198 protein-coding genes, 2 tRNA genes, 1 other RNA gene, 2 pseudogenes and 1 riboswitch (1 of these 204 only partly in view) are annotated in these 227220 nt (G+C 66.4%); of the genes and pseudogenes, 85 read left to right on the top strand and 118 right to left on the bottom strand.

Annotated elements, in window-relative coordinates:
• From AC5P9I_RS04190 to sucC, 3 genes are all read right to left on the bottom strand, one after another.
• Positions 1–301: the 5' end (the start) of an NAD+ synthase gene (locus tag AC5P9I_RS04190; protein WP_049471428.1), read on the bottom strand. It extends 1334 nt beyond the left edge of the window; only the first 301 of its 1635 coding nucleotides appear in the window; it begins with the start codon at positions 299–301; its stop codon lies off the left edge, out of view.
• 180 nt (positions 302–481) lie between these two features.
• On the bottom strand, positions 482–1357 hold the full coding sequence (gene sucD, locus AC5P9I_RS04185; protein ID WP_005418610.1) for a succinate--CoA ligase subunit alpha: 876 nt from the start codon (positions 1355–1357) through the stop codon (positions 482–484).
• 24 nt (positions 1358–1381) lie between these two features.
• Positions 1382–2551, bottom strand: a complete 1170-nt coding sequence (gene sucC, locus AC5P9I_RS04180; protein WP_005418614.1) for an ADP-forming succinate--CoA ligase subunit beta — start codon at positions 2549–2551, stop codon at positions 1382–1384.
• Between the two features lie 405 nt (positions 2552–2956).
• On the opposite strand from sucC, the gene AC5P9I_RS04175 reads away from it, so the two are divergent.
• The gene (locus AC5P9I_RS04175; RefSeq protein WP_130767798.1) at positions 2957–4570 is read left to right on the top strand and encodes a sensor histidine kinase; all 1614 of its coding nucleotides are present in this window, start codon (positions 2957–2959) and stop codon (positions 4568–4570) included.
• Positions 4571–4624: 54 nt separating this feature from the next.
• A complete protein-coding gene (locus AC5P9I_RS04170) occupies positions 4625–5998 on the top strand; it encodes a sigma-54-dependent transcriptional regulator (RefSeq protein WP_049471425.1) in 1374 nt (457 codons plus the stop codon).
• 94 nt (positions 5999–6092) lie between these two features.
• On the opposite strand, the gene pilB is transcribed toward AC5P9I_RS04170, so the two are convergent.
• The 4 genes from pilB to AC5P9I_RS04150 form a co-directional block, all read right to left on the bottom strand.
• A complete protein-coding gene (gene pilB, locus AC5P9I_RS04165) occupies positions 6093–7823 on the bottom strand; it encodes a type IV-A pilus assembly ATPase PilB (protein ID WP_495217225.1) in 1731 nt (576 codons plus the stop codon).
• A gap of 49 nt (positions 7824–7872) precedes the next feature.
• On the bottom strand, positions 7873–10905 hold the full coding sequence (locus AC5P9I_RS04160; protein WP_130767796.1) for a fused MFS/spermidine synthase: 3033 nt from the start codon (positions 10903–10905) through the stop codon (positions 7873–7875).
• A 115-nt stretch (positions 10906–11020) separates the two neighbouring features.
• Entirely contained in the window at positions 11021–11446 is a 426-nt protein-coding gene (locus tag AC5P9I_RS04155; RefSeq protein WP_130767795.1) for a pilin, read from the bottom strand.
• Positions 11447–11571: 125 nt separating this feature from the next.
• Positions 11572–12000, bottom strand: coding sequence for a pilin (locus AC5P9I_RS04150; RefSeq protein ID WP_130767794.1), 429 nt, complete (start codon positions 11998–12000; stop codon positions 11572–11574).
• A gap of 351 nt (positions 12001–12351) precedes the next feature.
• On the opposite strand from AC5P9I_RS04150, the gene AC5P9I_RS04145 reads away from it, so the two are divergent.
• From AC5P9I_RS04145 to coaE, 3 genes are read left to right on the top strand one after another with little or no spacing between them, the layout of a single operon-like run.
• Complete coding sequence (locus AC5P9I_RS04145) at positions 12352–13611, top strand: type II secretion system F family protein (RefSeq protein ID WP_130767793.1); 1260 nt, start codon at positions 12352–12354, stop codon at positions 13609–13611.
• An 8-nt stretch (positions 13612–13619) separates the two neighbouring features.
• Positions 13620–14483 (top strand): prepilin peptidase, encoded by an 864-nt coding sequence (locus AC5P9I_RS04140; protein WP_049416956.1) that lies wholly within the window; start codon positions 13620–13622, stop codon positions 14481–14483.
• A gap of 11 nt (positions 14484–14494) precedes the next feature.
• The gene (gene coaE / locus AC5P9I_RS04135; RefSeq protein ID WP_130767792.1) at positions 14495–15106 is read left to right on the top strand and encodes a dephospho-CoA kinase; all 612 of its coding nucleotides are present in this window, start codon (positions 14495–14497) and stop codon (positions 15104–15106) included.
• A 58-nt stretch (positions 15107–15164) separates the two neighbouring features.
• Here the strand turns inward: coaE and AC5P9I_RS04130 are convergent, their stop codons facing one another.
• From AC5P9I_RS04130 to AC5P9I_RS04095, 8 genes are all read right to left on the bottom strand, one after another.
• A complete protein-coding gene (locus tag AC5P9I_RS04130) occupies positions 15165–15551 on the bottom strand; it encodes a hypothetical protein (RefSeq protein ID WP_049442671.1) in 387 nt (128 codons plus the stop codon).
• 492 nt (positions 15552–16043) lie between these two features.
• Complete coding sequence (locus tag AC5P9I_RS04125; RefSeq protein WP_049466038.1) at positions 16044–17414, bottom strand: sensor histidine kinase; 1371 nt, start codon at positions 17412–17414, stop codon at positions 16044–16046.
• A complete protein-coding gene (locus tag AC5P9I_RS04120) occupies positions 17377–18054 on the bottom strand; it encodes a response regulator transcription factor (protein WP_005410804.1) in 678 nt (225 codons plus the stop codon). Before AC5P9I_RS04120 ends, AC5P9I_RS04125 begins: the two co-directional genes overlap by 38 nt.
• Before the next feature lie 162 nt (positions 18055–18216).
• Positions 18217–18678 carry a hypothetical protein gene (locus AC5P9I_RS04115; protein WP_049466036.1) on the bottom strand — a complete coding sequence of 154 codons (462 nt, stop codon included), beginning with the start codon at positions 18676–18678 and terminating at the stop codon, positions 18217–18219.
• 115 nt (positions 18679–18793) lie between these two features.
• The gene (locus AC5P9I_RS04110) at positions 18794–19264 is read right to left on the bottom strand and encodes a hypothetical protein (protein WP_049466034.1); all 471 of its coding nucleotides are present in this window, start codon (positions 19262–19264) and stop codon (positions 18794–18796) included.
• 97 nt (positions 19265–19361) lie between these two features.
• Complete coding sequence (locus tag AC5P9I_RS04105; RefSeq protein ID WP_049466032.1) at positions 19362–19841, bottom strand: hypothetical protein; 480 nt, start codon at positions 19839–19841, stop codon at positions 19362–19364.
• Between the two features lie 258 nt (positions 19842–20099).
• Positions 20100–20978, bottom strand: coding sequence for a 30S ribosomal protein S6--L-glutamate ligase (rimK, locus tag AC5P9I_RS04100; protein WP_005418651.1), 879 nt, complete (start codon positions 20976–20978; stop codon positions 20100–20102).
• Positions 20979–21075: 97 nt separating this feature from the next.
• The gene (locus AC5P9I_RS04095) at positions 21076–21318 is read right to left on the bottom strand and encodes a hypothetical protein (protein WP_049466030.1); all 243 of its coding nucleotides are present in this window, start codon (positions 21316–21318) and stop codon (positions 21076–21078) included.
• A 146-nt stretch (positions 21319–21464) separates the two neighbouring features.
• On the opposite strand from AC5P9I_RS04095, the gene AC5P9I_RS04090 reads away from it, so the two are divergent.
• The gene (locus AC5P9I_RS04090) at positions 21465–21968 is read left to right on the top strand and encodes a hypothetical protein (protein ID WP_130767791.1); all 504 of its coding nucleotides are present in this window, start codon (positions 21465–21467) and stop codon (positions 21966–21968) included.
• 235 nt (positions 21969–22203) lie between these two features.
• Here AC5P9I_RS04090 and AC5P9I_RS04085 read toward each other — a convergent pair whose 3' ends face one another.
• The 11 genes and pseudogenes from AC5P9I_RS04085 to hsp20-GI form a co-directional block, all read right to left on the bottom strand.
• Positions 22204–23112: a LysR family transcriptional regulator gene (locus AC5P9I_RS04085; RefSeq protein ID WP_003141085.1), complete on the bottom strand. Its 909-nt coding sequence runs from the start codon at positions 23110–23112 to the stop codon at positions 22204–22206.
• A 232-nt stretch (positions 23113–23344) separates the two neighbouring features.
• Positions 23345–24496 carry a S1C family serine protease gene (locus AC5P9I_RS04080; protein WP_012761372.1) on the bottom strand — a complete coding sequence of 384 codons (1152 nt, stop codon included), beginning with the start codon at positions 24494–24496 and terminating at the stop codon, positions 23345–23347.
• 24 nt (positions 24497–24520) lie between these two features.
• Positions 24521–25486 (bottom strand): zinc metalloprotease HtpX, encoded by a 966-nt coding sequence (locus AC5P9I_RS04075; RefSeq protein WP_012761373.1) that lies wholly within the window; start codon positions 25484–25486, stop codon positions 24521–24523.
• Positions 25464–25961, bottom strand: a complete 498-nt coding sequence (gene psiE-GI / locus AC5P9I_RS04070) for a heat resistance protein PsiE-GI (RefSeq protein ID WP_012761374.1) — start codon at positions 25959–25961, stop codon at positions 25464–25466. The genes AC5P9I_RS04075 and psiE-GI overlap by 23 nt, the downstream gene beginning before the upstream one ends.
• Positions 25958–27673, bottom strand: a complete 1716-nt coding sequence (gene kefB-GI, locus AC5P9I_RS04065) for a heat resistance system K+/H+ antiporter KefB-GI (protein ID WP_329953856.1) — start codon at positions 27671–27673, stop codon at positions 25958–25960. The genes psiE-GI and kefB-GI overlap by 4 nt, the downstream gene beginning before the upstream one ends.
• 3 nt (positions 27674–27676) lie before the next feature.
• On the bottom strand, positions 27677–28117 hold the full coding sequence (trx-GI, locus tag AC5P9I_RS04060) for a heat resistance system thioredoxin Trx-GI (protein ID WP_012761376.1): 441 nt from the start codon (positions 28115–28117) through the stop codon (positions 27677–27679).
• Complete coding sequence (locus tag AC5P9I_RS04055; RefSeq protein ID WP_329953855.1) at positions 28107–29252, bottom strand: hypothetical protein; 1146 nt, start codon at positions 29250–29252, stop codon at positions 28107–28109. Before AC5P9I_RS04055 ends, trx-GI begins: the two co-directional genes overlap by 11 nt.
• A 79-nt stretch (positions 29253–29331) precedes the next feature.
• A complete protein-coding gene (gene hdeD-GI, locus AC5P9I_RS04050) occupies positions 29332–29943 on the bottom strand; it encodes a heat resistance membrane protein HdeD-GI (RefSeq protein WP_495217224.1) in 612 nt (203 codons plus the stop codon).
• Positions 29944–30039: 96 nt separating this feature from the next.
• A complete protein-coding gene (gene yfdX2 / locus AC5P9I_RS04045; protein WP_023657743.1) occupies positions 30040–30927 on the bottom strand; it encodes a heat resistance protein YfdX2 in 888 nt (295 codons plus the stop codon).
• A 102-nt stretch (positions 30928–31029) separates the two neighbouring features.
• Complete coding sequence (gene yfdX1 / locus AC5P9I_RS04040; protein ID WP_329953853.1) at positions 31030–31944, bottom strand: heat resistance protein YfdX1; 915 nt, start codon at positions 31942–31944, stop codon at positions 31030–31032.
• Between the two features lie 22 nt (positions 31945–31966).
• Positions 31967–32170 (bottom strand): annotated as a pseudogene (gene hsp20-GI, locus AC5P9I_RS04035) (small heat shock protein sHSP20-GI); the annotation flags it as partial.
• On the opposite strand from hsp20-GI, the gene AC5P9I_RS04030 reads away from it, so the two are divergent.
• Genes AC5P9I_RS04030 through AC5P9I_RS04010 form a run of 5 tightly spaced genes read left to right on the top strand, consistent with a single transcriptional unit; the run spans position 32129 to position 36807 of the window.
• Positions 32129–32761, top strand: coding sequence for a TIGR03759 family integrating conjugative element protein (locus AC5P9I_RS04030; RefSeq protein ID WP_495229812.1), 633 nt, complete (start codon positions 32129–32131; stop codon positions 32759–32761). The pseudogene hsp20-GI and the gene AC5P9I_RS04030 overlap by 42 nt on opposite strands.
• Positions 32746–33366: a lysozyme family protein gene (locus AC5P9I_RS04025; protein WP_029578143.1), complete on the top strand. Its 621-nt coding sequence runs from the start codon at positions 32746–32748 to the stop codon at positions 33364–33366. The genes AC5P9I_RS04030 and AC5P9I_RS04025 overlap by 16 nt, the downstream gene beginning before the upstream one ends.
• Positions 33363–33896 (top strand): integrating conjugative element protein, encoded by a 534-nt coding sequence (locus AC5P9I_RS04020; RefSeq protein WP_329953847.1) that lies wholly within the window; start codon positions 33363–33365, stop codon positions 33894–33896. The genes AC5P9I_RS04025 and AC5P9I_RS04020 overlap by 4 nt, the downstream gene beginning before the upstream one ends.
• Positions 33897–33904: 8 nt before the next feature.
• Entirely contained in the window at positions 33905–36061 is a 2157-nt protein-coding gene (gene traD / locus AC5P9I_RS04015; RefSeq protein ID WP_016851988.1) for a type IV conjugative transfer system coupling protein TraD, read from the top strand.
• Positions 36058–36807, top strand: a complete 750-nt coding sequence (locus AC5P9I_RS04010) for a TIGR03747 family integrating conjugative element membrane protein (protein ID WP_033959596.1) — start codon at positions 36058–36060, stop codon at positions 36805–36807. The genes traD and AC5P9I_RS04010 overlap by 4 nt, the downstream gene beginning before the upstream one ends.
• 54 nt (positions 36808–36861) lie before the next feature.
• On the opposite strand, the gene AC5P9I_RS04005 is transcribed toward AC5P9I_RS04010, so the two are convergent.
• The 7 genes from AC5P9I_RS04005 to mads1 are packed head-to-tail and all read right to left on the bottom strand — an operon-like array spanning position 36862 to position 50046.
• Entirely contained in the window at positions 36862–38625 is a 1764-nt protein-coding gene (locus AC5P9I_RS04005; protein WP_033959598.1) for an ATP-binding protein, read from the bottom strand.
• A gap of 35 nt (positions 38626–38660) precedes the next feature.
• Entirely contained in the window at positions 38661–41396 is a 2736-nt protein-coding gene (locus tag AC5P9I_RS04000; RefSeq protein WP_329953846.1) for a DEAD/DEAH box helicase, read from the bottom strand.
• Positions 41396–43135, bottom strand: coding sequence for a site-specific DNA-methyltransferase (locus tag AC5P9I_RS03995; protein WP_345786178.1), 1740 nt, complete (start codon positions 43133–43135; stop codon positions 41396–41398). The genes AC5P9I_RS04000 and AC5P9I_RS03995 overlap by 1 nt, the downstream gene beginning before the upstream one ends.
• 6 nt (positions 43136–43141) lie before the next feature.
• On the bottom strand, positions 43142–45142 hold the full coding sequence (locus AC5P9I_RS03990; RefSeq protein ID WP_329953845.1) for an ATP-binding protein: 2001 nt from the start codon (positions 45140–45142) through the stop codon (positions 43142–43144).
• A complete protein-coding gene (locus AC5P9I_RS03985; protein ID WP_329953844.1) occupies positions 45142–46908 on the bottom strand; it encodes an AIPR family protein in 1767 nt (588 codons plus the stop codon). The genes AC5P9I_RS03990 and AC5P9I_RS03985 overlap by 1 nt, the downstream gene beginning before the upstream one ends.
• A complete protein-coding gene (locus AC5P9I_RS03980) occupies positions 46908–49787 on the bottom strand; it encodes an SNF2-related protein (RefSeq protein WP_329953843.1) in 2880 nt (959 codons plus the stop codon). Before AC5P9I_RS03980 ends, AC5P9I_RS03985 begins: the two co-directional genes overlap by 1 nt.
• A gap of 58 nt (positions 49788–49845) precedes the next feature.
• Complete coding sequence (gene mads1 / locus AC5P9I_RS03975; protein WP_003141001.1) at positions 49846–50046, bottom strand: methylation-associated defense system helix-turn-helix domain-containing protein MAD1; 201 nt, start codon at positions 50044–50046, stop codon at positions 49846–49848.
• Positions 50047–50269: 223 nt separating this feature from the next.
• On the opposite strand from mads1, the gene AC5P9I_RS03970 reads away from it, so the two are divergent.
• The 16 genes from AC5P9I_RS03970 to AC5P9I_RS03895 all read left to right on the top strand — a co-directional run bounded on the left by AC5P9I_RS03970 (position 50270) and on the right by AC5P9I_RS03895 (position 64316).
• Entirely contained in the window at positions 50270–50635 is a 366-nt protein-coding gene (locus AC5P9I_RS03970) for an integrative conjugative element protein, RAQPRD family (protein WP_023121134.1), read from the top strand.
• The gene (locus AC5P9I_RS03965; RefSeq protein WP_023121133.1) at positions 50632–50871 is read left to right on the top strand and encodes a TIGR03758 family integrating conjugative element protein; all 240 of its coding nucleotides are present in this window, start codon (positions 50632–50634) and stop codon (positions 50869–50871) included. Before AC5P9I_RS03970 ends, AC5P9I_RS03965 begins: the two co-directional genes overlap by 4 nt.
• 22 nt (positions 50872–50893) lie before the next feature.
• A complete protein-coding gene (locus tag AC5P9I_RS03960) occupies positions 50894–51262 on the top strand; it encodes a TIGR03745 family integrating conjugative element membrane protein (RefSeq protein ID WP_021248605.1) in 369 nt (122 codons plus the stop codon).
• A gap of 12 nt (positions 51263–51274) precedes the next feature.
• Complete coding sequence (locus AC5P9I_RS03955; protein ID WP_023121132.1) at positions 51275–51685, top strand: TIGR03750 family conjugal transfer protein; 411 nt, start codon at positions 51275–51277, stop codon at positions 51683–51685.
• Positions 51682–52374, top strand: coding sequence for a PFL_4703 family integrating conjugative element protein (locus AC5P9I_RS03950; protein WP_023121131.1), 693 nt, complete (start codon positions 51682–51684; stop codon positions 52372–52374). Before AC5P9I_RS03955 ends, AC5P9I_RS03950 begins: the two co-directional genes overlap by 4 nt.
• A complete protein-coding gene (locus tag AC5P9I_RS03945; RefSeq protein WP_033959607.1) occupies positions 52371–53285 on the top strand; it encodes a TIGR03749 family integrating conjugative element protein in 915 nt (304 codons plus the stop codon). The genes AC5P9I_RS03950 and AC5P9I_RS03945 overlap by 4 nt, the downstream gene beginning before the upstream one ends.
• Positions 53275–54702: a TIGR03752 family integrating conjugative element protein gene (locus AC5P9I_RS03940; RefSeq protein WP_033959609.1), complete on the top strand. Its 1428-nt coding sequence runs from the start codon at positions 53275–53277 to the stop codon at positions 54700–54702. The genes AC5P9I_RS03945 and AC5P9I_RS03940 overlap by 11 nt, the downstream gene beginning before the upstream one ends.
• Complete coding sequence (locus AC5P9I_RS03935; RefSeq protein WP_329953842.1) at positions 54683–55117, top strand: TIGR03751 family conjugal transfer lipoprotein; 435 nt, start codon at positions 54683–54685, stop codon at positions 55115–55117. Before AC5P9I_RS03940 ends, AC5P9I_RS03935 begins: the two co-directional genes overlap by 20 nt.
• Positions 55117–58005 carry a conjugative transfer ATPase gene (locus AC5P9I_RS03930; protein ID WP_033959614.1) on the top strand — a complete coding sequence of 963 codons (2889 nt, stop codon included), beginning with the start codon at positions 55117–55119 and terminating at the stop codon, positions 58003–58005. Before AC5P9I_RS03935 ends, AC5P9I_RS03930 begins: the two co-directional genes overlap by 1 nt.
• A gap of 13 nt (positions 58006–58018) precedes the next feature.
• A complete protein-coding gene (locus tag AC5P9I_RS03925) occupies positions 58019–58762 on the top strand; it encodes a DsbA family protein (protein ID WP_023121127.1) in 744 nt (247 codons plus the stop codon).
• A 195-nt stretch (positions 58763–58957) separates the two neighbouring features.
• The gene (gene radC / locus AC5P9I_RS03920) at positions 58958–59452 is read left to right on the top strand and encodes a RadC family protein (RefSeq protein ID WP_003292123.1); all 495 of its coding nucleotides are present in this window, start codon (positions 58958–58960) and stop codon (positions 59450–59452) included.
• Positions 59453–59619: 167 nt separating this feature from the next.
• Entirely contained in the window at positions 59620–60069 is a 450-nt protein-coding gene (locus AC5P9I_RS03915) for a TIGR03757 family integrating conjugative element protein (RefSeq protein WP_023121126.1), read from the top strand.
• Entirely contained in the window at positions 60066–61010 is a 945-nt protein-coding gene (locus tag AC5P9I_RS03910; protein ID WP_033959618.1) for a TIGR03756 family integrating conjugative element protein, read from the top strand. The genes AC5P9I_RS03915 and AC5P9I_RS03910 overlap by 4 nt, the downstream gene beginning before the upstream one ends.
• Positions 61011–61020: 10 nt before the next feature.
• Positions 61021–62427 carry an integrating conjugative element protein gene (locus AC5P9I_RS03905; protein ID WP_013721901.1) on the top strand — a complete coding sequence of 469 codons (1407 nt, stop codon included), beginning with the start codon at positions 61021–61023 and terminating at the stop codon, positions 62425–62427.
• Positions 62424–62777 carry a hypothetical protein gene (locus AC5P9I_RS03900; protein ID WP_003292115.1) on the top strand — a complete coding sequence of 118 codons (354 nt, stop codon included), beginning with the start codon at positions 62424–62426 and terminating at the stop codon, positions 62775–62777. Before AC5P9I_RS03905 ends, AC5P9I_RS03900 begins: the two co-directional genes overlap by 4 nt.
• A 15-nt stretch (positions 62778–62792) precedes the next feature.
• Positions 62793–64316 carry a conjugal transfer protein TraG N-terminal domain-containing protein gene (locus AC5P9I_RS03895; protein WP_011805401.1) on the top strand — a complete coding sequence of 508 codons (1524 nt, stop codon included), beginning with the start codon at positions 62793–62795 and terminating at the stop codon, positions 64314–64316.
• A gap of 16 nt (positions 64317–64332) precedes the next feature.
• Here AC5P9I_RS03895 and AC5P9I_RS03890 read toward each other — a convergent pair whose 3' ends face one another.
• Positions 64333–64707: a DUF3742 family protein gene (locus AC5P9I_RS03890; RefSeq protein ID WP_031754974.1), complete on the bottom strand. Its 375-nt coding sequence runs from the start codon at positions 64705–64707 to the stop codon at positions 64333–64335.
• Between the two features lie 210 nt (positions 64708–64917).
• Here AC5P9I_RS03890 and AC5P9I_RS03885 point away from each other — a divergent pair, with 210 nt between their 5' ends.
• The 3 genes from AC5P9I_RS03885 (at position 64918) to mobH (ending at position 68642) form a co-directional block, all read left to right on the top strand.
• A complete protein-coding gene (locus tag AC5P9I_RS03885) occupies positions 64918–65676 on the top strand; it encodes a type IV toxin-antitoxin system AbiEi family antitoxin domain-containing protein (RefSeq protein WP_031754973.1) in 759 nt (252 codons plus the stop codon).
• Entirely contained in the window at positions 65669–66589 is a 921-nt protein-coding gene (locus AC5P9I_RS03880; protein WP_329953841.1) for a nucleotidyl transferase AbiEii/AbiGii toxin family protein, read from the top strand. The genes AC5P9I_RS03885 and AC5P9I_RS03880 overlap by 8 nt, the downstream gene beginning before the upstream one ends.
• Positions 66590–66791: 202 nt before the next feature.
• Positions 66792–68642 (top strand): MobH family relaxase, encoded by a 1851-nt coding sequence (gene mobH / locus AC5P9I_RS03875; protein WP_329953840.1) that lies wholly within the window; start codon positions 66792–66794, stop codon positions 68640–68642.
• A gap of 26 nt (positions 68643–68668) precedes the next feature.
• Here the strand turns inward: mobH and AC5P9I_RS03870 are convergent, their stop codons facing one another.
• On the bottom strand, positions 68669–68968 hold the full coding sequence (locus AC5P9I_RS03870; protein WP_003282197.1) for a helix-turn-helix domain-containing protein: 300 nt from the start codon (positions 68966–68968) through the stop codon (positions 68669–68671).
• Positions 68969–69073: 105 nt separating this feature from the next.
• On the opposite strand from AC5P9I_RS03870, the gene AC5P9I_RS03865 reads away from it, so the two are divergent.
• A complete protein-coding gene (locus tag AC5P9I_RS03865) occupies positions 69074–69700 on the top strand; it encodes a substrate-binding domain-containing protein (protein ID WP_023109285.1) in 627 nt (208 codons plus the stop codon).
• 47 nt (positions 69701–69747) lie between these two features.
• Here the strand turns inward: AC5P9I_RS03865 and AC5P9I_RS03860 are convergent, their stop codons facing one another.
• From AC5P9I_RS03860 to AC5P9I_RS03850, 3 genes are all read right to left on the bottom strand, one after another.
• On the bottom strand, positions 69748–71601 hold the full coding sequence (locus AC5P9I_RS03860; RefSeq protein WP_023109284.1) for a tyrosine-type recombinase/integrase: 1854 nt from the start codon (positions 71599–71601) through the stop codon (positions 69748–69750).
• Positions 71602–71839: 238 nt separating this feature from the next.
• Positions 71840–71913: transfer RNA gene (locus AC5P9I_RS03855), tRNA-Gly, on the bottom strand.
• Between the two features lie 160 nt (positions 71914–72073).
• Complete coding sequence (locus AC5P9I_RS03850) at positions 72074–73909, bottom strand: autotransporter domain-containing esterase (protein WP_074725060.1); 1836 nt, start codon at positions 73907–73909, stop codon at positions 72074–72076.
• A gap of 207 nt (positions 73910–74116) precedes the next feature.
• On the opposite strand from AC5P9I_RS03850, the gene thiS reads away from it, so the two are divergent.
• The 4 genes from thiS to AC5P9I_RS03830 all read left to right on the top strand — a co-directional run bounded on the left by thiS (position 74117) and on the right by AC5P9I_RS03830 (position 77873).
• On the top strand, positions 74117–74317 hold the full coding sequence (gene thiS / locus AC5P9I_RS03845) for a sulfur carrier protein ThiS (RefSeq protein WP_005418796.1): 201 nt from the start codon (positions 74117–74119) through the stop codon (positions 74315–74317).
• A gap of 152 nt (positions 74318–74469) precedes the next feature.
• The gene (locus AC5P9I_RS03840) at positions 74470–75264 is read left to right on the top strand and encodes a thiazole synthase (protein WP_049466024.1); all 795 of its coding nucleotides are present in this window, start codon (positions 74470–74472) and stop codon (positions 75262–75264) included.
• Positions 75264–75998: a tRNA (guanosine(46)-N7)-methyltransferase TrmB gene (trmB, locus tag AC5P9I_RS03835; protein WP_053461245.1), complete on the top strand. Its 735-nt coding sequence runs from the start codon at positions 75264–75266 to the stop codon at positions 75996–75998. Before AC5P9I_RS03840 ends, trmB begins: the two co-directional genes overlap by 1 nt.
• Positions 75999–76025: 27 nt before the next feature.
• Positions 76026–77873: an SLC13 family permease gene (locus tag AC5P9I_RS03830; RefSeq protein WP_049466020.1), complete on the top strand. Its 1848-nt coding sequence runs from the start codon at positions 76026–76028 to the stop codon at positions 77871–77873.
• A 194-nt stretch (positions 77874–78067) separates the two neighbouring features.
• On the opposite strand, the gene AC5P9I_RS03825 is transcribed toward AC5P9I_RS03830, so the two are convergent.
• Positions 78068–78403, bottom strand: a complete 336-nt coding sequence (locus AC5P9I_RS03825) for a Rieske (2Fe-2S) protein (protein WP_049466019.1) — start codon at positions 78401–78403, stop codon at positions 78068–78070.
• 178 nt (positions 78404–78581) lie between these two features.
• Here AC5P9I_RS03825 and AC5P9I_RS03820 point away from each other — a divergent pair, with 178 nt between their 5' ends.
• The 4 genes from AC5P9I_RS03820 to AC5P9I_RS03805 all read left to right on the top strand — a co-directional run bounded on the left by AC5P9I_RS03820 (position 78582) and on the right by AC5P9I_RS03805 (position 81709).
• The gene (locus AC5P9I_RS03820) at positions 78582–78863 is read left to right on the top strand and encodes a hypothetical protein (RefSeq protein WP_049466016.1); all 282 of its coding nucleotides are present in this window, start codon (positions 78582–78584) and stop codon (positions 78861–78863) included.
• A 75-nt stretch (positions 78864–78938) separates the two neighbouring features.
• Complete coding sequence (locus AC5P9I_RS03815; RefSeq protein ID WP_019660190.1) at positions 78939–79655, top strand: fumarylacetoacetate hydrolase family protein; 717 nt, start codon at positions 78939–78941, stop codon at positions 79653–79655.
• Between the two features lie 54 nt (positions 79656–79709).
• Entirely contained in the window at positions 79710–80114 is a 405-nt protein-coding gene (mscL, locus tag AC5P9I_RS03810; protein ID WP_049412700.1) for a large-conductance mechanosensitive channel protein MscL, read from the top strand.
• 173 nt (positions 80115–80287) lie between these two features.
• Positions 80288–81709, top strand: a complete 1422-nt coding sequence (locus tag AC5P9I_RS03805) for a M28 family peptidase (RefSeq protein WP_032957185.1) — start codon at positions 80288–80290, stop codon at positions 81707–81709.
• 126 nt (positions 81710–81835) lie between these two features.
• Here AC5P9I_RS03805 and AC5P9I_RS03800 read toward each other — a convergent pair whose 3' ends face one another.
• From AC5P9I_RS03800 to AC5P9I_RS03755, 10 genes are all read right to left on the bottom strand, one after another.
• Positions 81836–83287 carry an alanine/glycine:cation symporter family protein gene (locus tag AC5P9I_RS03800; protein ID WP_180867418.1) on the bottom strand — a complete coding sequence of 484 codons (1452 nt, stop codon included), beginning with the start codon at positions 83285–83287 and terminating at the stop codon, positions 81836–81838.
• Between the two features lie 10 nt (positions 83288–83297).
• Positions 83298–84284, bottom strand: a complete 987-nt coding sequence (locus AC5P9I_RS03795; protein WP_057494691.1) for a hypothetical protein — start codon at positions 84282–84284, stop codon at positions 83298–83300.
• Positions 84285–84450: 166 nt separating this feature from the next.
• Positions 84451–85284, bottom strand: a complete 834-nt coding sequence (locus AC5P9I_RS03790; RefSeq protein ID WP_164081927.1) for a TrmH family RNA methyltransferase — start codon at positions 85282–85284, stop codon at positions 84451–84453.
• Positions 85285–86796 carry an alanine/glycine:cation symporter family protein gene (locus AC5P9I_RS03785; protein ID WP_057494690.1) on the bottom strand — a complete coding sequence of 504 codons (1512 nt, stop codon included), beginning with the start codon at positions 86794–86796 and terminating at the stop codon, positions 85285–85287.
• 211 nt (positions 86797–87007) lie between these two features.
• Complete coding sequence (locus AC5P9I_RS03780; protein WP_064239087.1) at positions 87008–87604, bottom strand: GNAT family N-acetyltransferase; 597 nt, start codon at positions 87602–87604, stop codon at positions 87008–87010.
• Positions 87597–90722 (bottom strand): efflux RND transporter permease subunit, encoded by a 3126-nt coding sequence (locus AC5P9I_RS03775; protein ID WP_187756801.1) that lies wholly within the window; start codon positions 90720–90722, stop codon positions 87597–87599. The genes AC5P9I_RS03780 and AC5P9I_RS03775 overlap by 8 nt, the downstream gene beginning before the upstream one ends.
• Positions 90719–91825 (bottom strand): efflux RND transporter periplasmic adaptor subunit, encoded by a 1107-nt coding sequence (locus AC5P9I_RS03770; protein WP_064239089.1) that lies wholly within the window; start codon positions 91823–91825, stop codon positions 90719–90721. The genes AC5P9I_RS03775 and AC5P9I_RS03770 overlap by 4 nt, the downstream gene beginning before the upstream one ends.
• Before the next feature lie 301 nt (positions 91826–92126).
• Positions 92127–94190 carry a TonB-dependent copper receptor gene (locus AC5P9I_RS03765; RefSeq protein ID WP_187756802.1) on the bottom strand — a complete coding sequence of 688 codons (2064 nt, stop codon included), beginning with the start codon at positions 94188–94190 and terminating at the stop codon, positions 92127–92129.
• A 70-nt stretch (positions 94191–94260) separates the two neighbouring features.
• Positions 94261–94680: a DUF2946 domain-containing protein gene (locus AC5P9I_RS03760; RefSeq protein ID WP_049465995.1), complete on the bottom strand. Its 420-nt coding sequence runs from the start codon at positions 94678–94680 to the stop codon at positions 94261–94263.
• 695 nt (positions 94681–95375) lie between these two features.
• Positions 95376–96359, bottom strand: coding sequence for a LysR family transcriptional regulator (locus AC5P9I_RS03755; protein WP_049465578.1), 984 nt, complete (start codon positions 96357–96359; stop codon positions 95376–95378).
• A 207-nt stretch (positions 96360–96566) separates the two neighbouring features.
• Here AC5P9I_RS03755 and cysK point away from each other — a divergent pair, with 207 nt between their 5' ends.
• Positions 96567–97526 (top strand): cysteine synthase A, encoded by a 960-nt coding sequence (cysK, locus tag AC5P9I_RS03750; RefSeq protein ID WP_049465581.1) that lies wholly within the window; start codon positions 96567–96569, stop codon positions 97524–97526.
• A gap of 211 nt (positions 97527–97737) precedes the next feature.
• On the top strand, positions 97738–98337 hold the full coding sequence (locus AC5P9I_RS03745; protein WP_049465584.1) for an O-acetyl-ADP-ribose deacetylase: 600 nt from the start codon (positions 97738–97740) through the stop codon (positions 98335–98337).
• Between the two features lie 93 nt (positions 98338–98430).
• Here AC5P9I_RS03745 and AC5P9I_RS03740 read toward each other — a convergent pair whose 3' ends face one another.
• The 8 genes from AC5P9I_RS03740 to gap all read right to left on the bottom strand — a co-directional run bounded on the left by AC5P9I_RS03740 (position 98431) and on the right by gap (position 109863).
• Positions 98431–99570, bottom strand: a complete 1140-nt coding sequence (locus AC5P9I_RS03740) for an ABC transporter substrate-binding protein (RefSeq protein WP_187756803.1) — start codon at positions 99568–99570, stop codon at positions 98431–98433.
• 129 nt (positions 99571–99699) lie between these two features.
• The gene (locus tag AC5P9I_RS03735; RefSeq protein ID WP_049465590.1) at positions 99700–100704 is read right to left on the bottom strand and encodes a class I fructose-bisphosphate aldolase; all 1005 of its coding nucleotides are present in this window, start codon (positions 100702–100704) and stop codon (positions 99700–99702) included.
• 223 nt (positions 100705–100927) lie between these two features.
• Entirely contained in the window at positions 100928–102394 is a 1467-nt protein-coding gene (gene pyk, locus AC5P9I_RS03730; RefSeq protein WP_049465592.1) for a pyruvate kinase, read from the bottom strand.
• 210 nt (positions 102395–102604) lie between these two features.
• Entirely contained in the window at positions 102605–103258 is a 654-nt protein-coding gene (locus AC5P9I_RS03725) for an HAD-IA family hydrolase (protein ID WP_049465596.1), read from the bottom strand.
• The gene (locus tag AC5P9I_RS03720; RefSeq protein WP_049465599.1) at positions 103255–104430 is read right to left on the bottom strand and encodes a phosphoglycerate kinase; all 1176 of its coding nucleotides are present in this window, start codon (positions 104428–104430) and stop codon (positions 103255–103257) included. Before AC5P9I_RS03720 ends, AC5P9I_RS03725 begins: the two co-directional genes overlap by 4 nt.
• Positions 104431–104699: 269 nt before the next feature.
• A complete protein-coding gene (locus AC5P9I_RS03715; protein WP_088476316.1) occupies positions 104700–106076 on the bottom strand; it encodes a DUF3999 domain-containing protein in 1377 nt (458 codons plus the stop codon).
• Positions 106073–108733 carry a DUF2339 domain-containing protein gene (locus tag AC5P9I_RS03710; protein WP_088476315.1) on the bottom strand — a complete coding sequence of 887 codons (2661 nt, stop codon included), beginning with the start codon at positions 108731–108733 and terminating at the stop codon, positions 106073–106075. The genes AC5P9I_RS03715 and AC5P9I_RS03710 overlap by 4 nt, the downstream gene beginning before the upstream one ends.
• A gap of 125 nt (positions 108734–108858) precedes the next feature.
• A complete protein-coding gene (gap, locus tag AC5P9I_RS03705; RefSeq protein ID WP_049465610.1) occupies positions 108859–109863 on the bottom strand; it encodes a type I glyceraldehyde-3-phosphate dehydrogenase in 1005 nt (334 codons plus the stop codon).
• Positions 109864–110055: 192 nt separating this feature from the next.
• Here gap and AC5P9I_RS03700 point away from each other — a divergent pair, with 192 nt between their 5' ends.
• From AC5P9I_RS03700 to AC5P9I_RS03690, 3 genes are all read left to right on the top strand, one after another.
• Positions 110056–110685 carry an OmpW/AlkL family protein gene (locus AC5P9I_RS03700; RefSeq protein WP_049465611.1) on the top strand — a complete coding sequence of 210 codons (630 nt, stop codon included), beginning with the start codon at positions 110056–110058 and terminating at the stop codon, positions 110683–110685.
• Between the two features lie 218 nt (positions 110686–110903).
• Positions 110904–111722: a S1/P1 nuclease gene (locus tag AC5P9I_RS03695; RefSeq protein WP_049465615.1), complete on the top strand. Its 819-nt coding sequence runs from the start codon at positions 110904–110906 to the stop codon at positions 111720–111722.
• Positions 111723–111733: 11 nt separating this feature from the next.
• Positions 111734–112534 (top strand): MBL fold metallo-hydrolase, encoded by an 801-nt coding sequence (locus AC5P9I_RS03690; protein ID WP_049465616.1) that lies wholly within the window; start codon positions 111734–111736, stop codon positions 112532–112534.
• 54 nt (positions 112535–112588) lie between these two features.
• On the opposite strand, the gene AC5P9I_RS03685 is transcribed toward AC5P9I_RS03690, so the two are convergent.
• The 3 genes and pseudogenes from AC5P9I_RS03685 to AC5P9I_RS03675 all read right to left on the bottom strand — a co-directional run bounded on the left by AC5P9I_RS03685 (position 112589) and on the right by AC5P9I_RS03675 (position 114748).
• Entirely contained in the window at positions 112589–113152 is a 564-nt protein-coding gene (locus AC5P9I_RS03685) for a hypothetical protein (RefSeq protein ID WP_049465619.1), read from the bottom strand.
• Positions 113149–114390, bottom strand: a pseudogene (locus AC5P9I_RS03680) (M56 family metallopeptidase). Before AC5P9I_RS03680 ends, AC5P9I_RS03685 begins: the two are co-directional and overlap by 4 nt.
• On the bottom strand, positions 114383–114748 hold the full coding sequence (locus AC5P9I_RS03675; RefSeq protein ID WP_012481135.1) for a BlaI/MecI/CopY family transcriptional regulator: 366 nt from the start codon (positions 114746–114748) through the stop codon (positions 114383–114385). Before AC5P9I_RS03675 ends, AC5P9I_RS03680 begins: the two are co-directional and overlap by 8 nt.
• 118 nt (positions 114749–114866) lie before the next feature.
• Here AC5P9I_RS03675 and AC5P9I_RS03670 point away from each other — a divergent pair, with 118 nt between their 5' ends.
• Complete coding sequence (locus AC5P9I_RS03670; RefSeq protein WP_049465621.1) at positions 114867–115424, top strand: flavin reductase family protein; 558 nt, start codon at positions 114867–114869, stop codon at positions 115422–115424.
• 34 nt (positions 115425–115458) lie between these two features.
• Entirely contained in the window at positions 115459–117411 is a 1953-nt protein-coding gene (locus tag AC5P9I_RS03665; RefSeq protein WP_049465623.1) for an acetyl-CoA hydrolase/transferase C-terminal domain-containing protein, read from the top strand.
• A gap of 87 nt (positions 117412–117498) precedes the next feature.
• On the opposite strand, the gene AC5P9I_RS03660 is transcribed toward AC5P9I_RS03665, so the two are convergent.
• The 15 genes from AC5P9I_RS03660 to AC5P9I_RS03590 all read right to left on the bottom strand — a co-directional run bounded on the left by AC5P9I_RS03660 (position 117499) and on the right by AC5P9I_RS03590 (position 134486).
• Complete coding sequence (locus tag AC5P9I_RS03660; RefSeq protein WP_049465625.1) at positions 117499–117804, bottom strand: HigA family addiction module antitoxin; 306 nt, start codon at positions 117802–117804, stop codon at positions 117499–117501.
• 11 nt (positions 117805–117815) lie between these two features.
• Positions 117816–118094 (bottom strand): type II toxin-antitoxin system RelE/ParE family toxin, encoded by a 279-nt coding sequence (locus tag AC5P9I_RS03655; RefSeq protein WP_032962148.1) that lies wholly within the window; start codon positions 118092–118094, stop codon positions 117816–117818.
• 314 nt (positions 118095–118408) lie between these two features.
• Positions 118409–120406: a transketolase gene (tkt, locus tag AC5P9I_RS03650; RefSeq protein ID WP_049469278.1), complete on the bottom strand. Its 1998-nt coding sequence runs from the start codon at positions 120404–120406 to the stop codon at positions 118409–118411.
• A 475-nt stretch (positions 120407–120881) separates the two neighbouring features.
• A complete protein-coding gene (locus AC5P9I_RS03645; protein ID WP_064239101.1) occupies positions 120882–122201 on the bottom strand; it encodes a dicarboxylate/amino acid:cation symporter in 1320 nt (439 codons plus the stop codon).
• 57 nt (positions 122202–122258) lie between these two features.
• Positions 122259–123974, bottom strand: coding sequence for a BatD family protein (locus tag AC5P9I_RS03640; RefSeq protein ID WP_049465686.1), 1716 nt, complete (start codon positions 123972–123974; stop codon positions 122259–122261).
• On the bottom strand, positions 123971–125800 hold the full coding sequence (locus tag AC5P9I_RS03635; protein ID WP_049465688.1) for a VWA domain-containing protein: 1830 nt from the start codon (positions 125798–125800) through the stop codon (positions 123971–123973). The genes AC5P9I_RS03640 and AC5P9I_RS03635 overlap by 4 nt, the downstream gene beginning before the upstream one ends.
• A complete protein-coding gene (locus AC5P9I_RS03630) occupies positions 125797–126801 on the bottom strand; it encodes a vWA domain-containing protein (protein ID WP_049465690.1) in 1005 nt (334 codons plus the stop codon). Before AC5P9I_RS03630 ends, AC5P9I_RS03635 begins: the two co-directional genes overlap by 4 nt.
• Entirely contained in the window at positions 126798–127247 is a 450-nt protein-coding gene (locus tag AC5P9I_RS03625; RefSeq protein ID WP_495229811.1) for a DUF4381 family protein, read from the bottom strand. The genes AC5P9I_RS03630 and AC5P9I_RS03625 overlap by 4 nt, the downstream gene beginning before the upstream one ends.
• Positions 127244–128173 (bottom strand): DUF58 domain-containing protein, encoded by a 930-nt coding sequence (locus tag AC5P9I_RS03620; RefSeq protein WP_049465694.1) that lies wholly within the window; start codon positions 128171–128173, stop codon positions 127244–127246. Before AC5P9I_RS03620 ends, AC5P9I_RS03625 begins: the two co-directional genes overlap by 4 nt.
• Positions 128174–128181: 8 nt before the next feature.
• Entirely contained in the window at positions 128182–129207 is a 1026-nt protein-coding gene (locus AC5P9I_RS03615; RefSeq protein ID WP_049465696.1) for an AAA family ATPase, read from the bottom strand.
• A gap of 173 nt (positions 129208–129380) precedes the next feature.
• A complete protein-coding gene (locus tag AC5P9I_RS03610) occupies positions 129381–131351 on the bottom strand; it encodes a type IV pilus secretin PilQ (RefSeq protein WP_049465698.1) in 1971 nt (656 codons plus the stop codon).
• 21 nt (positions 131352–131372) lie between these two features.
• Positions 131373–131906: a pilus assembly protein PilP gene (locus AC5P9I_RS03605; protein ID WP_005418914.1), complete on the bottom strand. Its 534-nt coding sequence runs from the start codon at positions 131904–131906 to the stop codon at positions 131373–131375.
• Positions 131906–132562, bottom strand: coding sequence for a type IV pilus inner membrane component PilO (locus AC5P9I_RS03600; protein WP_005418916.1), 657 nt, complete (start codon positions 132560–132562; stop codon positions 131906–131908). The genes AC5P9I_RS03605 and AC5P9I_RS03600 overlap by 1 nt, the downstream gene beginning before the upstream one ends.
• On the bottom strand, positions 132559–133428 hold the full coding sequence (locus AC5P9I_RS03595; protein ID WP_049465700.1) for a PilN domain-containing protein: 870 nt from the start codon (positions 133426–133428) through the stop codon (positions 132559–132561). The genes AC5P9I_RS03600 and AC5P9I_RS03595 overlap by 4 nt, the downstream gene beginning before the upstream one ends.
• Entirely contained in the window at positions 133428–134486 is a 1059-nt protein-coding gene (locus tag AC5P9I_RS03590; RefSeq protein ID WP_014038321.1) for a pilus assembly protein PilM, read from the bottom strand. The genes AC5P9I_RS03595 and AC5P9I_RS03590 overlap by 1 nt, the downstream gene beginning before the upstream one ends.
• Positions 134487–134705: 219 nt before the next feature.
• Between AC5P9I_RS03590 and AC5P9I_RS03585 the strand changes: the two genes are divergently transcribed.
• Complete coding sequence (locus AC5P9I_RS03585) at positions 134706–137129, top strand: penicillin-binding protein 1A (RefSeq protein WP_049465701.1); 2424 nt, start codon at positions 134706–134708, stop codon at positions 137127–137129.
• 182 nt (positions 137130–137311) lie between these two features.
• On the top strand, positions 137312–137956 hold the full coding sequence (locus tag AC5P9I_RS03580) for a hypothetical protein (RefSeq protein ID WP_130767786.1): 645 nt from the start codon (positions 137312–137314) through the stop codon (positions 137954–137956).
• Positions 137957–138071: 115 nt separating this feature from the next.
• Here the strand turns inward: AC5P9I_RS03580 and AC5P9I_RS03575 are convergent, their stop codons facing one another.
• The 15 genes from AC5P9I_RS03575 to gmk all read right to left on the bottom strand — a co-directional run bounded on the left by AC5P9I_RS03575 (position 138072) and on the right by gmk (position 159457).
• The gene (locus AC5P9I_RS03575; protein WP_057493350.1) at positions 138072–138815 is read right to left on the bottom strand and encodes a hypothetical protein; all 744 of its coding nucleotides are present in this window, start codon (positions 138813–138815) and stop codon (positions 138072–138074) included.
• Positions 138816–138884: 69 nt separating this feature from the next.
• Positions 138885–143321 (bottom strand): ESPR-type extended signal peptide-containing protein, encoded by a 4437-nt coding sequence (locus AC5P9I_RS03570; RefSeq protein WP_187756806.1) that lies wholly within the window; start codon positions 143319–143321, stop codon positions 138885–138887.
• Positions 143322–143383: 62 nt separating this feature from the next.
• Positions 143384–144094 carry a pilus assembly protein gene (locus AC5P9I_RS03565; protein ID WP_130767784.1) on the bottom strand — a complete coding sequence of 237 codons (711 nt, stop codon included), beginning with the start codon at positions 144092–144094 and terminating at the stop codon, positions 143384–143386.
• A gap of 18 nt (positions 144095–144112) precedes the next feature.
• Positions 144113–145246, bottom strand: a complete 1134-nt coding sequence (locus AC5P9I_RS03560) for a CblD like pilus biogenesis initiator family protein (RefSeq protein WP_130767783.1) — start codon at positions 145244–145246, stop codon at positions 144113–144115.
• A complete protein-coding gene (locus AC5P9I_RS03555; RefSeq protein ID WP_130767782.1) occupies positions 145243–147969 on the bottom strand; it encodes a TcfC E-set like domain-containing protein in 2727 nt (908 codons plus the stop codon). Before AC5P9I_RS03555 ends, AC5P9I_RS03560 begins: the two co-directional genes overlap by 4 nt.
• Positions 147970–148021: 52 nt before the next feature.
• A complete protein-coding gene (locus tag AC5P9I_RS03550; RefSeq protein ID WP_130767781.1) occupies positions 148022–148531 on the bottom strand; it encodes a CS1 type fimbrial major subunit in 510 nt (169 codons plus the stop codon).
• 460 nt (positions 148532–148991) lie between these two features.
• A complete protein-coding gene (locus AC5P9I_RS03545; protein WP_130767780.1) occupies positions 148992–150053 on the bottom strand; it encodes a hypothetical protein in 1062 nt (353 codons plus the stop codon).
• A 205-nt stretch (positions 150054–150258) separates the two neighbouring features.
• Complete coding sequence (locus tag AC5P9I_RS03540; RefSeq protein ID WP_053461289.1) at positions 150259–151536, bottom strand: citrate synthase; 1278 nt, start codon at positions 151534–151536, stop codon at positions 150259–150261.
• A 296-nt stretch (positions 151537–151832) separates the two neighbouring features.
• The gene (locus AC5P9I_RS03535; protein WP_005410871.1) at positions 151833–152075 is read right to left on the bottom strand and encodes a type B 50S ribosomal protein L31; all 243 of its coding nucleotides are present in this window, start codon (positions 152073–152075) and stop codon (positions 151833–151835) included.
• Between the two features lie 88 nt (positions 152076–152163).
• Entirely contained in the window at positions 152164–153102 is a 939-nt protein-coding gene (locus AC5P9I_RS03530; RefSeq protein ID WP_130767779.1) for a nucleoside hydrolase, read from the bottom strand.
• Positions 153103–153425: 323 nt separating this feature from the next.
• Positions 153426–155537: an ATP-dependent DNA helicase RecG gene (gene recG, locus AC5P9I_RS03525; protein WP_064239113.1), complete on the bottom strand. Its 2112-nt coding sequence runs from the start codon at positions 155535–155537 to the stop codon at positions 153426–153428.
• Positions 155538–155544: 7 nt separating this feature from the next.
• A complete protein-coding gene (locus AC5P9I_RS03520; RefSeq protein ID WP_005410875.1) occupies positions 155545–155931 on the bottom strand; it encodes a RidA family protein in 387 nt (128 codons plus the stop codon).
• 181 nt (positions 155932–156112) lie between these two features.
• Positions 156113–158275: a RelA/SpoT family protein gene (locus AC5P9I_RS03515; protein ID WP_005418955.1), complete on the bottom strand. Its 2163-nt coding sequence runs from the start codon at positions 158273–158275 to the stop codon at positions 156113–156115.
• Positions 158276–158381: 106 nt separating this feature from the next.
• Positions 158382–158681 carry a DNA-directed RNA polymerase subunit omega gene (rpoZ, locus tag AC5P9I_RS03510; RefSeq protein WP_005410877.1) on the bottom strand — a complete coding sequence of 100 codons (300 nt, stop codon included), beginning with the start codon at positions 158679–158681 and terminating at the stop codon, positions 158382–158384.
• A 110-nt stretch (positions 158682–158791) separates the two neighbouring features.
• A complete protein-coding gene (gmk, locus tag AC5P9I_RS03505; RefSeq protein WP_049465727.1) occupies positions 158792–159457 on the bottom strand; it encodes a guanylate kinase in 666 nt (221 codons plus the stop codon).
• A gap of 290 nt (positions 159458–159747) precedes the next feature.
• On the opposite strand from gmk, the gene fdnG reads away from it, so the two are divergent.
• The 9 genes from fdnG (at position 159748) to selD (ending at position 170313) form a co-directional block, all read left to right on the top strand.
• Positions 159748–162816: a formate dehydrogenase-N subunit alpha gene (gene fdnG / locus AC5P9I_RS03500; RefSeq protein WP_235645068.1), complete on the top strand. Its 3069-nt coding sequence runs from the start codon at positions 159748–159750 to the stop codon at positions 162814–162816.
• Between the two features lie 10 nt (positions 162817–162826).
• Complete coding sequence (fdxH, locus tag AC5P9I_RS03495; RefSeq protein WP_049465732.1) at positions 162827–163744, top strand: formate dehydrogenase subunit beta; 918 nt, start codon at positions 162827–162829, stop codon at positions 163742–163744.
• Positions 163741–164388 carry a formate dehydrogenase subunit gamma gene (locus AC5P9I_RS03490; protein ID WP_049465734.1) on the top strand — a complete coding sequence of 216 codons (648 nt, stop codon included), beginning with the start codon at positions 163741–163743 and terminating at the stop codon, positions 164386–164388. Before fdxH ends, AC5P9I_RS03490 begins: the two co-directional genes overlap by 4 nt.
• 197 nt (positions 164389–164585) lie before the next feature.
• Positions 164586–164771, top strand: coding sequence for a hypothetical protein (locus tag AC5P9I_RS03485; protein WP_130767776.1), 186 nt, complete (start codon positions 164586–164588; stop codon positions 164769–164771).
• Positions 164752–165735 (top strand): formate dehydrogenase accessory protein FdhE, encoded by a 984-nt coding sequence (gene fdhE, locus AC5P9I_RS03480; protein ID WP_049464271.1) that lies wholly within the window; start codon positions 164752–164754, stop codon positions 165733–165735. The genes AC5P9I_RS03485 and fdhE overlap by 20 nt, the downstream gene beginning before the upstream one ends.
• A gap of 3 nt (positions 165736–165738) precedes the next feature.
• Positions 165739–167163, top strand: coding sequence for an L-seryl-tRNA(Sec) selenium transferase (gene selA / locus AC5P9I_RS03475; protein ID WP_049464268.1), 1425 nt, complete (start codon positions 165739–165741; stop codon positions 167161–167163).
• Positions 167160–169088 carry a selenocysteine-specific translation elongation factor gene (gene selB / locus AC5P9I_RS03470; protein ID WP_088476038.1) on the top strand — a complete coding sequence of 643 codons (1929 nt, stop codon included), beginning with the start codon at positions 167160–167162 and terminating at the stop codon, positions 169086–169088. Before selA ends, selB begins: the two co-directional genes overlap by 4 nt.
• Positions 169089–169111: 23 nt before the next feature.
• A tRNA-Sec gene (locus AC5P9I_RS03465) sits at positions 169112–169207 on the top strand.
• Between the two features lie 26 nt (positions 169208–169233).
• Positions 169234–170313 carry a selenide, water dikinase SelD gene (gene selD / locus AC5P9I_RS03460; protein WP_049464266.1) on the top strand — a complete coding sequence of 360 codons (1080 nt, stop codon included), beginning with the start codon at positions 169234–169236 and terminating at the stop codon, positions 170311–170313.
• A 57-nt stretch (positions 170314–170370) separates the two neighbouring features.
• On the opposite strand, the gene AC5P9I_RS03455 is transcribed toward selD, so the two are convergent.
• Entirely contained in the window at positions 170371–171231 is an 861-nt protein-coding gene (locus tag AC5P9I_RS03455; protein WP_049464265.1) for a YicC/YloC family endoribonuclease, read from the bottom strand.
• A gap of 124 nt (positions 171232–171355) precedes the next feature.
• Between AC5P9I_RS03455 and rph the strand changes: the two genes are divergently transcribed.
• The 7 genes from rph to pepQ all read left to right on the top strand — a co-directional run bounded on the left by rph (position 171356) and on the right by pepQ (position 178603).
• Positions 171356–172081: a ribonuclease PH gene (gene rph, locus AC5P9I_RS03450; protein ID WP_049464263.1), complete on the top strand. Its 726-nt coding sequence runs from the start codon at positions 171356–171358 to the stop codon at positions 172079–172081.
• Positions 172078–172467, top strand: a complete 390-nt coding sequence (locus AC5P9I_RS03445; RefSeq protein ID WP_049464260.1) for a VOC family protein — start codon at positions 172078–172080, stop codon at positions 172465–172467. Before rph ends, AC5P9I_RS03445 begins: the two co-directional genes overlap by 4 nt.
• Positions 172464–173060 (top strand): RdgB/HAM1 family non-canonical purine NTP pyrophosphatase, encoded by a 597-nt coding sequence (rdgB, locus tag AC5P9I_RS03440; RefSeq protein ID WP_049464258.1) that lies wholly within the window; start codon positions 172464–172466, stop codon positions 173058–173060. Before AC5P9I_RS03445 ends, rdgB begins: the two co-directional genes overlap by 4 nt.
• Before the next feature lie 58 nt (positions 173061–173118).
• Entirely contained in the window at positions 173119–174345 is a 1227-nt protein-coding gene (gene hemW / locus AC5P9I_RS03435) for a radical SAM family heme chaperone HemW (RefSeq protein WP_049464272.1), read from the top strand.
• Positions 174346–174545: 200 nt separating this feature from the next.
• Entirely contained in the window at positions 174546–176825 is a 2280-nt protein-coding gene (locus AC5P9I_RS03430) for a DUF1631 family protein (protein ID WP_187756808.1), read from the top strand.
• Positions 176822–177196, top strand: coding sequence for a PilZ domain-containing protein (locus AC5P9I_RS03425; RefSeq protein ID WP_049464255.1), 375 nt, complete (start codon positions 176822–176824; stop codon positions 177194–177196). The genes AC5P9I_RS03430 and AC5P9I_RS03425 overlap by 4 nt, the downstream gene beginning before the upstream one ends.
• A 75-nt stretch (positions 177197–177271) precedes the next feature.
• Positions 177272–178603, top strand: a complete 1332-nt coding sequence (gene pepQ, locus AC5P9I_RS03420) for a Xaa-Pro dipeptidase (RefSeq protein ID WP_049464253.1) — start codon at positions 177272–177274, stop codon at positions 178601–178603.
• A gap of 521 nt (positions 178604–179124) precedes the next feature.
• On the opposite strand, the gene AC5P9I_RS03415 is transcribed toward pepQ, so the two are convergent.
• Entirely contained in the window at positions 179125–180447 is a 1323-nt protein-coding gene (locus tag AC5P9I_RS03415; protein ID WP_088475972.1) for an aminopeptidase P N-terminal domain-containing protein, read from the bottom strand.
• Positions 180448–180452: 5 nt separating this feature from the next.
• Positions 180453–181001: a UPF0149 family protein gene (locus tag AC5P9I_RS03410; protein WP_049466916.1), complete on the bottom strand. Its 549-nt coding sequence runs from the start codon at positions 180999–181001 to the stop codon at positions 180453–180455.
• Positions 181002–181154: 153 nt separating this feature from the next.
• Between AC5P9I_RS03410 and AC5P9I_RS03405 the strand changes: the two genes are divergently transcribed.
• The 8 genes from AC5P9I_RS03405 (at position 181155) to AC5P9I_RS03370 (ending at position 185306) form a co-directional block, all read left to right on the top strand.
• Complete coding sequence (locus tag AC5P9I_RS03405) at positions 181155–181376, top strand: TIGR02449 family protein (protein WP_005410898.1); 222 nt, start codon at positions 181155–181157, stop codon at positions 181374–181376.
• Complete coding sequence (locus tag AC5P9I_RS03400) at positions 181373–181669, top strand: cell division protein ZapA (RefSeq protein WP_005410899.1); 297 nt, start codon at positions 181373–181375, stop codon at positions 181667–181669. The genes AC5P9I_RS03405 and AC5P9I_RS03400 overlap by 4 nt, the downstream gene beginning before the upstream one ends.
• Positions 181670–181822: 153 nt before the next feature.
• Positions 181823–182008: non-coding RNA, 6S RNA (gene ssrS, locus AC5P9I_RS03395), on the top strand.
• Positions 182009–182091: 83 nt separating this feature from the next.
• Complete coding sequence (locus tag AC5P9I_RS03390) at positions 182092–182685, top strand: 5-formyltetrahydrofolate cyclo-ligase (RefSeq protein ID WP_049466919.1); 594 nt, start codon at positions 182092–182094, stop codon at positions 182683–182685.
• On the top strand, positions 182682–183161 hold the full coding sequence (locus AC5P9I_RS03385) for an EVE domain-containing protein (RefSeq protein WP_049466921.1): 480 nt from the start codon (positions 182682–182684) through the stop codon (positions 183159–183161). The genes AC5P9I_RS03390 and AC5P9I_RS03385 overlap by 4 nt, the downstream gene beginning before the upstream one ends.
• A gap of 22 nt (positions 183162–183183) precedes the next feature.
• Entirely contained in the window at positions 183184–183831 is a 648-nt protein-coding gene (rpiA, locus tag AC5P9I_RS03380) for a ribose-5-phosphate isomerase RpiA (protein WP_130767775.1), read from the top strand.
• A 21-nt stretch (positions 183832–183852) separates the two neighbouring features.
• Positions 183853–184299 (top strand): DUF192 domain-containing protein, encoded by a 447-nt coding sequence (locus tag AC5P9I_RS03375; RefSeq protein ID WP_049466935.1) that lies wholly within the window; start codon positions 183853–183855, stop codon positions 184297–184299.
• Positions 184300–184460: 161 nt separating this feature from the next.
• Positions 184461–185306, top strand: coding sequence for a SirB1 family protein (locus AC5P9I_RS03370; protein WP_049466926.1), 846 nt, complete (start codon positions 184461–184463; stop codon positions 185304–185306).
• A gap of 42 nt (positions 185307–185348) precedes the next feature.
• Here AC5P9I_RS03370 and AC5P9I_RS03365 read toward each other — a convergent pair whose 3' ends face one another.
• A complete protein-coding gene (locus AC5P9I_RS03365) occupies positions 185349–185573 on the bottom strand; it encodes a rubredoxin (RefSeq protein ID WP_014038358.1) in 225 nt (74 codons plus the stop codon).
• Positions 185574–185607: 34 nt separating this feature from the next.
• Between AC5P9I_RS03365 and thiE the strand changes: the two genes are divergently transcribed.
• Both thiE and hemL read left to right on the top strand, forming a co-directional pair.
• The gene (thiE, locus tag AC5P9I_RS03360; RefSeq protein ID WP_049466931.1) at positions 185608–186234 is read left to right on the top strand and encodes a thiamine phosphate synthase; all 627 of its coding nucleotides are present in this window, start codon (positions 185608–185610) and stop codon (positions 186232–186234) included.
• Between the two features lie 18 nt (positions 186235–186252).
• The gene (hemL, locus tag AC5P9I_RS03355; RefSeq protein ID WP_049466933.1) at positions 186253–187542 is read left to right on the top strand and encodes a glutamate-1-semialdehyde 2,1-aminomutase; all 1290 of its coding nucleotides are present in this window, start codon (positions 186253–186255) and stop codon (positions 187540–187542) included.
• 71 nt (positions 187543–187613) lie between these two features.
• Here the strand turns inward: hemL and azu are convergent, their stop codons facing one another.
• Positions 187614–188063, bottom strand: coding sequence for an azurin (gene azu, locus AC5P9I_RS03350; RefSeq protein ID WP_049466671.1), 450 nt, complete (start codon positions 188061–188063; stop codon positions 187614–187616).
• Positions 188064–188185: 122 nt separating this feature from the next.
• Between azu and AC5P9I_RS03345 the strand changes: the two genes are divergently transcribed.
• Positions 188186–188788, top strand: coding sequence for an HAD-IA family hydrolase (locus tag AC5P9I_RS03345; RefSeq protein WP_049466669.1), 603 nt, complete (start codon positions 188186–188188; stop codon positions 188786–188788).
• Positions 188789–188841: 53 nt separating this feature from the next.
• Here the strand turns inward: AC5P9I_RS03345 and AC5P9I_RS03340 are convergent, their stop codons facing one another.
• Positions 188842–190068: an acetylornithine transaminase gene (locus AC5P9I_RS03340; RefSeq protein ID WP_049413720.1), complete on the bottom strand. Its 1227-nt coding sequence runs from the start codon at positions 190066–190068 to the stop codon at positions 188842–188844.
• A 63-nt stretch (positions 190069–190131) separates the two neighbouring features.
• On the opposite strand from AC5P9I_RS03340, the gene AC5P9I_RS03335 reads away from it, so the two are divergent.
• Entirely contained in the window at positions 190132–191004 is an 873-nt protein-coding gene (locus tag AC5P9I_RS03335; protein ID WP_049413719.1) for an ion transporter, read from the top strand.
• Positions 191005–191106: 102 nt separating this feature from the next.
• Here the strand turns inward: AC5P9I_RS03335 and AC5P9I_RS03330 are convergent, their stop codons facing one another.
• The 3 genes from AC5P9I_RS03330 to AC5P9I_RS03320 form a co-directional block, all read right to left on the bottom strand.
• Entirely contained in the window at positions 191107–192048 is a 942-nt protein-coding gene (locus tag AC5P9I_RS03330) for a YiiG family protein (RefSeq protein WP_049466667.1), read from the bottom strand.
• Between the two features lie 160 nt (positions 192049–192208).
• On the bottom strand, positions 192209–193201 hold the full coding sequence (locus tag AC5P9I_RS03325; protein WP_049466665.1) for a YiiG family protein: 993 nt from the start codon (positions 193199–193201) through the stop codon (positions 192209–192211).
• Positions 193202–193294: 93 nt separating this feature from the next.
• Positions 193295–194113, bottom strand: a complete 819-nt coding sequence (locus AC5P9I_RS03320; RefSeq protein ID WP_049466663.1) for an SDR family oxidoreductase — start codon at positions 194111–194113, stop codon at positions 193295–193297.
• A 108-nt stretch (positions 194114–194221) separates the two neighbouring features.
• Here AC5P9I_RS03320 and AC5P9I_RS03315 point away from each other — a divergent pair, with 108 nt between their 5' ends.
• Entirely contained in the window at positions 194222–194905 is a 684-nt protein-coding gene (locus AC5P9I_RS03315) for a hypothetical protein (protein WP_049466660.1), read from the top strand.
• Between the two features lie 110 nt (positions 194906–195015).
• Here the strand turns inward: AC5P9I_RS03315 and AC5P9I_RS03310 are convergent, their stop codons facing one another.
• Positions 195016–195522, bottom strand: coding sequence for a DUF2867 domain-containing protein (locus tag AC5P9I_RS03310; protein WP_049466658.1), 507 nt, complete (start codon positions 195520–195522; stop codon positions 195016–195018).
• A complete protein-coding gene (locus tag AC5P9I_RS03305) occupies positions 195519–196181 on the bottom strand; it encodes a serine/threonine-protein kinase (RefSeq protein ID WP_049466656.1) in 663 nt (220 codons plus the stop codon). Before AC5P9I_RS03305 ends, AC5P9I_RS03310 begins: the two co-directional genes overlap by 4 nt.
• Positions 196182–196266: 85 nt before the next feature.
• Here AC5P9I_RS03305 and AC5P9I_RS03300 point away from each other — a divergent pair, with 85 nt between their 5' ends.
• Positions 196267–198264, top strand: a complete 1998-nt coding sequence (locus tag AC5P9I_RS03300) for a bifunctional DedA family/phosphatase PAP2 family protein (RefSeq protein ID WP_049466654.1) — start codon at positions 196267–196269, stop codon at positions 198262–198264.
• A gap of 122 nt (positions 198265–198386) precedes the next feature.
• On the opposite strand, the gene AC5P9I_RS03295 is transcribed toward AC5P9I_RS03300, so the two are convergent.
• The 3 genes from AC5P9I_RS03295 to AC5P9I_RS03285 form a co-directional block, all read right to left on the bottom strand.
• Positions 198387–198965 carry an LON peptidase substrate-binding domain-containing protein gene (locus tag AC5P9I_RS03295; RefSeq protein ID WP_049466652.1) on the bottom strand — a complete coding sequence of 193 codons (579 nt, stop codon included), beginning with the start codon at positions 198963–198965 and terminating at the stop codon, positions 198387–198389.
• Positions 198962–200326 carry a UDP-N-acetylmuramate:L-alanyl-gamma-D-glutamyl-meso-diaminopimelate ligase gene (gene mpl, locus AC5P9I_RS03290; RefSeq protein WP_049466650.1) on the bottom strand — a complete coding sequence of 455 codons (1365 nt, stop codon included), beginning with the start codon at positions 200324–200326 and terminating at the stop codon, positions 198962–198964. The genes AC5P9I_RS03295 and mpl overlap by 4 nt, the downstream gene beginning before the upstream one ends.
• 327 nt (positions 200327–200653) lie before the next feature.
• Positions 200654–201217 carry an adenylate kinase gene (locus AC5P9I_RS03285; protein ID WP_005419045.1) on the bottom strand — a complete coding sequence of 188 codons (564 nt, stop codon included), beginning with the start codon at positions 201215–201217 and terminating at the stop codon, positions 200654–200656.
• A 136-nt stretch (positions 201218–201353) separates the two neighbouring features.
• Between AC5P9I_RS03285 and AC5P9I_RS03280 the strand changes: the two genes are divergently transcribed.
• Together AC5P9I_RS03280 and AC5P9I_RS03275 are read left to right on the top strand one after the other, a co-directional pair.
• Positions 201354–202610, top strand: coding sequence for a 6-phosphofructokinase (locus AC5P9I_RS03280; protein ID WP_049466647.1), 1257 nt, complete (start codon positions 201354–201356; stop codon positions 202608–202610).
• Positions 202611–202724: 114 nt separating this feature from the next.
• Complete coding sequence (locus AC5P9I_RS03275; RefSeq protein ID WP_049466646.1) at positions 202725–203114, top strand: DUF488 domain-containing protein; 390 nt, start codon at positions 202725–202727, stop codon at positions 203112–203114.
• A gap of 91 nt (positions 203115–203205) precedes the next feature.
• Here the strand turns inward: AC5P9I_RS03275 and AC5P9I_RS03270 are convergent, their stop codons facing one another.
• Positions 203206–203709, bottom strand: coding sequence for a hypothetical protein (locus tag AC5P9I_RS03270; RefSeq protein WP_049438804.1), 504 nt, complete (start codon positions 203707–203709; stop codon positions 203206–203208).
• Positions 203710–204020: 311 nt separating this feature from the next.
• On the opposite strand from AC5P9I_RS03270, the gene AC5P9I_RS03265 reads away from it, so the two are divergent.
• Positions 204021–206048: a sodium-translocating pyrophosphatase gene (locus AC5P9I_RS03265; RefSeq protein WP_235645071.1), complete on the top strand. Its 2028-nt coding sequence runs from the start codon at positions 204021–204023 to the stop codon at positions 206046–206048.
• Here the strand turns inward: AC5P9I_RS03265 and AC5P9I_RS03260 are convergent.
• From AC5P9I_RS03260 to AC5P9I_RS03250, 3 genes are read right to left on the bottom strand one after another with little or no spacing between them, the layout of a single operon-like run.
• A complete protein-coding gene (locus tag AC5P9I_RS03260; RefSeq protein ID WP_231353126.1) occupies positions 206011–206376 on the bottom strand; it encodes a hypothetical protein in 366 nt (121 codons plus the stop codon). The genes AC5P9I_RS03265 and AC5P9I_RS03260 overlap by 38 nt on opposite strands.
• Positions 206363–206830, bottom strand: coding sequence for a YbaN family protein (locus AC5P9I_RS03255; RefSeq protein ID WP_049466642.1), 468 nt, complete (start codon positions 206828–206830; stop codon positions 206363–206365). The genes AC5P9I_RS03260 and AC5P9I_RS03255 overlap by 14 nt, the downstream gene beginning before the upstream one ends.
• Before the next feature lie 31 nt (positions 206831–206861).
• A complete protein-coding gene (locus AC5P9I_RS03250; RefSeq protein WP_049466640.1) occupies positions 206862–207449 on the bottom strand; it encodes a biliverdin-producing heme oxygenase in 588 nt (195 codons plus the stop codon).
• 106 nt (positions 207450–207555) lie between these two features.
• On the opposite strand from AC5P9I_RS03250, the gene AC5P9I_RS03245 reads away from it, so the two are divergent.
• Positions 207556–207813 (top strand): DUF2789 domain-containing protein, encoded by a 258-nt coding sequence (locus AC5P9I_RS03245; protein ID WP_049466637.1) that lies wholly within the window; start codon positions 207556–207558, stop codon positions 207811–207813.
• 77 nt (positions 207814–207890) lie between these two features.
• On the opposite strand, the gene AC5P9I_RS03240 is transcribed toward AC5P9I_RS03245, so the two are convergent.
• The 4 genes from AC5P9I_RS03240 to AC5P9I_RS03225 all read right to left on the bottom strand — a co-directional run bounded on the left by AC5P9I_RS03240 (position 207891) and on the right by AC5P9I_RS03225 (position 213119).
• Positions 207891–210809: a TonB-dependent receptor gene (locus AC5P9I_RS03240; RefSeq protein ID WP_088475969.1), complete on the bottom strand. Its 2919-nt coding sequence runs from the start codon at positions 210807–210809 to the stop codon at positions 207891–207893.
• Between the two features lie 232 nt (positions 210810–211041).
• The gene (locus AC5P9I_RS03235; RefSeq protein ID WP_088475970.1) at positions 211042–211974 is read right to left on the bottom strand and encodes a FecR family protein; all 933 of its coding nucleotides are present in this window, start codon (positions 211972–211974) and stop codon (positions 211042–211044) included.
• Positions 211975–212073: 99 nt separating this feature from the next.
• Complete coding sequence (locus AC5P9I_RS03230; RefSeq protein WP_049466633.1) at positions 212074–212574, bottom strand: RNA polymerase sigma factor; 501 nt, start codon at positions 212572–212574, stop codon at positions 212074–212076.
• 71 nt (positions 212575–212645) lie between these two features.
• On the bottom strand, positions 212646–213119 hold the full coding sequence (locus tag AC5P9I_RS03225) for a hypothetical protein (protein ID WP_049466631.1): 474 nt from the start codon (positions 213117–213119) through the stop codon (positions 212646–212648).
• A 185-nt stretch (positions 213120–213304) separates the two neighbouring features.
• Between AC5P9I_RS03225 and ppa the strand changes: the two genes are divergently transcribed.
• Positions 213305–213841 carry an inorganic diphosphatase gene (gene ppa, locus AC5P9I_RS03220; RefSeq protein ID WP_005410935.1) on the top strand — a complete coding sequence of 179 codons (537 nt, stop codon included), beginning with the start codon at positions 213305–213307 and terminating at the stop codon, positions 213839–213841.
• 152 nt (positions 213842–213993) lie between these two features.
• A complete protein-coding gene (locus AC5P9I_RS03215; protein ID WP_049466629.1) occupies positions 213994–215115 on the top strand; it encodes an HDOD domain-containing protein in 1122 nt (373 codons plus the stop codon).
• A 58-nt stretch (positions 215116–215173) separates the two neighbouring features.
• Here the strand turns inward: AC5P9I_RS03215 and AC5P9I_RS03210 are convergent, their stop codons facing one another.
• From AC5P9I_RS03210 to thiC, 6 genes are all read right to left on the bottom strand, one after another.
• Positions 215174–215383, bottom strand: coding sequence for a hypothetical protein (locus tag AC5P9I_RS03210; protein ID WP_049466627.1), 210 nt, complete (start codon positions 215381–215383; stop codon positions 215174–215176).
• A gap of 170 nt (positions 215384–215553) precedes the next feature.
• A complete protein-coding gene (locus AC5P9I_RS03205) occupies positions 215554–218400 on the bottom strand; it encodes a TonB-dependent receptor (protein ID WP_049466624.1) in 2847 nt (948 codons plus the stop codon).
• A 49-nt stretch (positions 218401–218449) separates the two neighbouring features.
• The gene (locus AC5P9I_RS03200; RefSeq protein WP_049466623.1) at positions 218450–219349 is read right to left on the bottom strand and encodes a helix-turn-helix transcriptional regulator; all 900 of its coding nucleotides are present in this window, start codon (positions 219347–219349) and stop codon (positions 218450–218452) included.
• A gap of 115 nt (positions 219350–219464) precedes the next feature.
• Positions 219465–221783, bottom strand: a complete 2319-nt coding sequence (locus tag AC5P9I_RS03195) for a winged helix-turn-helix domain-containing protein (protein WP_187756844.1) — start codon at positions 221781–221783, stop codon at positions 219465–219467.
• A 258-nt stretch (positions 221784–222041) separates the two neighbouring features.
• The gene (locus AC5P9I_RS03190; RefSeq protein ID WP_495217214.1) at positions 222042–222713 is read right to left on the bottom strand and encodes an ion channel; all 672 of its coding nucleotides are present in this window, start codon (positions 222711–222713) and stop codon (positions 222042–222044) included.
• A gap of 92 nt (positions 222714–222805) precedes the next feature.
• The gene (gene thiC / locus AC5P9I_RS03185) at positions 222806–224650 is read right to left on the bottom strand and encodes a phosphomethylpyrimidine synthase ThiC (protein WP_130767772.1); all 1845 of its coding nucleotides are present in this window, start codon (positions 224648–224650) and stop codon (positions 222806–222808) included.
• Between the two features lie 82 nt (positions 224651–224732).
• Positions 224733–224836, bottom strand: a riboswitch (TPP riboswitch).
• 266 nt (positions 224837–225102) lie between these two features.
• Here thiC and AC5P9I_RS03180 point away from each other — a divergent pair.
• Positions 225103–226680, top strand: a complete 1578-nt coding sequence (locus AC5P9I_RS03180; RefSeq protein ID WP_057495191.1) for a BCCT family transporter — start codon at positions 225103–225105, stop codon at positions 226678–226680.
• The last annotated feature ends 540 nt before the right edge of the window (positions 226681–227220 follow it).

Genomic DNA, 227220 nt, shown 5'->3' with positions numbered 1-227220 from the left:
GCACGCTGGCGGCGTTGTAGACCACCGCGCCAGCCGCCTGTGGCCAGCCAACCACGGCGGTGATGCCACGGCAGGCGGCGGCGATGCGGGTCATTGCCTGCTCGCACTCGTACAGGAAGCCCGGGCGCAGCAGCAGGTCTTCCGGCGGATAACCGCTCACCGCCAGCTCGGGGAACATCACCAGCTCGGCGCCGTACTCGTCGCGCGCCTGGCCGATCATCTCGATGATGCGCTCGGTGTTGCCGGCGACATCGCCAACCGGGAAGTCGAACTGCGCCATCGCGATACGGATCGAAGCCATGGGATTCCAGCCTGTGGTTGCAATGCCGCCATTGTAACGCCGGGGTCAGATCCCTTTTGCACAGCAAAAGGGATCTGACCCCACGCCAGACGCAGAAAGGCCGCCCGGAGGCGGCCTTTCTGTTTCAAGCGGCCGGCCAGCGGCCGGCACTACAGCGTCGTCTGCCGGAGGCAGTCGATCTTATTTCACCAGCTTGGCGATGGCAGCGCCCAGGTCGCCCGGCGAACGGACGGTGACGACGCCTGCGGCTTCCATCGCGGCGAACTTGCCTTCCGCAGTGCCCTTGCCGCCCGAGGCGATCGCACCGGCGTGGCCCATGCGCTTGCCGGCCGGAGCCGACGCACCGGCGATGAAACCGACGACCGGCTTCTTCACGTGGTTCTTGATGTACTCGGCGCCGGCTTCTTCGGCGTCACCGCCGATTTCGCCGACCATGATGATGCCTTCGGTCTGCGGATCTTCGTTGAACAGCTTCAGGCAGTCGACGAAGTTCAAGCCGTTGATCGGGTCACCGCCGATACCGATGCAGGTGGACTGGCCCAGGCCGACTTCGGTGGTCTGCTTGACCGCTTCATAGGTCAGGGTGCCCGAGCGCGACACGATGCCGATCTTGCCCGGCTTGTGGATGTGGCCCGGCATGATGCCGATCTTGCACTCGCCCGGAGTGATGACGCCCGGGCAGTTCGGCCCGATCAGTACGGTGTCCGGGTAGGAGCGGGTCAGCACGTTCTTGACGCGCAGCATGTCCAGCACCGGGATGCCTTCGGTGATGCAGACGATGACCTTGATGCCGGCAGCCGCGGCTTCCAGGATCGCGTCGGCCGCGAACGGCGGCGGCACGTAGATGACCGACGCGTTGGCGCCGGTGCTCTGCACGGCGTCGGCAACGGTGTTGAAGACCGGCAGGTCGATGTGGGTGGTGCCACCCTTGCCCGGGGTCACGCCGCCAACAACCTGGGTGCCGTACTCGATCATCTGAGTGGCGTGGAAGGTGCCCTGCTGGCCGGTGAAGCCCTGCACGATCACCTTGGTGTTCTTGTTAATCAAAACAGACATGGGAATTTCCTTCGGTGTCGTGGATCAGGCGGCGTTCTTGACCGCTTCAACGACCTTCTTGGCGCCGTCGTTGATGTTGTCAGCCGGGATGATGGCCATGCCGCTGTCACGCAGCAGCTGCTTGCCTTCTTCCACGTTGGTGCCTTCCAGGCGCACCACGACCGGAACCTTGACGCCCACTTCCTTCACGGCGGCGATGATGCCTTCGGCGATCATGTCGCAGCGGACGATGCCGCCGAAGATGTTGACGAAGATGCCTTCGACCTTGTCGGAGGACAGGATCAGCTTGAACGCTTCGATGACGCGCTGCTTGTTGGCACCGCCGCCCACGTCCAGGAAGTTCGCCGGCTCGCCGCCGTTGAGCTTGATGACGTCCATGGTGGCCATGGCCAGGCCGGCGCCGTTCACCATGCAGCCGATGTTGCCGTCCATGGTGACGTAGTTGATGTCCAGCTCCGAAGCCGTCACTTCGGTTTCATCTTCCTGGGACTTGTCGCGCATTGCGACCAGTTCCTTGTGGCGGAAGTTGGCGTTGTCGTCGCTGTTGAACTTGCCGTCCAGCGCGTACAGGTTGCCATCGTCCAGGATCGCCAGCGGGTTGATCTCAACCAGCGCCAGGTCCTTTTCGTTGAAGATGCGGTACAGGTTCACCATGATGTTGGCGAACTGGCCGGCCTGCTTGGCGGTCAGGCCCATCTTGAAGCCGATGTCACGGCCGTGGTAACCCTGCACGCCCTCGACGAAGTCCACGTTCAGGGTGTGGATCTTGTCCGGGGTCTCGGCAGCGACCTGCTCGATTTCCATGCCGCCTTCGGAAGAGGCGATGTAGCTGATGGTGCGGGTGCCGCGATCCACCAGGACCGACAGGTACAGCTCCTTGACGATCTCACCGGCGGTGGTCACCAGCACCAGGTTGATCGGCAGCTCGACGCCGGCGGTCTGGTAGGTGGCCATCTTGGTGCCGAGCATCTTGGCGGCTGCGGCCTTCACGTCGTCGACGGTCTTGCAGAACTTGACGCCGCCAGCCTTGCCGCGGCCGCCAGCGTGGATCTGCGCCTTGACCATCCAGGGGCCCTGGCCCAGCGACTGGGCGACTTCAACCGCCTCGTCCGGGGTCGCCGCGACCTTGCCGGCCGGGACCGGGATGCCGTATTCGGCAAGCAGTTGTTTTGCCTGGTATTCGTGGAAATTCATGCGTCACCGTGGGAATAGGAACGACCGCACGCAATTCCTCAGGGCCCCTGGAAGAGGCACCGGCACGGACCGCGGCGGGCCCACTATTGTGGCCGAGCCGGCGCCGGGGCGCAAAGAAGTCTGTACAAAACGCCACACCCGGCCAGATTTCCGCCGTCATTCAGGCAGTTGCGCCCGGGCGCACGCTGGCTACCGGTATCCATCCCGAGCCAAATGCGCGATCCGAACCGCGCCGGCGGCGTCCTGCCGGGGGCCCTATACTGGTCAGCCAGGGTGTGTCGCGTCGGGGTTGCTCGACCGCGCCCCCCAGGCCACATCGAAGCGACGTGCCCGCCCGGCCTCAGGGGACGCCGGGCAGGCCCGCCGCAGATTCCAGACCCAGGCAGCCAGAAGGGGAGTTCCGGCGTGTCACCCAGTGCTTCATTGATCGACCGCATCGAATCGATTCCGCGGCGTGAGCTGTATTTCTTCGCGCTGTACCGGGTGCTGATCGCCTCGGTCATCGCCGCCCTGCTCTACAGCCCGCTGTCGGCCATGGTCGGCGAAGCGCACCACCCGCGGCTGGCCGACACCGTCGCGGCGATCTACCTGGGATTGTCGCTGCTGGCGCTGGTGATCGGCCGCAACGAACGCTGGCTGCGCCCGATCGTGGTCAGCGGCGTGCTGGTGGACATCGTCGCCGCCACCCTGCTGTCACATGCCCTGCCCGGTGCCAGCGCCGGCATCTCGATGTCGCTGCTGTTCAACATCGCCGCCGCCGCCACCCTGCTCCCGCTCAGCCTGGGGCTGGGCCTGGCGCTGGCCGCCAGCCTCGCCACCGGCGTCGAATACACCTGGAAGCTGCTGGAAGGTGGCGACCCCACCCGTACCCTGGCCGAACTGGCGATGTTCGCCACCAGCTACCTGGCCCTGGCCTTCATCAGCTACCAGGTCGGCAGCCGCGCGCGCCGCAACCAGCAACTGGCCAACCAGCGCGGCGACGAAGTGGCCAACCTGTTCCAGATCAACGAGCTGATCATCCGCCGCATGCGCACCGGCGTGCTGGTGGTCGACGCCGACAACCGCGTCACCCTGGCCAACGAGGCCGCCTCGATGCTGCTCGGTGACAGCGACGGCAGCGGCGAAAGCGGCCGCCTGGACCTGGCCAGCGCCGCCCCGGAACTCGCCCGCCGGCTGCAGCGCTGGCGCAACGGCTGGGCGCAGGACGAACTGCCGCTGCAACTCAACCCCGACCAGCCCGAAGTGCAGCCGCGCTTTGCCCGCCTGCTGGCCGGCAGCGACCTGGCCCTGGTGTTCCTGGACGACTCCAGCGTGGTCTCGCGCCGCGCCGAATCGCTCACCCTGTCGGCGATGGGTCGCTTCTCGGCCAGCCTCGCCCACGAGATCCGCAACCCACTGGCCGCGATCAACTACGCGGTGCAACTGCTGGAGGAAGGCACCGGCTTCAACGAAAGCGACCGCCGCCTGCTGCAGATCATCCGCCAGCAGTGCCAGCGCACCAACGGCATCGTCGAAAGCGTGCTGGGCCTGGCCCGGCGCGAGCGCGCCACGCCCGAGAACGTCGACCTGGCCGCATTCGTGCGCCGCTTCGTGCTGGAGTACAAGCAGGGTCAGACGCTGGAGACCGACAGCATCGAGCCGATCATCAGTGACACCTCGGTGCTGGCCCAGGTCGACACCAAGCACCTCTACCAGGTGCTGACCGTGCTGGTGCACAACGCGCTCAAATATGGCCGCGTCGGCCAGCAGCCGGCACGGGTGCGCCTGCGCGTGGCGCAGCACGAGCGCAGTGCGGTCATCGACGTGATGGACCGTGGCCCCGGCATTCCCGAGAGTGTGGCCGCACAGTTGTTCCGGCCCTTCTTCACCACCTCCGAGCACGGCACCGGGCTGGGCCTGTACATCGCCCGCGAGCTGTGCCGGGCCAACCAGGCGCGGCTTGACTACATCCCGGTTCCGGCCGGTGGCTCCTGCTTCCGCCTGGTGCTGCCCGGCCCGCATACCCTGCTGCCGAGCTGATTCCGTGCGTCAAACATTTGTCGCTTCCAGCCCCCTCGTTTATCTTCTCCGCCCATGAACGAAACCCGCAGCGCCCTCGTCGTCGACGACGAACGCGACATCCGCGAACTGCTGGTACTGACGCTCGGCCGCATGGGGCTGCGCATCAGTACGGCAGCCAACCTTGCCGAAGCGCGCGAACTGCTGGCCAGCAATCCGTACGACCTGTGCATCACCGACATGCGCCTGCCGGACGGCAACGGCATCGAGCTGGTCAGCGAGATCGCCCACCACTACCCGCGCACGCCGGTGGCGATGATCACCGCCTTCGGCAGCATGGACCTGGCCGTGGAAGCGCTGAAAGCCGGCGCCTTCGACTTCGTCAGCAAGCCGGTGGACATCGCCGTGCTGCGCGGCCTGGTCAAGCACGCGCTGGAACTGAACAACACCGAGCGCCCCGCGCCCGGCCCCGCCGCCGAACAGGGCGCACGCCTGCTGGGCGATTCGCCGGCCATGGACGTGCTGCGTACCACCATCGGCAAGGTCGCGCGCAGCCAGGCGCCGGTCTACATCCTCGGCGAATCCGGCGTGGGCAAGGAGCTGGTCGCACGCACCATCCACGCCCAGGGCGCCCGCGCGGCCGGCCCGTTCGTGCCGGTCAACTGCGGCGCCATTCCCGGCGAGCTGATGGAGAGTGAGTTCTTCGGCCACCGCAAGGGTAGCTTCAGCGGCGCCCACGCCGACAAGCCCGGGCTGTTCCAGGCCGCGCACGGCGGCACCCTGTTCCTCGACGAAGTGGCCGAGCTGCCCCTGCAGATGCAGGTGAAGCTGCTGCGCGCGATCCAGGAGAAGTCGGTGCGCGCGGTGGGCGCTGCCACCGAAGAACCGGTGGACGTGCGCATCCTCTCGGCCACCCACAAGGACCTGGCCGAACTGGTCGAGGACGGGCGCTTCCGCCACGACCTCTACTACCGCATCAACGTGATCGAACTGAGGGTGCCGCCGCTGCGCGAGCGTCGCCAGGACCTGCCGGAACTGGCCGCATCGGTGCTGGCTCGGCTGGCCCGCAGCCATGGCCGCCCGACGCCGCTGCTGGCGCCGTCGGCGTTGGACGCGCTGGCCCAGTACGCCTTCCCCGGCAACGTGCGCGAACTGGAGAACATCCTGGAACGCGCGCTGGCACTGGCCGAGGAAGACTGCATCGGCGCCGACGACCTGCGCCTGCCGCAGCATGCCCCGCGCACGCCCGGCAGCGCAGCGCCCGCCGAAGCCGTGGTGGACCTGCAACCCGGCAGCGCCGCCCTGCCCTCGTACATCGAACAGCTCGAGCGCAGCGCCATCCAGCGCGCGCTGGAAGAAAACCGCTGGAACAAGACCCGCACCGCCGCGCAGCTGGGCATCACCTTCCGCGCGCTGCGCTACAAGCTGAAGAAGCTGGGGATGGAGTAAGGACAGGGCCCGACGCGGGCCCACCAACGGGTAGTGCCGGCCGCTGGCCGGCAACCTCATGCATCGCGTCATCCACGCATGGCGTGGATCGACCTCAATCCTTGGTAACGCGGTTGATCTCGGCCAGGCTGGTGATCCCGGCCGCCGCCTTCTTCAACGCCGACTGGCGCAGGTCGTTCACCCCGATCTGCTGCGCGGCCTCGGCAATCTGCAACGCATTGCCACCGGCCAGCACGATCGTGGCGATCTCGTCGGTCATCGGCATCACCTGGTAGATACCGTTACGGCCCTTGTAGCCCTCGGTGCATTCGTCACAGCCGACCGCCTCGTACAGCTCGATACCCGCATCCAGCTGCGCCTGGGTGAAGCCTTCAGCCAGCAGCGCATGCTCGGGCAGGTTGGACGGGCGCTTGCAGTTGTTGCACAGCCGGCGCGCCAGGCGCTGGGCGATCACCAGGGTCACCGAGCTGGTGATGTTGTACGGCGCAATGCCCATGTTCATCAGGCGCGCGATGGTCTGCGGCGCATCGTTGGTATGCAGCGTGGACAGCACCATGTGGCCGGTCTGGGCGGCCTTGATCGCGATCTCGGCCGTCTCCAGGTCGCGGATTTCGCCGACCATGATGATGTCCGGATCCTGTCGCAGGAACGAGCGCAGTGCCGCGGCGAAGGTCATGCCGCGCTTGTTGTTCTGCTGCACCTGGTTGACGCCGGGCAAGCGGATTTCCACCGGGTCTTCGGCGGTGGAGATGTTGCGCGTCTCGTCGTTGAGGATGCCCAGCGCGGTATACAGCGACACAGTCTTGCCCGAACCGGTCGGGCCGGTCACCAGCACCATGCCATAGGGCTTGTGGATGGCGTCCAGAAACAGCTTCTGCTGGTCCGGCTCGTACCCCAGCTTGTCGATGCCCAGCTTGGCCGCGCTGCCGTCCAGGATACGCAGCACCACCTTCTCGCCGAACAGGGTCGGAAGGGTGCTCACGCGGAAGTCGATCTGCTTGGTCTTGGACAGGTTGAGCTTGATGCGTCCGTCCTGCGGCACTCGCTTCTCGGCGATGTCCAGCTGCGCCATCACCTTCAGGCGTGCGGCGATGCGCTGGTTCAGCTTCACCGGCGCGCGCGCGACCATCTTCAGCAGGCCATCGATGCGCAGGCGCACGCGGTAGTCGTCTTCATAGGGCTCGAAGTGGATGTCCGAGGCGCCCTTGCGGATCGCGTCCACCAGCACCTTGTTGACGAACTTCACCACCGGGGTGTCGTCGCCCTTGGCGTCGATGCCGGAGTCGCCGCCCCCGGAAATGTCCTCGTCACCGCCGGACACATCCAGGTTGCCAATGCCATCGTCGTCACCGCCCAGCGCGTCGCCCAGCGTGTCATGGCTGGCATGCCACTGCTCGAGCGTGCGGCGGATCTGGTCTTCATCCACCAGGATCGGCTCCACCACCAGGTTGGTGTGGAACTTGATCTCGTCCAGCGAATGGGTCGGATTGCTGGTGCCCACGAACAGCTTGCCGCCGCGTTTGAACAGCGGCAGCACGTTGTGCTTGCGCAGCAGTTCCTCGCTGACCAGGCTCATTGCGTTCTGGCTGGCGTCGAACGTGGACACGTCGAACAGCGGCATGCCGAACTCGACCGCGTTGGCCGCCGCCAACTGGGCCGCCCCGACCACCTTGTTCTGCGCGAACCAGGTCGGCAGCGGCTGGCGGGCCGCAGCGGCCTTGGCCATGGCGTCGCGGGCAGAAGCCTCGTCCAGGGCGCCATCCTGGACCAGGCGACGGGCCAGGCCGGTGATGCCGACGAGATTGGCGGTGGTTACGGCGTTCATGCTCTGATCCTTACATCAGCAAAGGGACACGCCCCTGTCGGGCCGCAGGTTACCCCTGCTCCCGTGTCCCTACAACCGACAATTGCGGTTTGCGATCCGCACCCAGGGACGCAAGACGCGCCAGCAACTGCAACGTGGGATGTCGAGCAATTACTGCGGGCAAGCGCCTGGTGTAGGTGGCGTGAAGAGACTGCGCGAGCTCTGCCTGCTGGGTTGCCATGGCTGAGAAATACATACTCCCTAACACGTAGTAACTGGCAATTCCGCTGCTCAGCACCTCAGCTGCCCCCTCGCCTTCCAGGATCTGCTGACCGATATTCAGGACAGCCTGGTGATCGTCCTTGGAAGTTGCCGCGACGAGAGCAAGCGCATCTCTCACCTCCCTCGCTGAAGTGCCGCAGCCTATCCAACTGGGCGACTGCCAAAGGTCGACCTGCTCGCCCGAGGACATGAATGGCACGGTCTCCATCGCAAGCGAGTAAATCATGTCCGCCGTTCCAACGGGATTTTCGTCCAGCGTGCAGGACTTCGCACGTGATCGCAGTGTCTCGGCAATCAGAGCATCTTGGTAAGCTACGGAAGAATCCAGGCCGATCTTTCCATCCACCAATGCCAAGCGCAGCTCCCGCGCCGCTAGATTCTTGGCAGTCACACGCAGAGGCAACCCACCTCCACTAGCCTGTTCGTCACGAGCATCCCGACGCCCATGCCCGGACAAGAATTGCGTGATCGGCCAAGGGGCAGTGCTAACGGCATCGAACTCGATAACCTCCGCATTCTTAAATCTGGCCTCGGGGGCGCGCAACTGCAACAGTGGGAAGTAATCCGAGTTGGCGCGAGCAGGATACTGCTGCGTGAACGCGACCAGACCGCGTCGATCCATGACGAAGCTCTCCTGCAAATCCCGGAGTGTTCTCACACCGACTCGAGCCAGATCGTCTCTCACTGACGCGCTACGAAACGCGCTGGACGATAGCTTGGGAACATCGCCCTTCGGCGACGCAACGAGAATCAGATCGCTGTCGTTGGCAAGATACGCGTGCACATCAGCAAAGTTCACCAGCATTCCTGTAATGACGGAACTAACCAATGCTGGGTCTATTTCATACAACTGAAGCCACTGAACGAACAGTCCATCTTTGTTCAGTTGCCCCGGCACGAACGCATAGAATTCCGTACTGAACAGTGAGGCGGTCCCTCCCATCCACGGATTCGATGGCTCAGATACGATGAGATCGTACTTCGCAGGCGAAGCAGAAAAGTAGGCCTTCGCATCGTCGATAACAATGTTCGAGCGGGGATCATCGTAAGCACGTGCAACCTTGACGCCGAAATGACGGGCTGCCTCGACCATCGCCGGTTCGATTTCAACCGTATCCACTCGGCCAATGGCAGAGCTGCCCAAAAGCGTATGGGTGGTCATGCCGGAACCAAACCCAATGACCCCGACATGCGAATACTCTGCACGCAACGACAGGGGCAACGCCGCCAACAGCACCATCGTTGACTCGTCCGTCGAGGGCGGATCAGATGGTCGAACCGTCAACCCCGCATCGACCTTGCCGTTAGTGGAAATAGAGCGCGATATTGCACCATCACCATGACGAGGAGCTTCATAGACAGCCACCGTAGCGGTCTTGCCATCCTTGGAATAAATGACTTTGGAGCCCGCAGCCAGCGAGGGGCGGCCGTGCCGATAAACGGAGGAATTGAGCATCAGCGGATCAAAGTGCACAAACATCAGGGCGCAGCCAATCCCCGCAGTAGACAGCCCCGCCGCCCATGCAAGATCCCTGACCTGACCGACCGTAGAACTCGCGTAGCGCCTCAGCAGAAGCAGGCCCAGCAGCAGATCAATAGCCGCAGCCACTGCCAAGGCTAGCTTCAGACCCAGCCCTGGCAGGAGTACATGAACGGCGAAAAGAATGCCTACGATGGCACCCAGCGTATTGAAGGCGTAAACCTGTCCAATGGCACGCTCGCCATGCCCTTGCCTCAATAGCGCGAGAGTCAGCAGGGGAAGCGTCATGCCCGCAAAGAAGGCTGCCGGGAACATCACCAGCAGCGAAATGATTCCACTGGCAACGTTGTAGAGCCCATAGCCTTCGCTGCCGCGCACAATTACCCGCATCAGCCAACCGACCCACTCGAACGATTGGGCGTAGACAAACATGGATGCCAGTGCCGCCAAGCCCATCCACACCTGGACCCAACCTGCAGTGCGCAGGGGTGATTCAAGGCGGTCGGCGCGTGACCGGAGCCAGAGGCCGCCCATGGCGATACCCGCAATGAACGCCGCAAGCATCAACTCGAACGCATGGATCGTGGTGCCTAATGCCAACGATAGCATTCGGACCCAGGTGATCTCGTACACAAATGAAGAAGCACCAGTCAGCGCCGCCACAATCAACACAAATATCGGCAGATGCCGAGAGCTACTCGCCTTCGAGCCCTCCCCGACCGCAACCGCCGCCCCCGCCGATTCCGACTTAGTGAGCGGGTAAATGAAAATGGCGATCGCGATGTTGAGCAGCCCCGCGGTCATAATTGCACCGGGCAGACCAATACGCGGCAGAAGCAGATATGTAGCCACCAGCGCACCGGCGGCAGCACCAATGCTGTTGGAGAAGTACAGGCCGGAAAGAACTTCCCCCTCGGCGTTCTCTTTGATACGAATGAATCCTGCACTCATCAAAGGGAATGTCGCGCCCAGCAGCACGCACTGCGGCAAGACCAAGGCCGTGGCCAAGCCCCACCGCACGAGGCTGACGCCATCCCCACCCAATCCTGGGAATACACTGGTGTACGCCCATCGCGTCAGCGCGCCATAAGCCGGGTCGAACGCAAGACCGAGTACGCCGATTATCAGCTCAACTGCCGCATAAGCCAGCAGAGGTTGGGCAAGCAGCTCGCTGCGTTGGCTGACCAGCCATGCTCCGCAGGCCATGCCCCCCATGAAGAGAAGCAGGACCAGTGACTGCGCGTAGGACGAATGCCCGAGGAATAGCCCGAGATAATGCGTCCAGATCGATTGGTAGATCAGCCCCGAGAAACCAGACAACACAAAAAGCCACAACAACAACGCACCACTAGGCAATGACGAAGATCTCAAGCCGTTCTCCCCACGAAATCATTAGACACAGATCGCCCGCATCCCCACCGGCGTCCGGCCACAGCTTAGCAGTTAGCCATTGCAATCAGCGGCAAGCTTTCGGCAGGTATTGCTTGGGAACCGTTGTTCCGGCGCCATTGCAACTCCAGCGAGTGGCACCCTGCGCAGTCCAGTCAGGTACCCATTGCAACACCGAAGACTTGATCGCACTGTTTGCAGCAGGACCAGCATAGACCACTGTGATTACGCCCCCGGAACCCACAGTCATCGACGACACATAGCGACCACCTCCAGCAGCTGTTCGACTCATGTCCGCGTCAGATGAGGGAGGTGACCCCGTCGCCCACTGATACTCGGCGACGGCCACTTTCAGATCACCAGCGAGGGCCATTCCCTCCGCCACCTGGGCGCGGACAAGGTAGATCTGATAAGCAGGAACGGCGATGGCCGCCAAGATTGCGATAATTGCTACTACGATCATCAACTCGATCAACGTAAAGCCTCGTTGCATGACGTATCCCCCTATCACGACTGAACGGTCAACGTAGATCCGCAGATTACATGCGACCCTAAAATAACAAGGCCCGGCATTGCCGGGCCTTGTTTGCCACTTGGCCGTATCCGGCAAGCGCTAAATCAGCGGCAAGCCTTCGGCAGGTACTTTGCAGCAACCTTGGTGCCATCGCCGGCGCAAGCCCACGAGATGGAGCCATTGTTGTCGGTGCCGGTCAGGGTCAGCGAACCGCCCGCAATCTTGGAGTTAGCGTCGTTACCGAAGGTAGCGGTGATGACGTTGTTCTTGACTTCAACGCCGGTCACATACTTGCCCTTGATGTTGGCCTTGGCCTCCAGACCAGCAGCGGCATTGTCCGCCGGGAATGCGCCGGTGTTGGAGTAGGTCTCGGCTACTGCAGACTTGGCACCGGAGGTCAGGGTCAGACCTTCGGACACCTGCGAACGGATCAGGTAGTCCTGGTAAGCCGGCAGGGCGATGGCGGCCAGGATGGCGATGATCGCAACGACGATCATCAGTTCGATAAGGGTGAAGCCCTTCTGGTTCTTCATTTGGTACATCCCCAAGATAGTGGTGGTTGATTTCAGAGCACAGGATCGGTCTGGCCGACGGCCAGCTGAGCGGGTCCTGCCCCCTGCGGGTGGATCAACGCAGGTTGCGTGCCAACCCCGGCACGCCTCCCCCTGGATTTCCCCGCGCCCATGATGGCAGCTATTTCACGGATGGGAACCCCCCCGATGCGAATCTGCGATGGACGCAGCAATGTGACGCAGTGTGTCACCTTTGGTCAGTGGCCGACACGAATTCACACGCTCCAGCGGGCAACCGCTGCCCAGACGCCCCCGAACCGGATACCATCGCCTCAGAATGCCCGTCTGGGGATGACGGGCCGGGGAGACAACATGTCAGTCAGTCGTAGTGCTATGAAGAAGGACCCGGTGGCTCGCTCCACCATGGAACTGCAGCCGTTTGTCTGGGAGGGGACCGACAAGCGGGGGATCAAGATGAAGGGCGAACAGTTGGCGAAGAATGCCAACCTGCTGCGCGCCGAACTCCGCCGCCAAGGAATCACCCCTGGCCAAGTCAAGGCCAAGCCCAAACCGCTGTTTGGGGCAGCAGGCAAGGCGGTAGGAGCCAAGGACGTGGCGTTCTTCAGTCGCCAGATGGCCACAATGATGAAGTCCGGCGTGCCGATTGTCGCGGCGCTGGAGATCATTGGGAGCGGGCATAAGAACCCGCGCATGAAGAAGATGGTCGACAACATCCGCACCGACATCGAAGGCGGATCTTCTCTTTACGAGGCCATCAGCAAGCATCCTGTGCAGTTCGACGAACTCTATCGAAATTTGGTGCGCGCGGGCGAAGGTGCTGGTGTGCTTGAGACTGTGCTTGACACCATCGCCAACTATAAAGAGAACATTGAAGCCCTGAAGGGCAAAATCAAGAAGGCACTGTTCTATCCCGCCATGGTGGTAGTGGTCGCCTTGCTGGTCAGCACCATCATGCTGATCTTTGTCGTTCCGCAGTTTGAAGAAGTCTTCAAGGGCTTCGGCGCTGAGCTGCCAGCATTCACTCAGATGATCGTGACCGCCTCGCGTTTCATGGTTTCGTGGTGGTGGCTGATGGCGATCGTGCTGATTGGGTCAGGCGTTGCGCTGTTCATGAGCTATAACCGCTCTCCAAAGATGCAGCACACATTCGACAGGCTGATTCTGAAAGTGCCTGTGATCGGCGAGATCATGAATAACAGCGCCATCGCCCGATTTGCTCGTACAACTGCGGTCACCTTTAGGGCCGGTGTGCCGTTGGTGGAAGCGCTGGGTATCGTTGCAGGCGCGACCGGCAACAAGGTCTATGAGGAAGCCGTCCTGCGCATGCGCGATGATGTATCGGTCGGCTATCCGGTCAACATGGCCATGAAGCAGCAGAACCTGTTCCCCCATATGGTCATCCAGATGACCGGCATCGGTGAAGAAGCTGGCGCCTTGGATGCCATGCTGTTCAAGGTTGCCGAGTACTATGAACAGGAGGTCAACAATGCCGTGGATGCGCTAAGCAGCCTGCTCGAACCGATGATCATGATCTTCATCGGTATCGTCGTTGGCGGTATGGTCATCGGCATGTACCTGCCCATCTTCAAACTCGGCGCCGTCGTCGGCTAAAGGTATCAATGGCATTTCTCGACCAGCATCCCGGCCTCGGCTACCCCGCCGCGGCCGCCCTGGGACTGCTGCTGGGCAGTTTCCTCAACGTCGTCATCCTGCGCCTGCCCAAGCGGCTGGAGTGGCAGTGGAAGCGCGATGCGCGCGAGGTCCTGGAAGAACCGGACTTCTACGAGCCCCCGCCACCGGGGATCGTGGTCGAGCCCTCGCACTGCCCGCACTGCAAGCACAAGCTGAGCTGGTACGAGAACATCCCGCTGTTCAGCTGGATCATCCAGGGCGGCAAGTGCCGCCATTGCAAGGCGCCGATCTCGCTGCAGTACCCGCTGGTCGAGGCCCTGACCTCGGTGCTGGTGCTGGCCTGCGTCTGGCAGTTCGGCTTCGGCTGGCAGGGCTTCGGCGCCATCGTGCTGACCTGCTTCCTGATCGCCTTGTCCGGCATCGACCTGCGCACCCAGCTGCTGCCCGACCAGTTGACCCTGCCACTGATGTGGCTGGGCCTGATAGGCAACATCGACAACCTGTACATGCCGGCCAAGCCTGCCTTGGTCGGCGCGGCGGTGGGCTATCTGTCGCTGTGGATGGTCTGGTGGCTGTTCAAGCAGTTGACCGGCAAGGAAGGCATGGGCCACGGCGATTTCAAGCTGCTGGCCGCCCTCGGCGCGTGGTGCGGGCTGAAGGGCATCCTGCCGATCATCCTGCTGTCGTCGGTGCTGGGCGCCATCATCGGTTCGATCTGGCTGTACACCCGGGGCCGTGACCGCGCCACGCCGATCCCGTTCGGCCCCTACCTGGCCATCGCGGGCTGGCTGTACTTCATGTGGGGCGCGCCCGTGGTGGAGCAGTACCTGGTGATGAGCGGACTGCGCTGAGGGGAATCCCCATGAGCCGGTATGTGGTTGGCCTGACCGGCGGCATTGCCGCCGGCAAGAGCGAGGTGACCCGGCGCTTCGAGGCGCTGGGCATCGTGGTGGCCGACGCCGACCTGGCCGCCCGCGCGGTGGTCGCTGCCGGCAGCCCCGCCCTGGGCCGTATCGCCGAGCGCTTCGGCGCCGGCATGCTGCAGGCGGATGGTAGCCTGGACCGGGCGCGCCTGCGTGCCCATGTATTCGCCGACCCGACCGAACGGGCCGAGCTGGAAGCGATCACCCACCCGGCCATTCGCCTGCTGATGCAACAGCAGTGCGTGCAGGCCACCAGTCCCTATGCGATTGCCGCCATCCCGCTGCTGACCGAGGTCGGTGGGCGGCAGGCCTACCCGTGGCTGGACCGGGTATTGCTGGTGGATGCGCCCGAAGCGGTGCAGCACGCCCGGCTGATGCAGCGCGACGGCATCGACGCCGCGCTGGCCAACAAGATGATCGCCGCCCAGGCCAGCCGCGCGCAGCGGTTGGCGCTGGCCGATGATGTGGTGGTCAACGATGGCCACCCGGAAGACCTGCAGGCGCAGGTGGAAGCGCTGCATGAGCGCTATCTGGGGTTGGCTGGGGGTTGAGGCCTGGTTGCCGGCCAGCGGCCGGCACTACCGAAGCGCATCCACGCATGGCGTGGATCTACTCCAGCTGCAGGCGGGCGTAGCGGGCCAGTTCGCGGGCGCCGAGCAGCAGGCCGTCGACGACATCCGGACTGAGCTGCTGGTGGGCGCCGCCCTGTTCGCGGGCGGCTTCGGCGGCGTGCAGCACCTGCATGAGTGCATTCAAGCCGGCCAGGGTGCGGCTGAGGCCGGCCATGGTGGCCGCCTGGGCAGGGCTGAGGCCCTGTGCTTCCAATCGCCGCCCGTCGGCTGCGTCGCGGCCATCCATGCGGGCCAGCAGCGCGGGCAGCAGGTCCTTCGGATCGTCGAGCAGGGTTTCGATGCGCTCGGCGACGTCGGCCGGCAGCAGGTCAGCGGCTTCGCCGATCAGGGCATGCAGTTGGGGGAACAAGGGGCGTGCGGACATGGTGAATCTCCTCGCAGACGACGAGCCACCTGCGGATGCGAGGTGGCGGACGGTGCGGGTTGGCGTACCGGAGACCCAACAACTCAAGCGCGAGGAAAAAGACTCCAGCGGATTCTGATGAATCCCCACGCACCATCCGCCGAAACAAGGCAGGCGGTGCATTGTCCATGATGAGCCGCAGCCCACCCGGAGCGCTTGAGTTGAAGGTTTTTTTCAGGACGCCAATCCCGGCCAGGGCACCTGCCCCGGCCGACCCATCTGGCCATCACGTAGCGCTGTGATCTGTAAGGAAATTCTCAAGCCGCAGTTGGGGGTACGAATGCGTGCATGCGGACACGCGCGCTACGTGGCAACGGTCACGGTGATGTCGTGTTGGGCTTCTGGTCCATCACGCCTGCGAAGTTAATTCGATGGCACTAGCGACACAGGGCGCGTTGTGAGGTCGGCAGGATTCGTGCCGACCAAGGTCGGCACCCACCCAAGCAGGCGCCCTTACAACGGCTTCGGCGAGAACGTCAGCGTGGCGATCACGCCGCGCTCGCCACCGGGGCGCACGCTGACCTGCCAGCCATACAGATCGCACAGGCGGCTGACGATCGACAGGCCGATGCCACCGCCCTGTGAATGACCGGCGTGCGTACCGCGATAGCCGCGCTGGAACAGCTTGGCGGCGTCCTCTTCGCTCAGGCCCGGGCCGCTGTCGGTCACCGACACCGAATTGCTGCCGACAAAGACGCGCACCTCGCCATCCTGCGAGTATTTCACCGCGTTGCCGATCAGGTTGCCCAGCGCAACCGACAAGGCCGCCTCCGGCGCATCGATCACCAGGTTGCGCTCGCCTTCCAGTACCAGCTCCAGCGGCTTGCCGCCCAGCTGTGCGCGGTGCGCATCCAGCAGCTGTTCGGCCACGCGGGCGACGTTGCTGGTGCCCTGCCCGCGTTCGTTGCGCGACAGCAGCAGCAGCGCGCCGATCAGGTCGCTGCACTGCTGTTCGGCACGCTGGATGCGCTGCAGACGCTGCAGCACCTTCTCATCCAGGCCGGGTCGGGTCAGCAGCAGCTCGGTGGCGCCACGGATCACCGCCAGCGGCGTGCGCAGCTCGTGGCTGACGTCGGCATTGAACTCACGGTCACGCTGCACCACTTCGGTCAGCCGCGACGAATAGTCATCCAGCGCCTGCGCCAGCTGCCCCACTTCGTCATCGGGGAAACGCGGCGCCAGCGGCTCGGGCTCGCTGGTGCCGCCGCGATAGGCGCGCAACCGCGCGGCCAGGTCCGAGACCGGCTTCATCACCTTCGATGCCGACCACCAGCCCAGCACCAGCGACAGCAGGCTGAACACCAGCACCGACAGCACCAGCGCGCGGTTGAGCTGCTGCCCACCGCGCACGCTGTCGGTCATGTCGTAGGCCAGGAACGCCCAGGCGTCGGGTGTTTTGCGCACGGCCAGCTTGTACGCATAAGGTTGCCCGCGCTCGTCCACGCCAGAGATGTTGTGATTGCCATCGGGCAGCGCGGCCCAATCCGGCTCTTCTTCGCGCAACGCCTCGAACTTGTCAGGCTTGACCAGGCGCGCACGCATCTGCTGCACGGGCAGGTCGGGGTTGCGGTCGGGGCTCTCGTAGAACCGCCGCACGTACTCGTTGATGTTGCGGTTCATCACATCTTCGACCAGCTGGTTTTCCACGCGCATGCGGGCCCAGTTGGTGGCGAACGCGAACAGTGTCGTCAGGCAGAAGCCCAACAACACGAACGAGACGATGATGCGGCTGCGCAGGCGCCGCCGATACGGCGAACGCCGGCGCTCCCCCTTGGTTGCCACGGAATCAGGCTTCCGGGGTGGCGATGCGGTATCCGATGCCATGGCGGGTCTGGATCAGCGGCACTTCAAACGGCTTGTCGACCACTGCACGCAGGCCGTGGATGTGGACGCGCAGCGAATCCGAGTCGGGCAGCTCTTCGCCCCAGACGCGGGTCTCCAGCTCCTGGCGGGTGACCACGGCCGGCGCGGCTTCCATCAGGGCCTGCAGGATCTTCAGCGCGGTCGGGTTGAGCTGCAGCAGCTTGCCCTGGCGACGCACCTCCAGCGTGTCCAGGTTGTATTCCAGGTCGCCGGTTTCCAGCACGCGGGTCTGCACGCCCTTGCCGCGGCGCGACAGCGCGTTCAAGCGCACTTCCACTTCCTGCAGCGCGAACGGCTTGATCAGGTAGTCATCGGCACCGGAATCGAAACCGGCCAGCTTGTTGTCCAGCGAGTCGCGGGCGGTCAACATCAGTACCGGGGTCTGCTTGCGCGCTTCGTTGCGCAGCTTGCGGCACACTTCGATGCCATCCATGCCCGGCAGGTTCAGGTCCAGCACGATGGCGTCGAACTCGTGGACCACGGCCAGATGCAGGCCGGTCACGCCGTCGGCGGCGAAGTCCACGGTGTGGCCACGATCCTCAAGGTAGTCGCCAAGGTTGGCGGCGATGTCGCTGTTGTCTTCGATTACGAGAATGCGCACTGGGACCTCTGGTTCTTGAAGGGTCGTCGGGGGGCCAGGCCCACCCGCTCAGGATGCCCCTGTGCGGGTGGACGCGACGTCTACCTGCTGAACGATACAGGTTCCATTCTTAACATTTCGTACCGACGGGGCGACACCGGGCGAGGCCCCTGCGGCGGCGGGTCAGCGGCTGATGCGCTGCTGGTCGGTCAACGCCTGGCGGCTGTCTTCCTGGGCCTTGCGACGCTGGGCCACGGTCAGGCAGACACTGGTCGGCATGTTGCTGCCGGTGAGGCGCTCGCGACGGCAGATCATGCGGCTGTCGGCCTGGGCACGGGTCATGATGGTATTGACGATCTCCTGCTCGTTGAACAGGTCGTTGCGCTCCTGCGCCGCCAGCTCATCCACCTTCTCGCGGCCATTCATCTTGATCCGGATCCGGTTCAGCGCCTGCTGCACGCGACTCTTGTCCTCCAGCCCGATTTCACTGTAGTCCTCGCTGCCCATGGCCGTTTCGACGCGGCGGATCTGCTCGGACACCGGGGTGAAGGAATCCATCTGCACGGTGTCCTTCTGCGCCTTGGCCTGCACGGTGGCCACCAGGCCGAGCGACAGCATCAGGGCGAGCGTAGTGTTGCGGTACATGACGAGCTCCATGTTCGTCCATGAATAGGGTCTCGACTTTACGGTTCCGCCGATGCGTCCACAAGGGACGCACGGCAGGGTGACCGATGGCCGCGCGCGGCCCGCGCGACAGTGCTCAGGGCTTGTAGTTGTTGAAGCGCTGGCCGTCGTTGAGCGCCTTGCGGCTGTCTTCCTCCGCCTTGCGGCGCTGGGCCACGGTCAGGCAGACGCTCTGCGGCATGTTGCTGCCGGTGGTGCGCTCGCGACGGCAGACCATGCGGCTGTCGGCGTGGGCGCGGGTCATGATCGTGTTGATCACTTCCTGGTCGTTGAAGATCTGGGTGCGGTCCTGCGGGCTGACCTGTTCGATGCGTTCGTGGTCGCCCATCTTGATCTTGATGCGGCCCAGCGCCTGCTGCACGCGGCTCTTGTCTTCCAGCCCGATCTCGCTGTAGTCCTCGCTGTTGATGGCCGCCTCAACGCTGCGGATCTGTTCGGCCACCGGTGCATTGGCGTCGAACTTCACCTGTGCCTTCTCGGGCTTGGCGTGGGCGGTGGTGGCCAGTGCCAGCCCCAGCATCAGGGCGACGGGAATCATGCGCTGCATCGTTACCTCCAGGTTCTTCCATGAGTGGAAATCGATCCTGCGCTATCGCCGATGCGCCGTCACGGCACGGTCGGCGAGACCACAGGCCCGTGCGCGCTCAACGCCCGGCGGGCGGTGGGCTGAGCATGTTGTAGCTGCGCTGGTCGTTGATCAGCGCCTTGCCCTTCTCCTCGATCCGGCGCCGTTCGGCCACGGTCAGACAGCGGCTCCTGGGCATGTTGCTGCCGGTGGTGCGTTCGTACTTGCAGATCTGCCGGCTGTCTTCGTGGCCGCGCGCCAACAGGGTGTTGATGCGTTCCTGCTCGTTGAAGACCTCGGCCTGCAGCTGCGGCGGCAGTTCCTGCACGGTCTGGCGCTCGCCCAGGTGCTGGCGGATGCGCGACAGCGACTGCTGCACCTGGCCGCGATCCTCGGCAGACAGTTCGGCATAGTCGGGGGCAGCCAGGGCGGTTTCCACCTGCCGCATCTGTTCGGCGACCGAGCCCTGCCGGTCCATCTGTACAGCAGCTTTCTCCGGCTTGGCGGCAACAGCGCCAGACAGGCCCAGCAGCAACGCGATCGTCATGATGCGGTACATCGCCAACCTCCCGATCCATCCCGGAACGAAGGGCCAACTCTACGACCGTCACGCGGCCTCCACAAGAGACCTTGGGCACGGGGCCGACCGACATAAAAAAGGCCCAGGCGGTGCACCCGCCTGGGCCTGAAGTCGTATCCCGATACCGATCCTGCTGAGAGGCAGAGCTGCGGTTTGCTGAAGCATACGCCGGGGTCGATTAAAGCCTCGTTAAAGCCGCGGATCATTTACCCATGAGAATCACAACCCCATGAATAATCAGGGCTTTTTGATCTTCTCTACGTGCTCGATGATCCGCGTGGCCACGTCGACCCCGCAGGCCGCTTCGATGCCCTCCAGCCCGGGCGTGGAGTTGACCTCCAGCACCAGCGGGCCGCGCGCGGAGCGGATCAGGTCCACGCCGCAGACCGACAGGCCCAGTGCCTTGGCCGAGCGCACCGCCACCTGCTGCTCGGCACGGCTGGCCTTGGCCGCCACGGCGGTGCCGCCGGCGTGCAGATTGGAGCGGAAGTCGCCCTCCGGTGCCTGCCGCTGCATCGACGCCACCACCTGGTCGCCGACCACGAAGCAGCGCAGGTCGGCCCCCTTGGCCTCGCCGATGAATTCCTGCATCAGGAAGTTGGCGTACAGACCGCGCAGGGCCTCGACGATGCCGCGCGAGGCACTGGCCTTTTCGGTCAGGATCACGCCGCGCCCCTGGGTGCCTTCATTGAGCTTCACCACATGGGGTGGCGGACCGAGCATGGACAGCAGGTCGACGGTGTCATCAGGGTTGTCGCCGAACACGGTGACCGGCATGTCGATGCCCTTGGCCGCCAGCAGCTGGTGCGCGCGCAGCTTGTCGCGCGAACGCAGGATGGCGTCGGACGGGTTGGGCGTGCGCGCGCCCATCAGTTCGAACTGGCGCAGCACGGCGGTGCCGTAGCGGGTGATGGAGGCACCGATGCGCGGGATGACCATGTCCACGCCGGTCATCGGCCGGCCCTTGTAGTGCATGGAAAAGCCATCGGCGGCGATGCGCATGTAGCAGCGCAACGGGTCCAGGATGCGCACGGTGTGGCCCCGCGCGCGTGCCGCCTCGACCAGCCGACGGGTGGAATACAGAGAGCTGTTGCGGGACAGGATGGCGAGCTTCATCGCAGTGGGATCGGTCGGCAGGCGCGCAGCATAGCGCGGGCGTGTGGCGGGCGGATGATGCCCGTCGCCGACGATCACCAACGTTGTGGATGAAGCGTCAGCTGTCCCGTCCAGCGCTGGCCTGGAAGCCGTGGGCCGCTTCGCCCAATGCCGCCACGCAGGCCATCTGCAGGGCGGAATTACTGAACGCCTGCTGGTAGATCTGCTCGATCAGTTGCGCGGCCTTGGGGCCGCCTGCACGCCCGAGCGCGCGCACCGCCTCAAGCTGCTTGTTCGAGCCGACGCCGGCGGAAAGAAAGATTCTGTGGATGCGCTCGACGACGTCGTCCCGGCAGTTCATGGAAGGCAGCTCCTGATCAATATCCGCGCACGCTAGTCGGTCAGTGCCGGCCTGCCCATGGGAAAAGTTTGAAGCGTTACGCGCCACCGCCGCAGCACTTCTAGGAGTTCTACGAAAATGTCGCTTTCGGCTGGAAGCGAGCAAGCGTGCCGATCACCATGGAAGCCCGCCCCAGAACGGAAATTCCGATGTCGAAAATGGAGCAACTCGCACAGAAGCTGCAGCAGTCCGCACATGCGGAACAGGCCCGGGCCATCGCGGTCGAAAAACAGTACCAGGACTGGATCCAGTCGCTGCATGTGCTGTTCGACACCATCGAGCTGTGGCTGCAACCGTTGGTGCAGGCACAGGTGGCCACGCTGCGCCGGGACACGGTCACCATCACCGAGAATCCGTCATCCGGGGAACTGAAAACCTACGCGGCCCCCGCACTGACCCTGAGCGTCAATGGCAAGGCCGCCGCGATCAAGCCTCTGGCCCGCTTCTGCTTTGGCTGCCAGGGACGGGTGGATATTCTGGCCCGGGACAACCAGTGGCACCTGACACGGCACTTGGAGCCGGACGAGGTCTGGTACCTGCACACGCATGATCGCGCCCAGGGACGCGTGCTGGACGCGGACGCGTTGGCCGCGGTGTTCGCGGCGTACTGAGGCAGTCTGGAGGAACCCGCGCGGCGGAATGCGGCGCGGTCATGAAGGATGGAGCGGGCGATGGGAACATCATCGTGTTCCCAACTCGTTGATTGATAACGAGTTTTCCGCACTCGGCGAACCGAGATGGACATAATTATGGACTGAAAACCACGCTTGGTCAACGCGCGCTCCGAGCAAGTCCAGTGCGAGCCATGGACAGCCAGCAGTAGCCAATGTACCCGAGCGCTCAACGTCACGAGGCCGGTTCATCTCCCTTTGGCAGGAACTCCTCGCGGGCGCGCTGCAGAAACCGCTTCATGGGCTCAGAGGGTTCGGCGCTGCGGCGCAGCAGGTAGGTAGACAGCATGGGCGGCGTGCCGGCCAAGGGGCGAACGGTTATGTCGGGGCGGTTCAGGGTCTGCACCTGCGAGGCAATGGCGAAACCTAGGCCATAACCGGCACCGACCAGAGTCAGCATCACGCCTAGGCTCGTCACCTGATCTACCAGCTTGAGCGGCTTGGACGCACCTTGAAGCACCGCCTGGATCTGGTGGTGGCAGCCCGATCCCGCGTCCGGATGGCACAGTACCAACGGAAACTTCAAGGCTTCATCCAATGGCACTTCCGCGTGCGCCAACAAGGGGTGGCGCACGGGCACGATCACCGACAGAGGATCGGTCCACACGGGCTCGGCGACAAGGCCTTCGCTCACCGCGTCCGACAGCGCAAAGCCGATGTCCAGCAGATCGTTGTGCAGGCCCTTGAGCTGCTGCGCGAAAGGCAGCTCGAAGACGCGAATCTCCAGTTCGGGCTCTTCCTCGCGGCTGCGCGCCAGCAAGGTGGCAATGTGGGGCTGCGCCAAGCTGTCGCAGATGGCGATGCGCAGATAACCCTGATAGCCCTGCGCCGCCGCCTTTGCGGCACTCACCGCCTGCTCCACGGTGGCCAGCACACGCCGGCACTCACCGAGGAACACTTGACCGGCCCAGGTCAGTCGCGTCTGGTGCGCGCTGCGGTCGAACAACTGCACGCCGAGCGTGGCTTCGAGATTGCGCATTGCGCGCGACACAGGCGATTGTTCTACGCCAAGGCGCTCGGCCGCTCGCGCGAAATGCAGTTCTTCCGCGACCGCAACGAAATAGCGCAGTAGTCTGAGTTCCAATGCGGCCTCCTGTTTGCCTCGTTCCTGGCCTGCGTCCACCTCATGCGGATTGCGCCTCGCTTTCTCCTTCGATGATTGGCAAGAGGTTCCGGCGTTGCATGCTTGCCTATTCGGATAGGCAGATCGCATCCGAAAATTACGGAGGTTGAGGCGGAACGCTACCTGGCCGAAGACCTGAGAACCTCAATCACCGCGACGCTGCACTACCGCCTGATCCACAGGTTCAGTTCAATCAATTCCCGGGTTGCAGCTCCACACGCACCTCGCGCGATTTGCCGGCCCGTTCCACTGACAAGACCACCACATCGCCGACCTTCCTGTCGTCTAGCCGCGCGAGCAGCTTGGCCACATCGTCCGTCGCCTTGCCATCAACATCGATGATGCGGTCGCCCGGCACGATGCCTTGCGGCGTGACTTCGACACCCGCGAGGCCGGCCTTGTGCGCTGCCGAACCAGGGGTAACACGCAACACGAACACGCCCTTGCTTCCGGTCAGTGCAAGCAGACGCTGATTGAGCTGTTCGTCCACCTCAATGCCCAGCGCCGGACGGATGTACTTACCGGTCTTGATGAGTTGCGGGACTACGCGCATGACGGTGTCCACCGGCACGGCGAAACCAATCCCGGCCGAGGCGCCGGAGGGGCTATAGATCGCCGTGTTGATGCCGATGAGCCTTCCTGCCGAATCGAGCAGCGGCCCACCGGAGTTGCCAGGGTTGATGGCGGCGTCGGTCTGGATCAGGTGATCGATGGCCGGGCCGCCCGCTTCTCCGGGTAACGAGCGGTCGAGCGCGGAGACGATGCCGGTGGTGAGCGTCCAGTCCAGGCCGAAGGGGTTGCCGATAGCGAACACCTTCTGACCCACCTTGAGGTCGGCACTGGTGCCGACCGGCACGGCCGGCGGGCGCTTGAAACCGACGCCAATCTTGAGCACGGCGATGTCGTGCGCTGGGCTCGTCCCCACCAGCGCGGCCTGGTAGTCGCGGCCATCGGCGAGTTTGACCGTGGCTTCAGAAGCACCCTGGATGACGTGGAAGTTGGTGACGACGTGGCCGGCATCGTCCCAGATAAAGCCCGAACCGGTGCCGCGCGGCATGGAAAAGACATTGCGAGTCCAGACGTCGCGCACCAGCTGCGCGGTGGTGATGTAGACCACCGAAGCGCGCGATTCTTCGAACAGTTCGATGGTGGCTTTCTCGTCCGCCGCCAGATCGCCACGCGCCGTCACGGTGCGATCTGCCGCCTCGCGCGGACTGAACCAGGCCTCGATGGCGGGCAGGAACTGCCACAGCAGCATGAGCGTGGCAATACAGGCGGTGATGAAGAGCCAGCGCCGGATGAAGGGGTCCGGTGCGGGGCGTGGGTACGGGTCGGGGTAGGCCATGAGAAGTCTCCTGTTGATAGGCAATCAGCGCCACAGCCCGCTCGGGTGCCAGCGCGGCGGGCGCGGCGTCACAGCGGATTCCGGCAAGAAATGGGGCGCGTGGAATGGCAACGCTGATGCTGGCCCAGGCGCCAACGTCAGCAGGCGTGCGATACGCTCTTGCGTTGCCGGATGCGTGCGCAAGCAGGAGGGCTCGGGATTGCCCCATCCCGGCCACAGCCAGGCACGCCAGGAGCGGCTGACCCGCTCGATTTTCGCCAGCGCGGACGCCAGCCCCTGCGGGTCGCCCGTCAGTTCCGCCGCGAGGCGGTCAGCGTCGAACTCACGCACGCGAGACAAGCCGAGCTGTGCGAGCAGGGCCAGCTGGGGCGATGCGGCCAATAACAATAGACCAGGCCAATAGACCTCCGCCGCGCCAACCAGCAGCGCGGGCAGGTTGAGCAGGATCGCGATTTGTCCCATGAGGGCCAGCAGGCTCGTGAGGCGACTGACGGAATCCGCCAGCCTCATGACGCGCAGATCCTCATTGGTGATGTGCGCGATCTCGTGCGCGAGCACACCCGCCAGCTCGCGTGGGCTCAGGCTGCGCAGCAGGCCATCGGTGAGGGCGATCGATGCCTCCTGCTTCGATCCGGTGGCGAAGGCGTTGACGACGGCACTGGGCACATAGTGCGGCACCGGCGTGGCGGGCAAACCGGCACGGGCGGGCAGCTCGCGCAACAGGGCCCACATCTCGTGGGCTTCTTGCGGGTGCAAGGCCCGTACGCGGTACAGGCGCAAGCTCAGCGCCGACGCGGCTACCGGTTCCAGCAGCAACGCACCTGCAACGGCAAACAGCGCGAGCCACAGGCCGCCTTCCCCAAACGGCAGTCTCCCTGCTGCGGCTGCGATCCCGACCAGGGTCAGGACCAACAGCCCGGTCTGCAGGCGGTTGAGCCAGCGGTGTTGCAACAGCGCCGTGCGCGGATCACTGGGATGATGACGGGTCATGCTCAGAGGTCTCGGCGGCGCGGTCGCCGCGCTTGCGCAGCAGCCAGTAGGTCGCACCCAGAGCCAGCGTGGCGCCTGCCAGCGCGGCTATCTTTGCGGGGCTCGCCTCGGGGTCAAGGATCACGAACTTGCGCGCCAGCGCGATCAGACCGATGAGGATCACGGTCTTGACCTGGATGATGCTGTCCCGACGCAGCGCCACGCGCACAATGGAATGCTTGAACTCCATCGCGATCAAGAGCGTCATGATCATGCCGAACACACTCTGGAATACCTTGTGATCCAGGGGATTGAAGGCATCGAGGACCAGCAGCGTGAAGACGATGGCGATGAGCTGGAACAGCGACACCACGATGATGACGGCAATTACCGCCGACAGAACGAGGGCGACGACCTGCTCGAAGCGCTCGTATAAACTCATGATGGCCCATTGGTCACGGAAGACCTGAAATGGATTGCGGCCTGTTGACTTCATGCAGATGGACTCCCTGCGACATTGCCGCTGTCGAGACGGCGGCGCATCGCACTGATGTGTCCTTCAATCAGCTCGGTCGACATGCCAAGCGTCGACATCACCTGTTCCGCCAGCCCAATAGCTGCGGCAAAGGATTGCTGATACACGCGCACGTTGGGCATGGCGCGAAATGCATCGGCCGCGGTCGTACTTCTGCATGACACCCACAAGGTCAGCGCCGGACGGCGCTCGGCAATCGCCTGGGCGATGCGCAACGCTTGCTGGGCATGGGCGAACGTCAGCACCACCATGTGCGCATGCGTCAAGCCGGCAGCCAGCAAGGTATCGGGCCGACTGGCATCGCCATGGAACACCGGCGCGCCGGCGGCACGCGCGGCCTCGACCTTCTGCGCGTCCGCCTCCAGCAGCAGATGCGCCACGCCGGCGTGGCGAAGAATCTCGCTGACTGTCAGGCCAAGCTCGCCCGCGCCGCAAACGATGACATGGTCTCGATATCGCGCCGTCTGCGCGGCGATCTCGACTTCTTCAGCCTGGGGTGGCTGAATGACGCCGCCGGTGCGGCTCAAGAACCGGGCAAGTACATCGTGATGGCGGATCAGTAGCGGTGCCAGGGCCATGCTGAGCACCAGCGCAACTAGCATGGGTTGTACGACGGTCGCGGGGATCAGATGCTGCTGCAAGACCATGCCCAACAACAGCAGGGCGAACTCGCCGCCATGCCCCAACGCTATGCCCGTGCGCCAGGCATCGAGGGCGGACAGGCGCGTCGCCCGCAAGGCCAGGGTGTTGAGCCCGATCTTGACCGGTACCAGCACTGCCAGCCACGCGAACACCGCCAGTGGTGCCGAAAGAATCTGCGCTCCGTCCAACTGCAGGCCGATGGTCACGAAGAACACCCCCGACAACACATCGCGAAACGGTTTGAGGTGGCTTTCCATGTGGTGCCGGACGTCGCTCTCGCCCAGCACCATCCCGGCCAGAAACGCGCCCAGGGCGGCGGATACGCCGACGGCGTGCGCAGCGGCGGCGGCAGCCACCACCACGCACAAGGAAACCAGCACGAAGGATTCTTCGTGGCCCTGCCGCGCCACCCAGCCCAGCAGGCCATGCAACAGACGACGGGAGGCGAGGGCCGCTGCCGCGAACAACATCAGCACGCCCAACACTTCGAACAGCACGCTCTCGATCTTCGGCGACTCGCCGCGCGCCCAGATCGCCAGCAAGGCCAACAGGGGCACGCTGGCCAGATCCTGAAAGACCAGCACGGCGATGGCGCTGCGGCCATGGCGTGTGGTGAGTTCACCCTGGTCGGCCAACTGCCGGCTGACCAGCGCCGTGGAAGACATGGCCGCCGCAGCGCCGAGCAGCGCAGCGCTCTGAGCTGGCTGCCCCAACCCCATCAGCATCAGGGTCAGAGGTGCGGCCACAACGACCATCTGCAAACTGCCAGCCACCAGTACGGTCTTGCGAGTGAGCCAAAAGTGCCCGAGGGAGAATTCCAGTCCGACCATGAACAGCAGCAGCGCCACTCCCAGCTCGGACAGAAAATCAAGCGCTTCTCCCGGCGCGATCACGCCGGTGACTGAGGGGCCCAGTAAGGCGCCGGCGGCGAGGTAACCCAGCAAGGCGGGCACTCTGAACGCCGCCGTCGCCACCGCCGCGAGGCTGCATGCCGCCAGCAGGATCAGGGTGGCGCCGAGCAAGTCCTGCATCGGTCAGCGCCCCACCTGTGCAGATGCCCAGCGCACGATGTCCTGCGCGCCCAAGGCGCCGGCCTGACGCCCGATCTCCCGCCCACCCTGGAACAGGGCGAGCGTCGGAATGCTGCGGATGCCGAACTGCGCGGCCAGGTGGGGTTCTGCCTCGGTATTGACCTTGGCCAGCCTGACCCTGGGTTCGAGCTGGCGCGCCGCTTGCTGGAACTGCGGGGCCATCATCTTGCACGGCCCGCACCAAGGTGCCCAGAAATCGACCAACAGTGGCAGGTCGCTGCGCTCCACGTGGCGCGAGAACGTCGCCGTGGTCAACTCGATGGGTTCGCCCGTGAACAAGGGCTGCTGGCAGCGGCCGCAGTTGGGATGTTCCGATAGCTTCGCAGTCGGTACGCGGTTGATGGACTGGCAATGCGGACAGACGAGGTGAAGATCATTCTTCATGGTTCGCCTCCTTGGACCACAGTGAGGCTGCCGCGCTTCGGGTCACAGACAATGCCGACCAATCAACGCCTTGGAGCCAATCGTTCCCGTCTTTGCTTACTCCGGCCTCTTCCAAATGAGCAGCGATGAACGCTTCGGCCTGCATGAGCCACCTTTGGACAGTATCTTCCTGACCAGGAATCAGCAGGATTTCAGAGACGCTGCTGGCATCCAGCCCGTCCACACGGATAAGCAGAAAAATGCGCCGCCACAAACGCGGCATGTCCTTCAGCAGGTCGAATGCAAAAGCGAACTCGCTCGACCGATCAACTAGCTCCTCCTGTTCCGCGATCGTTGCGGCATCGGGATGCTGACTGTCAGCGATGATATCGGCCAGCCTGAGTGTGTCATCGGGCTGATAAAATTCGAAGACTTCCTCTTCCACCATGGCCTCGGCGACGTCCTGGGCATCCGCTTCGACCGGCGCGTCCAGAGAAACGAATTCGCCAAATTGCCGGCTGTTTGCCACTTCGTGATCCAGGACGGCGAACAGATGCTTCAGAAGACCGATGTAAGCCGCTTTTTCTTCCGGCACGGATTGCCATTCCACCTCAGCTCGGACAATCGCTTCATCCACCACGTCGCGCAGCGTCGGATAATCGCGCGGTAAATCGCCGACGGCACGCAGATAAGCCAGCTCACGCCTTGCGACAGCCTCAAGTTTCGACAGTAGAGGCATTCGGGTCGCCTCGGCCTCATGGGCGGCTGACGCGGGTTTTGCGGCAATCCGCACCTTGAGCTCGCGCAAGCGCTCGCGTCGTGCTTTGCGCTTGATTTGATCCTGAGCATGCAGCCGGTCAAAATGCTTCTTGGCCTGACGGAACAACGACTGTGCGAGCATCTGCGCGAGGGGCGTCAGCTCGTCATGTGATGCAGTAACGCTGACAGTCTTTTTGCCGGGCAGGTGCATATAGCCACTGGCCAGAAATTGCCGCTTGGTCTTGTCGCGATCAAGGACGATTTGAAGTCGCACTGAATCTTTAGTGTGTTTGTCGAGCAATGGCTTGAGGGCGTGCTCGATCACATTTCCCAAAGCTCTCTGCCATGGTTCATGAAACTCTTTGTCGACAGCTCGAAAGCTATATTGCATCTGCATGCATGACTCCTTTGATGTCATTCCTATGGAGGCACGAACCGAAAATGCTCATATCCATAGAATTTAGTTTGACCCGCTCTTATCCCTGGCGCGTTTTGCGAAGACGCCAACTCAAGAACAAAAGCGTGACACCATAGACTGCCACATAGAAGCCCAACAGCCAGCCTGCGGCCAGGAATGACTCGACCGGACGGGTAAAAAATATCCACAAGACGATAGCGCCAAGGACAATCGAGAGCAGTCCACTGAAGGCAAGCCAGATTTCACCCTTGATTTCTTGACGCAGCCGAACGGCGGCGGATATCTCCAGCACACCGGTGAAAATCGCCCAGAACCCCACGCTAGCCCATAAAAAAGAAGCCATGACCATCGTGGCGACCCAAGGAGCAACCAGGACGACGACGCCGGTAAGTATGCCGACAATGCCGCTGAACAGCAGCCAGCCCCAGCGCTCTTTTTTCTGGATATGGCGCACCGCTGCAACCAAGTTGAAAGCGCCATTGACCAAGGAAAATGCGCCGAACACTAAGGTCATGGCCAACAGAGCCGATTGTGGCATCCAGAACGCAAGGGCTGCGAAAATCAATGCCAAGACACCGCGCAGCGCAAAAAGCCACCAATTCTGGCTCAGCGAACACAGTGCTTTGGTGGGGTCATCCGCATTGGAATTGGCGATGGTGTCTGTGTTCATGCTATATCTCCTAAAGATCTAATGGGGTGAAAAAGCAAACACTCCTGAGCCAAGAGAGGGGCGCGACGCGCCCCTCTTACGCCCTATCCAGCGGTTTCAGAACAACTTGGACAGCTTTGCCTTGATTTCATCGAGCCAGCCTTTTCCGCCGCCTCCCCCAGCCGTCTTTTGCTTGACTTTCTTGAGTTCAGCATACAGGGGCTCAAAGTCCTTCTTCTTTCCATAACCCAGCAGTTCTGCCATTTCCAACTGCTGCCGCGCTTCGTTCAATAATGTCTCCAGGCGCTCATTGGACGCTTCGCTCCGCTGACCATCTTCTACCAGGGTCTCGGCGCGCTTCAGGAGCAGCCTGGCGCGCAGGGCGGGCAGCGGAAGCACGCTGCGCTCCTCGACCAGCGTGCTGAGCGCTGACTGCAGCGCGGCTTTGGCTTCTTCGATCTTGCCCTGATCGATCAGCGGCACGACTGCCTTCACGGCTGCGGGATAGGACGCCAGAGGGATGTTGGTGACCGTGATCACGATTTCACTGGCCAGCAAAGCCAGCACGTGGCGAGCCTGTTGCACCTCGCCATGTTTGAGGGCGTCCAGCGCCTCGTCGGTCATCGCCTCAATGGTTTCCGTGTTGGCGAACAAGTCGTGCACGATGGTGCGCACATCAACGGGGGCCAGGGCGAGCGTGGGTTCGCGCGCAACGATCAGCTCCAGCTTTCCCGTCACTTCGGCCAGCGTTGCCAATGCGCGTGCAGCGTCCTTGCCGTCAAGTGCGGCCAGCGCAGATTTGGTCAGCGCCAAGGCCGAGACGGCCTCATCGAGGACTTGTTTACGTTTGTCTGCCGCCTGCGAGTCCGTTTCCTTCTGAACCTCAGGCTGTACCTCCGTGACGACTTCAGGCTTGGCCTCTGGACTGACAGGAAGGCTGCTTACCGCGGCCTGTTCGTTTATTTCTTTGGCCGTCGCATTGGGATTCGATGTTTGCTCGTTCATGGTGATATGCCTCGTATGAGTTAGTGAAAATAGGCGAATCTATTGGGGCTGACTGCGAACATCGCGAGACTGACCGACCGAACAGTCAGCCCCTTCATCACCTCAAACCAGCTTTTGGAGGCGCGTCTTCAACTCGTCGAACCATCCCTTGCCGCTTTTGCCACCAGCCGACTTTTGCTCAATGGACTTCACCTGATCGAAGATGGGTTTGAAGTCCGCCTTCTTGCCATAACCCAGGATCTGCGCCAGCTCGATTTCCGTGCGCACGTAGGCCAGCAAGGTTCTGAGCTTCTCGTTCTGCTTGGCATCGCGCCTGTCGGTCTCGGCCAGCTTTTCAGCTATTGCCATCGCGGCTTCAGCCCGTAGCACGGGCAGAGGAATGACGACCGAGGTCACCACCAACGTGTTCAGTGCTCGGGCGAGTGTCGCCTTGGCGTCTTCGATCTTGCCGCTGTCGATGAGCCGTGCGGCCGACTTGATCGCAGCCGGGTACGTTGCCATCGGCAGGTTGTCGGTTTCGATCACGATTTCGCTGGCCAGATTGGCGACGATGGGCCGGGCCTTTTGCACCTCGCCATCCTCCAACAACTCCCGAGACAACTCGACCGCTTTCTTGACCGATTCCACGTTGGCGTGGATGTCATGGGTGATGACGCTTACATCGACGGGCGCCAAAGCAAGTTTTGGCTTACGCGCCAATACCAGTTCCAGCTTTCCGCTGGCCAGTTCCAGCGCAGCGAGCGCCTCCTTGGTCTTCCTTGCATCAAGGAGGATCAATGCCTCATGGGTCTTGGCCAGCGCAGTGATTGCATCTTGGGCGAGTTCGGCGCGCTTTTTCGCGGCTTCCCGGGCGGCCTTGTAATCTACCTGTGGCTGCGCCGCCTTGGATGCGGCAGAGGGTGCTGCAGCACCTGGGCTAGAACGTGCCGCCGATTGGGCCTGAGCCGGTCCGCTCAGTCCGACGACGACCGCCAGGGCAAGTGCGGTGAAGGTTGATTGGGGCTGTTTGATATTCATGATTTTGGGCTCCTGATTAAAGTTAGTTGACCGAGATTTCAATCTGTTTCGGTTTGGCTTGCTCGGCCTTGACAAGCCGCACTTCCAGCGCGCCGTCTTTCATCGAAGCCGTCACCTTGGTCGGATCAACGTTGTCAGGCAAGACAAAGCTGCGCACAAAGCGGCCATACGCACGTTCGATGCGGTGGAACTTCTTGCCCTGCTCCTCTTTTTCCAGTTTGCGCTCGACGAGAGGCAGTCGCGGGAGTGGGGGCTTCACCCCGAGGAGTGGACCCGTTACCGGCGTTTGATGCAGGGGCCGCTCGGGGTCTATTCGCCCCAGCTCGATCCGCTCACGGCGCTCGGCATCGAGGCCCGCAGCGAGGAGGAGCGCAGGCGCTACGCGGAGTTGCAGGTGCAGGCCGAGGCCCGGCGCGTCGGCAAGACGCTGGCCTACCAGCGGGCCTACGACGCGGCGTGGCGGCGCCTGTTTCCCGGCCAGCCGCGCGTGAGCCTTCCCGGCGCCAAGGCGCAGGGTGCCGGCAACACCGGCTCCGGGCGCCTGGCCGTCTTCGTCAAGGCCGACTGCGCACCGTGCGCGCAGCGCGTGCAGCAGTTGCAGGCGGCCGGCACGGCCTTCGACCTCTACATGGTCGGCAGCCGTCAGGACGACGCGCGCATCCGGCAGTGGGCCACCCAGGCGGGCATCGACCCGGCCAGGGTGCGCGCCCGCACCATCACGCTCAACCACGATGCGGGGCGCTGGCTGTCGCTCGGCCTGCCCGGCGATCTGCCGGCCGTGGTGCGCGAGGTGAACGGCCAATGGCAGCGGCAATAGGTACTCCGGGCCGGGAGCGTCGGCCATCCCGCGTCACCATCCGCTGCGCCAGCGCCGCGCTGCTGCTCGCCACCGGCGGCTGGACGTTGGCCGCCCTCGCGCGGGAAGTGCCGCCGCCGGCCTATCAACTGGCGGCGCATCGTGCAGACGTGCCGGCGGCGGTGCTGTACGCGGTGGCCTTGCAGGAGAGCGGCGCCATGCTGCGCGGGCGCCTGATCCCCTGGCCGTGGACGCTCAACGTCGCCGGCTCGCCACAGCGCTATGCCACCCGCGCGGAGGCCTGCGCGGGGCTACGCCGGGCACTCGCCAGCACGCCGGCCAATCGCATCGACGCCGGCCTCGGCCAGGTCAATCTCGGCTACCACACGCATCGCTACACGCAGCCTTGCGAGCTGCTGGACCCGTACCGCAACCTCGCCATCGCTGCGGAAATCCTGCGCGAACAGCACACGCCGGGCGAGGACTGGCTGCTTGCCATCGGCCGCTACCACCGGCCCGCCGGCGGGGCACCCGCGGCGCGCTACCGGCGCAGTGTGCATCGGCACCTGACCCGTGTGCTCGACCCCGACGTTCCCGTTCCAACCCTCCAGGCCACCACGCCATGAACCACATCGTCCTCATCGCCGCCATCGGGCTGCTGTCCACGACCACCGTCTTCGCCCAGACCGCCTCCGCGCCGCTGATCGTCGTCGAAGACCACGGCGGCGCCTCCGCGCTGCCGTACTACCGGTCGCTGAATCCTCAGCCGGATCAGGCCACACCGCCGACCCCGATGCCGGCCCCTCGCGTGGGCAACGCGGCCGACGCCGAAGCCGCCATGCTGCCGGTGCGCTCGACGCAACTGTCGCCGGGCGAGGTGCAGCGCCGCGTCATCCGGGCGCCGGGCCTGACGGCGCTGTTCCTGATCGGCGACGACGAGCGTTCGCGCGCCTGGCTGCGGCAGCGGCAGGTGGCGCTGCGCGAGCTGCAGGCCGTGGGCCTGGTGGTCAACGTGGAGTCGATGGCCGCGCTGATGGCGCTGCGCAGGCTGGCTCCCGGCCTGACCCTCTCGCCGGCCTCCGGCGACGACCTGGCCCAGCGCCTGGGCCTGCGCCACTACCCGGTGCTCATCACGTCCACCGGCATCGAGCAGTAGGTGCGCAAATGGCCCAACCGCATGCGGTCGAGGTTCTGCTGCGGCCAGCGGTGGAGCTTTACACCGTGGCGGTTTGCACCGGCGCCGCGATTCTGTGCCTGGTGGCACCGTGGTCGCTCGCGCTGAACCCGCTGCTCGGCCTGGGCTCGGCGCTGGCTTTCCTGACCTTCGGCGCGATTCGCCTGCGCGATGCCTGGGCGATCCTGCGCTATCGCCGCAACATCCGCCGCCTGCCGCGCTACGTGATGACCAGCCGCGACGTGCCGGTGAGTCAGCAACGGCTGTTCGTCGGCCAGGGCTTTCGCTGGGAACAGCGGCACACGCACCGGCTGATGCAGACCTATCGGCCGGAGTTCCGCCGCTACGTCGAGCCGACGGCGATCTACCGGGCCGCCCGGCGGCTGGAGGAGCGGCTTGAGTTCGCGCCGTTTCCCGTCTCGACGCTGGCGCGCGCGTTGGCCTGGGACAGCCCGCTCAACCCGGCGCGACCACTGCCGTCGGTCGGCGGACTGCCACGCCTGCATGGCATCGAGCCGCACGAGGTCGACGTCACCCTGCCGCTGGGCGAGCGCGTCGGCCACACCCTGGTGCTGGGCACCACGCGCGTGGGCAAGACGCGGCTGGCCGAGCTGTTCATCACCCAGGACATCCGCCGCAAGGTCCGCGGCGAGCACGAGGTGGTGATCGTCTTCGACCCCAAGGGCGATGCGGACCTGTTGAAGCGCATGTACGTCGAGGCCAAGCGCGCCGGGCGCGAAGGCGAGTTCTACGTCTTCCATCTGGGCTGGCCGGACATCTCGGCGCGCTACAACGCCGTGGGCCGGTTCGGGCGGATCTCCGAGGTGGCCACGCGGATCGCCGGGCAGCTCTCCGGCGAAGGCAACAGCGCCGCGTTCCGCGAATTCGCCTGGCGCTTCGTCAACATCATCGCGCGCGCCCTGGTCGAGCTGGGGCAGCGGCCGGACTACCTGCTGATCCAGCGCCACGTCATCAACATCGACGCGCTGTTCATCGAGTACGCCCAGCACTACTTCGCCAAGAACGAGCCGAAGGCCTGGGAGGTCATCGTCCAGCTCGAAGCGAAGCTGAACGAGAAGAACATCCCGCGCAACATGATCGGGCGCGAGAAGCGCGTGGTGGCCCTCGAACAGTACCTGTCCCAAGTGCGCATCTATGACCCGGTGCTCGACGGCCTGCGCAGCGCCGTGCGCTACGACCGGACCTACTTCGACAAGATCGTCGCTTCGCTGCTGCCGCTGCTGGAGAAGCTCACCACCGGCAAGATCGCGCAACTGCTCGCACCGAACTATTCCGACCTGTCCGACCCGCGGCCGATCTTCGACTGGATGCAGGTCATCCGCAAACGCGCGGTGGTCTACGTGGGGCTGGATGCGCTGTCCGACGCCGAAGTCGCGGCGGCGGTGGGCAACTCGATGTTCAGCGATCTGGTCTCGGTCGCCGGCCACATCTACAAGTTCGGCGTCGACGACGGGCTGCCCGGCGCCGCGGCGGGCGCCAAGATTCCGATCAACGTCCACGCCGACGAATTCAACGAACTCATGGGCGACGAGTTCATTCCGATGGTCAACAAGGGCGGCGGTGCCGGCGTGCAGGTGACGGCCTACACGCAGACCTTGAGCGACATCGAGGCCCGCATCGGCAATCGTGCCAAGGCCGGCCAGGTGGTCGGCAACTTCAACAACCTGTTCATGCTGCGCGTGCGCGAGACCGCCACCGCCGAGCTGCTGACGCGACAACTGCCCAAGGTCGAGGTGTACGCCACGGCGCTGATGAGCGGCGCCACCGACAGCTCCGATCCGCACGGCAATACCGCGTTCACGTCCAACACCCAGGACCGCATCAGCAGCAACAGCGTGCCGTTGATCGAGCCGGCGCATGTGGTGGCGCTGCCCAAGGGGCAGTGCTTCGCGCTGACCGAGGGCGGCAACCTCTGGAAAGTCCGCATGCCGCTGCCTGCGCCCGACCCCGACGAAGCCATGCCGAAGGATCTGCAGGAGCTGGCCGGCTACATGCGACAGCACTACGTCGAGGCAGGAGACTGGTGGGAGAACCAAGGCATCCCCGGCCTGCAGGACAAGGCGCTGCCCGACGACCTGCTGGACGACTTCAAGCAGATGGCCGCGGCTGAAGAGGCCGAAGCATGAGCGATCCGGCCGTCGCGGCCCAACGCCAGCAGCAACGACAGCAAGGCCTGATCGCCGGCCTGGTCACGCTGCCGTTCCGCTTCTTCGGCGTGCTGTGCGGCGCGCTGCTGCTGTGCATCCTGATCGAATGCGTTGGCATGCACTTCTTCTGGCCCGAGCAGGGCTGGCGCCACGCGCAGGGCATGCTGCACTACGAGCTGGATCAGCTTTCCACGCATTTCACCCGCAGCGCGCTGGTGCAGGAGCCGGGGCGCACCGCGCACCGGCTGGTCGAGCAGGGCTACGACTGGCTGTTCGTGAAAAGCGGTCTGCTGGACTGGATACGCGACGCCTCGGCGCAGGCCAGCGCCGGCAGCCATCGCCCGACCAAGGACTTCCGCTACTACCTGGGTCTGGTCTCCGTGAACGTGAAGAGCTACCTGATCGCGGCGGCCTACACGACACTGGTCTTCCTCGTGCGGCTGCTGGTGCTGTGCCTGACCTTGCCGCTGTTCCTGATGGCCGCCTTCGTCGGGCTGGTGGATGGCCTGGTGCGCCGGGACATCCGCCGCTTCGGCGCGGGACGCGAGTCGGGGTTCATCTATCACCGCGCCAGGGCCAGCCTGATCCCGCTGGCCGTGCTGCCGTGGGTGACTTACCTGGCACTGCCGGTCAGCGTGAACCCGCTGCTGATCCTGCTGCCCAGCGCCGCACTGCTCGGCGTGGCGGTGTGCATTGCTGCGGCGACGTTTAAGAAGTACCTGTGACCTGGGTGCCGCTGCGATGGAGTATGCGCCGTCAAGTTCGTAGCGACATGTGGATCAGTTTGAACATGTCTCCGCTGTACGTAGCAGCCACTCAATCTGCCGCCGCGCGGTGGAGATGACCTGACCAAAAATCCGAGCCTCGACATGCGGTTCACGATTGTCCGTAGGAAAGTCGGAAGACCGACTGCCGCCGACGAGCAGAACCTGAATCGGAGAACCGAGATACTTTGCCAGTTCGTGCCTGTAACCAATCGCTTGCACGTAATCATCGTGATTCAGCGCGTGGCTCGGCCGCTTGAACTCGATCAACAGGTACTGTCCGCCGAGGTTCTCGTTGAGGAGCAGGTCGGGGCGCCTGTTGGCCTTGTCACCTGTGTAGGTCTCTCCGAGGACATCTTCCACTTGCCGCCGCAATGTACTGTTCGAGCTGAATAGCGAGTATTCGGGACCGAATACCCACAGGTTTCGCTCCAGGGCTTTGTGCACGACGGCTTCCGTCGTAGCGGCGTCACGAGCGAGCGCGTCCAGTTGATCAAGGAAGACCTGGCGAGCCGTCGCTTGCTGTACAAGGAAGGCCATCTCTGCCAAGCCAAATTCATCAAGGCGCTCGGCTACCCCAGCGACATCGCCCGGTGTTGCTTCTGCGATGTGCTCCAGGAGGATGCGGTAGTCGGAACGCTCCATCGCTTCCAACAGCACATTTACCACCGGCTCGACTTTGCTCTCCGGCTCGCCGTAATACTTGTCGAGAATCTTCTTGATCGCGCGGTCGGCAAATACACGCTTGTGCTCTGGCAGAGCCGACAAGCGCGCGAGGATCGCTCTCTGCAAGCGGGCCTGCGCCAACTGAATTTCGCGCCGGTACTGCTGCTCATAGGCTTCTCGCAAGATGGGCTGGACGTAGCCCTCAACCTCTCTCAGAAGCTCGCTGTTCTCGACCGCCGCATCCCAGCCCGCCGTGATGTGGTCGCGCAGTCCATCTGCTTCGATCTCGCCGTAGAGCTTTCGCAGCAGCTTGGATGGAAAGTCATCTCGTTGATCAAGGCCGAAGAACCCAGGCCGCCCAACGGCCTTGCCGTCCACACGCAGAGTGATGCCTGGCTGACGCAACCCGGACTTGCCGTCGCTGATGGAGAAACGCAGCTTTACCTTACCGGCACTTGGAAGCTCCTCTTCCTGCTCCGAGTAGCTACCGGATACATCATCGACGTCGAGCCGCTTGCCGTCGATCGTGATTGCAAAGTCATCCTGTCGCCCGTAGTCCTGCAAAAGGATCTGGCGCAGCCGATTGGCATCCGGATAAGCCAGGCCCTGATGCAGATCGCTCAGCGTGATTGTCGTGCCATGCAGTTCCGGCCCACAAGGATCGCTTTGCAGGCCGATATTCAACTGTTCAATGTCTTCGACTTGGGACAGATCGTCCAGCCGCAAGGTGATACAGCACAATCGACCGCGCGCACGGGTTTCAAGCGTCATCACCGCTGCGGCCATGAGCCCGGCGAACTTGCCGATACCCTTGCGCCCCTTGACCAAGCGATTTTTCCCGGCCGTGCGCTCGCCGCGCCGCGAACGCCGATCAGATGCGATCGACAAATAGTGCCGGCGCAGTTCTTCCTCGGTCATGCCAGTGCCGTCATCCTGGATGACGAGAGGGTCACCACTCAGAGGTTTCGGGAGGAGGATCGTTATCTGCTCCGCGTCGGCGTCCCATGCGTTGTCCACGAGTTCCTTCAGCGCTCGCTCGGACGAGGAGTATTCCTGACTCAACAATGTGGCGAGGCGGGAATCCACCTGGAAGCGCAGATGAGCACGGCTCATATCGGAATCTCCGTGGGCGAACAGCGGTAACTCAATTACGCCTTGACCTCAAAGCGCAGGTAATCCGCGAGCCGTTTCGACTCGCTGACTTCGTCATGGGGCACCAGCAGGTACTTCCAGGGCTTGGTGCCTACGTTCGCCGCGTGATCGGAAGCGTGCTTGCACCACCGCATGGCGGCAGCGGCCTTGGCCTGAACCTCCTGGGTGTTGATGTCGGCACGTGCCTTGGTCTCCACCATGAAGATGGTCGCGTCCGTCTCGGCCACGAAGTCGGGGATGTATTCCGGCTGCTCGGTGCCGAGCTTGTAGTAGATCTGGAACTGCCCCTTCGCGGGCTTGAGCCACTTCGTCGCGTCGCGCTCCAGGATGATGGCGAAGCGCCGCTCGGTATCCGAGTCGAACTTCTGCAGCGGATACAGACAACGCGCGAAGCCACCGAAGAGCATCTGCTTGATGCGACTGGTCTCGGTCACGGTCTCCCGGAAGTGGTGGGCCGTCTGGCCTGCCGTGGCGGTGTAGTTGCACGGCTTGAGTTCGGTGAAGCCGCGACTGACCTGCACCTCGTACTCGGTCGCCTCCTCCCAGAAGTGGGCCATCATCTGCGCGTGGATTTCCCGTGCGATCAAGCGGCGGTCACGATCCAGCACGCTGATGGCTTCGTCCTCGGACAGATAGCCGCGCAGGTGCTGCACCATCTGGCCCGCGAGGTCGTAGAGCAGATCGGCGTGGGTGAAGTAGTCGATGTCATCGAAGTCCACGAGGGCGTGGACGATGTAGTCCTCCGGGCGCTGCTCCTTGAGCCCGACCTCGGCGGCCAGAGTGAACTGCTCGTTGGTCCGCAGCATCTGCCCGACGATCTCGCGCTGGCCCGGCTGGAGATGGAGCTGGCTCACATCCAGCTTGAAGGCGTGGAAGCCGGTCGTGACCTCGCCGGTCGGCACCACCGCGATGCGCGGGATGTCGATGGTCTGCTGCACCACGATCTCGGTGGTCTTCGCCACCACGGCGGACAAGTCAAGTGCGGGGACTGATTCATCCACGCCCGCCAGCAATTCGCCTTGCAGCGGCTTCAACCGCTCTGCCACCTCCGCGAGGATTTCCTTCTGCACTTCGGGTTTCAGCAGCGCGCTGCTGGTTGGCACCAGATCGCGCTTGACCTCGTACTTGCCGATAACCTCCATAACCATTCGTGCGGCTTGCCTCTCCGCCTCCGTGGTGAACACCGGTTTGGGCACAGGGACTTCCGCGCCACTGTCAGTGGCTGAAGCCCCTGTGACCACGACCGGTGCTTCCGTCAAACCGAGACGCGCCGATGCACCTGATTCGACCTGCATGCTGACCTTCTTGTCGTCGGCGCTCGGCGCATCGAGGATGACGTGCTTCAGGCGAATCGGCGAGTCGCCGCGGTTGGCCTCGTCGATGATCTCCTGGAACTTGTCGTGCGCGACGATGTTCAAGCGATCCACCGACGCGACGCCCGTGCGCTTGCCGTAAGGCAGGCGCAGGCCGCGCCCGATGGACTGCTCGATCAGCGTGCGGGCATTAGCCGCGCGCAGCGGCACGATGGTGTAGAGGTTGGTCACGTCCCAGCCTTCCTTCAGCATGTTGACGTGAATCACGATCTCGGTCGGCTCGTCCACGCTCTCCACGGCCAGTAGGCGCGTGATCATCTCCTCTTCTTCCGCGCCGGTACGGCTGGAATCGACCTGAATCACCTTGCCCTGGTAGCGCCCCTCGTAGAAGGCTTCCGATTCCAGAAGCGCCAAGAGTTGCCCCGCGTGCGTGGTATCGCGAGCGATGACGAGCATGAAGGGCTTGACCGGCTTGACGCCGTTCTCGCGCGCATAAGTGAGCAGTTCGACCTTGGTCGTCTCGTGCAGGCGCACGCCGTCTTCCAGTTTGGTCTTCTCGATCTCCTCGGGCGTGTGCGCCTTGGCGTCGAAGTTGCGCTGGGTGACCACGGCCGGCTCCTTGACGAAGCCATCCTCCATCGCCCGCGCCAGCGGGTAGTCCATCACCACGTTCTTGAACGGCACCGGCCCGCGGCTGGACTCGACGAACGGCGTCGCCGTCACTTCCAGACCGAATAGCGGCTGGAGTTCGTTGATAGAGCGCACCCCGGCGCTGGCCCGGTAGCGGTGCGACTCGTCCATCAGCAGCACCAGGTCAGACAGGTTGGCCAGATGGTTGAAGTAGCTGTCGCCCAGCACTTCCTTCATCCGCTTGATGCGCGGCTCTTTGCCGCCGCGCACCTCGGAGTTGATCTTGGAGATGTTGAAGATGTTGATGCGCACGTCGTGAGCGAAGCCCATCGACTGCTCATCCACCGCCGCGCCGGTCTGGTCGTAGTTGTCGCCGGTGATGATCAGCGGCGGTTGCTGCGCGAATTCGGCGATCCCCTTGAACACGTACTTCGGCGTGTTGCGCGTGAAGTCCGTGATGAGCTTGTTGTAGATCGTCAGGTTGGGCGCGAGCACGAAGAAGTTGTTGATGCCGTGCGCCAGGTGCAGGTAGGCGATGAAGGCTCCCATCAGCCGCGTCTTGCCCACGCCCGTGGCCAGCGCGAAGCACAACGACGGAAACTCCCGCTCGAAGTCCTCCAATGTTGGGAACTCTGCCTTCAGCGTGGAGAGAATGGCCGAGACATCACGCTCGTGACCCAATAGCTCGGGCGCAGCATCGAGCGCGCGAGCGAGCTTGATGAGGGACTCGGCCTGGGGCGGGCGGAGAGACAGACGGCCGGTAACGGCGTGCAGGACGCGGGTGCTCATTATTCGTTCTCCCCAAACAGGCCGCCCTGTCCCGCGTTGGCGAGGGCCGCTTTTCTGCTCTTAGTGTTCTTGACGCTATTGCCAGGGGCCGCAGGCTCGGCCTTCTCAATCTCCGCCATTGGCAGGTTGGTCACATTCAGGCTGTAGTCGTCACGGCCCCAATGGCAGCGGGCCAGCACCATCTTCGGGATCTTCTTCAACGTCAGGTTCGGCCAGCGCTCCGCCGCTTTGGTCGCCGTGACGCCGTGGAAAGCGGCACAGCACACCAGCAGGCTCCGCTCCGGGCCGACTTCATCGGCCAGGGCTTGCAGTTGCTCAGCGGACAGGTTCTGCGTGGTGACATAGATGAAATCGCGCTCGCTGGAGTGGCCGTGCTGCCACCAGTGCGCTTCTGACGGCGCGTAGTTGAAGCCTTCCAGCTTGGCCAGCGCCTCGGCCAGTTGCGCAGCGTTGTATTCGGGGTTGATCACCGGGTTGCCCCAGCGGTCGTTGACGATCAGGCTGGGGGCAAGACGGTAATAGCGGAAGCCGCCGCCGCCGTGCCAACTTAGAGCCTCTGTGACGCCGCCCTTATCTTCGCCGTCAATTACCTTCCTGAGACGCGGAATGATGTGTGTATGGCAAGTTTCCTCAAGCTCCACCATTATCCAGCGCCGTCCCATTTTATGAGCGGCTGCTCCAGTGGTACCAGATCCCGCAAATGAGTCAAGAACCCAGTCTCCTGGATTCGTTGAAATACTAAGAATACGGGAAACCAAGTCTTCTGGCTTCGGGGTTTCAAATGCTTGAACGCCCTCCAAAACAGATCTTTGATGAGCCTTAGTTTGTCGAGTCGTGTGCAAGTCTGACCAGATTGTTGGCCAAGGGCGCGTAGGAGCGTCGGGAGCATATTCTCTTGTGTAAGGAACCCACCGCAGTACTCCGCCGCTCTCCCTTTGCTTCCAAACAAGCTCTCCCTTCGCTATCAGCTCATCAACACCCTTTTTCCCCATTGCCCATCGGGCTTCTTGGCCGTCATCGTGAATGGGGTAAACATCCACGCCGTCTGGCCCCTTGATCGGGAAATACATCGACGGGCGGTCGATCCGAAGACTATTCTTCCCGTTTTTCTTTAGGAGACGGTCACGGTACGGCCTGTCCGATTCCGCGTCCGGCTGCCGGTATGCATTTAAGATTGACTCATCCTGCTTCGGTCGAAAATTAATCGAGTCAGGATTCTTTACATAGCAAAGAATGTATTCATGATCTGGGGAAAGGGCGCCCTTGTTGTCATTTGGGCTGTCGACCTTCTTCCAGATAAATGACGTAACGAAACACTTGCGACCAAAAATCTCGTCGCACAAGACCTTAAGATAGTGAGCCTCGTTGTCATCAATAGAAATCCATAGCGAGCCATCGTCCGAAAGCAGACGCCTGATGATTTCTAGCCGATCCCGTACTAAGCCAAGCCAAATCGAGTGCTCAAGACCATCATCATATTGTGCAAATGCGCTACCGGTGTTGTACGGTGGGTCAATGAACACGCACTTCACTTTGCCGGAGAACTCTTGCTCCAATGCTTTCAGCGCAAGCAGGTTGTCACCGAAGATCAGTCGGTTGTCGAAGATGTCGTTGTCCGACACGCGATGCTTGGCGTGATATGACTTCTCTGGATCTTCGAGCAAGATGCGCGGCTCCAGCTTGGGTCGCTTCTCCTTCCCGATCCAGGTAAGTTCTAGTTTTTGTTTGCTCATGGTCATGCCACCTTAATTCTTGTGCAGTCCAAGCTTGTCAAACAGGATGCGGTTGCGGCGTTCTGCATCCTTGATGAGCTTGTCGTAGGAGAGAATTTCGATATACCCGTTGCCAGTCGCCAAAGGGGAGAAATACCCCTCGTTGTCGGCGGTGCGGTGGTAACGTCCGAATACTTGTCGATGCAAAGACGGCGTTAAATCAGCGATGAGATAGCCGGTGTACCGCAGGCTGGCGGGATTGATCTGCCTCCCATCAACGTCCGTGACGCCCCCTTCGGAGATTTCTCGGAATCGTTGGATGATCTGATCAGCTGGGTCTTTGTCGTAATTGTCCCTTCCAGGCCGCTTGAACTCGATGATGACAACACCACCGCCAGGCAGGCTGTCTGCCTCAGCGACACCGATGGGCGTGTCATAAAAGAACGCAAAGATGTCCGGCTCCCGGCCAGAAGTGTCGTCCAGCCCAGCGACGCTTTTTAGTTTTTTGTCTGATGTGAGCAGGGTGTGATAGCACAGCCGCTCGTCAATCACCCAGAGGTTCTGCTGCTCGAAGAAGATGTCTTTCGAGGTCATCCCCATCGGGAAGATCATTTTGTGCAAGACCCTTTCGAGCGGGTATTTGTCATCCGTGCGCTTTTTCTTGAGGCTGTTGTTCACCAAGTCAAGAATCGTTCGGCGGTGCGCAATATAGGCAGCAAGCTGGGCCTTGCCGATTTCGTTGGCCTTTTCCGCGATTTCCTTGAATTTCTCTTGGCACTGTTCGAAGGTTTCGGTTTCGAAGAGCGCTGCGACATGCTTGGCCTCTTTACGGATGTCGTCCTCGATGGCGCGCTTCACATGCAGAAGAGCCTCGTCCAGCTTGTCTTCTGACAGGCCTGGCTGAATCTTTTGCTCGATCATCTCTTTGTAGCGAGGGTGCGTGAGCGCCCTGTACTCGGGGGCTTGCTCAACAAACTTCTCGATCTGGGCACGCTTTTCTTCGTTCGTTGACTTCAAGTCGTCCAGGAGCAGCGGCCGCAACGCCCCTGCGACACCCTGGTTCAGGGCGCGTCGGGAGACGAGGGTCTGCTCAAGTTCGGGCTCCTCATCGCTTTGGAAGGCGATGCGCGTGCGCTCTTGGTTGGCATGGTCGTCCAGATATTCCCCGGTGACCAGCACGATCAAGGTGTACGGCGCTTGGTCTTCGTCAATCAGCTTCTCGGGAAGCTCTGGAAGCAGGTCCCGCAGCTTGCTCGTGGTGACTTCGCGCCCGTTCGCGCACAAGTTGAGTTCGTGGCGCGAGCGTCCGTCTCGGTGACCATATGCCTGCAAGGCAAATGTATGCCCGGAAACCTCGAAGAACAGCTCTTGGATATGCGCCAGCACTGTTGACTGAAACAGGGCGTGCAAGTCAATCGGAGCGTGTCCCGGAGACTCCAGAGTCATAGGAGGGCAGGAGCGGGCCGCAAACCGGATCAGAAAGTGCGCAATGATGCGTTCAGCGATGGTCTCGGGCTGGGTAGGCCACCCAGCCCGAAACTTGTCATCCATGCCCCGCAAGGAGGTATGCGTGCCACATGGCTCTTTGACTTCAGACGTGGTGTCCGCACCTTTCAGTTCATCTTGGATGCTGAAGTCGAACTCTCGCAGCAAAGCCTTGCCGTCGCGTTTGAAGACACTGCGGATGTGTACGGATGAAAAGACTTTCAGGAAAGTGAAGCGCCCGACACCTCGGCCGCCGACCTTGACCTTTGAAAGCGTGTGCGCCTCTTGAAACGAAGCCAGGTTCTTGTCGTTGAAGCCAACGCCATCATCAATGACATCGAAGCCGTCCACGACCAGAGTCCCGTCCCCAGCTTGATGGGCGAGGTCGTTGGAGGCCACCAGCCGGATGCGAATCGAATGATTGCTGAAGCCGTCCTGATGCTCCTCGATTGCATCGACGGCCTTCGAGATAGCCTCGTAAAGAGGCATCATAGCCTTGCCCTGGGAAAGCTCCAGCCGATCCACCAGACCTTTGATGTTCGCTTGCACTATTGATTTCCTCCCTGACCCTGCTGCGCCAATGCCGCCATCAAACGGCCTTTCACGGTTCGACAGTCCGTTTTGTTCTCAAAGACGCTGCGCGCCTGCTTGTTCCACTGCACGCCCTGGACAGAACTCACAAGACGCTCGCAAACAAGATCGACCTCGCGTGAAATCGCTGTCAGTTCATCCTGGGTCAATGCCAACGCCGGCCCGTTCTGCAACTGAAGGCGGATGAAGATGACGTGTAGAACCAGCCAGGCGCCGTGAGTGAGAATCTCCCGAGCGGGGAGTGTCCCCGCTGGCAAGCCGGCGGGATCACCCTCGGCGGTGGCACGGGCGCGGACCTTCTCTACGACCACTCGGCCGATTTGGACTATCCGCCACATTTGTCTTGCCGTGAGCGAGTCGGCGAAGAGCCGTTCGTAGGATTGGCGTAAGGGGTCGGTGGCTGATACCAGCCCCTCCCGCCCAAACAGCTTCTTCTTGTCGGCCTTGGCCGCGGTCACGTAGTCCTGCCAGTCGTTCGTGGTTACGGTGCAAGCCAGGAACGGCGCGAGTTCACGTGCGCTGAAGCAGGTTGGTGATAGCGGCGGATCGTCCTCCCCCTGCTTGACCAGATAGGTGACGCCGGCCATCTGCAAGGTCTGCTGCCACATGGTCTGGCGTTCATCGAGCGCGGCAAAATCTTCCAGCTCAACGGCATTCTGGCGGTTGCGCGATTGGGTGACTCGATCGCCAAAACCATCAGGCGCGTTCTCAAGACAAACGAAAGTCGCCATGACTACAGTGGGATGAGCATCGTAGTGGGCCAGTGGCTCGCGGGCGATCGCCCCAACCATTTGCGCGCCGTTGATGATGGACAACCCGCGAATGCGAAACGTCCCAGTCTGACGATGCGGGTCGCGGGGGTGCTGTTCCGTTATGGAATCGCAGAGGAAGGTGACGCCGTTATTGAAGTAGAAGAAGTGCTGTGCTTCTTGTCGGAGTGTCTCGGTCAGCCCTGCATTGACGGTGGTCGTGCCCTTGAACCGGCGAATGTTCCGATCAACCAGATGTTCTTCGTGTGCCGCCCAAAGCTCGGCGAGCCGTTTGCCGTCCATGCGCCCGTAGAACGCCCGGTAGGGTTCCTGCGTGTGGCCGAAGTCCTTCAATTCGACTTCGGCTTCTATGGGCTGGGCCGAAACTCCGTCTAGATGTAGGTCGTGCAGGGTCGTGAGCCCATAAGCATGGCACCGAAGAAAGCCCGGATTCGCGCCATTGAACGCGCGCTCCAAGTCGGCAAAGATGTCGCGCCGATCATCGGACACCGCCGTGCCGGAATAGGCCAGCACGACTTTGATCCTGCAGACACCACTGTTCAAGGCATTGGTGATTGCCGCTTGGCGGTTTTGCAGGACGTTATTGAAGCGATTCCAGCGTCCTTGCAGAAGGTCGGTTACGCCATCCCGAAATTTGGATACATCACCGAGTTCGGGCTCGCCGGTACCCGACTCCTTGTACTTGGACTGGACCAGCCAGATCGTTTGATCCGTTGAAACGAACACCGAATCGATACCATGATCCTGGCCACCATCGATGCTGGCGGCCACGGCCTCATCCAGATTGGCGCCAGCGTCTTCGTGCAGGACGAATGCCGCGATTGCCTTGGACAGGTAGTTGCTACGCCGAGACTCTGGAGTGTTTCCCGTCCCGGTGATTCGGTTCGCGTAGTCCGCATCAAGTTTTTGGCACAGCAGATCGAGTTCGAGGGGGCGCGCGATAACTGTTGCCATCAGACCAGCTCCCACTCGACAGTGAACAGCGTGCGCTCCTCGACCTGCTGTTGGAGTTGCACTTCAAGCTGGCTGATCAAGTCATTGCGTTGCGCTTCAACTTCGTCCTGCCGGGCAAACAGCTCGCGGCGCAGCTTGCTGCGCTTGCCTTCCAGTTCGCGCTGCTTCTTCTGCCATGACAGTTTTTCTTCCAGCCTCGGCGAGGTCGCGGCGGTTCGGCGCACCTCCTTGATCTCGCGGTCGATCTCCTTGATCTCCTGCTCCAGACCGAGCTTCAGGTCGTCCGCCCAGGCATCCAGCTTCTGGACTTCCTGCTCGAAGTAGCCGAGGTTGCGCTCGTTGACGTCGCGCAGGAGCGCGGTCTTGCGGGCTTCCACGTCGGCCAGCAGGGTGGCGTCAGGGGCGTTGAACAGACTGGCCGCCTGCGTGGTCGCGGGCAGGCGCAGCAGTTTTTCCGGGTCTTCTTCCGCGAGCACGACGCCATCGGTCGTGCCCGCGGCAACCAGCAGATGTTGCTCCTGGTTGCCGAGTGTCTCGACCGAGATCAGCTTCACGGTGAGCCATCCGGCTTTGCCGCGCCAGGCTTCAAGCGTGCTGATCTTTGAACCGTAGGCGTTGTAGTCGAAGACGAGACGAGCCCCGTTGAGTGCGCGAGCCTTGGCCTGCTCGATGCCCCATCGCGCCAGCGGATGATTGATGCGGTATAGGTGCGCGTCGCCGGAGCGGCGGGGCAATTCGTAGCGCCCCAGCTCGATGCCCGTGAGGCCGCTGTGCTCGACTCCAGTCGGTATGTGGCGGAGATCGAAGCCGTCGTCATCGAACGCGGCGCAATGAACCAGTTCGGCGCGGGTCAAGTCCATCAGCATCCGCTCGAAGCGGTTGCGCGCGTTGCGGCTGTCGTCGGCCCGCATGCGCAGCTTCTCCTGCACCTCCTCATCAAAGTTCTCAAGCAATACCTGGCGCGTCTTGACCATCGCCTCGTTGATCTCGCCGGAGAGGTCGAGCTGGAGTTGCTCGAAGCTGGACTTGATTTCCTCGGGCTCTCGGCAGTTCTGGTAGATCTCGGCGATACGCCGCTCGAAATCGACGCCCGAACCGATGGCGCCCAACACTTCGTCGCTAGCCCCAAACACGCCCTCGAAGAGCTGGAACTTCTGCGACAGCAGCTCATACACCCGTGCATCGGCCTCATTGCTGCGGTCGACGAAGTTGACCACCACCACGTCGTGCTTCTGACCGTAGCGGTGGCAGCGCCCGATGCGCTGCTCGATGCGCTGCGGGTTCCACGGCAGGTCGTAGTTGATGACGAGCGAGCAGAACTGGAGGTTGATGCCTTCGGCTCCAGCCTCGGTGGCAATCATGACCTTGCCACGCTCCTTGAAGTGCTCGACCAGTGCCGCACGGGTGTCGGCGGTCTTGGAGCCGGTGATGCGGTCGGTGCCTTCGTGGCGCTTCAGCCAGTCCCTGTAGATCGCCTGCGCACGCTGGTCGCTATTGGTGCCGTTGAAGAGCACGATGCCGTCGCCGTATGGCGTGTCGGCCAGCAAGTTGAGGAGGTATTCCTGCGTGCGCTTGGACTCGGTGAAGATGATGGCCTTCCGGGCCGCGCCCAACCGATCCAGTTCGGCGAAGGCGCGATCCAGCGCGGTGAGCAGCGCCTTGCCCTTGGCGTTGTCGCGGATGTTGGTTGCCAGCGTTCTGAAGTGGCGCAGCTCCTCGATCTCCTGCGCGATGGCATCACGCTCGGCGCGGCTCGCTGCCTTTGTTCCCTGCTCCTGGTCTTCCCATTCTTCGGCGGTCTCGTCGAGCGACTCGTAGTCCTCGTCCAGTTCTTCGGCGAGATCGGCAACCACGGGAGTTTCATTCAGCACACCCTGGAGACGCTTGGCCATCGTCTCCAACGCACCCGCAATCGCGTGCGTGCTGGAGGCGAGCAGCTTCCACAGCACGAGCGAAATCAGTTGTCGCTGCCCCTCGGGCAGGGCCTTGAGGTTGGGGCGGCGCAGGTAATCGGCGACGAGCCTGGAAAGTTCCTGCTCTTCGCTCGACGGCGTGAACTCCTCGACGATGGCCTTGCGCGCTGTGTACGACACGTAGGGCTGAACCTGTTTGCGCAGGGTGCGCTTGCAGATGGGGGCCAGCCGGTCACGCAGGCTGCTGAAGGATTGCTCTCTGCCAGTGAATTGCGAGCGGAAGCTATCAAGGTCTCCGAACACCCGGTCATCGATGAAGCTGACCAGCCCATAGAGTTCGAGCAGCGAGTTCTGCAACGGCGTCGCGGTCAGGAGCGCCCTGGAGTGAACGCGCGACAGCGCCTCCTTGAGGGTCTTGGCGATGACGTTGCTGGTTTTGTAGACGTTGCGCAGGCGATGCGCTTCGTCGAGGACGACCAAGTCCCAGTCGATGCCCTTGACATCGTCAGCCTTGGCCTTCGCGAACTGGTAGGAACAGATGATCGGACCGGAGGCGAACAGGAACGGGTTCCGCTGCTCCTGCTTGCGGATCGCGTTGTAGCTTTTGGCTTCGAGGATCAGCCCTTGCAGGCCGAACTTGTCCTGCAGCTCCTGATGCCATTGCTTGCGCAGGTTCGCCGGAACGATGATGAGCACCTTCCGCCGCCGTTCCGCCCAGCGTTGGGAGATGACCAAGCCGGCTTCGATGGTCTTGCCCAGACCAACCTCGTCGGCGAGGATCACGCCGCGTGAGAGGGGGTTGCGGCAAGCGAAGAGCGCGGCCTCGACCTGATGGGGATTCAGATCGACCTGCGAATCGACCAAGGTCGAAGCCAGCGACTCCACCGAGTCGCCTGCTGCACGCCTGGTCAGCAGCCAAGCAAAGTACTGGCTCTGGTGCGGCGTCAGAAGCTGCTGTGTCGTCAACGGCGATCCTCCCCTTGTTCTTCCCCAAGCGTGATTCGGCGGCTGGCATGGTCCGCGCTCACTCGGCCTCCGGCTTCTTCTTGTTGATGCTTTCGGCGATCCACCGATCCAGCTCCGAGCGGCGAAAGCGCCAGGTTCCCCCAAGCTTGAACGCCGGAATCTCTCCTTTCTGGGCAAGGCGATAGACCGTCCGTTTGCCGGCTTTGAGGTAGGCCGCAACTTCCTCCAGCGTGAGGATCTCGCTCTCGACTTCACTCATCTGAAAACCATATGGTTTGGTCTTTCGTGACTTTGGATTGCCAAGTTTGCTCAATTCTACCAAAGGGTGGTAGGCGCTAGCCAACAAGAAATCCACCAGGCATTGCGCGAATGTCGGCCAACGCGACCAACAAATCCGGTCATGCCGTAGTTCCCATTCCCTGCGGCGCAAAGCGAGAGCGCGCCACAGCATCTGGCCATCCGCTTCAACGGGGAATGGCACGATGGGACAGACCAACCGCCGCACATCCGCATGGCCTGCGCTGGCCGTGGTGTTGGCTGTGTCGTTCTCGGCGCTGCCGCCTGCCGCCGCTGCCGACAGCCTCGCCTCGGAGCGTGAGCAGCTCGCCGCGCTCGCCCGCCAGCTCGACCTGATCGACCGCCTCGCCGAGCACGCTGCCCATACCGCTCCGCAGGAACGCGCCCGCTACCACTTCGACTACGCCCGACTGCGTGCCGACCTGAAGCGCGTTCGCGCCGGCCTGCAGGACTACCTCGTGCCCCAGCGCGCCCAGCCGCGCGATCCCGTCCCGCTGGCCGGCGACTACGTCCGCCGCGATCGCGCCGACGACGAGGAGCCGTCGCCATGACGCCCTCTGCCGATCAGGTCGCCGCCTTCCAGGCCAACGGCGGCTTTGCGCCTTCGGCCGTCGCTGCCGTGGTGCTCGCTTTCGTGTTCGCCGTGTTGCTGCTGTGGGGCGTGTGGGCCATGCGCACCGCCTACGTCGGCTGGGCCGAGCACCGCATCAGTGAACGTCAGTTCCTCGCCGTCGTCGTGCGCTTCGTGGCGATGTACCTGGTGCTGACCTTCTTCCTCCTCTCCTGACCGTCACGAAGGGCCATACGCCATGAACATGCCTCCGACACCCCATCGCATTCCGTCCCGCATCGCCGCTCCGCTGCTGCCGCTGGCGCTCGCGGGCCTGCCGCTGTCGGCCTTCGCGCAGGGCCTGCCGACCATGGAAGACCCATCGCGCGGCCAAGGCAGCGGCATCCTGCAGACTTTGCAGAACTACGGCTACGACATCGTGCTGCTGATCGCGCTGCTCGTGGTCGCCTCGATGTTCGTCGGTGTCTGCTATCACGCCTACACCCGCTACTCGGAGATCCATACCGGCCGCGCCACCTGGGGCCAGTTCGGCCTGACGGTCGCCGTGGGCGCGATCCTGCTGGTGGTCGGCATCTGGCTGCTCACCAAGGCCACCGGCGTGCTGTAAGGGCGGCAAGCGATGGCCGTCCCTTCGGAGACCCCGCGCGACACGCTGGTGACCTTCCTACCGCACCGGCTGAACCGCCAGCCGGTGGTCGTGCGCGGGCTGACCGCCGACGAGTTGTGGTTCTGCGCCGGCCTGTCGGCCGTAGCCGGGTTCGCGCTCGGCCTGCCGCTGGCCTGGCTCACGCACAGCATCGCCATGGTGCCGACGCTGATCGTCGCCGGTATCGCGCTGGGCGTCTTCGTCGGCGGTGGTTTTCTGCGCGCACAGAAGCGCGGCCGGCCCGACACCTGGCTCTACCGACAGCTCCAGTGGCGGCTGGCCCTGCGGCACCCGGCGCTGGCAGCGCTCCTGGGCGGGCAGCGCCTCATCACCCGCTCGGGCTACTGGACGACCCGGCGCAACGCCGATCGAGGTTCGCCATGAGCCGTTTCAAGAACGAGGTTGCGCACCTGCAGGCACACGTGAAGACGTTGCGTCTGGGGGCCGGCGCGTTGTTCGTGGTGGCGCTGCTGCTCGGCTTCGGTTGGTGGAGTGCGCCGAAGAGTCTGACCATCCATGTGCCGCCGGACCTGCGCACGGGCAGCACGCGCAAGTGGTGGGACGTGCCGCCCGAGAGCGTGTATGCCTTCTCGTTCTACATCTGGCAGCAGGTGCAGCGCTGGCCCACGAACGGCGAAGAAGACTACCCGCGCAACCTACGCGCGCTGTCGGCCTACCTGACGCCGAGCTGCCGGGCCTTCCTGCAGCAGGACTACGAGTACCGGCGCGCCAGTGGCGAGCTGCGTCAGCGCGTGCGCGGCATCTACGAGATTCCCGGCCGCGGCTACGGCGATGATCCGGCCACGCGCGTCAAGGTGGTTTCCGACCGCGATTGGATCGTCACGCTCGACGTGAGCGCGGACGAATACTATGGCTCCGAGCAGGTCAAGCGCGCCCTGGTGCGCTACCCCATCAAGGTCGTCCGGCTGGACATCGACCCCGAGCGCAACCCCTTCGGCCTGGCGCTGGACTGCTACGCCAGCGCACCCCAGCGCATCGAAACGCCGCCGACGCCGGCCCAGGCCGGCGCGCCCGCCAACGCCCCCGGCCATCTGCAGGGAGACTCCCCATGAAGTCCGTTGCCTTGTCGGCCCTGGCCGGCGTCCTGCTGATCCTCGGTTTCGTGCCGGCCAGCCACGCCGTGGAAATCCTGCGCTGGGAGCGGCTGCCGCTGTCGGTGCCGCTGGTGGTCGGCCAGGAGCGCGTGGTCTTCATCGACCGCAATGTGCGCGTCGGCGTGCCGGCCAGCGTCGGCGACCACCTGCGCGTGCAGAGTGCGGGCGGCGCGATCTACCTGCGGGCGAGCGGGCCGATTCCGCCCACGCGGCTGCAACTGCAGGACGTGGAATCCGGCGCGCTGATCCTGCTCGACATCGCCGCCGAGCCGGCGAAGGACGGCCAGGCGGCGCTGGAGCCGGTGCGCATCGTGGAAGCGGAAGCCCCCGCGAAGCGCTACGGCGGCGGTGCAGCAAGCGGCGCGGACGAACAGGCCGATGTGCCCGCAGACAAACCCGTTCCCCGGCGCGAAACGCCGGTACCGGTCGTGCTGACGCGCCATGCCGCACAGAACCTGTACGCGCCGCTGCGCACCGTCGAGCCGGTCGCCGGCATCGGGCGCGTAAACCTGCGCCGCGACCTCGCGCTGGACACCTTGCTGCCGACGTTGCCGGTGCATGCGCGGGCGCTGGGCGCGTGGCGCCTGGAAGACCAGTGGGTGACGGCCGTGCGTCTCACCAATACCTCGGCGCGCTGGCTCGACCTCGACCCGCGCGCCCTGCAGGGGAACTTTGTGGCGGCGACCTTCCAGCATCCGAACCTGGGGCCGGCCGGCAACCCGTCCGACACCACGGTGCTCTACCTGGTCACGCGCGGCCACGGCCTGGCCGAGTCGCTGCTGCCGGCGCTGAGCCCGATCGACGCCACCGTGAACCTGCCGCCGGCCGCCGCGGCCGGCTCGACCGGAGGAGCGCGCGATGAAAAGTAATCCGCTGCTCAAGTGGCTGCTGATCCCGATGGCGCTGCTGCTGGTGTTCGTCGGCATCAAACTGTTCTCTGGCGCCCCCAGCGGCCAGCCCGCCCCCAAGGGCGCGACGCTCACGCCCGAGGAGATGAAAGCCCTGGGCATCGCCGGCGACACGCCGCGCGATACCGTCGCCACGCTGGTGGCCCAGGTGAAGCAGTTGCGCACCGAGCTACAGAGCGCGCTCGGCGACAACAAGCAGCACAAGGCCGAGAACGAGCGCCTGCGTGCGCGGGAAAGCGCGATCGACCAGCGCATCCAGAGCGCGCTGGAAGGCGAACGCAACCGCCTGGAGCAGGAGCGCAATCAGGTGGCCAGCGACAGGCAGCAGACCCAGGGGCTGCTGCAGGATCTGCAGCGGCAACTGGACGGCCTTTCCGGCAAGGGTGGCGCGTCCGACCTGCCCGTCGGGCTGGGGCTGGAAGAGGGTGACGGCCAGCGCTTCGACCGCGGCGTCGGTGGCACGCAGTGGGTCGAGCCCGACGATGCCAAGGTCGACGCCAAGAACGGCAGCAAGGAGCCGAGCTTTCCCCTGAGCTTCGGGCCAGCCCAGAAAAGCCTGTCGGCCGCAGTGGAATCCGTCGCCGACGTCGGCAGCCGCGCGGTGGGCGCATCCACGAAGGCGGTCTACACTGTGCCGTCGAACTCGACACTCATGGGCTCGATTGCCATGACGGCGCTGATCGGGCGCGTGCCGATCGATGGAACCGTCAACGACCCGTACCCGTTCAAGGTGCTGATCGGCCCGGACAACCTCACCGCCAACGGCATCGACATTCCCGATGTGGCCGGCGCCGTGGTCAGCGGCACGGCCTCGGGCGACTGGACGCTCTCGTGCGTGCGCGGGCAAATCCGCTCGGTCACGTTCGTGTTCCAGGACGGCACCATCCGCACGGTGCCGGAGGACAGCAGCAAGGGCGGTAGCAGCGGCGGCAACTCGGGTCACAACGGCGCCAGCATCCAAGGCGGCCTGGGCTGGATCAGCGACCCCTACGGCATTCCCTGCGTCAGCGGCGAGCGGCGCAGCAACGCCCAGCAGTACCTGGGCAGCCAGGCGCTCATCACCGCGGCTGGCGCCGGCGCGGCCTCGCTCATCAAGTCCGACAACGGCAGCGTTGCCGTGGTCGCCAACAGCAACGGCTCGCTGGGCACCGTCGGCATCAGCGGCAACGAAGCGATGGGCCGCATCCTCGCGGGCGGCGTGCGCGACATGGCCGATTGGGTCAACAAGCTCTACGGCCAGGCCTTCGCGGCGGTCTACGTGCAGCCCGGCGCCAGGGTGGCCGTGCATCTGGAGCAGCCGCTCGACATCGACTACGACGCCAAGGGGCGTCGGGTCCACCACCGCACTGGAGAAACTCATGCCTCGGATCTGGATTGACGCGGCCGCCGTGCTGCTGGCGGCCAGCCTGCTCGGAGGCTGCGCCACCAGCAAGGAGAAGCTGCTGCCGCACGGCGACAGCACCATGCTCGACATCTGGCATCAGGAGACCGGCGGCGGCGCGGGCGGCGGCCAGGCCGCGCGGCAACTGCTCGATGCGCGCCAGGGCCTGCGCCGGCCGCTGGCCGAGGCCGATGTGCAGGCGGCGCCCGGCGTGCAGGCGCGCTACACCCGTACCGCGCAGAACGAGATTTACCGGCAGTTCCACCGTGTGCCGAACCCCGACCTGGTGATGTACGTGTTCCCGCACCTGGCGGGCACCGACCCGGTGCCGGTGCCCGGCTACAGCACGGTGTTCCCGCTCTACCAGCGCGTGCAGTACGCGATGCCGGGCGAGCGCGTGGAGGACTACTGATGGCCTGGTCGCTGCCGTGGTCACGCAAGCCCGGCGCATCGCCTGCTGCCGCCGTGGATGCGGCCGATGATGCCTGGGCACGGCACGTGACGGCCCTGGCGGCACAGGGTGTCGCCGAGCCGGGCAGCGCGCTCCGCCGGGGCCGGCGCAGGCCGGCCACTCAGGCCGACCACGATGCGCTCTATGGCGTCGCGCCGTCGTTCGCTGACTTGCTGCCCTGGGTCGAGTACCTGCCCGACACCAAGTGCATGTTGCTGGAAGACGGCCAGTCGGTGGCGGCCTTCTTCGAGCTGGCGCCGGTCGGCACCGAGGGCCGCGAGATGGCCTGGCTATGGCAGGCGCGCGATGCGCTGGAGAACGCCCTGCAGGACTCCTTCGACGAGTTGGACGACAACCCCTGGGTGGTGCAGCTCTACGCCCAGGACGAGGCCGACTGGGACAACTACCTGCGCTCCCTGGCGAACTATCTGCAGCCGCGTGCGCAGGGCAGCGCGTTCAGCGACTTCTACCTGCGCTTCTTCGCCCATCACCTGCGGGCCATCGCCAAGCCGGGTGGCCTGTTCGAGGACACCACGGTGACGCGCCTGCCGTGGCGCGGCCAAGTCCGGCGCGTGCGCATGGTGGTCTACCGCCGCACGTCCGCGGCGCCGACCCCACGGCGCGGCCAGGCGCCCGAGCAGGCGCTGACCACGATCTGCGACCGCCTCGTCGGCGGGCTGGCCAATGCCGGTGTGAGAGCCCGACGTCTCGGCGCGGCGGACATCCACGCCTGGCTGCTGCGCTGGTTCAACCCGAATCCGACCCTGCTCGGCGCCACTGCCGAAGATCGGGAACGCTTCTACGCGCTGACCCGCTACCCGGAAGAACGGGAGGAAGGTGAGATCGAACTCGCCAGCGGCACCGACTTCGCGCAGCGCCTGTTCTTCGGCCCGCCCCGTTCGGACGTGCCCAACGGCCTGTGGTTCTTCGACGGCATGCCGCATCGGGTGATCGTGATGGATCGCCTGCGCACGCCACCCGTGACGGGCCATCTGACGGGCGAGACGCGCAAAGGCGGCGATGCCATGAACGCGCTGTTCGACCAGATGCCCGAGGATACGGTGATGTGCCTGACGCTGGTCGCCACGCCCCAGGACGTGCTGGAGGCGCACCTCAACCACCTCGCCAGGAAGGCCGTCGGCGAAACCCTGGCCTCGGAGCAGACCCGCCAGGACGTGCAGCAGGCGCGCGGCCTGATCGGCAGCGCGCACAAGCTCTACCGCGGCGCGCTGGCGTTCTATCTGCGCGGCCGCGACCAGGTCCAGCTCGATGCGCGCGGCCTGCAGCTCGTCAACGTGATGCTCAACGCCGGTCTGCAACCGGTACGCGAAGAGGACGAGGTGGCGCCGCTGAACAGCTATCTGCGCTGGCTGCCGTGCGTGTTCGATCCGGCTGCCGACAAGCGCCAGTGGTACACCCAGCTCATGTTCGCGCAACATGCGGCGAACCTGGCGCCGGTCTGGGGCCGCAGCCAGGGCACGGGGCATCCGGGCATCACGTTCTTCAACCGCGGCGGCGGTCCGATCACCTTCGATCCGTTGAACCGCCTCGACCGGCAGATGAACGCGCATCTGTTCCTGTTCGGCCCCACGGGTTCGGGCAAGAGCGCGACGCTCAACAACATCCTGAATCAGGTGACGGCGATCTACCGGCCGCGTCTGTTCATCGTCGAGGCGGGCAACAGCTTCGGGCTGTTCGGCGACTTCGCGGCACGGCTGGGCCTCACCGTGCATCGGGTGAAGCTCGCGCCGGGCGCGGGCGTCAGTCTGGCGCCGTTCGCCGACGCCTGGCGCCTGGTCGATACGCCGAGCCAGGTACAGACGCTGGACGCCGATGCGCTCGACGAAGACCAGACCGATGCCGGCATGGCCGTGGAAGGCGATGAGCAGCGCGATGTGCTCGGCGAGCTGGAGATCACTGCACGACTGATGATCACCGGCGGCGAGGACAAGGAAGAAGCGCGCATGACGCGCGCCGACCGCAGCCTGATCCGCCAGTGCATTCTTGATGCGGCCCAGCATTGCGTGGCGGATAGACGCACGGTGCTCACGCGCGATGTGCGCGACGCGCTGCGCGAGCGCGCCCGCGACGCCACGCTGCCGGAGATGCGGCGCGCACGGCTGCTGGAGATGGCCGACGCCATGGATATGTTCTGCCAGGGCGTGGACGGCGAGATGTTCGACCGGTCCGGCACGCCGTGGCCCGAGGCGGACATCACCATCGTGGATCTCGCCACCTTCGCGCGCGAGGGCTACAACGCCCAACTCTCGATTGCCTACATCTCGCTCATCAACACCGTCAACAACATCGCCGAGCGCGACCAGTTCCTGGGCCGCCCGATCATCAACGTGACGGACGAAGGCCACATCATCACGAAGAACCCGCTGCTCGCGCCCTACGTGGTCAAGATCACCAAGATGTGGCGCAAGCTCGGCGCCTGGTTCTGGCTCGCCACGCAGAACCTGGACGACTTGCCGAAAGCGGCCGAGCCCATGCTCAACATGATCGAGTGGTGGATCTGCCTGTCGATGCCACCCGATGAAGTCGAGAAGATCGCGCGCTTCCGCGAACTCAACGCTTCGCAGAAGGCGCTGATGCTCTCGGCCCGCAAGGAGGCCGGCAAGTTCAGCGAGGGCGTCATTCTGTCCAAGTCGATGGAAGTGCTGTTCCGCGCCGTGCCGCCCAGCCTCTACCTGGCGATGGCGATGACCGAGCCCGAGGAGAAGGCCGAACGCTTCCAGTTGATGCAGCAGCACGGCATCAGCGAGCTGGATGCCGCCTTCCGCGTGGCCGAGAAGATCGACCGTGCGAGGGGCATCGAACCCCTGGCGCTGGACACGCTGGCCTGACGGGAGCGACACGATGCGCCTGCCTTCATTCGCCCGCCGTCATCCCTGGATCGGTCTACTGATCGTGGCGACGATTGCGATGGCCTCGTGGATGCTGCTGCGCGCGCCGCATCCGGCAACCGAGTCGATGCCCCTGGCCGCCGCCGGGTCCGAAGCGCCGAAACCGGCCGGCCCGCCCTGGCTGTATGGCCGTGCCGATGCGCGCTTCACGGTGGTCGGGTACGCCGACCTGGAGTGTCCGTACTGCCGGGCCTACTTCCCCGCGCTCAAGCGCTGGATCGACGCCCATCCCGAGGTGAACTGGCAGTGGCACCACCTGCCGCTGTCCATGCACGAGCCGGCCGCGACTGCCGAGGCACGCCTGGCCGAGTGCGCGGGAGAGACGGGCGGACATGCCACGTTCTGGCAGGCCGTGGCGTGGCTCTACGCGTACACCCGCGGCGACGGCCAGGGCCTGCCGGAGGGCCTGCGCTATCCCGACCTCACGCCAGCCATGCAGGCTTGTCTCGACAGCGAGCGCCCCGATGCGGTCATCCGTGCCCAGGCGGTGGAAGCCGCACAGCAGGGCATCGCGGCCACGCCGGCCCTGCAACTGCGCGACCGCGAGTCCGGCAAGACCCTCCTGCTGCACGGTCCCGTCGAAGGCGATGCCTTGCTGTCGGCCATCGACCTGCTCGCCGCCGGCAACACGACCGCAGCCGAACCTGCCCATTCCCCAGACATGCCCGCCGGCGTTGCCGGTGACATGCCCAGGTAGCCATCGATCTTCAAGGCTGCGGCGCGGCTCGTCCGCGTTGATCGAAACCCGTTCGCATCGCATCCCTTGACGCGAACAGCCACCGCATCCGCGGTGGTGGATGCCCGCTCGTCACCTGTTCCATCCCCATCGTCCCCAGGAGGGTTTGCCCTCCAGGGGCAGGCGCCCTCCGATCTCATCCATTGGAGGTTCGCCATGTCTCTCGTCATCGCCGACTCCCGCCCGGAGTCGCTCACCCTGATCGCCGCCCAGCACGAAGACTGGATCATCCGGCAGGCCATCACCCTGCTGGAGAACCGCGTGTTCAAGGCCGGTCCGGCGCTGGGCAGTCCCGCCGCCGTGCGCGACTACCTGCGCCTGAAACTGGTCGCGGAGCCGAACGAAATCTTCGCCGTCGTGTTTCTCGACAACCAGCACCAGGTGCTCGCCTTCGAGCCGCTGTTCAAGGGCACGGTCGACCAGACTTCGGTGTATCCGAGGGTGGTGGTCCAGCGTGCGCTGGCGCTCAACGCTTCGGCGCTGATCCTGGCGCATCAGCACCCCTCGGGGAACACCGAGCCCTCGGCCGCTGATCGTGCGATCACCGAGCGGCTGAAGAGCGCCCTGGCCACCGTCGATGTCCGGGTGCTGGACCACTTCATCGTCGGCAAGGGCAGCCCGTACTCGTTCGCCGAAGCCGGCTTGTTGTAGCAGCACCAGCCGACGCGCATTCATGTCATCACCACGGGAGCCCTTGGCTCCCGTTTCCTTTCGCCGGCCCGCAGAGAATCGGGACTGACCGGTTTCGGTTTCTTTGTCGTCCCCTGATCTGCGTTGCGCTCGACTACGAGTCTGCATCGACTCCGCGGAGGCGCGACATGCCGGCTCATTCCCTCAACCTTCCTGCCGCCTCGCGGCGCCCCCTGGCCGCCCGGCTGGCCGCTGGACTGTGCGCCGCGCTGCTCGGTCCCATCGCAGCGGCCGCCGATGTGCTCGTCGTCACCGACAGCCGTCATCCGGTGCTGGCCCCGGCCGGCGTGCGGATCATCGAGCTGGACCAGGCCACGCGCATCGAGGTCGAACTCGCCGCGCGCCTGCCGGCCGACCCGCAACAGGCCGCAGCCGTGGTGCGGCAGCGGTTGCATGACGGCGGCGAGGCGCTGCAGCGCCGCATCGGCCACGCCTATCAAGGTGTCGCGGATGCCTGGGGACTGGGCATCGCCAAGATTCCCGCCGTGGTGGTCGATCGACGCTACGTGGTCTACGGCGAGCCCGACGTGGCCCGCGCCGTCGCGCGCATCAACGCCTACCGGAGCACGCAGCCATGAGCCTCCTGCTGGCACGCCGGCGCCTGCGCGCCACCGCCGCCTCGCTGCTGCTGAGCGCGGCCACGTCGACGTTCGCCCTGGACACCGCCACCATCGTCTCGTCGGCGCTGTCCCCCGACTGCCTCGAATACCGCGTGGTCGGAATCTGCTACTGGCTGTACTGCACGCCCTTCGGCTGCTCGGTTCGCACCTCCGTCAAGGTGCGCCACTACGTCCCCGATGCGGTGGTGTCGAGCTACTCGAACACCGGAGAAAACCCGTGGCAGGAAGTCAGGGCGATGAGCATGCCCAACCCGACCGCCAAGGCTGGCGGTGACGGCACGACCAATCACGACAACGAGAACAACCTCGCCAAGTTCAAGAACGCCGATGTCATCGGCCATCCGGCCGGGCTGGTGTTCAGCCAGTTCGCCAGCGCCTCCGGCTACACCTGCGAAGGCGCTGGCACGGCCTTCATGCCGTATCTGCTGAGCACGCTCGACACGATCGCCTGGCGCTACAACATCCCGGAAGCGTTCTACCCCGAAGCGCTCATCCCCGGCCGGCGCGAAATCGGTACGCGCACCGGCCTGAACCTCTGGGGCAACGTGTATCCCCGCGGTGGCTTCCTGCACCAGACCGACGACCACAAGAGCGGCGCCGTGGTCGCGCAGCGCGCGGGCGACATCGTGACGCGCCGCAACCAGATTCACGTGTATCAGCCCCTGCTGGCCAACGCCCGCGACGGCTACTGGCCGGCCGGCGCGCTGATGGAGACCGACGCCTCGACGGGCAAGTGGCAGGAGCTGACGCCCACGCTCTCGAACAGTTGCGTGGTCTTCCCGCACAGCCGCACCCGCGTGCAGGCCCAGCAGGGCGACTACGCCTGGGCCTTGTGGCGGCCGTACTCCTGCTGCCGGCGCCGTGGCCAGGTCTTCCTCGGCAGCGTCGATTTCATGTGAGGAACCCACGATGAACGCCTCCCTCCCTGACTTCCTGCACCGCGCGAAGTCGCCCCTGCGGGCCACGCTGCTCGTGGCGGCCATCACGCTGGTCGTCGGCGTCGCCTGGGCGCAGACCCGCATCGACCCCAATGGCGTGAACGTCAGCGGCAGCGTGATCGGCGACGACGTGCTCTACAGCATCGGCGGCGGCCGGGCCGTGTCGATGGGTGGTGCCGGCAACATGCAGAGCATCGGCGTCGGCGTCGGCTGGAACAGCAACCTGATCTGCGGCGACATGAGCATCACCACGACGCTGCAGAACCAGCTCAACGGCATCACCAACGGCTTCCAGACGATCATGAGCAACGTGATCCAGAACGCCACTGCCGCGGTGGCGTCACTCCCGGCGCTCATCATCCAGCGCGCCGACCCGGGCCTGTACAACCTGCTCACCAACGGCATCCTCCAGGCGCGCCTGGATTTCGACCGCTCGAAGATGACCTGCCGGGCCATCGCCAATCGCATGGCGGACATGGCCGGCGGCCAGGCCGGCTGGGACCAACTCGCCGAAGGGATGGCGCTGCGGGATGCGGTCAGCAGCACCGATGCCGTCTCCGCCATCGAGCAGGCCGAGTCCAACAAGGGGAACAACGGCGTGCCCTGGGTCGGCGGCGGCAACGCGGGCGGCTCCGGCCAGAGTTCGATCAAGGTGGTCGGCGACGTGACGCGAGCGGGCTACAACCTGCTCAACGGGCGCAGCGCCACCGATACCTCGTCGATCGCGCGCAGCGCCTGCGGCAACCGCCTGACCTGCCAGACCTGGTCGTCGCCTGGCGCGGCCGCGGCCTTTGCGAACCGCGTGCTGGGCGAACGCGAGCAACGCACCTGCGAAAACTGCACGAAGACCCAGACCACGCCTGGCGTCGGGCTCACGCCAGTGATCCAGGAAGAGTACGAGACCAAGCTGCAGGTGTTGCAGGAACTGGTGACGGGCGCCCGGCCGACGACACTGGCCAATCTCGACGCGGCCGGCAGCAGCTCGCTGCCGATCACCCGCGGCGTGATCGAGGCCCTGCGTGACGAGCCCGACCAGGACGTGCTGGGCCGGCGCCTCGCGTCCGAGGCTGCGCTGTCCAGCGTGCTGGAGAAGGCCCTGCTGCTGCAACGCACGTTGCTGACCGGCAAGAAGGAGCCGAACGTCGCCGCCAACGAGCTCGCCGTGCAGGCGGTGGACCAGGAGAACAGCGCGCTGGAGCAGGAGATCAACAACCTCAAGACCGAGCTGGAGCTGCGCCGCACGCTGGCCGGCAACTCGGCGATGGCGATCATCCAGCGCCACAGTACCCGCGCTGCCGGCTCGCGCGGCGTCTTCGAGGGCGACACCACGCGCGACCGTCTGCGGGAAGTCCAGAAGCCGCGGAGCGGTACGCCATGAGCCGGCTCGCCTGGCTGCGGCTGCCATGGCTGTTCAACCGCCGCGTCGGCGTGGCGCTGCTGTGGACCTTGCTGGTGGTCGCCGCCGCGGTGGCGGTGAACATCGCCGGCATCCACGTGGTCGGCGGCGTCGAGGGCTGGCAGCACTGGCTGCAGGCGCACGCCGGCCACTTCTTCGTGTGGCGTCTGTGCCTCTACGGAGCGACGGCTTACGGCTGGTGGTGGATGCGTCGGCGCCTGTTGCGGCGGGAGCCGTCCCGCGAGACGCATCAGCGCCTGCTGCGCACGGAGATCGCGGCCGTCATCGCCGTGGTCGCGCTGGAAGCCAGCCAGCTGCTGCGGCACGGCTGAGACCGGGAGGCAGGCATGACGCTCTACACCACGGACTACTTGGAGTATTACCTGACCCTGGTGGCTTGGGTGGTCAACAACGGCATCTGGAGCATCCTCGTGGCCAGCGGCGTGTTCGCGCTGCCGTTCGTGGCCATCGTGATCCAGGAATGGCTCAAGGCCCGCAGCGAAGGTGCGGACGAGGGCAACAAGGGCGTGCTGTCGTCGATGCGCATCGAGAACCGGGTGTGGGTGGCGATCGTGGTCATCATGTTCGCCGGCATCCCGTTCATCCCGGTGGATCTCGCCACGATCAGGTTCGACACCACGCGCTCCGCGCAATGCCAGGTCAGTGTCCCGCTGCCCAACGACACGGGCTGGTCCAACGTCTACACGGCGCTCAACGACCAGAGCGCGCTGGTGCCGGTGTGGTGGTTCTTCATGCACGCGCTGTCGAAAGCCGTGACGGGCTCCGCGGTGGCGGCGATTCCCTGCGGCACGGACCTGCGTCAGATTCGCATGGATGTGGATGCCACGCGCATCGACGATCCGGTGCTGGCACAGGAGGTCGCCGACTTCACGCACGACTGCTACGGGCCGTCGCGCGCCAAGCTGTTCATGAACCGGCCGACGCTCTCCGACGAGCAAATGAACGACGTCACCTGGATCGGGTCGAGTTACTTCCTCGACACGCCCGGCTTCTATGACACCTATCGCGCCAAGACCCCACGCACGGCCTGGCCCTACGACGCGACCCGCGATGCAGGGTTGGCACAGGTGGACAGCGGCGGCGGCTATCCGTCCTGCCGGCAGTGGTGGGCCGATGGCGGCCAGGGACTGCGCAGCCGGCTGCTGGCACAGGTCGACCCGGACCTACTGACCCGCATCGGGCGCTGGGCGGGCTTCCTGTCGCAGAGCGAGGTCAATGACTCGGTGATCCGCGCCGTGGTCTCACCGCGACAGCAGAAGATGAACCAGGGCGCCGTCTACACCGACTACGGTGGCCAGATCGACAAGACGCTGCCGAACGTTGTCACGCGCGGCGCAAGCGACCTGGGGTTGACCGTCGGCTCGCTGGCCTTCTTTCCCGCGATGGACGTGGTGCGCCAGGCGCTGCCGATGGTGCTGACGATGCTCAAGATGGCGCTCGTCATCTGCATCCCGCTGGTGCTGCTGATCGGCACCTACGACCTGAAGACGGTGGTGACGGTGAGCTGCGTCCAGTTCGCGCTGTTCTTCGTGGACTTCTGGTTCCAGCTCGCGCGCTGGATCGACAGCACGATCCTGGACGCGCTCTACGGCTGGGGGTTTGGCGCGGACAGGCCGCACACGAACTTCGATCCGTTGATCGGTTTGAACAACGCCTTTGGCGACATGCTCCTTAACTTCGTCATGGCGATGATGTTCATCGTGCTACCGGGTTTCTGGGTAGCTGCGCTCGCGTGGGTTGGTGTCCGCGTAGGCAACATTTCGCAGATGCTCTCAGCAGCCACCGATGGCGCCAAATCTGCGGGAGGCAAAGGCGCTGACCTTGCAATCAAAGCAGCGAAGGCGAAGTAGCGCCGAGAGTGGCGAGCTACTCGTCGTCCGCGCTGCCGCCGTCAATGCGTACCTCGCCCCGGTAGAGACCGTATCCGTCCAGGCCGTTTCGCCATTGAGGCTCGTCATCATCACTGCTTTCGTCGGCATCGACGTTGCGTACCATCCAGGCAGCGATCCCTGCAAAGGCCAGCAGCAGCGCCAGCCAGAACGCGGAGTAGAGCAGCACACCAAGCACGGCCAGCTTCACGATCCAGAGCACCGCCGTCGCCGCGCTCGCGGGCACCCCGCGCGTCACCAGCCAACCGGCGACACGCTGCTCGCGGCGCAGGTATCCACGCCAGGCACGGCCAGCCCCCCGGCCCAGCCGGTGGCTCCAGCGCCCGTTGTGCGTGTTGGTGGTCATGCTCATGTGCCTCGGTTTCAGTGGTGCCTCACCTCAAGAGCGGCCGGTTGGGGCTTGCCCTCCAGCATAGACCGCGATCAGGAGGCCGGGTTGCGGCTGGCAGAGCGGTCGCAGGTCGATTAGATTCTGCACTATAAATCAAACGTTATGCTACTTTCCCTGCACGTTCTTGCGATAGCTCTAGAGGCTGATTTGATTCCGTGCTATTTTTACAGCATGGATGGAAATTCTAGGCACCAGGTAATCAAGCGGCTGCAGGCGGGACTCCCCCGCGGGGCGCCGTTCGACCTTGCCACCCTGAGCCAGTTCGGGGTGTCGCCCCAGCTCGCCGCCCACTATGCCGACGGCGGGTGGCTCGTGCGCCTGGCCCATGGCGTCTATGCCTTCCCGAACGATGAGTTCGGGGTCTACGGTGCGCTGAAGTTCCTGCAACAGCGCGTGCCCGGCCTGCACGTCGGCGGCAAGAGCGCCCTGGCCCTGCAGGGCGTGCGGCACAACCTGGGCAGCCGGGAGACGCTGGTGCTGTGGGGCGACGGTCGTTTCGCGTTGCCAGCCTGGTTCACCTCGCGCTTTCCGGCCCGCTACGTCCACGCCCGCCTGTTCGACTGGCCGGACACGGCGCTGGCCAGCAAGACCCTGACCACGCCGCCTGGCCTGCCCGAGGATCTGCGGGTGGCTGCCTCCGAGCGTGCCGTTCTGGAACTGCTGTACGAAGCCGGCGTCAAGCAGAGCCTCGAAGAGGCCCGCAACCTCTTTGATGGACTGCGTTCCCCCCGCAAGGACTTGCTCGGACAACTGCTGTCCTGCTGCACCAGCGTGAAGGCCGTGCGCCTGTTCCTCACCTGGGCGCGCGAGACCAGCCTCGTGGATGTCGATGCCCTGCTGGAGCAGTACCCGGTTCGCACCGGCAGCAACACGCGCTGGATGAGCCGGCTCGATGACGGCACCTTGCTGAGCCTGAGACCTCATGGATAAGACCTACGCGGACACCGTTCGCCTGCTGCTGGCCGTCGCGCCCGACGTGTTCGCCAACGACATCTTCGCCATGAAGGGCGGCACGGCCATCAACCTCTTCGCGCGGGACATGCCGCGCCTGTCGGTGGACATCGACGTGGTGTACCTCCCGTGGCAGACGCCGCGCGACGAAGCGCTGCAAGCCATCAACCAGGAGCTGGCCGCCATCGCCACGCGCGTTGCACCACTGGGCGTGCAGACACGCCTGGTTCGCGCCAAGGATCTGGGGGACACCAAGCTGATCGTCGAGAACGACGCCAACCAGGTGAAGATCGAGGTCAACGTCGTGTTCCGAGGCAGCGTGCTGCCCGTGGAGCGGCGGCCGCTGAGTGCCAAGACCAGCGATCTGTTCGGCGTCGAGTTCGAGCTGCCGGTTCTGGCACCGGACGAGCTGTACGCCAGCAAGCTGGTGGCTGCGCTGGATCGGCAGCACCCCCGCGACCTATTCGACGTGTGGCAGCTCTACGAATCGGGCGACATCAGCGACGGCATGGTCGAGTGCTTCGTGATCTATCTGGCGGGCCACAACCGGCCGCCCCACGAAGTGCTGTTCGGCAACGACAAGGACATCGCCGGCGAGTACGAGAGGGCCTTTGTCGGCATGACCGAAGTGGACTGCTCCCTGGAGACACTGCTCGACGCTCGCGCCAGGATGCGGCGCGAGCTGCCACAGCGACTGAGCACCGCGCACAGGCAGTTTCTGAGCGGGCTGGCGCGCGCAGAACCGGACTGGTCGCTGGTGCAGTGCCGGCACGCCGCGCAACTGCCGGCACTGCGCTGGAAGCTCGCCAATCTCGAAACCTTCCGCAAGCGCCGTCCCGACGACTTCGCAGCGCAATCCGCCGCCCTCGACACCGGCTTGGGCCAGAGCTGACGAACGTCCCGCAGCGCCCCACTTGCCGGGGTTGCCCCATGCCGCATTCATCGTGGCAGCCGCGAAGCAGCGGCCCTATACCCAAAGGCTTCCGACAAAGGCCAAAGGGCTGGGAAGGGGCAAAGGAAGGGCGCCAAGGGGAAAGGCCCTATCCTGAAAAGGCCAAAAGGCGCCCCGAGCAGCCCGTCATCCGGGGTTCGCCATGCTCTCGCTGTTCCAGCGCAAACGGGTGCCACCCACCGCCGGCACACCGCCCACCTCCGCCATCGAAACTCCGAAAGGGTTGACGCGGCCGGAGTCGGCCGCATCGCTGCTGGCCACGCCGCGCCGGCAGAAACTGCTGGAACACATCTGGCAGCGCACCTCGCTCTCGCGCCGGCAGTTCGCCACGCTCTACCTCGCCCCACTGGAGCGCTACGCCGAGCTGGTCCAGCAGTTCCCGGCCTCCGAGAACCACCACCACGCCTATCCGGGCGGCATGCTGGACCACGGCCTGGAGATCGTCGCCTATGCGCTGAAGCTGCGGCAGTCATACCTGCTGCCTGCGGGCGTCACGCCGGAGGCACAGGCGGCCCAGGCCGAAGCCTGGACCGCAGGCACGGCCTACGCGGCCCTGCTGCACGACATCGGCAAGATTGCGGTCGATCTGCACGTCGAACATGCCGACGGCAGCGTCTGGCATCCCTGGCACGGCCCGCTGCGAAAGCCCTACCGCTTCCGTTACCGAAAGGAGCGCGAGTACCGCCTGCACAGCGCCGCCACCGGGCTGCTCTACGCGCGCCTTCTCGATCGGGACATCTTCGACTGGCTCAGCGGCTATCCCGACCTCTGGGCCGCGCTGCTGTACGTGCTGGCCGGCCAGTACGAGCATGCCGGCACGCTCGGCGAGCTGGTCGTGCAGGCCGACCAGGCATCGGTCGCCCAGGAACTCGGCGGCGATCCCAGCAAGGCGCTGGCGGCGCCCAAGCATGCGCTGCAACGCAAATTGCTCGACGGCTTGCGCTACCTGCTCAAGGGAGCGTTCAAGTTGAACCAGGCCGGCCCGGCGGACGGCTGGCTGACACAAGACGCCTTGTGGCTGGTGAGCAAGACCGTCTCCGACAAGCTGCGCGCCCATCTGCTGTCGCAGGGCATCGACGGCATCCCGGCGAGCAACACGGCGGTGTTCAACGTGCTGCAGGATCACGGCATCGTGCAACCGACGCCGGATGGCAAGGCGATCTGGAAGGCTACCGTCACCAGCGACGCCGGCTGGTCGCACGCCTTCACCTTCCTGAAACTCTCGCCGGCGATGATCTGGGATGCCGCCGACCGGCCGGCGCCGTTCGCAGGCCGTGTGCAGGTCGAAGAGGAACAGGCGGAGCCGACGCCGCAGGCGACAACGGTGGCCGATGGGCCGCGCGCCGAAGGCATCGAAGCTGCATCCGCGAGCACGGCGCCGATCGCATCCACAGCCACGGATACCGGCGTGGCCGCGCTACTCGACCTGCTGGGCGACACCGCTCCACCCGCGACACCGGAGATCCCGAGTTCCCCTGTTGCCGAGCCCGAGCCGGCCCCTTCGACCATGCTCCCGCCGCAGATGAGCCTCGCGTCTTCCCAGGATCGCGCGGAGCCCTCCGGGGCGCACTTCATGGCCTGGCTGCGTCAGAGCATCCAGACGCGCAAGCTCATCATCAACGACGCCAAGGCCCTGGTGCATACCGTCGCCGGTACGACCTACCTCGTCAGCCCCGGCGTGTTCCAGCGCTACGCGCAGGAGTACCTTCAAGTCGCCGCGCTGGCCAAGCAGGAGAAGCTGGAGGGGTGGCAGTGGGTGCAGAAGCGCTTCGAGAAGTTGGGACAGCACCGCAAGCAGCCGAGCGGGCTGAACATCTGGACCTGCGAAGTCACGGGGCCGCGCAAGTCGCGCCGGCTGCACGGCTACCTGCTCGTCAGCCCGGATACGCTGTTGCAGGAGACGCCGCCAGACAACCCATACCTGCGGCTCCTCAACGAGGCCGCAAAGCGCGAAGATTCAGCCCTTGGGGGCAAGGACGACGATCAGGCGTAGGCATGCGACCGCTGTGCGGGCCGGCTTCAATCTGCGGATGGGGCCGACTCCGCCAGCTTGGCTTCGGTCAGAGTCATCAAGTGGGCGGAACTGCATTTCAGCGCACGGGCAATCTTGAGGATGAGAGGGAGCGTGGGGACATGCTCGCCGCGCTCGATCTTGCCCATGTGCGACCGTTCGATGCCGGCCATGTGGGCCAGCGTTTCCTGAGCGATGCCCTGGTTGGTTCTTTCTTCCCGCACGGCAGCCCCAAACGCGATGGCTGGTTCCGCTTCGTAGGTAGTGGTGCCGGTGGGGCGGCCCCTTTGGATCGAACGCTTTGGCATTGCCAAGAGCGTCGAACACGGTCACGATTTAAACCACGTTAAACTTAACTCATCCAACGGCTTCGAGATCAGTTGCCACGAGTTCACCGCCTGGGGGAGCTGGACGTGGAATCGAGTGACATCACCGCCGAAATTCGCATGGCCGTCCTCGGCGAATGGGTGCCTCCCCAGCTCGCCGACGTGCTCGCCCTGCAGCGTGCCGAAGAGCCGGAGACCCATGCCGTCCTGGCCGGGTGGACAGATCCCGGTCGAGGCGCGGAGCTGCCGGGCGACGGCTTCGACTTCGCTTTGTCTGCGGTTGCCCGGCAGTGGCCTGGCTGGGTATGCGAGCCGCTGTGGCATGGCACGCTGGCGGTCGCCGTGGCCAAGCGCTCTCACCTGCTGGCCTACCGTGAAGTGCCGTGCCAGGAAGTGCTCAAGCAGCCCTTGATCTGCGCGCAGTCCACGGCCGATGAACCATGGCGCATGACCGTACAGCGCGTGTTCGAGAACGCGCTGCAGGAGCGAGAGCAAACGGTGGAGACATTCGATGTGGCGATGACGCTGGTTGCCGCCGGGTACGGGATTTCCATTGCACCTGCCGCGAGACTGGCGAGCTACCTACGCCGAGGCATCGCCGTGCGGCCGCTGGCCGGCGCACCAACGATCGTGATGGCTTACCTGCTCCGTCGCAACGCTACCTTGTCGGACACCCAGGCAAGATTCGCCCGCCGCGCGCGCTTGGTGTCCTGACAGACGCGCGGGGATCGCGGTTTCGCCACGATCCCGCATTCCTGCTGCTAGGCGACCCCGACTCGCAGCGGGGTCCATTCGCTTTCCTTCACGGCTGTGCTCACTGCCATGACGAGCTTGTCGAGATTGCTGGCCGTCACGCCCTCCAGTGCCGAACGCCCCCGCAGCATCGAGCGCGGTTGCAGCAGTGCATGGTAGATCTGCCAAGGGTCCGCACCCCTGGTCAGCTTCAGGACGGACTGGATCAGCTCGTGCTTGAGTGGGTCGAGGTGCCAGTCCGGCACGCGCTGGCCGCGGTTGCCTACGTTCAACGCCAGCAAGTTGCCCGCCTTGATCTCGTAACTGATCCACCTGCGGGATTTGCCCGCCATCTTGGCAAACGCAGCGACGGAAAGGTTGTGCGGCGCTTCGAAGACATCGAACAGCTCCATCCTCTCGCGCTGAATGTCCGAAGGCACCAGCGGCGCGGCCGATCGAGGGGGCGGAACCGCCGGCAGCCGATGTGCGGCGGCAGAAACCAACGGCATGGCGTCACCCGGCTTCGTCACGAGCAGGATTGGCGAAGCGGCAATCGGCGTAGAGGGGGCGCTTTCGGTTTGCTCACTCGGGAATGCGGGCACGCCTTCCAGATGCACGGTGAGCGGCATGCTGGCCGCCTCGACCTGGTTCTGCTCGAAGAGGTCGAGCCGATCGGCCCAGTCCTGCATCATGCGGCGACGCTGCTCCACGTACTCGGCATGGTTGTAGGTCGCGCTGACCTTGTTGGGATCGACATGCGAGAGCTGTGCATCCACCCAGACCTTCGGGTAGCCGATCTCGTTGAGCGCAGTGGACATCGTGCCGCGGATACCGTGTCCGGTCAGGCGTTCCTGATAGCCCATGCGTTTGAGCGCACCATTGAGCGTGTTCTCGCTGATGCGCTTCTTCAAGTCGCTGTCGTGCCGGAACAGGTAGCGCTGGGCCGGCTTGAACTCATCCAGCAGGTGCCGGACGATCTCCATGGCCTGAATCGACAGCGGCACGATGTAGGGCGGGATGTCCTTCGGCTGCTGCCGCTTCTTGCGCATATCCAACTGGAGTTGCTTCACGACGTCGGCCGGGATGATCCACAACCCACGGTCCAGATCGAATTGATCCGGCATCGCCTGTCGCAGCTCGCCGGTTCGCACGCCGGTCAGCAGCAATAGCCGCAGCCCGAGCTGGGTCTGCCGCCTGCCGCGATAGCTGCGCAGCCGCTGCAACAGCTTCGGCAGCTCGGCCATGCGCAGGAACGGGTTGTGGTTGACGGGTGGCAGCGGCAGCGCCACCACATCGAGATCGGAGGCGGGGTTCTGCTCCAGGCCCGGCACGATCACCAGCGCGTAGCGGAACAGTTGGTTGAACCACGTCCTGACTTTCTCGGCGACGGAGAGCGCCCTGCGCTTCTCGATCTTGGCGATCACCTCCAAGAGGTCGGGACGCTTGATCTCATAGATCGACCGCTTGCCCAAGGCGGGCAGCACATCCTTGTCGAAGATGCGCGGAAGGATCGAGAGGGTCGTCTGCCGGCCTTCCTTGAGGCTGAGCCCGCGATGCTTGAGCCACTTGCGATACACCGCCTCGAAGGTGTTTTCGTCGGCGAGCCGGACAGCAGTGCGCTTCTGCTTGCGGTGAACGCGAGGATTGGTGCCTTTGGCCAGCAGGGCGCGCGCTTCGTCGCGTAGGCTGCGGGCCTCGCGAAGCGTCACCTCCGGGTAGGTGCCGAGCGACATCCGCTTCTGCTTGCCCGCCCAGTAGTAACGGAAGTGCCAAGTCCTGCCCCCTGCAGCCGTGACGGCCAGGGAGAGGCCATCCAAGTCAGGGAGGGTGTATGCCTTGCCAGTTGCCTTGGCCTGTCGAACGGCCAGGTCTGAGAGTGCCATGCTCTTGCTCCTGAACATGAGTCAGGAACCAGATGCTGGTCACGTCGACCTCGCCCCTCCATCAACAATCCGGAATCAGCCGCGCCCGCAAAAATGGACTTGTTTGTGGACTTAAAAGTCCCGGCTGTAGGCGGATCGCAGTGGACTACGGCAGAACGTCAAAGAGAGGAAAAGTCCTTGTGTGGCAACGACTTGCAGACTCTCTTGGACTTCTGCGGAAGTCCGCAGAATGATGCGGTGGAGCGGGCGATGGGAATCGAACCCACGTCAGTAGCTTGGGAAGCTACAGCTCTACCATTGAGCTACGCCCGCAGTGCGCGGTGAAAGTCTATGCGGTTGGGCCAGTGTTGCGCAATGGCAGCATGCCGCAAAGGGGGCAGAGCCGTTTCCTGGCGGAAACGGATCCGCCCCCTGGCGCAACAGGTCAGAGCCCTTTCCCTGCGGAAAGGGCTCCGACCCCGGCGGTTGCTGCTTAGAACGTGCCGCTGAAGTTGGCGAACAGGGTGGCGTCCTGCGCGCGCTTCTGGCCGGTCGACGCGCTCAGGCCGAAGTTGCTCTGCAGGCCGAACAGTTCGGTGCGGGCACCCAGCACGACGGTGGCGTAGTTCTTGTCGAACTTCAGGCCCGGCACGCGGTAGCTGCCCAGCTCCGGCAGGGTCTGCAGCCAGGCGCTGGCCTGCTTGGTGTCCTCGAACTCGTGATCGTAGGTCACCTGGGCGTACGGCTTGAGGGTGCCGCCATCGAAGCGGGCCTGCCAGCCGATGCGACCCACGGTCGAATCGACGTTCTGGCGGTCGTAGCCCAGTGCGGTGGCCAGGGTGCCGGCCGCAGCGCTTTCGGTGTAACCGTCGATCTTCACCTTCTGCCAGATCACCGAGGCGATCGGGCCGTGGCGGAAGCCACCTTCGGTGCCGAACTCGTAACCGGCGTTCAGCGCGGCGGTCAGGTTGCTGCCGTCCGGCGAACCACCATGCTCACGGGTGGCCGGGCCCAGCTGGACCTTGCGGTTCACGTCATAGGACAGCCAGGTGTAGCTGACCTGGCCATTCACCCAGATGCGGTCGCCATACCAGCCTGCGAACAGACCGGCGGTGGTGTCCTTCTGGGTGAAGTCGCCACGGCTGTTGCCGAAGTCGGCGTTGAGGCGACCGAAGCCGGCGAAGCCACCGAACACCATGCCGTCGCGGGCCCAGTCGATACCGAACAGGCCGGCCGGGGCCAGGCCGTCGTACAGGTCGGCGTGGTCGTAGCGCTGCAGGTCGCCACGCACGCCACCCCACCAGGACAGGCCGTCGGCCGGACGACCGCCGAGGTGCATGCTGACCTGGTCGGCACGCGAACGACCGATGGTCTGCGCCGAGTGGCTCAGCACCTGCTGCAGGCGCGGGGCTTCCAGCACCGACACCGCATACTGGCCCAGCAGCTGGTGGCCGGCGGTGGTCGGGTGCACGCCGTCGGCGAACAGGTAGGTGTTGGCCGCATCCGGACTGACGTAGCTGGTCGGGTTGCAGGTCAGGATGCTCTGCGTCGAGTTGGCCGGGTCGATCCTGCAACCGGTGCTGGTGACGTTGGTGAAGCCGTACATGCCCGGGTTGGCGGCGACTTCGCCCAGCACGGTGAAGGTATCGAGCGGGATGAACGCGATGCCGGCCTGCTTCAGGCCGCCGTACAGCGCCTTGTTGTAGCCGGCCGACAGCGCGGTGGCGGCGGCGGCATTCGGACCGCGGAAGGCCGGGGTCAGGCCGACGTTGGGCAGGTTCGGCACCAGCACGTACTCGGCACCGGCCTGCTTCAGCGCGCCGACCAGGGCGATCTGATCGGTGACGGCGGCGCCGATGATGGCCTGTGCCTGCGCCGGCGCAGCGGCGGCCGCGAACAGGTCATTGGCACCGCCCCACACCGTGTACAGGACATTGGCGTCAGCCTTGCCGCCATTGGCAGCCAGATAACGCGCCGCCTGCGACTTCAGCGACGGGATGGTTCCCATCGGGCTCGCCACGTCCACGCCGACGCGGGCACCGCCGACCGCGTAGTTGTCGCCGCTCTGGCCGTTGCCGTTGGCGGCGCCGTTGAGGCCGTAGTAGTTGGCGACCTGCTGCGCCCACACCCAACCGGGGTTGGTGGTGAACTGGCCGGTCACCGGACGCACATCGGCCGGCAGCAGCGGGCGGAAATAGCCGGCATCGGTCAGGCTGTCGCCGAAGAACACGGCCTTGGAATACGGGGATTCGCCTGCCATGGCCGGAAGCGCGGCCAGCGCGATCGCGGCCGCCATCAGGGAGCGGATCGGGCGTTTGCTGAGCAGCATGTAAAAAACTCCTGTGGGGATATCGTTGAGGACCCGGCGGACGTACGCCGGCGCACGGTGAATGGTTTCACTGCGCCGCGTTTTGCTCACGCTGCGCCGCCGCATGGATTGTCGCCCGAGGGCGCTGGACCCCGCTGTGCCGGGGCTGGCGATCAGCGACATTTGCAAGGGTTCCGATCCGCGCAGGCCATCGGCGACAATGCGGTGATGAACATCCAGCTCAACGGCGAACCCCGTACCCTGCCCGCCTCGGCGACCCTCCACGATCTGCTGCAGGCCGAGCAGCTGCTGCAGCGCCGGGTCGCGGTCGAGGTCAACGGCGAGATCGTCAGCCGCAGCCGCCATGGCGAGCACGTCCTGGCCGAAGGCGACGTGGTGGAGATCGTGCACGCGCTGGGCGGCGGATGAGGCTGCGCGGGTAGTGCCGGCCGCTGGCCGGCAATCCGACGCTGTCAGGCACCCTGCATTTGCCGGCCAGCGGCCGGCACTACCCTCGCCCTCCTGCGGACAGCACCGCCTTGCATGACCCCATCTTCAGGCGGATAAGCGATAATCGCGCCATGAACGTTCATGTCTCCCCCGATTCGCTGGTGATCGCCGGCAAGACCTATGGCTCGCGGCTGCTGACCGGCACCGGCAAGTTCAAGGATCTGGAAGAAACCCGCCTGGCCACCGAGGCTGCCGGCGCCCAGATCGTCACTGTGGCCATCCGCCGCACCAACATCGGGCAGAACCCGGGCGAGCCGAACCTGCTCGACGTGCTGCCGCCGGAGCGTTTCACCATCCTGCCCAACACCGCCGGCTGCTACACCGCCGAGGATGCCGTGCGCACCTGCCGCCTGGCCCGTGAACTGCTGGACGGCCACAACCTGACCAAGCTGGAAGTGCTGGGCGACCAGAAGACCCTGTACCCGGACGTGATGCAGACCCTCAAGGCTGCCGAACAGCTGGTCAAGGACGGCTTCGAGGTGATGGTCTACACCTCCGACGACCCGATCCTGGCCAAGCGCCTGGAAGAGATCGGCTGCGCTGCGGTAATGCCGCTGGCCGCGCCGATCGGTTCGGGCCTGGGCATCCAGAACAAGTACAACCTGCTGCAGATCATCGAAGACGCCAAGGTGCCGATCATCGTTGATGCCGGCGTGGGTACCGCCTCCGATGCCGCGATCGCGATGGAGCTGGGTTGCGACGGCGTGCTGATGAATACCGCCATTGCCGGTGCGCGCAATCCGGTGCTGATGGCCAGTGCGATGCGCAAGGCGGTCGAGGCCGGCCGCGAGGCGTTCCTGGCCGGACGCATCCCGCGCAAGCGCTACGCCAGCGCTTCTTCGCCAGTGGACGGGCTGATCGGCTGATGACCAATCCTTTCGACAGCGCCGGTTCCAAGGCCCCGCCCAAGCCCTTCACCGTGAACGAGGGCCGCCGCGAGGTGCGCAGCTTCGTGTTGCGCCAGGGTCGTTTCACCCCGGCCCAGCAGCGCGCGTTCGACGAACGCTGGCCGCGCTTCGGCCTCGACTACACCGGCCAGCCGCGTGACCTGGACGCCACCTTCGGCCGCCCGGCGCACAAGGTGCTGGAAATCGGCTTCGGCAACGGCGCCGCGCTGCGCTTCGCTGCGCAGCACGATCCGTCGCGCGACTACATCGGCATCGAAGTGCACGCCCCGGGCGTGGGCCGGCTGCTCAACGCGCTGGCCGACGACAACGCCGACCACGTGCGCCTGTACCACCACGACGCGGTGGAAGTGCTGCAGAACGAGATCGCCGACGGCGCCCTCGATGAAGTGCGCATCTACTTCCCGGACCCGTGGCACAAGAAGCGCCACAACAAGCGCCGCCTGCTGCAGCCGGCGTTCGCCGAACTGCTGGTGCGCAAGCTGCGCCCGGGTGGCCGCCTGCACTGCGCCACCGACTGGGAAGACTACGCCGAGCAGATGTGGGACGTGCTCGATGCCACCGCCGGCCTGGTCAACCGCGCCGGCCCGCGTGGCAGCGTGCCGCGCCCGGACTGGCGCCCGCAGACCCACTTCGAGACCCGCGGCCAGAAACTCGGCCATGGCGTCTGGGACCTGTTGTACGACCGCACCTGACGATCGCCTGAGGACGCCGCGCCCCACATGGATACCGCGCTGACGCTGACCAACGACATGAAGCTCGTGCTCGGGCTGGTCGGCTTCACGATGGCGATGTTCCTGTTCGAGCGCATCCGCGCCGACGTGGTCGCGCTGGTGGTGCTGGTGGTGCTGGGTGTCACCGGGCTGATCGCGCCGGAGGAGATCTTTGGCGGTTTCTCCGGTAACGCGGTGATGAGCATCATCGCCACCACCATCCTCGGTGCGGGCCTGGACCGCACCGGGGCACTGAACCGGCTGGCCGCCTGGCTGCTGCGGCGTGGCCATGGCGTTGAGCAGCGGCTGCTGATGATGACCACCGCCATTGCCGGCCTGAATTCGTCCTTCATGCAGAACCCATCGGTGATGGCGCTGTACCTGCCGGTCGCCTCGCGGCTGGCGGCGCGCACGGGCCTGACGATGCAGCGTCTGCTGCTGCCGATCTCGGCGGCGATCGTGATGGGCGGTGCGCTGACCATGGTCGGCAACTCGCCGCTGATCCTGCTGAACGACCTGCTGGCCTCGGCCAACAACAACCTGCCCTCGGGCCTGGCCACCATCGAGCCGCTGCGCATGTTCGCACCGCTGCCGATCGGCGTGGCGCTGCTGGTCGCCTCGCTGCTGTATTTCCGCTACTACGGCGACCGCAAGCTGATCGAGGAAGAGAACCTGGTCAACGACGGGGTCACCCCGGCGCGCACCGAAAGCTACTTCGCCAAGACCTACGGCATCGAAGGCGACGTGTTCGAGCTGGTGGTGAGCGCGGAAAGCCCGCTGGTGGGCATGACCCTGGGCGAGGCCGAGAACCTGCACGACGCGCCGTTGCTGCTGGCGCTGAAGACCGGCAACGACACCCGCCTGGCGCCGCCGGCAGAGATGCGCATCTGGGTCGGCAGCGTGCTCGGTGCGATGGGCCCGCGCCAGCAGATCAGCGACTTCGCGCAGAACCAGTTCCTGCGCATGTCCTCGCGCCTGAAGCACCTGGGCGACCTGTTCAACCCCAGCCGCGCCGGTATTTCCGAGGCGGTGGTGCCGCCGACCTCGAATGTGATCGGCAAGAGCGCGGCCGACCTGCGCCTGCGCAAGGAGCGCGGCATCAGCCTGCTGGCGATCAACCGCGACAAGCAGGTGATCCGCGAGGACGTGCGCGACGTGCAGCTGCGCGCCGGTGACATGCTGGTGTTCCACAGCATCTGGACCGACCTGGCGCAGGCCGCCAAGAGCCGCGACTTCGTGGTGGTCACCGATTACCCCACCGGCGAGCAGCGACCGCACAAGTTCAAGATCGCCATGGCGATCTTCGCGCTGACCATCCTGATCGCGCTGACCAGCAAGCTGCCGGTGGCGCTGACGCTGATGACCGGCGTGGCGGGCATGCTGCTGACCGGCGTGCTGCGCATGGACGAGGCGTATGCCTCGATCAACTGGAAGACGGTATTCATGATGGCCGGGCTGATTCCGCTTGGCTGGGCGATGGATTCCAGTGGTGCGGCGGCGTGGGTGGCCGGCCACACCATCGACAAGCTGCCGACCGGCATTCCGGTGTGGGTGCTGGAGGTGGCACTGGCACTGCTGACCACAGCGTTCTCGCTGGTGATCAGCCACGTGGGCGCGACCATCGTAATGGTGCCGATCGCGGTGAACCTGGCGCTGGCGGCAGGCGGCAACCCGACCGCGTTCGCACTGATCGTGGCGCTGTCGGCGTCCAACAACCTGATGACGGCCTCCAACCCGGTGATATCGATGATCACCGGCCCGGCCAACTACACCCCGCGCGAGATGTGGCGGGTCGGCGGCCCGTTGTCGCTGATCTACACCTGCGTGGTGGTGCTGATGATCAACCTGATGTTCTGAGGCTTGGGGTTTGTTGGCAGGGCTGCGCCCTGTCCCCCGGTAGTGCCGGCCGCTGGCCGGCACGGATCTCGTTCTGGTAGCTGCCGACCTCGGTCGACACGGCTTTTGTAGCGTCGAGCCATGCTCGACTGCTCCTGGCTTGATGGGGTCAGAGCCGTTTTCCTGCGGAAGACGGATCCGACCCCCAGCTGGCTTCAAGCCAGGTAAACCTGCCCGTCGCGCACGTCCACCGGCACCGCGCGCAGGCGGTCGCCCTTGCACGGGCCGGCGATGCAGTCGCCACTGTCCAGCGCGAACGAGGCGCCGTGCGCGGCGCAGACCAGATGCCCCTCGCGGCTCTTCAGGAACTGGCCCGGTGCCCAGTCCAAACGGCGGCCGGCATGCGGGCAGATGTTCAGGAACGCGCGCACCTGCGCACCGTCGCGGTACAGCACCAGCGATTCGGCATCGCCATCGACCAGCGCTTCGACCTCGGCAAACGCGCCATCGGCGAGGGCATCCAGGGCGATCAGGGCGGCAGCGGCAGTCATGGCAAAGGCTCGTACGGTAAACCCGCATTGTCGCATGCCCACTCAGGTGACTGGCTGCGACATGAACACAAGTCATTGATCTGTAATAAGCACAGGCTATATTTAACGAGTTTTTCACTCAATGACAGTGGCGCGTCCCGATACTCTGCTTTCGCTGATCCCAGCCTATCGAGCCGCCATGTTCAATCGCGCATCCGCCTTCAACCAGTTCCGCACCCTGTTCGCGCCGCGCAAGCCGCGTCACCCGCTGGTGCGCGTTGCCGTGGGCCTGCTTGGCCTGGCGATCCTGGCCGCGATGGTGTTCATCGGCGTGTTCGTCGGTGCCGCGATGATCCTGGTTGGCCTGGCATGGAAGCTGCTGGCCTCGCGCAAGCCGGGGACTGCACGCCCGGTCGACCCGACCGTGGTCGAGGGCGAGTACCGCGTGGTACGCAAGCCGGTGTTGCCGGCCTCGCGCTGATCCACCTCCTGCGCGCCCGCTGACGGCGGGCGCCATGCGTTCTAGACTGCGGGCACGCCCTTCCTGGATGCCCGCATGTCCGATGTCTCCGATGTGATCCCTGCCGTAGCCCTGCCGCGTGTGCCGGTAGCCGGTGGTGGCAGTTTCCCCGTGCACCGCATCTACTGCGTCGGCCGCAATTTCGCCGACCACGCCCGCGAAATGGGTGCCGCGGTGCCGGCGGCCGATGACCGTGGCCGCCCGATGTTCTTCAGCAAGCCGGCCGATGCGATCGTGGTCGGCCACGACGATGCCATCCCCTATCCGCCGGCAACCGCCAACCTGCACCACGAAGTGGAACTGGTGGTGGCGATCGGCCGGGATGCGCCCGCCGGCGAGCTGGCCGTGGCCGACGCCGACGCACTGGTCTACGGCTATGCCGTCGGCCTGGACCTGACCCGCCGCGACCTGCAGGCCGCGGCCAAGGACAAGGGCCACCCGTGGGATGCGGCCAAAGGCTTCGATGCCTCCGCGCCGATCAGCGAGATCGTCCACGCCGAAGAAGTGGGCGACCTGGCTGCGCTGAATCTGTCGCTGGAGGTCAACGGCGAGGTGCGCCAGCAGGCGCTGCTCGACCAGATGATCTGGAACGTGCCGGAAATCCTGCACGAGCTGTCCAAGCTGTGGCAGCTGCGTGCCGGCGACCTGGTGTTCATGGGTACCCCGTCCGGGGTGGCTGCGCTGAAGCCCGGCGACCGTTTCAGTGCCCGCCTGGAAAACGTGGCCGAGCGCCACGGCGTGATCGCCGGCTGACATCACCTGCGCTACCCTGCGCGCTGTCCACTTCCCCACCGGAGAAAAACAACAATGGGAATGCTCACCGAGTTCAAGGAATTCGCGATGCGCGGCAACGTCATCGACCTCGCCGTCGGCGTGGTGATCGGCGCGGCCTTCGGCAAGATCGTGACGGCGCTGGTCGAGAAGATCATCATGCCGCCGCTGGGCCTGCTGATCGGCAAGGTGGACTTCTCGCAACTGGCCTGGACGTTGTCACCGGCCCGGCTCGGCCCCGATGGCAAGGAAATTCCGGCGGTAGTGATCGGCTACGGTGACTTCATCAACACGCTGATCCAGTTCGTGATCGTGGCCTTCGCCATTTTCCTGGTGGTCAAGGCGATCAACCGCCTGTCGCGCAAGAAGGAAGCGGCACCGGCCGCGCCGGCCGAAGAAGTGGTGCTGCTGCGCGAGATCCGCGACAGCCTGAAGAAATAAGGCCGCAGAACGATCGTGCCGGCCGCGACTGCTCGAAAGCCCCGCTCCGGCGGGGCTTTCGCTTTGCTGCATCTGGCGGAAAACAGCATCCGCGCCAGCCATGACCTCCCGCCCATGCGCCGGGCTGAACGACTGTTAAGCTCCAAGGCTTAGGTCCCTTCCCGGAGTTGTCCATGCGTCGCCGCGTCCTTGCCATCGCATCCTCCCTCGCCCTGCTGGCCGCCCCGGCCTTCGCGGCGCCGCGCACCACCACCCTGCCCCCGGCGTCGCTGGCCACCGCCGCACAACTGCGCGACCAGGCGCTGGCCGATGACACCGGCTGGAAGGTGGTCGAATCGCTCACCACCGAGATCGGTCCGCGCATTGCCGGCAGCGAAGCCGATGCCCGCGCGGTCGCCTGGGCCGAAGCCAAGTTCAAGGCCCTGGGCTTCGACAAGGTCTGGAAGGAGCCGGTGACGTTCCCGAAGTGGGAACGCCGCAGTGAACACGCCGCCGTGACCGGCAGGAACCCGCAGCCGCTGCAGATCACGGCACTGGGCGGCAGCCCGGGTGGCACCGTGGAAGCCGAAGTGGTGCGCTTTGCCGACCTGGCCGCGCTGCAGGCCGCACCGGCGGGTTCGCTGAAGGGCAAGATCGCCTTCGTCGATTACCAGATGCTGCCGTTCCGCGATGGCCGCGACTACGGCCGTGGCGGCGCGATCCGCAGCAAGGGCCCCTCCGAGGCGATCCGCAAGGGCGCGGTCGGTTTCCTGATGCGCTCGGCCGGTACCGACTCGCACCGCGTGCCGCACACCGGCATCACCCGTTTCGATGACGGCCTGACCCCGGTGCCGTCGGCCGCGCTGTCGGTGCCCGATGCCGACCAGCTGGCGCGCCTGCTGGCGCGTGGCAGCACCACTGTGAAGGTGGCGCTGGACTGCGGTTGGGATGGCACGGCCACTTCGTACAACGTGATCGGCGAGATCACCGGCCGCAGCCTGCCGAAGGAAGTGGTGGTGATCGGCGGTCACCTGGATTCGTGGGACCTGGGCACCGGCGCTGTCGATGACGGCGCAGGCGTGGGCATCACCATGGCTGCAGGCCACCTGATCGGCCAGCTGAAGCAGGCACCGAAGCGCACCATCCGCGTGATCGCCTTCGCCAACGAGGAACAGGGCCTGTACGGCGGCAAGGCCTATGCCGAAGCGCACGCGAAGGACGTGGCGCTGCACCAGCTGGCCGCCGAGAGCGACTTCGGCGCCGGCCGCATCTACGCCTTCAATACCGGTTCGCCGAACCCGGAAGGCTCGCGCGAAGCGACGAAGCAGATTGCCGAAGTGATGAAGCCGCTGGGCATCGAGTACCAGGCCGACAAGGGGGGCCCGGGCCCGGACGTCGGCCCGCTGGCCGCCAAGGGCGGTGCGTGGGCGTGGCTGGCGCAGGACGGCTCGGACTACTTCCACCTGCACCACACCGCTGACGACACGCTGGACAAGATCGACCCGAAGGCACTGGCACAGAACGTGGCCGCGTACACCGTGTTCGCGTACCTGGCGGCGGAAGCCGATGGCAGCTTCGGCAGCGAGGCCAAGGCGACCACGCCGCCGAACGAGTGATGCGCTGGCGCCGGGCCATGCCCGGCGAGTGCAGCGGGAAGAGCGGTGCGAACCGAGGTTCGCACCCACCGGGCAATGGCGTGGGTCAGAGCCCTCGCCCTGGCGAGGGATCTGACCCCGATCCTGTCAGCCCTCCCACACGCTGGTGTTGCGCACGCCCAGCAGTTTCGGGTTGAACAGCGGATCCTTGCCGGCCTGGCGATGCTGCTCGTAGTCGCGCAGTGCGGCCAGGGCAGGCCTTTGCAGCAGCAGGATGGCGATGATGTTCAGCCAGCTCATCAGGCCAACGCCGATGTCACCCAGCGACCAGGCCACTGTGGCACTGTTCACCGCCGAGTAGCCGGTCGCTGCCAGGAACAGCAGCTGGAAGACGCCCATCAGCCACGCCGTCGGCCGATCGCGGCACAGATAGCTGACGTTGGTCTCGGCCATGTAGTACAGCGCGAGGATGGTGGTGAACGCGAACGGCAGGATCGCCAGCGCCACGAACGAACGGCCGAAGCCCGGCAGCGCCGATTCCACCGCATGCTGCACGAAGCGTGGCCCGGCCTCGACGCCGGGCAGATTGCCCAGCAGCAGGCGCGCGTCATCGGGAATGCCGTTCACCGCCGGGTCGTAGACGTTGTACAGGCCGGTGGACAGGATCAGGAAGGCGGTCGCACTGCACACCACCATCGTGTCGATGTAGACCGAGAACGACTGCACCAGGCCCTGCTTGACCGGATGCGAAACTTCCGCGGCGGCGGCCGGGTGCGCCCCACTGCCCATGCCGGCCTCGTTGGACAGCACGCCGCGACGCACGCCCCACTGGATGGCAGTACCGATCATCGCACCGAACGCTGCATCCACACCGAATGCACTGCGCAGCACCAGCATGATCACCTCCGGCAGCTTCTCCGCGTTGAGCACCATCACCAGCGCCGTGACCAGCAGGTAGGCCACGGCCATCAGCGGCACCACCCATTCGGCCACGCGCGCAATGCGCCGCACACCGCCGATGAGGATGGCGCCCAGCACAACCAGCAGAACCGCGGTGGTGGTCATCACCGGTACGTCCCAGGCTTCGTTCACCGCACTGGTGATCGCATTGGACTGGGTGCCGGCCAGCATCGCGCCCGCCAGCACCGTCACCAGTGCGAACAGCACGGCATACCAGCGTTGGCCGAGGCCTTTCTCGATGTAGTACGCCGGGCCGCCCCGGTACTGCCCCTTGCCGTCGCGATCCTTGTAGATCTGCGCGAGCGTGGATTCGATGAAAGCACTGGACGCACCGAGGAAGGCGACGATCCACATCCAGAAGATCGCGCCGGGGCCGCCGAAGGCGATGGCCATGGCGACGCCGGCGATGTTGCCGACGCCCACCCGGCTGGACAGCGAAAGGGACAACGCCTGGAACGGCGACACCCCGGCATCGGAGCGCTCATGGCGGAACATCAGGCGCAGCATGTCCGGCAATGCACGCAGCTGGATGAAGCGCGTGCGCACACTGAAATACAGGCCGGTGAGCAGGCACAGCACCACCAGGTAGGGGCTCCAGACGACGCCGAGGATCGTGTTGACGATGGATTCGATGTTCATCGGCGACCTCCTAGAAGAACATACCCAAGGCAATCTGGGGGCTGACGATATGGCGGGTGTTGCGACCCGCCACGCTGAATTCCACGCCGGCGATCAGGCCCAGCGTCGGGCTGAAGTGGTACTCCACGGCCGGCGCCAGGGTGACGCTGCGGCTGGCCGGGCGATGTTCCTCGATGCGCTCGACGTGGCCGCTGGCGTTACGCGCGAAACCACTCAGGCGCTGGCCGGTCTCGCGGCTGGCGGCCACTTCCATCACGCCGACCCAGCGCGGATTGAAGCTGTACTCGGCCCCCACCGACAGGCCCAGCACCGAACCGCGGGAGATGTGTCCCTGGAAGCTGTCATCGGTGCCGTAGACGCTGGCCCCGGAGATCGCCGTGCGCGACGGCGCCGGCCCCGCGCTGAGCTGGGCGCGCCAGCGCAGCGGGCGGTCGTTGCCCAGCCAGACCACCTGCTGCACGCCCAATGCGGCAGTGGTGCGCTGCACACCGTCGCCCTGCGCATCAAGCGGATTGCCGGTGATGCGGTCATGGCTGCCGGTACTGAAGCGCTGCACCAGCGCGACCGAGATGGCCGGACGCGTGCCATCGGCATTGGGCGCCTGCAGCAGGTACTGCAGGCGCGCGGTGGTATCGCCGGCGCGGAAACCACTGCTGCGCGCGCTGCCCTGTTCGGCACGCGATGCACTGAGATTGACCTGGCCCATCACCCGGTCGCTGAAGCCGTAGATGATCGGCACTACCGTGGCCCACGCACCGCTGTGCTGCGCGCTGCCGCGGCGATGGCCGCCATCGTCATACTGATCGCGGCTGTCGACCCGCACCAGGTAGGGTTCGATGTACCAGTTGCCCTGCGGCAGGCCGGCCGGATTGGGGGTGATCAGCGGACCGGTGAAGTTGACCCCGTCCAGGCTGCGTTCGCCGGCTGCGGCACGGCCGTTGGCAAGGACGCTGGTCAGGACCAGCAATGCGATGAGGATACAGCGTGGGTGATGCATGGCAGCCTCTTCTGGACACCGTGGGATGGAGTTCCACCCTGCGTTGCCGGAAGCGGCTGACCAATAAGGAAACTTTCAAAACGTCATGCGCGCTTGACGCAATGACGAACCCTGGAAGGGGTCGGAGCCCTCGCCCGCGGCGAGGGATCCGATCCGGGATACCAGATCAGCTGCGGCGGCTGGCCCACTGCGCCAGCAGCACCGCCGTGGCCGAGGCCACGTTCAGGCTCTCCACTGCGCCGCTGCCGGGAATCGAGACCTGCAGGTCGCACGCCCCCGCCAGGCCACGGTCCATGCCCTCGCCTTCGGCGCCCATCACATACACCAGGCGTTGCGGCAGCGCGGTGCGGAACACGTCGTCACCGCCCTCCACCAGGGTCGCGGCCAGGCCGAAACCGGCGGCACGCAGCTGTGCCATCGCCTGAGCGGTCTCCGGCAGCTGCACCAGCGGCACCGCCTCGGCACCGCCCTCGGCCACGCGCGCGGCGGCACCGGACAGCGCCAGCGTGCTGCCGGCCGGCAGCAGCAGCGCCTTGGCACCGAAGTGCGCGGCCGACCGCAGGATCGCGCCGAGGTTGTGCGGGTTGCCCACGCCATCCAGCCACAACGCCAGCGCCGGACCGTCACCGACCTGCTCCAGCCACTGCGCCAGCGGCAGTGCCGGTGCGCGCAGCACGTCAGCCACCACGCCTTCGTGGTGGGTGGTGCCGGCAAGCTTGTTCAGATCGCCGTCTTCAACCACGCGATACCCCACGCGGTTGGCCACGCACCACTTCAGCAGCGGCTGCAGGCGCGGAATGCGCGCCTCCAGCAGGTACAGCTTGCGCAGCGCCTGCGGCCGCGCTTCGAACGCGGCCAGCACGGCATTGAGGCCGTACAGGCGCAGCTCGTCGCTGCCACCGCGCCCACCACCGCCCGTGGCCGGCACCTCCGGACGCGGCAACGGCGTTGCGCGCGGCGGACGGGCGGACGGGCGGCGGTTGTTCCAAGGGTTGTTCACTTACACACTCTCCTGCTTGCGCTGGCGCCAGAAATCGGCGTTCTTGATGCCCAGGGCATCAGGGTCGAACACCGGATCCAGGCCGAGCTTCTTCTGTCGTTCGTAGTCACGCAGGGCCAGCATCGCCGGCTTCTGGATGATGAGGATGGCAATGATGTTCAGCCAGGCCATCAGGCCGACGCCGATGTCACCCAGCGCCCAGGCCAGGGTTGCATTGTGGAATGCGCCGAACACCACCATGCCGATGATGCCCAGGCGCAGCACCAGCACCGTCAGCGGGCGCTTCTTGTTGTGGTTCACATAGCTGAGGTTGGTCTCTGCCATGTAGTAGTACGCCATGATGGTGGTGAAGGCGAAGAAGAAGATGGCGATGGACACGAACGCCGAACCCCAGCCCGGCAGCACGGCTTCCACGCCGGCCTGGGCGTAACCGGCGCCTTCGGGAATGCCGGCCAGGCCCTGGAAGATCGGCGGGGCGCTGGCGCCTGCAGGCGAGTAGACGTTGTAGGTGCCGCTGGCCAGGATCAGGAACGCGGTGGCGGTGCACACCATCATGGTGTCGAAGTAGATGGCGAAGGCCTGCACGTAACCCTGCTTGGCCGGGTGCGAGACTTCCGAGGCAGCCGCTGCATGCGGGCCCGAACCCTGGCCGGCTTCGTTGGCGTAGATGCCGCGCTTGATGCCCCACTCCACCGCCAGGCCCATCATCGCGCCGAACGCGGCGTGGGTGCCGAAGGCGCTGCTGAAGATGATGTTGAACATCTCCGGCACGCGGTCGTAGTTGATGATCATGATGACGATGGCCATCAGGATGAAGCCGGCGGCCATGAACGGCACCACCACTTCGGCGAAGTTGGCGATGCGCTTGACGCCGCCGAAGATCACCACGCCCAGCAGCAGCGCCACCACGATGCCGATGCCCAGCTTCAGCGCCTGCACCGATTCCATGCCGAAGGCCTGGCCATCGAGCGGACCGCACAGCGCGGTGCCACGGCAGGCGTTGATGATGCTGTCGGCGATGGCGTTGGCCTGCACGCCCGGCATCAGGAAGCCGGCAGCGATGATCGTGGCGATGGCGAAGGCCAGCGCGTACCACTTCAGGCCCATGGCCTTTTCGATGTAGTACGCCGGGCCACCGCGGTAGCGGCCTTCGGCGTCCTTGGTCTTGTAGATCTGCGCCAGGGTGCATTCCACATACGACGTAGACGCGCCGAGGAAGCCCATCACCCACATCCAGAAGATCGCACCGGGGCCGCCGAAGGCGATAGCGGTGGCCACGCCGGCGATGTTGCCGATACCCATGCGGCCGGCCATCGACATGGCCAGGGCTTGGAACGAGGACACACCGGCGTCGGATTTCTCACCCTTGACGGTGAGGCGGCACATCTCGAAGAAGCCGCGGATCTGCATGAAGCGCGTGCGCAGGCTGAAGAACAGGCCGGCGCCCAGGCACACGAAGATCAGTGCCTTGCTCCAGATGATGCTGTTGATGAAGTGTACGGTTGCTTCCACGCGCGCTCTCTCCAGTCGGCGGGTTGTAAGGACGTCCCGTCGGCTGGAGGGGACCGGTCGATTCTCCCTGATCGCAGGCCGCTGCGGTAGCGCCAGAAGACAAGGGGTCGGATCCCTTGCGAAGCGCGCGAGGGCTCCGACCCCGGTTCGCCCGTTTGAGGGGTTGGGGTCAGCGCCCTTTTCTGGCGAAAAGGGATCTGACCCCGGGGGTTCACGGCAGCTGCGTGCGTACCCGGGCGAAGCGGCGCAGGTCGTGCAGCACGCCACGCTTGTAGACGGCGCAGCGCTCCACGCCCTCCTCCTGGAAGCCGTTCTTTTCCAGCACCCGCGCCGAGCCGAGGTTGAAGTCCACCACCGTGGCCTGCAGCCTGAACAGGCGCAGCTGGTCCATCACCCACGGTGCGAACAGGCCGACCACACGGGTCATCACGCCCTTGCCCCAATGCGCCTGGCCCAGCCAGTAGCCCAGTTCGGCGGTGTGCCCCCGCTCGGCCACGCCCTGCTGGGCGCCGACGCTGCCGCAGGCCTGGCCGTCGATCTCGATGGCCAGGTTCAGGGTACCGGGGGCCAATACGCGGCCCTCAAGGAAGGCCTCGCCATCGGCGCGCGTGTACGGGTACGGGAAGCGGTCGCGCAGGCCGCGAGACACCTCGGCGTCGTTGGCGTGGCGCAGCAGGGATTCCAGGTCTTCATTGCGCCAGGGACGCAGTCGGAAACCTTCACCCTGGAGTGGCGGGGTCAGAGCCCTTTCCGTTCCGGAAAGGGATCCGACCCCTGGCCCGACCCCGCCGGCGCGCCGGTCAGGCATGGCCGCCCACCGACGGCGACGCTGCTTCCTGCGTCTCCAGCTCGCGCTTCACCGCTTCCGGCGAACGGGTGTACGGGGCCAGCCGCGCGTAGAACGCCGGCACCACGAACAGCGACAGGAACGTCGAGAGGGTCACGCCGAAGATGATCACGATGCCGATCGTGCCACGGCTGGCCGAACCGGGGCCACCGGCCACCACCAGCGGGATGGCGCCGACCACGGTGGCGATCGAGGTCATCAGGATCGGGCGCAGGCGCACCATCGCCGATTCGATGATCGCCTCGCGTACCGTGCGCCCGTCGTCACGCAGCTGGTTGGCGAATTCGACGATGAGGATGCCGTTCTTCGCAGCCAGGCCGACCAGCATGACGATGCCGATCTGGCTGAACAGGTTCACCGTGCCGCCACTCACCCACAACCCGACCAGCGCGCCGAGCACGCCCAGCGGCACCGTCAGCATGATGGTCAGCGGATGGATGAAGCTCTCGAACTGCGCGGCCAGCACCAGGTAGACCACCAGCAGGGCCATGGCGAAGGTGAGCAGCACAGCGCCGCCGGCGCTCTGGTACTCACGCGATTCGCCCTTCCAGTTCACCTGCGCGTACTGCGGCAGTTCTTCCTGGGCCACGTTCTGTGCCCAGGCAATGGCCTCGCCCAGCGGATAGCCCGGCGCCAGGCCGGCACTGATGGTGATCGAGCGCAGGCGGTTGAAGCGGTTCAGCGTGCCGGCCTCGGCCACTTCACTCAGCGTGACCAGGTTGGACAGCGGCACCAGCTCACCGGAGGTGGCGCGCACGCGGATCGCGGCCAGGTCGGCCGGGCTGGCACGGCCATCGCGGCCGGCCTGCACCAGCACGTCGTACTCCTCGCCGTTGTCGACGAAGGTGGTGACGCGACGCGAGCCCATCATGGTTTCCAGCGCCGAACCGATCGCGGTCACCGGCACCCCAAGGTCGGCCGCACGCTGGCGATCGATGTTCACCCGCATCTGCGGCCGGGTTTCCTTGTAGTCCGAGTCCGGGCCGACCAGCCCGGGGTTGTCGGCCATGCGCAGCAGGATGCGATCGCGCCACTGCGCGATCTCGGCATATTCCGGGCCACCCAGCACGATCTGGAACGGCTGCCCGCCGCTGCGCACCAGGCCACCGCCGACCTGCGTACGCACGCGCACGCCGCGGATGGTGTCCAGTTCCTTCTGCAGTTCGTTGGCCACGTCCGGCGTGGCCTCGCTACGCTGGCGCCACGGCTGCAGGAAGATGCTGACGCGGCCGGTGTGCATCTCTTCGCTGGCCCCGAAGCCGCCGGGCACGCGCGGATTGGCGCGCACGATCGGCTTGTCCGGGCCCACATGCGGCGCCAGCAACGCTTCCACCTGCTGCACCTGCTGCACGGTGTAGTCGTAGCCGGCGCCTTCCGGGCCGTCGATCATGATCTGGAACGAGCCGCGGTCCTCGGCCGGCGCCAGTTCCGACGGCAGCAGCTTCAGCAGGCCCCAGCTGGCAGCCAGCGCGGCGACCATCACCAACAGGTAGATCCAGGTGCGGTCGACATGGTGATCGAGCACCCGCCCATAGGCGCCGGCAAGGCGTTCCAGGTTGCGGTTGATGAAGCCGTGCAGCCCGCGTGGTGCCTGCCCGGTGTGCAGCTTGAGCAGCTTGGAGGCCATCATCGGCGTCAGCGTCAGTGCAACGAACGCGGACAACGCCACCGCCGCCGCCAGTGCCACCGCCAGCTCGCGGAACAGGCGCCCGGTGTTGCCTTCCAGGAAGCCGACCGGCAGGAACACCGCCACCAGCACCGCGGTGGTGGCGATCACCGCGAAGGCGACCTGCGCGGTGCCGCGCTTGGAGGCCACCAGCGGTGGCTCGCCCAGGTCGATGCGGCGCTGCACGTTCTCCACCACCACGATCGCATCGTCCACCACCAGGCCGATGCACAGCACCAGTGCCAGCAGGGTCAGCAGATTGATCGAGAAGTCGAACGCGTACAGCGCGATGAACGCCGCGACCAGGCACACCGGCACCGTCACCGCCGGGATCAACGCGGCGCGGAAACTGCCGAGGAACAGCCAGATCACCGCCAGCACCAGGATCATCGCTTCCACCAGCGTGGCGTAGACGCGGTCCACGGCCGCTTCGATGAAGGTGGTGTTGTCGAAGGCGACGAAGATCTGCGTGCCCTTGGGCAGGGTCAGCGCCACCCGCTCGGCTTCAGCGCGCGCGGTGCGCGCCACGTCCAGCGCGTTGGCGGTGGAGGTCTTGACGATGCCCAGGCCGATGCCCGGCTCGCCGTTGCTGCGGTAGTACGCGCGGCGCTCGGCCGAGGCCAGCTCGATCTTCGCCACGTCGCCCATGCGCACCACGTAGCCGTCGCGGCCCTTGCCCAGCGGGATGGTCGCGAAGTCCTCGGGCTTGATGTAGTTGCGCTCCACGCGCAGGGTGAAATCGCGGTCGGTCGACTCGATGCGGCCGGCCGGCAGCTCCACGTTCTCGTTGCGCAGCGCGGTTTCCACGTCACCGGTGGTCAGGCCGCGTGCGGCCAGCTGGTCGCGGTCCAGCCAGATGCGCATCGCATAGCGCTGGCGGCCGCCGATGCGGACCTGGGCCACGCCATCCAGGCTGGAGAAGCGATCGACCACGTAGCGGTCGGCGTAATCGCTCAGTTCCAGCGTGTCCATGGTCGAAGAGACCATGTTGAACCAGATGATCGGGTCGGCATCGCTCTCGACCTTGGCGATTTCCGGCGGCCTCGCTTCTTCCGGCATGCGGTCGGCCACGCGGCTGACCGCGTCGCGCACATCGTTGGCCGCCGCTTCGATATCGCGGTTGGAGGTGAACTCGATGCTGACCTGCGAGCGGCCGTTGGTGCTGCGTGCGTTGATCGTATCGATGCCCTCGATGCCAGCCAGCGCATCTTCCAGCACCTGGGTGATGCGGCTTTCAATGACCGCCGCCGAGGCGCCGGTGTAGTCCACCGAGACCGAGACGATCGGCGGGTCGATGGCCGGCAGTTCGCGCAGGGTCAGGCGGGTGAAGGACATCACGCCCAGCACCAGCAGCAGCAGGCTCATCACCACGGCGAACACCGGGCGCTGGATGGAAATGTCGGACAGCTTCATCCGCCGTGGCCCTCGGCCGCGACCGGCGCCGGCGCATCAGCCGGCTCGCCGCCATGGGCTGGCGCGACGTCCTTGGCCGCGACCTTCAGACCCGGGCGCAGCTTGCCGGTGCCGTCGACCACGATGCGCTGGCCGGCCTCCAGGCCCTGCTTGATCTCGACGACGCCCGCACGGCGCGCGCCAGTGACCACATCCACGCGCTCGACGCTGTTGTCGCTCCTGATGCGGTACACGAAGGTATCGCGGCCGACCTGCACCACCGCAATTTCCGGAACCACCAATGCCGGGCGCTCGGGGCGGAACAGGCGCACGTCCAGCAGCATGCCCGGGCGCAGCGCATGGTCGCCGTTGGCGAAATCGGCACGCACGGTCACCGCGCGGGTAGCCGGATCGATGCGCGCATCGATGGTGCTGACCTCGCCCTCGAAGGTGCGGCCCGGCCATGCCACGCTGGTGGCGCTGACCTTGTCACCGACGCCGAGCGCGGCCAGTTCCACTTCCGGCACTTGGAAATCAACGTGCATGTGCTCGATGTCATCGAGCGTGGCGATCACCGTGGTCGGCGTCAGCAGCGTGCCCGGGCTGACCTGGCGGATGCCGAGCACGCCGGCGAACGGCGCACGCACGCGACGGTCGGCGATGTCCGACTGCATCTGCGCCACGCGCGCTTCGGCGGCATCGCGGATCGATTTCTGGGTATCCAGCGTAGCGCTGGACACCAGCCGCTGGGTGGCCAGCTCGCGCTGGCGCCTGTACAGCTGGTCGGCCTCGTGGAAGGTGGCCTGCGCCTGCACCAGTGCGGCCTCCTGGGCCTGGCCGCGCAGGGTGACGATCGGCGCACCGGCCGCCACGTGCTGGCCGCTTTCAAAATGCACCTTCTCGACGATTTCGCTGACCTTGGCGGTGACGCTGATCGATTCACGCGCCCTGGCCGTGCCCAGTGCCTGCAGGGTGTCGTTCCACTGCCGGGACTGCACGACCTGTGCCGTGACCGGCACCGCTTCGCCCTGCCGACGTGCGGCGGCCTCCTGTTTGCCTGCGCACCCGGCCACCAGGGCTAGGCTGAGGCCAAGGGCCAGGGTCGAAGCGATACGAGCCAACATGAACGGTCCAGATTGATCCACGGCCGCCGAGTGTAGGCAAGGGCCTGCGAAAGCGGTATGTGCCAAGCGTTTACCGGCGTGGAACCGCAGCTGCGATAGCGCCTTGAACCCGTTCCATGCAAGGCTGCCCGCTGCGATGTCGGCGTGTGTCGAGGTGTATCCCGCGCCCCATCGAGGCGGCGGCCGTCGTAGAGTCGAACCAGCCCGACGGAGGGCGTCGGGTGGGGACGGATCCTGGCGGGGATCCGGCCCCTTTTTTTTGCCGCTTACGCACCGCTGGCGGCGGGCCATGCCCGGAGCATCAGTACCGGTAGTTCAGCTTCATCCACAGGCTGCGCCCCGGCTCATTGATGCGTACCGGGTCGGCGGGGAAGCCGAAGTCGGCACTGCCGGCCAGGTTCAGGTGTTCGCTGTAGGCGCGGTCGAACAGGTTGTCGATGCCTGCACTGAGCTGCAGTTGCGAGCTGAAACGATAGGCTGCATTGAGCGCGAAGGTGGCGAAACCCGCGCTCGGTCCAAGGTCCTGCGCGACGACGTTGCCTTGGCCAACTGCGACACGATGCTGGTGGGTCACCGCACGCAGCAGCGCACCGGCGCTCCAGCGCTGGCCCTCCCAGTTCGCACTCAGGCGTGCTTCCAGCGGCGGCATCTGCGGCAGCGGACGCTGCTGATCGCGGTTCTCGCCCCACGCATAGGCCAGCGTGCCGCCCAGTGTCCACTGCTGGGCCAGGCTCACTTCCAGGCCAGCCTCGGCACCGGCGATACGCGCGTCGACATTGCTGGCCTGGCTCATGCCCATCATGCCGCTGCCGTGGTAGGTGAACAGGATGTAGTCCTGGATCTGCCCGGCGTAGGCCGAGACCCAGGCCTGCACGCGTGGTCCCTTGTACTGCAGGCCGACGTCGAGCTGGGTGGTCCGCTCGGGCTGGATGCCGGCAAACGCGTTCACCGCACCGGCCGGGCCGTGGTCGGGCGAGAACAGCTCCCAGTAGTCGGGCATGCGTTCACTGTGGCCGAGCCCGGCATACGCGGTCAGGCCATCGGCCAGGTCCTGCTCGTAGCGCAGGAAGCCACTGCCAAGCCATGCCTTGCGACGCTCGCCCGCGGTCGGATTGGGCATGTTCCCCATCATTCCGCGGATCGATTGCCGCGCGTCGCGCACGCTGGCACGGTCGACGCGCAGGCCGCTGATCCAGCGCTGGCCGGTACCGGCGCCGAGCGTCAACTCGGTGAATGCGCCATAGCGGCGAAAACTGGCATCGGTCTCCCACGCGGCCTGGCGGTAGGTGCCGCGGCCCATGCCCATGCGACCACGGTGCCGGCTGTCTTCGCCATCCACGCCGGCGACCAGCTGCACGTCCTGCCAGCGCCACTCGGAACTGACGCGGCCGCCCTGGGTGCGTCGATCCACGTTCGACGCCATCGGCATCGGCATCATGCTGTGCGGATTCGGGGTGCGCAGCGTGTAGTTGTCCATCACGTGGTCGGCCTCGTTGTAGTACACGTTGGCCTGCACCGTGTCCCACGCCCCCGGCAGGTTGCGCTTCTCGAAGCGCGCGGCGTAGCTGGTGCGTTCGAATGAGGCACCGTCCATGCCGCGCCCGGCGTACCGCGCGATGGCGTCGCCGGCACCGGCAGAGATTTCCAGCAGCGTGTCGGCATCCGGCGTCCAGCCGATGGCCACGTCACCATTCCACTTGCGCCACTTCGACGGCACCACCTCACCGTGGCCGTCCGTGTAGTCATCGGCTTCGGATCGGTTGCCGCTGGCGCGCACATAGCCGGTCGGGTTGCCCAGGGTCAGGTTCAGCACCTGGTCGTTGCGGTTGCGCGAACCGACCAGCGCACTGGCATCGGCGCGCAGGCCGGGCTCCTCGAAGCGCGGCGTATCGCGCTCGAAACGCACGGTGCCCGCCGACGCACCCGCGCCCCAGCGCACGCTCTGCGGGCCCTTGATGACGGTGAGCCGGTCGAAGCTCTCCGGCGCGATGTAGGACAGCGGATTGTCCATCCGCGATGGGCAGGCACCGATCAGGTTGCCATCATTGCTGAGGATGTTCAGGCGCGAACCGAACATGCCGCGCAGCACCGGGTCACCGTTGGTGCCACCGTTGCGGATGGCGGAGAAGCCCGGAACGGTCTTCAGGTAATCGGCGCCGTCGCTGGCGGGCACCGGTTGCCGTGGCAGGCGCGGGTCGGTCACCCAGTGCAACGGCGAGGACGGTGCGGCGGCGGTGACCACCAGCGTGTCGAGGGTGCGCGCCTCTTCGGCGGGCGCAGCATGAGCCAGCGTTGCAGCCACGGCCAGGCCAAGGGCAACCGGCAGGCGCGCGCAGGCGCCCGCAGGGTGGGAAGTCATTTTCATCGGAACAGCTCCAAGGTACGCACGCGCGCACGGCGCCCGGTCAGGCGTCGTGCGGCAGATTCATGGGACATCAGCGGACGATGGCGCGGCGCGGTGGTCCACGCGCGGCGTGTGCCGGCCAGCGCAGCGCCGGCAGCACCTGTTGCGTCCACGCGAACGTCAGCCGTGGCCGCCACAGCAGCGGCAAGAGCAGCACCAGCACCGCCAGCCAGGGCAGCAGGCGCATGGCCAGCACGCAGTATTCGCAGGCGTCGCCGTGCATGGCGTGGGGATCGGCCGGTGGGGTCGGATCCTTCTGCCCATGCAGAGGGCTCTGACCCAATCCGGCGCCGTCGTGATGCATGTGCGCGTGGTCCATGCCCGCCATCGCTGCGTGGCCCACCGATGGCGCCTGCAGCGCGCGGCTGACCAGCGGCGCAAGCACCATCAGCAGCGTCGCCAGGACGGCGAGCTGGAGCAGGAGACGCTGCGGGCGGGACAGGCGGGTCACCGCGCTAGTGTAGAGGCGGGTCCAGGGTTGCCCGTGCGACGAACCGTCGCAGGACGGGGTTTATCGGCAGGACTGCGCCCTGCACCTGCTGCGAGCTGGAGCAACAGCAACAGCAACAGCCGAAGCAAAAGCGGGCTCCCTGTGGGATGGCGGGGCGGGTCCGGTTGCGGGAGACGCCGTAAACCCGTCCTTGGGGGCTTGGCCGCGGCATCCATGCCGCGGACACTCCCGCAACCGGACCCACCCCGCCTTCGACAGATCTCTGCGATCTGCAGTAGATCCACGCCATGCGTGGATGAGTCTCCATCGGAATCGAATATTTCGAATTGGAATCGAAATGCGTCCACGCATGGCGTGGATCTACCGTGTCGACCAAGGTCGACACCTACCAACAGCCACCGGAACCTGTCAGAGGTGGGGCGGTGTGGGCAGGCAGGACCGTTGGCGCCATGGATGGCGCCATCGAGCCCCCATGGGTGAGGGCGCTTTGCTTGCGAAGCACTGCTTCGCAAGCGCCCGAACGCGCAGCCGCCGGCGGCTGGGCCGGACCGCGGAGCGGGGTTTACGGCGTGTCCTGCCTGCCCACACCGCCCCGCCATCCCACGGAATACACGCTTCTGCTGTTGCTGTTGCTGTTGCCTGCCAGCGGCCGGCACTACCGCAGGTGCAGGGCTGCAAGCCCTGCTCGACCCACCTCACACCGTGATGGTCTGGGTCAGCGACTCCCAGGTCGGTGGCAGCGGCCACGCGGCCGCCTGGTTGCCGTCCAGCACCCTGCGCAGGTCGCGCGGATCGATCTGCGGGGCCAGCACGTGCACCAGCTCCAACGCGTAATCACGCAGCACGCGGTCGCGTGGCAGCACTGCCCAGGCGATGCACTCGGCAATCGGCGCCGGCGCCGGCCAGGCCTTCAGGTCTTCATCGTTGGAACTGACCGCCATCTCGGCCAGCAGGCCCACGCCCAGGCCCGTACGCACGTAGGTCTTGATCAGGTCGGCATCGAGCGCGGTCAGTGCCAGGTCGGGCACCAGCCCATGGGCGGCGAAGGCGCGTTGCAGCGAGGAATTCGGGCGGGTCGAGGACTCGTAGCTGATCAACGGCTGCCGCGCCAGCGCGGCCAGGTCCGGTGCGCGACCGGCGCGGTCCAGCGGGTGGCCCTTGGGCACCACCACCAGCCGCCGCCAGCGGAACAAGGGAACCGCGATGCCATCGGTCGGTTCGCCGCCAGCGGTGCTGATGATCGCGATATCGGCATCCCCCTGGTTCAAGCGGTCCAGCGCGTCGGCTTCACCGGCCTGCTGCAGGTGCACGCTGACCTGCGGGTAGGCCTGCTTGATCGCCGCCACCGCCGGTGGCAGCACGAAGCGCGCCTGGGTGTGGGTGGTGGTCAGGATCAGCTGGCCCTGGCTCTCGCGGCGCTGGTTGGCGGCGTAGGTGCGGATGTTGTTGGCCTCGGCCAGCACCGCGCGGGCACGGGCGATCACCTCGGTGCCGGCCGGGGTGACCGACTCCAGGCTGCGGCCCTTGCGCACGAACAACAGGAACCCGAGCTCATCCTCCAGCTGCTTGAGCTGCTTGGACAGGCCAGGCTGGGTGGCGTGCACGCGCGAAGCGGCCAGCGTGATGTTCAGCTCGGCGTCGGCGATGGCAACCAGGTAGCGCAGCTGGGTCAGCGTCATGGGAGGCAGGCGGCGTGGGGCGGAGGTCCACTCTAGGGTCAATTGCCGTCACCAGCTTATAACCAAAGGTTGTTTAAGAAAGGTATCTGGTCATTTCCGGGCGTCATATGCCGGCGCTACGGTCAGCCGGCAGCCGCTGGCCTGAACAGCCAGCCCTCCCCTTCGCCCGCCGAAGCCCGGCGTGGCCCCCGTTTCCGGAGCGCTTCCATGGCCCTGTACGACTCCATCCTCGATACCGTCGGCAACACCCCCATCGTCAAGCTGCAGCGCCTGGCACCGCCGCAGGTCAGCGTCTACGTCAAGGTTGAATCGTTCAATCCGGGCGGCTCGGTCAAGGACCGCCTGGCGCTGGCGATCATCCTCGACGCCGAAGCACGTGGCCTGCTCAAGCCGGGCGACACGATCGTGGAGGCCACCTCGGGCAACACCGGCGTGGCGCTGGCGATGGTCGCCGCCGCGCGCGGCTATAAGTTCGTGGCCACCATGGTCGAGACGTTCTCGGTGGAGCGCCGCAAGCTGATGCGCGCGTACGGTGCCAAGGTCATCCTGACCCCGGCCGCCGAACGCGGCAGCGGCATGGTGCGCAAGGCGCGCGAGCTTGCCGAGCAGCACGGCTGGTTCCTGGCCAGCCAGTTCGCCAACCCGGCCAACCCGGCCTATCACCGCAACACCACCGCTGCGGAAATCCTGCGCGACTTCGCCGGCAAGCGGCTGGACTACTTCGTCAGCGGCTGGGGCACCGGCGGTACGCTCACCGGCGTAGGCGAGGTCCTGAAGGTGGCGCGCCCGCAGACCCGCATCATCGCCACCGAGCCGGCCGGCGCTGCCCTGCTCAAGGGCGATGACTGGAAACCGCACAAGATCCAGGGCTGGACCCCGGACTTCGTGCCGGACGTGCTCAATCGCGATGTGGTGGATGAACTGCTGTCGGTCGAAGATGACCGCGCGATCGCCACCGCGCGCCGCCTGGCTGCCGAGGAAGGCATCTTCGTCGGCATTTCTGCCGGTGCCACTGTGGCCAGCGCACTGGACGTGGCGGCCCGCGCAGAACCGGGCGCGGTGATCCTGGCGATGCTGCCGGATACCGGTGAACGCTACTTCTCAACGCCGCTGTTCGCCGATGTCAACGAAGGCTCCGACGACGACTGGCTGGCCGGCCTGCCGTGACACCCGGGGTCGGATCCCTTTTCCGAAGGGAAAGGGCTCCGACCCCGTTCTGCTTCAGCCTGCGTGAAGGCGTCGCCCGCCATCGTGCGTGAAGGCCGTCGGATCGCAGCGCGTGAGACGGTCATGACGCAGCATCGATGCCCTGTCCCCTACCGTGGGAACAGCCGGCGCAGCTGCTGCGCGGATCACCTCACAGGCAGGAGACGGACGCATGAAGATCGAGGTTTGGCAGGGTGACATCACGACCCTGGCGGTGGATGCGATCGTCAACGCGGCCAACGAAACACTGCTCGGTGGCGGCGGTGTCGACGGCGCGATCCATCGCGCGGCCGGCCCAGCCTTGCTGGCCGAGTGCGCGCAGTTGCCGGAGTTGCGCCCGGGCGTGCGTTGCCCGACGGGCGAAGTGCGCGCCACCAGTGCCCATGCGCTGCCGGCGCGCCATGTACTGCACACGGTCGGCCCGGTCTGGCATGACGGCCAGCGCGACGAACCGGCGTTGCTTGCCAACTGCTACTGGAAGTCGCTGCAGCTGGCCGAGTCGCTGGGCGTGCAGTCGATCGCGTTCCCGGCGATCAGCTGCGGTGTCTATGGCTATCCGCTGTACCAGGCGGCGCAGATCGCAGTGACCGAAACACTGGCCTGGCAGCGCAGCCACGCGCAACCGATGCGGATCGTGCTGGTGGCGTTCAACACCGCCACCGCCAAGGCCTACCAGCAGGCGCTGAACGCCGCCGGGCAAGGCGCGGACAGCGAACCGCGCGGGTCGATGCTGCCGCCCTTGGGCGATGCGGGCTTTGCCGCCGCGCACTGACCGCCGGTACGCAACGCATGAAAAAAAGGCCGGGCAATGCCCGGCCTTTTCCTTTGCAGCGTTGCGCTGATCCACGCGGAGCACGGATCACCGTCAACGGCTGGCGGCTTCCACGGCTGTAGCATCATCGGCGCTGGCCGCAGCATCGGCCGCTGCACGCGCCGCCGAAGCCGCAGCTCCATCCGCGCTGGCCCCCTCCACCTGCACGCGCACTTCCACCAGGCCCGCGCCATTGCTCAGGCTGGACACATCCACGGTGTAGTGACCGGCCGGCAGGGTTTCTTCCAGCCGCGCATTGGTATCGTTGCCGCCGTCATCGTCGGTCAGCTCGACGTCGCCGCCAACGACGCGCAGCACGGTATCGACCTGGCTGGAGATCGCATCCAGGCGGACATCGGCCGGGCGGTCCAGGGACAGCAGGAAGCGGCGGCGGCCATCGTTGTCGAGCATCGTGTACACGCTGCCCGACTTCGGCAGCGCCGTGCCATCACGTTCAACCAGGTTGCCCGGCAGCTCGATGCGCTTGGCAGACAGCTTGAACATGCCGCTGACGCCGCTGCCAAGGCCACGTGCCGTCAGGGTGTACTTGCCCGGCTTCAAAGACAGGCTCAGGCGCGAGTTGATGCCGTCACCATCATCGTTCTCGGCATCCACGTCCGGCCCTTCCAGCTTCAGCACCGGATCGAACGCATCCGACTCCAGGCGGATGTCGTACAGGCCGGCCTTGTCCACCTGCAGGGTGTATTCCTGGGCTTCGCCGGCCAGCATGTCGACGATTTCGCCAGCGCCGGCGATCGGCTTGCCGTCGTACGGCACCAGCTTCTCGGCACGCAGACGGTACGGACCGTAATCGGTCGAGCCGTTGGCGTTGACCGCCACCTGGTAGGTGCCGGCACCGTTGGCACGGAACGCCAGCGAGACGTCGTCCGCGCGCTCGTAACCGGTGGCACTGCTGGCCACCAGGCTGCCGTTGCTGAATACCGCGATCGAGCCACTCAGCGAACCGGTCAGCTTCAGTCCAACCAGCTGCCGGTCTTCCAGCTTGATCTGGTAAAGCTGGTGGTGGCTGCCATCGTTGTAGTTGATGCCGCTGCGCGAGGTGATCTCGCCGGACACTGGTTTGTCGAAATCGAGGGACGCGGCCTTGCCCGCATCCGCGCCGCCGCCGATGCGGTTGCAACCGCCGGCGACGAGGGCCGTGGCAACGGCCAGAGTCATTGCTGCCAGACGCATGTTGTTTCTCCTTGGCCTTCCATGTGGTTCCCGCGTACCGGCCGGGCACACGGGGGCGGAAAAGATACCCGCAAAAGCAAACGCCGGCGCGATGCCGGCGTTGCCCTGTTCATCCAGCGATCGGGCGGATCAACCGTTCCACTTGCCCAGCGCGGCCAGGCCATTATCCTTGGCGCGCTCGTACACGGTCTTCTGGGCGGCGGCGTAGTTGCCCTTCATGTCCTTGGCCCACAGCTTCAGCGCGGCCTGCTGCATGGCGCGGCCGTAGGAGAAGCTCAGCGGCCACGGCAGGTTGCCCAGCTGGTTCATCGCGTTCAGGTGTTCGGTGGACTGCTCGTCGGTCTGGCCGCCGGACAGGAACACCACGCCCGGCAGGATCGCCGGCACGGTGCTCTTCAGGCACATCACGGTCGACTCGGCCACTTCCTCGACATCGGCCTGCTCTTCGCAGTCCTTGCCCGAGATGACCATCGATGCCTTCAGGATGGTGCCTTCCAGCAGCACGTTCTGCTGGTACAGGGCGTCGAACAGCGAACGCAGGGTGGCTTCGGTCACTTCGTAGCAGGTTTCGATGTCATGGTCGCCATCCATGATCACTTCCGGCTCGACCATCGGCACCAGGCCGCATTCCTGGCACAGGGCCGCATAACGGGCCAGCGCATGGGCGTTGGACTCGATGCAGGTACCCGACGGGATGCTCTCGCCGATGTTGATCACCGCACGCCACTTGGCAAAGCGCGCGCCCAGCTTGTAGTACTCCTGCAGGCGCTCGCGCAGGCCGTCCAGGCCTTCGGTCACCAGCTCGCCCGGGCAGCCGGCCAGCGGGTGCGCACCCTTGTCCACCTTGATGCCCGGAATCATGCCGTGGTCGGCCATGTACTTGGCGAACGGCACGCCGTCCTTGGTCGACTGGCGGATGGTTTCGTCGTACAGGATGGCGCCGGAAATGTGCTCGTTGAGCTTCGGCGTGGTCAGCAGCAGCTCGCGGTAGGCGCGACGGTTCTCCTCGGTGTTCTCGATACCGACGCCGGCGAAACGCTTGGCGATGGTAGCGGTGGATTCGTCGATCGCGATGATGCCCTTGCCCGGGGCGACCATGGCCTGGGCGGTTTCAGCCAGCTGTTCGATGCTCATGTATTTCCTGTGGCGGGTGCGGGAAAAACGTAAGTATAGCCCTGCTGCCCGTTGCCTCGCCGTGGAGGACAGGATGGAAACGCTTCCACGTCTACGCAGGACAATGGATGTCCTGCGGCATGGGGTCAGAGCCCCTTCGGGATCTGACCCCTGACCAGTGCGGGGTCAGATCCCCGCAGGGGCTCTGACCCCGGATCGGCAGCGCCGACCCGACCGTCAGGGCTTACAGGTCGCCCAGGCCGATGGCGCGGCCGTCCTCGCCCACTTCCAGCAGGCGCAGGGTATTGGTGGCACCGTGGGTTTCCATGTGCTCGCCGCTGGTGAACACGACGCGGTCACCGGCCTGCAGCAGTTCCGATTCGACCAGCAGGCGGATGCTGCCGCGCGCCGCTTCGCGCGGGGTCAGGCCGCGGCTGTCGAAGTTGATCGGGAACACATCGCGCATCAGCGCCATCTGGCGACGCGCACCATCGTGGCGGGTCACCGCGAACACCGGCGCCTTGGCGCGGAAACGCGACAGGTAACGCGCGGTGCCGCCGGATTCGGTCATCGCCACGATCGCGCGCACGCCCACGTGCTGCGACAGGAACATGGTGGCCATGGCGATGGCCTGGTCGGCACGTTCCAGGTTGCGCGGCGAGGCATTGAAGTCGGTCTCGGTCTGGAACTGGCGCTCGGCCCCCAGGCAGATGCGCGCCATCGCTTCCACGGCCTTCACCGGATAGGCACCCGCGGCGGTTTCGGCCGACAGCATCACCGCGTCGGTACCGTCGATGACCGAGTTGGCCACGTCCAGCACTTCGGCGCGGGTCGGGATCGGGCTTTCCACCATCGACTGCAGCATCTGCGTGGCGGTGATCACCACCTTGTTCTGCGCCAGCGAGGCCTTGATGATCTTCTTCTGCAGGCCCGGCAGCTCGGCATCGCCGATTTCCACACCGAGGTCGCCACGGGCGACCATCACCACATCGCTGGCCTCGACGATTTCTTCCAGGTTCTCGATCGCCTCGGTGCGCTCGATCTTCGACACCAGCGCCGCGTCACAGCCGTGCGAGCGCGCGATGTCGCGTGCGTCGTTCATGTCCTGTGCGTTGCGGCAGAACGACACGGCGATGAAGTCGACGCCGATCTTGGCGACGATGCCGATCAGTTCCTTGTCGCGCTCGGTCAGCGCACCCAGCGAAAGGCCGCCGCCCTGCTTGTTCAGTCCCTTGCGGTCGGACAGCACGCCGTCGTTGAGCACGGTGTTGACGATGCGGTCGCCCTGCACTTCCACCACCTGCAGCTGCATCAGGCCGTCGTCGAGCAGCAGGACGTCACCCGGGCCCACGTCCTGCGGCAGGCCGAGGTAGCTGACGCCCACCTGGCTGGCATTGCCGGGCCCGGCATTTTCGCTGGCGATCAGGTCGAAGCGGTCACCCGCCTTCAGCTGCACCTTGCCTTCGGCGAAGCGCTCGATGCGGATCTTCGGGCCCGGCAGGTCGGCCAGGATGCCCACTTCAACGCCCACCCGGGCCGACGCGGCGCGCACTTCGGCGGCGCGCTTGGCCTGGCCGGACGGATCGCCATGGCTGAAATTGAGGCGCACCACGTTGACGCCGGCGCGGAACAGATCCTCCAGCACGCCCGGCGGGTCAGTGGCCGGACCGAGGGTGGCAAGGATCTTGGTGCGACGCTGACGCTCGAACATGGTGGATGGGCCTCTCCCGTTAAAGAACGGAAATTAGCACATCCTTCACGCCGCATGTATACGGTTACAGCCTTGTGCCGCCTGACTCCGCGGGTCATCGAACGGACATCATGCGGACATACGGTGGCGCAGGGCGTGCTGTGGCGCCGAGCCCATGCCCGGCCGGGCATGCGCCGGAGCAGCCGGGCCTCGGCTCGGCGCTACAGGAAGCTAGGCCAGCAGCGTTTCCAGCTGCGCCGGTTCGCGTGCCAGCTGGCCAGCGCCGGCCGCAGTGAGTTCCGCCTCACCGCCAAAGCCCCACAGCACACCCACGCTGCGCAGGCCATGGTGACGCGCGCCTTCGATGTCCATGCGGCGGTCGCCGATCATCCAGCACTGTGCGGGCTGCACCTGCAACCGGCGCAGAGCTTCCCCGACCAGCTCCGGCTTGTGGCTGCGCGAGCCATCCAGGGTCGAACCGATGATCTCCTCGAACAGCCCGCCAAACGGCAGGTGCTCAAGGATGCGACGCGCATGCGGCTCGTTCTTGGCGGTGACCACCGCCAGGCGGTGGCCACGGCCATGCAGCGTGCGCAGCGTGTCTTCCACCTGCGGGTACACCGTGTGTTCGCGCCAGCCTTCGACGTCGAACCGCTCGCGGTAGTAGCCCACCGCCTGTTCCACCCGCGCCGGTTCGATGAACAGCGGCGTGAAGGTGGTGCGCAGCGACGGACCGATCCAGCCCAGCAGGGTTTCCTGCGGCGGCACCGGATGGTCCATCTTCTGCAGCGCATAGGCGATGCAGGCGGTGATGCCGACCTGCGAATCGATCAGCGTGCCGTCGAGGTCGAAGAACAGCACATCCCTGTTGCGGTCGGCACTCATGCGCCGCGCGCGTCGAGGGCGGCGACCGCCGGCAGGGTCTTGCCTTCCAGGAATTCCAGGAATGCGCCACCGCCGGTGGAGATGTAGCTGACCTGCCCGGCGATATCGAACTTGTCGACTGCGGCCAGGGTGTCGCCGCCGCCGGCGATCGAGAACGCCTTCGAGCCGGCGATGGCGCGGGCCAGCGCTTCGGTGCCCTTGCTGAAGGCGTCGAATTCGAACACACCGACCGGACCGTTCCAGACCACGGTGCCGGCCTTGTCGATCAGCTGCGCGTACTGCGCGGCAGTCTGCGGGCCGATGTCGAGGATCAGGTCGTCTTCGGCGACGGCGTCGACCGCCTTCACTTCGGCAACGGCATCCGGCATGAACTGCTTGGCGGTGACCACGTCGACCGGCAGCGGGATGTCGGCGCCACGCGCCTTGGCGTCGGCCACGATCTTCTTCGCGGTGTCCAGCAGGTCCGGCTCGTACAGCGACTTGCCGACGTTGTAGCCCGCCGCAGCAATGAAGGTGTTGGCAATGCCACCACCGACGATCAGCTGGTCGACCTTGCCGACCAGGTTGGCCAGCAGCTCCAGCTTGGTGCTGACCTTGCTGCCCGCGACGATGGCCAGCAGCGGCTTGGCCGGTGCGTCCAGCGCCTGCGCCAGCGCGTCCAGCTCGGCCATCAGCAGCGGGCCGCCGGCAGCGACCGGGGCGAAGCGGATGACACCGTGGGTGGACGCCTGCGCGCGGTGCGCGGTGCCGAAGGCATCCATCACGAACACATCGCACAGGGCGGCATACTTCTTCGAAAGGGCTTCATCGTCCTTGCCCTCGCCGACGTTCATGCGGCAGTTTTCCAGCAGCACCAGCTGGCCCGGCTGCACGTCGACACCGTCGACCCAGTCACGCACCAGCGGAACCTCCCGGCCAAGCAGCGCGGACAGCCGCTGCGCGACCGGCGCCAGCGAGTCGGCCTCGCTCCACACGCCTTCCTTCGGGCGCCCCAGGTGCGAGGTGACCATCACCGCCGCGCCCTGCTCCAGCGCGCGCTTGAGCGTCGGCAGCGAAGCGGTGATGCGCTGTTCGGAGGTGATGCGGCCATTCTCGATCGGCACGTTCAGATCCTGGCGGATCAGCACGCGCTTGCCGGAGAGGTCGAGGTCGGTCATGCGGACGATGGACATGGGCAACTCTTTGGCTCGGGGACGGGATGCCGGAGTACGGCAGACGGGCATTGTATCGGCTGCGGGTGGTGGCAGGGCCGATGCCTGCGGCAGGCAGAAGCGCAGAGCGACAGCGACAGCGACAGCAAAGCGCTGGCGCTTCGTGTTGCCGTGGATGGGCCGGGGTGGTGTGGGCTGGCAGGGGACGCCGTAAACCCACCCCGCCCGGCCAAGCGCGGCTGTTGCTTTACACGCCCCCCACCCACAAGGGGCTGCGCCGTCGCCGGACCCTACGCCGAAGGCGTCGGCTTCTGCCGAAGCAGGCTGAGCGCCAGGCCACCCACCACCACCACGCCCAGGCCCAGCAACGCCCACAGCAACCACGACTTCCAGTCGCGTTGCGGCTTCAGCGCCGCATCACCCGCCAGCGGCTCCGGACTGCCTTCCAGTCGCGCCAGGGTCGGCTGCCACGATGGATCGTTGCGCTGCCGCAGTTCCTCGATCAGCACGCCGATCGGTGCGTCGGTGCGGCGCGCCGTCGCGCTGCCCACCGCCAGCGCGTAAGGCGCCGCGCCCTGGCTCAGGAACACCAGCACTTCCGGCTGGTAGCCCAGCCGCAGTGTCGGGGCGGTGGCAGTTTCCGCCGGATTCGCCACGAGCTTCCAGTAGCGGTCGCGGTGCACCCCGCCCAGCGGCTGTGCCGCCGACTGCTGGCGCTGGCCCTGCGTGCCCTGCTGCACCTGGTAGGCGATCCACGGCGCGCTGCGGCGCTGCCACTCGGCACCCTCGTCATCGCGACTGAACAGCGTCCACTGCACCAGGCTGTTATCGGTGCTGGCCACATCGGCACGTGCCACCGGGAACCGGCCATCCATCTCGAAGGTGTACTCGCCCTTGCCGTTCGTGGTCGGCTCCAGCGACAGCCATTCCCACGGCAGCGTCGCCGGCGCTGGCGGCAGCTCCGCCAGCACGCCGCGCAGGGTCGGCAGCTGCGAATCACCCTGCGCCAGAACACGCAGATAGCGCGCGGTCCCATCCACCTGCAGGCGGCGCTGCAGCAGGCGCTTGCCGGCGCGCTGCAGGTCCACCAGCGGCACGTCGCGGCCGATCGGCCGCCAGTGCTGCAGATCGTCGCTGGCATCCACCTGCACCTGCGCCTGCAACGGCTGGCCGCTGTCGGCCCAGTCCAGCACCAGCGCCGCCAGCGGCTGCTGGTCGAGCATGCTGGCGTCAATCAGCCAGCCGCCCTGCCCCTTCGCTGCCGCCGCGCCCCCCACCCGCGCTTCGACCCGGCGCACGCGGCCATCGGTATCGCGCTCGGTCAGCAGCTGCAGGTCATTGCGCTGGGCATCGGCCAGCGGCGGCAACGCGAACCACGGCAGCTCGCGCTGCACCGGCGGCTGCGCCAGCGGCTGGTCCGGCGCCAGCAGTGCCGACGGCAGTAACTGGCTGGCCGCGTTGAACACCTGCAGGTCGCTGAGGTCGGCGCTCACGGCGCGGCGGTAGATCGCCGGCTCCAGCACGATGCGGTAGGCACCGGACTGCGCGCTAGACAATGTGAGCGGCCATTGCTCGGCATACTGCGTGCGGTAATCAGCCGCCTGCACCACGACGGCGGCCAGCATGCCGAACATCGCCGGCAGCAGCGCCCTGCTCCACTTCCTCATTGTTTTTCCTCCACGGACGGCGCGGCACTGGGCGGCGCCGGTGCCAGATAACCCACGACCGTGCACAGCAGACCATAGGCAATGAACGATGCAATACCCAGCAGGTTGCCCAGGTGCTGGCGATCGACAAGGACCAGCTTGGCCAGTACCACGCCCATCAGCACCGCACCGACCATCCACAACACGCGCTGGCCACGCCGCGAGCCCCACACCCACGCGATCACGCCGAGCACGCTCCACAGCACGGTCAGGCTGGTCTGGGCCAGGCTGAAGCGCATCATCGACGCGCTCCACGCCAGCCCACCCCACTGGTGCACGCCATGCAGCACCAGGCTGGTCAGCGCGACGAAGGCCGCCAGTGCCAGCAGCGGCAGGCGCATCTTCAGCAGCCCCTGCGGTGCCTGGCCGCCGTACAGCCAGCGCGCCAGCAGCAACAGGCTCAGCCACTGGCCGATCTCGGCCGGATTCAGCACCGGCAGCCACAGCAGCGGTGCGGCGTCGCCCGGCAGCAGCTGGCCGAACAACCAACCGACCGACAGCAGGCCGAACAGCACGCATTGCAGGGGCACACGCACGCGGTCGAATGCCTCGCCCAGCGGCCAGCGCAGCGCGTTCCAGCGCCACAGCGACAGCGCCGCCATCAGCAGCCACGGCATGGTCACCAGCAGGGTCGTCCAGCCCTGTGCCAGATCGGCTTCGCCGCCGCCCCACAGGGCCAGCAGCGAAAGCAGCGACGGCCACAGCAGCCACCACAGGAACTGCGCGATGCGGGCCACGGCATCGCCGCCCTGGCGCAGGCACAGCAGGGTGCGCACGCCCAGCACCGCGAACACCGCCCAGGCCAGCGCGCCATAGCCGGCGAACGGCTGGTGGTGTGCATCGCTCTGCATCAGGGCCAGCGGGAAGCCCAGCGCGAGCATGGCCAGCGCCGTCACGCCCAGCGCACGCGCCGGTTGTCGACGCTGCACTTCGGCCGCCAGCCAGGCAGTGACCGCAGCCAGCACCAGCAACGCGTCCACTTCAGTACGGTACGGGAAGAAGCGGGTGATCTCATGGGCCAGGCCGCCCAGCCACCACAGCAGGCCCCACAGGTAGTACACCAGTGCGACCTCATGACGCGGCCGGCGCTGGTAGCTCCACGCCGACGCAAAGCCGGCCAGGGCCAGCAACAGCGCGCCGATGGCGGTCGGGTTGATCAGGAAGCGCAGGTCCTCATGCCAATGGTCGCCGCCGGCAACGAAAGCGAACGCGGCGCCGATCTGCAACAGGGCGCCGGACACCTGCGGCAGCCAGCGCTTCTGGCGCAGCCCCAGCCAGGCCAGACCGGCACCTTCCAACGCGAACACCGCGCCGGTGGCGCGCGCCGACAATGCCAGCGGTACCGCCAGCGTGGCGAAACCCACCGCAAGCACGGCATGCGACTGCGCCAGCACGGTATAGGAGGCGCGTGCGATCAGCGCCCGGGCCAATACCGCGTAGATCGCGGCCAGGCCCAGCGCGCACAGTGCCAGGGTCATCGGTTGCGCGTGCAGCATGCCCGCCTGCAGCGAGAACGCGACCAGCGGCGTGCCGAACACCAGGCTGCCATCGACCAGGTCACGCCGGCCGGCTGGCTGGCGGCGGGCGTACAGCAGCGGAATCAGCAGGTAGAACACGAAGAACAGCAGCAGGAACGGCTCAGTGCTGCTGAACTTGTCCGGTACGTACTGCAGCACGCCCCAGAAGGTGCCGATACCGAAGGTGAAGGCGAAGCCCAGCAGGTTCAGTGCGCGCCATGGGCGGAACCACGCAATGGCGAAGATGCCCGCGTTGAGCACGGCGTAGTAGCTGAACAGCCCCACGTGGTTGCCACTGCCGGTGGACAGCCACAGCGGTGCCATGAAGCCGGCCAGGATGCCCAGTACGGCCAGCGTGCGCGAGTTCTGCACCACCGCCAGCACGCACAGCCCGGCTACCAGTGCGATCGAACTGGCAAAGGCAAAGGCCGGCGGAATCAGGTCGAAGCGCTTGAAGGCCGCAAAGATGGTCAGCAGCAGCACGCCGATGGCACCGCCCTGCAGCGCCAGCGCAAACAGGCGCCGGCGTTCGCGCTGGTGCCAGCCGAATGCCAGCAGGCCCAGCGCAGCCACGGTGATGCCGGCCAGGCGCAGTTCGATCGGCAGCACCAGCCAGCCCTGGTCGCTGACGTACTTCAGCAGCGCCGCGACACCGGCCAGCAGCACCAGCATGCCGATCTTGACCGGCACGTTGCCTTCGGTGAACCAGCGCTTGACCGCACCGATGCCGCGCTCGATGACGTTGGGCAGGGCCGGTTCGGAAGGCAATGGCGGCTGCACCGGCACCGGCGGCACCGGCGGTGGTGCAGCCGGGCGTGGTGCAGGTGCGTCGGCGGGTGCTGCTTCGCGCACCGGGGGCCGAGGGAGTTGCGACGCCGCAGCGGCGACCGGCCGCAGGAACGGGGGGTCGGCACTGGCGGTGGGCGTGGCCACAGGCCGTTCAGGCGCGGCGGCGGGCGTGGCGGTGGCAGGCCCCGCGGCCAGCGCGCCTTCCAGGGCGGCAACGCGGCGGCGCAGGCCGGCAATCATCACCAGTGCCACCACCAGCAGCAGCGGGATGGCCAGAAGAACCAGTACGACCAGGGCTATCAGTGCTTCCATTGCGTGCTTCCAATGCGATCCCGCGCCCCAGCGGCGGCGGTCGACGGCTCCATGCTACGACAGGGCGGCCCCCCTGAACGACGAACCCCGGCCAGGCCGGGGTCCGTCTGCGATCTGCGCCAGCCTTACTTGGCGGCGATGACCTTGGCCATCTCCAGGCACTTGTTGGAGTAGCCCCACTCGTTGTCGTACCAGGTCACCAGCTTGACGAAGGTGCCGTCCAGGGCGATGCCGGCATCGGCGTCGAACACCGAGGTGCAGGTTTCACCGCGGAAATCGGTAGCCACGACCTTGTCTTCGGTGTAGCCCAGGATGCCCTTCAGCGGGCCTTCGCTCTGTGCCTTCACTTCGGCGCAGATCTCGGCGTAGGTGGCTTCCTTTTCCAGCTCGACGGTCAGGTCGACCACCGACACGTCCGAGGTCGGCACGCGGAAGCTCATGCCGGTCAGCTTCTTGTTCAGTTCCGGGATGACCACGCCGACGGCCTTGGCCGCACCGGTGGACGAGGGAATGATGTTCTCCAGGATGCCACGGCCGCCGCGCCAGTCCTTGTTGGACGGGCCGTCAACGGTCTTCTGGGTGGCAGTGGCCGCATGCACGGTGGTCATCAGGCCGCGCTTGATGCCCCACTTGTCGTTGATCACCTTGGCCAGCGGGGCCAGGCAGTTGGTGGTGCACGACGCGTTGGAGATGATCGCCTGGCCGGCGTAGGTCTTGTCGTTCACGCCGAACACGAACATCGGCGTGTCGTCCTTCGACGGGGCGGACATGATGACCTTCTTGGCGCCGGCATCGATGTGCTTCTGCGCGGTTTCCTTGGTCAGGAACAGGCCGGTGGCTTCCAGCACCACGTCGGCGCCGACTTCATCCCACTTCAGGTTGGCCGGGTCGCGTTCCTGGGTCAGGCGGATCTTCTTGCCGTTGACCAGCAGGTCGTTGCCCTGCACCGCCACGTCGGCCTTGAAGCGGCCGTGCACGGAGTCGTACTTGAGCATGTACGCCAGGTAGTCCGGCTCCAGCAGATCGTTGATGGCCACGATTTCGATGTCGTCGCCGAAGTTCAGCACCGCCGAGCGCAGGACGTTACGCCCGATGCGACCGAAACCGTTGATACCAACCTTGATTGCCATTTCTCAAGCTCCTGCGGCCGCGACAGGTGCGGCGGGATGGATAGGGCCCACAAGTCTAGCAAACCGCCGCTGGCCACCGTGGGCCAGCCGGGACCGCCGGCCGGCCCACGGACAGGATTTGATCCGGATCAAAGCGTTAGCGCGGCGTGAGGCCGAGACTGTCGCCATCCACCCAGCAACGAGAACACCCCCATGCGCAAGACCTCCCCCCTGATCGTGGCCAGCCTGGCCGCCGCCCTGTCCCTCGCCGCCGCCCCGGCCATGGCCCAGTCAAAGGGCGACTGGACCGTTTCGGCCGGCGTGCACCAGGTGGCACCGAAGTCGAACAACGGCTGGCTGGCCGGCGGCACCCTGAAGGTCGACGTCGACAACGACGTGAAGCCGACCATCACCGGCGAGTACTTCATCGCTGACAACCTGGGCATCGAAGTGCTGGCCGCACTGCCGTTCAAGCACGACATCAACATCAACGGCCTGGGCCGCGTCGGCAGCACCAAGCAGCTGCCGCCGGTGGTGACCCTGCAGTACCACTTCAACAGCAAGGGCAAGGTGTCGCCGTTCATCGGTGCGGGCGTGAACTACACCACCTTCTTCAGCGAAGACACCACTGGCGCGCTGGCCGGCAGCAAGCTGAAGCTGCAGGATTCGTGGGGCCTGGCGGCACACGCCGGCGTGGACTTCGCGATCGGCGAGAAGGGTGCCCTGCGCGTGGACATGCGCTGGATCGACATCGACAGCAAGGTGAAGTTGAACGGCGAGAAGATCGGCACGGTCAACATCGATCCGCTGGTCTACGGCGCGTCGTACGTCTTCAAGTTCTAAGCGGAGTGTTGAACGCGGGGGCTTCGCCCCCGCTCCCCCGCCACACGCAAAACCCTCGCAGCATGTTGCCTCGGTGATTGCCGGGGCTTTTTTGTTCCTGGGACGGAAGCATTTCCGGTGCTGGGGCGAGGCGGGGAGCGCCGCCCCTTCCGCTGCGCTCCCACTTCGGAACAGGAACGCGCCGCTCTTCAATCCACCTACCCCGCTAGAATGGGCGCATGAAAGCCCTGCACTCCCTGTTCCTCGCCGCCGCCCTGGCGCCGGCCCTGCTGTCCGTCGCCGCCCCTGCCCACGCCTGGGGCGCGCAAGGCCACCGCCTGGTTGCCGAAGTCGCCGACGCCCGCCTCAACCCCGCCGCCCGCGCCGAAGTGGACCGCCTGCTGGCCACCGAACCGGACGCCACCCTGGCCAGCATCGCGCCCTGGGCCGACCAGCTGCGCGCCAAGGACCCGGGCCTGGGCCGTCGCTCGGCGGGCTGGCACTACGTCAACATCGCCGAAGACGACTGCCACTACGAAGCACCGAAACACTGCAAGAACGGCAACTGCATCGTCGAAGCCCTCAAGGCGCAGAGCGCCATCCTCGGCGACCGCAGCCTGACCGACGGCGAGCGCCTGCAGGCACTGAAGTTCGTCGTGCACCTGGTCGGCGACATCCACCAGCCGATGCACGCCGGCTATGCCCACGACAAGGGCGGCAACGACTTCCAGCTGCAGTTCGGCAGCCGCGGTACCAACCTGCACTCGCTGTGGGACAGCGGCATGCTCAACACCCGCAAGCTGGACGATGCCGGCTACCTGCCGGTGCTGCAGAGCCAGCGCGCGCCGAAGCTGGCGCGGCAGTCCAACCCGCAGCGCGACCCGCAGACGTGGGCCGAGGCCAGCTGCCGCATCTCCATGCAAGCTGGCGTTTATCCGGCCACGCGTAAAATCGGTGACGAATACACCGAGCGCTACCGGCCGCTGGCCGAAGCGCAGCTGCGACTGGCCGGTGAGAACCTGGCGCAGTTGCTGAACCGCGTGCTCGGCACGCGCTGAGGAGCATTCCGATGTCGGTCCAGGTGCAGTCGTTCTTCCACCGTGACAGCAACACCTTCAGCTATCTGGTCAGCGACCCGGGCAGTGGCGAGGCAGCGCTGATCGACCCGGTGCTGGACTACGACCCGGATACCGACGCCAGCAGTGAAGCGCCGCTGCATGCCGCGTTGCAGGCCATCGAACAGCACGGCCTGCAGCTGCGCTGGCTGCTGGAGACCCATGCCCATGCCGACCATGTGTCGGCCGGGCGCCGCCTGAAGCAACGTTTCCCGCAGGCCACGCTGGCCATCGGCGAAGGCATCCGCGCGGTGCAGGCCACCTTTGCGCCGCGCTACGGCCTGCAGCTTCCTGCGGCAGATGAAATCTTCGATCACCTGTTCAGCGATGGCGAAATCTTCGCTCTGGGCGAACAGCGCTGCCAGGTGATCGCCGTACCCGGCCATACCAGCGACAGCATCGCCTACCTGATCGGCGATGCGCTGTTCACCGGCGACTCGCTGTTCATGCCCGATGGCGGCACCGCCCGCTGCGATTTCCCCGGCGGCGACGCCGCGCAGCTGTACCGCTCGATCCAGCGCCTGCTCGCACTGCCCGACGCCACCCGCGTGTTCGTCTGCCACGACTACGGTCCGGGTGGCCGCGGGTTCGCCAATGAAACCACCATCGGCGAACAGCGCGCGCACAACATCCACGTGCACGAGGGCGTGGCCGAGGCGGAGTTCGTCAGCGTGCGCCAGGCCCGCGATGCCACGCTGGACGAGCCAGCACTGATGCAGCCCGCAGTAAAGGCCAACATCCAGGGCGGGGCCTGATCGCCATCGCTGTGCCCGCCGGGCATGGCCCGGCGCTCCCTTCATCGCAAACGATCACTTCCCCTGCGTGCGCACCACGTGGCGGCCCTTCACGATCTCGAAGGTGAAGGCGTACTGCAGGGTGACCGCCACCGGTTCGACGCGCTCGGCGCTGCGGCAGTCACCGCGATCGGCAGGCACCCTTCCCGCCGCGAAGTGGCAGACCGCAGCGGGCGAGTACTTCCACATCGCCACGGCCTCCTGCGCGGCCTGCAGCAGGGGCGCATTGTCTGGTGTCTCGCCCGCACTGCATTCGCTGCGGTCGGTCAGCGGGATGCTGCGCTCAACGCTGCCCTCCGCATCCACCACCACCTGCAGGCAGATGGTCGTCGGCGCCAGTTCCGCGCGGGGGTCACGATCGCCGACCTCCGGGTCCGGTGCCGCGTACAGCTGCGGCATCCGGTAGCCTTCGGTCGCACCCAGCGAGTACACCTGCAGCTGCCCACTGCCGCCGCCCGCCTGCGGCTGCAGGCGTTGGTGGCCGACATTCTCACTGCGCGTATCGACGGTGGTCAGGCGGTCCTGGCTCGCACACCCCACCAGCAACGCTGCCGCCATGATCAGCGGCGCGGACTTCACTGGGTTTCCCCGGTATCGTCCATGGCATAGGTGATCGGAATGCGTACGGCAGCGGCTACCGGTTTGCCATTCTTCATCGCCGGCCGATAGGTCCAGCTGCGTGCCGCAGCGATCGACACCGCATCGAACACGCCCGGATTGGTGGCACTGAGCACGCGGACATCGCTGGGACGCCCCTGCGCATCCACCTCCACGCGTAGGTTCACCACGCCGACCTGGCGCTGCTCGAACGCGGATTTCGGATAGGACGGCGGTGGCATCCTGTCGACCTGGATCGGACGGTCCAGCCCCGCCTTGGCCGCATCCGCTTCCGCGTGCTCGAACGGCTCGACACCGATCCTTGGGCTTCCTACCGCACTGCCCTGGCTGGCCCACGCCACCGCTCCCATTCCCACGCACAACCCGACCACCAGCACCTGACCGGACACCCACGGCAGTGCCTTCCGCTTGGACTGCTTCAACATGGCGATACGCTCCTTCAACACGGGTTGGCTGCGCCAATGGCAGACCGCTGGCGCAACCGGGTGAACCAGCTGCGCCTTCAGCAGCGTGCTGGCGTAGAGGCCGCGCAGCGCAGGCTGCGGGGCGATGGTGCGGGCATCACAGGCCAGCTCCTGGTCGCGCAGGAAGCGGCGTGCGGCTCATGGCAGCAGCGGGTGAAACCAGAACACCGCTCGCGCCAGCAGCAACGCGCCGTTGGCCCAGTGATCACCATTGCGACGGTGGCTGCGCTCGTGCTGCAGGATCAGTCCCTGCTCCTGTGCGCTGAACTGCTGATCGAAGTCCGGGCCCACCACGATGCGCGGCCGCCACAGGCCAACCAGCGCTGGCAGGCCTGGGTCACCACTGGCCTGCCAGCTGCCATCGGCGCGCGGCTTCAGTGAGCCCATCCGCCGTTGGAAACGACGCTGCGCGCGCAGGTCGCGCAGCAGGCAGAGGCCCATGCCCAGTGCCCATAGCGCCAGCAGCAGCCCGGCCCATGGCAACGACGGCCCGTTCAGGGCATCGATGGCACCGGGCATTACTTTCAGCGGCAGCGTGGGTACCTGCTGCAACAACGCAGCCCGCGGCAACGGCAGCAGCAGGGCCACCAGCAGCAGCGGCAGCAGCCACCAGCTGCGGTAGGCCAGCCCAGCGCCGCCCAATCGCACCAGCAATGGCCGCATCAGCGTCAGCAGGGCTACGCCCGCTGCCAGCCACAGGCTGGCCTGCCACAGTCCGTCGAGCAGCTCAGTCATGGTCCAGCTCCTGGATCAGCTTCTTCAGTTCGGCGATGTCCTGTGCGCTCAGCTGGCCGCGCTCGCTGAAGTGCGCCACCAGCGGCGCCACGCGCCCTTCGAAGACACGGCCGATGAAGTCCTGGCTCTGCGCCTCCACCCACGCCTGGCGCTGCAGCAGCGGCCGGTACAGGTAGCGCCGGCCATCGCGCTCGGCGGCGATCGCGCCCTTGGTCAGCAGGCGGTTGAGCAGGGTCTTGATGGTCGGCTCGGCCCAATCGCGGTGGGCCAGCGCGGCGACCACTTCGTCGGCACTACGCGGTGCCTGCTGCCACAGCACCTCCATCACAACGGCTTCGGCTTCGCTGATCGGGGTCATGGTTTACATCCGTAATCGATGATCCGATTACGCGCGTAATCGAACCACCTGTCAAGCCCCTCGACTCCAGGTTCATCCCGGCTGCGCCAGCATCGATCCCTCCCGCCCAGGGCCCCGGATGAAAGCGCTGCCCAAGAAGGATTTCCCGGTCGAGCAGGCCCGCCGCTTCCTCGAACCCGGCCCGATCGTGCTGGTCAGTACCGCTTGGCGCGGCCAGCGCAACCTGATAACGATGGGCTGGCACATGGTGATGGGCTTCTCGCCTTCGCTGGTCGCCACCTACCTGTGGGACGCCAACCACAGTCATGCGCTGGCGCGTGGCAGCGGCGAGTGCGTGATCAACGTGCCCGGGGTGGAACTGCTCGATACCGTGGTGGATATCGGCAACTGCAGCGGCCGCGAGGTCGACAAGTTCGCCCGTTTCGAGCTCGATGCGCTGCCCGCGCGCGAGGTCGGCGCGCCGCTGGTTGGCCAATGCCATTCGTGCTTCGAATGCCGGTTGTACGACGACAGCCAGGTGGCGTTGAGCAATCTGTTTGTCTGGGAAATCGTGCGCGCCCATGTTGCGCCCCGGCCGAAACTGCCGCGCACGGTGCATTACCGCGGCGATGGGCAGTTCATGGTGTCCGGCGCGGAAGTCTCGCGTCGACGGCGGTTCAAGCCCGACATGCTGTAATGCCCGCACTCCCCCACACGCAGGACCGCCGCGCATGACCGAACACCTCACCGACCTGGACGCCGCCGTCGATTGGTTGTTTGCGCGCGTGGACGGGCCGCTGCGGATCGGGGCACCGCTGGCACTGGGCAAGCCGCATCGGCTGCTCAATGTCCTCTACGCACGCGTCGAACATGATCCTTCGCGGCCGCTGCAGCTGTATACCGCGTTGTCGCTGAATCCGCCGAAGGCGCGGGGCAACGGCCTGGAAGCGCGCTTCCTGGCGCCGTTCGCGCAGCGCCATTTCGGCGATGATTTCCCGCGCCTGGCCTATGCCGATGCGATCGCGCGCGATGCGCTGCCAGCCCATGTGCAGGTGGAAGAGTTCTACATGCAGTCCGGTGCCCTGCTAGGCTCACGGCAGGCGCAGTCCAGCTATACCAGCCTGAACTACACCCATGCCGCCGACGCGGTCGCGCAGCGCGCACCGCAGGTGATCGTGCAGAAGGTGGCGATGCGCCCGAACGACCGCCGGCTTTCGCTTTCGTGCAACAACGACATCACCCAGGACACCCTGGATGCAATGACCGCCCGTGGCCTGCCGCGTCCGCTGCTGATCGCCGAGATCGATCCCCAGCTGCCCTACCTGGGCGGCTCGGCCACGGTCGATGTCTCGTTCTTCGATCTGGTGATTACCCCGCCGCCGCCGTATCCGGCGCTGTTCGGGCTGCCGCGGCAACCGGTCGGCGATGCCGACTACGCCATCGGCCTGTACGCCAGCACGCTGGTAAGGGACGGCGGCACCCTGCAGATCGGCATCGGCACGCTGGCCGATGCACTCAGCCATGCACTGGTGCTGCGCCACACCGACAACGCGCGCTACCGCCGCGTGCTGCACGCGCTGGATCCGCAGCTGGCCAGCCACCCGCTGGTGCAGGAAATCGGCGGGCTGGATCCGTTCGAGGTGGGCCTGTACGGCTGCAGCGAGATGCTCAACGAAGGCTTCCGGCGGCTGGTGCAGACCGGGGTGATCAAGCGCAAGGTGCACGACGACCTGGCGCTGATGCAGCGCATCGAGAACGGCAGCACGTTGTCGATCGACCACGCCACCCTGGCCGCCGAGGGTGAGTACCTGCACGGCGCGTTCTACCTGGGCTCGCCGGAATTCTACGAGTGGCTGCGCACGCTGCCGGAAGACGAATGCCGCGCGATCGGCATGCGCCGCATCAGCGAGATCAACCAGCTGTACGGTGGCAACGAGACGCTGGAACGCCTGCAGCGCCGCCATGCGCGCTTCTTCAACTCCTGCATGATGGCCACCGCGCTGGGCGCGGCGGTGTCGGACGCGCTGGACGATGGACGCGTGGTATCCGGTGTGGGCGGCCAGTACAACTTCGTGGCGATGGCACATGCGCTGCCGGAAGCGCGCAGCGTGCTGATGTTCCGCGCCGCGCGCGATGACAAGGGCCAGCGCGCATCCAACGTGCGCTGGAACTACGGGCACACCACCATCCCGCGCCACCTGCGTGACATCTACCTCAACGAATACGGCATCGCCGACCTGCGCGGGCTGACCGACGAGGACTGCGTGCACGCAATGATCGCGATCACCGAGGCGCCGTTCCAGGATGAGCTGCTGCAGCAGGCGCAGGCCTCGCGCAAGCTGCTGGCGGCCGCGCAACCGGACCCGGCGCGCCAGCAGCGCAACACGCCGCAGGCGCTGGCAGCGGCGTTGGCCCCGTTCCGCGCCGATGGCAGCCTGCCCGACTATCCGCTGGGCAGCGATTTCAACGAGATCGAGCAGGTGCTGGTGAAGGCGCTGGCCTGGCTGAAGGCCAATACGCAGACCCGCGCCGGCAAGCTGCGTACCGTCTGGGCAGCGCTGCGCCAACCGGCAGGCGACGGCGATGCGGTGTACCTGCAGCGCATGGGCCTGCAGGCGCCGAAGGATTTCGCAGAGCGTCTGGACGCGCGACTGCTGCGCCTGGCACTGGCGCGCACTGCCTGAAAAAAGGGGACGGAGGGGATTAAGTCGTATGTGCACATGCGACTTAATCCCCTCCGTCCCCTTTTTTCATCCACGCATGACGTGGAGCTACTGTCCGCTCCTCACTGAATCCTCCAGATACAGGCGGGCAATCGGTGGATGCGCTCGATGCTCGACCTGCCACAGATCGTATGCCGCCTGCATCGCGAGCCACATGCGAGCATTGCCCAGACCTGCAAGCTCAAGGCGGAATGCGAGTTCTGCGGAAATGCCGGCGTGCCCGTTGATGATCGTCGACAGCTGGCCGCGCGAATAGCCGAGATGCTGTGCCAGCGCACTGATCGACATACTGATCGCCGGCAGGATATCTTCTCGCAGCGATTCCCCGGGATGCGGCGGATCATGCAACGGCATCGAGCAGACTCCTAGTGGTAATCAAGGTAATCGACCAGTTCGACGTCGAGCCCACGAAAGCGGAACACCAATCGCCAACTCGCCGAGACACTTACCGCCCAGTAGCCGCTATAGCTCCCGCGCAGGGGGTGCAGGCGATTTCCGGGCAGCCCCATGTCCCCAGGCAGACGGGCCTGATCCAGCTGCAGAAGCAAACGCCGCAATCGAGCCACATGATCGGCACGGACTCCGGAAATGTCGCCCCGCTCATAGAGCGCCTTCAGGCCTTTGTGCCTGAAGCTGACGATCATGCGACGACAGTGTAAGGCATCACCTTACACCCCGCAAATCCACCGTGGTTTTCTGCGCCGCGCGTCTTGTCCATGACTACTTCTGAGGGGTGCCTCGGCCGGCCCTCCTTTTCGCAGAGAACGCAGATCAGATGAAGAGGCCAACGCGACAGCAGCACCGCCGGGCGGAACGGGCCGAGCAGAGGAAAAGGGGACGGAGGGGATCAAGTCGTGTGTGCACACACGACTTGATCCCCTCCGTCCCCTTTTTTTGGTCTGGAGAACGGGAAAGGCCGGCGTGCGCCGGCCTTTCCTTCATTGCACCGCGAAGCGGCTTACAGCGACTTGGCCGCTTCCACCACGTGGGCGGTGGTGATGCCGAAGTGCTTGTACAGCTGGTCTGCCGGAGCCGAGGCACCGAAGGTGTCGATACCGATCACCGCACCGTCCAGGCCGACGAACTGGCGCCAGAAACCGGTGACGCCGGCTTCCACCGCCACGCGCTTGCGCACTGCATTCGGCAGCACCGCTTCACGGTAGGCCGCATCCTGGCGCAGGAACACATCGGTAGACGGCATCGAGACCACGCGGGTCTTGATACCGGCCGCATCCAGCTGGGCCTTGGCTTCGGTGGCCAGCGAGACTTCCGAACCGGTGGCGATCAGGATCACGTCCGGGGTACCGGCGGCATCAGCCAGCACGTAGCCGCCGCGCTCGATCTGCTTGATCTGCTCGGCGCTGCGCGGCTGGTGCGGCAGGTTCTGGCGGCTGAACACCAGGCAGCTCGGGCCATCCTGGCGGGTGATCGCGGCCTTCCAGCTCACCGCCGACTCGACCGCATCGCACGGACGCCACACGTCGTTGTTCGGGATGTAGCGCAGCGAGGCCAGGTGCTCCACCGGCTGGTGGGTCGGGCCGTCTTCGCCCAGGCCGATCGAGTCGTGGGTGTAGACGTGGATGGCGTGGGCCGGGATCAGCGCGCTCATGCGCACGCCGTTGCGGGCGTAGTCGCTGAACACCAGGAAGGTGGCGTCGAACGGAATGAAGCCACCGTGCAGGGCCAGGCCGTTGGCGATGGCGGTCATGCCGAACTCGCGCACGCCGTAATACACGTAGTTGGCGTTGGCGTCGTCGCTGGCAACCGATTTGCTGCCCTTCCAGAGGGTCAGGTTGGAGTGCGCCAGGTCGGCCGAGCCGCCGACGATTTCCGGCAGCAGCGGGGCGAAGGCTTCGATGGCCAGCTGCGAGGCCTTGCGCGAAGCGATCGTCGGGCCTTCAGCGGCCACCTGGGCGATGTAGGCATCGGCCTTGCCAACGAAGTCGGCCGGCAGTTCGCCGTGCGAGCGACGGGTCAGCTCGGCCGCTTCCGCCGGATACTGGCTGGCGTACTTGTCGAACAGCTGCTCCCACTCGGCCTGGCGCAGGGTGCCGGCGCCGTTGGCACGCCAGCCGTCGTAGATCGCCTGCGGGATCTCGAACGGGCCGTATTCCCAGCCCAGCTGCTTGCGGGTGGCTTCCAGCTCGTCCTTGCCCAGCGGTGCGCCGTGGCTGGATTCCTTGCCCGCCTTGTTCGGCGAACCAAACCCGATGGTGGTGCGGCAGCAGATCAGGGTCGGCTTGTCGCTCTGCGACAGCGCGGCCTCGATGCCGGCCTTGATGCTCTCCGGGTCGTGGCCATCGACGTCGCGGACCACGTTCCAGCCATAGGCCTCGAAACGCTCCGGGGTATTGTCGGTGAACCAGCCCTCGACGTTGCCGTCGATGGAGATGTGGTTGTTGTCCCAGAAGCAGACCAGCTTGTGCAGGCCCCAGGTACCGGCCAGCGACGCGGCTTCGTGCGACACGCCTTCCATCAGGCAGCCATCGCCCATGAACACCCAGGTGCGGTGGTCGACCACTTCCAGCTCCGGGCGGTTGAAGCGCTGAGCCAGCAGCTTCTCGGCCAGGGCGAAGCCCACGGCATTGGCGAAACCCTGGCCCAGCGGACCGGTGGTGGTTTCCACGCCCGGGGTCTCATGACGCTCCGGGTGGCCGGCGGTGTGGCTGCCCAGCTGGCGGAACAGTTTCAGCTGCTCGATCGGCAGGTCATAACCGCTCAGGTGCAGCAGTGCGTACTGCAGCATCGAACCGTGGCCGTTGGACAGCACGAAACGGTCGCGGTTGAACCAGTGCGGGTTGCTCGGGTTATGGCGGAGGTAGTCGTTCCAGAGGACTTCGGCGATGTCGGCCATGCCCATGGGCATGCCGGGGTGGCCGGACTTTGCGGTTTCAACCGCATCGGCGGCAAGGAAGCGGATGGCGTTGGCCAACTGGCGACGGGTAGGCTGCGTCATGGTTCTGTCGGAATCGGGAGGCGGCCGCGGACGTGCGGGCGGCCTATTGTCCCATAGTCACCGGGCGGGGGTCAGTTCACCTTGCCCGGTCGTGCCGGCCGCTGGCCGGCAGTTGCGCAGAATTCGATGAAGATCATGTAGTTGCCGGCCAGCGGCCGGCACTACCCGCCCCCGGAGTCCGGGGGCTGCGCCATAGGCGCGGGGGGTGTGGAGGCCGATAAGGGGGGCCCGCGATTCGCATCGCGAAACGTGGGAGCGGCAGCGCGCATGCGATGACGCGTACCCGGCCAGCGGCCGGCACTACCCGCCCCCGGAGTCCGGGGGCTGCGCCATAGGCGCGGGGGTGTGGAGGCCGATAAGGGGGGCCCGCGATTCGCATCGCGAAACGTGGGAGCGGCAGCGCGCATGCGATGACGCGTACCCGGCCAGCGGCCGGCACTACCCGCCCCCGGAGTACGGGGGCGGGGCGTTGGACTCAGTCCTGGTGCGGCGCCAGGGCCGGGCCATCGTGGGACTCGCCCTTGGCCACCAGCGTGGTCAGGGCCAGGTCGCCGGTCACGTTCAGCGCGGTACGGCACATGTCCAGGAAGTGGTTCACGCCCAGGATCAGGCCGATGCCCAGCGGGTTCACGCCGACCATCGCGCAGATCATCGCCACCACCGGCAGCGAACCCGACGGAACGCCGGCGGTGCCGATGCCGCCGAGGATGCAGACCGCCATCACCATGAACTGCTGGCCGATGCTCAGGTCCACGCCGAAGAACTGGGCCAGGAAGATCACCGTCACGCCCTCGAACAGTGCGGTGCCGTTCTGGTTGGCGGTGGCGCCCACGGTCAGCACGAAGCGCGATACGCGCTGCGGCAGGCCCATCTGGTCGGCCACGCGAAGCGCGGTGGGCAGGGTGGCATTGCTGGAGGCGGTGGAGAACGCCATCACCGTCGCTTCCTGGGTATCGCGGAAGAACGACAGCGGCGAGCGGCCCGACAGCCACACCGCAGTACCGTAGGTCACGATCATGTGCAGGCCCAGCGCCAGCACCACCACGCCCACATACGCACCCAGGCGGATGATCAACTCGAAGCCGAACAGCGCGGCCAGGTTGAACATGAAGCAGGCCACGGCGTACGGGGCCAGGCGGATGACCAGGTTGATCAGGGTCATCGAAATCTCGAACACGCCTTCGATGGCGCGGCGCAGCGGTGCGACCTTCTCATCATCGGTCAGCACCATGCCGATGCCGAACATCAGCGCGAAGAACATCAGCGACAGGATCGCGCCGTTGTCCGAAGCGGCCTGCAGCACGTTGCTCGGCACGATCGACAGCAGCATGTCCATGCCCTTCGGCGTGCCATGGATGCCGGCGACGATTTCCTTGCTGCGCTCGGCGTTCTCCGACAGCATCAGTGCTGCGGTCTGCGGATCCACGCCCGCGCCCGGCTTGAGCACGTTGACCAGCACCAGGCCGATGCCGACCGCGATGCCCGACAGCAGCACGGTGTAGGCCAGGGTCTTCCAGCCGATGCGGCCAAGGGCGCGGATGTCGCCCATCTCCGACACGCCCATGATCAGCGCCGAGAAGATCAGCGGCACGATCAGCATGAAGATCAGGTTGAGGAACAGGCCCGACGCCGGGGTGGTGACGTAGTCCATGACCCACTTGGCACCGGCCTGCAGACCCCCGACGCTGCCGCCCAGGGCATGCACGGTCAGTCCCAGGACCAGGCCGATCGCAAAGCCGATGCCCATCTTCCAATGCAGGGGCAACTTCTTCTTGTCGGCAGCAGCTGCTGTCATACGCGGGTTTCCTCGAAAAATGAATGCACTCTAACAAAGCGCGCAAGCGGCGCCGGTTCAGGTTCGCCGCGGCGGATACAGCGGCGCTAGGCCAGTGTCGGCGGCACCCGCCGCCGCCGACCAGTGCGGTCCGTCACGGAAGGCGCCGCGCAGGCGGGCCCGCAGCGCACCCGGATCGCCCTGCCCGCCCCAGCGCGCCTGCTGCAGATCCTGCAGCACCTGGCGTTGCACCGGGTCATCCAGCCGCGCGATGACCTGTTCGATGCGCTCGACCCCGGCCATTGCGCACAGCCGTGCTTCCACCTCGTGGAAATCTTCGCCATCCAGCGCGCGGCGCAGTTCGGCCACGCCGGCACGTCCGGTCGCCACGGCCGGCGCAGCGGGCGTGCCGGCTGCCGGTGCTGCGGAACGCGGGCGGCGACCTCGCTGCCAGCCCCACAACAGGGTCAGCAGCCACAGCAGCGCCAGGCCGATGGCCGCCGCCATCCATGGCCACGGACGCTCGGTCAGGCCACTGGCGCGTGGATCGGTTGCCGCGATACGCGCGTCCTGTCCATCGCTACCGGGCAGCGCGGCATCGGTGTCGATCGGCGGCAGCGGTGCGGGTGAAGCGCTGCCACCGCCATTGCCGGCCGCAACGGCCAGCGTCAGGTCCGGCAACGTCGCTTCCTGTGCCTTCCCCGCGCGCACATCCCACCACGGCAGGCGCGGCCCCGGTACCACCAGCGATCCCGGCTGGCGCGGCACGATCGAATAGCGGCGGGTGATCTTCAGCCGCGGCGTACTGCCGTTGAACGTCTCTTCGTACTGCGCGGGTTCCGCGAACACCTGCGCGGCGTTGCCGACATCGGGCACCGGCAGGTCGGTGAACTGTGCACGGGTCGCGCCTTCGGCCACCGCCTCGACGACCACGTTGGCCGCTTCGCCGGTGCGGGCCTGGGTCGGCGCACTGGTGTAGCGCAGCTGCAGGCTCTGCAGCGGCAGCCACGGCTGCGGCGCCTGTGCCGGCTGGGCCTGCACCTGCAGGGTGCGGTCGGCGCCGGTAGCATTCATGCGCCCGTCGCCGCCGCCGAAGAAGTCATCGAAGAAGCCACCGGCGCTGCGCCCACTGAAGCGCGCACCGGCCAGCCGCAAGGCGCCACTGCGCTCGGGGATCAGCAGGAAACGCCGTTCGACCACGTTGTAGCGGCGGCCATTGACCTGGCGCACATCGGTGCGGTCATCGCCCACGCGCTGCAATGACGCGCCCGCCGGGGTGTCCAGCACCAGCTCGCCGGAGGCCAGCTGCGAGGCGAAATACAGCCGTACCACGACACCCACGCTCTGCTGCACGTACGGCGTCGGGTCGTCGACCACGGTTTCGATGAAGGCCATCGCATTGCTGTCCGGACCGGCCACGGCAGCCGCATCCACCTGCAGGGTCAACGGCGCAGTCCGCGTGCTCCCCACCTGCAGGCCCGGCACCACCAGCGCACCGCTGCGCCGTGGCGTCAGTGCCACGCCATACAGGTTGCGCTGCTGCATGCTGCCATTGCTCCACTCCACCTGGCGGCTGCTGGTCTGCCCGCTCAAGTCGAAGTCGGTGCGCAACGGGGTGAAGTCAGGCGCACCCTGGTCGCTCTCGACATTGAGGGTGACCGTGTCACCCATTGCGATACGGTCGCGGTCGAGCCAGGCACGCGGCTGCGCCCACGCCAGCAGCGGCAGCCACAGCAGCAGCACTGCCAACAGCGACCTCGGCCAGCGCCGGTGCATGTTCGTCGACCGCGTCATCGCCCTTCCCTCTTCCTGCGTTCGTTTTCCAGCTGGAACTTGGCTCGCAGCAACGCGCCCGGATCATCCGGCACACGACGCATCCACGCCTCTACCGCTTGTTGCTCCTCGCGCTGGCGCGGCGTGCGGCCCTCACTGCCCGGTACCGGTTTACCGTCCTTGCCGACCTCACCCTCGCGTGCCTGCTGCATCGCCTGCTGCATTCGCTGGCGCTGCTGTTCGTCGGCCTGTGCCTGTGCCTTGGCATCTTCCACCTGCGGCGGTGCCTGCTGGCCCTCGCGGCTCCGCTGGCCGGGCTGCGGGCTCGACTGCGCCTTGTCGGACTCCTGCCCGGGCTGGCCCTGCTGCCCTGGCGGTGGCTGGCCCTGCCCCGGGTCCTTCTGCCCCTGCTGCGGCTGCTGTCCCTGCGGATTCTGCTTGCCCTGGGAACGGTCCTGTTGTTTCTGCGGCGGCGTCTGCTGATCCTGGCCCTGGCCGCCACCGGATTGCCGGCGCTTGCGTGCAGCATCGACCACGGCGCGGTTGGCCACCGCATCGGCCATGCCCGGATGCAGCGCCAGTGCGCGGTCGTAGGCGGCGATCGCTTCGTCGTAGTTGCCTTCGCGTGCCAGCGTGTTGGCCAGGTTGTACCAACCGGCATCGCTGTCGATGCCTTCGAACTGCCTGCGTGCCGTGGCGAAGTCGCCCTTGCGGTAGGCCTGAACCCCCTCGGCCAGGCGCTGATGCTGCACCTGGTCGCTACGCTTCCACAGCGTGCCCTGCGCAGGCTGCGAAGCGTGCGTCGTGGGCGCCTGCGCCTGCGCGCCGTTCATCCAAGGCAACAGGCCGATCGCGAGCACCGCTGCCAGCACCGCACGACGGCGGAAGGCCAGCAATGCCAGCAGCATCACCGGCGGCAGCAGCCAGAAGCCCTCGTCGCGCCACTGCTTGCCTTCGCCTGGCCGCTGCGCCGCCGTGCCGTCGCGCGCGTCAAGCACGCCGAGCGCGCGCAGGTCGCTGTCATCGGCGGCGATGCGTGCATAGCGGCCACCACCGGCAGTGGCCACTGCGCGCAGGCTGCCCTCGTCCAAGGCGGCCTGGCGGATCTGCCCGCTGCCATCGCGGTAGGCCGCACCAGCCGGCGTGCCCAGGCCCAGCACCGACACCTGCAACCCCAGGCTGCGCGCCTGCGCTGCGGCCAGTGCCGCTTCACTATCGGCCTGATCGCTGACCAGCAGGATCTGCCCCTGCAAGGCACCGATCTGCCGCATCAAGCGTGTTGCCCAGTCGATGCCGCGGTCGGCACGCTGGCCGTCGCGTGGCATCACGTCCGGCGACAACGCATCCAGATACAGCGCAACATTGCTGCCGTCGTCGGTCAGCGGTGCGACGGTATAGGCGTCATCGGCGTACACCACCAGCCCCACCTGTCCTCCCTGGCGCGCGCGCAGCAGCTCGCCCAGTTTCGCCCGCGCCTGCAGCAGGCGCGACGGCGGAAGATCGGTTGCGCTGATCCGGCTGGACAGGTCCAGCACCACCAGCAGCGGCGCACTGGCCTGGAACATCGGCTGCGCCTGCTGCCGCCAGCTCGGCCCGGCCATGGCCAGCGATGCCAGTGTCCAGCCCAGCAGCAGCGCCCAGGGCAGGCGCACTCGACGCTTGGCACCCGCGGCCAGCAGATGTGGCAACAGGTGCGCGTCCACGGCCTGCCGCCACGCATCACTGCGCCGTTGCCGGTACAGCGCCAGCGCGAGGATCAGCGGCAGCGCCAGCAGCGCCCATAGCCACTCGGGCCGCAGGAAGTGCAGCACGTTCCAGTCGGGGAGATTCGAAGCCAACGCGATCATCGGCGACGCTCCGGCCACAGCCAGGCCAGTGCGCCCAGCAGCAACGCCAGCCCCAACGGCCAGGCATAGCGTTCTTCGCGCGGGCGCAGGCTCGGCCCCTTCGCGGCGACCGGCTCCAGGCGATCAAGCTCGGCGTAGATCCCGGCCAGCTGCGCGGTATCACGCGCGCGGAAGAACTGGCCGCCGGTCATGCTGGCGATCTTCTTCAGGGTGGCCTCGTCGACCGGATCCTGGTCGGTGGAAATGGGAATGCCGAACAGACGCATGCTGCCATCGCCGCCAAACGCGACCGTGTGGATGCGCACGCCCTCGGCGCGCGCGACTTCCGCCGCGCGCAGCGGCTCCAGCACACCGGCATTGCTGACACCATCGGTCAACAGGATCAGCACGCGCTGCCCCTCCGGCTGGCTGCGCAGGCGCTTGACCGCAAGGCCGATGGCATCGCCGATGGCGGTCTCGCGCCCGGCCAGGCCGACCACGCTGTCGCGCAGCTGGTCACGCACGCTGGCCAGGTCGGCAGTAAGCGGCGTGAGCGTGTAGGCGCGATCACCGAAGATCAGCAGGCCGACGCGGTCACCCGCGCGACGATCAAGGAAGTCGGCAAGCACGGCTTTGGCTGCGGTAAGACGATCGACCGCTTGGCCGCCCAGCACCATGTCGCCCTCGCCCATGCTGCCGGACACGTCCATCGCCAGCATCATTTGTCGCCCCTGCTGCGGGGGCGTGATGGCTTCGCCGAGCTGTTGCGGTCGTGCCAGCGCGATGCACAGAGCGCACCAGCCCAGCCACAGCAGCAGCGTGCGCAGCCACGACACGTCGACGCGACCACCACCGGACAGCGCTTCCAGTTCGGCGGCGGCATAGGGCACGCGCAGTGCGGCGCCCGGCGCTGCACGACGCTTCCACCCGCGCATCAGCAGCGGCAACGGCAGCGCCAACAGCGCCAGCGGCCACGCCAGCTGCAGGTCCGGCCATGGCCAGTAGCTCGCCCACAGGTTCATCGGCGGCGCTCCAGCAGCATCGCCAGATAGCGCTCGCGCGCCCAGCTGCGTACGGCCGCCACGTCGTTGCTGTCGACCCGCGGACGATAAGCGCCTTCAGCCAACAGGCTGCGGCGGTCTTCAGGCAACGTGCGCTGCGGATCCAGGCGTTGCCACCAGGCGTCATCGCGCAGCGATTCGCTGCCCGGCCGAGCATGGCGGGCGGCACGGCGCAGCAGTCCTGCGATCACCGCCAGTTCGGCGGTGGCATCCGGGGCGGTGGCCAGTTCCTGGTCGAACAGCTGCAGCCAGCGCTGGCGACGGCGGCGACGCCGCCACACCAGCACGGCGATCACCAGCAGCACCAGCACGGCCGCCGCGCCGATCATCAGGTAACCGGGGGCGGGCGGCCACCAGGAAGGCGCCGGTGGCAGCTGCACATCACGCAGCGGCAGGCTGGCACTCATGCCGGTACCTCGGTCGGTGACGGCGCAAGCCAAGCGTCGCTGGGCGCATCGGTGGACAGCACCTGCACGTCGACCCGGCGCGCGCCGAGCTGGCGGCGCAGTTCCTGCAGCGGCTCAACGAAATGCGCCTGCCAGTGCGCCTGCACCTCGCTGCGACGCAGATCGAGGCCGACGCGCTGCTGTGCGGTCTGGAACTGCAGCGCCGCCGAGGGCGGTTGCAGTTCCAACGGATCGACCAGCAGCACCAGGCTGAGATCGTGATGCTGGGCCAGCGCGCTCCAGCGCGCCGGCGCAATGCGGATGGCCTGCTGCGGGTCGGCCAGCACCAGCATGCGGGCACCCGGGCGCAGCACGCGGGCGGCATGGTCCAGCGCGCGCTCCAAGCCCAGATCGTCCGACGGCGGCTGTGCATACCAGCGGCTGAGCGCATCGAGCACGCGCAGCACGCCGCGTGGCCCGCCTGCGGGGGCGATCGGCGCTTCGCGATCGCTGCCGCGCAGCGCACCCACGCGGTCGCCACGGCGCTGCGCCGACCATGCCGCGACGGCACCGGCGCGGGCGGCCTGCACCGACTTGAAACGCACGCGGGTACCGAAGTACAGCGCAGGCGAGGTGTCGGCCACGATCAGGCTGACCCGCTCGCGCTCGGCCTGGAACAGCTTGGTGTGGGCGCGGCCAGTACGCGCGGTCACCCGCCAGTCGATGTGACGCGCGTCGTCACCGGCCACGTACTCGCGCGACTCGGCGTATTCCATGCCACGTCCGCGCAGCGGCGATGGCGCCTGGCCGGCGTTGCCGGTGCGGCCGCGGCGCGGCGGTGGCGGGCGCTGGGCCAGGCGCCGCAGTGCGACCAGCTCGGCCAGCTGCGGGCGCAGGCCGTCACCTTCGACGGACGACGGCACCTGTTCCGGGGATCGATCGGTCATGCGCAGGCTCAGGGTGCCGGCACCCGGGCCAGCAGCTCCTGCACCAGGCGCTCGCCGTCCCAGCCTTCGGCGGTGGCTTCATAGCTGGGCAGCACGCGATGGCGCAGCACGTCGGCCGCGACCGCACGCACATCATCGGGGGTGACGAAGTCGCGACCGGCCAGCCAGGCACGTGCACGGGCACAGCGCTCCAGCGCGATGGAACCGCGCGGGCTTGCGCCCCAGGCGATGCGGCGGCCCAGGCCGGCGTCGTAGCGCGACGGATCGCGCGAGGCCAGCACCAGTTCGACCAGGTAACGCTCCAGCGCCGGCGCCATGTGCAGGTCCAGCACTTCACGGCGGGCATCGAATACGTCCTGCATCGGCATCTTGTCCGGCGCCGGCGCGGCCTCGCCCAATGCGCCACGCGCACGCTCTCGGGCCAGCCGCAGGATTTCCGATTCGGCCGCCTGGTCCGGGTAGCCGATGCGCACGTGCATCAGGAAGCGATCCAGCTGCGCCTCCGGCAACGGGAAGGTGCCTTCCTGCTCGATCGGGTTCTGCGTGGCCATCACCAGGAACAGGGGCGGCAGCGCATAGGTGTGGCGACCGACGGTGACCTGGCGCTCGCCCATGGCTTCCAGCAGCGCCGACTGCACCTTGGCTGGCGCGCGGTTGATTTCATCGGCCAGCAGGATCGGGTGGAAGATCGGGCCGGGCACGAACTCGAAACGGCCTTCCTGCGGGCGCCAGATCTCAGTGCCGGTGAGGTCGGCCGGCAGCAGGTCGGGCGTGAACTGCACGCGGGCGAAATCCGCGTCCAGGCGCGAGGCCAGCGCACGGATCGCCGTGGTCTTGGCCAGGCCGGGCGCGCCCTCCACCAGCAGGTGGCCGTCGGCCAGCAGCGCAATCAGCAGGCGTTCCACCAAAGCCGCCTGGCCGACGATCTCGGCCGACAGCGCATCGCGCAACCGGGTGAATGCCGCATGCAGGCGGGAGATGGCCGGCGCGGGCGGCGGCAGGACGGTTTCGGGCATCGGCGGTGGCAGGTTCATGGGGGCCTTTGACCGGCGCAGGACGGCACGGGTTCCCGACATCATCGCAGGGTGCCTTGCGATTGGCATCAAGAACGGCTGAACAGCCCATCCACGCATGGCGTGGATCTACTTGTGGAAACGAAGAAGGGCCGCTCGAGGCGGCCCTTCTTCTAACACGTCGGTGCGTCGGCTCAGTTCTGCTTGGCCACGCGCAGCACCTTCGGGGTGACGAACACCAGCAGTTCGGCCTTGTCCTTGTTGCGGCCGCGCTTCTTGAACAGGTTGCCCAGGAACGGCACGTCGCCCAGGAACGGCACCTTGCTGATGCTGTTGCGATCGGTGAACTCGTAGACGCCACCGATCACCACGGTTTGCCCATCCTCGACCAGTACCGCGGTGTTGACTTCGCGGCGGTTGATCGACGGCACGGTGCCGTAGCCTTCCAGCTGGATCAGCTGGTCGACTTCGTCCTTCTTCACCTGCATGTTGAGAAACACGCGGTTGTCGTTGGTGATGGTCGGGGTAACCTTCAGCTCCAGCACCACTTCCTTGAACTGCACGTTCGGCGTTGCCACGCCGCCTGCGGTACCGCCACTGATGGTGACGTAGCCGATTTCCTTGCCCTGCTTGATCATCGCTTCGCGCTGGTTGGTGGTGACCACGCGCGGATTGGAGATCACCTCGCCTCGCGACTCCTGCTGCATGGCCGACAGCTCCACGTCCAGCAGGTAACCGGCATTGAGGATCGACAGCGCCAGCGAACCCGGGTTGCTGGCGGCCGCCACCGGCAGGTTCCAGTTCAGGCCACGGGTGATGGTCGGAGCAGACGGTACCGGCGCCGGCCCCACGCTGCCGCCAGCCTGCCAATCACGGTAGGCCTTGGCATTGGCTGCCGCGGTTTCCACCTGCGAGTTGCGCGTCTTCAGGTTGGAGTCCAGATCACCGCTGAAGTACACGTTGTCCCGGCTGCCGCTGACACCGAACTTGGCGCCCAGCTCGCGGGCGAAGGTGTCGGTCGCGATGACGATGCGGCTTTCGATCAGCACCTGGTCAACCGGGCGGTCGATCACGTTGATCAGCTCGCGCATGCGCGCGATCTTCTTCGGGATGTCGCTGATCATCAGCGTGTTGGTGCGCTCGTCGGCCACGATGCGACCACGCGAGGACAGGAAGCCACTGTCTTCCTGCGACGTGCTGCCCGCACCACCGCCACTGCCACCTCCGCCGTTGCCACCGATGCCCTTGGCCTCGGTCAGCGCTTTGAAGATCTGCGTGGCGCTGTGATAGTTGATCTGGATGTAGTCGGTCTGCAGGTCTTCGCGGTTCTCGATGGCGATGCGCGCGTCTTCCTTTTCCTGCTCGAACTTGGCCAGTTCGGCCTGCGGCGCCACCCAGATCACGCTGCCGTCGCGACGCTTGTCCAGGCCCTTGGCGCGCAGGACGATGTCCAGCGCCTGGTCCCACGGCACATTGACCAGGCGCAGGGTCACGTTGCCCTGCACCGAGTCGGACGCCACCACGTTCAGGTTGGACTCCTCGGCGATCAACTGCAGCACGGTGCGCACCGGCACGTCCTGGAAGTTGAAGGTCACCGGCTTGCCGGTGAAGCCGCGCTGGCCGACGGCCTTGGCCGCCTGGGTAACGCTGCCGGCGGTGACCGCACCCACGGCGGGCTGGGCCTGGCGCGGGCTGATCTCGACCACGTATTCGTTGCCGCTCTGGTAGGCCAGCGACTCCACCGCGCCGCCGGTGCTCAGCACCAGCTGGGTGCCGGCGCCCGACGGCTTGGCGTCGATGCGCTGCACCGGCGTGGCGAAGTCGGTGACGTTCATCGGCTTCTGCAGGTTGGCCGGCAGCCGGGCATTGCCGACGTCGACCACCACGCTGTTGCCCTGCGTGCGCAGGTCAGGGATCGCGCCCTGCCCGTCGAACTGCACGATCAGGCGCCCGGCGCCATCATCGCCACGCTTGAAATCGATCTTGGCCACCGACAGGCCGGCCGGCGCAGCGGCCGGTGCCACGGTGGTGCCGGCCGGCTTTTCCGCCGGTGCGGCGGCCAGCGCCGGAGCGCAGGCCAGCATCAGCGCGACTCCCAGCGCGCTGACACGGTTCAAGGTAGAGCGCCGGATGGGACGCAGCCCCTTGGCTTGGTGAAAGGTCATCGTGCTATCCCCAGTAAACGATCATTGATCTTCGAGCGAGAGCGTTGCCGGCCGTTCCAGCCAGCCACCCGCGCCATCCGGCACCAGTTCGATCAGCTCCACGCGGTCTTCGAAGACCGCCGTGACCCGCCCGTCGCTCTGCCCCAGGTAACCGCCCGGGCGAACCCGGTAGGTGACCTTGTCCGGCCCCATCACCAGCGCCACGGTACCTGCGCCGGTACCGATGGTACCGACCATGTCCAGCGCATCCAGCGGGAAGCCTTCCAGCGGCTCCTTGCGTCGGTTCGGGTCCGGCCGCAATCCGCCATTCCCCTGCTGCGGATTGGTCCAGGCATCGGTGAACGGATCGCGCATGCCCTGCGCGGAGTATTCGAAGGTCTCGAACTGCTGCATCACCGGCAGCGGCTCCAGCGGTTGCGCCGGTCGCGCACGCTCGCCTTCCACCCACTTTTCAAGGTTCGGTGCGTCGCCGGGCGTGCTGGTCACGCCACGGCCACAACCGGCCAGCAGCAGCACGGCCAGCACCATCGCACCACGTACGGTCTGCGCGCGCATCACTTCTTGCCCTCCTTGCCAGCGTCGGCCGCCTGCTGCGCCTGCACTTCGGTTTCGTCCAGGTAGCGATAGGTCTTGACCGTACCGGACAGTTCCAGTGCACCGCTGCGGACGTTGCCGCCGGTCTTTTCCTTGGGCTTGAGGTTGATGTCGTGCATGGTCAGGATCACCACCCGCGGCAGCGAGGCCACGCCGCTGACGAACGCGCCGAACTGGTGGTAACTGCCCACCATGCGCAGCTTGATCGGCTTCTCGGCGTAGAACTCCTTGATCTGCTCCTGCTCCGGCTCGAACAGCTCGTTGGTCAGGCCGCTGGACAGCGCGGTCTGCGAGATGTCGATGATCAGGTCGGGCATTTCGGTCTTGCTCGGCAGCTGCCGCAGCATCTGCTGCAGGACCTGCTCCATCTGCGCCAGCTGCTGCTTCAGCGGCCCCAGGTTCACCGCGCGCTCCTGCTGCTTGGTGAATTCGGTGCGCAGCTCGACTTCCTTCGATTCCAGGCCGGCCAGCTCCTCACGCTTGCCGCTGATCAGCAGCATCCACGCCACGAACATGATGACCAGCGCCAGCAACGAGCAGAAGACGATCTTGGCCTTCTGCGGCCAGTTGCCGATGTCGTTGAAATCCAGGTTCTTGATGTCGATCTTCTGGCTCATGCGCGATCCCCCTGCAGCAGCGCATTGAAGGCCTGCGGCGGCTGCGCCAGGCGGCTGCCCTCAGGCTTCGGGGCAGGTGCCGGGGCCGGAGCGGCCGGCGGGTTCGGCTTGGCCGGAGCGGCCGACGGTGCGGCAGCCGGTGCAGCGGGCGCTGCCGGCTGTCCCGCAGCCGGTGCCGCAGGCGTTGCGGCATCCGGGCCTGCAGCCAGCGGTGCCACCGGTGCCGGGGCCGCCGTCGCCACCGAGCCATCGGCGTTCAGGCCCGGCGTCGCCGACACCTCTTCGCTCTGTGCCGGCAGTTTCACCTTGACCACGAACACGTAGGGCAGCGCCTTGATGTCGGCCAGCGGGCCGGCCTTGCCGTCCTTGTCCTTCTCCGGGTCACGCGCTTCGATGATCGACAGCTCCGGATTGGTCATCCAGCCGGAGGTCTCCAGGTTGCGCATGTAGGCCGAAACGCGGGCGTTGGACTGGGTGCGGCCTTCCAGCGTCAGCACGTCCCCTTCCTGCTTCAGCGCGGTCAGCACCACGCCATCGGGAATGGTGCGCACCAGCGCATCGAACAGGTGGACCATCTGCGAGCGCTTGGCCTGCAGCTCCTCGATCACCTTCTTGCGCGCCAGCAGGCGTTCCTTCTGCGCGTCGAGGCGGTCGATCTCCTTGTTCTGTTCCTTGACCTTCTCGATCTCGGCTTCCAGATAGGCATTGCGGTCCATCTGGCCGCTCACCTGACGGTCGTAGTAGAACCAGATCATCAGCGACAGCAGCAGGCCACCGACGGCGGCCATGCCCAGCATTGCGTAGAACTCGCGCTGGCGTTGCTTGCGCCGCTCGGCGCGCCAGGGCAATAGATTGATGCGTGCCATCAGTCGAAGCTCCTCAGCGCCAGACCGGTCGCGATCATCAGCGCGGGGGCATCCTGGGCCAACGCATGGGCGTTCACCTTCGGCCCCAGGGTCATCTGCGCCAGCGGGTTGGCGACCACGGTCGGCACGCCCAGCTGTTCCTCGACCATCTCCGGCAGGCCACCGAGCACGGCGCAGCCGCCGGCCAGCACGATGTGATCGACGCGGTTGAATTCGCTGCCTGCATAGAAGAACTGCAGCAGGCGGCTGATCTGCTGGACCGTGGCTTCCTTGAACGGCTCCAGCACTTCCATCTCGTAGCTTTCCGGCAGGCCGCCCTGGCGCTTGGCCAGCCCGGCTTCCTCGTAGCTCAGCCCGTAGCGGCGCATGATCTCGTCGGTCAGCTGCTTGCCACCGAACACCTGCTCGCGGCTGTAAAGGCTACGGCCGCCGCGCAGGACATTGAGGGTGGTCATGGTGGCGCCGATGTCGACCAGCGCGACCACGCCGTCGATGGACACCGGCAGTTCGCTGGCGACCAGGGCGTAGGCGTTCTCGACCGCGAAGGCCTCCACGTCCATCACCTTGGCCTGCAGTCCGCCCAGTTCCAGCGCGGACTGGCGCAGCTCGACATTCTCCGAACGCGAGGCCGCCAGCAGCACCTGGACCATCTCCGGGTTGTTCGGGATCGACCCGATCACCTCGAAGTCCAGGTTCACTTCCTCGATCGGATAGGGAATGTAGTTGACCGCTTCCAGCTCGATCTGGGCTTCCATGTCGTTTTCGTCGAGGTCGGCCGGCATCGGGATCACCTTGGTGATCACCGCCGACCCCGCGACGGCGGCAGCGGCCAGCTTGGCCTTGCTGCCTGAACGGTTCATCGCCCGGCGGATGGCCTCACCCACGGCCTCCACTTCGACGATGTTCTTCTCCACCACCGCATTCGGCGGAAGAGGTTCCACAGCGTAATGTTCCACGCGGAAACGATTGCCGCTGCGGGACAGCTGCAAAAGCTTTACCGCAGTCGAACTGATGTCGACGCCTACGAGCGGCGACTGACTTTTTGGGATGAGCCCCACGGTTTCTCCCCTGCCGACGGGCACTTGGACGCAAGACCTGCGCCCAAGCATTAATAACGTATTCTTAGCAAATGGCAACGGCCCTGCTGTGAATTCCTTCACGGATTCACCATGCAGCCCCTGACTGTTCCCCTTGCGCTCCCCGGTGCCGACCCCAGCCGCCACCTTGCGTAATCTATACTCTGCGACCACGAAATTCGCAATCGGAATCTGAACCCGATGACTCGACTCCGCCGCTGGCTGCGCTGGATCTTCCTGATTGTCCTGGTCCTGGCGCTGGTCGGCGCGGCCGCCGTGGGCGGTCTGTACTATGCCGTTTCCTCCAAGCTTCCCGACGTGCAGACCCTGCGCGACGTGGAAATGCAGGAGCCGATGTACGTCTATGCTGCCGACGGCAAGCTGATGGCGGTGTTCGGCGAGACCCGGCGTACCCCGATCACCATGAAGGACGTGCCGGAGAAGCTGAAGCAGGCCTTCCTGGCCACCGAGGACGCCCGCTTCTACGAGCACGGCGGCGTGGACTACATGGGCATCGGCCGCGCGGTGTGGCTGCTGGCCACCACCAACGACAAGCGCGTGCCGGGCGGGTCCACCATCACCCAGCAGGTTGCCCGCCAGTTCTTCCTCAGTTCCGAGTACAGCTACACCCGCAAGCTGGCCGAGATCCTGCTGGCGCGCAAGATCGAGTCCGAGCTGAGCAAGGACGAGATCTTCGAGCTGTACCTGAACAAGAGTTTCTTCGGCAACCGCGCCTACGGCGTGGCCGCCGCCGCCGAGTTCTACTACGGCAAGAAGCTCAACGAGCTGGACCTGGACGAGATGGCCTCGCTGGCCGGCATCCCCAAGTTCCCCTCGTCGGGCAATCCGATCTCCAACCCGGAACGTGCCCGCCAGCGCCGTGACAACTACGTGCTGCAGCGCATGGCCGACCTGAAGTTCGTCAGCCAGGCCGAGGCCGACGCGGCCAAAGCCGTGCCGATGCACGCCACCGCGCATGAGCCGCCGGTGCAGGTCGATGCCCCGTACGTGGCCGAGCTGGTGCGCCAGGAAATGATCGCCCGCTTCGGCGGCGACGTGGTCAACAAGGGTTACCACGTCACCACCACGATCGATTCCACCCTGCAGACCGCGGCCAACCTGGCCGTGCGCGACGGCCTGCTGCTGTATGACCACCGCCACGGCTGGCACGGCGTGGAAAAGCAGGTGCAGCTTGGCGCCGGCGATGATGCCGCCGCCCTGGCCGAGCACCTGCGCGGCATGTACGGCCAGGCCGGCCTGTTGCCGGCGATCGTCGCCAGTACTGGCGCCGATGGCAGCGCTACGGTGGTGCTGGCCAACCGCACCGAGATCGTGCTGCCGGCCGGTGCCGCCAAGTGGACCAACAAGACCCCGGGCAAGCTGGTGCAGCGCGGTGACATCGTGCGCGTGCGCGCCGGGGCCAAGGAGGGCGAGTGGCTGCTGGACCAGATCCCGCGCGGCCAGTCCGCGCTGGTCTCGCTGGATGCCCACAGCGGTGCGCTGAAAGCGCTGGTGGGCGGTTTCAGCTTCTCCGGCAACAAGTTCAACCGCGCCACCCAGGCGCGCCGCCAGCCGGGTTCGAGCTTCAAGCCGTTCGTGTATGCGGCCGCCTTCGACAAGGGCTACAACCCGGCCTCGATCGTGCTCGACGCCCCCGTCGTGTTCCGCGACCGCCGCGGCAAGACCTGGGCCCCGCAGAACGACGGCGGCGGCTTCCGCGGCCCGATGCGCCTGCGCGAGGCGCTGGTGCAGTCGCGCAACCTGGTCTCGGTGCGCCTGCTCGACGGCATGGGCGTGGACTACGCGCGCAAGTACATCAGCGAGTTTGGCTTTGCCGAATCGGAGCTGCCGCCGAACCTGTCGATGTCGCTGGGTACCGCCTCGCTGACCCCGCTGTCGGTGGCCCGTGGCTACGCGGTGTTCGCCAATGGCGGGTCGCGCGTGGATACCTGGCTGATCGACCAGGTCAATGACCGCGACGGCAACCTGGTGTTCAAGGAAAACCCGGCGCTGGCCTGCCGCGACTGCGCCGGCAGCAGCGACCAGCCGGTCAACCAGGTGGTGGACGGCTTCAACTTCGGCGCCCCGGCCCCGAAGGTGGACCCGGCCGCTGCGGCCAAGGCCGAAGCCAAGACCGAAACCCCGGCCGCGCCGGCCAACCCCGATGCCCGTACCGCCCCGCGCGCGATCGACGCCCGTACCGCCTACCAGCTGGTGTCGATGATGCGCGACGTGGTCCAGCGCGGCACCGGCGTGCAGGCCAAGGTGCTCGGCCGCGAGGACGTGGGCGGCAAGACCGGCTCCACCAACGACCACCGCGACGCCTGGTTCTCCGGCTTCGGCGGCCCGTACGTGACCACCGTGTGGGTGGGCCGCGACGACTTCCGCTCGCTGGGCTACCGCGAGTACGGCGGCAAGGCGGCCCTGCCGATCTGGATCGACTACATGCGCACCGCGCTGAAGGACACCCCGATCGCGCAGAACGAGCCGCCCAGCGGCATGGTCCAGGCCACCCTTAACGGCGCGACCGAGTGGGTGAAGGTGGAAGACATGGACCGTCTGACCGACTACGACCTGAACCTCAATACGCCGCAGGCCGACGCCGCCGCGTTCGATATCTTCTGAGGAACGGTTTGGTGGGTGCCAACCATGGGTTGGCACCGATGCGGCTCCGGTAGACGCCAACCCTGGTTGGCGCCCCGTGCCGACCAAGGTCGGCACCTACCAGAGCGGTTGCATCCGCCATACCCACGCGGATGTCACATCCGTGCGCTAGTCTGTCGTCAGGTCGCAACAGGAGTCATCGCATGCATCGCGCCCGTCAGCATGCTGCCAGCCAGACCCGCGAGCGGCGCCACCGCCTCGCCCACGAAGCCGCCCGCCTGATGGCCGAAGGCGGCATCCGCGACTACCACCAGGCCAAGTTGAAGGCCGCCAGCCGGCTCGGCATCCACGACGATGCCTCCCTGCCCCGCAACACCGAGATCGAAGACGCCCTGCGCGAATACCAGCGGCTGTTCGCCGGCCCCCAGCACGGCAACGAACTGCAGCGTCGCCGCGAGGCCGCGATGCGGGCGCTGGAGTTCCTGCACGGGTTCGCGCCGCGCCTGGCTGGCCCGGTGCTGGATGGCACCGCCGACGCCAACAGTCCCGTGCAGCTGCACCTGCACAGCGACGACCCGGAAGCCGTGCACCGCTTCCTCGACGAGCACGGCATCCCCGCCGAATCGCGGACGCGCCGGCTGCGGATGGACCGCGAACGGAGCCTGGACGTGCCGGTGTGGGTGTTCAGTGCCGAGGAGCTGACCTTCGACCTGGCGGTGCTGCCCTACGACGCGCTGCGACAGGCGCCGCTGTCGCCGGTGGACGAGAAGCCGATGCGGCGTGCGTCGGTATCGCAGCTGCGGCAGATGCTGGCCGAGGCGGAGATCACCGCGTACATCGGCGAGTAACGGCTGCGCCGGTTCTGGTGGGTGCGGACCGTTGGCCCGCACGGTGCCTCAGCCCTCCGGATGTCTGACCCAAGCGCGGCCGGGCATGGCCCGGCGCTGCACACGCCCTCCCGGTCTACCAGCCCCGGTACGGTTCCTCCGCGTCGCCGGACAGCAGGCGCGCCAGCCACGGCGCACCCGCGCGCTGCGGGTACGCCACCATCATCCGCGCGTGCATGTTCTGCAGGTCCCCCAGCAGCCAGGTCTGGTTGTAGACATCGCCGAACGGATCCGACCATGCCGTCTGCAGCCGCGCACGCTCGCCGCCGTCGAGGTTGGGCATCCTGTCCAACGGGATCTCCAGCACCGGCTCGAGCGCGCGGTTGATGGCCGCGTTCTCCGCCTCCGCCGCACGCATGAGCTCCAGCCGATGGCTGACCAGCCAGCACGGGAAGGGGAAGCAGCTGTCCGTGGCATCGATGTACGCCGCCATGTCGGCCAGCATGTGGGCTTTCAGCTGCCACACCATCGCACTGTCCAGCAACTGCCGCACCCGCAGCGTGCGCAGCGTACCGGCGCGGACGTCTTCCGGCGTGGTGAACGGCTCGCCCGGCGTCGGGCCACCATGGCGGACCAGCACGATGCGATGGATCGCTTCCTGGGTGATGTTCTCCACGCGCAGCGCGGCCGCCTCTGGATGCACGCGCGGTGGCGGCACGCTCGTCAACCGCCAGTGGTACCAGAGCACCAGCGCGATGCCTGACAGGCACAGCAGGGTGAACAGCACCCAGCGATCCAGGTTGCGGGTGTAGTAGTAATACCGCGCCCGCCACAGATAGAACGTGCGATAGCTGATGAATCGGCTTACCCAACGGTACATGGCCATTTCCTCGGCAAGGGCCCCGGCGCGGCGGGGCGGAATACGCGCGTCACGCCGGAGCGTCATCGCTTACCAGCCGATGCCCACGCCGACGCCCATGCTGCGTTCGCCACTGTTGGTGAACGCACCATTGAGACTGAAAGTGGCCGAGCCCTTCTCGTTGAGCACGCGCTGGTAGCCCACCGCCATCGCCGACTCGCCCTCGCTGTAACCCACGCCCGCACCCAGGCGGTTGTACGTGGCCAGGCCGGCGGTGTTCATCGCCATCGCGCTCTGCGCGCTGCTCATCGCCGCCATGCGATTGAAGCGCTTGTCCATCTTGTCCAGGCGACGCTCGAAAGTGCTGATCGCACCGTCGGTGTACTCGTTGGCACGGGCCAGCATCTTCTCCAGGTCGGCGGTGTCGACCTGCGGCTTGGGCGTGTCGTCCTGCTTCGACTTTGGCTGCGGCATCGGCTTGTCACCCTCACCGGTCGAGGCGATCTGCGGCGAGCCACTGGTCTCCGGTGTCGGCGCGATCTCTTCAGTGGAAGGCGACGGCGTGGACGCAGCCGCCATGGCGCGGGCCTGCGGCTGATCGTCGATGCGCTGCTCCAGCCCATCCATGCGGCCATTGAGCTGCTGCTGCATCGAGTGCAGCTGGCCACCGTTGACCGCATCACGGCTGCCGGCCGCGATCAGACCGTTGGCCACGTTGGAGATGACCATGCCGTTGGCACCGGCCAGGGTGAGCTGGTGGGTGCCGTCTGCGCGGACCGAGGGGGTGTCCTGGAAGACGGAACGGAGCTGGGATTCGACGTGGTTTACGCGCGAGGTGGTGCTGACGACTGCACCATCGAGCGCTTCCAATGCGCCGTTGAGGGTGGATTGGGACTGGCCCTGGACATTGAAGCTGGGACCGACGATGTTGCCGTTGGCATCGACTTCGCCGCCGAGGACGGAGAGTGCGCCGCGCAGCTGGCCGACGGTGGCGGCGTTGTGGTTGGCGGTGCCGTTGGCGATGTTTACGAGGCGGCGCTTGATGCCAACACCGCCAAATGACGCAACTCCATCCTCATTTGCCAGCGAACCATTCCCAAGTGCTAGCGAGCCGTGAGCTCCACTTCCGACTCTTGCGCTAGCACCAATCGCTACACCTCCACGTGCACCGCCAGCGTCTCCGCCGACCTGTGAACCTGCCCCCAATGCGAATCCATTCTCGGAATCTATAGAGACGGCTGCCCCTCTACCAATGGCGGTGGAGTTCTTCCCCATCGCCTCCGCAAACGTGCCTACCGCGGTTCCTCCATCCAGTCCCGTCTTTGCTGAATTCCCCACCGCAACGCCTGCAACACCTGCTTCTGCGCGCTCACTGAAAGGGGCTGACCCGATACTCACAAACTGTGCGACACCCTCAAGCTCCGAGACCCGACTGTTGGTCTCATAGAGCTGACTTCCGCGCACAACGTCCGAACTGTCAGCCGACAGCTTGCCCTCGGCCACGCCGGTCAAGCGCACACCGCCGAAATCGATCGGGCCGCTCGCATCCAATCCACGCATTGTCTGCGCGCCCACCTCTCGCTCCTTGCGCATCGTCTCCAGATCCTTCCGATTCTGCGAAATCTTCTGCTCGGCGGCGTACAACTGACTGCCCGTTACGGCATCACGGCTTCCTGGCGCCACTCGACCGTCAGCCAGATTGGTCAGCACCATGCCATTCACGCCATTCAGCGTGATCTGGTTCATGCCGTCGGCGCGGATCGAAGGTGAATCCTGGAAGATCGAACCCAGCTGGCCTTCCACCTTGTCCGCGCGGCGGCCTGCGGTGATGACGGCACCATCGAGTGCCATCAGCGCATCCTCGACGGTGTTCTGCGTCCCGCTCTGCACTGAATAAGTAGGAGCGATGATGTTGCCGTTGGCATCCATGCCTGCTCCGCCGCCGAGGGGGTCGAGGGAGTCCTTGAGCTGGGAGACAGTGATGGCATTGTGGTCAGCGGTACCACGGGCGATGTTTACAAGACGGCGCTGAACGCCAACACCCCCAAACGACGCGACTCCTTCTTCAACTGCTTGAGAGCCATTTCCAAGTGCCAGCGAGCCGTGAGCCCCGCTTCCAACTCTTGCGCCAGCACCAATCGCGACACCTTCATTCGCGCCGCCCGCGCCTCCACCGACCTGTGCACCGACTCCCATTGCGAAGCCATTCTCGGAATCAACAGAGACAGTCGCCGCTCTACCAATTGCGGTGGAGTTCTTTCCCATCGCCTCCGCAAATGTGCCTACCGCAGTCCCTCCCTCCAGTTCAGTCTTTGCTGAATTTCCCACCGCAACGCCTGCTACACCCGCTTCTGCACGCTCACTGAAGGGCGCTGACCCGATACTCACATACTGCGCGACACCCTCAAGATCTGAGACACGTGAATTGGTTGAGTACAGTTGCTTGCCAGACACTGCTTCAGCGCTACTGGTGCTCAAGACCGCATCCGCAACCCCGCTGACCTTGCGATTGGCGCCAGCGCTGTTACGCATATCCAGCACTGTGCCGCTGTTCTTCTCACCCAGGCGGACGTTGCCCGTGGTGGAAACCTGCCCTACAAGACCACCCAGCGTCGTCGCGGCGGTCAACGCCGTGCCAGCATCGTCCATTGCAGTATCGGCTGCCGTCTGCGCCGCCTTCGCCGTGCGGTCCACCTCGCCCACCTGGGCATTGGTTTCAAACAGCTGCTTGCCGGTGACGCCCTCGGTGCTGGTGGCGCTCAACAGCCCATCCTTCAAGCCTCTGATCGTCCGGTTCGCATTCGCGCTATTTCGCACATCCAGCACCGTGCCGCTGTTCTTCTCACCCAGGCGGACATTGCCTGTGGCAGACACCTGCCCCACAAGGCCACCCAGCACCGTCGTTGCGGTCAACGCCTTGCCGGCTTCATCCTTTGCCGTAGAGGCCGCCGTCTGCGCCGCCTTCGCCGTGCGCTCCACCTCGCCCACCTGGGCATTGGTTTCAAACAGCTGCTTGCCAGTGACACCCTCGGTACTGGTGGCGCTCAGCAACCCATCCTTCATCCCGCTGATCGTCCGCTTCACCGAGTCACTGCCGATCGATACCTGATCATTGGCGGTCGTAACCGAAAGCACGCCCAGAGCGACTGAACGCGAATGATTGGCCTTGGTGGATGCACCCAGCGCCATGGAGCTCGCCCCCCCTGCAGCAGATGCCTGGTAGCCGATCGCAACCTGGTACGCAGTCGGGCCGGTGCTCGCCGATGCGCCGATGGCGATGCCGTAGTTGGAGGAACTCGCCTCGATCTTCGCGCCGGAGCCGATGGCAATCGAGCCGATGGCATTGGCCTTGGCGTTGTATCCATGCGCGCTCGCGCCCGAGCCACTGGCAAGCGCATTCAGGCCTGAGGCAAGCGCACCCGTTCCCGATGCCTGGGCACGCTGCGTGGACGTCACGGTCGAGCCGCTGGCAGTCAGGTAGCCTGCTGCATTGGCCGCGGACATCGCGTTCTCAGCCGTGCTCTTGGCCGTGTTCGCCGTGCTCTGCGCCGTGCTTGCGTTTGTCTTGGCTGTATCTGCCGCAGTCTGTGCCCTGCTGATGTCCTGCTTGGCCCAGTACAGCTGACTGCCGGTGACCGCGTCGGAACTGGAGCCAGTCAATCGAGCATCCTTCACATTCATCACGCGCCGCTTGAGCGTGCTGCTTCCCACCGATACGGTGTCGGTCTCGTTGGCGACCGACCGCGTACCCAATGCCACCGATCCCGACACAGAAGCGCGTGACTCATAACCAATCGCCATCGCGTCATAGGACGCATTTGACTTGTTGCCTACAGCGATGGCTCCCGAATAGCCGCTGGTGCCGGCACGGGCATCGCCACCCAACGCGATTCCGCCGATACCACCTCCGGTAGACGCCCGCGAGCCGCTGCCAATGGCAATCGCATTGCCTCCGTCGGCTCGTGAATCATTGCCGTAGGCCGTGGCACCCCAGCCACCGCCCGCATACGCGCCGTCACCCACCGCGGTGGCGTACCAATGCTCGATCTTTACGTTTGTGCCGATCGCAACGTTGTGCTCACCCGTTGAACGGATGCCGTTGCCGTAACCAACTGATCGTCTGCCCGAGATGGCGGAGCGCGAACCCACTACGACCGTGTCATCACCAGTCGCTGTGGAATCCCGATAGGCCACATCGTTCACAATCGCCAGTTGGTAATGCGTGGACTGCGGAGCAATCGACGTCAAAGAGAGCCCAGCATTCAGTCCGCCAGTCATAAAGGGATTCATGGACATGCCTGAACGCCTGGAATCTTCCTGCTCATTCCAGATCGTTTCAGTCTCCTCGCCTGGATCTTCTTTCTCGGCACCTTCGACCGCCATGGCATTTGCGGACAGCGCCAGCACTGCGGCACTCGCCGCCACGCTGACCGAGCGTCGCGCGGCTGGCCCGCGCTTGGTCAACTCACTTCCAACCACCCAGCAACGCTTGGCGGCACTCCAGATACGACGATAGATGTGGTTCATCCTCTCTCTCCTTAACAGGACATCGATAGTGAGGCCCTGCACATGACGCAGGGCCAGAACGTTCAGGCGCTCGGCGCCAGGGTGGTTGTGTGTTCGCGGTAACCGTCCTTGGACAGGCGGTAGTGCAGCTGCACGGTGCTGTCCGGTTGCGGCTGGAACGGCAGCTTCAGCTCCGCGTCGGGGTACAGGCTCTTGGCAAAGTCGTGGGACGTACATGCACCGTTGGCGTTGCACTCAGCCAAACCTGTAATGCCGACCCGCAAGGTCCCCACGTTGCGCAGGGTGTCACCCTGCAGTTGTAGATCCACACTGCCGTTGGTGGGCAACACGTTCACCAACGCGCCCCAGACCAGGCTGACGCCGACGTTGGCCTGCGCCGCCTGCTCGTCGCCTTCGAGAAGGGTTCCGTCCGGGCCCCTGACGCTCTCGAAGTAGACGCGGTAGGCCACTTCTTTCTCGACCGACTGCAGCGGGATGACCCGGATCAGGCGATTGCCACCACCACTGAGTGCGAACTTTCCAGGCGTGATGGCAACCGCGGCATCAGCCGCCTCGACTTCGATCTCTTCCTCACCAGCCTGCGCCGGATTTGTGATGCGCAGCAGGCGCGCCTGCACGTACTGCGGCTGAGTGGAGTGCGAGTAGACGCGGATCTGCGTACCGCGTTTTGTATCGACGGCCGCGCGCATCGGATGGATGGAGAGGTTGGCATGTGCCGTCGGCGGGGCCAGCAGCGCGCTCAACGGCAACAGACAGAACAGCAGCTTCTTCATGATGAGGCTCCGTGGGGATCAGGGTTTGGCAGTCGGAACGCGCAGCTCTACAGTCAGCTCGCCGTCGTAGAGACCAGGCCGCTTGCTGGCGATGGGCGTAGGCGGCGTTTCCAGCACCAGCGGCGTGGGCACGCAGTACACGGGCTGGCTGATCCCCGGCAGCATCACCAGCCGCAACTGCGCGCTGTCGATGCCGCGCAGCAGCTGTTCCTCGCCGTTCTTCATCGCCAGACGGTTGCCGCCGTATTTCAGGCTGACCTGGTAGTCCAGGCGCTGGGTGTCATCGCTGCCGCCGTCCCCGTGCCAGACCGCGTAGTCACGCCCTGGTGGTGGTCGTGGACCGCTGTCGCGCACGGTGACGCCGAGAAACTCGCTCTGCGAGCCCACGCCGTCGTACAGGCACATGTCCACTTCCTTGTACCCGCCGACCATCTTGCGGATGGGGTCGTAGCGCAGGTCCATGTTGACCAGTGGGGCAATGCCGTCGAAGCCCGGGAAGTAGATCGAGATCGCGTCGTAGTCGGTGACGGTGAAATCGAAGTTGAATGTGGCGGTGGCGACGGGTGCCGCGGTTGGATCGGCTTTGATGCTCAGGCGCATCGTGGCCTGCCAGCGGCCAGCTACGAGCTTGGCAAGCTCAGATGCTGGAATAGTCAGCGCAGCACCCGTGCCGATCGGTTCGTCCGATACACATTCGTACCAGAACGCTTCATTCAGAATGCGCTTCTGACTGTCCCAATAATCGATATTGCAGCGAGGACCCGACATAACTCGCAGCAAGCTTCCTACCGCACGAACTTCCGTACGCAGGCCAGTCCTCAGATCAACGAGGCGCAACGCTATCTCAGTTGTTCCCACTGACATTCGCGGCTCACTTTCCGTCGGGCACCGCCCAAACTCACTATCAGAAGCAGACCCACAAACCACATGGATCTGCCCATACTTGAACGCGAGGTCGTGACTGAACCCCAGCACCGTCCGCGGCGCCCACAGCTCCACATCACCCGGCACCGCGGAGCGATCCCAGCTCATCACGATGTCCCGGCTCTGGTCCGTCGGATGCGTCTCCGGCGGCCACTGCGCCCACGCCCGTGGCATCACCAGCACCAGCGCACATACCAGCATCAACACAAACAACCAACGCCGGCTCATCGCGTACCTCCTGCAGCAGCGGTCTGGGGTGTGGCGGCAATCAACGCGCGTTCCTGCAGCAGGCGGGTCACGCGGGCCTGCTGGCGGATCTCGGGCGGCAGCTGGGCCACGGCCAGCGGCTCGCAATGCACGGCGCCGACCAGCAGCACCACCTGGCGGCGCTCGCGCACCTGCAACGGGCAATGCAGCAGGCGGTCGTCCTGCAGCAGGTACAGCGTTGTTTCGCGACGCGGGAAGTCGGCAACGAAGCTGCCGTTGGCGCTGGTGCCTGGCACCGGCGCGTTGAGGATGCGGGCGCCGCCCAGCGGCGACCCCGCCAGGTCCTTGGCATTGCCGATGAAGGTGTAGGTCACTTCGATCGGCACCGGCAAGCGCATCAGCTTGCCGGGCGTGAGGAACATCGGCCGTGCACCGCCCACACCGGTCACGCGGATCGCGGCAATGCTGTCCAGCGTGCTGGCGTCCTGTACTTCGGCGCGATGCGACTGGTACGACGACAGCGGCAGCAGCCGGCGCTCGCCGATCTGCAGACGCTGTCGGCGCAACCCGCCCACCTGCAGTTCTGCGGCCACGCCATGCAGGTCGGCATCGTCGAAACCGTCCACCTGCACGGCCAGGCCGGCCTCGGCGCCGTTGGCACCGCTCCAGTAGAAACCGCGGCGGCCCAGTGCGAAGCCCGAGCTGTGGCTGCCGCTGTAGCCGGTCTCGCCACGCCCGCGCTGCTGATAGTGCGCGATGCTGGCGGTGGTGTTGCCGATGCCGTTCTGCAGCTGGCCACTCAGCGAGGCGCTGTAGCGGTCATTGTTGTTGGCATGCAGTTCGGTATTCAGCTCGCGATAGTGCGTATCCCGCTCCTGGCGCAGGCTCTGGCCTACGCTGTAATCGATGGCCGGGCGCTGATGCTGGGGCTGGCGTACATCCACGGCGTAGCGGCGCTGGCCACTGCTGTCATGGTTGCGCTGCAGGCGAGTCAGGCTCAAGTTGAAGTAGATGCCACGGTCACGCTCGTTGCTGCCGCGCACGCTGTCGGTGCTGCGCTGTTGCCAGAGGCCCACGCGCGTGGACACGCTGAAGTCCTGCCAGCGATGGCTGCGGCTGAAGCTGGCCTGCCAGGTGCGGCTCAGCACCGGCTCGCGGCGCGGCTCCAGCGGGCCCGGCGGCAGCAATGGCTCCAGGCCGAAGAACGGGTCCTGCTCGAATCCGGGCTGATGCCAGCCGGTGCGCCAGGTCTGGCGCCGCGTATAGCCCACGTAGACATTGCCACCGGCCACCGGCAGCGATATCGAGCCGCTGAGTGAGTTGGTGCAGCCCAGCTGGTCGCGTGCATCGGCCTCGAACTGGCAGGCCTTGCCGCGCATGCGCTGCTGGTAGAGATTCCACGACGCCTTGCGCCGGTACGACAGCTGGTGCTGCTGGCCGTTGCTGCCGTCGCTGCCCCGCATGCCGCTGAGCGTGGCGCGCATCTCATGGGTGGCCAGCACGTGGCGGAGGTCCAGGCGCAGCTCACCGTAGCTGTGTCCGCCAAGGTTGGCGACACCGGCGGTAAGCGCGGCGTCGCGGCCCAGCGGCACGCGCAGGCCGGCCATCGCCACGCGTTCGCCATCGAAGCGGCCGCTGCGGCGCTCGTTGCGGCGGCCGCCCTGCACGAACCACTGCCACTGGCTGTTGGTCCAGTCGCCGCCCTTGTCGAACGGCGCCTCCTCGGTGCGCACCAGCACACCGTCCTCGTAGATGCGCATGCGCACCAGGTAGTTGCCGAACGGGAAATTGCGGGTGTCGATCTGGTTGATGCCCGCCTGCAGGTAGAACGTCTGCAGCAGCCGCTCGCCATCGAACACATCGACGCGTGCGTCGCGCGCCAGCAGCACCGTCAGCGGCGTGGCCTGCACGGCGGCATCGGTGTCCACATAGGCCTGGGTGGTGCCCACGCGCGCGCCCTGGAAACGGTCCAGCGGCAGCATGCTGAAGCTGAAGGTGCCGCCCTGCGGGCTGGACAGGTTGCGGCGGTCCATGCGCCCGGCCTGCAGGTAGTGCGCCTGGCCCAGGTCATGGCGGTAATAGACGTTGTCGAACTGGAAGTCGTCGTCGCTTCGGCTGCGGTAGCGTTGCTGGGTGTAGTACCAGTCGGCGGACAGGTGAGCGCGATCAAACAGTCCCAGCGTGCCTACGCCGCGCGCGGACAGCGCCTGATGGTCGCGGCCGCCGCTGACGTTGAGCGTCTGCTGGTGCAGGAAGGCGTTTTCGGCGTTGGCCGTGACCGTGTGGTAACGCTCGGCGGCCGGCTCGCCGGGAATCCACTGCCGCGCCACGAACAGGCGCACCGCGCCCTCGCCTTCGTCATACAGCGCGCGCGCCGCAGCAGGGTCTTCGGGTGGATCGAGGTAGCCACAACCCGCCGTCGCCCCGCCAAAGCGGCACGCCAGATGGCTGTTGCGCGGCAGCGGCTGCGACAACGCCGGCAGCAGCGCCGCCTGTGCTTCGGCCGGCAGCTCCAGAGCCTGCAGCACGCGCGCCGGTTCTTCCAGCTGCACGTGCTCCAGCGTCACGCGCACCGGCGACAGCCCGGCCGAGCGGCCGAACAGCTGGATGTCGAGTTGTTCGGTCTGGCCTTCGACCAGATCCTCAAAGCCGGCGGGGACGCCGCGGGCTGCGGCCTGGGGAGCAGCCAGTGCCAGGGCGAGCGCGACCGCCAGCCGGGTAACGGCGGGGGCGTGTGGGGTCATTGGGGGTACCGCTGCAGTAGCGGCCGGCCCGGCGTGCGGGCCGGCGCGGGGATTACGGCGTGGTGGCCTTCTGGTTCAGCACAACGCTGACGATGCCGACGTAGCGGCCCTTGGTGGCAATCGGCGCCGGCGTGGTCTGCGCAATGGTCAACGGCATCGAAATCGAGGCGCCCGGGGTGGAGCCGGCGCCGGTGAACAGATCAGCCGCCTTGTACTCGATGGCAGTGGTACCCAGTGCGCGGTTGTTGAGGCTGATGGTCATCGGCACGGTGACGGCGCCGGTCTCATTGGCCAGCACGAATGGACCGTCGATACGGGCCTCGATATCGGCGGTTTCATCGTTGGAGTGGATGCGGACGCGCTGGGTGTCCGGAATCAGGCCGCGCAGCGGATCGTGGGTCAGCGTGACCAGGTCCGGCAGCGGGGTGCCGTCATCGCGCAGCAGCGCCAGGGTCGGGTCGACGTCGGCGTAGACGGAGATCTTGGTTTCAACAGCGTGCGCGGACAGCGAAGCAGTAGCCAGCGCTGCAGCGAGCGCGGCCTTCTTGATAATGGCGTGCATGGTTGTCTCTCTCGGACAAGGGGGAATATGAAAGCTCCCCTCCCCAAGGAGAAAAGGGAGGGAAGCGCCGCCCGCGGGGATGGGTGCGGGCGACGGAGAGAATGTTAGGAATCCATTGCCATGCAGGCCATTCAAGCATTCCTAAAACGTTGAACGTTAAGGAGAATTCTTGAAAGTGCTCAACGTTTGAGAGTTATGCAACTTTCCTCAGTGATTGAATGCAAGAAACCTCATTGCATGGCATTTGTAGAGTCGAGCATGGCTCGACTCTACCGTGGGCATCCACGCAGGGCGTGGATCTGCTGGATGGCATCAGGCCGCCTTTCGGCGGCCTGATGACACGGTGCGGTGGCGTGCGATCAGAAGAAGATCGCGTACAGGATCAGCAGCGGAATCGGCACGCCCAGCAACCAGAGCAGAATCATCTTCATGGCAGGTCTCCTTGCATGGAAAGGTGGAATTACAGGTCGCGGCGGCGGCCGCCCCAGGTGGCGCTGAGGCTGGCGAAGAACGCGCCGATCAGCAGGGTGATGAACAGCCACAACGCGGCGTAGGCGGTCGCCTTCCGCGCATCGTCGGCAGCCTGCTTGGCGGTGTTCTTGGCCTTCTCCAGCGCTGCACGCATGCGCGTCTGCACATCGGTCACGCGGGCCTGCGCTTCAGCCGGGCTCATCCCGGTCTCGCGCGCGATCAGCTGTGACAGGTACTGGGTATCGGCCGGATCCAGGCCCTCCCCGTGCAGGCTGTTGACGATGATGCGGTTCACTTCGGCGCGCACTTCGCGGCGGTCGCCGATCGGACCGTTGCCCGGCAGCGGTCGCGGCGGTGGGGCCACGCGCGCGTCGCGTGGACCGGCGCCCGGTGCCGGCGGCGCGGCATTCGGGTCCATCGGTGCGCCCGGCGGCGGCGCTGCAGGATCGGCCGGCCCTGCGTGGGTCGTGCTGCGGAACAGCGAATCCACCCAATAGTCGAGGTCACCTTCCGGTGCAGCCGTCGCAGCGCCGCTGGCACCGGCTGCAGCCACGCCGACCGTGGACGCAGCGGCGCCGGCGGTGGCGCCGGCCACCTTTGCCCCCGCACCCAACACGCCACCGATGGCCGACGTCAGCAGGCCCGCGGTCAGCAGCGTGGCCACCGCCCACGACACGAAGCCGTGCGCGGTGTCGCGGAAGTAGGTTTCGTCGCCGTGGATCTGCGTCCACTTGGTCCGCAGGCGACCCGCCAGATAACCCCCGAGGCCGGAGGCGGCCAGTGCAGTGAAGGTGAGCCAGGCGATGCTGGACCAGCCGAAGGTTTCCTTGCTGACGCCTTCGAACGACCAGGGCGACACCGACGACAGCCCCAGGCCCACGCCGAGGATCAACAGGATGAGGGAGAGTGCAGCGGCGGCGGCGGCGCCAGCGAAGATTGCCCCCCACGACACCGCACTTTCGCTGGCGGGCGGAACAATGGGGGCGGCGACGACGGTGGTCACCTCGGGGCCGAGCGGGCCGCGCTCGGGTGGATCGAATCGGGTACTCATGCAGTGGATGCTCCGGATCAGGGGCTGCGGATGCAGCGGGCGCCCTGAGGCTGCGCGAGCGCTTGTGAAGCTGGCGAGACCCTTGAATCACGCGCTCTTGTCGCAGTGGAGAGCGTGCCAACCCAGGTTGGCACCCACCCGCGCGGCGGCAAAAAAAAACGCCCCGCAGATGCGGGGCGCTTCCGGCACAACCTACGCGGGGCGATCAGCCCTGGTAGTCGCGCACGTCGCTGCCGGTGTAGACCTGGCGCGGACGGCCGATCTTCATTTCCGGATCGACCTGCTGTTCCAGCCAATGCGACACCCAGCCGGAGGTACGGCCCAGGGCGAACATGACGGTGAACATTTCGGTCGGGATCTGCAGCGCCTTGTAGATGATGCCGCTGTAGAAATCGACGTTCGGGTACAGCTTGCGCGCGACGAAGTACTCGTCCTGCAGCGCAGCCTGTTCCAGCTTCACGGCCACGTCCAGCAGCGGATCCTGCACGCCCAGCTGCTTGAGCACCTTGCTGGTCATCTCGCCGATGACCTTGGCGCGCGGATCGAAGTTCTTGTAGACGCGGTGGCCGAAGCCCATCAGGCGGAAGCCGGAGGTCTTGTCCTTGGCCTTGACCACGGCGGACTCGACGTTGTCGGCGGTGCCGATCTCTTCCAGCATCTTCAGCACGGCTTCGTTGGCACCACCGTGGGCCGGACCCCACAGCGCGGTGACACCCGCGGCAACCGACGCGTACGGGTTGGCACCGGTCGAACCGACCAGGCGCACGGTCGAGGTCGAGGCGTTCTGCTCGTGGTCGGCGTGCAGGATGAACAGCAGGTCCAGCGCCTTGACCACGTCCGGGTTCAGATCGTACTGGCCGTCAGCCGACTCGAAGGTCTGCTTCAGGAAGCGGCTGACGTAGTCCAGCGAGGTGTCCGGCTTGTTGGCCGGCAGGCCCTTGCCATGGCGGTAGATCAGCGCCGACAGGGTCGGCACCTTGGCGATCAGGCGCACGGCGGCCTGGCGGCGCTGTTCGGCGTCGGACAGGTCCAGCGAGTCGTGGTAGATGGCCGACAGCTGCGCGATCGCAGCAGCCAGGATGGCCATCGGATGGGCGTCCTTGGCGAAGCTGCCGATCAGGGTGTTGATCGAGTCGTCGACATTGGCCTCGGCAGTCAGCTCATCGGTGAAGGCCTTCAGCTGCTCGGCGCTCGGGCGCTCGCCGTTGATCAGCAGGTAGGCCACTTCGACGTAGCTCGACTTTTCCGACAGCTGCTCGATCGGGTAGCCGCGATACAGCAGCACGCCCTTGTCGCCGTCGATGTAAGTGATGGCGGACTTGCAGCTGGCCGTCGCGGTGAAGCCGGAATCGTAGGTGAAGAACCCCGTTTCCTTGGTCAGCTTCGCGATGTCGACGCAGTCGTTGCCAAGGGTGGGTTTGATGACGGGCAGAACGACGGACTTATCGCCGGCGTTGAGCGTGACCTGATCAAGATCGGACACTGTGTGCGCTCCTTCATGGGAAGGCGCCTGCCCAAGCGCATTGGTCAGGCACGTGAATGACGTCCTCGGCCTGTGCCGGGGATCATGCCATTATCGCACAGCAGCATTTGCCCGGCGCTAGACAGAAGTCGTAGACGGCAGGCGGCCAGAACCCGGCCAGCAAGCGGCCCGGATCGGCAAAAGCGTTGTCACACGAACGCAGTGTTCTGTCCATCCAAACGCCCGTTGGGTTGGCGTTGGTGAAAAACAAACGGCCGCGCAGAGCGCGGCCGTCGGTTCGAAGCTGGATCGACAGATCAGCGCGCGTAGCGCTTCTGGAACTTGTCGATGCGGCCCGAGGTGTCGATGACCTTGTGCTTGCCCGTGTAGAACGGGTGCGAAGCCGAGGAAATTTCAACCTTGACCAGCGGGTATTCGTTGCCGTCTTCCCACTGGATGGTTTCCTTCGTCGCCATGGTGGAGCGGGTCAGGATCTTGAAATCGGAGGTGACGTCATGGAAGACGACGTCGCGGTAGTTCGGATGGATATCGGCCTTCATGGGCTCACACCGTAAATGGGCTGGTGGTCAAGAGCGGCATTATAAGCACCGGTTGCCGCTCGGGGCAACCGGTGCCGGGCAACGGACGTCAGTCCGCGCCCAGGGCCTGGCGCACCAGGGCCTCGAAACGCGCCTGGTCGTAGGCCATCAGCAGATCGCAGTTGTCCGGCTGGCCGGTCTGGCGGTTCCAGTCGACGATGGTGGCGCCGCGGCTGAACGTGCCGTTCAGCTCCACGTTCAGCGGGCGCGACTCGACCCGCAGCTGCCCTTCCGGGTTCAGTGCCCAGGCCATGGCCACCGCGTCGGCGGTGTACCAGCGCCCGCCCTTGCTGTCCTCGGACAGGCCACGGGTCTTGCGCGAGATCAGCTCGTAGAAGCGGGCGCGATCGGAATCGGCCTGCAGCCATTTCTCGGCTTCTTCCAGCGGCAGGCCGTGGGCAACAGTGGCCTCCCAGTCCGACACCAGCAGGTGCTTGAACGCGGTGAACACCACGTGCGCAGCTTCCGGATCGAAGGCGATGTTGAATTCGGCCGCCGGAGTGATGTTGCCGTGGCAGGTGACCGCGCCGCCCATCACCACGATGCGCTTGATGCGCTGGGGCAGGGTCGGGTCCAGCTTCAGCGCCAGTGCCAGGTTGGTCAGCGGGCCCAGCATCACCAGCATCAGTTCGCCGGCATGCACGTGTGACAGGCGCAGGATCGCCAGTGCGGCGTGCTCGGCTTCGGCCTGGCGGCTGGGCGGCGGCAGGTCCACGTCGCCATAGCCATCACGGCCATGCACGTGGGCAGCATCAACGGAAGGATGCAGCAGCGGATCCGGGCTGCCGGCAAACACCGGCACGTCGGTGCGGCCGACGATGTCGCAGAGCTTGAGGGCGTTGCGGACCGTGTACTGCAGGCCGACATTGCCGGCGGCGATGGTCAGGGCGACCACGTCATGCCGTTCATCGGCAAAGGCCATCAGCAGGGCCAGGGCGTCGTCCACACCGGGATCGGTGTCGATCAACAGGGGGATCTTGTGGGTCATCGTTGCCGTCTTCAGATCGGCAACGAAGTGTGGACCGGGATGATGACCGTTGCAAGTATGGGGGGCGGCAGGGCTGCGCCCTGCACCCGCGGTAGTGCCGGCCGCTGGCCGGCAACTTCAACAGCAGCGTCAAAAACGGGTTTCCCGCGGATGGCGGGGAAGAGCTCTCTGTAGAGTCGAGCCATGCTCGACTCCCGCGCGCAGCGCGCACAGCAGCCGAGCATTGGCTCGGCTCTACAGTAGATCCACGCCGTGCGTGGATGAGCGTGCCGGAAATGGGGTCAGAGGCCATTACTGCGCAAAGAGCTCTGACCCCAGGGTGCTTACGCCGAGGCGTAGCGCACGGCGGTGCCGATCCATCGCTGCACCACCCGATCGGCCAGTGCAGGCTGCTGCTCCAGCAGGCGCTCGGCCAGTGCGTGCACGCCGGGCAGCAGCCCGGCGTCGCGGGCCAGGTCGGCGATGCGGAAACCGGCCAGGCCGGTCTGGCGGGTGCCCAGCAGCTCGCCGGGGCCGCGCAGTTCCAGATCCTTCTCGGCGATGACGAATCCATCGTTGGTTTCGCGCATGGTCTGCAGGCGCTCGCGCGCCATCTGCGAAAGCGGAGCCTGGTACAGCAGCACGCAGCGCGAGACCGCCGAACCACGGCCGACGCGGCCGCGCAGCTGGTGCAGCTGGGCCAGGCCGAGGCGCTCGGCGTTCTCGATCACCATCAGCGAGGCATTCGGCACATCCACGCCCACTTCGATGACCGTGGTCGCGACCAGCAGGTCGATCTCGCCGGCTTTGAAGGCCACCATCGTCGCCAGCTTCTCGGCCGCTTTCAGCCGCCCGTGCACCAGCCCCACGCGCACGCCGGGCAGCAGTGCCTGCAGCGATTCGTAGGTGGCCTGCGCCGGAGTGGCATCCAGCTCTTCGCTTTCCTCGATCAGCGTGCACACCCAGTAGACCTGCCGCCCTTCCTCGCAGGCCAGCGCGATGCGCTCGATCAGCTCCGGGCGGCGGTCATTGTTGAGGGCGACGGTCTGTACCGGCGTGCGGCCCGGCGGCAGCTCATCGATGGCCGACACATCCAGGTCCGCGTATTCGGACATCGCCAGCGTGCGCGGAATCGGCGTGGCGGTCATCACCAACTGGTGCGGCACGCTGTTGCCACCCGCGCCCTTGTCGCGCAGCGCCAAGCGCTGGTGCACGCCGAAACGGTGCTGCTCGTCGACGATGGCCAGAGCCAGATCCTGGAACACCACCGCCTCCTGCATCAGCGCGTGGGTACCCACCACCACCTGCGCTTCGCCGCTGGCGACCTGCGCCATCACCTTCGCGCGTGCCTTGCCGGTGACCTTGCCGGCCAGCCAGGCGATGCGCACGCCCAGCGGTTCCAGCCAGCCGCGCAGGTTGTTGAGGTGCTGCTCGGCCAGCAGTTCGGTGGGTGCGGCCAACGCAACCTGCTTGCCCTGCTCCACCGCCAGCATCGCGGCCAACGCAGCGACCACGGTCTTGCCGGAACCCACATCGCCCTGCACCAGGCGCAGCATCGGGCTGGGGCGCGCGAGGTCTTCGCGGATCTGCTTGAACACGCGCGCCTGCGCACCGGTCAGGGCGAACGGCAGCTGCTTCAGCAGTGCCTTGGCCAGCTTGCCGGGGCCCGCCAGCGGCGGCGCGTGGTGTGCCTGCAATGCAATGCGCTGGCGGCGCAGGCTGAGGTGGTGGGCCAGCAGTTCTTCCATCGCCAGGCGGCGCTGCGCCGGGTGCGTGCCGGCGGCCAGCGCGGCCAGGTCGGCATCCGGTGGTGGCCGGTGCACGGTCAGCAGCGCGCTGCGCAGCGACGGCAGGCCGAGGCCATCGAGCCAGCCGCCGGGCAACAGTTCCAGCGCGCTTTCCTCGGGCAGGCGGTCCAGCGCCTGGCCGATCAGCTTGCGCATGGTCATCGGGCCGACGCCTTCGACGGTGGGGTACACCGGGTCGAGGCGGTCGCCGAGTTCAGGATCGTCGTTGCGCCCCAGCACCTGGTAACTGGGATGGACAATCTCCAGGCCGAGGTGGCCGGGCTTGGGCGTGCCGAAGCAGCGCAGCCGGTTGCCGACCGCGAACTGGCCGACCTGCTGTTGGCGGAAATGGAAGAAGCGCAGCACCAGGGTGCCCTGCCCTTCATCTTCCACCGCCACTTTCAGCATCGGCCGGTAGCGCATGCCGCGCTCTACCGCGACCACCCGCCCTTCCACCTGGGCCGGCACGCCGTTGCGCAGGTCTTCGATGCGGGTCAGCCGGGTCCGGTCTTCATAGCGCAGGGGCAGGTGAAGCCAGAGATCCTGCAGGGTGGCCAGGCCACGCGCCTGCAGTTTGGCGGCCACGGCCGGACCGACGCCGGCGAGCATCGCCAGGGATGCTTCGCCGGACGGTGACAGGACCGGAGTGACCGCCGCCTTGCGTGCCACGTGGCGGTCAGTCGATGACCATCACCGCATCGACCTCGAAGTTGGCGCCCTTCGGCAGGCCGGACACTTCGATGGTGGAACGGGCCGGGTACGGGGCCTGGAAGTAGTCCTGCATGACCGCGTTGACCTTGGCGAACTCGCCCAGGTCGGTCAGGTACAGGCCCAGGCGCACGACCTTGTCGAGCGAGCCGCCAGCGGCCTCGGCCACGGCCTTGAGGTTGTCGAAGGCGCGACGGGCCTGCGCTTCGACGTCACCGGCGCCGACGATGTCGCCGGTGGCCGGGTCAAGCGGGATCTGGCCGGAGAAATACACGGTGTTGCCGGCGCGCACGGCCTGCGAGTACGGGCCGATGGCGGCGGGGGCCTTTTCGGTGTTGATGATCTGGCGGGACATGGGTCGCTCCGGTGCTTTGGGGGAAAACAGAGCGGTGATTGTACCGGCTGGGGGTGCATCCACGCATGGCGCGGATCCACCGCGCCGCTTCGGTAGTGCCGGCCACTGGCCGGCAATCGCGACGCCGTCGAGGATCCATGGGTTGCCGGCCAGCGGCCGGCACTACCGGTCCGCGCAGGGCCTACTGGCGGCGTACCGACTGCACGACCGACAGGCGGCGCAGGCGGCGCATCACTTCGGCCAGGTGGTTGCGGTCGCGCACCTGGATGTTGAACGCCAGCACGGCGGCGTTGAAATCGCGGTCCAGGTAGTCCACGCGCTCGATGTTGGAGTGGCTCTGCGCGATGGCGGCGGCCAGCTGCGCCAGCACGCCGGTGCCGTTCTCCACTTCCACCACCAGCGAGGTGTCGTAGTCGCCGGAGACGGTGGTGTCCCAGCCGATCGGCACCCAGCGCTCGGGCGACTTGCGCAGCTCGGCCAGGTTCGGGCAGTCCATCCGGTGCACCACGATGCCCTTGCCGGCGGTGTGGTAGCCCATGATCTCGTCGCCGGGAATCGGCTGGCAGCAGCCGGCGAAGGTGACCACGCCGCGCTCGCTGCCGTTGATCAGGATCTTCTCCTGCGAATGGTGGCGCGAATGCGGGCCGCCACGCAGTTCGGCGTAGGCCATCAGCGCCTGCGCGGCCTGGGTCGGCATCCAGTTGCCCAGCGCGACCTCGGCCAGCAGCGCCTCCAGGCGCGGGAAACGGTGCTCGGCCAGGAACGCGTCCAGGCGCCCCTTCGGCAGCCGCTCCAGCGATGAATCCATCGCTTCCAGCGCACGGTCGAGCATGCGGTGGCCGAGCTGCACGGCATCTTCGTGTTCCAGCTGCTTGAGCTGGTGGCGGATGGCGGTGCGTGCCTTGCTGGTGACCACGAATTCCAGCCACTGCGGTTTCGGCGTGGCCGAGCGTGCGGTGATGATCTCCACCGACTGGCCCGACACCAGCTTGGTGCGCAGTGGCACCAGTTTCTTGTCCACGCGCGAGGCCACCGCCATGTTGCCGACGTCGGTGTGCACCGCGTAGGCGAAATCGAGCGCGGTGGAATTACGCGGCAGGGCCAGGATCTTGCCCTTCGGGGTGAACAGGTAGACCTCGTCCGGGAACAGGTCGACCTTGACGTTGTCGAGGAACTCCAGCGAGGAACCGGCGGCGCGCTGCGAGTCGATCAGCTCGACGATCCAGGCGTGGGCGCGGCTCTGCGCGCTGTTGGGCGAATCACCACCGAACTTGTAGGTCCAGTGCGCGGCCACGCCGCGCTCGGCGATCAGGTCCATTTCCTCGGTACGGATCTGCACTTCGATCGGCGAGCCATACGGCCCGAACAGCACGGTGTGCAGCGACTGGTAACCGTTGGCCTTGGGAATGGCGATGAAATCGCGGAAGCGCCCATCCAGCGGCTTGAAGGTGGCGTGCACCGAGCCCAGCGCGTGGTAACAGCTGGGCACGCTGCGCACGACCAGGCGGAAGCCGAACACATCCATCACCTGGTCGAAGGATTTGTTCTCGTCGCGCATCTTGTTGTAGATGCTCCACGGGGTCTTGATGCGGCTGATCAGCCGATGCTCGATCCCCTCCTTGGCCAGGCGCTGCGACAGCTGCACTTCCACCTGTGCCATCGCTTCGCGACGCACCACCGGCTGGCTGCGGATGTGTTTTTCGATGATGGCGTGGCGCCACGGGTAGAGCGCCTTGAACCCCAGGTTCTGCAGCTCGCTCTTGACCAGGCTCATGCCCAGGCGCTGGGCGATCGGCGCGTAGATCTCCAGCGTCTCGCGGGCGATGCGGCCGCGCGCTTCGCGGCTCTGCGCACCCAGCGTACGCATGTTGTGCAGGCGGTCGGCCAGCTTGATCATGATCACGCGCAGGTCGCGCGACATCGCCAGCAGCATCTTGCGGAAGCTCTCGGCGGCCGCTTCCTGGCGGTCGCGGAACTTCAGCTTGTCCAGCTTGGTGACACCGTCGACCAGTTCGGCCACGGCTTCGCCGAACTCGGCGGCCAGCGCCTCGCGCGTCAGCGGGGTGTCTTCGATGGTGTCGTGCAGGATCGCAGCGATCAGCGCTTCCACGTCCAGGCCGAGCTCGGCCAGCACCTGGGCCACGGCCACCGGGTGGGTGATGTAGGGCTCGCCCGACTTGCGCGTCTGCCCAGCGTGCGCGGAGGCTCCGACTTCCCAGGCACGGCGCAGCAGCGGCAGCTGTTCCGGCGGCAGGTAATGGGCGGCGCGTTCGAGCTGGAGGACGTAGTCGGGTACGGCGGCAGTGGGGGCTGCGGCGACCTTGGCAGTGGGGCCTGGGTTCATGCCCGCAGCCTATTCCAGCGCGACGTTTACGGCAAATCCTGAATGCGAAACAGCCCGCACGGGGCGGGCTGTTCGGTGTATCCAACGATTAGGTTGATCGATGCGATCAATCGTCGTTCTTGGACATGTCTTCGTCGGCCACCACTTCGGCGGCGGCCCACTCCAGCGCTTCGCGCTCGGCGCGCTCACGCTCGGCCTTCTCGACTTCGTCGATCAGCGCGTTGTCGATCTTGCGGGCGGCGATTTCGCGCAGCGCCAGCACGGTCGGCTTGTCCTCGGTCTCGCTGTTGTCCAGCGTGGCCTGCACGCCGTTGGCGAGCTGGCGGGCACGCTTGGATGCCATCATGACCAGTTCGAAACGGTTGTTAACGACTTCCAGGCAATCTTCTACGGTGATGCGGGCCATACGGGCTCCCGGCGACCGGTCGGCCGCTCAGTCGAATGAGGGAAAGGGGACGGAGTGTACTGGCAGGGGCTGGACAAAATCAAGCCAACCCCCCATCGATTCTTTTGGAATCAGTCAGTTGCACCCGGATCGGGGGTCAGCAGGGCCTGGATCAGGGCGGCGTGGCGCACCTTCTGGGCCTCCCGGCGCAGGCGGCTGGCAGTGAAGATGGCGCACAGCTCGTCCACGGCAGTGTCGAACACCTCGTTGACGATGACGTAGTCGAACTCGTTGAAGTGCAGCATTTCATCGCGGGCGGCCCCCAGCCGCTGGGCGATGACCGCCTCGCTGTCCTGGCCGCGCTTGCGCATGCGGTCCTGCAACGCCTGCTTGGACGGCGGCAGGATGAACACGGTGACCGTGCCCGGCACCAGCTGCCGCACCTGCTGGGCGCCCTGCCAATCGATCTCCAGCAGCACGTCCTGGCCGGCGGCCAGCTGCGGCTCCACCGACTGCCGGGCCGTGCCCTTCCAGTCGCCGTGCACCCAGGCGTGTTCGAAGAAGTCGCCGGCGGCGATCATCTGCTCGAACTTCTCGGCACTGACGAAGTGGTAGTGCTGGCCGTTCACCTCACCGGGGCGCATCGCGCGCGAGGTGAAGGAAATCGACAGGGCGATCTGCGGGTCACGCGCCAGGGTGGCGTTGACGATGCTGCTCTTGCCGGCGCCGGACGGGGCGGCCACGATGTACAGCGTGCCGCGCGCAACGGCGTCCGACGGCTTCGACGGGGCGCTCATGCACGGCTCCCAACTGGTTGATTTCGCAAAATTTTTCCTCGATGTTCCAGGTCCGGCGCGGCGGATCGCGGCCGGACGGCGGGGGCTGCGCGGAACATCCTGGAACCAGGCCCGGCAGACGCTTCCCCGGGGGGGCGGGCACGCAACTTTACCAGAGCATGCCCTTTCCGGGCCCGTCCGGCAGGCGCCGCGCCTTGTGCCACATGGGCATCCGGGGGCCTGTGCTATAACCGGCCGTACCCAACGACAGCCCGGAGGCCTGCGCCTCCCCGCCATCCCAGGAGAACGGCATGCCATCGATGAGCCGCCGCCAGTTCCTGAAAGTGACCGGGACAACCCTGGTCGGCTCCAGCCTGGCACTGATGGGCTTCGCGCCCGGCATCGCGCTCGCGGAGGTCCGGCAATACAAGCTGACCCGCGCGACCGAGACCCGCAACACCTGTACGTACTGTTCGGTGGCCTGCGGCATCCTGATGTACAGCCTCGGCGATGGCGCCAAGAACGCCGAACCGAGCATCTTCCATATCGAAGGCGACCCGGACCACCCGGTCAACCGCGGCACGCTGTGCCCGAAGGGTGCCGGCCTGGCCGACATCATCCACAGCAAGTCGCGCCTGCTCTACCCCGAGTACCGCGCGCCGGGCTCCAACGAGTGGAAGCGGCTGAGCTGGGACGATGCGCTGGACCGCATCGCGCGGCTGATGAAGGAAGACCGCGATGCCAACTTCGTGCAGAGGAACGAAGCCGGGCAGACGGTCAACCGCTGGCTGACCACCGGCATGCTGGCGGCCTCGGCCACCAGCAATGAAACCGCGGTGCTGACCCACAAGGTCGTCCGCTCCCTCGGCATGCTGGCATTCGACAACCAGGCACGTGTCTGACACGGCCCGACGGTGGCAGGTCTTGCCCCGACGCTAGGCCGTGGTGCGATGACGAACCACTGGGTCGACATCAAGAATGCCGACCTGATCCTGATCATGGGTGGCAATGCCGCCGAGGCGCACCCGTGCGGGTTCAAGTGGGTGACCGAGGCCAAGGCACACAACAAGGCCCGGCTGATCGTGGTCGATCCGCGCTTCAACCGCTCGGCGGCGGTGGCCGATGTGTACGCGCCGATCCGCACCGGTACCGATATCGTGTTCCTGGGCGGCCTGATCAACTACCTGCTGACCGAGGACCGCATCCAGCACGAGTACGTGCTGAACTACACCGACATGTCGTTCCTGGTGAAGGACGAATTCGCCTTCAAGGACGGCCTGTATTCGGGCTACAACGCAGAAAAGCGCAGCTACGACCGTTCCAGCTGGGACTACGCCTACGGTGACGACGGCTACGTACGCAGCGACCCGACGCTGAAGGACCCGCGCTGCGTCTACAACCTGCTCAAGCAGCATTACGCGCGCTATACCGTGGAGATGGTCGAGCGCATCTGCGGCACGCCTGCCGACAGCATCCGCCAGATCTGGGACATGATCGCGTCCACCACCGGCAAGGACAAGGCGATGACCATCCTGTACGCCCTCGGCTGGACGCAGCACTCGATCGGTGCGCAGAACGTGCGTGCCGGCACCATGGTGCAGCTGCTTCTGGGCAACATCGGCGTGGCCGGCGGCGGCATGAACGCGCTCCGCGGGCATTCCAACATCCAGGGCCTGACCGACATCGGCCTGATGTCCGACCTGTTGCCCGGCTACCTGACGCTGCCGAGGCAGGACGAGCAGGACTACGACGCCTACCTCGCCAAGCGCACGCAGAAGCCGCTGCGCGCCAACCAGATGTCGTTCTGGCAGAACTACCCGAAGTTCCACGTCAGCCTGATGAAATCGTGGTGGGGCGACGCTGCCACCGCCGACAACAACTGGTGCTTCGATCACCTGCCCAAGCTCGACAAGCCGTACGACATGCTGCAGGCGTACGAGCTGATGAACGAAGGCAAGATCCACGGCTACATCTGCCAGGGCTTCAATCCGCTGGCCTCGGCACCGAACAAGGGCAAGCTGATCAGCGCGTTCTCCAAGCTGAAGTTCATGGTCAGCATGGACCCGCTGGAAACCGAGACCATCGCCTTCTGGCAGAACCACGGCGCGCTGAACGACGTCGACCCCAGCACGATCCAGACCGAGGTGTTCCGCCTGCCGACCACGTCCTTCGCCGAGGAGAACGGTGCGGTGGTGAATTCCTCGCGCTGGCTGCAGTGGCACTGGAAGGGCGCCAATCCGCCAGGCGAAGCGCGCAGCGACATCGAGATCATGTCCGAGCTGTTCCATCGCATCAAGGCGATGTACGAGAAGGACGGCGGTGCGTGGTGGGAGCCGGTGCGCGACCTGGCCTGGAACTATGCCAACCCTGAAGTGCCCACGCCCGAAGAGCTGGCGATGGAGTACAACGGCAAGGCGCTGACGGACGTGTTCGATCCGAAGGATCCGACCAGGCTGGTGCGCAAGGCCGGCGAGCAGCTGGCGACGTTCGGCGACCTGCGCGACGACGGCAGCACCGCGTCGGGGTGCTGGATCTACATCGGTGCCTGGGGCCCGACCGGCAACATGATGGCGCGCCGTGACAACAGTGACCCGACCGGCATCGGCAATACGCTGGGCTGGGCGTGGGCGTGGCCGGCCAACCGCCGCGTGATGTACAACCGCGCCTCGTGCGACGTCGCCGGCCGGCCATTCGATCCGCGCCGCACGCTGCTGGCCTGGAACGGGAAGAACTGGGGCAACGTGGATGTGCCGGACTTCAAGGCCGACGAGGATCCCGCTGGCGGCATGGGCCCGTTCATCATGAACCCGGAGGGCATCGCCCGCTTCTTCGCCAAGGCCGGCATGGCCGAAGGCCCGTTCCCCGAGCATTACGAGCCGTTCGATACCCCGCTGCGCAGCAATCCGCTCAGCCCCGGCCAGGCACTGACGCTGAACAACCCGGCCGCACGCGTGTTCGCCAGTGACCGTGCCCAGATCGGTTCGCCGGATGAGTTCCCGCACGTGGCCACCACCTACCGCCTGACCGAGCATTTCCACTTCTGGACCAAGCACGGCAAGCTCAACGCCATCATCCAGCCCGAGCAGTTCGTCGAGATCGGCGCTGCCTTGGCCGACGAGCTGGGCATCAACAGCGGCAGCCGGGTGCGGGTCAGTTCCAAGCGCGGGCACATCGAAGCGGTGGCCATGGTAACCAAGCGCATCAAGGCCCTGCAGATCGATGGCCGGACCGTGCACCAGGTGGGCGTGCCGATCCATTGGGGCTTCCTCGGTGCGGCCAAGCCCGGCTACATCGCCAATACGCTGACCAACGCCATCGGTGACGGCAACTCGCAGACGCCCGAATCGAAGTGCATCCTGGTCAAGGTCGAGAAGGTGTAGGAGACACGCCATGTCACTGCAATCGCTGGACATCATCCGCCGCTCGGCCACCACCACGCCCTCGCCGGAGGCGCGGGGGGCGCACACCGGCCAGGTCGCCAAGCTGATCGATGTGAGCAAGTGCATCGGCTGCAAGGCCTGCCAGGTCGCCTGCATGGAATGGAACGACCTGCGCGACGAGGTCGGCAGCTGTGTCGGCAGCTATGACAACCCGCCCGATCTGAGTGACCAGTCGTGGACGGTGATGAAATTCCGCGAGTACGAGGACGAGAAGGGCAAGCTGGAGTGGCTGATCCGCAAGGAAGGCTGCATGCACTGCAGCGACCCAGGCTGCCTCAAGGCCTGCCCGTCGCCGGGCGCGATCATCCAGTACGCCAACGGCATCGTCGACTTCCAGGAAGAGAACTGCATCGGCTGTGGCTACTGCGTAACCGGCTGCCCGTTCGATGTGCCGCGCATCTCCAAGAAGGACCACAAGGCCTACAAGTGCACGCTGTGTTCGGACCGGGTGGCGGTGGGCCAGGAACCGGCCTGCGTGAAGACCTGCCCGACCGGGGCGATCACCTTCGGCAGCAAGCAGGCGATGACCGAGCACGCGGCCGGACGCGTCGAAGACCTGAAATCGCGCGGCTACGGGAACGCTGGCCTGTACGACCCGCAGGGCGTGGGCGGCACCCACGTGATGTACGTGCTGCAGCACGTGGACAAGCCGGAGCTGTATGCCGACCTGCCCAAGGACCCGCGGATCAGCCCGATGGTGGAAGTCTGGAAGGGCGTGGCCAAGCCGCTGGGCGTGCTGGCGATTGCCGCCACGGCCTTTGCTGGGTTCCTGCATTACATCGGCATCGGCCGCAACACGGTCAATGACGAGGAAGAAGAGGCCGCCGAACACGAAGCGAAGAAGATCGAAGAGGAGCAGCGGCCATGAAGTACGCCCCGCACCCGCGGCAGATCATCCGCTACCGCGCGCCGACCCGCATCAATCACTGGATCGTGGCGATCTGCTTCGTGCTGACCGCGCTGTCCGGGCTCGCGCTGTTCCACCCTGCCCTGTTCCCGTTGACCCAGCTGTTCGGTGGCGGCCCGTGGACACGCATCCTGCATCCGTTCATCGGTCTGGCCATGGTGGTGGGCTTCACATTGCTGGCGATCCGCATGTGGCGTGACAACCTGCCGACCGCCGACGACCGTGCGTGGATGCGCGGCATGCGCGACGTGCTGCGCAACGAAGACGAAAGGCTGCCGCCGGTGGGCCGCTTCAATGCCGGCCAAAAGCTGCTGTTCTGGGCCATCATCGGCTGCCTGTCGGCGCTGCTGCTTACCGGCTTCGTGATCTGGCGGCAGTATTTCAGCCACTTCTTCCCGATCGGCCTGATCCGCTTCTCGGTGCTTGCCCATGCGTTGTTCGGCTGGGTACTGGTGTGTGCGATCGTGGTGCACATCTATGCCGCGCTCTGGATCAAGGGCTCTGTGCGGGCGATGACCCAGGGCAAGGTGACCTATGGGTGGGCCTACAAGCATCACCGGCAATGGTTCCGGGACATCCTGCGCGGGCGACGGGAAGAGGGCTAGCGGCAGGGCCTGCGGCCCTGCACCCGCAGAGGCAACGTCAACGTCAAAAGCTGGCTTCCTGAGGAGTTGCGGGGTGGGTCCGGTTGCGGGGGACGCTGCAAGTACGTCCATGTAAGCTCGGTCGCCGCATCCATGCGGCTCACGCCCCCGCAACCGGACCCACCCCGCCTTCGACAGTTCACCGGTGCTTTTGGTAGGTGTCGACCTTGGTCGACACGATGAACACGGTAACAACCGATGGGGTCAGATCCGTTTTCCTGTGGAAAACGGATCTGACCCCAACCTTTCAAATGGCCGGCAACGCGCTGGACGCCAGCGCTGACAACGGCGAGGATGGAGGCTGGTTCTTCTGGCTGGCCCTGCATGGCGCAACGCATCCTTGAACCCGGTGAGATCGAGACGCTCGCCTCGCGCGACGTGCCGCGCATCATCCTGCCCGGTACCGAATCGCTGTTCGCTGCACGCGCGGCGCGACTGCGCAGCCTCGCCACGCACAGTGCCATCGGTGGCTATCTGCAGCTGCTGGCGGCGCTGGCCGATGCGCAGCAGGCGCTGCTGGACGAGCTGACGCCGCAACAGCGCGAGGCGCTGCAGGTTCAGGCGCGTGCACAACAGTCGAGCGCGGCCGCCGGTGCCGGCATGCCCTTGCGGCCCGCCAACACACTGCAACTGGACGGCCGCTGGCGCGACTGGCTGCGCACGCTGTGCCGGCACTGTGCCGACGAAGCCGGGCTGCCGGCGGAAACCCGGCGCGAACTTCTGCGCGTCGCCGCCGCCGATGACGCCTGGCTGGATGCGCAGGCGCACGCCGTGCTGGAGCGCGATGACGCCCCGTCGGTGGATGCGGTGGCGGCGCTGCTGGTGATGAATGCGTTGCAGGTGTACTGGGCCGTGCTCACGGCCAGTTTCCGCGCCAGCGACCTCAGGCCGCTGGCCGATGCGCCTGGCGTGTGCCCGCTGTGCGGCACCCTGCCGGTGGCCAGCGTGGTGCAGGCCCGCCCGCCCTATGCTTCGTACCGCTATCTGTCGTGCTCGCTGTGCGCCTGCCAGTGGCACTACGTGCGCGTGCAGTGCAGCCAGTGTGGCGCCGCTGGCAAGGACATCGCCTACCGCGCCCTGGCCGATGCCGACGGCGATGCCGCCCAGGCCGTGCGCGAGAGCGCGGTGCGCGCCGAGACCTGCGACCACTGCCACAGCTACCGCAAGATCCTGTACCTGGAAAAGGACCCGGCGCTGGAACCGGTGGCCGACGATCTCGGCACGCTGGCGCTGGACCTGCTGCTGGGCGAGGAAGGCTACGCGCGAGCCAGCCAGAATCCGCTGCTGTGGCAATCCGACGACGACTGACCCATGCCACGCACATCCGCCGCCCCGGCATCGGCCGCCGCCCTGCCCTCGCTGGACAAGCTGCTGCGCCTGCCGGCGCTGTCGGCACTGATCGAAGATCACGGTCGCAGCCGCATCACCCAGCTGCTGCGCGCACACCTGCAGGCGCTGCGCGAGCGCATCGGTGCCGCACAACTCTCGGCCGAGCAGTTGCAATGGGCCATTGAAGGCCGGGCACTGGTCGCGGCGCTCGACGCCGCCCTTGCCGCCGATGCACGCCTCGACCTGCAGCCGATCTTCAACCTGACCGGCACCGTGCTGCACACCAACCTGGGTCGCGCGCTGTTGCCGGATGCCGCCGTGCAGGCGGTCACCCGCGCGATGACCGCGCCGGTTGACCTGGAATTCGACATCGCCCGCGGCCGCCGCGGCGACCGCGATGCGCGGGTGCAGGCGCTGGTCTGCGAGCTGACCGGCGCCGAAGCGGCCACCGTGGTCAACAACAATGCGGCGGCGGTCCTGCTGCTGCTCAACAGCCTGGCCAACCGCCGCGAGGTGGTGGTGTCGCGCGGCGAACTGGTGGAGATCGGTGGCGCCTTCCGCATTCCCGATGTGATGCGCAGCGCCGGCGCACGGTTGCTCGAAGTGGGCACCACCAACCGCACCCATCCCGCCGATTTCACCCATGCCATCGGCGCGCGCACCGCGCTGCTGATGGAAGTGCATGCCAGCAACTACGCGATCACCGGCTTCACCGCCAAGGTCGACACCGCGGCGATGGCAGCCATCGCGCACGACCATGGCCTGCCGCTGGTGGTGGACCTGGGCAGTGGCAGCCTGTGCGACCTGGCGGCCTTCGGCCTGCCGCACGAGCCGACCGTGCAGGAAACGCTGGCGGCGGGCGCCGATCTGGTCTCGTTCAGTGGCGACAAGCTGCTGGGCGGGCCGCAGGCCGGCATCATCGCCGGCCGCGCCGACCTGATCGCGCGGATCAACCGCAACCCGCTCAAGCGCGCGCTGCGCATGGACAAGATGGGCCTGGCCGCGCTGGCGGCGGTGCTGGCCCTGTACCGCGAGCCGGAACTGCTGGCCCAGCGGCTGCCGACACTGCGTACGCTCTCGCGGACACAGGATGACATGGATGCGCAGGCCCAGCGCCTGCTTCCCCCGATGCGCTCGGCGCTGCCGGCCGGCTACATGCTTGAACAGGCACGGATGCACAGCCAGATCGGCAGTGGCGCGCAGCCACAGGCGCAGCTCGGCAGTGCCGGCCTGCGCATCACCACTGCGCAACGCGGCGGCCTGGACCGCCTGGCCAAGCGCCTGCGCCAGCTGCCGCGACCGGTGCTGGGCCGCATCGGCGAGGACGCATTGTGGCTGGACCTGCGTTGCCTGGAACCGTCCGAGGAAGCGGACTTCCTCGCCCAGTGGGGCGCGCTGCAACCATGATTGTCGGCACCGCCGGGCATATCGACCATGGCAAGACGCGCCTGGTGCGGGCACTGACCGGCATCGAAACCGATCGCCTGCAAGAAGAGCGCACGCGCGGCATCTCCATTGAACTGGGCTATGCCTATGTCCCGGTGGAGGGCTCAGTTGGAGACGCGTCGGCGACGCTGGGTTTCGTCGACGTACCAGGCCATGAACGCTTCGTGCATACGATGGTGGCTGGTGCTACCGGCATCGACATGGCGCTGCTGGTGATTGCCGCCGACGACGGTGTGATGCCACAGACCCGCGAGCACCTGGCGATCCTGCAGTTGCTGGGCGTGGATCGCGGCGCAGTGGCGCTCACCAAGATCGACCGGGTGGACGCCGCGCGCATGGCCCAGGTCCAGACCGAGATCGCTGCACTGCTGGCCGGCACGCCGCTGCAGGATGCGCCGGTGTTCGCCTGCAACAGCACCTCCCCCGATGATGTGGGCATCAACGCATTGCGCACCCACCTGCATGCATGCGCCACAGACGAGTTCAACGCGCGACGGGCCGCGCTGCACCATGAACTGTTCCGCATGCCGGTGGACCGCGTGTTCTCATTGGCCGGCCACGGCACGCTGGTGACCGGCGCGGTGCATGGCGGCGTCGCCTCGGTTGGCGAACATCTGCAGCTGATGCCGGCGGCCACCGATGTGCGCGTGCGCAGCATCCACGCGCAGAACCGGGCCAGCGAACGTGCGATGGCCGGGCAGCGCTGCGCGTTGAACCTGGCTGCCATCGCGCGCGAAGACATCCACCGTGGCGACTGGATCGCCGATCCACGCGCCCTGCTGGCCACCCTCCGTGTCGACGTACGGCTGCGGATTTCCGCGCAGGCCGCACCGTTGCGCGACTGGGCACCGCTGCATATCCACTGGGGCACGATGCACCGGCAGGCCCATCTTGTGTTGCTGGAGGACGCTCCCTCCGGCGACGGGCAGCTCGTGCAGCTGGTATTCGATTCGCCGGTCTGTGCGATGTGCGGTGATCGCTTCATCGCCCGTGATTCGGCGGCCACCCACACGCTGGGCGGCGGCATCGTGCTCGATCCGGAGCCTCCGCAGCGGCGCCGGCGCAGCCCGGCACGGCTCGCCTGGCTGCGCGCACTGGAGCAACTGGCCGCAGGTGCCGGGCTCGGTCCGCTGTTGCAGCAGGCGCCCTTGGGGATACCCATGGCCACACTGCAGCGCTACTGCCGGCGCGCGGCCGACCGCATCGATCTTCCTGCAGACACACGACGCATCGTCACCCGCGAAGACACGGTGGTCATCCTCGCCTCGCACTGGCAAGTGCTGCGCGAGCAGGTAATTGCCTCACTGCGCAGCTGGCACGAGCGACGCCCGGACGAACCCGGTGTCGACAGCGGGCGCCTGCAACGCAGCACCCTGCCCGCGCTTGCGACGGGGCTCTGGAATGCGCTGCTGCAGGACCTGCTGGCCGACGGCACGCTGCAGCGCGTGGGCGCGTGGTGGCGCCTGCCCGGTCACGACCATGCGCCGCCGGAGCGTGAACGCCTGCTGCTGGAACGCGTGCTCCCGCACCTGCACGCCGGTGGTTTCGATCCGCCGTGGGTGCGTACCCTGGCCACCGACTTCGGCCTGCCCGAGGACGAGGTCCGCGCCATCCTGCGGCGTGCCGCCGCGCGCGGCGAACTGTTCCAGGTGGTACCGGACCTGTTCTATGCGCCGGCCCGCATCGCCGAGCTGGCCGCGATCGTCGCACGGCTGTCGCAGGCCAGCGGTACGGTGGATGCGGCCGCCTTCCGCGATGCAATCGGCCTGGGGCGCAAACGCAGCATCCAGATCTTGGAGTTCTTCAATCGCGTTGGCTACACTCGACGCGTCGGTGACCAGCATCGGCCGCGCGGCGACCTGCAGTGGAACGCGGCCCACGACTGAGCGCACCGGCACCGCGGTACTTCGGAAGGCATGCGCATCCGGGCATGCGGCTGGGCTTCAAACCCAGTAGGGGGCGTCGATCGCTCCCTGGTAGGTTCGACTCCTGCTGTCTTCCGCCATTCGTGTTTCCGCAGGAGATGTCGGCATGGCCACGCACGCGCAGTCCCCCGCCCCTTCCACGGCCGATGCCCCGCAACGACTGACCTCGCTGGCCCACGGTGGCGGTTGCGGCTGCAAGATCGCGCCGGGCGTGCTGACCGAGCTTCTGCGCGGCGTTCCGGCACTTCCCGCACCGGCTGAACTGCTGGTCGGCCGCGAGACCAGCGACGACGCGGCGGTGTATCGCCTCGATGACCGCCAGGCGATTGTCGCCACCACTGATTTCTTCATGCCGATCGTCGACGACCCGTTCGACTTCGGCCGCATCGCCGCCACCAACGCGTTGTCGGACCTGTACGCGATGGGCGCACGACCCTTGTTCGCGCTGGCCATCGTCGGCATGCCGATCAACACGCTGCCACAGGACACCATCCGCGCCATCCTGCAGGGCGGCGAGCGTGCCTGCGCCGACGCCGGCATCGTGGTGGCCGGTGGCCACAGCATCGATTCGGTGGAACCGATCTATGGCCTTGCCGCGATCGGCGTGCTAGATCCGCAGCGGCTCAAGCGCAATGCCGATGCCCGCGCCGGCGATGTGCTGGTGCTGGGCAAGCCGTTGGGCGTGGGCGTGTATTCGTCAGCACTGAAGAAAGAAGTGCTGGATGCCGATGGCTACCGGCAGATGATCGCGTCGACCACCCGCCTGAACACCGTGGGCGTGCCGCTGGCCGCGCTGGACGGCGTGCATGCCATGACCGACGTCACCGGCTTCGGCCTGCTCGGCCATCTGCTGGAAGTGTGCCGCGCCAGCGGCGTCGCTGCCGAAGTGGACAGTAACCAGGTGCCGCTGCTGCCACAGGCGCTGGACCTGCTGCAGCGTGGCTGCGTGACCGGTGCCTCCAATCGCAACTGGGCCTCGTATGGCACCGGGGTGCGCTTCGCCGAAGGCTTGGCCGCCCACTGGCAGCCACTGCTGACCGACCCGCAGACCAGTGGCGGCCTGTTGGTGTCCTGTGCCCCGGATGCGGTGGATGCGGTGCTGGCCTGTTTCCACGACGCCGGGTTCGGCCAGGCGGCCGTGGTGGGGCGGCTGGCCGAAGGCGCGCCGGGCGTCAGCGTGCGCTGATGCGTTGAAACGACAAGGGCGCCCGAAGGCGCCCCTGCGCTGTTGCCGGATGCAACCTCACTCGATGTTCTGCACCTGCTCGCGGATCTGGTCGATCAGCACCTTCAGCTCCACCGCCGCATTGGAGGTACGGCTGTCCACCGACTTCGAGCCCAGCGTGTTGGCTTCGCGGTTGAACTCCTGCAGCAGGAAGTCCAGGCGGCGGCCGACCGGCTCGCGCTGCTTGAGCACGCGGCGGATCTCGACGATATGGCTGCCGAGCCGGTCCAGCTCTTCATCCACATCCAGCTTCTGCAGCCACAGCACCAGTTCCTGCTCGGCGCGGCCCGGGTCGACCGGGTGCGGCAGATCGGCCAGGCGTGCGGCCAGCTTGGCGCGCTGGCCGTCGCGAATGGCCGGAATCAGCGTGCGGACGTCGGCGGCGATGCGTTCGATGCCGTCCACGCGCTCGCTGATGGCCGCGGCCAGCTTGCCACCTTCGCGCTCGCGGGCCTCGACGAAGCCGTCCAGCACCTGGTCCAGCAGGGCCAGCGCCTCGACCTGCAGGGCGGCCGCATCGGTGGCCTCGCCGCGGGTCACGCCCGGCAGCTGCAGCAGGTCGGTGAAACTGACCTGCAGGTTGGGAAAATCGGAGGTCAGGCGATGCGCCAGGCGCCCCAACTGGCCCAGCAGGGCCTCGTCCACCTGCAGGTTGGCGGCCGCTTCCGGCGCGCGCAGGCGCATCACCAGATCCAGCTTGCCGCGGCTCAGGCGCGCGGCGATGCGCTCGCGCAGCTGCGGTTCGAGCGCCCGCAGTTCCTCGGGCAGGCGGGTGCCGACCTCCAGGAAACGGTGGTTGACCGAGCGCAGCTCGCAGCCCAGCGTGCCCCACGGGGTGACCCGCTCGCCGCCGGCATAGGCGGTCATGCTTCGAATCATGGAATGTGTCCGGTGCGTGCAAAGGGGGAATGGTACCCTAGCGCCCTCACCAGAGCCCCCTCGCCCGCCCCGTGAAGGCCGCGGGCGTGGCGGCGTACTCCCTTGCCATTACGGAACCCGCACCATGTCCGATTCCCGCCCCAGCGGCCGCCAGCCCGACCAGCTCCGCCCGGTCGTCATCCAACGCGGCTTCACCCGCCACGCCGAAGGTTCGGTGCTGGTGTGCTTCGGTGAAACCCGCGTGCTGTGCACCGCCAGCGTCGAGAACCGCGTGCCGGGCTTCCTGCGCGGCAAGGGCGAAGGCTGGGTGACGGCCGAGTACGGCATGCTGCCGCGCGCCACCCACACCCGCAGCGACCGCGAAGCAGCGCGTGGCAAGCAGGGTGGCCGCACGCTGGAGATCCAGCGCCTGATCGGCCGCAGCCTGCGCGCCTGCGTGGACCGCAACGCGCTGGGCGAGCGCACCATCACCCTCGACTGCGACGTGCTGCAGGCCGACGGTGGCACCCGCACCGCCGCCATCACCGGCGCCTACGTGGCCCTGGTCGATGCAGTGAACGTGCTGATCAAGCGCGGCGACATCAAGCGCAACCCGGTCCTGGGCGCAGTGGCGGCGGTGTCGGTGGGCGTGTACCGCGGCACCCCGGTGCTGGACCTGGACTACGCCGAAGACAGCGACTGCGACACCGACATGAACGTGGTGATGAACGACGGCGGCGGCTTCATCGAGCTGCAGGGCACCGCCGAAGGCCACGCCTTCCGTCGCGATGAACTGGACGCGCTGCTGGGCCTGGCCGAGAAGGGCGTGGCCGAGCTGCTGGCCGCGCAGCAGGCGGCGCTGTCGGCATGAACCGGCGCCTTGCCCTGACCACCCTGGTGGTGGCCGACTATGACGAAGCCATTGCGTGGTACACCGGCAAGCTCGGCTTCGCATTGCTCGAAGACATCGACCAGGGGCACAAGCGCTGGGTGGTGGTCGGCCCGACCGACGGCAGCGCCGCCGCCCTGCTGCTGGCCCGTGCCAGCGACGAGGAACAGCGCAGCCGCATCGGCAACCAGACCGGTGGCCGCGTTGCCTTCTTCCTCAACACCGACGACTTCCACCGCGACCACGCAGCGATGCTGGCCGCCGGCGTCGAGTTCCTGGAAGCACCGCGCGAAGAACCCTATGCAACGGTCGCGGTATTCCGCGACCTGTATGGCAACACCTGGGACCTGTTGGAGCCCCGTCAATGAACAAACTGGTACTGGCCAGCCACAATGCCGGCAAGCTGGTGGAGATGCAGGAGATCCTCGCCGACCTGCCGCTGCAGATCACCTCGGCCGCCGAGCTGGGCCTGGGCGACGTCGAGGAGACCGGCCTGACCTTCGTCGAGAACGCGCTGCTGAAGGCACGCGCCGCCTGCGAAGCGACCGGCCTGCCGGCGCTGGCCGATGATTCGGGCCTGATCGTCGATGCCCTGGGCGGTGCGCCGGGACTGTACAGCGCGCGCTATGCCGGCCACCCGACCAACGCCGCGGCCAACAACGCCAAGCTGCTGGACGCGATGGCCGCAGTGCCCGACGGCCAGCGCAGCGCCCGCTTCTACGCGGTGATCGTGCTGCTGCGCCACGCCACCGACCCGCAGCCGCTGATCTGCGAAGGCCGCTGGGAAGGGCAGATCATCCGCGAGCTGCGTGGCACCAATGGTTTCGGCTACAACCCGGTGTTCCTGGACACCACCCACGGCCTGACCGCCGCGGAAATGGAGCCGGCCCTGAAGAACGCCATCAGCCACCGTGCCATTGCCCTGCAGCAGCTCAAGCAGCAGCTGGCGACGCTGTACTGACGCCCGACCTGATCGAACCAGGGAAGCCGGCCAACGGCCGGCACTACCGATGAACCCCATGCCGCACGCCCACGACCACTGCACCCACCTGCCCGGCGAAGCCTGTTCCGCTGACCACGACAGCGCACCGCGACTGGTGCCACCACCGCTGTCGCTGTACGTGCACCTGCCGTGGTGCGTGCGCAAGTGCCCGTACTGCGATTTCAACTCGCACCAGGCCAAGGGCGACCTGCCGTTCGATGCCTACATCGATGCACTGCTGCGCGACCTCGACCAGGACCTGCCGCTGGTCTGGGGCCGGGTGGTGCACAGCGTGTTCTTCGGTGGCGGCACGCCCAGCCTGTTCCCGCCCGACGCCATCGACCGCTTCCTGCAGCAGGCCAGCGCGCGCCTGCGCTTCGCACCCAATGCCGAGATCACCCTGGAGACCAACCCGGGCACCGCCGAGCATGGCCGCTTCGACCGCTACCGCGCGGCCGGCGTGAACCGCCTCAGCTTCGGCATCCAGAGTTTCGACGACGCGATGCTCAAGCGCCTGGGCCGCATCCACGACAGTGGCGAAGCCGAGCGCGCGGTGAAGATGGCGCAGGACGCGGGCTACGACAATTTCAACATCGACCTGATGTACGCGCTGCCGGAACAGACCCTGGCTGGTGCCGAGGCTGATCTGGAGCGTGCGTTCGCGCTGCAGCCGGCGCATATCTCGCACTACCAGCTGACCCTGGAACCGAACACGGTGTTCTTCGCGCGGCCGCCGCAGGGCATTCCCGATGAAGACCACGCCTGGGACATGCAGGAACACTGCCAGGCGCTGCTGGCGCAGGCCGGCTTCGGCCAGTACGAGGTCAGCGCGTACGCGCGCCCTGGCCGGCAGAGCGCGCACAACCTGAACTACTGGCGCTTCGGCGATTACCTGGGCATCGGTGCCGGCGCGCACGGCAAGATCAGCTCGGGCGCCGAAGAACACGTGCTGCGCCGCTGGAAACTGAAGCACCCGCAGGCCTACCTGGACAGCGCCGGCACGCCGGCCTCGTTCGGTGGCGACGATGTGATCGCAGCCGGGCGCCTGCCGTTCGAGTACATGCTCAACCTACTGCGCCTGCACGAAGGTTTTGGCCTGCGCGATTTCGAGTCGCGCACCGGGCTGCCGCGCAGCGTGCTGGACGCGCCGCTGGCCGAGGCCGTCCAGCGCGGCTGGCTGGACGTGGCGGAGGGCCACGTGCAGCCGACCGAGCTGGGCCGCCGGTTCACCAACGACGTGGTGAGCCTGTTCCTGGAGGAATAAGCCCTGCGCCAGACCGGGTAGTGCCGGCCGCTGGCCGGCACTCCGGTAAAGACGGTTCTGCCGGACAGCGGCCGGCACTACCGTTCATGCGTCGGGCATGGCCGCGACCCGCACGCGCATTCACCCTAAAGTAGCGCTGACTGCGGCCGACACGGTAGATTCACTAGATCGATCCGCGGGAATCCGGGTACCGCTCGCCGATGTCAGCTGTCTTTTCCATCACCCCTGCCGACAAGGCCCGCCTGGCCGCCAGCGACCTGCCACCGCGTGTGCGCGAGCTGTTGGGCGCATTGATCGGCCTGTGCCGGCAAACGTTGGCCGCGCCGCTGATCCTGACCGTCGAAGCGTTGGAGCAGACGCTGCTGCACGACGCCGACCGTGCACGCAATCCCATGCAGCAGTCGGACCTGATGGCGCAGCGCGGCCAGCTGCACGCCTTCGCCGGTCATTTCGCCGACCGCATGCTTGATGCCGTCGCCGAGGCACTGGCGGGCCTGCGCGAGCCGTCCACCGCTTCGGCAGCACACGCCACCCCGCCGCCCCTGCCAGGCATGCTCGGGCTGTCGCTGGTCGATGAGCACGAGGTGGACCGCGACCTGCTGCTGACCGAGATGGTCCGGCGCGAAACCCTGCGCTCGACCAATTCGCTGAACCTGCTGGGCCAACGCCTGGGCGTGCTTGCAGCGGCGCCCGCCTTCGAGGCCGACACCCTGCCACTGGCACCGCAGGCCCTGTGCGCGATGGTGCGCCGGATCGCCGAACAGGACGCCCTGGGCGTGGAGGTGCAGCTTGCGTTGTACCGCAGCTTCGAGCGGCAGGTGCTGGAGCGCCTGGGCGATGTGCTGGACCGCGCCAATGCGCTGCTGGCCCAGCACGGCGTGCTGCCGGGGCTGGTCTACACCCCATACCTGGCGCGCTCAGCAAGCACCCGTCGGATCATTACCCAGTCGGTGGGTGGCGGCCGCGCAACCCAGCCTGCCAAGCGCGCCGCCGCGCCACTGACCGGTTGGAACGGCTCCGCGCCCGCCGGTTCATGGTCGAACCTGGTGCAGGATGCCTTCAACGATGCGGGTACGCCGGGCGCAGCCACCGCTGGCGTGACCACGGCCACCGGCAGCGTGCTGCATGAACTGCTGCAGCAGGCCCGCCATGCCTCGGCGCCCGCTGCCGATCACGCTGCGGTGCCCAGCGCGGCCGTCGATGCGGTCCTCGCGCGCCTGCAGGCCCAGTCCAGCGCGGCCACCGGGGTCGCCGACCTGGAGGCTGCGGTGGTCGCCCAGTTGCGCAGCGAGCACGGCGCACAGGCCCAACTGGGCAGCCACGACCGCGACAATCTCGAGCTGCTGCGCCTGCTGATGCAGCAGGTACAGCAGCAGCAGCGCCCCGATCCGGTGCCGGCGGCCCTGCTGGCGCGCCTGCAGGTGCCGCTGGCGCGTGCGGCGATGGCCGATCCCGGCTTCTTCGTGCGCGACGAGCATCCCGCACGCGAACTGCTCAACCAGATCGCCGAAGTCGGCGCCCACTGGCTGGGCGACGATGATGTGGACCCCCAACTGCTGCAGCGCATGGCGCAGAGCGTGCAGGGCCTGCTTGGCCAGGACGCGCGTTCGCCCGAAGCCTTCGCCAGCGCCAATGAGGACGTGCAGCAGCACCAGCGCGCGGCGGCCCATCGCGCCGAGCTGGCCGAGCGCCGCCACGTCGAGGCCGCACGCGGCAAGGAACGGCTGGAACTGGCGCGTCGCCAGGCCAATGCGCAGATCGACCAGTGCTGTGACCTGCAGGCGCCGCCGCGCTTCGTGCAGACCCTGCTGCGCCAGGCGTGGGCCGATGCACTGACCCTCACCCGCCTGCGCCATGGCGACGATTCGCCGCAGTGGCAGGAACGCCTGCTGCAGACCGAGCGCATCGCCGCGGTGACCGCCCAGGCCGTCGATGCCAACGGTGGCACCGATGCAGTGCTGGCCAGCGAGGTGGAATCGGCGCTCGTGCAGGTCGGCTATCACGCCGAGGAAGCCGCCGCCGTTGCGCGCCGCCTGGCCACGCCAGGAGGCGAGGATGAAAGCACCTCGCGCACCGAACTCAGTGCGCGCCTGAAGGCACGTGCACGACTGGGCGAACATGCTGCCAGCGGCAGCGCCGACGCCCCGCGCACGCCGCGCAGCAGCGCCGAAGAGGCGGCCTACCAGCAGCTGGTGGCCCTGCCCTTTGGCAGCTGGTTCGACATCGACAACGGTGACGGCACCCTGCGCCGCCAACGCCTGTCCTGGTACAGCCTGCTGACCGGCCACGCCCTGTTCGTCAATCCGCGCGGGCAGAAGATCGCCGATACCGACCTCGATACGCTGGCCCGGCAGATCAGCGCCGGACGCGCGCAGCTGGTCACCGAAGACAAGGGCCGGCTGGTCGATCGCGCATGGCAGGCCAGCCTCGGCGCACTGCGTGCGCTGGCTGGCGGCCGTCACAAGGAGGCGTCCGTTTGAACGTGCAACCGCCGCAGGACACCCGCCGCGCGCCGCGTCGCCAGGTCTCCGACCTGGTGCCGGTCACCGACCAGATGCGCGAATGCGTGGTGGGCCGGCTCGGCAATGTCTCCGAGACCGGCATGTTGATGCTGGCCAGCACCCCGCTGCGCGAGGACGCGCTGTACCAGTTCCGCTTCCCGCTGCCGATCGGTGACGGCCGCCACGAGGCCATTGACGTCGGCGTGCACCTGCTGTGGAGCGAGCCGGCGCATGTGCCCGGCCAGAGCTGGACAGGCTTCCGCTTCCTCACCCTGTCCCGCGAACATCGGCAGCTGCTGCGCCAGTGGATCGGCGAAGACAGCGACGAGGGACCGGTTTCGACGGCCTGAGTGCCGGTTCCAGCACAGCGGTTTTTCGCGGTATGCGGCAGAATCTAGGGCCGTTTTCCGTGTCGAGCCACCGCAATGATCCAGCAAGACCCCGGCGCCCTGTATCCCGACCACCTGGCCGTGCTGTGCCGACGTGCCGAGCAGGCGCTGGCGCGCGGCGGCTTCGACCATCTGGTGGTGCCCAGCGGCACCCTGCACTACCAGGTCTTCGACGATCGTGATTACCCGTATGCGGTCAATCCGCAGTTCAAGGCCTGGCTGCCGCTGACCCGCGTGCCCAACAGCTGGATCGTGTTCACCCCCGGCAAGCGCCCGGCGGTGATCTTCCACCAGCCCTTCGATTACTGGCACGTGGTGCCCGACGCTCCCAGCGGCTGGTGGGTGGAGCACTTCGACATCCACATCATCCGCACGCCGGAAGAGGCGCTGGCCCTGCTGCCGGCCGACCCGTCGCGCTGCGCGATCCTCGGCGAGCCGCAGAGCGCGCTGGGCAGCTACGTGCCGAACAACCCGGCACCGGTGGTCAACTACCTGGAATGGCACCGCGGCAGCAAGACGCCGTATGAGATCGCGTTGATGCGCCAAGCGCAGGCGCTGGGCGTGCGCGGCCATCGCGCCGCCGAAGCCGCGTTCCGCAACGGCGCCGATGAGTTCAGCATCCACATGGCGTACTGCCAGGCGGTTGGCCAGGACGCCAACGAGCTGCCCTACGGCAACATCGTAGCGTTGAACGAGCACGCCGCCGTGCTGCATTACACCGAGCTGGGCCGCAAGGCACCGCAGCCGCTGCGCAGCTTCCTGATCGATGCCGGTGCCAGCGCGCACGGCTATGCCAGCGACATCACCCGTACCTACGCAGCGCGGGGCCACGACGAGTTTGCGGCGATGATCGCCGCCGTCGACGCTGCCCAGCAGCAGATGTGCGCGGCGGTGCGGCCCGGCTTCGACTACAAGCAGCTGCACGTGGACGCGCATCTTTCGCTGATGGCGGTGCTGAAGGACTTCGGCGTGATCAAGGTGTCGCCGCAGACCGCGCTGGAGACCGGCGTCAGCGCCGCATTCTTCCCACACGGCATCGGCCACCTGATCGGCCTGCAGGTGCACGACGTGGCCGGCTTCGCTGCCAGCGACGAAGGTGGCCGCATCGAGCGTCCGGCGGGCCATCCGTACCTGCGCCTGACCCGAGTGCTGGAACCGGGCATGGTGGTGACCATCGAACCGGGCCTGTACTTCATCGACATGCTGTTGAACGAAGTGAAGGACGCCGGTCATGGTGATGCGATCAACTGGGACCGGGTGGACTTCTTCCGTCCGTATGGTGGCATCCGCATCGAAGACGAAGTGCTGTGCACCGAGGGCGAAGCGGACAACCTGACGCGGCCGGCGTTTGCGGCGGCGAACGGCTGAGCCCCTCGTGGTTGGGCGCTTGGAGCAAAAGCCGCGCTTGGCGGGGCGGGTGGGCCATGCAGGGGACGCTGCAAGTACGTCCCTGCATGGCCCACCCGCCCCACCTTTGACAGTTTCCTGCGCGCGTCCAACCACGGAAAAGAAAAAAGAAAAGCAAAAGCGGGTCGCTTGCTGCGCTCGCTCTGTGTCGACCAAGGTCGACACCTACCAATCGTCGTTCGTTCCAACAACCGCAATTGCCAGTGGATCCACGCCATGCGTGGATGATTCATTCGATATCTGACAGATGTGCCGACCAACGGTCGGCACCCACCAACAGCCGCGTGAACCTGTCGAAGGCGAGGCACTGTGGGTTTGCGGGGTGTGAGCGGCATGGATGCCGCGACCAAGCCCCCATGGACGGGTTCACGGCGTCCCCGCAAACCCACAGTGCCCCGCCATCCCACGGAATGCGCGCTGTTGCTGTTGCAGTTGCTGTTGCCTCTGGGGGTGCAGGGCTGCAAGCCCTGCAGAACAACCCCTTACCCCGCCATCACCGCTTCAATCTCGTCGGCGCTGCGCGCCAGGCCTTCGGTCAGCACGCGATGGCCGTCATCGGTGATCAGCACATCGTCTTCGGTGCGGATGCCGATGCCGCGCCAGCGCGGCTCCACCGTCGTATCGTCCACGCCGATGTACAACCCCGGCTCGATGGTGAACGCCATGCCCGGCTCCAGCAGGCGCGAGTCACCGGCCAGGCGGTAATCGCCCACGTCGTGCACGTCCAGCCCGATCCAGTGCCCGGTCTTATGCCGGTAGAAGCGCTGGTACAGGCCTTCGGACAGGTTCTTTTCCAGCGTCCCCTTCAGCAGGCCCAGCCGCAGCAGGCCCTCGGTCAGGGTCTGCACCGCGGCCAGGTGACCGGCCTCGTAGGGCACGCCCGGCCTGGCCTGGGCCAGCGCCGCCGCCTGCGCCTCGCCGACCAGGTCGTGCAGCGCGCGCTGCTCGGCGCTGAAGCGGCCATTCACCGGGAAGGTACGGGTGATGTCGCTGGCGTAGCCACGGTACTCGGCACCGGCGTCGATCAGCACCAGCTCGCCGTCGCGCGAACGCGCGCTGTTGTCCCGGTAATGCAGGATGCAACCGTTGCGGCCCGCACCGACGATGCTGCAATACGCCGGGACCGCAGCGCTGGCGCGGAACACGCGTTCCAGCTCGGCCTGCAATTCGTACTCGTGGATGCCCGGCCTGGCAGCCTTCATCGCCGCCAGATGGGCGCGAACGCTGATCTGCGCCGCGTGGTACATCAATGCCACTTCCGCACCGGACTTGAACAGGCGCTGCTCGTGCAGCAGGTGGCCCAGTTCCAGGAACTCGTGCGGCGGCTGCGCGCCATGGCGTACCTGCGAGCGCACGCGGTTGACCCAGCCGATCAGCTTCAGGTCGAAGTCGGCGTCGCGGCCGAAGTGGTAGTAGACGCGCGAGCGCCCCTCCAGCAGGCCCGGCAGGATGTCGTCCAGATCGTCGATCGGGTAGGCATCGTCCATGCCGTACTGCGCCACCGCGCCTTCCTGGCCGGCGCGGCTGCCATCCCAGGCTTCGCGCTCGGCATCACGTTCGCGGCAGAACAGGATGGCCTCGCCGTGGCGGCGGCCCGGGATCAGCACCAGCACTGCTTCCGGTTCCGGGAAGCCGCTCAGGTACTGGAAATCCGAATCCTGCCGGAACGGATAATGGGTATCGAGGCTGCGCACCTTTTCGGCCGCGGCCGGCAACACCAGGATCGCGTCCTCGCCGGCCATGTCCATCAGCTGGCGGCGGCGACGCTTGTACTCGCCGGCCGCAATGCCGGTGCGCTGCTTGATGTCCATCAGTTCAGGCGCTGACGATGGCGCGAAGCCAGCACCACGTCACCGTGCAGCAGCAGCACCGCCACACGGATGAACTCCTCGATCTCCGACAGGGCTTCGTCGTCATCATCGCCGCCGGCCTCGAAATCCTCGCTGGAGGCGCGCGCCAGGCTGGCCATGTCGGTCAGCGCTTCTTCACCCTCTTCGGACAAGGCCGGGCGACGGCCGCCGCTGCCCAGGCCGAAGCCGCCCAGGAAGGAGCGGGTCCAGCTGAACATGGCATCGGCCTGCGCGGAGACCTCATCGGTGTCCGCCAGCAACAGCTCGAAGGCGAAGTCGCGGTCTTCCAGCTGCTTGATGGTGGCCTGCAGCAGCTGCCCCAGCACGCTGTCGGCAGCGACGGGCGGCAGGTTGTCGTCGGCCAGCACGCGTGCCGGCCAGTCGTTGCCGGGGGCGCCACCGGCGGCCAGCCAGCCGCACAGCGCACCGTGCAGCTCGGCAGCGGTGGCGCCCAGGCCCAACGCCTGGCTGGCGCGGGTAACGTCGTCGACGGAGGGAAGTTCGGTCATCGTGCGGCTCGTTCGGAAAGGAAACCCGGGGCGCGCACGCGCGCGCCCGTGAGACCCCGTAGTGTAGCAACCCGGCGGCGTCCTCCCGGTAGCCCTCCGGCCCTGCTGCGACAGCGCTTGACCGGCCTTGCCCGGCTTGCCTATCGTGCCTGCATGGAACCCGCCGATCCCCTTGCCCAGCTGCAGGACTTCGCCGCCCGCGTGGAAGCGTTGCTTGAACGCAACCAGCGCCTGGCCGAGGAGAACCGCAGCCTGCGCCACCAGCAGGAGCAGCTGGTGGCGGAGCGTTCGACGCTGCTGGCCAAGAACGAACAGGCGCGCTCGCGGGTGGAAGCGATGATCAGCCGGCTCAAATCCCTGGAGCAGCACACATGAGCGCCGAACCGGTCAGTGTCCGCATCCTCGATCGTGAATACACCGTGGGGGTCGGCGGCGATGAACGCGACAGCCTGATGGCAGCCGCGCGCCTGCTGGACGCGCGCATGCGCGAGATCCGCGGCAGCAACCGCATGGCCGCCGTCGACCGCGTCGCCGTGCTGGCCGCGCTCAACCTGGCTCACGAACTGCAGCTGCTGCGCGACGAGAACGCCCGCCAAGCGGTGGCCCTGCAGCAGACTCTTGCCGACCTGAACCGGCGCCTGGACCGCGCGATCGACGGCACCCCCTAGAAAAAGGGGACGGAGGGGATTAAGGCGCATTCGCCCCATCCGTGCCGGAAACGTCTTAATCCCCTCCGTCCCCTTTTCGCATATCTGAATTGGCACGGACTGTTGCCGACGAACGGCCTACCCAGATCCTGCGTGCTGGCTATAATGGCCACGCGTTCTCTGCGGTACTCGACGGCATGTGCAAACATTCGCCTTGTCCCTTAAGAACGACACCGGGAGCGCGACAGCGCCGGGAGTGCAGGTCCGCCTTGTAGCGGGAAGCCCGATGGTTCTCCAGCGTTCCCACTTGAGCCCCCGGGTTCAAGGTCGTTTCGCATGCATCGACATTGCGGAGAATGCAATATTCCAGCAAGGGCGGCGTCTTCGGGCGTCGCCCTTGTTCTTTCCGGCACAATGACGGCTGATCCTTGCCGCACGCTGCCATGACCGACCCGCGCCAGGCCCTGCGCCACGACCTGCGGCAACGCCGCCGCGACCTCTCCGCCGGTGAGCGCATCGCTGCCGCCGAATCGCTGGCCGATGCCCTGCTGGCCCTGCCGTTCGCCCCGCGCGAAGGCGCCGTGGCCGGCTACTGGGCGCTGGATGGCGAAATCGCCCTGCACCGCTGGCAGCTGCAACTGCCCGAAGGCCTCACCTACTGCCTGCCGGTGCTGGCCGGCGACGTGCTGCGCTTCGCGCCGTGGCGGCCGGGGCAGGCGCTGACCAGCAACCGCTACGGCATTCCCGAACCGGACGTGGCGCTGGACAACACGCTGGAACCGGCGCAGATGGCGCTGGTGGTGGCCCCGCTGGTGGGGTTCGACGCCCACTGCCGGCGGCTGGGCATGGGGGGCGGCTGGTATGATCGCAGCTTCGCCTTCCGCCATGACCGGCCGGCGCCGCCCTGGCTGGTCGGCGCTGCGTTCGCGGTGCAGCAGGTCGAGTCCTTGCCGGTGGCGTCGTGGGATGTGCCGGTGGACGCGATCTGCACCGAAGACGGCACCCTGTTCCCCTCCGCTGCCCCCGTGAACGCATGACCGCCCGCAAGCGCTACTGGCTGATGAAGTCCGAACCGGACGCCTTCTCCATCGATGACCTGGCCAAGGTCAAGGTCGAACCCTGGAACGGGGTGCGCAACTACCAGGCGCGCAACTTCATGCGCGATGGCATGCAGGTCGGCGACGGCATCCTGTTCTACCACTCCAATACCAAGGTGCCGGGCATCGTCGGCCTGGCCACGGTGGCCAGCACCGCCTATCCGGACGACACCCAGTTCGATCCAACATCCGACTACCACGACCCCAAGAGCACGCGCGAGAACCCGCGCTGGATGCTGGTGGACGTGGCCTTCGACCGCAAGCTGAAGCAGGTGATCGCGCTGGACGAGATCAAGCTGCACGCCGAGGAACTGGGCCAAGGCTTCCCGCTGGTTGCCAAGGGCAACCGCCTGTCGGTGTTCCCGGTGACCGCCGCGCAGTGGAAGCTGCTGCTGTCGCTGGAAAAGAAATCCTGATTCCCTGCCTGAGAGTTCTCCCATGTCCGAAGCCAAGCGCCTGGCCGCCGAGAAAGCCATCGAATACGTCGAAGACGGCATGATCGTCGGTGTCGGCACCGGTTCCACCGTGGCCTATTTCATCGATGCCCTGGCCCGCATCCAGCACCGCATCAAGGGCGCCGTGTCCAGCTCCGAGCAGAGCACCGCGCGCCTGAAGCAGCACGGCATCGAGGTGATCGAGCTGAACCACAGCGGCAACCTGTCGCTGTACGTGGACGGCGCCGATGAGTGCGATCCGAACAAGTGCCTGATCAAGGGCGGCGGCGCCGCACTGACCCGCGAGAAGATCATCGCCGAGGCCAGCGAGCGCTTCATCTGCATCGTCGACCCGAGCAAGCAGGTGCCGGTGCTGGGCAGGTTCCCGCTGCCGGTGGAAGTCATCCCGATGGCGCGCAGCCTGGTCGCCCGCCAGATCCGCGACATGACCGGCGGCCAGCCGGCCTGGCGCGAAGGCGTGGTCACCGACAACGGCAACCAGATCCTGGACATCCACAACCTGCAGATCACCGATCCGGAAAAGCTGGAGCGCGAGCTCAACCAGCTGCCGGGCGTGGTCTGTGTGGGCCTGTTCGCGCGGCGTCGCGCCGATGTGGTGATCATCGGCGGCGAACCGCCGGTCGTGCTCTGACCCTTCAGAAGGATCCTGATGATGTCGCTGTTGCGTTCGCTGCTGATGCTTCCGCTGCTGGCCCTGGCCGGTTGTGCCACCGACGCGGCCCGCCATTGGGTCGAGCTGGATGGCGCCCGCTACCAGGTGGAGCTGGCCACCAACGATGAAACCCGCGCCCGCGGGCTGATGTTCCGCGACCAGATGGCGGCCGACCACGGCATGCTGTTCATCCACGACCGCGAGGAGATGCAGGCGTACTGGATGAAGAACACCAAGATCGCGCTGGACATCCTGTACTTCGACAACCAGCGCAGGCTGGTCAGCCAGCAGCGCGACGTGCCGCCGTGCTCGGCCGGCGACATGTGCCCGCCCTATCCCAGCGGCGGCCCGGCGCGTTATGTGCTGGAGCTCAACGCCGGCCAGGCCGAGAAGCTGCAGCTCAAGGACGGCACGGAGCTGAAATTCGGCCCGGGCATCGAAAAGTAAACGATACGGCCGGCACCCACGGTAGTGCCGGCCGCTGGCCGGCAACCCGGCTGGGGCCCCGATCGGGGCCAGATCCCTTTCGCACGCGGAAGGGATCCGACCCCTGCATCTTTCACGCGGCACCGCTTGAAACCGCACGCGAATGACGCCAGTCTGTGGCCATGCAGGACCGGATCACACTCCCCGACTGGGATGCACTGGCCGACCTCGAAGACGAGGCACTGCCACTGTTGCCGACCGCGCTGTTGATCGCGCGCGATGAATACCCCGATCTGCAGCCGTCGACCTACGACGCGCTGATCCAGAGCCATGTCGAGCACCTGCGCTCGGAAGTGGAGAGCATCGACAACAGCCCGCTGAAGATGGCGGCGATCAATCGCCACCTGTTCGACGAGCTGGGCTACAGCGGCGACCACGACAAGTACTACGATCCGCGCAACAGCTACCTCAACCAGGTGTTCGAGCGCCGCTTGGGCAACCCGATCTCGCTGGCGCTGGTGCAGATGGAAGTCGCGCGCCGGCTGGGCATTCCGCTCGATGGCGTGTCCTTCCCCGGCCACTTCCTGGTGCGCCTGCCGGTGGACGACGGCGTGCTGGTGATGGACCCGTTCAACGGCGGCCGTCCGCTGGACGTGGACGAACTGCGGGAACGGGCCAAGTCACATCTTGGCGGGCAGATGCCCGACGACCAGGTGCTGGCGCAGATCCTCGACCCGGCGCCGGCGCGCGCAATCCTGATGCGCATGCTGCGCAACCTGCATGGTGTGTACGCCGAGGCGGGCGAATGGGACCGCGCGGCACGCAGTGCCGACCGCCTGCTGAAGCTGGCCCCGGAGCAGGACGACGCGCTGCGTGACCGTGGCCTGGCCTACCTGCAGCTGGAGTACCTGGCCGGCGCCCGCCACGATCTGGGGCAGTACCTGAAGCGCAACCCGGAAGCCAGCGACGCGCAGTGGCTGCGGGAGAAGCTGATCGACCTGGGCGGACCGATGCCGCGGCTGCATTGAGGGTGCCGCCGTGTGGACCAACGGCCCACACCCAAGGCTAGGTCAATCGACCTCGACCATCTCGAAATCGGCCTTAGTGACCCCGCAGTCCGGGCAGGTCCAGGTCTCTGGAATGTCCTCCCAGCGCGTCCCCGGCGCGATGCCCTCCTCCGGCAGGCCCTCCGCTTCGCTGTACAGGAAGCCGCAGACCACGCACATCCAGGTGCGCAAGGTGGTGGGGGTGGCATCGCTCATCGGATAATCGGGGCTGGATTCACGGGCCGCCATTGTCCCATCGCGGTCCACTCACCGGTAGCCATCGATGACTTCTGCTTCCCCGGCGCCCCGCGGCGTCTACCTGATCACCCCGGACGAGCCCGATACCGCGCGCCTGCTGGCCCGTACCGCGCCGCTGCTGGCCGCGGGCGCTACCTGGCTGCAGTACCGCAACAAGACCGCCAGCGGCGCGCTGCAGCGGGAGCAGGCCATCGCCCTGCAGGCGCTGTGCGCGGAATACGGCGTGCCGCTGATCGTCAACGACGACCCGGCGCTGGCCAAGGCCGTTGGCGCGGCGGGGGTGCATCTGGGCGGCACCGACGGGGACATCCCCAGCGCGCGCGCCCTGCTCGGCCCCGAGGCCATCATCGGCGCCTCCTGCTATGACCAGCTGGCCAATGCCGAGAGGGCCGTGGCCGCCGGCGCCAGCTACGTGGCCTTCGGCGCGTTTTTCCCGACCACCACCAAGATCACCACCAGCCGCGCGCATACCGACCTGCTGCGGCAAAGCGCCGCACTGGGCGTGCCGCGGGTGGCGATCGGCGGGCTGACGCCGGACAATGTCGGTCCCATCATCGACGCCGGTGCCGATCTGGTCGCCGTGGTCAGCAGCGTGTTCGCCGCCGAAGACCCGGTCGCGACCCAGCGCGCCTTCCTCGCCCAGTTCGCGTAACGCCCAGGATATTCCCCCATGAACCACGACCAGTCCCACGCCCTGTTCTCCCGCGCCCAGCAGCTGTTGCCGGGCGGCGTCAATTCGCCGGTGCGCGCGTTCAAGTCGGTCGGCGGCGAGCCGTTCTTCGTTGAACGCGCCGACGGTGCCTACCTGTACGACGTCGACGGCAACCGCTACATCGACTATGTCGGCTCCTGGGGCCCGATGATCGTCGGCCACAACCACCCGGCCGTGCGCCAGGCGGTGAAGAAGGCGATCGACAATGGCCTGTCCTTCGGTGCGCCGTGCGCGGCCGAAGTCACCATGGCCGAGACCATCACCCGCCTGGTGCCATCGTGCGAGATGGTGCGCATGGTCAACTCCGGCACCGAGGCCACGCTGTCGGCCATCCGCCTGGCGCGTGGTGCGACCGGCCGCAACCGCATCGTCAAGTTCGAAGGCTGCTACCACGGTCACGGCGACTCGTTCCTGGTGAAGGCCGGCAGCGGCATGCTGACCCTGGGCGTGCCAACCTCGCCGGGCGTCCCGGCCGGGCTGAGCGAACTGACCCTGACCCTGCCCTACAACGACTTCGAAGCGGCCACCGCGCTGTTCGCGCAGCAGGGCGACGACATTGCCGGGCTGATCATCGAACCGGTGGTGGGCAACGCCAACTGCATCCCGCCGCGCGAGGGCTACCTGCAGCACCTGCGCGCACTGTGCACGCAGCATGGCGCGCTGCTGATCTTCGACGAAGTGATGACCGGATTCCGCGTCGCCCTCGGCGGCGCGCAGGCGCACTACGGCATCACCCCGGACCTGACCACCTTCGGCAAGATCATCGGCGGCGGCATGCCGGTGGGTGCCTACGGCGGTCGCCGCGAATTGATGCAGCAGATCGCCCCGGCCGGCCCGATCTACCAGGCCGGCACGCTCAGCGGCAATCCGGTGGCGATGGCCGCCGGACTGGCGATGCTGGAGCTGATCCAGCAGCCGGGCTTCCACGCCGACCTGGCCGAGCGCACCGCACGCCTGTGTGCCGGCCTGGAAGCGGCCGCCGCCGAAGCCGGCGTGGCGGTGACCACCACCCGCGTGGGCGCGATGTTCGGGCTGTTCTTCACCAGCGAGAAGGTCGAGACCTATGCGCAGGCCACCGCCTGTGACATCCCGGCGTTCAACCGCTTCTTCCACGCGATGCTCGACCAGGGCGTGTTCCTGGCACCGTCGGCGTACGAGGCCGGCTTCCTGTCCAGCGCCCACGATGACGCAGTGATCGAGGCCACCCTCGCCGCCGCACGCGTAGCGTTCCGGGCCGCCAAGGGCTGATCGCAAAAAGGGGACGGAGGGGATTAAGTCGTTTGTGCACAAACGACTTAATCCCCTCCGTCCCCTTTCTTCTAGCCGAAGACGAAGGTGCCCTTCATCATCGCGAAGTGGCCGGGGAACGAGCAGAAGAAGGTGTAGTCACCGCCCTTCTGCAGGCCCTGGGTGGAGAAACGCACACGGGTGGTCTCGCCTCCACCGATCACTTTGGTATGCGCCAGCACGCGCTTGTCGGCCTTCGGCAGGTAGCTGTCGGCCAGGGTCATGCGCATGCCCGCCATCGCCACCGGCTGGTAATCGGCCGTGCGGGTCAGCACCCAGTTGTGGCCCATCGCGGTAGCGGCCAGCTTGCCGGTATGGCGCAGGGTCAGGTCCACGGCGGTGCAATCAGCGGCAACCTTGATCTCGCGGCTGCTGAAGCTCATCTGGTCGGTGCTGTCGATGCTCACCGCACACACCCGTGCCATCGCCGACGGCGCCAGCATCACCGCGCCCAGTCCCATTGCCACCAGCCAAGCCTTCATCGTTGCCTCTCCTGCGGATTCAAGCGCCATTCTAGGCACCCGCCTGCGCCCCCGGCTGCGACCGTCTGTCGCACGTCCACTCCAGGGTTTCCGCGCATCCACCGCGATGGCATGCTCGGCCGATGCGGATCGACCTGTTGCTGCTGGATGTGGATGGCGTGCTGGTGCAGTACCAGCGCGCACAACGCGTGCTGCAGCTGGCGAACGCACTGCGGGTTCCGACCCAGGCCGTGCAGGCCGCGCTGTATGACAGCGGACTGGAGGCGGCGCATGACGACGGCACGCTGGACGGCCCGGCCTATCTGGCGCGGCTGGGGGAGCGCCTGGGCAGGACCGTCGATGTCGCGACATGGATTGCGGCACGCCAGGCCGCCAGCCATCCGCAGGCGGCCGTGCTGCAGCGGCTGCAGGGCCTGCAGCTGCCGATGGCCGTACTCACCAACAACGGCGCGCTGATGGTACAGGCGCTGCCCACCCTGCTGCCGGAACTGTTCCCTGCGCTGCAGGGCCGCGTGTTCTGCAGCGCGGATTTCGGCCTGCGCAAGCCCGCACCGGCGGTGTTCCTGCGCACGCTGGACGCGCTGGACGTGGCCCCGGCGCACACGCTGTTCGTCGATGACCTGTTCGCCAACGTGCGTGGCGCGCGCGCTGCCGGCCTGCACGCGGAGACCGTGCGCGATGGCCGGGGATTGGGCAAGGTATTGAAGCGTTACGCGGTGAGCTGATCGGGGTCAGAGCCCTCTCCGCAGGAGAGGGGTCCGACCCCGGCACCCTGGCTTCAGCGCGCGGCGATGAACGCGGCAATTGCCGCGCGCAGGCGCTTCAGGCCTTCGGCCACTTCTTCGTCGGTGATGTTCAGCGACGGCACGAAGCGCAGCACGTCCGGGCCGGCCTGCAGGGTCAGCAGGCCGTGCTCGGCGGCATGGTCGAGGATCGCACCGGCCTGGCCGGCGAAGTCCTTGCCCAGCACCGCGCCCAGCATCAGGCCGCGGCCACGCACGTCGCTGAACACACCGAACTCGTCGTTGATGCGGGCGAAGCCATCGCGCAGCGCCTTGGACTGGCGGCTGACGTTGGCGGCGATCTCCGCCGAGGCCAGCTTGCGCAGTGCCACGCGGGCCACCGCAGCGGCCAGCGGATTGCCGCCGAAGGTGGTGCCGTGCGCGCCGAACTGCATGGTCTCGGCCACCTTCGGGCCGGCCAGCATCGCGCCGATCGGGAAGCCGCCGCCGAGTGCCTTGGCCAGGGTGACCATGTCCGGCACTACATCGTCCTGCCAGTGCGCGAACAGCGTGCCGGTGCGGCCCATGCCGGCCTGGATCTCGTCCAGCACCAGGAGTGCGTTGTGCTGGTCGCACAGTTCGCGCACGCGCTTGAGGAAGCCGGACTTGGCCGGCATCACGCCGCCCTCGCCCTGGATCGGCTCCAGCATCACCGCTGCCACGTCGCCGGCGGCCATCGCGGTTTCCAGCTGCACTTCATCGTTGAAATCGATGTAGCGGAAGCCACCGGGCAGCGGCTCGTAGCCCTCCTGGTACTTCGGCTGGGCCGTGGCGGTCACCGCGCCCAGGGTGCGGCCGTGGAAGCTGCCACGGAAGGTGATGATCACCCGCTTGTCGGCCGGGCGGCCCTGGCTGGAGGCCCACTTGCGGACCATCTTGATCGCCACTTCGTTGGCTTCGGCGCCGGAATTGCACAGGAACACGCGCTCGGCGAAGCGGCTGGCCTTCACCAGCTCCTCGGCCAGGTGCAACGGCGGCGCACTGTAGAACACGTTGCTGGTGTGCCAGAGCTTGCCGGCCTGCTCGACCAGCGCGGCCACCAGGTCCGGATCGTTGTGGCCCAAGCCGCACACGGCGATGCCGGCGGCCAGGTCGATGAACTCACGCCCCTGGCTGTCCCACACGCGGGCGCCCTGCCCTCGCTCCAGCACCACCTGGCGGGGCTTGTAGACCGGCAGGTAGTAGTGCGAAAGGGAAATCAGCGGATCGGTCGCGGCAGTCATGGCAGTCGGCAGGGTTCAGGAATGCCCATTCTCGCGCCGGAACCCCTGCGGCACAATGCGCCCATGCGACCGTTTTCCGCCCCCCAGCTCAACCCCGCCACCGAGACCGGCTGGCGCCGTCGGTGGTTCGACATCATCTACCGCCATGACTCGCGGCCCTCGCGCAATTTCGACCTGATCCTGGTGGTGGCGATCGTTGCCAGCATCCTGGTGGTGATGATCGACAGCGTGCAGCACCTGCATGCCGAATGGTCCACCGGCCTGTACATCCTGGAATGGGGCTTCACGATCATCTTCACCGCCGAGTACCTGCTGCGCCTGGCGGTGGTCAAGCGCCCGCTGCGTTACGCGGTGAGCATCTGGGGCATCATCGACCTGCTGTCGATCCTGCCCGCCTACCTGTCGATGTTCATCCCCGGCGCGCAGAGCCTGCTGGTGGTGCGTGCGCTGCGCATCCTGCGCGTGTTCCGCATCCTCAAGCTGACCCGCTACATCGAGGAAAGCGGCGTCCTGATGACGTCGCTGTGGCGCAGCCGGCGCAAGGTGCTGGTGTTCCTGTTCACGGTGATCACCATCACCATCATCGCCGGGGCGCTGATGTACGTGATCGAGGGCCCCGAACACGGCTTCACCAACATCCCGGCCAGCATGTACTGGGCGGTGGTGACCATGGCCACGGTCGGCTTCGGCGACATCGTGCCGCAGACCGTGCTTGGCCGCTTCGTCACCTCGGTGCTGATCCTGATCGGCTACAGCATCATCGCCGTGCCGACCGGCATCTACACCGCCGAACTGGCCAGCACCATGCGCGAAGCCGAACTGGCGGCGCGCCGGGATGCGCGCGGCTGCCCGCACTGCGGGCTGGAAGGGCATGAACCGGATGCGCGCCACTGCCGCAAGTGTGGCGGTGAACTGCCGGACGCATTCAGCCATTGAGGCACATGCCGGCCAGCGGCCGGCACTACCAACCCCGCAGGGTGCGCGCCGGGCATGGCCCGGTGCCACCGTGGACAGGGCCACGCCCTGAGTGGATCGCCCTCAGCGCATGCGGTTGCTGGTGGTCACCAGGTCGTTGTAGGCGTCCAGGATCGTCGACTGTGCGCCTTCAGGATCGGTGGTCAGCCAGCTGCCCGACGCCTTGCGCTCGGCGGCCAACGCATCGGCGGTGATCGGCTTGCCCTGCTCCAGACGCTCCACACCGCGCCCGGCGCTACGCACCAGCTTGTCGGCCGAACGCTGCACATGGCCCCACATCGGGTCGTCCTTGCCGACACCACTGTTCTGGATTTCCGTCACCAGCGCCTGATAGTCGGCCAGCTGGCCGCGCAACGCCGCAACATCCGGCGCGTCGCTCTGGAACGCCATCGCCAGCTGCTTGCCATCGCCGACAAGGCGCAGGTGGTAATAGGCCAGCGAGCGGCCTTCGCTTTCCTCGATCTGCTTCAGCTGGGCGGCGCGGCGATCGTTCTCGTTCTTTTCCAGCGCCGCATCCATTGCTTCGCTGGCCTTGAAGAAATCAGCATAGGCCTGCATCAGCGGGGCATGCTGGCTGCGCATCCCTTCGCCACCATCGCGACGATAGTCCTCGCGGGTGAAGTACCCATCGGCACGCTCGATCAGGGTGTTCAGTGCCTGGAATGCCTGCTGGTACTGTCGCGCGGGTGCATCCAGCGGCGTGGCAGGGGTCTTTGCCAGCGCATCGGTCAGCGGCTGGCCGCAGTACTCGACGCGGTGCGACAACAGCTTGCCCGGTGAGCGCGGCTGCGCTTCCTTGCCGGTCGGCCCCGCCTTGGGGTCCTTCATCCAGCCCGTGTAAGTCTGGAAGCCTTCGTGGATGGGCTGTTCGACGCCGTTGTAGCACTCGATGTAGGCGTTCACCTTCTCCAGCCCGGGGTCGGCGACCGCCAGCCCCGCCGGGCTGTTGCAGCCGGCCAGCGCGCCGAGCAGGAGAACGGGAATCAGGCGTGTGGATGCGTTCAAATCAGTTCCTTGCACCAGTGAAAACTGCAGCCATCGTCCTGCATGGCGCGAGCGCGCGCTCCAGCACCTCGGGAAGGTGCTGGCATTCGGGGCTGCGGGGCGTGTCATGTCGCGATCAACCTGCTCGATCGCGACAAAAATAGCGCGTTGAGCTTCCCGCCTACTGGCGGTTGCTCTGGAAAACCAGCGAGTTGTATTCCTGCATCAGCTTGCTGGCAGAGCCGCTCGGCGCCATCGAGGGCGAATCCAGCATGCGCCGTTCGAAATCGGTATAGGGCGTGTTCTCGCTGACGCGCTTCAGCCGCTCCTTGCCTTCGCGCCGGAAGTTCTCGGCCTCACGCTCGAAGCTGTTCCAGTCCAGCTTGCCCGGCTCCTGATCAGCCACCTTCGCATGCGCTTCGTCGGAAATGCGGTTGAACGCATCCAGACGCTCGCGCGCCTTGGCCTGGTCGAAATCGTCCTCGCTCATCAGATCCATGATGGCCTTGGCTTCCAGCATCATCGCCAGACGGTAGTACTCGCGCGTGCGCCCCTCGGCCTGTTCCAGCGCCTTGAGCTGCTCGCGCTGGGCGGCGTCGTTCTGGCGCTCCAGCTCGGCGTTGAACGTTGCGCTGGCAGCCACGAACTCCTTGAAGGCGGCCATCAAGGGCGCATGCAGCTGCTTGCCCTTGGCGAACCGGTCATCTTCGTAGTCCTGGCGATCGTAGTAGTCGTGCGCCTCCTTGCTGATCGGCACCAGTGCCTTCAGCGCCTGCTGGTAATGGCCAGCAGCGGCATCGAGCTCGGCCAGCGCCGGCTTGGCAGCCATCGCCTCGGTCACGGGGCCATCGCACTGCTTCATGTCGTAGTCGCTGATCTCGAACGGACCGTACACCTGGGTCTCGCGCCCGGTCGGGCCGGCCTCGACGTCCTTGATCCAGCGCGTATAGGACTCGATGCTGCCGTGGGTCTTCGAATCAAGCGTGTTGAAGCAGCCGATGTAGGCGTTGAGCTTGGCGGTCAATTGCTGCTGTGCGTCGGACGACGCCGCGCTGGCGTCGGGCGTGCTGGAAGGGCCGGCGTCGCCAGTGGTTGCAGGCGCCCTGCTGCCGCAGGCAGCCAGGACAATCGACAGCGAAGCGGCCAGCGCCGCGACGGAAAGAGTGCGTGACATGGGTTCACGTCCTTGTTGAAAACGATTACAGCCGCGCATTCTAGCGCAGCAGGCCGAAGGTCGCAGCCCTCGGCCTCTGCCGGCGACGCGCGATCAGTCCAGGAACAGATCCGGCAACAACGGACGCGATGGATCCACCGCATAGCTGGACAGATCGGTGATACCCGCCTGCACCAGCACGTCATCGTCGATCAGGAACTGGCCGTGGAAACCCGCCGCCTCGCGCACCAGCACCGCGTGCGCAGCATCGGCCATGATCTGCGGCGTGCGGCAGCCGGCCGCATCGACGCCCGGAATCATGTTGATCGCATCGGTGGCGATCACCGTGCGCGGCCACAGCGCGTTCACCGCCACACCCTGCGGGCCGAATTCCGCGGCCAGGCCGAGCGTGACGAAGCTCATGCCCATCTTCGCCAGCGTGTAGCCGGTGTGCGCGCCCCACCACTTCGGTTCGAGGCTCGGCGGCGGCGCCAGGGTCAGGATGTGCGGATTCGGCGCCTGCAGCAGGTACGGCAGGCAGGCCTGCGCGCACAGGAAACTGCCGCGCGAATTGACCTGCTGCATCAGGTCGAAGCGTTTCATCGGCGTATCCAGCGTGCCACGCAGCCAGATCGCGCTGGCATTGTTGACCAGGATGTCGATGCCACCGAAGGTGTCGACCGTGGCGGCAACCGCCGCCTGTACCTGCTCTTCCTCGCGGATATCGCACTTCAGCGCCAGCCCCTGGCCGCCGGCCGCCGTAACGGCTTCGGCTGCGGTATGGATGGTGCCTGGCAACTTCGGATTCGGCACCGCTGACTTGGCCGCAATGGCCACATTGGCACCGTCGCGCGCAGCGCGCAGTGCGATGGCCAGGCCGATGCCGCGCGAGGCACCGGTGATGAAAAGCGTTTTGCCCTGCAGACTGCCCACGTTCCACACTCCAGCGTATGCAATGAGCCGCTAGTATGCCGCGCCGACGTGGAGTTCACCCGGCCTTGACGATACTCGGGCCTCCAGTCAACGCACGAGGTCCACGCCATGCGCCGTTCCCGCCTGTTGCTGCCTGCCCTGGGGCTTGCCCTGCTGACTGCCTGCCAGGGCCGTTCGCCGGAACCCGGCAAGGAGCCGCCCGCCGGTGACACCCCCAGCGCAGAGAAGGCCGCCGCCGACGGCAAGCTGCGCTGGAGCGAGGCAGTGGTGTGGGATGGCGACCTCAATGCCTGCCGCCAGGGCGAGAATGCGGCCACCCGCGAGTGTCTGCGCGATGCGATGCGCGCCGGCGGCGCCAGCGCCGATGCGATCACCGCCGCCGAACAGCTGTCCACCGGTGGCGAGCTGGCCTACGTGACGGCCTGGCACGAGAACGAAGGCCTGGGCATTGCCACGGTCGAGTATCCGTTCCGCGCCAACACCAACGAGGGCACCCGCCTGGTCGACGCCACCGGCAAGCGCATCGATGTGGATGCCGTGCAGCTGGACGACACCCTGCGTGCCGACCCCACCGTGCAGGCCCTGCTGAAGGACCACCCGCAGGCCACGCCGTTCGCACCGGCGCAGTCGGCCGGGGCCACGCCGCTCGAGAACGGCGGCATCCGCCTGCTGTACCGCACGCCGCTGCGCGACTGCCACGCCTGCCCGGATGTGGGCCAGTTGCAGATCGCCTACGACTTCGACGCCAAGCGCAACTTCATTGGCCAGCAGGTGGTGCCGGCGACGCCGTAAGGTCACCGGCGCCTGTAGAGCCGGGCCATGCTCGGCTCATTGAATGCAGCCGAGCATGGCTCGGCGCTACATCAAGGCCGACAGCGGGCGCATCCACGCATGGCGTGGATCTACCGGTACCCCTGCACCTGCTTCCTCAGCAGATGCGGCACGATCAGCCGATGCACGGGTGCAACCGGCAGCATGTACACGCGCCCGAACGCGTTGTGCGTATGCACCACCGTTGCCACTTCCAGCACGTCGCCGTGCCACTGCAGGGCCAGCTGCACACGCAGATGGCGGTCGTCGTCTTCCAGCACGATGGCATCGTCATCCAGCGACTGCAGGGTGAAGATGCCCAGCCGCTGCCCGGGTTGAGGATCCGCAACACCCTGCACCGCACGCAACGAGCCCAGGTCCTTCATGCCGAGCAGGCGCATGCCGTGGTTGCGCAGCGCCATCAATCCGTCGAACCAGCCGGGAATGGTCGCGGCCATATCGCGATAGGCCTGCAAGGCTGAACGTCCATCACGATGGGTCGTTGCCTGGCAGGCATGCACGAAGTCGGCGTTGGCCAGCTGTGGGCGCAGGACATTGCCCGCGCTCGGCGGGCCGGTCATCACCTGCGCAGAGCTCACGGCTTCGGCCCCTGCCCCTCGTTGTCTTCCCAATGCAGGATGCGGCGGGTGACGAAGCGGTAGACCGGCTTGCCGGTGGCGAACCACAGTTCGCGCACCCACGAGGTGCGCTTGAGCACCCGCTTTTCCACCGGGGTGAGCGACTCGCGGCAGTACATTCGCTTGTGCTTGAGCAGGTGGCGCAGGTCCTCGCGGGCCAGCAGGCGCATCCAGCGCGAGCGCGGGTTGCCGATCACCGCCAGCTGGAAGTCGATCAGCGCCGGGCGGCCATCGTCGGTGACCAGCCAGTTGGCTTCCTTGGCCAGATCGTTGTGGGCCACGCCATTGCGATGCAGCTGCTGCAGCAGGCGACGCGCGGCGCGGAACCAGGCCAGGTCGCCGCGGGGCGGACGCTGGTACATGGCGTCGCCGGCCATGAAGCTGCGGTCGAGATGACGGCCATCCCACGCCAGCAGCTGTGGCACATCGGCCATGCCATGGATATGGCGCAGCGCGCGTGCTTCGCGGCGGGCCAGCCACCAGGCCGGCAGCCGCAACCACAGTGGTGTGGCGCCCAGATCACGGCGCACGAAGGGACCGGCCGGTCCTTCCACAAGGAGGATGCGACCGAAGCTGTCGGCCTTCAAAGCATGCGGTGGAGTGTCTGGCGTATGCGGCATGACCCCATTCTAGGCGATGGCGATGGCTGCAAACGGTCACCAAGCGGCTGGGAACCAGTCACCTTCACGCCCCTATAATCGGGCAATGGACTCTTCATGGATCGACGCCACGCTCGCGTGGATTGCCGCTCACCCCGTGCTGGCGGGTGCCGTTATCTTCCTCATCGCCTTCTGCGACGCGGTGATCATTCTCGGTGCCATCGTGCCGGCCCTGCCGCTGCTGTTCGCGGTGGGCGTGTTCATCGGCCTGGGCCAGATCTCCGGGCCGTACGCGGTGGCCGCCGCCGCACTGGGCGCATTCGCCGGTGATGGCATCAGTTACTGGATCGGGCGCCGCTGGGGTGACCGCCTGCGTGGCGTGTGGCCCTTCAGCCGTTACCCGCAGCTGCTCGACCGCGGCGAAAACCTGTTCCGCCGCAATGCCTTCAAGAGCATCCTGGTGGCACGCTACGTGGGCGCGATCCGGCCGTTCGTGCCGGCCATCGCGGGCATGATGAAAATGCCGGCCAGCCGCTACGTGCAGGCCAGTGGCATCGCCAGCATTTCGTGGGCGGTGTTGTTCCTGGCACCGGGCTGGGTGCTCGGCGAGGCCTACGACGCGGTGGCCGCAGTGGCCGGGCGACTGGTGGTGGTGGTCGGCCTGCTGGCAGTGATCCTCGGCCTGGTCTGGGCCATCGTGCTGTATGGCTACCGCTGGTCGGCCGCGCGCATGGACAACTGGCTGGCGCGGCTGCTGGACTGGTCCAACCGCCACCCGACACTGGGCCGCTATACCGTCGGTGTGCTGGACCCGAAGCGGCGCGAGTCGGTGCCGCTGGCGATGCTGGCGTTGATGCTGCTGGTGCTGGGCTGGGGCTGGTTCGCACTGCTGACCGTGGTGGTCGCGCACGGGGAACCGCTGGCGATCGACCTGCTGGTGCACCAGGCCATGCTGGCCCTGCGTAACCCGCTGGCCGATTACCCGATGGCCGCGCTGGCCTCGCTGGGCGCCTGGCAGGTACTGCTGCCGGCCACTGCGGCGGCGATGGGCTACCTGATCTGGCGCCGGCGCTGGATGGCGGCCGCGCACTGGCTGGCCGCGCTTGCCTTCGGCCTCGCATTGACCATGCTGCTCGGTGCCACCGTCGATGTGGTGCGCCCGGTCGACGCCAGCAGTGGCTTCGGCTTCCCGTCGGTGTCGGTGACGATGGCCACCATCACCTTCGGCTTCTTCGCAGTGCTGATCGCCCGCGAGATGCCCGGCCGCACCCGTGTCTGGCCGTACCTGGTGTCGGGCATCGTGGTCAGCCTGATCGGTTTCTCGCGCTTGTACCTGGGCGCGCATTGGCTGAGCGATGTGATCGGCGGCATGCTGTTCGGCACGTTCTGGCTGCTGGTGCTGGGCATCGCCTACCGCCGCCGCTTCAACCGCTCGTTCTGGGTGAAGCCGGTGGCGTGGCTGTTCTACGGTGTCTTCGCCGTGGCGGCGATGTGGTACGCGCCGCGCAACATCCCGGTGAAGCTGGAACGCTTCGAGCCGACCCTGCCGGCCGCGCAGGCGATGGACATGCAGGCCTGGTGGCAGCACGACTGGGCGACACTGCCGGCGCGCCGCAACGAGTTCGACGACGACCAGCGCTGGCCGCTGGACGTGCAGGTGGCGGGCCCGTTGGCCCCGCTGCAGGCGCAGCTGGAAGCACGCGGCTGGAAGCGGCAGGAACAGGCCGGCTGGCAGGAAGCGCTGCTGATGCTGGACAAGAACACCGGCGCCGATGCGCTGCCGGTGCTGCCCGCCACGCTGGACACGCGCGTGGAGGCGCTGTTGATGGTGCGCCCGGGTACACACCGCGATGAGCGCTACGTACTGCGCCTGTGGCCGGCCCCTGCGCAGTTGCAACCGGGCAATACGCCGCTATGGCTGGGCAGTGCGCAGACCCTGCGCTACGAGCGCCACTTCGAATGGATCGGCATGTGGCACCCGCTGCGCGGCGTCGACCCGGCCTTGAATGCGGTGAAGGAGGCCGTGCAGGAGCTGCCCCAGCGCGAGGATGTGCACAGCGAAACCGGGTTGCCGGTGCTGCGGTTGAAGACCCCCACGCCCTGACGGGGCCGGTGCGCGATCACCCGCTGTAGCGCCGGGCCCGTGCCCGGCTGCGCTTCGCACGATCCAGCACGCCGAGCATGGGCTCGGCGCTACAGTAGATCCGCGCCATGCGTGGATGGCTGCTACGGCATCCAGCCCAGCAACTGCTGCAATCGCTGGTGCGGGTCGTCCATCTGCAGCAGCTGCAGGCGCTGCTGCTCGCTCAGCGGCAACAGCTCGGCCAACCGCCAGCCGACCCAGCTCGCCTGGTCCAGCAACGCCGGGTTGGACGGCGCATAGGCCTCGCCAGCCTGTTCGATGATGTGCCCCAGCACCGTGGCCAGCAGCGCGTGCTGGGGCCGCAGTTCGTCGTCGGGGTCCTCGTCGCACCAACGCACGTCGGCCACCACCAGGCCGTTGTCGCGCACGCGGGTACGCTCGACATGGAAGCGACGGGTGCCGCGCAGGCGCAGCTGCAGCACGCCGTCGGCGCCGACATCGAAGTCTTCGATGCGCACCTGCACGCCAAAGGCGGCCGGCGTCGCCGGAGCGCCCACTTCCTGGCCGTCGAGGATCAGGCAGACACCAAATCCCTCACCGCTGCGGCCGCTGTCGCGGACCAGGTCCAGATAGCGGCGCTCGAACACGCGCAGGCCCACCGCTGCACCCGGCACCAGCGTGGTGTGCAGCGGGAACAGCGGCAGCGAGCCATCGCCGCTCATCGGGCCTGCAGCGCGGCGAGGAAGCGGCGCGGCGCGCCGTCGAAGCCACCGTTGGACATGAACACCACGTGGTCGCCACTGCGCGCGCTGGCCTGCAGCTGTGCCAGCAATGCGTCGGTATCAGGCACCGCGTGCGCTTCGCCACGCACTGCGGCAATCACCGCCGCCGCATCCCAGGCCAGTTCCGGACGATGCAGGAACACCACTTCATCGGCCAGCGCCAGCGATGGGGCCAGCGCCTGCGCATGTGCGCCCAGCCGCATCGAGTTGCTGCGCGGTTCCATCGCGACCACGATGCGCGCATCGCCCACCTTGGCACGCAGACCTTCCAGGGTGGTGGCGATTGCGGTCGGGTGATGGGCGAAATCGTCGTAGACGGTGATGCCGTCATGGCTGCCGATCACTTCCATGCGGCGCTTGACGCTGCGGAAGCGCGCCAGCGCCGGGATCACCTCGGCCGGCGCCACGCCCACTGCATGCGCGGCGGCCAGCGCAGCCAATCCGTTGAGCACGTTGTGGCGGCCCAGCAGCGACCACTGCACGTCACCCAGCGCCTGCCCACGATGGTGCACGCGGAACGCGCTGCCATCGGCGGCCAGCAGCTCGGCATGCCACTCCAGCGACGGATCGAAACCAAACCGCTCGACCGGGGTCCAGCAGCCCATCGCGAGCACTTCGGCCAGGCGCTGATCCTCGCCATTGACGATCAGCCGCCCACGTGCGGGTACGGTACGCACCAGGTGGTGGAACTGGCGCTGGATCGCCGCCACGTCCGGGAAGATGTCGGCGTGGTCGTATTCAAGATTATTGAGGATGGCCACCAGCGGCCGGTAGTGCACGAACTTGCTGCGCTTGTCGAAGAAGGCCGTGTCGTACTCATCGGCTTCGACCACGAACTCGCGCCCCTGGCCCAGCCGCGCGGAGACGCCGAAATCCTCGGCGACGCCCCCGATCAGGAAGCCCGGCGAGCGCCCGGCGCTTTCCAGCAGCCAGGTGAGGATGGTGGTGGTGGTGGTCTTGCCATGGGTGCCGGCCACGGCCAGGGTGTCGCGGCCCGGCAACACCTGCTCGGACAGCCACTGCGCACCGGAGATGTAGCGCTGGCCGGCATCGAGCACGGCTTCGACGGCCGCATTGCCGCGCGACAGCGCATTGCCGATCACCACCTCGTCGGTGCCGGCCGGCACGCTGTCGGCGCGGTAGCCCTGGTCCAGGGTGATGCCCAACTGTTCGAGCTGGGTCGACATCGGCGGATAGATGGCCTGGTCGCTGCCGCTGACGGCATGCCCGAGTTCACGCGCCAGGGCGGCCACGCCGCCCATGAAGGTGCCGGCGATTGCAAGGATATGTACGCTGCTCATGACCGAGGATTGTGACCGATGACGGCTGTATAGGGCCAATGTCCGCTATCGGGTAAGACAACCCCTACACGGGATGTGAGAAAACTCCAATCAGCTGTCAGGGAATTCCCGATAGCGATGTTCTGTGAACCCGGACACAATTCGAACTGCCAGCCGCAGTACCCGAACCGGTCCTACTCCCCAAGAGGCCATCCCCAAGGGAGCTCATGCTGCGGGGCCCTGAGCAAGCCCTTCGCTGGCGCCTATCAAACGACACAGGCCTGATCCTCGCGGACCAGGCCTGTGTTTTTTGCGCCCGCAGGGCCAGCAGCACGCGGCCCTGCCGGATCAGGCCTTGATCGCCGCCAGGATGCGGGCTTCGATCTCGTCCAGCTCGCCGACGCCATCGACGCGGGCCAGGGTGCCACGGCCGGCGTAGAAGTCGACCACCGGGGCGGTCTGGTCGTTGTAGACCTGCAGGCGCTGGCGCACTGCTTCCGGGTTGTCATCGGCGCGGCCCTGCTCCTTGGCACGACCGGCAATGCGGTCCACCAGCAGCTCGGTGGGCACATCCAGCTGCACCACCGCGTCCAGCGGCTGGCCGATCTTGGCCAGCAGGCCGTCCATCGCATTGGCCTGGGCCACATTGCGCGGATAACCATCGAGGATGAAGCCCTTGGCGACATCAGCCTGGGTCAGGCGCGACTCCAGCATGCCCAGCAGGATGTCGTCCGACACCAGGTTACCGGCATCCATCACCGTCTTGGCCTGCTTGCCCAGCTCGGTGCCGGCGGCGATTTCCGCGCGCAGCATGTCACCGGTCGAAATGTGGGCGATCCCCAGCTTTTCCTTCAGGCGCGTCGCCTGTGTCCCCTTGCCCGAACCGGGCGGTCCCAACAGAACCAATCGCATTGACCTGACTCCAACGTGTTGAAAACAAAGAAGGTTCGCGTCCCGGACGGTCCGGTATCGCTGCACCGCAATAGCGCCACTTTACCGCATCCGGGTAATGTCCCTGCAATGTCCCTTCCCCCGAACAGGTAGAAGCATGCGCAACGGTACCCTCCTTTATGCCCAGTCCGGCGGTGTCACCGCCGTCATCAATGCCACGGCGGCGGCGGTGATCGAGCAGGCCCGGGCCAAGGGCATCAAGGTCCTGGCCGCCCGCAACGGCATCCTCGGCGCGCTGCGCGAGGAACTGATCGACACCAGCAAGGAGAGCGCCGCCGCGATCCGTGCGCTCGCCCATACCCCGGGCGGGGCCTTCGGTTCGTGCCGGGTCAAGCTGAAGTCGCTGGACGCCGACCGCGCCCGCTATGACCGCCTGCTGGAGGTGCTGCGCGCGCATGACGTGCGCTGGTTCCTCTACAACGGTGGCAACGACTCGGCCGATACCGCGCTGAAGGTCTCGCAGCTGGCCAAGGCCTCCGGCTACGACCTGACCTGCATCGGCGTGCCCAAGACCATCGACAACGATCTGGCGGTGACCGACACCTGCCCTGGCTTCGGCTCCGCCGCCAAGTACACCGCCGTCTCGGTGCGCGAGGCGGCGCTGGACGTCGCGGCGATGGCCGAGACCTCCACCCGCGTCTTCATCTACGAAGCGATGGGCCGACACGCCGGCTGGCTGGCCGCCGCCGCCGGCCTGGCCGGCAACGGTGACGACGAAGCGCCGCACATCATCCTGCTGCCCGAGCGCGCCTACGACGAGGCCGCGTTCCTGGCCAAGGTAGAGGCGGTGGTCGAGCGCGTCGGCTATTGCGTGGTGGTGGCCTCGGAGGGCATTGCCACGGCCGACGGCCGCTTCGTTGCCGATGCCGGCGGTGGCAAGGACTCGTTCGGGCACGCGCAGCTGGGCGGCGTGGCCGCGCACCTGGCCGGCCGGGTCAAGGATCAGCTGGGCCTGAAGGTGCACTGGGCACTGCCCGACTACCTGCAGCGCTCGGCGCGCCACCTGGCCAGCAGGACCGACTGGGAGCAGGCGCAGGCGGTGGGCAAGGCCGCGGTGCAGCTGGCACTGAAGGGCCAGAATGGCGTGATGCCGGTGATCGTGCGCAGCAGCGATGCACCGTATCGCTGGAAGATCGAAGCCGCGCCGTTGTCGAAGATCGCCAACCACGAGAAGAAGATGCCGGCCGGTTTCATCCGCCGCGATGGCTTCGGCATCACGGCCAAGGCGCGCGCCTACCTGTCACCGCTGATCAAGGGCGAAGCGCCCCTGCCGTATGGCACCGATGGCCTGCCGAAGTACGTGACACTGAAGAATGTGGCGGTGAAGCAGAAGCTGCCGGCCTTCGAGGGCTGACCCCTAAAAAGGGGACGGAGGGGATTAAGTCGCATAGGCCCCTCCGTGCCCCTCGGCGTCAGCAACGGGCCGGATACGACTTAATCCCCTCCGTCCCCTTTTTGGAGAGATGCCATGGCACTGCGTGTTGTTCGACTGGGTACGCCGCGCCACCCCGGCGAGGGGCTGCGCATCGGCACCGTCAGGCGGCCGCCGCGGGGCGTGCCACGCAGCGAGTTCGCCCGACAGGACTGGTACGACGTCTGGTTCCCGACCCTGTCACCCAGCGCGGCGCTGGTGAAGCAGGCGCATGAGGCGAAAACGGCCGCCGACTGGAACGCGTTCTTCCGCCACTACACGACTGAGATGAAGGCCCCGGATGCGGCCCACGCGCTGGACCTGCTGGCCGCGATGTCGCAGCACAGCGACATCAGCGTGGGGTGCTATTGCGAGGATGAGGCGCACTGCCACCGTAAGGCGCTGCGCGAGCTGCTGGTGGCGCGCGGGGCGACGCTGGCGGAGTGAAGATGGCGGGATGCCGGCCAGCGGCCGGCACTACCCAGGTCTCCCATCCAGTAGATCCACGCCCTGCGTGGATTCGCGCTGCTGGACGGCCTCAATTGCAGGCCTTGCCTTCCATCTGCAACTGCGCGGCGAACATCGTCACCTGCGGAATCTGCCCGGCCGCGGCCTGCTTCTTCGCCTCCTCCAGGTAGATGCGCGACTGGCCCTGGCCGTCCAGCTCGACCTTGTTGCTCGACGGCAGGCGCCACACCCGCACCACGGCCTGCTGGGCCGGGCACGCCGCGTTCGGCACGCGGATCACATCGTTGAGTTTCCAGCCCTTGTCCGCACTTGGCTGCGCCTTGGTGTAATCGACGAAGCGCGCGCGTGGCTGGCACTGTTCGCTGGTACGCACGGCAGAGAAGCGGTACGGCGCGGCGGCATCGCCGGTGAACGCACCTTCCAGCCGCGCGCAGGCCTCGGGGATCTGGCGCAACGTATGCACCGCACCCACCGCCTGGGGCGCGCCAACGGCACGCTGCAGTTCCGGGGTTTCCGCAGCGAATGCCGGCACGGCCGGGACCAGGGCGGCAAGCATCAACAGGGACAGGCGCATGTGGGATCTCCTACGGGACTGTGCGCAGGCTTGCAGAGACTGGCTTAACGGGGCGCAAAGGCCGGATGGCTCTCGGATCGTGCCCATGGCCCGGCGGCAGGGCCCGCGCGCTCGTAGAGCGCCAGTCGAGCATGGCTCGACTCTACAAGTGGCGGCACGCATACTGCGGGCACCAGGGAATGCTGAACACCGCCATACGTCGGACGACCGCCAAGGTCGGTACGGGTTGGTTCCAGGCTGCAGCCCGTCGTCCCCCTCGTGGTGCCGTTCATCGCCACTGGATGCCTACATCCATTCTGCGGAGGGGTCTAATGCTGGAACGTCACGGGCTGTCAATGGCGCTGGGCTGCGCCATTCTCGCGATCCTGTTCGGAATCGTCTCGGCGCGCTGGATCCTGCGCCAACCCACCGGCAATGAGCGCATGATCGCGATCGCCACCGCGATCCAGGAAGGCGCGCGCGCCTACCTCAACCGCCAGTACCTGACCATCGGCATCGCCGGCGTGGTGCTGTTCGTGCTTGTCGGCATCTTCCTCAGCTGGTACACCGCGATTGGTTTTGCGGTGGGCGCAGTGCTGTCCGGCGCGGCCGGCTACATCGGCATGAACGTGTCGGTACGCGCCAACGTGCGCACTGCCGAAGCTGCACGCCATGGCATCAGCGCGGCGATGGACGTCGCCTTCCGCGGTGGCGCGATCACCGGCATGCTGGTGGTCGGGCTGGGCCTGCTGGGCGTGGCCGGCTACTACGCGTTGCTGCTGCGCCTGGGCCTGCCGATGGAGCAGGCGCTGCATGCGCTGGTCGGCCTGGCCTTCGGTTCCTCGCTGATCTCGATCTTCGCGCGGCTGGGGGGTGGCATCTTCACCAAGGGCGCCGATGTCGGCGCCGATCTGGTCGGCAAGGTTGAAGCCGGCATTCCCGAGGACGACCCGCGCAACCCGGCGGTGATCGCCGACAACGTCGGTGACAACGTCGGCGACTGCGCCGGCATGGCCGCCGACCTGTTCGAAACCTATGCGGTCACCGTCATCGCCACCATGCTGCTGGGCAGCCTGATGCTGGCCGAAGCCGGTGCCAATGCCGTGCTCTACCCACTGGTGCTGGGCGGCGTATCGATCATCGCCTCGATCATCGGTGCGCTGTTCGTCAAGGTGAAGCCGGGCGGCTCGATCATGGGCGCGCTGTACAAGGGCGTGATCGTGTCCGGCGTGCTGGCCGCGATTGCCTTCTACCCGATCACCACCGGCCTGATGTCGGACAACGTACATGGGCCGATGGCGCTGTATGGCTGCGCGCTGATCGGGCTGCTCCTGACCGGCCTGATCGTGTGGATCACCGAGTACTACACCGGCACCCAGTACAAGCCGGTGCAGCACGTGGCACAGGCCTCGACCACCGGCCACGGCACCAACATCATCGCCGGCCTCGGCATCTCGATGAAGTCCACCGCGCTGCCGGTGGTGGCGGTGTGTGCGGCAATCTGGGGCGCGTTCGCGCTGGGGGGCCTGTACGGCATCGCCATCGCCGCCACCGCGATGCTGTCGATGGCCGGCATGATCGTCGCCCTCGACGCCTACGGTCCGATCACCGACAACGCCGGCGGCATCGCTGAAATGGCCGAGCTGCCTTCCGAGATCCGCGACATCACCGATCCGCTGGATGCGGTGGGCAACACCACCAAGGCGGTGACCAAGGGCTATGCGATCGGCTCGGCGGCACTGGCCGCGCTCGTGCTGTTCGCCGACTACACGCACAACCTGCAGGCCGCGCATCCCGGACAGGAATTCCGCTTCGACCTCAGCGACCACACGGTGATCATCGGCCTGCTGATCGGCGGCCTGATTCCGTACCTGTTCGGTGCGATGGCGATGGAAGCGGTCGGCCGCGCGGCGGGCGCAGTGGTGGAAGAAGTGCGCCGCCAGTTCCGCGAGATCCCCGGCATCATGCAGGGCACCGGCAAGCCGCAGTACGACAAGGCGGTGGACATGCTGACCCGGTCGGCGATCCGCGAAATGATCGTGCCGTCATTGCTGCCGGTGGCGGTGCCGGTGGTGGTCGGCCTGCTGCTGGGGCCCCGCGCGCTGGGCGGCCTGCTGATCGGCACGATCGTGACCGGCCTGTTCGTGGCCATTTCGATGACCACCGGCGGCGGCGCCTGGGACAACGCCAAGAAGTACATCGAGGACGGCCACTTCGGCGGCAAGGGCAGCGAAGCGCACAAGGCTGCGGTGACCGGCGATACCGTCGGTGACCCGTACAAGGACACCGCCGGGCCGGCGATCAATCCGCTGATCAAGATCATCAACATCGTGGCGCTGCTGCTGGTGCCGTTGTTGTAGGTCCACGCGATGCGTGGATGGCAGGCTTGACGGGGTCAGAGCCCTTTGCTGCGGAAAGGGATCCGACCCCGACGGCGGTCAGCGGCCACGCAGGAAGAACGAAACCGGCACGGGCCAGCGGTGCGGCCACCATGAAGATGCGGCGCGCTCGCCGGGCAGGCTCGGCGCGGGCCAGTTCGCAGCCCTTGGCCAGCAGCACGGCCCAGGTCGCCAGCGAGGCCAGGGCCAGCGCGATCCTCACCGACTTCACCACTACGTCGGCGGCCAGGTACATGCCCCACGGCGTCAATGCGGGCGTGGCCACAGGGGCCAGGTCAGCAGGCAGCATCGTTCCGGGTTCCCTCATCGCCCGGGGGCGCGGCGCGGTGCCGGGCCGCGCGCGGGTCCGTGGCATCGTCCACTTCCACGACCGGAGGGGGCTCCAGACGCGGTGCTGGCCGGCTGAGCACGTAGCCAGCGCTGGCCGCAAAGAACAGGCCCACGCCCAGCAGCAGGCGCCATGACGGCTGCGCGCCCCAGCAGAACAGCACAAAGCCCAGCGCCATCCCTGCGCTGGCGAACGCCTTGCCCTTGCGCGACACCGCGCCCTGCTCGCGCCACAGCCGCAGCGACGGGCCATAGCGCGGATGTGCGAGCAGGCGCTGCTCGAACTTCGGCGAGCTTCGCGCGAAGCAACCCACGGCCAGGATCAGGAAGATGGTGGTGGGCATCACCGGCAGCAACGCGCCGATCACCCCGAGGCCGACCATCACCCAGCCCAGCCCGAACCAGAGCCAGCGCATCAGCGCGGTCTCCGTGCGCAGACGTGGCACATCAGTCGAATTCCGCTTCGACATGGCCGTGCACGCTGCGGAACGCGGCATCGGCGGCGTCGATCACCTGCTGTTCCTGCTCGGCGCTCAGCGCAACCGCGTCCAGCGCAGCGGTGAACTCGCGCCAGTGGCGCGCGGCGCCATCCGGATGCGCGGCCAGGTGGCGGGCGCCGAAATCACGATCCAGGCCGAGCCTGGCGGCCATCTTGTACAGCACGGTGCCGCCCAGGTTGGAGCCTTCGGCCACGTACAGCCAGCCGAGGGCCGCCGGCAGCGCCAGGTCCGAGGGCAGTGCGGCGATGTCCGCGCCCGGGAGCGCCTGCTCCAGGTCCTGCAGATCGCGGGCAACCTGGGCCAGGCGGCGGCGCTCGCCCAGGCCGGGCAGCAGCGCGTCCAGCGCAGGGTTGGCGTACAGCGCATCAATGCTGCGGTGGAAGCGGTACTGCACGCGCAGGAAACGGGCGAAGTTGCTGCGGTCGGCGAAGATGTCGCCGGCCATGATGCGCTTGTCCAGGGCAGCGTGACTGTCGCGGGTGGCGGCCTTGAGCCGTAGGCTGCGGCTGTCTTCGGGAGCGAGGTATGCGTTCATGGGGAATGCCAGGGAGTCGTCGTGCTGTAGACGTTTGCCACGGGGCTTTCCCCAAGGCGGTGGATACCGATAATGGACCATCCCTTCTTGCTGCAGGACACCGCTGATGATCACCACCGAACCGCGCATGACCAACCTGTTCCTCCAACTGGGCCTGGACGCCAGCGCCGAGGGCATCGCCCGCTTCATCCGCGAGCACCAGCTGGCCACCGACGTGGACGTGGTCGAGGCGCCCTACTGGACTGACGCCCAGCGCCAGTTCCTGTCCGAGTCGCTGCAGGCTGATGCGGCATGGACCACCGTGGTGGACGAGCTGAACGAGTCGCTGCACGAGGATGCGGTGAAGGCGGCGACGGGGCTGTAAGCGGGGTATCCCGCGCTGTTGGGGTCAGAGCCCTTTCCGCAGGAAAGGGATCCGACCCCTCGCTCATCCACGATCGGTCAGTACTTCCAGGTCAGCGCCAGCCGCGCAGTGCGGCCCGGGGCCGGCATCACGCCCAACGCCAGCGGATCCAGGTAGTAGCGGTCGGTCAGGTTGTCCACGCCGGCGTCGACCGACAGCTGGTCGTTGAAGCGCCAGCTGGCGAACAGATCCACCAGCGTGGTTGGCCGGTACAGCTGCTGGATCGCCGACAGGCCCACGTTCCAGTCCTTGTCCAGCGCGCTGATCGGGCCGGCGTTGTGGACCACGCGGGTGCCGAAGGTCAGGCGCTCGTCGAACAGGCGCGAGCCCAGGGTCAGGTTGACCATGTAGCGCGGCGGGTTCTGGGTGTTGGTGTACGACCCCTCGAAGCCGCCGTCCACGCAGTCGGGCGTGTGGGCCAGCTCATCGTTCCTGCGCTGTGCGCCATAGGCCCGGCGCTCGGCGGCGATGTCTGGCGCGCAGGTCTTGGCCTTGAAGTAATAATGCGCGGACAGGTCGGCAAACACCTTCCCGCTGTCATAGCTGGACTGGAACTCCATGCCCGAGACCTTGAACTGGTCCACGTTGCGGATCAGGCCGGCCGACAGCGTGCGGTAATCGCGGGTGATCAGGTCGTCGATGCGGGTATCGAAATACGCCAGCTTCAGCGCCAGGCGGTCGCCGGCAGTGAACAGGTCGTAGCGGAGGGTGCTGGCGCCGATTTCCCAGCTGCGCGCACGCTCCGGCTTGAGCTCCCCCACCGGTCTGGCGGCGGTGAACAGGCCCAGCGTGGTCTCGAACAGGCTCGGCAGCTTGGTGCCTTCGGCGTACTTCACGTAGACCAGGGTGTCTTCGCTGAAGCGGTAGGCCACGCTGGCGGTGGGCGAGAACGCGGAGTCGCGGCGGCGGATCGGCTGCGACCAGCTCCAGCTGACCGGCACCTCCAGGTCCTGCGCCTTGCCGGCGTCGTAGAAGTTCCAGCCGGCGATGTCGGCCACCGTGCCCTTCTTGTACGGCGAGGCCAGCAGCGAGGCCTGGGTGAAGTTGCCGTTGGCATCCGGATACCAGTTCAGCAGCGCGATGCGCTTGGCGCGCCACGACGGCAGTGCCGGGTTGCCGTTGAGCAGCTCGGTGTAGCGGTACTGGCCCTGCACCGCGTAGGCCTCGGGCGTGGCCAAGCGGTTGCGGTCGTGCACCTCCACGCGGTTCCAGCGGCCGCCGGCCAGCAGTTCCCAATGTTCATCGGGCTGCCACTTCAGCGAGGCCACGGCGCTGTATTCCTTGCGCTCGGCGTTGCGCAGGAAGCGGTTGTTGACCAGGTCGTCGTGCTTGATCGGGCCCGAGCTGCCCGGCGCGATGTCTTCGTCGCTGTAGGACAGGCCGTAGTCCAGCGTGAACGCACCGGCGTGGGTGTCGAACGTCGAGGTGTTGCTGGCATCCAGGTTGAAGCGCTTCTGCCGCAGCGGGTTCCGGTAGGCATCCTTGTAGCCGGGATCGCCACTGAAGCTGGGCGCGTCGTACCACTCGGTGCGGCGATCGAAGTACCACGGCGTGATGCCGGTCAGGCTGTTGTACATCACGCTGTCGGTATCGGTGTAGGCGGCATTGATGCGGAGGTCGACCCGCTCACTGTCCGGGTTGAAGCGGTAGCGCAGGCTGTAGCTGTCCATGTCGACGTGGCCTGGATCCCACTGCGGAATGCGGTCACGATCCACCCGGATGATCTGCGAGGCCATGATCTCGCCGGCGGTGCCTTCATAACGGCGGTAACCGGCCTCCAGCGTCTGCGCGTCGTCGATGCGCCAGGTGCCCTTGAGCAGCGCCGACTTCGAGCGCGAGGAGGTGTTGAACACCTCGGTACGCGGCGGATTCAACGGCGCCAGGGTGCGACGGGTCTGCGGGAAATCGTCGTAGCCATGCCGGCCCGAGAAGTAGTTGCCATTGTCGCGGTAAGCGTAGGCAGCGACCAGATCGAAGCGGTCCCAATGACCGGCGGCGGCCACGTTGAAGAACTGGCTGCCGGTGGCGCTGCGATCGGTGCGTGGCGCCGCACTGTAGGACGGCAGGTTGTTGGCGCTGCCATTGGCCAGGCCACCGCGCACGCGCACGCCGACGTCGCGGCCCTCGCGCAGCACGTCGCCGATCTTCAACGTCTCCATCTCGACCACGCCGCCGATGCCACCGGAGGCGTTGGCCTGCAGGCTCGGGCCCTTGCTGATGGTCAGGCTGGAGATCAGGTCCGGGTCGAGGTAGGTGCGCTGCGACTGGCCCGCATAGCCGCGGTAGGTGTCCATGCTGGACTGACCGCCATCGATGATCACCGGCACACGGCCCTGGCCCTGGATGCCGCGGATGTTGACGTCGAAGCCGTTGCCCACGCGCGGATCACCGGCGGTGACACCGGCCACGCCCTTGATGATGTCGCCGTTGGAGGTACCACGGAAACGCTCCAAATGGGCGCGACTGAGCGTGGTGGTGGAGCCCACGCTGCGGTAGCTGTCGAGCAGGCGTGCTTCATCACTGCTCGCGCCGCTGTCGACCCGGTCGCCGGCCACGCTCAGTGTGTCGGTGATGATCACTTCACTGTCCGCCTGCGCCAGCGTCGTCGCCTCCAGGGTGACGGCCTCTGCGCCGACCCGGCGCACCGCCAGGCCGCTGCCCTGCAGCAGCTGTTGCAACGCCTGGTGCGCCGGAAGGCTGCCACTGACTGCGCGGGAGGTTACGCCACGTGCCAGCGCAGCGGGGTAGACCACCTGCACGCCGGACTGGCGCATGTAGCTGCGCAGCGCCTCATCCAGTGCTTGCGCGGGAATGTCGAAGCGCTGCACGACAGCGTGGTCACTGCCGGCACTCTGGGCCAAGGCGGCCGGCGCAGCAGTGGCCAGGCCGGCGGCGAGCAGCGCGATGCACAGGCGGGACGGGCGCAGCACGCGGCCCGAGCGGTGGAAGTTGTACATGGGAAACCTGTCAGGTAATCGGTGCCGCGAGCGCGGCGTCATCCGCAGCACGGGCGGACACGGCGACGTACGTGGCGGCGGCGTGTACGTTCGCGGGGTAAGACGGCTGGGCGCGCGACAGCCCCAAGAGCGATGTGCGGCCGCGGCAGGTGCCGACCGTTCGTCGGGTGGCTTCGGTGGGTGCCGACCGTTGGCCGGCACACTGGGACGATCATCCACGCAGGGCGTGCATCTACTGCACGATGGCGACGCCCAGTGGCAGGCGTGTGACCTGCAATCCAGCCGTCGCGGCCAGCGCATCCAGCGCCTGTTCCGGACGATCGATGCGCAATGCGGCACTGACTGCAGGCAGTCGTGACAGATCACCGCGCACGAAGGTCGGGCCCGTGCGATAGCGCCCCACCCACTGCACGGCATCGGCCACGTTGGCCTGTTCCAGCAGCAGCTCGCCCCGGCGCCAGGCGCCGACGCTGTCGGTGGTCACGTCGGCCAGCCGCATGACGCCGCCGTGCTCAGCGTAGACCGCACGTTGCCCCTGCTGCAGGTAGGTCCAGCCGCCGTCGACCGGGCTGGCCACGCGTACCCTGCCCTGCCCGACCTGGGTTTCCACCCCGTGGTCGCCACGCGCGACGGTGAACGCGGTGGAGATGTCCTCGACCAGGCCATTGCCGGCGCGCACGCGGAAACGCCGCTGCGGATCCGGGCCGACCTCGAACCAGGCGCGCCCGCGCAGCAGCTCGACCTCGCGGGCGTTCGCATCAAAGTGCACCGCAATCGCACTGTCGGCATCCAGCACCGCATGGCTGCCGTCGGGTAGCAGCACGCTCCGTACCTGATATGTGCTGCGATGATCGGACTGCAGGCGCAGCCAGGCCTCGGGCCAGGCCACCAGCATCGCCAGCATCGCCGCCGCGGCCATGGCCCAGCGCAATCGTCGCGGGCGCCGACGGCCCGGGCCTGCGGCCTGTACGCGCGGCCCGACACTGCGCCACAGCGCACGCTCGTATTCGAAGACCCGGCGGTGTCCCGGCTGCTGCAGCCAGCGTTCAAACGCCTGCATGCGCACATCGCTGATGTCGCCCGAGGCCAGCCACGCGATCCAGCCCCGGGCCTGTTCGGCCAGGGCATTGTCATCGGCGGCAGGCGGCATGTTCGGCGGGCGCATCGGCTGGCTGACAGGCGCATTCAAGCGCGGGGGAACTGGACCGCATCCACGGTCAATGATCAAGACGTCTGTGCGCGCGCCAACCCCAAGCCGGCGTGATCATCGGCCACTGCGCGCCCAGGCCAGGCGTTGCAGCGCGCCGCGTACATGGTTTTCGACGGTGGTCACCGATACCCCGAGGCGGCGTGCGATCTCCGCCTGGGTCTGGCCCTGCAGGCGGTTGAGCCGGAAGATGGTGCGGGTCGGCTCGGGCAGATGGCCGGCCGCGTCGAGCACGCGCTGCAGTTCATCCTGTGCCATGGCCTGTTCTTCGGTCGAGATCACCTCGTCCGGCCCCCACAGGTAATGATCGGCCAGCAGGCGGTTGCGCCGGGTCGACTCGCGGCCGTGGTCGGTGGCCAGGTTGGCGGCCAACCGATACAGATAGGCGCGCGGGTTGTCGATGGCCTGGCTGTCATCGACCCCACGCGCCTTGAACCACACCGCCTGGATCACGTCTTCCGCGCCGTTGTCGCCCCCCAGTATCCGTTGCACACGACGCAACAGCGCGGGTCGCTCGCGGATCAGCAGTTCGGTGAGGGAGGCAGCATTGGAAGACATGCGCGAGGCCAGGACGACAGACGGGAGCGCCGCGCATGCTACTCGTCAAATGCGAATAAGTCACGTTTACATCAATGGATGCACTCGGTCAGCGCGTCATAGACGCTCTGCGAGCTGCCCGGCAGCGGGTCATGCAAGGGATCACGCGCGGCCAGCGCGGCATGGAAGGACTCCACCGGGGTACCCGCCACCAGCGGCAGGCGGCACAACCAGGTCGGTTGCCGGGCCTCGATCGCGCCATCGTTCGCGGACACCGTCAGATCGCTGGCGGCAAATGCCCACAGGCACTCACGGACCGTTCCCCGCGCGGCATCCACCGAGCAGCGCAGTCGCAGGGGGTGAATATCGCTGTATTCCCCTTCGCAGAAGGTGTCCCCGCAGATGCTGTCGAAACCCTGCTGCAGCCTGCCCTCCAATGCAAAGAAGCGGTCCCAGTTGGCTTCCTGCTGCGGATAGTCGATCAGATCCACGTAGGGGTCGGCCTGGGCCGCGGGCGCAACAAGCAGCGCGCAGGACAGGCAGAGCGGCAGTGCGGACATTCTCATATGAAGACTCCTCGGGAAGGTGCGTACAGCCTGCCCTGCCGCACCGGCAGGCCCCATCAGCCAACCCCGGCCCGCGAGGTGGGCACCTGCCGCGCACCGCCGTCAGCACCTTCCCCGCTGCACAGCGCCCGGCAAAGGCATAAAATGGCCAGCTATCCGTCTACATCCCCCACCTGGAGCACACCATGGGTCTGGAACTCGTCTCGCCCGGCAAGAACCCGCCGGAAGAAATCAACGTCATCATCGAGATTCCGAAGGACTCGGAGCCGGTGAAGTACGAAGTGGACAAGGAAACCGGCGCGATCTTCGTCGACCGCATCCTGTCCACCCCGATGCGCTACCCGTGCAACTACGGCTACGTGCCGAGCACCCTGTGTGGCGACGGCGATCCGGCCGACGTGCTGGTGGTGCTGCCGCTGCCGCTGGTGCCGGGCTCGGTCGTGCGCTGCCGCCCGGTCGGCGTGCTGAAGATGAGCGATGAGGCAGGCAGCGACGAGAAGATCCTGGCCGTGCCGGTCTCGAAGATCTTCAGCGGCTACGCCCACGTCGAAGACATCGCCCAGGTGTCCAGCCACTGGCTGGAGCGCATCGGCCACTTCTTCGAGCACTACAAGGACCTGGAAAAGGGCAAGTGGGTCAAGCTCGACGGTTGGGGCGGCGCCGCCGAGGCCAAGCAGATCCTGATCGAGGCGCACCAGCGCCATCTCGACAGCAAGGCCTGAGCCTGAACCGGATCGCTCCGGCGGCAGTCCGCCGGAGCGATGCGGGTCACGTTTCATGACGACGGCACATCACTCTTGGTGCCGTATTAGGTAAATTGCGTCACTTCACACGTCATCGACATCCATCGTCGAGACAGCCAGGGGAATGTGTCGTGCGTATTCTGCTTGTTGGGGATGCAGCCAGCCTGCCGGCCGAGCTGACCGAATTCATTGCCGATCTTGGGGAAGACTGGCAGCCGTTGACCGCCACCGATGGCCAGGCCGCGATGAACGCGGTGGCCACGCAGGGCGTCGATGCGGTGATCGTCTGCCCGCAGTTGCCCGATCTCAATGCCACCACGTTGCTGGGCCAGATCCGCACCTTGCGCCCGGAAACCATCCGCATCGCGCTGGTTGACGCCCAGCACGGCAACCGGCCACCACCGGCGCGCCTGATCGGTGTCGCCCATCGCTTCCTGCCGCTGCCGCTGGCGCCGGAAGTGCTGCTGGAAGCGCTGACCAGCCTGGAAGAGCTGCGCGAAGTGCTGGACAGCCCGCGCCTGCGCGATGCCATCGGCCGCATCGAGAAACTGCCTTCGCCGCCACACCTGTACCTGAGCCTGACCCAGGCGCTCGAGCATGACGACGACACCGACAGCGCCGACGTGGCCAAGCTGGTGGCCGCCGATCCTGCGATCGCAGCCAAGGTGCTGCAGCTGTCGAACTCGGCGTTCTTCAGCCAGGGCCGCACCATCGCCGACCTGCGGACCGCGGTGACCCGGCTGGGCCTGGCGACGCTGCGCGACCTGGTGCTGGCCAGCGAAGTCTTCTCGGCACCGACGCTGTCGCCTGCCGAGCGCAATTCGCTGCAGCAGCGGGCACTGCTTGCCTCGCGGCTGGCCGCGCGCCTGCTGCCCGAGTCCAGTGCCGAACTGGGTGCGACCGCCGCACTGCTGGCCGACATCGGCCTGCTGCTGCCGGGCGTACGCAACGAACGCAGCGAACCTTCGCTGGCCGGCGATACCCGCCCCGGCCATGCCGAGGCCGGTGCCTACCTGCTGGGCCTGTGGGGCCTGCCGATGCCGATCATCGAAGCGGTGGCCTTCCACCTGCAGCCGCAGCGTGCCAACACCCGCAGCTTCTGGGTGACCGGGGCGGTGCATGTGGCGCTGGCGCTGGTCAATGGCGACCCGGTGGACGAGGACTACCTGCAGCGTGCAGGCGTGCTCAACAAGCTGCCGCAGTGGCGCGAGCACGCCAATGCGCTGATGGGGCTGGCACCCAGCGACGCCTGAGCGCGTTGCCGATGGCCCAATGACAAGGGGCGCACCCACGCGGTGCGCCCTTGCTGCGTCAGCGAGTACCGCAGGCGTCCTGCACGCAACGACGGTACTGCGACTCGCAGATGACCGGTGACTTGCCACTGGCCAGGCATTGCTGGCGGAACTCTTCGCAGTAAAGGCCGCCACCGCAGACCCCGAGGCCCTGCGCGAACACCGCGCCCACCAGCGTCGCATAGATCAGTACAGCCGCTGATGCCTGGCGCAGCAACGTGTGCTTCATATCCCTCTCCACATGCAAGCGTCCGGTATTGGACCTCCTGACTGTGTTGATTACGACACGACGGGACCGTGACTGCGCTCACCTTCCAACAGTTTCCGGAAAAACCCTACAAAAAAAGAGGGCGGACCGTTCGGTCCGCCCTCCTTCTGTTGCTACCGCACTTCGATGGATCAGAAGCGCTGGGTGTACTTCATGTACAGGAAGCGACCCACGTCGAAGCCGCCGTAGTAGGCGAACGCCGAGTTCGGAGCCGAGTACTGCAGCGGACCCTTGTGGTCGAACACGTTGTTCGCGCCCAGGGCGATCGTCGCATCCCACGGTGCCTTCCAGCTGACCTGCAGGTCGTGGAAGGTGTTGGAACCGGTGTGACGCAGCGGATCGGTCTCGCCGTTGGCCATGTGGTTCGGCGCATCGCACCAGCCATCAGCCAGCGAGATGCAGCTTTCCTTCATGCCGGAGTAGTAGCGCGCGGTGTAGTTCACACCGAAATCGCCGTACTGCCAGTTGACTCCCAGGTTCGAACGCACGCGGAACAGGCCCGGCTCGCCGACGCGGCCGATCATGATGTTGTCACCCGCGCTGTTCTGGCCCTGCTCGTCGTACTTGGCGGTGTAGCTGGTCTGCCAGTCGATGCTGAACTGACCGATGGCCAGTTCCGGCAGGCGGTACTTGATGCCCAGGTCGTAACCTTCGGTCTTCATCTTGCCGAGGTTGGCGGTGCCGTAGGTGATCGCACTGACGTGGCCGTCAGCCGCACGGGTCACGCTCGAGCAGCGCTCGGCGTTGCCCAGCACGTAGCAGTCACGCAGGATGCGGTCGACGCTGTCAGCGATGATCATGTCGCTGATTTCGTACTTGTACCAATCCAGCGAGACGTCCAGGCCCTGCACCCAACGCGGGCTCCACACCAGGCCGAAGGTGGTGCTCTTGGAGGTTTCCGGCTTCAGGTTCGGGTTGGCACCCGAGACGAACTGGTCACCCGACTGGCACGGCAGGGTCGAGCACGGCAGGTTGCCCTGGCCCAGCTGCACGTAGTTGGCCGGAGCGCCGGCGGCGGTGCATGCGGCATTGCCGGCAACGCTGCCCGGGGCCTTCACGCCGCACGGATCGATGTACGACTCGAAGCTCGAGCTCAGGCCACCGTACAGGTCGCTGATGGTCGGAGCGCGGAAGCCCTCGGCGTAGGTGCCGCGGACCAGCAGCTCATCCAGCGGACGCCAGGTCAGGCCGAACTTGCTGTTGGTGGTGCCGCCGAAGTTGCTGTAGTCCGAGTAACGGCTGGCAACGTTCAGGGTCAGTTCCTTGGCGAAGGCCATGTCGGCCAGCAGCGGCACGTTCAGCTCGAGGTAGACCTCGTTCAGATCGTACTGGCCGCGGGTCGGCTTCTGGCCCAGGCCGGTGGACTGGCCCGACTGCGCGAAGGCGTCCGGCACGTAGTTGCCTTCTTCCTTGCGGTGCTCGACACCCAGGGCGAAGCCCAGGTCGCCGGCCGGCAGGGTCACGATGGCGCCCGACAGGTTGGCGGTGAAGCTGGTGGTCTTGGTGACGCCGCGGGTGGTGAAGGTCGGGAACAGGAAGTCCTGCAGTTCCTGGTTCGCCAGCGAACCCTGGCCATCAACACCGTACGGCAGCAGCGGGTTCCACGGGCGGCAGTCGCCCAGGATCGGCTTGGCCGAGGTGCCGCAGCGGGCAATGCCGCCGGCGTCGATGAACGACGGGCCCAGCGCCTGGCCTGCAGCGATCAGGCTCATGTCGCCGCGGTTGCTCTTGATCGACTCGTTGCGGTTCCACAGCGCGCCGACATCCCAGTCGAAGGTCTTGCCGCCCAGCTCGAAGAAGCCGGTCAGGGTCGGAGCGAAGCGCAGGGTCTTCAGCTGGCTGTCAGTGGTACGCGGCACTTCCCACAGGCGACGACGGAAGCTGACGTCCTGGCCGACCGGGTTGAAGGCGCTCGAACCTTCCAGCGGGGTGCCGAAGGAGTTGGACTGGAACGGATAGCCGGCGATCTGCTGGAACGTCTGGCGCTCGTTGTAGAGCACGTCGGTGTTCAGGCTGATCGAATCGGTGAAGTCGTAGGTACCGTTGATGTAGACCGACTTGCGCTTCACACCGGTCAGCAGGGTCATCTGCTCGTTGGAGTTGGCGAATTCGTCTGCCGTGATGACGTGGTAGTCATTCGGGTTCTTCGGGTTGCCGCCGGCGTTCAGGGTCTTCCAGACAGCCTGCTTGGAGTCGCCGCAGTTGACCTGGGTCGGGTTGCACCAGCTGCCGTTCTGGCTGATCGGGCTCCAGGTGGCCGAGGTCGAGTTCGGACCCAGCGAGCCGTCACGGCTGTACCAGCGGTCCTTGGCCCACACCGGGTCCTGCTTCGAGTACTCGGCCGACAGGGTCAGGCTGCCGCGCTCGCCGCGGGCACCGAGGGTCATCGAATAGGTTTCGGTGTCGCCGTCGCCCTTGCCGTACTGGCCGACGTAGACGTTGGCTTCGCCGCCGTCGAAGTTCTTGCGGGTGATCACGTTGACCACGCCGGCGATGGCGTCGGAACCGTAGATCGACGAGGCGCCGTCCTTCAGGATTTCGATGCGCTCAACGGCCGACATCGGGATCTGGCTCAGATCCTGGTAACCGGCGGTGGTTGCGCCCAGGCGCTTGCCGTTCATCAGCACCAGGGTGCGCTGGGCGCCCAGATTGCGGATGTCGACGTAGTAGCCGCCCACGTTCTCGCCCGAAGCCAGCGACTCCGAACGCGAAATGGCCGGGGAGCCGGCCGAGGTCAGGTTGTTCAGCACGTCGGCGACGCTCGAGAAGCCCTGCTTTTCCAGGGATTCGCGGGTCATCGTCAGGATCGGCTGCTGGGTCTCCACCGAAGCGCCGCGGATGCGCGAGCCGGTGACCGAAATGCGGTCCAGGTCGGTGGTGCCCTTTGCTTCCTGGGCGGAAGCAAAGGCCGGCGCCAGCGCCAGCGCAATGCCGGCCGGCAGCAGGCCGAACCGCACTGCGGGATTACGAACGTTCATCTATCTCTCCAAGGTACGTGTTAGCAGCGTGTTAAAACACCCCAGCACGTTACGATTGCGTTGCAGCGCTGTATTTGCGCGAACCAACCGGAGACTTTGCGGATTGTGGCGGGAGCAAGCCACCGTTCTCCCTGAAGCGCGACGCGGACTGGCCGTAGCGGGCACGGAACGCACGCGCGAAGCTGCAGCAGTTGTCGAAACCGCTGGCGGCGGCGACCTCGCCCACCATCATGTCGGTGTCGCGCAGCAGATCAGCGGCGCGTTCGAGGCGCAGCCGTGCCGAAAGCGACTGCGGGCTTTCCTCGTACAGGCTCTGGAAGGTCTTGGAGAGATACCAGCTGGAGAAGTTGGTCAGCTCCGCCAGTTCGCCGATGCGCACCACCCGGTGGCTGTTGCCTTCCAGATAGAGGCGCGCGCGCTGCATGCGGCCGAACACCTGGCGCTTGCGGCTGCGCGAACGGCCCGGACAGCGCTGCACGTTGTCGGCGAGGCCACGCTGCAGGCCCGCCAGGTGCAGCAGCAGCGGACGCAGGGCCTGGGCCGGCTGGCCGCTGGCCAGCGCGTCGCGCCACAGGCGCAGCGCGACGCGGGCATCACTGCGGTTCATGCGGCCGCGACCGGCATACAGGCCGCAGTCGGCCATTTCGGTCAACACGCGAAGCGCTTCGACGTTCAGGTTCAGGCCGACGCACAGCCCGTTGCGGCCGGCCTGCACCAGCGGCCGCGATTCCTTCTCGAACGCGATCCACTCGCCCTGGCGCAGGCGGAAGCGCCCTTCCTTGGCCTCGACCCAGGAACTGCCACGTACCTGCATCCAGACGGTGAAGCTCGAACCGGCAGTCTGCAGGCTGCCCAGGCGGGCCACGCCGAGGCAGGTCGGCGCGGCATCGTCGATCGACCGGTCCAGGGAAACGGATTGGCCGCGATCGGCCAGCGAGAGTTGACGCATGGGGGCACCACGGATTTGCCTAGTACAGGCCTCCGTTTTGCCAAATGAGGCGGCACCGCGTCAGGAAAGTCAGACGAGATCGCCACGAAATCGCCACGAGATCGCGACGAAGAAATTACGAAGGTCCATTTCCCTTGAACAACAACAACTTGGAGAACGCCGGGAACAGCGCGGGAGGGCGCTCGGGCAACCGCATCACGCCGATGTCGGCGCCATCACTGACCGCCATCGCCACGAACAGGTCACGCCCATCCGCGCTGGCGCTGAGCCCGTTGCCGGCACTGAGCCGTTCGGCGTCCAGGCAGCGTTCCGGCTCTTCGTGGCCGGGCTGGATGCGCACGAAGGTGGTGCCACACGTGGTCGAGGTACCGAGGTAGCCGATGCCGTTGTTGCCGGCCACCGTCCAGGCCCGGTATCGCCAGCGGCTGGGCCGGTCATCGCTGATCTGCTGCACGCTGGCCGGCGACAATCCTGCGTCCACCGACCACAGTCCCCCGGCCGCCAGGCGGGTGAACAACACGCGGCCGCTGTTGCGGTCGAAGCGCGCCTGCGACACCCCGTCGATGCTGGCCAGCCGCCGCCACGGCTGGGCGCTGCGGTCATACAGGCTCAACCGGGTGCGCTGGTCGGCATCGCGTTCGACCACGAACACCTGCTCCGGCGCCGCGCCATACAGCGCCTGCAGCGGCTGTTCGGCCGGCACCGGCAGCGGTTGCAGGCGTTCATCGCGTGGCGCGATCTCGTAGACCACGGTCCGCCCATGCGCATCGCGGCCGACCACCAGCAGCCGACGGCTGTCGGCCGACCAGTCCGGTGCCTGCCGCGCTTCGGGCCGCAGGCCTTCGATGGGACGCAGCGAATCGGGCCGCTGCATGTCCGCCCACCACAGCGCGAAGCTGCCGGAGCGATCGGAGGTAAAGACCAGCTGGCGCCCATCGGGCGCTGCCATCGGCTGCCCATCGCGGCCGCTGGAGGCAAACAGGCGCTCGGGCGCGCCGTTGCCCTGCATGGGCACCTTGAACACGCCGAACTGTGCGCGCCGGTGAACGAAGGCCAGCATGCCACCGCGTCGTGACACGGCCGGCCATTGCGCATCATCCAGGCCGGCATCGCGCAGCGTGTGCCGTTCCACATCCAGGTAATAGAGCCGGGCTTCGCTGTCGACGCGACGGCCGAACACGATGGTGCGGCCGTCGTCCAGCCAGGCCCAGCCACGCAGCTCGGCCGCTTCGTTGGTCAACTGCTCCGGCGTGCCGCCCGCAGCGGGCACCCGCCACAGATCACCGAGCTGCGGATTGCGCACGAACACCAGCCATTGCCCGTCGGGCGAATAGCGCGGCGCGTAGTCGAAGTCATCCTCGTCGACGCTGTACGCCAGCGCCCGCCACTGGCCACTGGCCAGGTCCAGCACGCGGATGCCACGGTGTGCATAGCGCCCGACCATGCTGCCGAATACCAGGCCACGCCCATCAGGCGTCCAGTCGAAGCTGAGCAGTTCAGTGCCATCGCAGCGGGTGGCCTGGCGCAGCGCGCCGCCGGTGGCGCTGGCGATCAGCACCTGGCAGCCACCGTCGGCGGAGAACCGCGCAATGGCGATCTCACGACCATCCGGCGACCAGTTCGGGAAGCGATCGACCGCACCGGCCGGGGGAACCAGCAACTGGCGCGCCGGCGCGTTGCCGGAGGTCTGCACCTTGATCGCGCCACCGCCGTTGCCATCTTCGTTGGCGCCCTCGTAGGCCACCAGCGAACCGTCCGGTGACAGCGTGGGATAGGTTTCAAAGCCGCTGGTCGCGGTGATCAACCGATACGGACGCTGCGGGCTGCCGATCACCCGCGTGCCGTTTTCCACGGCGGCCTCTACCGCCGAACTGCTGGCCGGCGCCCGACGCAGCAACAGCGCAGTGAGCACCAGCAGCAACGCCAGCATCACCAGGCCCAGTGCCAGCAGCACGCGACGGCGGACATGACGCCAGCGACGGCGCGCGCCCTCTGCATGCGCGGGCAACGCAGCAGCAGTCTCCGGCTGCACGGCCAGGTCTTCGTCCTCAGCCGCGACTGCGGCCGCAGGCCCGGCATCGTCCAGCACCTGCACCGGCACCCGCAGCCGGTAGCCGGTCTTGGCGATGGTTTCGATATAGGCCTGCCCGTTGCCGTCGTCGTTGCTGAACGCCTTGCGCAACTGGGTGACAGCCTGGGTGAGCACATCGTTGGTCGGCAGCGTGTCCGGCCACACTTCCGCGAACAGTTCATCGCGGGTCACCACGCGCCCCGGCTGCCGCAGCAGCACGCGCAGCACACCCAGCGCTTTCGGCGTCAGCCGGCGCGCACGACGCGCACCGACGACCTCGACCTCACGCGAGGACAGAGTGACGGTGCACTCTCCTATCCGTATCCGGTCGGATACAGGTGGCTGGATTTCGCTGCTGTTCATTTTCTGCTACACAGTAGAGACAGTCCCGGGCAGCGTTTGCCTTCGATACCGCCCCATCCTGGGAACAGCGAAAAGCCAGACTCCGCACAAAGCATCGGCGCATACCGCAAAAACAATCGAGCGCGCGAATACTAGCCTATGCCGGTTACCTCGCCTATCGCGTGGTCGACATCAGGCTCTCTCTCGCCGACGCATTCACATAATTCGCGACACCATTCGCGCCCTTTTGGGCGCGAAATTTTTATCTGGCGTTCATTTTCATGCACGCCGCAACATGGTCAGTCCGACCAGTCGCGAAACCACCAAAGCGACGTACATCACGCCGGAAAACTGCTCCAGCATGACCAGTGCACGTGCCTGCGGATGCAGTGGCACGACGTCACTCAGACCCACGCCGGAGAGCAAGCTGAAGCTCAGATAAAGCAGCTCCATCCAAGTGCGCTGCGCGCCACCGCTGGAGCCGTGGAAACTGCCTGGATACCACTGCTGGCACACCGCGAATGCGAAGGCGAACGCCCACGCCAGCAGCGTAAAGGTCGCGCCGGCGGCGAACAGCTCGTCACGGGTGACCTTGTGGTCCTGGAGCATGTAGGCGATCAGTGCGCCGGCCGTATAGAAGTACAGCAGGCTTTCCAGCAACTGCGCGGTGGTCAGCAGCGTGGTGCGGTCGAGCAGCGCACCGGCCAGCGAAAACACCACCGACGGAATGGCCAGCAACAGTGCCAGCCAGGTACCCAGCGGGCTGCGCTGGACCACCCACAGCGCCAGGCCGAGAACCGCCATGCCGAACATGCCCAGTGCCGCGCGGCCGGCGGCGGTGTCATCCAGCGCGGGGTACAGCAGCACCGCCAGCAACTGCGCGCCCAGCAACCAGGCCGAGGGATGACGGCGGGCAATGGCCAGCCAATGGGTGGTGATCGCAACGGGCATGGCGTGCATTCCCCTGGGTGATGGGCGGAGAATAGCCGGGCGCGGCGTGATGAGCGGTAGTGCCGGCCGCTGGCCGGCACCCCGTTTCCGCATCAGCCCTGGTGGTATACCTCGGCGCCGGCGGCACGGAACTCCTCCGACTTCTCCTTCATGCCCGCCTCGGCGTAGTCGCGCACATCCTGGGTGATCTTCATCGAACAGAAGTGCGGGCCGCACATCGAGCAGAAGTGCGCCAGCTTGTGAGCATCCTTCGGCAGCGTCTCGTCATGGAACTCCTTGGCCTTCTCCGGATCCAGGCCCAGGTGGAACTGGTCTTCCCAGCGGAACTCGAAGCGCGCCTTGCTCAGCGCGTTGTCGCGCACCTGCGCGCCCGGATGGCCCTTGGCCAGGTCGGCCGCATGCGCGGCGATGCGGTAGGCCATGATGCCGTCACGCACGTCCTGGCGATTGGGCAGGCCGAGGTGCTCCTTCGGCGTCACGTAGCAGAGCATCGCCGTGCCGAACCAACCAATCATCGCCGCACCGATCGCGCTGGTGATGTGGTCGTAGCCCGGCGCGATATCGGTGGTCAACGGCCCCAGCGTATAGAACGGCGCTTCGCCGCACTCGCGCAGCTGCTTGTCCATGTTCTCCTTGATCAGCTGCATCGGCACGTGGCCGGGGCCTTCGATCATGGTCTGCACGTCGTGCTTCCAGGCGATCTTCGTCAGCTCGCCCAGCGTTTCCAGCTCACCGAACTGCGCGGCATCGTTGGCGTCGGCGATGCAGCCCGGGCGCAGGCCGTCGCCCAGCGAGAAGGTCACGTCGTAGGCCTTCATGATCTCGCAGATGTCTTCGAAGTGCGTGTAGAGGAAGTTCTCCTTGTGGTGTGCCAGGCACCACTTGGCCATGATCGAACCACCGCGGCTGACGATGCCGGTCACCCGCTTGGCGGTGAGCGGCACGTAGCGCAGCAGCACGCCGGCATGGATGGTGAAGTAGTCCACGCCCTGTTCCGCCTGCTCGATCAGCGTGTCGCGGAAAATCTCCCAGGTAAGCGCTTCGGCGCGGCCGTCGACCTTTTCCAGCGCCTGGTAGATCGGCACGGTACCGATCGCCACCGGCGAATTGCGGATGATCCATTCGCGGGTCTCGTGGATGTGCTTGCCGGTGGACAGGTCCATCACCGTGTCACCGCCCCAGCGGATCGCCCACACCAGCTTCTCCACTTCCTCGGCAATGCCCGAGGAAACCGCACTGTTGCCGATGTTGGCATTGATCTTGGTCAGGAAATTGCGACCGATGATCATCGGCTCGCTTTCCGGATGATTGATGTTGTTGGGCAGCACCGCACGGCCGCGCGCGATCTCGTCACGTACGAACTCGGGGGTGATGATCTTCTGGATCGACGCGCCGAACGCCTCGCCTGGATGCTGCTGCAGCAGGCCCGCATCGCGGATGGCGTCCAGCCGCTGGTTCTCGCGGATGGCGACGAATTCCATTTCCGGCGTGATGATGCCGCGGCGCGCGTAGTGCATCTGGGTGACATTGGCGCCTGCGCGGGCACGGCGCGGCAGGCTGCGCGCGGGGAAGCGCACGGCATCGAGCCTGGGGTCATGCTCGCGATCGCGACCGAACGACGAGCTCAGGCCATCGAGCTGCTCGGTATCGCCGCGTTCCTCCACCCAGCTCCGGCGCAGCGCCGTCAGGCCCGAAGACAGGTCGATGCGCACGTCCGGATCGGTGTACGGGCCGGACGTGTCATAGACCGTGACCGGCGCATTCTCTTCGCCACCGAACAGCGTCGGGGTGCGGGTCAACGCGATCTCGCGCATCGGCACCTGCAGATCCGGGCGCGAACCGGGCACGTGGATCTTGCGCGAGCCGGGAATGGGCCGGGTCACGGATTCGGAGAGTTGCTGGGCCTGTTGCTGCAGGGCGGAGAGCTGTGCGTTCATCGGGCATCGTCCAGGAAGGTCAGGGACGAAGCGGCGGCGCACTGCGAACGCGCGCGGACGGTCCTTGGGCGGCGTCCGGGCACGGCGGCACTGCAAAGCTTCCCTACGCCGGTATGAGCCGGATCAGGTTCCAAGGGACTGTCTCAACCGTGGCCAACTGTGGCCGCGGTACCCCCGCTTCTTGGCGTGCATTAGAGCATAGACCGCCCGCCTCCGGCGTTGCCTGCGGGGTCAGCTCCGTTTTCCTGCGGGAAGCGGATCTGCCCCTGATCGCTACTCGTTAACAGAACCATGACGTTGCGTTCAGTAACGTGCACGCCCATCGTGTCGCTGCGACCGATGCTTCCCTCGCCGCCCCTGCGGCCCCTGCCCGGTCCGTGCTGCACGCCGCCGGCCCCTCGCTGCAAGCTCTGCTCGCTCCCCTCAATCCCCTTGATCGGAGAAGCTCCTTCATGGTGTTTCGCGTTTCCATCGCACTGGTCCTGCTGCTGGTGCTGCTCGCCGGCATCGCCCCCGGCCCCTTCAACGCCGTGGTGCAGAGCATCCTCGGCGAACTCATCCGTGGCATCGGCTGGCTCTACCTGCTGGTGGTGTTCCTGGCCCTGGTGTTCCTGATGTACCTGGCCTTTGGCCGCTTCGGCAATCTGCGCATCGGCGGCGAAGACGCCGAGCCGGAGTTCTCCCGGGCCAGCTGGATGTCGATGCTGTTCGCCGCCGGCATGGGCATCGGCCTGGTGTTCTGGGGCGCCGCCGAGCCCATTTCGCACTTCAGCAAGCCACCGGAGGGACTGGCGCCGGAGAGCATGGACGCTGCGCGTGCGTCGATGCGCTACGCGTTCTTCCATTGGGGCCTGCACCCCTGGGCGATCTACGCGTTGATCGGCCTGGCAATGGCCTGGTTCCAGTTCAACCGCAATGGTCGGGGCCTGGTCAGTGACATGCTGCAGCCGATCATCGGCCGCCACCACCGCGGCTGGATCGGCCGCGTGGTCAACATCGCCGCTGTCGTCGCCACCGCGATCGGTGTTGCCACCACGCTGGGTTTCGGCACCATCCAGATCGCCGCGGGCATGCAGCGCGTATTCGGCCTGCACGCCGGCCCCACGCTGCAGCTGGTGATCATCGCAGTGGCCTTCGTGCTGTACATGGCCTCCACGCTCAGCGGTGTCGACCGCGGCGTCAAATGGCTGTCCAACTTCAACCTGGCCCTGGCGGCCGTGCTGTTGCTGCTGGTGCTGGTGCTGGGCCCGACCGGCGCGATCTTCAACACGTTCACCACCACGCTCGGCTCCTACCTCAACCAGCTGGTGACGATGAGCCTGCGCATGTCGCCGTTCTCATCCAGCACCTGGGTGGCCGACTGGACGATCTTCTACTGGGCCTGGTGGATTTCCTGGGCACCGTTCGTCGGTTCGTTCATCGCGCGCATTTCGCGCGGGCGCAGCGTGCGCGAGTTCGTGATCGGCGTGGTGCTGGCCCCGACGCTGCTGGGCTTCTTCTGGTTCTCGGTGTTCGGCGGCACCGCAATCTGGATGCAGATCTTCGGCCAGGCCGACCTTGTGCAGGCACTGGGCAATGGCTACGAGACGGTGCTGTTCACGATGTTCGACAGCATGCCGCTGCCGTTGCTGCTGTCGTGCATCGCGCTGGTGCTGTTGATGATCTTCTTCGTGACGTCGGCCGACTCGGCGGTACTGGTGCTGGCCAGCATGTCCACCGATGAAGCCGGTGACCCACCGTCCAAGCGCAAGCTGGCCTGGGGTGTGGGCGTGGCGCTGATTGCCGGTGCACTGCTGCTGGCCGGTGGACTGGATGCGCTGCAGGGCATGATCACGATCGCGGCGTTGCCGTTCGCGCTGCTGATGGTGCTGGTGATGGTGTCGCTGTACCGGGTACTGGACCAGGAATACACGCGTGAGCGACGCCAGGCGCAGCGTCAGCGGCACATGATCGATGCGTGGATCGCACGCGAGATGGCGGCGCAGGAGGAGACGCAGGCGGAGGCCGCGCGCGCGCAGGATCGGGATTGAGGGGGTTTTGCAGCCTGCGGCTGCACTGCTTTTCCAGGCAAGGGCCACGGTCAAATTCAAAGGCGGCTCCGGGTTTCTGCTGGTTGGGTGGGGCGGTGTGGGTGGGCAGGACACGCCGTGAACCCATCCATGGGGGCTCGATGGCGCCATCCATGGCGCCAACGGTCCTGCCCACCCACACCGCCCCACCCCCGACAGTTTCCCGGTAACGGTTGGTTTTCCACGCTTTGCGTGGAAGATGTGTATCGGAAAACAAGAAGGGGTCGGATCCGTTTTCCTGCGGAAGACGGATCCGACCCCAACCATCAGCACGCGGCTGTTGCTGTTGCTTTTGATCTTCTTTTTTCTTCCTGCGGTGGCGGCCGCAGAAAACTGTCAGAGGCCGGGTGGGTGGGCTGGGCGGGGGTGTCTGATCTGGCCCCCCGTCAGCGGACGCCAAGAAGCGATACTTTGATCGCACTTGGAGGTCCCTTATGTCCCGTATCACCCGTCGTAGCTACACCGATGAGTTCAAGCACCAAGCCGTGGAGCTGGCCGAGT

Source organism: Stenotrophomonas sp. YJH_SMC_29, from assembly GCF_059371235.1.
This window is presented reverse-complemented; position numbering and strand designations above follow the sequence as displayed.

Excerpts from the sequence above, each read along its gene's own strand:
- thiC (WP_130767772.1), bottom strand. The coding sequence starts at position 224,650 with ATGAACGCACAGCTCTCCGCCCTGCAGCAACAGGCCCAGCAACTCTCC.
- AC5P9I_RS03560 (WP_130767783.1), bottom strand. The coding sequence starts at position 145,246 with ATGAGCCGGCGTTGGTTGTTTGTGTTGATGCTGGTATGTGCGCTGGTG.
- trmB (WP_053461245.1), top strand. The coding sequence starts at position 75,264 with ATGACCAATCCTTTCGACAGCGCCGGTTCCAAGGCCCCGCCCAAGCCC.
- thiS (WP_005418796.1), top strand. The coding sequence starts at position 74,117 with ATGAACATCCAGCTCAACGGCGAACCCCGTACCCTGCCCGCCTCGGCG.
- AC5P9I_RS03925 (WP_023121127.1), top strand. The coding sequence starts at position 58,019 with ATGCGCCTGCCTTCATTCGCCCGCCGTCATCCCTGGATCGGTCTACTG.
- coaE (WP_130767792.1), top strand. The coding sequence starts at position 14,495 with ATGAGCCGGTATGTGGTTGGCCTGACCGGCGGCATTGCCGCCGGCAAG.
- AC5P9I_RS03800 (WP_180867418.1), bottom strand. The coding sequence starts at position 83,287 with ATGAACATCGAATCCATCGTCAACACGATCCTCGGCGTCGTCTGGAGC.
- AC5P9I_RS03825 (WP_049466019.1), bottom strand. The coding sequence starts at position 78,403 with ATGACTGCCGCTGCCGCCCTGATCGCCCTGGATGCCCTCGCCGATGGC.
- AC5P9I_RS04025 (WP_029578143.1), top strand. The coding sequence starts at position 32,746 with ATGGCAGCGGCAATAGGTACTCCGGGCCGGGAGCGTCGGCCATCCCGC.
- AC5P9I_RS03945 (WP_033959607.1), top strand. The coding sequence starts at position 52,371 with ATGAAGTCCGTTGCCTTGTCGGCCCTGGCCGGCGTCCTGCTGATCCTC.
- AC5P9I_RS03300 (WP_049466654.1), top strand. The coding sequence starts at position 196,267 with ATGGACTCTTCATGGATCGACGCCACGCTCGCGTGGATTGCCGCTCAC.
- AC5P9I_RS03655 (WP_032962148.1), bottom strand. The coding sequence starts at position 118,094 with ATGATCGTCAGCTTCAGGCACAAAGGCCTGAAGGCGCTCTATGAGCGG.
- AC5P9I_RS03585 (WP_049465701.1), top strand. The coding sequence starts at position 134,706 with ATGACTCGACTCCGCCGCTGGCTGCGCTGGATCTTCCTGATTGTCCTG.
- AC5P9I_RS03530 (WP_130767779.1), bottom strand. The coding sequence starts at position 153,102 with ATGACCCACAAGATCCCCCTGTTGATCGACACCGATCCCGGTGTGGAC.
- AC5P9I_RS03625 (WP_495229811.1), bottom strand. The coding sequence starts at position 127,247 with ATGAGTGCCAGCCTGCCGCTGCGTGATGTGCAGCTGCCACCGGCGCCT.
- pepQ (WP_049464253.1), top strand. The coding sequence starts at position 177,272 with ATGATCCAGCAAGACCCCGGCGCCCTGTATCCCGACCACCTGGCCGTG.
- AC5P9I_RS03950 (WP_023121131.1), top strand. The coding sequence starts at position 51,682 with ATGAGCCGTTTCAAGAACGAGGTTGCGCACCTGCAGGCACACGTGAAG.
- AC5P9I_RS03535 (WP_005410871.1), bottom strand. The coding sequence starts at position 152,075 with ATGAAGGCCGATATCCATCCGAACTACCGCGACGTCGTCTTCCATGAC.
- selA (WP_049464268.1), top strand. The coding sequence starts at position 165,739 with ATGCCACGCACATCCGCCGCCCCGGCATCGGCCGCCGCCCTGCCCTCG.
- AC5P9I_RS03190 (WP_495217214.1), bottom strand. The coding sequence starts at position 222,713 with ATGCCCGTTGCGATCACCACCCATTGGCTGGCCATTGCCCGCCGTCAT.
- AC5P9I_RS03740 (WP_187756803.1), bottom strand. The coding sequence starts at position 99,570 with ATGCGTCTGGCAGCAATGACTCTGGCCGTTGCCACGGCCCTCGTCGCC.
- rpiA (WP_130767775.1), top strand. The coding sequence starts at position 183,184 with ATGTCCGAAGCCAAGCGCCTGGCCGCCGAGAAAGCCATCGAATACGTC.
- tkt (WP_049469278.1), bottom strand. The coding sequence starts at position 120,406 with ATGACGCAGCCTACCCGTCGCCAGTTGGCCAACGCCATCCGCTTCCTT.
- trx-GI (WP_012761376.1), bottom strand. The coding sequence starts at position 28,117 with ATGAAGAATGATCTTCACCTCGTCTGTCCGCATTGCCAGTCCATCAAC.
- AC5P9I_RS03675 (WP_012481135.1), bottom strand. The coding sequence starts at position 114,748 with ATGACCCCGATCAGCGAAGCCGAAGCCGTTGTGATGGAGGTGCTGTGG.
- AC5P9I_RS03670 (WP_049465621.1), top strand. The coding sequence starts at position 114,867 with ATGAAAGCGCTGCCCAAGAAGGATTTCCCGGTCGAGCAGGCCCGCCGC.
- AC5P9I_RS03270 (WP_049438804.1), bottom strand. The coding sequence starts at position 203,709 with ATGCGCCTGTCCCTGTTGATGCTTGCCGCCCTGGTCCCGGCCGTGCCG.
- AC5P9I_RS03305 (WP_049466656.1), bottom strand. The coding sequence starts at position 196,181 with ATGCCGCATACGCCAGACACTCCACCGCATGCTTTGAAGGCCGACAGC.
- AC5P9I_RS03595 (WP_049465700.1), bottom strand. The coding sequence starts at position 133,428 with ATGGCACGCATCAATCTATTGCCCTGGCGCGCCGAGCGGCGCAAGCAA.
- AC5P9I_RS03630 (WP_049465690.1), bottom strand. The coding sequence starts at position 126,801 with ATGAACCTGTGGGCGAGCTACTGGCCATGGCCGGACCTGCAGCTGGCG.
- AC5P9I_RS03570 (WP_187756806.1), bottom strand. The coding sequence starts at position 143,321 with ATGAACCACATCTATCGTCGTATCTGGAGTGCCGCCAAGCGTTGCTGG.
- AC5P9I_RS03410 (WP_049466916.1), bottom strand. The coding sequence starts at position 181,001 with ATGACCGAACTTCCCTCCGTCGACGACGTTACCCGCGCCAGCCAGGCG.
- AC5P9I_RS03400 (WP_005410899.1), top strand. The coding sequence starts at position 181,373 with ATGAGCGCCGAACCGGTCAGTGTCCGCATCCTCGATCGTGAATACACC.
- AC5P9I_RS03390 (WP_049466919.1), top strand. The coding sequence starts at position 182,092 with ATGACCGACCCGCGCCAGGCCCTGCGCCACGACCTGCGGCAACGCCGC.
- kefB-GI (WP_329953856.1), bottom strand. The coding sequence starts at position 27,673 with ATGCAGGACTTGCTCGGCGCCACCCTGATCCTGCTGGCGGCATGCAGC.
- traD (WP_016851988.1), top strand. The coding sequence starts at position 33,905 with ATGGCCCAACCGCATGCGGTCGAGGTTCTGCTGCGGCCAGCGGTGGAG.
- psiE-GI (WP_012761374.1), bottom strand. The coding sequence starts at position 25,961 with ATGAAGTCAACAGGCCGCAATCCATTTCAGGTCTTCCGTGACCAATGG.
- fdhE (WP_049464271.1), top strand. The coding sequence starts at position 164,752 with ATGGCGCAACGCATCCTTGAACCCGGTGAGATCGAGACGCTCGCCTCG.
- AC5P9I_RS03815 (WP_019660190.1), top strand. The coding sequence starts at position 78,939 with ATGTCCGATGTCTCCGATGTGATCCCTGCCGTAGCCCTGCCGCGTGTG.
- AC5P9I_RS03850 (WP_074725060.1), bottom strand. The coding sequence starts at position 73,909 with ATGCTGCTCAGCAAACGCCCGATCCGCTCCCTGATGGCGGCCGCGATC.
- AC5P9I_RS04130 (WP_049442671.1), bottom strand. The coding sequence starts at position 15,551 with ATGTCCGCACGCCCCTTGTTCCCCCAACTGCATGCCCTGATCGGCGAA.
- AC5P9I_RS03335 (WP_049413719.1), top strand. The coding sequence starts at position 190,132 with ATGCGACCGTTTTCCGCCCCCCAGCTCAACCCCGCCACCGAGACCGGC.
- AC5P9I_RS03725 (WP_049465596.1), bottom strand. The coding sequence starts at position 103,258 with ATGAGTGCCGACCGCAACAGGGATGTGCTGTTCTTCGACCTCGACGGC.
- AC5P9I_RS03600 (WP_005418916.1), bottom strand. The coding sequence starts at position 132,562 with ATGAGCCAGAAGATCGACATCAAGAACCTGGATTTCAACGACATCGGC.
- AC5P9I_RS03720 (WP_049465599.1), bottom strand. The coding sequence starts at position 104,430 with ATGTCCATCGTCCGCATGACCGACCTCGACCTCTCCGGCAAGCGCGTG.
- AC5P9I_RS04110 (WP_049466034.1), bottom strand. The coding sequence starts at position 19,264 with ATGCAGCGCATGATTCCCGTCGCCCTGATGCTGGGGCTGGCACTGGCC.
- hemL (WP_049466933.1), top strand. The coding sequence starts at position 186,253 with ATGAACCACGACCAGTCCCACGCCCTGTTCTCCCGCGCCCAGCAGCTG.
- yfdX1 (WP_329953853.1), bottom strand. The coding sequence starts at position 31,944 with ATGAATATCAAACAGCCCCAATCAACCTTCACCGCACTTGCCCTGGCG.
- AC5P9I_RS03695 (WP_049465615.1), top strand. The coding sequence starts at position 110,904 with ATGAAAGCCCTGCACTCCCTGTTCCTCGCCGCCGCCCTGGCGCCGGCC.
- AC5P9I_RS04145 (WP_130767793.1), top strand. The coding sequence starts at position 12,352 with ATGTCAGTCAGTCGTAGTGCTATGAAGAAGGACCCGGTGGCTCGCTCC.
- AC5P9I_RS03520 (WP_005410875.1), bottom strand. The coding sequence starts at position 155,931 with ATGTCCCGCCAGATCATCAACACCGAAAAGGCCCCCGCCGCCATCGGC.
- AC5P9I_RS03940 (WP_033959609.1), top strand. The coding sequence starts at position 53,275 with ATGAAAAGTAATCCGCTGCTCAAGTGGCTGCTGATCCCGATGGCGCTG.
- AC5P9I_RS03960 (WP_021248605.1), top strand. The coding sequence starts at position 50,894 with ATGAACATGCCTCCGACACCCCATCGCATTCCGTCCCGCATCGCCGCT.
- AC5P9I_RS03325 (WP_049466665.1), bottom strand. The coding sequence starts at position 193,201 with ATGTCACGCACTCTTTCCGTCGCGGCGCTGGCCGCTTCGCTGTCGATT.
- cysK (WP_049465581.1), top strand. The coding sequence starts at position 96,567 with ATGGCCCTGTACGACTCCATCCTCGATACCGTCGGCAACACCCCCATC.
- AC5P9I_RS03365 (WP_014038358.1), bottom strand. The coding sequence starts at position 185,573 with ATGGCGGCCCGTGAATCCAGCCCCGATTATCCGATGAGCGATGCCACC.
- pyk (WP_049465592.1), bottom strand. The coding sequence starts at position 102,394 with ATGTTCGAGCGTCAGCGTCGCACCAAGATCCTTGCCACCCTCGGTCCG.
- AC5P9I_RS03250 (WP_049466640.1), bottom strand. The coding sequence starts at position 207,449 with ATGAACGCATACCTCGCTCCCGAAGACAGCCGCAGCCTACGGCTCAAG.
- AC5P9I_RS04020 (WP_329953847.1), top strand. The coding sequence starts at position 33,363 with ATGAACCACATCGTCCTCATCGCCGCCATCGGGCTGCTGTCCACGACC.
- gap (WP_049465610.1), bottom strand. The coding sequence starts at position 109,863 with ATGGCAATCAAGGTTGGTATCAACGGTTTCGGTCGCATCGGGCGTAAC.
- AC5P9I_RS03230 (WP_049466633.1), bottom strand. The coding sequence starts at position 212,574 with ATGTCTTCCAATGCTGCCTCCCTCACCGAACTGCTGATCCGCGAGCGA.
- AC5P9I_RS03225 (WP_049466631.1), bottom strand. The coding sequence starts at position 213,119 with ATGAGAATGTCCGCACTGCCGCTCTGCCTGTCCTGCGCGCTGCTTGTT.
- AC5P9I_RS03345 (WP_049466669.1), top strand. The coding sequence starts at position 188,186 with ATGCGGATCGACCTGTTGCTGCTGGATGTGGATGGCGTGCTGGTGCAG.
- AC5P9I_RS03315 (WP_049466660.1), top strand. The coding sequence starts at position 194,222 with ATGCGCCGTTCCCGCCTGTTGCTGCCTGCCCTGGGGCTTGCCCTGCTG.
- AC5P9I_RS03405 (WP_005410898.1), top strand. The coding sequence starts at position 181,155 with ATGGAACCCGCCGATCCCCTTGCCCAGCTGCAGGACTTCGCCGCCCGC.
- AC5P9I_RS03615 (WP_049465696.1), bottom strand. The coding sequence starts at position 129,207 with ATGAACCTGCCACCGCCGATGCCCGAAACCGTCCTGCCGCCGCCCGCG.
- AC5P9I_RS03775 (WP_187756801.1), bottom strand. The coding sequence starts at position 90,722 with ATGAAGCTGTCCGACATTTCCATCCAGCGCCCGGTGTTCGCCGTGGTG.
- AC5P9I_RS03700 (WP_049465611.1), top strand. The coding sequence starts at position 110,056 with ATGCGCAAGACCTCCCCCCTGATCGTGGCCAGCCTGGCCGCCGCCCTG.
- AC5P9I_RS04095 (WP_049466030.1), bottom strand. The coding sequence starts at position 21,318 with ATGAACTGCCGGGACGACGTCGTCGAGCGCATCCACAGAATCTTTCTT.
- AC5P9I_RS03690 (WP_049465616.1), top strand. The coding sequence starts at position 111,734 with ATGTCGGTCCAGGTGCAGTCGTTCTTCCACCGTGACAGCAACACCTTC.
- AC5P9I_RS03935 (WP_329953842.1), top strand. The coding sequence starts at position 54,683 with ATGCCTCGGATCTGGATTGACGCGGCCGCCGTGCTGCTGGCGGCCAGC.
- AC5P9I_RS03915 (WP_023121126.1), top strand. The coding sequence starts at position 59,620 with ATGCCGGCTCATTCCCTCAACCTTCCTGCCGCCTCGCGGCGCCCCCTG.
- AC5P9I_RS03235 (WP_088475970.1), bottom strand. The coding sequence starts at position 211,974 with ATGCGCCCGCCGAACATGCCGCCTGCCGCCGATGACAATGCCCTGGCC.
- AC5P9I_RS03840 (WP_049466024.1), top strand. The coding sequence starts at position 74,470 with ATGAACGTTCATGTCTCCCCCGATTCGCTGGTGATCGCCGGCAAGACC.
- AC5P9I_RS03620 (WP_049465694.1), bottom strand. The coding sequence starts at position 128,173 with ATGACCGATCGATCCCCGGAACAGGTGCCGTCGTCCGTCGAAGGTGAC.
- sucC (WP_005418614.1), bottom strand. The coding sequence starts at position 2,551 with ATGAATTTCCACGAATACCAGGCAAAACAACTGCTTGCCGAATACGGC.
- AC5P9I_RS04115 (WP_049466036.1), bottom strand. The coding sequence starts at position 18,678 with ATGTACCGCAACACTACGCTCGCCCTGATGCTGTCGCTCGGCCTGGTG.
- AC5P9I_RS03765 (WP_187756802.1), bottom strand. The coding sequence starts at position 94,190 with ATGAAAATGACTTCCCACCCTGCGGGCGCCTGCGCGCGCCTGCCGGTT.
- AC5P9I_RS03240 (WP_088475969.1), bottom strand. The coding sequence starts at position 210,809 with ATGTACAACTTCCACCGCTCGGGCCGCGTGCTGCGCCCGTCCCGCCTG.
- AC5P9I_RS03955 (WP_023121132.1), top strand. The coding sequence starts at position 51,275 with ATGGCCGTCCCTTCGGAGACCCCGCGCGACACGCTGGTGACCTTCCTA.
- sucD (WP_005418610.1), bottom strand. The coding sequence starts at position 1,357 with ATGTCTGTTTTGATTAACAAGAACACCAAGGTGATCGTGCAGGGCTTC.
- AC5P9I_RS03820 (WP_049466016.1), top strand. The coding sequence starts at position 78,582 with ATGTTCAATCGCGCATCCGCCTTCAACCAGTTCCGCACCCTGTTCGCG.
- selD (WP_049464266.1), top strand. The coding sequence starts at position 169,234 with ATGGCCACGCACGCGCAGTCCCCCGCCCCTTCCACGGCCGATGCCCCG.
- azu (WP_049466671.1), bottom strand. The coding sequence starts at position 188,063 with ATGAAGGCTTGGCTGGTGGCAATGGGACTGGGCGCGGTGATGCTGGCG.
- AC5P9I_RS03280 (WP_049466647.1), top strand. The coding sequence starts at position 201,354 with ATGCGCAACGGTACCCTCCTTTATGCCCAGTCCGGCGGTGTCACCGCC.
- AC5P9I_RS03930 (WP_033959614.1), top strand. The coding sequence starts at position 55,117 with ATGGCCTGGTCGCTGCCGTGGTCACGCAAGCCCGGCGCATCGCCTGCT.
- AC5P9I_RS03735 (WP_049465590.1), bottom strand. The coding sequence starts at position 100,704 with ATGAGCATCGAACAGCTGGCTGAAACCGCCCAGGCCATGGTCGCCCCG.
- AC5P9I_RS03890 (WP_031754974.1), bottom strand. The coding sequence starts at position 64,707 with ATGAGCATGACCACCAACACGCACAACGGGCGCTGGAGCCACCGGCTG.
- AC5P9I_RS03200 (WP_049466623.1), bottom strand. The coding sequence starts at position 219,349 with ATGCGTCAACTCTCGCTGGCCGATCGCGGCCAATCCGTTTCCCTGGAC.
- AC5P9I_RS04170 (WP_049471425.1), top strand. The coding sequence starts at position 4,625 with ATGAACGAAACCCGCAGCGCCCTCGTCGTCGACGACGAACGCGACATC.
- AC5P9I_RS03905 (WP_013721901.1), top strand. The coding sequence starts at position 61,021 with ATGAACGCCTCCCTCCCTGACTTCCTGCACCGCGCGAAGTCGCCCCTG.
- AC5P9I_RS03985 (WP_329953844.1), bottom strand. The coding sequence starts at position 46,908 with ATGGCAACAGTTATCGCGCGCCCCCTCGAACTCGATCTGCTGTGCCAA.
- AC5P9I_RS03895 (WP_011805401.1), top strand. The coding sequence starts at position 62,793 with ATGACGCTCTACACCACGGACTACTTGGAGTATTACCTGACCCTGGTG.
- AC5P9I_RS03340 (WP_049413720.1), bottom strand. The coding sequence starts at position 190,068 with ATGACTGCCGCGACCGATCCGCTGATTTCCCTTTCGCACTACTACCTG.
- AC5P9I_RS03635 (WP_049465688.1), bottom strand. The coding sequence starts at position 125,800 with ATGATCGCGTTGGCTTCGAATCTCCCCGACTGGAACGTGCTGCACTTC.
- AC5P9I_RS03755 (WP_049465578.1), bottom strand. The coding sequence starts at position 96,359 with ATGACGCTGACCCAGCTGCGCTACCTGGTTGCCATCGCCGACGCCGAG.
- AC5P9I_RS03245 (WP_049466637.1), top strand. The coding sequence starts at position 207,556 with ATGATCACCACCGAACCGCGCATGACCAACCTGTTCCTCCAACTGGGC.
- mpl (WP_049466650.1), bottom strand. The coding sequence starts at position 200,326 with ATGAGCAGCGTACATATCCTTGCAATCGCCGGCACCTTCATGGGCGGC.
- hdeD-GI (WP_495217224.1), bottom strand. The coding sequence starts at position 29,943 with ATGAACACAGACACCATCGCCAATTCCAATGCGGATGACCCCACCAAA.
- AC5P9I_RS03575 (WP_057493350.1), bottom strand. The coding sequence starts at position 138,815 with ATGTACCGTTGGGTAAGCCGATTCATCAGCTATCGCACGTTCTATCTG.
- mscL (WP_049412700.1), top strand. The coding sequence starts at position 79,710 with ATGGGAATGCTCACCGAGTTCAAGGAATTCGCGATGCGCGGCAACGTC.
- AC5P9I_RS03260 (WP_231353126.1), bottom strand. The coding sequence starts at position 206,376 with ATGCTGCCTGCTGACCTGGCCCCTGTGGCCACGCCCGCATTGACGCCG.
- AC5P9I_RS03795 (WP_057494691.1), bottom strand. The coding sequence starts at position 84,284 with ATGCATCACCCACGCTGTATCCTCATCGCATTGCTGGTCCTGACCAGC.
- AC5P9I_RS03550 (WP_130767781.1), bottom strand. The coding sequence starts at position 148,531 with ATGCACGCCATTATCAAGAAGGCCGCGCTCGCTGCAGCGCTGGCTACT.
- mobH (WP_329953840.1), top strand. The coding sequence starts at position 66,792 with ATGCTCTCGCTGTTCCAGCGCAAACGGGTGCCACCCACCGCCGGCACA.
- AC5P9I_RS03385 (WP_049466921.1), top strand. The coding sequence starts at position 182,682 with ATGACCGCCCGCAAGCGCTACTGGCTGATGAAGTCCGAACCGGACGCC.
- AC5P9I_RS03900 (WP_003292115.1), top strand. The coding sequence starts at position 62,424 with ATGAGCCGGCTCGCCTGGCTGCGGCTGCCATGGCTGTTCAACCGCCGC.
- AC5P9I_RS03860 (WP_023109284.1), bottom strand. The coding sequence starts at position 71,601 with ATGGCACTCTCAGACCTGGCCGTTCGACAGGCCAAGGCAACTGGCAAG.
- AC5P9I_RS03265 (WP_235645071.1), top strand. The coding sequence starts at position 204,021 with ATGCTGGAACGTCACGGGCTGTCAATGGCGCTGGGCTGCGCCATTCTC.
- AC5P9I_RS03210 (WP_049466627.1), bottom strand. The coding sequence starts at position 215,383 with ATGAAGCACACGTTGCTGCGCCAGGCATCAGCGGCTGTACTGATCTAT.
- AC5P9I_RS04055 (WP_329953855.1), bottom strand. The coding sequence starts at position 29,252 with ATGCAGATGCAATATAGCTTTCGAGCTGTCGACAAAGAGTTTCATGAA.
- AC5P9I_RS03490 (WP_049465734.1), top strand. The coding sequence starts at position 163,741 with ATGAAGTACGCCCCGCACCCGCGGCAGATCATCCGCTACCGCGCGCCG.
- AC5P9I_RS04140 (WP_049416956.1), top strand. The coding sequence starts at position 13,620 with ATGGCATTTCTCGACCAGCATCCCGGCCTCGGCTACCCCGCCGCGGCC.
- AC5P9I_RS03375 (WP_049466935.1), top strand. The coding sequence starts at position 183,853 with ATGTCGCTGTTGCGTTCGCTGCTGATGCTTCCGCTGCTGGCCCTGGCC.
- AC5P9I_RS03665 (WP_049465623.1), top strand. The coding sequence starts at position 115,459 with ATGACCGAACACCTCACCGACCTGGACGCCGCCGTCGATTGGTTGTTT.
- AC5P9I_RS03180 (WP_057495191.1), top strand. The coding sequence starts at position 225,103 with ATGGTGTTTCGCGTTTCCATCGCACTGGTCCTGCTGCTGGTGCTGCTC.
- AC5P9I_RS03295 (WP_049466652.1), bottom strand. The coding sequence starts at position 198,965 with ATGAGCGGCGATGGCTCGCTGCCGCTGTTCCCGCTGCACACCACGCTG.
- AC5P9I_RS03885 (WP_031754973.1), top strand. The coding sequence starts at position 64,918 with ATGGATGGAAATTCTAGGCACCAGGTAATCAAGCGGCTGCAGGCGGGA.
- AC5P9I_RS04150 (WP_130767794.1), bottom strand. The coding sequence starts at position 12,000 with ATGAAGAACCAGAAGGGCTTCACCCTTATCGAACTGATGATCGTCGTT.
- rdgB (WP_049464258.1), top strand. The coding sequence starts at position 172,464 with ATGAACAAACTGGTACTGGCCAGCCACAATGCCGGCAAGCTGGTGGAG.
- AC5P9I_RS03910 (WP_033959618.1), top strand. The coding sequence starts at position 60,066 with ATGAGCCTCCTGCTGGCACGCCGGCGCCTGCGCGCCACCGCCGCCTCG.
- hemW (WP_049464272.1), top strand. The coding sequence starts at position 173,119 with ATGCCGCACGCCCACGACCACTGCACCCACCTGCCCGGCGAAGCCTGT.
- selB (WP_088476038.1), top strand. The coding sequence starts at position 167,160 with ATGATTGTCGGCACCGCCGGGCATATCGACCATGGCAAGACGCGCCTG.
- AC5P9I_RS03445 (WP_049464260.1), top strand. The coding sequence starts at position 172,078 with ATGAACCGGCGCCTTGCCCTGACCACCCTGGTGGTGGCCGACTATGAC.
- AC5P9I_RS03430 (WP_187756808.1), top strand. The coding sequence starts at position 174,546 with ATGTCAGCTGTCTTTTCCATCACCCCTGCCGACAAGGCCCGCCTGGCC.
- AC5P9I_RS03370 (WP_049466926.1), top strand. The coding sequence starts at position 184,461 with ATGCAGGACCGGATCACACTCCCCGACTGGGATGCACTGGCCGACCTC.
- ppa (WP_005410935.1), top strand. The coding sequence starts at position 213,305 with ATGGGTCTGGAACTCGTCTCGCCCGGCAAGAACCCGCCGGAAGAAATC.
- AC5P9I_RS03610 (WP_049465698.1), bottom strand. The coding sequence starts at position 131,351 with ATGACCTTTCACCAAGCCAAGGGGCTGCGTCCCATCCGGCGCTCTACC.
- AC5P9I_RS03770 (WP_064239089.1), bottom strand. The coding sequence starts at position 91,825 with ATGTTGGCTCGTATCGCTTCGACCCTGGCCCTTGGCCTCAGCCTAGCC.
- AC5P9I_RS03605 (WP_005418914.1), bottom strand. The coding sequence starts at position 131,906 with ATGCGCGCGCAGACCGTACGTGGTGCGATGGTGCTGGCCGTGCTGCTG.
- AC5P9I_RS04155 (WP_130767795.1), bottom strand. The coding sequence starts at position 11,446 with ATGCAACGAGGCTTTACGTTGATCGAGTTGATGATCGTAGTAGCAATT.
- AC5P9I_RS03555 (WP_130767782.1), bottom strand. The coding sequence starts at position 147,969 with ATGACCCCACACGCCCCCGCCGTTACCCGGCTGGCGGTCGCGCTCGCC.
- AC5P9I_RS03830 (WP_049466020.1), top strand. The coding sequence starts at position 76,026 with ATGGATACCGCGCTGACGCTGACCAACGACATGAAGCTCGTGCTCGGG.
- AC5P9I_RS03710 (WP_088476315.1), bottom strand. The coding sequence starts at position 108,733 with ATGGAAGCACTGATAGCCCTGGTCGTACTGGTTCTTCTGGCCATCCCG.
- radC (WP_003292123.1), top strand. The coding sequence starts at position 58,958 with ATGTCTCTCGTCATCGCCGACTCCCGCCCGGAGTCGCTCACCCTGATC.
- AC5P9I_RS03995 (WP_345786178.1), bottom strand. The coding sequence starts at position 43,135 with ATGACCATGAGCAAACAAAAACTAGAACTTACCTGGATCGGGAAGGAG.
- AC5P9I_RS04010 (WP_033959596.1), top strand. The coding sequence starts at position 36,058 with ATGAGCGATCCGGCCGTCGCGGCCCAACGCCAGCAGCAACGACAGCAA.
- AC5P9I_RS04000 (WP_329953846.1), bottom strand. The coding sequence starts at position 41,396 with ATGAGCACCCGCGTCCTGCACGCCGTTACCGGCCGTCTGTCTCTCCGC.
- AC5P9I_RS03515 (WP_005418955.1), bottom strand. The coding sequence starts at position 158,275 with ATGAACCCAGGCCCCACTGCCAAGGTCGCCGCAGCCCCCACTGCCGCC.
- rpoZ (WP_005410877.1), bottom strand. The coding sequence starts at position 158,681 with ATGGCCCGCATCACCGTAGAAGATTGCCTGGAAGTCGTTAACAACCGT.
- AC5P9I_RS03970 (WP_023121134.1), top strand. The coding sequence starts at position 50,270 with ATGGGACAGACCAACCGCCGCACATCCGCATGGCCTGCGCTGGCCGTG.
- AC5P9I_RS03195 (WP_187756844.1), bottom strand. The coding sequence starts at position 221,783 with ATGAACAGCAGCGAAATCCAGCCACCTGTATCCGACCGGATACGGATA.
- AC5P9I_RS04125 (WP_049466038.1), bottom strand. The coding sequence starts at position 17,414 with ATGGCATCGGATACCGCATCGCCACCCCGGAAGCCTGATTCCGTGGCA.
- AC5P9I_RS03285 (WP_005419045.1), bottom strand. The coding sequence starts at position 201,217 with ATGCGATTGGTTCTGTTGGGACCGCCCGGTTCGGGCAAGGGGACACAG.
- AC5P9I_RS03715 (WP_088476316.1), bottom strand. The coding sequence starts at position 106,076 with ATGAGGAAGTGGAGCAGGGCGCTGCTGCCGGCGATGTTCGGCATGCTG.
- AC5P9I_RS03880 (WP_329953841.1), top strand. The coding sequence starts at position 65,669 with ATGGATAAGACCTACGCGGACACCGTTCGCCTGCTGCTGGCCGTCGCG.
- AC5P9I_RS04005 (WP_033959598.1), bottom strand. The coding sequence starts at position 38,625 with ATGAGCCGTGCTCATCTGCGCTTCCAGGTGGATTCCCGCCTCGCCACA.
- mads1 (WP_003141001.1), bottom strand. The coding sequence starts at position 50,046 with ATGAGTGAAGTCGAGAGCGAGATCCTCACGCTGGAGGAAGTTGCGGCC.
- rimK (WP_005418651.1), bottom strand. The coding sequence starts at position 20,978 with ATGAAGCTCGCCATCCTGTCCCGCAACAGCTCTCTGTATTCCACCCGT.
- pilB (WP_495217225.1), bottom strand. The coding sequence starts at position 7,823 with ATGAACGCCGTAACCACCGCCAATCTCGTCGGCATCACCGGCCTGGCC.
- AC5P9I_RS03745 (WP_049465584.1), top strand. The coding sequence starts at position 97,738 with ATGAAGATCGAGGTTTGGCAGGGTGACATCACGACCCTGGCGGTGGAT.
- AC5P9I_RS03565 (WP_130767784.1), bottom strand. The coding sequence starts at position 144,094 with ATGAAGAAGCTGCTGTTCTGTCTGTTGCCGTTGAGCGCGCTGCTGGCC.
- AC5P9I_RS03780 (WP_064239087.1), bottom strand. The coding sequence starts at position 87,604 with ATGCCTGACCGGCGCGCCGGCGGGGTCGGGCCAGGGGTCGGATCCCTT.
- AC5P9I_RS03580 (WP_130767786.1), top strand. The coding sequence starts at position 137,312 with ATGCATCGCGCCCGTCAGCATGCTGCCAGCCAGACCCGCGAGCGGCGC.
- AC5P9I_RS04080 (WP_012761372.1), bottom strand. The coding sequence starts at position 24,496 with ATGGCCTACCCCGACCCGTACCCACGCCCCGCACCGGACCCCTTCATC.
- AC5P9I_RS04075 (WP_012761373.1), bottom strand. The coding sequence starts at position 25,486 with ATGACCCGTCATCATCCCAGTGATCCGCGCACGGCGCTGTTGCAACAC.
- AC5P9I_RS04105 (WP_049466032.1), bottom strand. The coding sequence starts at position 19,841 with ATGTACCGCATCATGACGATCGCGTTGCTGCTGGGCCTGTCTGGCGCT.
- AC5P9I_RS03660 (WP_049465625.1), bottom strand. The coding sequence starts at position 117,804 with ATGCCGTTGCATGATCCGCCGCATCCCGGGGAATCGCTGCGAGAAGAT.
- AC5P9I_RS03805 (WP_032957185.1), top strand. The coding sequence starts at position 80,288 with ATGCGTCGCCGCGTCCTTGCCATCGCATCCTCCCTCGCCCTGCTGGCC.
- gmk (WP_049465727.1), bottom strand. The coding sequence starts at position 159,457 with ATGAGCGCCCCGTCGAAGCCGTCGGACGCCGTTGCGCGCGGCACGCTG.
- AC5P9I_RS03645 (WP_064239101.1), bottom strand. The coding sequence starts at position 122,201 with ATGACAGCAGCTGCTGCCGACAAGAAGAAGTTGCCCCTGCATTGGAAG.
- AC5P9I_RS03545 (WP_130767780.1), bottom strand. The coding sequence starts at position 150,053 with ATGAGTACCCGATTCGATCCACCCGAGCGCGGCCCGCTCGGCCCCGAG.
- AC5P9I_RS03870 (WP_003282197.1), bottom strand. The coding sequence starts at position 68,968 with ATGCCAAAGCGTTCGATCCAAAGGGGCCGCCCCACCGGCACCACTACC.
- AC5P9I_RS03255 (WP_049466642.1), bottom strand. The coding sequence starts at position 206,830 with ATGCGCTGGCTCTGGTTCGGGCTGGGCTGGGTGATGGTCGGCCTCGGG.
- AC5P9I_RS03455 (WP_049464265.1), bottom strand. The coding sequence starts at position 171,231 with ATGATTCGAAGCATGACCGCCTATGCCGGCGGCGAGCGGGTCACCCCG.
- yfdX2 (WP_023657743.1), bottom strand. The coding sequence starts at position 30,927 with ATGAACGAGCAAACATCGAATCCCAATGCGACGGCCAAAGAAATAAAC.
- thiE (WP_049466931.1), top strand. The coding sequence starts at position 185,608 with ATGACTTCTGCTTCCCCGGCGCCCCGCGGCGTCTACCTGATCACCCCG.
- AC5P9I_RS03275 (WP_049466646.1), top strand. The coding sequence starts at position 202,725 with ATGGCACTGCGTGTTGTTCGACTGGGTACGCCGCGCCACCCCGGCGAG.
- AC5P9I_RS03965 (WP_023121133.1), top strand. The coding sequence starts at position 50,632 with ATGACGCCCTCTGCCGATCAGGTCGCCGCCTTCCAGGCCAACGGCGGC.
- fdxH (WP_049465732.1), top strand. The coding sequence starts at position 162,827 with ATGTCACTGCAATCGCTGGACATCATCCGCCGCTCGGCCACCACCACG.
- rph (WP_049464263.1), top strand. The coding sequence starts at position 171,356 with ATGTCCGATTCCCGCCCCAGCGGCCGCCAGCCCGACCAGCTCCGCCCG.
- AC5P9I_RS03640 (WP_049465686.1), bottom strand. The coding sequence starts at position 123,974 with ATGACGCGGTCGACGAACATGCACCGGCGCTGGCCGAGGTCGCTGTTG.
- AC5P9I_RS03205 (WP_049466624.1), bottom strand. The coding sequence starts at position 218,400 with ATGAACGTTCGTAATCCCGCAGTGCGGTTCGGCCTGCTGCCGGCCGGC.